191 protein-coding genes, 4 pseudogenes and 1 riboswitch (1 of these 196 only partly in view) are annotated in these 230686 nt (G+C 39.8%); of the genes and pseudogenes, 90 read left to right on the forward strand and 105 right to left on the reverse strand.

The annotated features are described in order from the left end of the window. The first annotated feature begins 93 nt into the window (after positions 1-93). The 3 genes from FK004_RS10430 (at position 94) to FK004_RS10440 (ending at position 9579) form a co-directional block, all read left to right on the forward strand. Complete coding sequence (locus FK004_RS10430) at positions 94-1953, forward strand: tetratricopeptide repeat protein (protein ID WP_157956071.1); 1860 nt, start codon at positions 94-96, stop codon at positions 1951-1953. A gap of 162 nt (positions 1954-2115) precedes the next feature. Further along, positions 2116-4038, forward strand: coding sequence for a beta strand repeat-containing protein (locus FK004_RS10435; RefSeq protein ID WP_157956072.1), 1923 nt, complete (start codon positions 2116-2118; stop codon positions 4036-4038). Between the two features lie 27 nt (positions 4039-4065). After that, the gene (locus tag FK004_RS10440; RefSeq protein WP_108737203.1) at positions 4066-9579 is read left to right on the forward strand and encodes a T9SS type A sorting domain-containing protein; all 5514 of its coding nucleotides are present in this window, start codon (positions 4066-4068) and stop codon (positions 9577-9579) included. A gap of 440 nt (positions 9580-10019) precedes the next feature. Here the strand turns inward: FK004_RS10440 and FK004_RS10445 are convergent, their stop codons facing one another. The 5 genes from FK004_RS10445 to FK004_RS10460 all read right to left on the reverse strand — a co-directional run bounded on the left by FK004_RS10445 (position 10020) and on the right by FK004_RS10460 (position 14126). Further along, on the reverse strand, positions 10020-10877 hold the full coding sequence (locus FK004_RS10445; protein ID WP_262497643.1) for an IS3 family transposase: 858 nt from the start codon (positions 10875-10877) through the stop codon (positions 10020-10022). A 14-nt stretch (positions 10878-10891) separates the two neighbouring features. Beyond that, positions 10892-11320, reverse strand: coding sequence for a hypothetical protein (locus tag FK004_RS19450; protein WP_227871586.1), 429 nt, complete (start codon positions 11318-11320; stop codon positions 10892-10894). Between the two features lie 104 nt (positions 11321-11424). Beyond that, positions 11425-12531: a peptidylprolyl isomerase gene (locus FK004_RS10450; RefSeq protein ID WP_108737204.1), complete on the reverse strand. Its 1107-nt coding sequence runs from the start codon at positions 12529-12531 to the stop codon at positions 11425-11427. A 13-nt stretch (positions 12532-12544) separates the two neighbouring features. Then, positions 12545-13114 carry a gliding motility-associated peptidyl-prolyl isomerase GldI gene (gene gldI / locus FK004_RS10455; RefSeq protein ID WP_108738816.1) on the reverse strand — a complete coding sequence of 190 codons (570 nt, stop codon included), beginning with the start codon at positions 13112-13114 and terminating at the stop codon, positions 12545-12547. 7 nt (positions 13115-13121) lie between these two features. Further along, on the reverse strand, positions 13122-14126 hold the full coding sequence (locus FK004_RS10460) for a DHH family phosphoesterase (RefSeq protein WP_108738817.1): 1005 nt from the start codon (positions 14124-14126) through the stop codon (positions 13122-13124). A 181-nt stretch (positions 14127-14307) separates the two neighbouring features. Here FK004_RS10460 and guaA point away from each other — a divergent pair, with 181 nt between their 5' ends. From guaA to mnmA, 8 genes are all read left to right on the forward strand, one after another. After that, positions 14308-15837, forward strand: coding sequence for a glutamine-hydrolyzing GMP synthase (gene guaA / locus FK004_RS10465; RefSeq protein ID WP_108737205.1), 1530 nt, complete (start codon positions 14308-14310; stop codon positions 15835-15837). A gap of 206 nt (positions 15838-16043) precedes the next feature. After that, positions 16044-18059: a PBP1 and LysM peptidoglycan-binding domain-containing protein gene (locus FK004_RS10470; RefSeq protein ID WP_157956073.1), complete on the forward strand. Its 2016-nt coding sequence runs from the start codon at positions 16044-16046 to the stop codon at positions 18057-18059. Beyond that, positions 18059-18460 (forward strand): OsmC family protein, encoded by a 402-nt coding sequence (locus FK004_RS10475; protein WP_108737207.1) that lies wholly within the window; start codon positions 18059-18061, stop codon positions 18458-18460. Before FK004_RS10470 ends, FK004_RS10475 begins: the two co-directional genes overlap by 1 nt. Before the next feature lie 78 nt (positions 18461-18538). Next, positions 18539-18766 (forward strand): DUF3820 family protein, encoded by a 228-nt coding sequence (locus FK004_RS10480; RefSeq protein ID WP_420358876.1) that lies wholly within the window; start codon positions 18539-18541, stop codon positions 18764-18766. A gap of 263 nt (positions 18767-19029) precedes the next feature. After that, complete coding sequence (locus tag FK004_RS10485; protein WP_108737209.1) at positions 19030-20646, forward strand: CTP synthase; 1617 nt, start codon at positions 19030-19032, stop codon at positions 20644-20646. A 97-nt stretch (positions 20647-20743) separates the two neighbouring features. Continuing rightward, complete coding sequence (gene yidC, locus FK004_RS10490) at positions 20744-22633, forward strand: membrane protein insertase YidC (RefSeq protein WP_108737210.1); 1890 nt, start codon at positions 20744-20746, stop codon at positions 22631-22633. Positions 22634-22738: 105 nt separating this feature from the next. Continuing rightward, positions 22739-23455 (forward strand): toxin-antitoxin system YwqK family antitoxin, encoded by a 717-nt coding sequence (locus tag FK004_RS10495; RefSeq protein WP_108737211.1) that lies wholly within the window; start codon positions 22739-22741, stop codon positions 23453-23455. Between the two features lie 87 nt (positions 23456-23542). Then, positions 23543-24733 carry a tRNA 2-thiouridine(34) synthase MnmA gene (mnmA, locus tag FK004_RS10500; protein ID WP_108737212.1) on the forward strand — a complete coding sequence of 397 codons (1191 nt, stop codon included), beginning with the start codon at positions 23543-23545 and terminating at the stop codon, positions 24731-24733. Between the two features lie 73 nt (positions 24734-24806). Here the strand turns inward: mnmA and FK004_RS10505 are convergent, their stop codons facing one another. The 7 genes from FK004_RS10505 to FK004_RS10535 all read right to left on the reverse strand — a co-directional run bounded on the left by FK004_RS10505 (position 24807) and on the right by FK004_RS10535 (position 33879). Further along, positions 24807-26003: a homoserine dehydrogenase gene (locus FK004_RS10505; protein WP_108737213.1), complete on the reverse strand. Its 1197-nt coding sequence runs from the start codon at positions 26001-26003 to the stop codon at positions 24807-24809. A gap of 177 nt (positions 26004-26180) precedes the next feature. Then, positions 26181-27359, reverse strand: a complete 1179-nt coding sequence (locus FK004_RS10510) for a trans-sulfuration enzyme family protein (protein WP_108737214.1) — start codon at positions 27357-27359, stop codon at positions 26181-26183. 145 nt (positions 27360-27504) lie between these two features. Continuing rightward, a riboswitch (SAM riboswitch) is annotated at positions 27505-27613 on the reverse strand. Between the two features lie 85 nt (positions 27614-27698). After that, entirely contained in the window at positions 27699-29330 is a 1632-nt protein-coding gene (locus tag FK004_RS10515) for an MFS transporter (RefSeq protein WP_108737215.1), read from the reverse strand. Further along, the gene (locus FK004_RS10520; RefSeq protein ID WP_108737216.1) at positions 29331-30365 is read right to left on the reverse strand and encodes an HlyD family secretion protein; all 1035 of its coding nucleotides are present in this window, start codon (positions 30363-30365) and stop codon (positions 29331-29333) included. It abuts the gene before it with no gap. A gap of 9 nt (positions 30366-30374) precedes the next feature. Then, a complete protein-coding gene (locus FK004_RS10525) occupies positions 30375-31709 on the reverse strand; it encodes a TolC family protein (protein ID WP_108737217.1) in 1335 nt (444 codons plus the stop codon). 383 nt (positions 31710-32092) lie between these two features. Then, a complete protein-coding gene (locus FK004_RS10530) occupies positions 32093-32971 on the reverse strand; it encodes a helix-turn-helix domain-containing protein (protein WP_108737218.1) in 879 nt (292 codons plus the stop codon). A gap of 5 nt (positions 32972-32976) precedes the next feature. Next, positions 32977-33879 (reverse strand): DMT family transporter, encoded by a 903-nt coding sequence (locus FK004_RS10535; RefSeq protein WP_108737219.1) that lies wholly within the window; start codon positions 33877-33879, stop codon positions 32977-32979. A gap of 301 nt (positions 33880-34180) precedes the next feature. Here FK004_RS10535 and FK004_RS10540 point away from each other — a divergent pair, with 301 nt between their 5' ends. After that, positions 34181-35794, forward strand: coding sequence for a S8 family serine peptidase (locus FK004_RS10540; protein ID WP_108738818.1), 1614 nt, complete (start codon positions 34181-34183; stop codon positions 35792-35794). 22 nt (positions 35795-35816) lie between these two features. Next, positions 35817-36755 (forward strand): NAD(P)H-dependent flavin oxidoreductase, encoded by a 939-nt coding sequence (locus tag FK004_RS10545; protein WP_108737220.1) that lies wholly within the window; start codon positions 35817-35819, stop codon positions 36753-36755. Positions 36756-36831: 76 nt separating this feature from the next. Here the strand turns inward: FK004_RS10545 and FK004_RS10550 are convergent, their stop codons facing one another. From FK004_RS10550 to FK004_RS10565, 4 genes are all read right to left on the reverse strand, one after another. Beyond that, a complete protein-coding gene (locus FK004_RS10550) occupies positions 36832-37461 on the reverse strand; it encodes a carbonic anhydrase (protein WP_108737221.1) in 630 nt (209 codons plus the stop codon). Positions 37462-37523: 62 nt separating this feature from the next. After that, positions 37524-39131 carry a Na+/H+ antiporter gene (locus FK004_RS10555; protein ID WP_108737222.1) on the reverse strand — a complete coding sequence of 536 codons (1608 nt, stop codon included), beginning with the start codon at positions 39129-39131 and terminating at the stop codon, positions 37524-37526. Positions 39132-39266: 135 nt separating this feature from the next. Next, positions 39267-40685: an alkaline phosphatase gene (locus tag FK004_RS10560; protein ID WP_108737223.1), complete on the reverse strand. Its 1419-nt coding sequence runs from the start codon at positions 40683-40685 to the stop codon at positions 39267-39269. A gap of 210 nt (positions 40686-40895) precedes the next feature. After that, positions 40896-41243 carry a MerC domain-containing protein gene (locus FK004_RS10565; RefSeq protein ID WP_108737224.1) on the reverse strand — a complete coding sequence of 116 codons (348 nt, stop codon included), beginning with the start codon at positions 41241-41243 and terminating at the stop codon, positions 40896-40898. Positions 41244-41306: 63 nt separating this feature from the next. On the opposite strand from FK004_RS10565, the gene FK004_RS10570 reads away from it, so the two are divergent. Next, complete coding sequence (locus FK004_RS10570) at positions 41307-41705, forward strand: Fur family transcriptional regulator (RefSeq protein ID WP_108737225.1); 399 nt, start codon at positions 41307-41309, stop codon at positions 41703-41705. Here the strand turns inward: FK004_RS10570 and lysA are convergent. Beyond that, positions 41702-42922, reverse strand: a complete 1221-nt coding sequence (lysA, locus tag FK004_RS10575) for a diaminopimelate decarboxylase (RefSeq protein WP_108737226.1) — start codon at positions 42920-42922, stop codon at positions 41702-41704. The two genes, FK004_RS10570 and lysA, sit on opposite strands and share 4 nt — an antisense overlap. A 344-nt stretch (positions 42923-43266) precedes the next feature. Between lysA and sucC the strand changes: the two genes are divergently transcribed. After that, positions 43267-44463 (forward strand): ADP-forming succinate--CoA ligase subunit beta, encoded by a 1197-nt coding sequence (gene sucC, locus FK004_RS10580; RefSeq protein ID WP_108737227.1) that lies wholly within the window; start codon positions 43267-43269, stop codon positions 44461-44463. Positions 44464-44634: 171 nt separating this feature from the next. On the opposite strand, the gene FK004_RS10585 is transcribed toward sucC, so the two are convergent. Both FK004_RS10585 and FK004_RS10590 read right to left on the reverse strand, forming a co-directional pair. Next, complete coding sequence (locus FK004_RS10585) at positions 44635-45258, reverse strand: porin family protein (RefSeq protein WP_108738819.1); 624 nt, start codon at positions 45256-45258, stop codon at positions 44635-44637. Between the two features lie 45 nt (positions 45259-45303). Next, positions 45304-45738 (reverse strand): DUF1456 family protein, encoded by a 435-nt coding sequence (locus tag FK004_RS10590; protein WP_108737228.1) that lies wholly within the window; start codon positions 45736-45738, stop codon positions 45304-45306. A 158-nt stretch (positions 45739-45896) separates the two neighbouring features. Between FK004_RS10590 and FK004_RS10595 the strand changes: the two genes are divergently transcribed. Further along, on the forward strand, positions 45897-46604 hold the full coding sequence (locus tag FK004_RS10595; protein WP_108737229.1) for a class I SAM-dependent methyltransferase: 708 nt from the start codon (positions 45897-45899) through the stop codon (positions 46602-46604). 2 nt (positions 46605-46606) lie between these two features. On the opposite strand, the gene FK004_RS10600 is transcribed toward FK004_RS10595, so the two are convergent. Further along, positions 46607-47362: an alpha/beta hydrolase gene (locus FK004_RS10600; protein WP_108737230.1), complete on the reverse strand. Its 756-nt coding sequence runs from the start codon at positions 47360-47362 to the stop codon at positions 46607-46609. Positions 47363-47465: 103 nt separating this feature from the next. Beyond that, positions 47466-49457 (reverse strand): excinuclease ABC subunit UvrB, encoded by a 1992-nt coding sequence (gene uvrB / locus FK004_RS10605; protein ID WP_108737231.1) that lies wholly within the window; start codon positions 49455-49457, stop codon positions 47466-47468. A 109-nt stretch (positions 49458-49566) separates the two neighbouring features. Between uvrB and FK004_RS10610 the strand changes: the two genes are divergently transcribed. Then, a complete protein-coding gene (locus tag FK004_RS10610) occupies positions 49567-50631 on the forward strand; it encodes an endonuclease/exonuclease/phosphatase family protein (protein WP_108737232.1) in 1065 nt (354 codons plus the stop codon). Here FK004_RS10610 and rlmF read toward each other — a convergent pair. From rlmF to FK004_RS10635, 5 genes are all read right to left on the reverse strand, one after another. Further along, positions 50628-51572: a 23S rRNA (adenine(1618)-N(6))-methyltransferase RlmF gene (rlmF, locus tag FK004_RS10615; RefSeq protein ID WP_108737233.1), complete on the reverse strand. Its 945-nt coding sequence runs from the start codon at positions 51570-51572 to the stop codon at positions 50628-50630. The genes FK004_RS10610 and rlmF overlap by 4 nt on opposite strands. Before the next feature lie 102 nt (positions 51573-51674). Further along, positions 51675-53897, reverse strand: a complete 2223-nt coding sequence (locus tag FK004_RS10620) for an NADP-dependent isocitrate dehydrogenase (protein WP_108737234.1) — start codon at positions 53895-53897, stop codon at positions 51675-51677. A 350-nt stretch (positions 53898-54247) separates the two neighbouring features. Further along, positions 54248-54598: a 50S ribosomal protein L19 gene (gene rplS / locus FK004_RS10625; RefSeq protein ID WP_108737235.1), complete on the reverse strand. Its 351-nt coding sequence runs from the start codon at positions 54596-54598 to the stop codon at positions 54248-54250. Between the two features lie 181 nt (positions 54599-54779). Then, a complete protein-coding gene (trmD, locus tag FK004_RS10630; protein ID WP_108737236.1) occupies positions 54780-55457 on the reverse strand; it encodes a tRNA (guanosine(37)-N1)-methyltransferase TrmD in 678 nt (225 codons plus the stop codon). A 122-nt stretch (positions 55458-55579) separates the two neighbouring features. Then, positions 55580-56029 (reverse strand): DUF1569 domain-containing protein, encoded by a 450-nt coding sequence (locus FK004_RS10635; protein ID WP_108737237.1) that lies wholly within the window; start codon positions 56027-56029, stop codon positions 55580-55582. A 152-nt stretch (positions 56030-56181) separates the two neighbouring features. Between FK004_RS10635 and FK004_RS10640 the strand changes: the two genes are divergently transcribed. From FK004_RS10640 to FK004_RS10675, 8 genes are all read left to right on the forward strand, one after another. Continuing rightward, positions 56182-57354, forward strand: a complete 1173-nt coding sequence (locus FK004_RS10640) for an MFS transporter (protein ID WP_108737238.1) — start codon at positions 56182-56184, stop codon at positions 57352-57354. Positions 57355-57468: 114 nt separating this feature from the next. Beyond that, positions 57469-58401 carry a peptidylprolyl isomerase gene (locus FK004_RS10645; RefSeq protein WP_108737239.1) on the forward strand — a complete coding sequence of 311 codons (933 nt, stop codon included), beginning with the start codon at positions 57469-57471 and terminating at the stop codon, positions 58399-58401. 176 nt (positions 58402-58577) lie between these two features. Next, complete coding sequence (locus tag FK004_RS10650; RefSeq protein WP_108737240.1) at positions 58578-59489, forward strand: GNAT family N-acetyltransferase; 912 nt, start codon at positions 58578-58580, stop codon at positions 59487-59489. A 203-nt stretch (positions 59490-59692) separates the two neighbouring features. After that, complete coding sequence (locus FK004_RS10655) at positions 59693-59920, forward strand: microviridin/marinostatin family tricyclic proteinase inhibitor (protein WP_108737241.1); 228 nt, start codon at positions 59693-59695, stop codon at positions 59918-59920. Positions 59921-60147: 227 nt separating this feature from the next. Then, the gene (locus tag FK004_RS10660) at positions 60148-60354 is read left to right on the forward strand and encodes a microviridin/marinostatin family tricyclic proteinase inhibitor (protein ID WP_108737242.1); all 207 of its coding nucleotides are present in this window, start codon (positions 60148-60150) and stop codon (positions 60352-60354) included. A 253-nt stretch (positions 60355-60607) separates the two neighbouring features. Continuing rightward, positions 60608-60826, forward strand: coding sequence for a microviridin/marinostatin family tricyclic proteinase inhibitor (locus FK004_RS10665; protein ID WP_108737243.1), 219 nt, complete (start codon positions 60608-60610; stop codon positions 60824-60826). A 109-nt stretch (positions 60827-60935) separates the two neighbouring features. Next, the gene (locus FK004_RS10670; RefSeq protein WP_157956074.1) at positions 60936-61937 is read left to right on the forward strand and encodes an MvdC/MvdD family ATP grasp protein; all 1002 of its coding nucleotides are present in this window, start codon (positions 60936-60938) and stop codon (positions 61935-61937) included. 47 nt (positions 61938-61984) lie between these two features. Beyond that, positions 61985-63004, forward strand: a complete 1020-nt coding sequence (locus FK004_RS10675) for an MvdC/MvdD family ATP grasp protein (protein WP_108737245.1) — start codon at positions 61985-61987, stop codon at positions 63002-63004. A 253-nt stretch (positions 63005-63257) separates the two neighbouring features. Here the strand turns inward: FK004_RS10675 and FK004_RS10680 are convergent, their stop codons facing one another. The 4 genes from FK004_RS10680 to FK004_RS10695 all read right to left on the reverse strand — a co-directional run bounded on the left by FK004_RS10680 (position 63258) and on the right by FK004_RS10695 (position 70732). Beyond that, a complete protein-coding gene (locus tag FK004_RS10680) occupies positions 63258-64469 on the reverse strand; it encodes an IS256 family transposase (protein WP_108735429.1) in 1212 nt (403 codons plus the stop codon). A 781-nt stretch (positions 64470-65250) separates the two neighbouring features. Continuing rightward, entirely contained in the window at positions 65251-66564 is a 1314-nt protein-coding gene (locus tag FK004_RS10685; RefSeq protein ID WP_108737246.1) for a TolC family protein, read from the reverse strand. Between the two features lie 5 nt (positions 66565-66569). Then, entirely contained in the window at positions 66570-69662 is a 3093-nt protein-coding gene (locus FK004_RS10690) for an efflux RND transporter permease subunit (RefSeq protein ID WP_108737247.1), read from the reverse strand. A gap of 2 nt (positions 69663-69664) precedes the next feature. Continuing rightward, positions 69665-70732: an efflux RND transporter periplasmic adaptor subunit gene (locus tag FK004_RS10695; protein ID WP_108737248.1), complete on the reverse strand. Its 1068-nt coding sequence runs from the start codon at positions 70730-70732 to the stop codon at positions 69665-69667. 254 nt (positions 70733-70986) lie between these two features. Here FK004_RS10695 and FK004_RS10700 point away from each other — a divergent pair, with 254 nt between their 5' ends. Next, the gene (locus FK004_RS10700; protein WP_108737249.1) at positions 70987-74121 is read left to right on the forward strand and encodes a cytochrome c biogenesis protein CcsA; all 3135 of its coding nucleotides are present in this window, start codon (positions 70987-70989) and stop codon (positions 74119-74121) included. Positions 74122-74235: 114 nt separating this feature from the next. Then, positions 74236-74832, forward strand: coding sequence for a glutathione peroxidase (locus FK004_RS10705; RefSeq protein WP_108737250.1), 597 nt, complete (start codon positions 74236-74238; stop codon positions 74830-74832). Positions 74833-74970: 138 nt separating this feature from the next. On the opposite strand, the gene FK004_RS10710 is transcribed toward FK004_RS10705, so the two are convergent. From FK004_RS10710 to FK004_RS10745, 8 genes are all read right to left on the reverse strand, one after another. Continuing rightward, the gene (locus FK004_RS10710) at positions 74971-75810 is read right to left on the reverse strand and encodes an ABC transporter permease (protein WP_108737251.1); all 840 of its coding nucleotides are present in this window, start codon (positions 75808-75810) and stop codon (positions 74971-74973) included. Positions 75811-75859: 49 nt separating this feature from the next. Then, positions 75860-76759, reverse strand: coding sequence for an ABC transporter ATP-binding protein (locus tag FK004_RS10715; RefSeq protein ID WP_108737252.1), 900 nt, complete (start codon positions 76757-76759; stop codon positions 75860-75862). Positions 76760-76863: 104 nt separating this feature from the next. Beyond that, on the reverse strand, positions 76864-78603 hold the full coding sequence (locus tag FK004_RS10720; RefSeq protein WP_157956075.1) for a BamA/TamA family outer membrane protein: 1740 nt from the start codon (positions 78601-78603) through the stop codon (positions 76864-76866). A gap of 242 nt (positions 78604-78845) precedes the next feature. Then, positions 78846-79904, reverse strand: a complete 1059-nt coding sequence (locus FK004_RS10725) for a nucleoid-associated protein (RefSeq protein WP_108737254.1) — start codon at positions 79902-79904, stop codon at positions 78846-78848. Between the two features lie 82 nt (positions 79905-79986). Continuing rightward, entirely contained in the window at positions 79987-80529 is a 543-nt protein-coding gene (locus FK004_RS10730) for an IS1096 element passenger TnpR family protein (protein ID WP_108737255.1), read from the reverse strand. A gap of 144 nt (positions 80530-80673) precedes the next feature. After that, complete coding sequence (gene gloA2, locus FK004_RS10735; protein ID WP_108737256.1) at positions 80674-81063, reverse strand: SMU1112c/YaeR family gloxylase I-like metalloprotein; 390 nt, start codon at positions 81061-81063, stop codon at positions 80674-80676. Between the two features lie 50 nt (positions 81064-81113). Beyond that, a complete protein-coding gene (locus FK004_RS10740; protein ID WP_108737257.1) occupies positions 81114-81374 on the reverse strand; it encodes a hypothetical protein in 261 nt (86 codons plus the stop codon). Positions 81375-81390: 16 nt separating this feature from the next. Beyond that, positions 81391-81762 (reverse strand): VOC family protein, encoded by a 372-nt coding sequence (locus FK004_RS10745; protein WP_108737258.1) that lies wholly within the window; start codon positions 81760-81762, stop codon positions 81391-81393. A 215-nt stretch (positions 81763-81977) separates the two neighbouring features. Here FK004_RS10745 and FK004_RS10750 point away from each other — a divergent pair, with 215 nt between their 5' ends. After that, complete coding sequence (locus FK004_RS10750) at positions 81978-85502, forward strand: choice-of-anchor I family protein (protein ID WP_108737259.1); 3525 nt, start codon at positions 81978-81980, stop codon at positions 85500-85502. 167 nt (positions 85503-85669) lie between these two features. Continuing rightward, a complete protein-coding gene (locus FK004_RS10755) occupies positions 85670-87208 on the forward strand; it encodes an IS1182 family transposase (protein ID WP_108737260.1) in 1539 nt (512 codons plus the stop codon). Between the two features lie 102 nt (positions 87209-87310). Here the strand turns inward: FK004_RS10755 and FK004_RS10760 are convergent, their stop codons facing one another. The 16 genes from FK004_RS10760 to FK004_RS10835 all read right to left on the reverse strand — a co-directional run bounded on the left by FK004_RS10760 (position 87311) and on the right by FK004_RS10835 (position 108044). After that, the gene (locus FK004_RS10760; protein ID WP_108737261.1) at positions 87311-89197 is read right to left on the reverse strand and encodes a DUF349 domain-containing protein; all 1887 of its coding nucleotides are present in this window, start codon (positions 89195-89197) and stop codon (positions 87311-87313) included. 164 nt (positions 89198-89361) lie between these two features. After that, entirely contained in the window at positions 89362-90117 is a 756-nt protein-coding gene (locus FK004_RS10765) for a shikimate dehydrogenase family protein (RefSeq protein WP_108737262.1), read from the reverse strand. 85 nt (positions 90118-90202) lie between these two features. Then, complete coding sequence (locus FK004_RS10770) at positions 90203-91600, reverse strand: tetratricopeptide repeat protein (RefSeq protein WP_108737263.1); 1398 nt, start codon at positions 91598-91600, stop codon at positions 90203-90205. 201 nt (positions 91601-91801) lie between these two features. Beyond that, positions 91802-92989 (reverse strand): aspartate aminotransferase family protein, encoded by a 1188-nt coding sequence (locus FK004_RS10775; protein ID WP_108737264.1) that lies wholly within the window; start codon positions 92987-92989, stop codon positions 91802-91804. A gap of 50 nt (positions 92990-93039) precedes the next feature. Continuing rightward, complete coding sequence (locus FK004_RS10780; RefSeq protein WP_227871589.1) at positions 93040-94671, reverse strand: OstA-like protein; 1632 nt, start codon at positions 94669-94671, stop codon at positions 93040-93042. 149 nt (positions 94672-94820) lie between these two features. Then, positions 94821-96092: an adenylosuccinate synthase gene (locus FK004_RS10785; protein ID WP_108737266.1), complete on the reverse strand. Its 1272-nt coding sequence runs from the start codon at positions 96090-96092 to the stop codon at positions 94821-94823. Between the two features lie 6 nt (positions 96093-96098). Beyond that, a complete protein-coding gene (locus FK004_RS10790) occupies positions 96099-96599 on the reverse strand; it encodes a Fur family transcriptional regulator (RefSeq protein WP_108737267.1) in 501 nt (166 codons plus the stop codon). 199 nt (positions 96600-96798) lie between these two features. Next, complete coding sequence (locus tag FK004_RS10795) at positions 96799-99021, reverse strand: RelA/SpoT family protein (protein ID WP_108737268.1); 2223 nt, start codon at positions 99019-99021, stop codon at positions 96799-96801. 238 nt (positions 99022-99259) lie between these two features. Further along, positions 99260-100249 carry a DUF3829 domain-containing protein gene (locus tag FK004_RS10800; protein ID WP_108737269.1) on the reverse strand — a complete coding sequence of 330 codons (990 nt, stop codon included), beginning with the start codon at positions 100247-100249 and terminating at the stop codon, positions 99260-99262. A gap of 29 nt (positions 100250-100278) precedes the next feature. Beyond that, the gene (locus FK004_RS10805) at positions 100279-101850 is read right to left on the reverse strand and encodes a serine hydrolase (RefSeq protein ID WP_108737270.1); all 1572 of its coding nucleotides are present in this window, start codon (positions 101848-101850) and stop codon (positions 100279-100281) included. 26 nt (positions 101851-101876) lie between these two features. Next, positions 101877-102662, reverse strand: coding sequence for a TrmH family RNA methyltransferase (locus FK004_RS10810; protein ID WP_108738820.1), 786 nt, complete (start codon positions 102660-102662; stop codon positions 101877-101879). A 70-nt stretch (positions 102663-102732) separates the two neighbouring features. Continuing rightward, positions 102733-104064, reverse strand: coding sequence for a DUF58 domain-containing protein (locus FK004_RS10815; RefSeq protein ID WP_108737271.1), 1332 nt, complete (start codon positions 104062-104064; stop codon positions 102733-102735). A 10-nt stretch (positions 104065-104074) separates the two neighbouring features. After that, positions 104075-105100 (reverse strand): AAA family ATPase, encoded by a 1026-nt coding sequence (locus FK004_RS10820; protein WP_108737272.1) that lies wholly within the window; start codon positions 105098-105100, stop codon positions 104075-104077. A 28-nt stretch (positions 105101-105128) separates the two neighbouring features. Next, positions 105129-106325: a DUF4350 domain-containing protein gene (locus FK004_RS10825; RefSeq protein ID WP_108737273.1), complete on the reverse strand. Its 1197-nt coding sequence runs from the start codon at positions 106323-106325 to the stop codon at positions 105129-105131. After that, the gene (locus FK004_RS10830) at positions 106325-107080 is read right to left on the reverse strand and encodes a DUF4129 domain-containing protein (RefSeq protein ID WP_108737274.1); all 756 of its coding nucleotides are present in this window, start codon (positions 107078-107080) and stop codon (positions 106325-106327) included. Before FK004_RS10830 ends, FK004_RS10825 begins: the two co-directional genes overlap by 1 nt. Then, positions 107073-108044, reverse strand: coding sequence for a stage II sporulation protein M (locus tag FK004_RS10835; protein WP_108737275.1), 972 nt, complete (start codon positions 108042-108044; stop codon positions 107073-107075). The genes FK004_RS10830 and FK004_RS10835 overlap by 8 nt, the downstream gene beginning before the upstream one ends. Before the next feature lie 21 nt (positions 108045-108065). Between FK004_RS10835 and FK004_RS10840 the strand changes: the two genes are divergently transcribed. Both FK004_RS10840 and FK004_RS10845 read left to right on the forward strand, forming a co-directional pair. Next, on the forward strand, positions 108066-108797 hold the full coding sequence (locus tag FK004_RS10840) for an RDD family protein (protein WP_108737276.1): 732 nt from the start codon (positions 108066-108068) through the stop codon (positions 108795-108797). A gap of 42 nt (positions 108798-108839) precedes the next feature. Continuing rightward, complete coding sequence (locus FK004_RS10845; RefSeq protein ID WP_108737277.1) at positions 108840-109442, forward strand: trimeric intracellular cation channel family protein; 603 nt, start codon at positions 108840-108842, stop codon at positions 109440-109442. On the opposite strand, the gene FK004_RS10850 is transcribed toward FK004_RS10845, so the two are convergent. Further along, positions 109443-110105, reverse strand: coding sequence for a T9SS type B sorting domain-containing protein (locus FK004_RS10850; protein WP_108737278.1), 663 nt, complete (start codon positions 110103-110105; stop codon positions 109443-109445). It lies immediately after the preceding gene. A 143-nt stretch (positions 110106-110248) separates the two neighbouring features. Here FK004_RS10850 and FK004_RS10855 point away from each other — a divergent pair, with 143 nt between their 5' ends. Continuing rightward, complete coding sequence (locus FK004_RS10855; protein WP_108735429.1) at positions 110249-111460, forward strand: IS256 family transposase; 1212 nt, start codon at positions 110249-110251, stop codon at positions 111458-111460. On the opposite strand, the gene FK004_RS10860 is transcribed toward FK004_RS10855, so the two are convergent. Then, positions 111457-112632 carry a hypothetical protein gene (locus tag FK004_RS10860; protein WP_108737279.1) on the reverse strand — a complete coding sequence of 392 codons (1176 nt, stop codon included), beginning with the start codon at positions 112630-112632 and terminating at the stop codon, positions 111457-111459. The genes FK004_RS10855 and FK004_RS10860 overlap by 4 nt on opposite strands. Positions 112633-112804: 172 nt before the next feature. Here FK004_RS10860 and FK004_RS10865 point away from each other — a divergent pair, with 172 nt between their 5' ends. From FK004_RS10865 to FK004_RS10880, 4 genes are read left to right on the forward strand one after another with little or no spacing between them, the layout of a single operon-like run. Next, positions 112805-113782, forward strand: a complete 978-nt coding sequence (locus FK004_RS10865) for a GNAT family N-acetyltransferase (RefSeq protein WP_108737280.1) — start codon at positions 112805-112807, stop codon at positions 113780-113782. Next, positions 113779-114882 carry a DegT/DnrJ/EryC1/StrS family aminotransferase gene (locus FK004_RS10870; protein ID WP_108737281.1) on the forward strand — a complete coding sequence of 368 codons (1104 nt, stop codon included), beginning with the start codon at positions 113779-113781 and terminating at the stop codon, positions 114880-114882. Before FK004_RS10865 ends, FK004_RS10870 begins: the two co-directional genes overlap by 4 nt. Next, entirely contained in the window at positions 114873-115886 is a 1014-nt protein-coding gene (locus FK004_RS10875; protein WP_157956076.1) for a glycosyltransferase family protein, read from the forward strand. The genes FK004_RS10870 and FK004_RS10875 overlap by 10 nt, the downstream gene beginning before the upstream one ends. A 1-nt stretch (position 115887) precedes the next feature. Then, a complete protein-coding gene (locus tag FK004_RS10880; RefSeq protein WP_108737283.1) occupies positions 115888-117390 on the forward strand; it encodes an oligosaccharide flippase family protein in 1503 nt (500 codons plus the stop codon). Between the two features lies 1 nt (position 117391). Here the strand turns inward: FK004_RS10880 and FK004_RS10885 are convergent, their stop codons facing one another. Beyond that, positions 117392-118285 carry a glycosyltransferase gene (locus tag FK004_RS10885; RefSeq protein ID WP_108737284.1) on the reverse strand — a complete coding sequence of 298 codons (894 nt, stop codon included), beginning with the start codon at positions 118283-118285 and terminating at the stop codon, positions 117392-117394. Between the two features lie 47 nt (positions 118286-118332). Between FK004_RS10885 and FK004_RS10890 the strand changes: the two genes are divergently transcribed. Beyond that, positions 118333-119436: a glycosyltransferase gene (locus FK004_RS10890; RefSeq protein ID WP_108737285.1), complete on the forward strand. Its 1104-nt coding sequence runs from the start codon at positions 118333-118335 to the stop codon at positions 119434-119436. Between the two features lie 3 nt (positions 119437-119439). Next, positions 119440-120534 carry a glycosyltransferase family 4 protein gene (locus FK004_RS10895; protein WP_108737286.1) on the forward strand — a complete coding sequence of 365 codons (1095 nt, stop codon included), beginning with the start codon at positions 119440-119442 and terminating at the stop codon, positions 120532-120534. Here FK004_RS10895 and FK004_RS10900 read toward each other — a convergent pair. Together FK004_RS10900 and FK004_RS10905 are read right to left on the reverse strand one after the other, a co-directional pair. Beyond that, positions 120527-121408, reverse strand: a complete 882-nt coding sequence (locus FK004_RS10900; RefSeq protein WP_157956077.1) for a glycosyltransferase family 2 protein — start codon at positions 121406-121408, stop codon at positions 120527-120529. The genes FK004_RS10895 and FK004_RS10900 overlap by 8 nt on opposite strands. A 36-nt stretch (positions 121409-121444) precedes the next feature. Beyond that, positions 121445-122128 carry a cell division ATP-binding protein FtsE gene (locus FK004_RS10905; protein ID WP_108737288.1) on the reverse strand — a complete coding sequence of 228 codons (684 nt, stop codon included), beginning with the start codon at positions 122126-122128 and terminating at the stop codon, positions 121445-121447. 484 nt (positions 122129-122612) lie between these two features. On the opposite strand from FK004_RS10905, the gene FK004_RS10910 reads away from it, so the two are divergent. The 4 genes from FK004_RS10910 (at position 122613) to ygiD (ending at position 129509) form a co-directional block, all read left to right on the forward strand. Next, a complete protein-coding gene (locus tag FK004_RS10910) occupies positions 122613-125633 on the forward strand; it encodes a tetratricopeptide repeat protein (RefSeq protein ID WP_108737289.1) in 3021 nt (1006 codons plus the stop codon). Positions 125634-125682: 49 nt separating this feature from the next. Further along, on the forward strand, positions 125683-127413 hold the full coding sequence (locus FK004_RS10915; protein ID WP_108737290.1) for a TonB-dependent receptor: 1731 nt from the start codon (positions 125683-125685) through the stop codon (positions 127411-127413). Between the two features lie 191 nt (positions 127414-127604). Further along, the gene (locus FK004_RS10920) at positions 127605-128444 is read left to right on the forward strand and encodes a CvfB family protein (RefSeq protein ID WP_108737291.1); all 840 of its coding nucleotides are present in this window, start codon (positions 127605-127607) and stop codon (positions 128442-128444) included. 231 nt (positions 128445-128675) lie between these two features. Continuing rightward, complete coding sequence (gene ygiD, locus FK004_RS10930) at positions 128676-129509, forward strand: 4,5-DOPA-extradiol-dioxygenase (protein ID WP_108737293.1); 834 nt, start codon at positions 128676-128678, stop codon at positions 129507-129509. A 77-nt stretch (positions 129510-129586) separates the two neighbouring features. Here the strand turns inward: ygiD and FK004_RS10935 are convergent, their stop codons facing one another. Beyond that, complete coding sequence (locus tag FK004_RS10935) at positions 129587-130789, reverse strand: serine hydrolase domain-containing protein (protein WP_108737294.1); 1203 nt, start codon at positions 130787-130789, stop codon at positions 129587-129589. A gap of 300 nt (positions 130790-131089) precedes the next feature. After that, a complete protein-coding gene (locus FK004_RS10940) occupies positions 131090-131275 on the reverse strand; it encodes a hypothetical protein (RefSeq protein WP_108737295.1) in 186 nt (61 codons plus the stop codon). A gap of 169 nt (positions 131276-131444) precedes the next feature. On the opposite strand from FK004_RS10940, the gene FK004_RS10945 reads away from it, so the two are divergent. Beyond that, on the forward strand, positions 131445-131837 hold the full coding sequence (locus FK004_RS10945; protein ID WP_108737296.1) for a hypothetical protein: 393 nt from the start codon (positions 131445-131447) through the stop codon (positions 131835-131837). A 92-nt stretch (positions 131838-131929) separates the two neighbouring features. On the opposite strand, the gene FK004_RS10950 is transcribed toward FK004_RS10945, so the two are convergent. Continuing rightward, complete coding sequence (locus tag FK004_RS10950; RefSeq protein WP_108737297.1) at positions 131930-133048, reverse strand: C1 family peptidase; 1119 nt, start codon at positions 133046-133048, stop codon at positions 131930-131932. Positions 133049-133118: 70 nt separating this feature from the next. Between FK004_RS10950 and FK004_RS10955 the strand changes: the two genes are divergently transcribed. The 7 genes from FK004_RS10955 to FK004_RS10985 all read left to right on the forward strand — a co-directional run bounded on the left by FK004_RS10955 (position 133119) and on the right by FK004_RS10985 (position 140046). Next, positions 133119-133961, forward strand: coding sequence for a 1,4-dihydroxy-2-naphthoyl-CoA synthase (locus FK004_RS10955; RefSeq protein ID WP_227871590.1), 843 nt, complete (start codon positions 133119-133121; stop codon positions 133959-133961). Positions 133962-134048: 87 nt separating this feature from the next. Beyond that, positions 134049-134567: a PH domain-containing protein gene (locus FK004_RS10960; protein ID WP_108737298.1), complete on the forward strand. Its 519-nt coding sequence runs from the start codon at positions 134049-134051 to the stop codon at positions 134565-134567. A gap of 2 nt (positions 134568-134569) precedes the next feature. Beyond that, complete coding sequence (locus FK004_RS10965) at positions 134570-136078, forward strand: PH domain-containing protein (protein ID WP_227871591.1); 1509 nt, start codon at positions 134570-134572, stop codon at positions 136076-136078. A 21-nt stretch (positions 136079-136099) separates the two neighbouring features. Further along, on the forward strand, positions 136100-137029 hold the full coding sequence (menA, locus tag FK004_RS10970) for a 1,4-dihydroxy-2-naphthoate octaprenyltransferase (protein WP_108737299.1): 930 nt from the start codon (positions 136100-136102) through the stop codon (positions 137027-137029). 26 nt (positions 137030-137055) lie between these two features. Then, complete coding sequence (locus tag FK004_RS10975; protein ID WP_108737300.1) at positions 137056-137733, forward strand: metal-dependent hydrolase; 678 nt, start codon at positions 137056-137058, stop codon at positions 137731-137733. Then, complete coding sequence (locus FK004_RS10980) at positions 137723-138961, forward strand: tetratricopeptide repeat protein (RefSeq protein ID WP_227871592.1); 1239 nt, start codon at positions 137723-137725, stop codon at positions 138959-138961. Before FK004_RS10975 ends, FK004_RS10980 begins: the two co-directional genes overlap by 11 nt. Before the next feature lie 35 nt (positions 138962-138996). Next, positions 138997-140046 (forward strand): o-succinylbenzoate synthase, encoded by a 1050-nt coding sequence (locus FK004_RS10985; protein ID WP_108737301.1) that lies wholly within the window; start codon positions 138997-138999, stop codon positions 140044-140046. A 9-nt stretch (positions 140047-140055) separates the two neighbouring features. On the opposite strand, the gene FK004_RS10990 is transcribed toward FK004_RS10985, so the two are convergent. Then, complete coding sequence (locus FK004_RS10990; protein ID WP_108737302.1) at positions 140056-140523, reverse strand: nuclear transport factor 2 family protein; 468 nt, start codon at positions 140521-140523, stop codon at positions 140056-140058. A 120-nt stretch (positions 140524-140643) separates the two neighbouring features. Between FK004_RS10990 and FK004_RS10995 the strand changes: the two genes are divergently transcribed. Further along, a complete protein-coding gene (locus FK004_RS10995; RefSeq protein ID WP_157956078.1) occupies positions 140644-141195 on the forward strand; it encodes a hypothetical protein in 552 nt (183 codons plus the stop codon). 15 nt (positions 141196-141210) lie between these two features. Here the strand turns inward: FK004_RS10995 and FK004_RS11000 are convergent, their stop codons facing one another. The 3 genes from FK004_RS11000 to FK004_RS11010 form a co-directional block, all read right to left on the reverse strand. Further along, the gene (locus FK004_RS11000) at positions 141211-141603 is read right to left on the reverse strand and encodes a GreA/GreB family elongation factor (protein ID WP_108737304.1); all 393 of its coding nucleotides are present in this window, start codon (positions 141601-141603) and stop codon (positions 141211-141213) included. Positions 141604-141613: 10 nt separating this feature from the next. Beyond that, positions 141614-143173, reverse strand: coding sequence for an FMN-binding glutamate synthase family protein (locus FK004_RS11005; RefSeq protein ID WP_108737305.1), 1560 nt, complete (start codon positions 143171-143173; stop codon positions 141614-141616). Positions 143174-143444: 271 nt separating this feature from the next. Then, positions 143445-144008: a thioredoxin family protein gene (locus tag FK004_RS11010; RefSeq protein WP_108737306.1), complete on the reverse strand. Its 564-nt coding sequence runs from the start codon at positions 144006-144008 to the stop codon at positions 143445-143447. Positions 144009-144079: 71 nt separating this feature from the next. Here FK004_RS11010 and FK004_RS11015 point away from each other — a divergent pair, with 71 nt between their 5' ends. Further along, positions 144080-144412: a tRNA-binding protein gene (locus FK004_RS11015; protein ID WP_108737307.1), complete on the forward strand. Its 333-nt coding sequence runs from the start codon at positions 144080-144082 to the stop codon at positions 144410-144412. A gap of 53 nt (positions 144413-144465) precedes the next feature. Here the strand turns inward: FK004_RS11015 and FK004_RS11020 are convergent, their stop codons facing one another. Together FK004_RS11020 and FK004_RS11025 are read right to left on the reverse strand one after the other, a co-directional pair. Next, complete coding sequence (locus FK004_RS11020) at positions 144466-144849, reverse strand: PUR family DNA/RNA-binding protein (RefSeq protein ID WP_108737308.1); 384 nt, start codon at positions 144847-144849, stop codon at positions 144466-144468. Positions 144850-144917: 68 nt separating this feature from the next. Beyond that, positions 144918-146678, reverse strand: coding sequence for an ABC transporter ATP-binding protein (locus FK004_RS11025; RefSeq protein ID WP_108737309.1), 1761 nt, complete (start codon positions 146676-146678; stop codon positions 144918-144920). A gap of 202 nt (positions 146679-146880) precedes the next feature. Here FK004_RS11025 and FK004_RS11030 point away from each other — a divergent pair, with 202 nt between their 5' ends. The 4 genes from FK004_RS11030 to yajC all read left to right on the forward strand — a co-directional run bounded on the left by FK004_RS11030 (position 146881) and on the right by yajC (position 149824). Then, a complete protein-coding gene (locus FK004_RS11030) occupies positions 146881-147984 on the forward strand; it encodes a Glu/Leu/Phe/Val dehydrogenase dimerization domain-containing protein (protein ID WP_108737310.1) in 1104 nt (367 codons plus the stop codon). Between the two features lie 118 nt (positions 147985-148102). Further along, positions 148103-149014: a transcription antitermination factor NusB gene (nusB, locus tag FK004_RS11035; protein WP_108737311.1), complete on the forward strand. Its 912-nt coding sequence runs from the start codon at positions 148103-148105 to the stop codon at positions 149012-149014. Between the two features lie 18 nt (positions 149015-149032). Continuing rightward, a complete protein-coding gene (locus tag FK004_RS11040; RefSeq protein ID WP_108737312.1) occupies positions 149033-149530 on the forward strand; it encodes a DUF1573 domain-containing protein in 498 nt (165 codons plus the stop codon). Between the two features lie 9 nt (positions 149531-149539). Next, positions 149540-149824: a preprotein translocase subunit YajC gene (gene yajC, locus FK004_RS11045; protein ID WP_108737313.1), complete on the forward strand. Its 285-nt coding sequence runs from the start codon at positions 149540-149542 to the stop codon at positions 149822-149824. Positions 149825-149903: 79 nt separating this feature from the next. Here yajC and pepT read toward each other — a convergent pair whose 3' ends face one another. Both pepT and FK004_RS11055 read right to left on the reverse strand, forming a co-directional pair. Further along, positions 149904-151145 (reverse strand): peptidase T, encoded by a 1242-nt coding sequence (gene pepT / locus FK004_RS11050; protein ID WP_108737314.1) that lies wholly within the window; start codon positions 151143-151145, stop codon positions 149904-149906. An 89-nt stretch (positions 151146-151234) separates the two neighbouring features. Beyond that, positions 151235-151855 (reverse strand): HD domain-containing protein, encoded by a 621-nt coding sequence (locus FK004_RS11055; protein ID WP_108737315.1) that lies wholly within the window; start codon positions 151853-151855, stop codon positions 151235-151237. Between the two features lie 287 nt (positions 151856-152142). On the opposite strand from FK004_RS11055, the gene FK004_RS11060 reads away from it, so the two are divergent. After that, positions 152143-153171 (forward strand): quinone-dependent dihydroorotate dehydrogenase, encoded by a 1029-nt coding sequence (locus FK004_RS11060; protein ID WP_108737316.1) that lies wholly within the window; start codon positions 152143-152145, stop codon positions 153169-153171. On the opposite strand, the gene FK004_RS11065 is transcribed toward FK004_RS11060, so the two are convergent. Both FK004_RS11065 and FK004_RS11070 read right to left on the reverse strand, forming a co-directional pair. Then, complete coding sequence (locus FK004_RS11065; protein ID WP_108737317.1) at positions 153121-153849, reverse strand: DUF3307 domain-containing protein; 729 nt, start codon at positions 153847-153849, stop codon at positions 153121-153123. The genes FK004_RS11060 and FK004_RS11065 overlap by 51 nt on opposite strands. Next, the gene (locus tag FK004_RS11070) at positions 153846-154457 is read right to left on the reverse strand and encodes a hypothetical protein (protein ID WP_108737318.1); all 612 of its coding nucleotides are present in this window, start codon (positions 154455-154457) and stop codon (positions 153846-153848) included. The genes FK004_RS11065 and FK004_RS11070 overlap by 4 nt, the downstream gene beginning before the upstream one ends. A 253-nt stretch (positions 154458-154710) precedes the next feature. Here FK004_RS11070 and FK004_RS11075 point away from each other — a divergent pair, with 253 nt between their 5' ends. Then, positions 154711-155574: a beta/alpha barrel domain-containing protein gene (locus tag FK004_RS11075; protein WP_108737319.1), complete on the forward strand. Its 864-nt coding sequence runs from the start codon at positions 154711-154713 to the stop codon at positions 155572-155574. Here the strand turns inward: FK004_RS11075 and FK004_RS11080 are convergent. The 4 genes from FK004_RS11080 to FK004_RS11095 all read right to left on the reverse strand — a co-directional run bounded on the left by FK004_RS11080 (position 155571) and on the right by FK004_RS11095 (position 158498). Next, positions 155571-156032 (reverse strand): helix-turn-helix domain-containing protein, encoded by a 462-nt coding sequence (locus tag FK004_RS11080; RefSeq protein ID WP_108737320.1) that lies wholly within the window; start codon positions 156030-156032, stop codon positions 155571-155573. The two genes, FK004_RS11075 and FK004_RS11080, sit on opposite strands and share 4 nt — an antisense overlap. Before the next feature lie 48 nt (positions 156033-156080). Beyond that, a complete protein-coding gene (locus tag FK004_RS11085) occupies positions 156081-156812 on the reverse strand; it encodes a toxin-antitoxin system YwqK family antitoxin (protein WP_108737321.1) in 732 nt (243 codons plus the stop codon). 14 nt (positions 156813-156826) lie between these two features. Next, positions 156827-157573, reverse strand: a complete 747-nt coding sequence (locus FK004_RS11090; RefSeq protein WP_108737322.1) for a hypothetical protein — start codon at positions 157571-157573, stop codon at positions 156827-156829. Positions 157574-157652: 79 nt separating this feature from the next. Continuing rightward, positions 157653-158498: a toxin-antitoxin system YwqK family antitoxin gene (locus tag FK004_RS11095; RefSeq protein WP_157956079.1), complete on the reverse strand. Its 846-nt coding sequence runs from the start codon at positions 158496-158498 to the stop codon at positions 157653-157655. A gap of 641 nt (positions 158499-159139) precedes the next feature. On the opposite strand from FK004_RS11095, the gene guaB reads away from it, so the two are divergent. Beyond that, positions 159140-160612, forward strand: a complete 1473-nt coding sequence (gene guaB / locus FK004_RS11100; RefSeq protein WP_108737324.1) for an IMP dehydrogenase — start codon at positions 159140-159142, stop codon at positions 160610-160612. Between the two features lie 56 nt (positions 160613-160668). Here the strand turns inward: guaB and FK004_RS11105 are convergent, their stop codons facing one another. Both FK004_RS11105 and purB read right to left on the reverse strand, forming a co-directional pair. After that, positions 160669-162909 carry a cation:proton antiporter domain-containing protein gene (locus tag FK004_RS11105; RefSeq protein ID WP_108737325.1) on the reverse strand — a complete coding sequence of 747 codons (2241 nt, stop codon included), beginning with the start codon at positions 162907-162909 and terminating at the stop codon, positions 160669-160671. An 18-nt stretch (positions 162910-162927) separates the two neighbouring features. Next, positions 162928-164277, reverse strand: a complete 1350-nt coding sequence (gene purB, locus FK004_RS11110) for an adenylosuccinate lyase (RefSeq protein ID WP_108737326.1) — start codon at positions 164275-164277, stop codon at positions 162928-162930. A gap of 153 nt (positions 164278-164430) precedes the next feature. Between purB and FK004_RS11115 the strand changes: the two genes are divergently transcribed. Next, on the forward strand, positions 164431-165669 hold the full coding sequence (locus FK004_RS11115; protein ID WP_108737327.1) for a glycosyltransferase: 1239 nt from the start codon (positions 164431-164433) through the stop codon (positions 165667-165669). Between the two features lie 335 nt (positions 165670-166004). After that, positions 166005-166304, forward strand: coding sequence for a hypothetical protein (locus FK004_RS11120; RefSeq protein ID WP_108737328.1), 300 nt, complete (start codon positions 166005-166007; stop codon positions 166302-166304). Between the two features lie 188 nt (positions 166305-166492). On the opposite strand, the gene FK004_RS11125 is transcribed toward FK004_RS11120, so the two are convergent. Genes FK004_RS11125 through FK004_RS11140 form a run of 4 tightly spaced genes read right to left on the reverse strand, consistent with a single transcriptional unit; the run spans position 166493 to position 168914 of the window. Beyond that, positions 166493-167137, reverse strand: coding sequence for an endonuclease III domain-containing protein (locus FK004_RS11125; protein WP_108737329.1), 645 nt, complete (start codon positions 167135-167137; stop codon positions 166493-166495). Positions 167138-167160: 23 nt separating this feature from the next. Continuing rightward, on the reverse strand, positions 167161-167553 hold the full coding sequence (gene msrB, locus FK004_RS11130) for a peptide-methionine (R)-S-oxide reductase MsrB (RefSeq protein WP_108737330.1): 393 nt from the start codon (positions 167551-167553) through the stop codon (positions 167161-167163). 17 nt (positions 167554-167570) lie between these two features. Then, positions 167571-168080 (reverse strand): peptide-methionine (R)-S-oxide reductase MsrB, encoded by a 510-nt coding sequence (msrB, locus tag FK004_RS11135; protein WP_108737331.1) that lies wholly within the window; start codon positions 168078-168080, stop codon positions 167571-167573. Between the two features lie 3 nt (positions 168081-168083). Next, positions 168084-168914: an alpha/beta hydrolase gene (locus tag FK004_RS11140; protein ID WP_108737332.1), complete on the reverse strand. Its 831-nt coding sequence runs from the start codon at positions 168912-168914 to the stop codon at positions 168084-168086. 310 nt (positions 168915-169224) lie between these two features. Between FK004_RS11140 and FK004_RS11145 the strand changes: the two genes are divergently transcribed. From FK004_RS11145 to FK004_RS11190, 10 genes are all read left to right on the forward strand, one after another. Then, on the forward strand, positions 169225-170043 hold the full coding sequence (locus FK004_RS11145) for a M48 family metallopeptidase (protein ID WP_108737333.1): 819 nt from the start codon (positions 169225-169227) through the stop codon (positions 170041-170043). A 164-nt stretch (positions 170044-170207) separates the two neighbouring features. Next, complete coding sequence (locus FK004_RS11150) at positions 170208-171512, forward strand: MFS transporter (RefSeq protein WP_108737334.1); 1305 nt, start codon at positions 170208-170210, stop codon at positions 171510-171512. A gap of 68 nt (positions 171513-171580) precedes the next feature. Next, the gene (locus FK004_RS11155; RefSeq protein ID WP_157956080.1) at positions 171581-172393 is read left to right on the forward strand and encodes a hypothetical protein; all 813 of its coding nucleotides are present in this window, start codon (positions 171581-171583) and stop codon (positions 172391-172393) included. A 142-nt stretch (positions 172394-172535) separates the two neighbouring features. Then, positions 172536-173432: a DUF6252 domain-containing protein gene (locus FK004_RS11160; RefSeq protein ID WP_108737336.1), complete on the forward strand. Its 897-nt coding sequence runs from the start codon at positions 172536-172538 to the stop codon at positions 173430-173432. A 195-nt stretch (positions 173433-173627) separates the two neighbouring features. Then, positions 173628-176081 carry an endopeptidase La gene (gene lon / locus FK004_RS11165; RefSeq protein ID WP_108737337.1) on the forward strand — a complete coding sequence of 818 codons (2454 nt, stop codon included), beginning with the start codon at positions 173628-173630 and terminating at the stop codon, positions 176079-176081. 232 nt (positions 176082-176313) lie between these two features. Beyond that, positions 176314-177333, forward strand: coding sequence for a type IX secretion system protein PorQ (porQ, locus tag FK004_RS11170; protein WP_108737338.1), 1020 nt, complete (start codon positions 176314-176316; stop codon positions 177331-177333). A gap of 9 nt (positions 177334-177342) precedes the next feature. After that, on the forward strand, positions 177343-178038 hold the full coding sequence (gene cmk / locus FK004_RS11175; protein ID WP_108737339.1) for a (d)CMP kinase: 696 nt from the start codon (positions 177343-177345) through the stop codon (positions 178036-178038). 76 nt (positions 178039-178114) lie between these two features. Then, a complete protein-coding gene (locus FK004_RS11180; RefSeq protein ID WP_108737340.1) occupies positions 178115-179491 on the forward strand; it encodes a nucleoside permease in 1377 nt (458 codons plus the stop codon). A 407-nt stretch (positions 179492-179898) separates the two neighbouring features. Further along, positions 179899-181671, forward strand: a complete 1773-nt coding sequence (gene rpsA / locus FK004_RS11185) for a 30S ribosomal protein S1 (RefSeq protein WP_108737341.1) — start codon at positions 179899-179901, stop codon at positions 181669-181671. A 203-nt stretch (positions 181672-181874) separates the two neighbouring features. After that, positions 181875-182438: a fasciclin domain-containing protein gene (locus FK004_RS11190; RefSeq protein WP_108737342.1), complete on the forward strand. Its 564-nt coding sequence runs from the start codon at positions 181875-181877 to the stop codon at positions 182436-182438. A 102-nt stretch (positions 182439-182540) separates the two neighbouring features. On the opposite strand, the gene FK004_RS11195 is transcribed toward FK004_RS11190, so the two are convergent. The 4 genes from FK004_RS11195 to FK004_RS11210 all read right to left on the reverse strand — a co-directional run bounded on the left by FK004_RS11195 (position 182541) and on the right by FK004_RS11210 (position 185746). Continuing rightward, positions 182541-183515, reverse strand: a complete 975-nt coding sequence (locus FK004_RS11195) for a T9SS type A sorting domain-containing protein (protein ID WP_108737343.1) — start codon at positions 183513-183515, stop codon at positions 182541-182543. 173 nt (positions 183516-183688) lie between these two features. Next, on the reverse strand, positions 183689-184486 hold the full coding sequence (locus tag FK004_RS11200) for a hypothetical protein (protein WP_108737344.1): 798 nt from the start codon (positions 184484-184486) through the stop codon (positions 183689-183691). After that, entirely contained in the window at positions 184435-184770 is a 336-nt protein-coding gene (locus FK004_RS19330) for a hypothetical protein (RefSeq protein WP_108737345.1), read from the reverse strand. The genes FK004_RS11200 and FK004_RS19330 overlap by 52 nt, the downstream gene beginning before the upstream one ends. A 151-nt stretch (positions 184771-184921) precedes the next feature. Beyond that, positions 184922-185746, reverse strand: coding sequence for an IS5 family transposase (locus tag FK004_RS11210; protein ID WP_108735890.1), 825 nt, complete (start codon positions 185744-185746; stop codon positions 184922-184924). Positions 185747-185905: 159 nt separating this feature from the next. Between FK004_RS11210 and FK004_RS19200 the strand changes: the two genes are divergently transcribed. Continuing rightward, the gene (locus FK004_RS19200; RefSeq protein ID WP_157956081.1) at positions 185906-186052 is read left to right on the forward strand and encodes a hypothetical protein; all 147 of its coding nucleotides are present in this window, start codon (positions 185906-185908) and stop codon (positions 186050-186052) included. Positions 186053-186254: 202 nt separating this feature from the next. Here FK004_RS19200 and FK004_RS11215 read toward each other — a convergent pair whose 3' ends face one another. Both FK004_RS11215 and FK004_RS11220 read right to left on the reverse strand, forming a co-directional pair. Continuing rightward, positions 186255-187220, reverse strand: a complete 966-nt coding sequence (locus FK004_RS11215; RefSeq protein ID WP_108737346.1) for a DUF6600 domain-containing protein — start codon at positions 187218-187220, stop codon at positions 186255-186257. A gap of 74 nt (positions 187221-187294) precedes the next feature. Then, a complete protein-coding gene (locus FK004_RS11220) occupies positions 187295-187831 on the reverse strand; it encodes a hypothetical protein (protein ID WP_108737347.1) in 537 nt (178 codons plus the stop codon). Between the two features lie 206 nt (positions 187832-188037). Here FK004_RS11220 and mgtA point away from each other — a divergent pair, with 206 nt between their 5' ends. The 6 genes and pseudogenes from mgtA to FK004_RS11250 form a co-directional block, all read left to right on the forward strand. Beyond that, positions 188038-190590, forward strand: coding sequence for a magnesium-translocating P-type ATPase (gene mgtA, locus FK004_RS11225; protein ID WP_108737348.1), 2553 nt, complete (start codon positions 188038-188040; stop codon positions 190588-190590). Positions 190591-191133: 543 nt separating this feature from the next. Beyond that, complete coding sequence (locus FK004_RS11230) at positions 191134-199203, forward strand: hypothetical protein (RefSeq protein ID WP_108737349.1); 8070 nt, start codon at positions 191134-191136, stop codon at positions 199201-199203. Positions 199204-199207: 4 nt separating this feature from the next. Next, positions 199208-200662: a CshA/CshB family fibrillar adhesin-related protein gene (locus FK004_RS11235; protein WP_108737350.1), complete on the forward strand. Its 1455-nt coding sequence runs from the start codon at positions 199208-199210 to the stop codon at positions 200660-200662. Positions 200663-200829: 167 nt separating this feature from the next. Beyond that, a pseudogene (locus FK004_RS11240) lies at positions 200830-201330 on the forward strand (transposase); the annotation flags it as partial. Between the two features lie 134 nt (positions 201331-201464). Beyond that, entirely contained in the window at positions 201465-202676 is a 1212-nt protein-coding gene (locus tag FK004_RS11245; protein ID WP_108735429.1) for an IS256 family transposase, read from the forward strand. 32 nt (positions 202677-202708) lie between these two features. Beyond that, positions 202709-203431, forward strand: a pseudogene (locus FK004_RS11250) (IS256 family transposase); the annotation flags it as partial. A 497-nt stretch (positions 203432-203928) separates the two neighbouring features. Here FK004_RS11250 and FK004_RS11255 read toward each other — a convergent pair. The 3 genes from FK004_RS11255 to FK004_RS19205 all read right to left on the reverse strand — a co-directional run bounded on the left by FK004_RS11255 (position 203929) and on the right by FK004_RS19205 (position 208776). Further along, positions 203929-205347, reverse strand: a complete 1419-nt coding sequence (locus FK004_RS11255; RefSeq protein WP_108737352.1) for a RagB/SusD family nutrient uptake outer membrane protein — start codon at positions 205345-205347, stop codon at positions 203929-203931. Positions 205348-205358: 11 nt separating this feature from the next. Then, positions 205359-208466, reverse strand: coding sequence for a SusC/RagA family TonB-linked outer membrane protein (locus FK004_RS11260; protein ID WP_108738824.1), 3108 nt, complete (start codon positions 208464-208466; stop codon positions 205359-205361). A gap of 136 nt (positions 208467-208602) precedes the next feature. Further along, the gene (locus FK004_RS19205) at positions 208603-208776 is read right to left on the reverse strand and encodes a hypothetical protein (protein ID WP_157956082.1); all 174 of its coding nucleotides are present in this window, start codon (positions 208774-208776) and stop codon (positions 208603-208605) included. A 193-nt stretch (positions 208777-208969) separates the two neighbouring features. Between FK004_RS19205 and FK004_RS11265 the strand changes: the two genes are divergently transcribed. Continuing rightward, entirely contained in the window at positions 208970-209434 is a 465-nt protein-coding gene (locus FK004_RS11265) for an Lrp/AsnC family transcriptional regulator (RefSeq protein WP_108737353.1), read from the forward strand. Positions 209435-209441: 7 nt separating this feature from the next. On the opposite strand, the gene FK004_RS11270 is transcribed toward FK004_RS11265, so the two are convergent. Together FK004_RS11270 and FK004_RS11275 are read right to left on the reverse strand one after the other, a co-directional pair. After that, a complete protein-coding gene (locus tag FK004_RS11270) occupies positions 209442-210494 on the reverse strand; it encodes a glycosyltransferase family 9 protein (RefSeq protein ID WP_108737354.1) in 1053 nt (350 codons plus the stop codon). 305 nt (positions 210495-210799) lie between these two features. After that, on the reverse strand, positions 210800-211147 hold the full coding sequence (locus FK004_RS11275) for a DUF6249 domain-containing protein (protein WP_108737355.1): 348 nt from the start codon (positions 211145-211147) through the stop codon (positions 210800-210802). Between the two features lie 126 nt (positions 211148-211273). Here FK004_RS11275 and FK004_RS11280 point away from each other — a divergent pair, with 126 nt between their 5' ends. Further along, entirely contained in the window at positions 211274-211825 is a 552-nt protein-coding gene (locus FK004_RS11280) for an RNA polymerase sigma factor (RefSeq protein WP_108737356.1), read from the forward strand. 10 nt (positions 211826-211835) lie between these two features. Further along, entirely contained in the window at positions 211836-212339 is a 504-nt protein-coding gene (locus FK004_RS11285; protein WP_108737357.1) for a hypothetical protein, read from the forward strand. Positions 212340-212480: 141 nt separating this feature from the next. On the opposite strand, the gene FK004_RS11290 is transcribed toward FK004_RS11285, so the two are convergent. The 5 genes from FK004_RS11290 to FK004_RS11305 form a co-directional block, all read right to left on the reverse strand. Further along, positions 212481-213284: a hypothetical protein gene (locus FK004_RS11290; protein WP_108737358.1), complete on the reverse strand. Its 804-nt coding sequence runs from the start codon at positions 213282-213284 to the stop codon at positions 212481-212483. A 1-nt stretch (position 213285) separates the two neighbouring features. Next, positions 213286-213810, reverse strand: a complete 525-nt coding sequence (locus tag FK004_RS11295; RefSeq protein ID WP_108737359.1) for a heavy-metal-associated domain-containing protein — start codon at positions 213808-213810, stop codon at positions 213286-213288. Positions 213811-213814: 4 nt separating this feature from the next. Continuing rightward, positions 213815-214294, reverse strand: coding sequence for a TlpA family protein disulfide reductase (locus tag FK004_RS11300; protein ID WP_227871593.1), 480 nt, complete (start codon positions 214292-214294; stop codon positions 213815-213817). 152 nt (positions 214295-214446) lie between these two features. Next, a complete protein-coding gene (locus tag FK004_RS19210; protein WP_157956083.1) occupies positions 214447-214800 on the reverse strand; it encodes a hypothetical protein in 354 nt (117 codons plus the stop codon). A gap of 96 nt (positions 214801-214896) precedes the next feature. Further along, positions 214897-217521, reverse strand: a complete 2625-nt coding sequence (locus FK004_RS11305) for a phosphatidylglycerol lysyltransferase domain-containing protein (RefSeq protein WP_108737361.1) — start codon at positions 217519-217521, stop codon at positions 214897-214899. Positions 217522-217682: 161 nt separating this feature from the next. Here FK004_RS11305 and FK004_RS11310 point away from each other — a divergent pair, with 161 nt between their 5' ends. Next, positions 217683-217982: a hypothetical protein gene (locus FK004_RS11310; RefSeq protein WP_108737362.1), complete on the forward strand. Its 300-nt coding sequence runs from the start codon at positions 217683-217685 to the stop codon at positions 217980-217982. 22 nt (positions 217983-218004) lie between these two features. On the opposite strand, the gene FK004_RS11315 is transcribed toward FK004_RS11310, so the two are convergent. Next, positions 218005-219063 (reverse strand): class I fructose-bisphosphate aldolase, encoded by a 1059-nt coding sequence (locus FK004_RS11315; protein ID WP_108737363.1) that lies wholly within the window; start codon positions 219061-219063, stop codon positions 218005-218007. 151 nt (positions 219064-219214) lie between these two features. Continuing rightward, a pseudogene (locus FK004_RS11320) lies at positions 219215-219753 on the reverse strand (NAD(P)H-dependent oxidoreductase). A 152-nt stretch (positions 219754-219905) separates the two neighbouring features. Between FK004_RS11320 and FK004_RS11325 the strand changes: the two are divergent. Continuing rightward, the gene (locus FK004_RS11325; RefSeq protein WP_108737364.1) at positions 219906-220259 is read left to right on the forward strand and encodes a winged helix-turn-helix transcriptional regulator; all 354 of its coding nucleotides are present in this window, start codon (positions 219906-219908) and stop codon (positions 220257-220259) included. Between the two features lie 256 nt (positions 220260-220515). Here the strand turns inward: FK004_RS11325 and FK004_RS11330 are convergent, their stop codons facing one another. Next, on the reverse strand, positions 220516-221139 hold the full coding sequence (locus tag FK004_RS11330; RefSeq protein WP_227871594.1) for a hypothetical protein: 624 nt from the start codon (positions 221137-221139) through the stop codon (positions 220516-220518). A 137-nt stretch (positions 221140-221276) separates the two neighbouring features. Beyond that, positions 221277-221861: a Crp/Fnr family transcriptional regulator gene (locus FK004_RS11335; RefSeq protein ID WP_108737365.1), complete on the reverse strand. Its 585-nt coding sequence runs from the start codon at positions 221859-221861 to the stop codon at positions 221277-221279. Between the two features lie 525 nt (positions 221862-222386). Here FK004_RS11335 and FK004_RS11340 point away from each other — a divergent pair. Together FK004_RS11340 and FK004_RS11345 are read left to right on the forward strand one after the other, a co-directional pair. Next, a complete protein-coding gene (locus FK004_RS11340; RefSeq protein ID WP_108737366.1) occupies positions 222387-222743 on the forward strand; it encodes an HAD hydrolase-like protein in 357 nt (118 codons plus the stop codon). Between the two features lie 21 nt (positions 222744-222764). Then, positions 222765-223055, forward strand: a complete 291-nt coding sequence (locus FK004_RS11345) for an HAD family hydrolase (RefSeq protein WP_157956084.1) — start codon at positions 222765-222767, stop codon at positions 223053-223055. A 141-nt stretch (positions 223056-223196) separates the two neighbouring features. On the opposite strand, the gene FK004_RS11350 is transcribed toward FK004_RS11345, so the two are convergent. Further along, on the reverse strand, positions 223197-223949 hold the full coding sequence (locus tag FK004_RS11350) for an FAD-dependent monooxygenase (RefSeq protein ID WP_108737368.1): 753 nt from the start codon (positions 223947-223949) through the stop codon (positions 223197-223199). A 155-nt stretch (positions 223950-224104) separates the two neighbouring features. On the opposite strand from FK004_RS11350, the gene istA (FK004_RS11355) reads away from it, so the two are divergent. The 4 genes and pseudogenes from istA (FK004_RS11355) (at position 224105) to FK004_RS11370 (ending at position 228895) form a co-directional block, all read left to right on the forward strand. Further along, positions 224105-225652: an IS21 family transposase gene (istA, locus tag FK004_RS11355; RefSeq protein ID WP_108735486.1), complete on the forward strand. Its 1548-nt coding sequence runs from the start codon at positions 224105-224107 to the stop codon at positions 225650-225652. 16 nt (positions 225653-225668) lie between these two features. Further along, complete coding sequence (istB, locus tag FK004_RS11360; protein ID WP_056251131.1) at positions 225669-226406, forward strand: IS21-like element helper ATPase IstB; 738 nt, start codon at positions 225669-225671, stop codon at positions 226404-226406. A gap of 345 nt (positions 226407-226751) precedes the next feature. Continuing rightward, positions 226752-228176 (forward strand): amino acid permease, encoded by a 1425-nt coding sequence (locus FK004_RS11365; RefSeq protein ID WP_108737369.1) that lies wholly within the window; start codon positions 226752-226754, stop codon positions 228174-228176. Positions 228177-228197: 21 nt separating this feature from the next. Then, a pseudogene (locus FK004_RS11370) lies at positions 228198-228895 on the forward strand (DUF1826 domain-containing protein). A 48-nt stretch (positions 228896-228943) separates the two neighbouring features. On the opposite strand, the gene FK004_RS11375 reads toward FK004_RS11370, so the two are convergent. Together FK004_RS11375 and FK004_RS11380 are read right to left on the reverse strand one after the other, a co-directional pair. Further along, the gene (locus FK004_RS11375) at positions 228944-229222 is read right to left on the reverse strand and encodes a type II toxin-antitoxin system RelE/ParE family toxin (protein WP_108737370.1); all 279 of its coding nucleotides are present in this window, start codon (positions 229220-229222) and stop codon (positions 228944-228946) included. Beyond that, entirely contained in the window at positions 229215-229460 is a 246-nt protein-coding gene (locus tag FK004_RS11380) for a ribbon-helix-helix domain-containing protein (RefSeq protein WP_108737371.1), read from the reverse strand. The genes FK004_RS11375 and FK004_RS11380 overlap by 8 nt, the downstream gene beginning before the upstream one ends. 316 nt (positions 229461-229776) lie before the next feature. Between FK004_RS11380 and istA (FK004_RS11385) the strand changes: the two genes are divergently transcribed. Continuing rightward, positions 229777-230686, forward strand: partial view of an IS21 family transposase gene (gene istA / locus FK004_RS11385; RefSeq protein ID WP_108735486.1) — the 5' portion only. It continues 638 nt past the right edge of the window; 910 of the gene's 1548 nt are visible here — the first part of the coding sequence; it begins with the start codon at positions 229777-229779; its stop codon lies beyond the right edge, outside the window.

The raw sequence follows: 230686 nt of genomic DNA on the forward strand, positions 1-230686 counted from the left end.
AAGTTCTTAGGATAAAAAAATAGTAATTAAATAATTTTAAGTTTGCCGAATATAACTATTTATTTTTTTACTTTGCTGCAAGCTAACCCCCTTATGTTAAAACAAAAAATATCCCCTTTTGTACTACTATTCCTATTGTTGTTAACTGGTAAGAATTATGGGCAATCTGGTTTTTCGGCTAAAGAGATCCAGATCCGGAAAATTATGATGAGCAACCCGGAACAAGCCAAAACGCTGGTACGGAATTTCCTTACTACTACTGAAAAACGACACGATACAACCAATGCCAATATGTATGTTTACTATGGTTTTGCCCATAATCTGCTCAATGCTCCCGATTCGGCGATATACTATTATAAAAAGGCACTCGGCTACGTGGATAAATACCCTAAATCGAAAGCGAAAGCCTATCTGAATTTAGGAATATCCTACCGAAAGCTTACAAAATATGATACAGCTTTGAAGTACCTCAAATTGTCCGAAACACTTAACAAAGAAATTTCGAATAAAAATGGGCTGGGTATGGTCTATGGTGAAATAGCCTCTGTTTACAATCAGCAGTTCCAATATGAAAAGTCCATTGACTATCTTTTGGAGGCATTGAACTTGTTTAAGCAATCCAACAAACCCGACCTGATCAACCCTGTAAAGCAACGGCTGGCCGGAACTTATGTAGGAACGCAGAACTATGCTTTTGCTGCAGACCTGTATGCCGATGTCCTTTCCTATTTTAAGACCGTCGATCTAAAAAACTACTATGTGACACTCGTAAACTATGGGGAATGCTTTTATTATATTGGAAATTATACGAAGGCCAAAGCGGCAATTAATGAAGCGTTGCCAGGGCTTGATAAATTTAAAGATACGGAATCTAAGGGGATTGCTTTGGCGTGGCTGGGTGCCATTGCTTTTAAAGAAAAAGATTTCGTAAAAGGGGTGGCCTACTACGATAAGGGACTAAAAATGTTGTATGAAAAAAAATCGTATGCTTCCCATGCCATTTTCCTGCGGTACATCACCGACCTTAATGAAAATGGAAAATATGATAAAGCGACTGCAGCAATTGCCGATTCTGAAAAAAAGCTCAAAGACACGCCTGTTGGGATTAAGCTAAGGGCAGATCTGGAAAAACAAAAATCCATCACTTACAAAAGTAATGATGCAAAAGACAAAAGTATTGCTTCCCTGGAAAAAGCCCTGGTTTATAAAGACAGTATTAATTTTGCGGGGTATGAAGAGAAACTCAATAAGCAGCAGGCACAATATCAAAATGAATTACAGCGTAAAAAAAACATTGCACTGGCAAAACATAATAAGTTTTTGGCACTGAAAGTCAAAAGTGAAACCCAAAAAAAAATTATAGTGATTGGATTGTTTGTTGCAGCATTGGCAATCATGTTGGCGGGATATATCTTCTACAGATTTAAGCGCAAGCTCGAAAATGAGAAAATGAAAAGCATGACCATGAGCAATGCACTCATTGCGCAGCAGTATGAAAATGAACAGGAATCGAATCGCCAACTTAAGAAATCATTACTTGAAAAACAAAGCGACCTGATGTCCGGAGCCATGCGGTTGGCCGGGGTTCAGGAAAATATCAACGAGATGCTTGTTGCGGTTAAAGAAAAAGAGGATGGTATCGATGCAGATTTTTTGACCAAAAAATTAGAGACGCTTATCAAACAGGAGGACTACTGGGAGGCATTTGAAAAAAAATTTAGCGAGGCACATCCGCATTTCAGGGCCAACCTACTACAGGCTTATCCGGGCCTTAATAAAACTGATCTCTTTTTTGCCTCACTCCTAAAATTAAAGTTGCCATATAAAGACATTGGTAGGCTTATGGCGATTTCCCCGGAGAGTGTAGTGAAACGAAAATACCGCCTTAAGAAAAAGATGCATATTGAGGACGAAGACATGTTTGATAAAATTCTTTTAGAAATGCAGGCCTGACGTTTCAAATTACTATAAAATATAAAGTCTTAAAATTTTAACACTTTTAGAACGGTTACAGGGATTTTGTCCGCCTATTTGTCCGCCTCTAAAAGTCCGGTGTTTATTGGGGTTAAGGTAATTTTGGGGGTAAATATAAAAATCACCCTAATACCTTACTACATGAACAAACTTTACGTATTATTACTCTTTCTGCTGCTTGGAGTATGGAACAGCCATGCACAGACCACCACCGAAAATTTTGAAAGTGTAGCTTATGGAGCTACAACTTTTACCAATAATGGGCAGCAATTTGTAATCTCTACACAGGCTGGCGGCCCTTTTTATATAACAAGTTTTGGAGTCAATGGTGGTGGCTGTGTTAGCAACGCAGATATGTATGGAGAGGTAAAACCAAATTTTACTATTGCGACTAATAACAGTGCCTTATTTCAGCTGAAAAGTATGCAGCTCGCAGGAGATGGGTATCAGTCAAATTTAATGGCATTTACAATTATTGGTAAACGGAATGGAAATCTTGTATTTACAGTTACCTCTAGTTTTGTTACAAATTTTGAGCAATATAAATTAGTTGATATGGCAACGTTTGGTGGGCAAAATAATGCAAATGCGATTATTGATTCTTACAGTATTTCATCTTCAAATGGATATTTAATATTGATGGATGACATGACCTGGCAAAAAGCAGATATAAATTCTTCTGTCACTGCATTGTCGTCATTTACTACCTGTGCGGGTACAGTTTCAGCAACTCAGAATTTTACAGTTTCCGGTACTGCTCTTACGGCAGGTATTGTAGTGACCGCGCCTAATGGATATGAAGTTTCCACAACAGCTGGGACAGGCTATGCTGCTTCGGTTACGTTACCCCAAACTAGTGGTTCCGTAGCTGAGACTACTGTCTATGCACGACTGACGGCAACGGCTTCCGGTACTCCTACCGGGAATATTACACTCACTTCTACCGGTAAAGCTACAGTTAATGTCGCTGTAAATGGTACGGTTTCGGCTATTGTGGACCCCATTAATAAAATTGTTTGCGTGGGTGGTGGTGGTACTTTTAATGTGTCAGCAACCGGAAGTACGACTTACCAATGGCAGGTTGATACTAATGCATCCGGAAATTTTACAAATATTTCTAATGGAGCGTCCTATTCCGGGGTGACGTCCAATACACTTACTATAACGGGAGCTACAGCAAATATGTCCGGCTATCGGTACCGTGCAGTAGCAACCGGGACCTGTACGATGAATTCAAATTACGCAACATTAACCGTAACTTCAATAATTATAACAGGAACAAAAACGAATGTGTCGTGTTTTGAGGGGACTAATGGAGCAGTTAGTGTTGTGCCATCCGGTGGCGTGCCCAGTTATACTTATAGCTGGAATACAAACCCGGTACAACATACAGCAATGCTTACAGGGCTTGCAGCTGGAACTTATACGGTAACGGTAACCGATGCGAATGGCTGTACCGGTAGTCAAAGTTTTGTGATTGGACAACCTACTCCTCTAACAGCATCAGCTACAACCTATAATGTAAGATGTCATGGAGGATCCAGTGGCTTTGCCAATATAACTGTTTCTGGTGGAACAGGTACGTATACTTATGTATGGGGGCATTCAGGAATTACTACCGCAACTGCAACAGGATTATCTGTGGGAAATTACACAGTAACTGCTACGGATGGAAACGGCTGTACGATTGTTAGAAACTTTACTGTAATAGAACCTGATCCTTTGGAGGCAACTACTTCACAGGTCAATGTAGCTTGTAATGGAGGCGCTAATGGTTCCGCTACAGTAAATGTTACTGGCGGAAGAGAGGGGTATACCTATTCCTGGTCTCCTTCCGGCGGAACTGCAGCTACGGCAAGCGGATTGACTTCCGGATCTTACACCGTAACCATTACCGATATTAATAATTGTTCGATTACTAAAGACTTTACGATAAGCCAGCCTGCGCCTTTAGCGGCAACGACTACACAAAACAATGTAAGTTGTAATGGCGGTTCAAATGCTACAGCTACTGTAAGTGTTAGTGGTGGAACAGGAACTTATACCTATTCCTGGTCCCCTTGAGGCGGAACAGCAGCTACTGCCAGCGGATTGACTTCCGGAGCGTATAGTGTAACTGCTACAGATGCTAACGGTTGTACCATTACTAAAAACGTTACGATAAGCCAGCCTGCGCCTTTAGCGGCAACGACTACACAAAACAATGTAAGCTGTAATGGCGGTTCAAATGCTACGGCTACTGTAGCTGTTAGTGGTGGAACCGGAACCTATACGTATGCCTGGTCTCCATCTGGAGGGACGGCAGCTACTGCCAGTGGACTAACATCCGGAGCGTATAGTGTAACTGCTACAGATGCTAATGGTTGTGCCATTATAAGAAACTTTACAATAAGCCAGCCTGCTCCTTTAACGGCAACGACTACGCAAAACAATGTAAGTTGTAATGGTGGTTCAAATGCTACGGCAACTGTAAGTGTTAGCGGTGGAACTGGAACTTATACCTATTCCTGGTCCCCTTCGGGAGGAACGGCAGCTACTGCCAGTGGATTGACTTCCGGAGCGTATAGTGTAACTGCTACAGACGCTAATGGTTGTACCATTATAAGAAACTTTACAATTAGCCAGCCAGCACCTTTAACGGCAACGACTACACAAAACAATGTAAGTTGTAATGGTGGTTCAAATGCGACGGCAACTGTAAGTGTTAGTGGTGGAACAGGAACCTATACCTATTCCTGGTCCCCTTCGGGAGGGACGGCAGCTACTGCCAGTGGACTAACATCCGGAGCGTATAGTGTAACCATTACCGATATTAATAATTGTTCGATTACTAAAAACGTTACGATAAGCCAACCGGCTCCTTTAACGGCAACGACTACACAAAACAATGTAAGCTGTAATGGTGGTTCAAATGCTTCGGCTACTGTAGCTGTTAGCGGTGGAACAGGAACCTATGCGTATGCATGGTCTCCATCCGGAGGAACGGCAGCTACTGCCAGCGGATTGACTTCCGGAGCGTATAGTGTAACTGCTACAGATGCTAACGGTTGTACCATTACTAAAAACGTTACGATAAGCCAGCCAGCACCTTTAGCGGCAACGACTATACAAAACAATGTAAGTTGTAATGGTGGTTCAAATGCGACGGCAACTGTAAGTGTTAGTGGTGGAACAGGAACGTATACGTATGCCTGGTCACCTTCGGGAGGAACGGCAGCTACTGCCAGTGGATTGACTTCGGGAGCGTATAGTGTAACTGCTACAGATGCTAATGGTTGTACCATTATAAGAAACTTTACAATAAGCCAGCCAGCACCTTTAACGGCAACGACTACGCAAAACAATGTAAGTTGTAATGGTGGCTCAAATGCTACGGCAACTGTAAGTGTTACTGGTGGAACCGGAACCTATACGTATGCTTGGTCTCCATCTGGAGGAACTGCGGCTACTGCCAGCGGATTAACTTCCGGAGCGTATAGTGTAACTGCTACAGACGCTAATGGTTGTACCATTACTAAAAACGTTACGATAAGCCAACCAGCACCTTTAACGGCAACGACTACGCAAAACAATGTAAGTTGTAATGGCGGTTCAAATGCTACGGCAACTGTAAGTGTTAGTGGTGGAACAGGAACCTATACCTATTCCTGGTCCCCTTCGGGAGGGACGGCAGCTACTGCCAGTGGACTAACATCCGGAGCGTATAGTGTAACCATTACCGATATTAATAATTGTTCGATTACTAAAAACGTTACGATAAGCCAACCGGCTCCTTTAACGGCAACGACTACACAAAACAATGTAAGCTGTAATGGTGGTTCAAATGCTTCGGCTACTGTAGCTGTTAGCGGTGGAACAGGAACCTATGCGTATGCATGGTCTCCATCCGGAGGAACGGCAGCTACTGCCAGCGGATTGACTTCCGGAGCGTATAGTGTAACTGCTACAGATGCTAATGGTTGTACCATTACTAAAAACGTTACGATAAGCCAGCCTGCTCCATTAACAGCAACGACTACACAAAACAATGTAAGTTGTAATGGCGGTTTAAATGCTACAGCTACTGTAGCTGTTAGTGGTGGAACCGGAACCTATACCTATTCCTGGTCACCTTCGGGAGGAACAGCAGCTACTGCCAGCGGATTGACTTACGGAGCGTATAGTGTAACCATTACCGATATTAATAATTGTTCGATTACTAAAGACTTTACAATAAGCCAGCCTGCTCCTTTAACAGCAACGACTACGCAAAACAATGTAAGTTGTAATGGCGGTTCAAATGCTTCGGCTACTGTAAGTGTTAGCGGTGGAACAGGAACCTATACCTATGCCTGGTCTCCATCTGGAGGAACGGCAGCTACTGCCAGTGGACTAACATCCGGAGCGTATAGTGTAACTGCTACAGACGGTAACGGTTGTACCATTACAAGAAACTTTACAATTAGCCAACCTGCACCTTTAACGGCAACGACTACACAAAACAATGTAAGTTGTAATGGTGGTTCAAATGCGACGGCAACTGTAAGTGTTAGCGGTGGAACTGGAACTTATACGTATGCGTGGTCTCCATCCGGAGGGACGGCAGCTACTGCCAGTGGATTGACTTCCGGAGCGTATAGTGTAACTGCTACAGACGCTAATGGTTGTACCATTATAAGAAACTTTACAATTAGCCAGCCAGCACCTTTAACGGCAACGACTACGCAAAACAATGTAAGTTGTAATGGTGGTTCAAATGCGACGGCAACTGTAAGTGTTAGCGGTGGAACTGGAACTTATACCTATTCCTGGTCCCCTTCGGGAGGAACGGCAGCTACTGCCAGCGGACTAACTTCCGGAGCGTATAGTGTAACTGCTACAGATGCTAATGGTTGTACCATTATAAGAAACTTTACGATAAGCCAGCCAGCACCTTTAACGGCAACGACTACACAAAACAATGTAAGTTGTAATGGTGGTTCAAATGCTACGGCTACTGTAGCTGTTAGTGGTGGAACAGGAACCTATAGCTATTCCTGGTCTCCATCTGGAGGGACGGCAGCTACTGCCAGTGGATTGACTTCCGGAGCGTATAGTGTAACTGCTATAGACGCTAATGGTTGTACCATTATAAGAAACTTTACAATTAGCCAGCCAGCACCTTTAGCGGCAACGACTACACAAAACAATGTAAGTTGTAATGGCGGTTCAAATGCTACAGCTACTGTAAGTGTTAGTGGTGGAACAGGAACTTATACCTATTCCTGGTCCCCTTCGGGCGGAACAGCAGCTACTGCCAGTGGATTGACTTCCGGAGCGTATAGTGTAACTGCTACAGACGCTAACGGTTGTACCATTATAAGAAACTTTACGATAAGCCAGCCAGCACCTTTAACGGCAACGACTACACAAAACAATGTAAGTTGTAATGGCGGTTCAAATGCTACGGCTACTGTAACTGTTAGTGGTGGAACCGGAACCTATACCTATTCCTGGTCTCCATCTGGAGGGACGGCAGCTACTGCCAGCGGATTGACTTCCGGAGCGTATAGTGTAACTGCTACAGACGCTAATGGTTGTACCATTATAAGAAACTTTACAATTAGCCAGCCAGCACCTTTAACGGCAACTACTACACAAAACAATGTAAGTTGTAATGGCGGTTCAAATGCTTTGGCTACTGTAAGTGTTACTGGTGGAACCGGAACCTATACGTATGCCTGGTCTCCATCCGGAGGAACGGCAGCTACGGCTACTGGACTTAGTGCAGGAGTTTATACTGTATTGATTACAGATGGTAACGGTTGTACCATTACTAAAAACGTTACGATAAGCCAACCAGCACCTTTAACGGCAACGACTACGCAAAACAATGTAAGTTGTAATGGCGGTTCAAATGCTACGGCAACTGTAAGTGTTAGTGGTGGAACAGGAACCTATACCTATTCCTGGTCCCCTTCGGGAGGAACAGCAGCTACTGCCAGCGGATTAACTTCCGGAGCGTATAGTGTAACTGCTACAGACGCTAATGGTTGTACCATTACAAGAAACTTTACAATAAGCCAACCTGCACTTTTAACGGCAACGACTACACAAAATAATGTAAGTTGTAATGGCGGTTCAAATGCTTCGGCTACTGTAAGTGTTACTGGTGGAACCGGAACCTATACGTATGCCTGGTCTCCATCTGGAGGAACTGCGGCTACGGCTACTGGACTTAGTGCAGGAGTTTATACTGTATTGATTACAGATGGTAACGGTTGCACTCAAACACAATCTTTGACCATTATACAACCTACTGCAATTACGACATCGGGTTTTCAAATCAACGTAAGCTGTAATGGTGGTTCGAATGCTTCGGCTACGGTAACTGCAACAGGCGGAACAGAAACCTATACGTATGCATGGTCCCCTTCAGGCGGAACAGCAGCTACAGCTACTGGACTTAGTGCAGGAACGTACACAGCAACCGTTACGGATAGTAATGGATGTTCTCAGGCACAGTTGTTCACTATAACAGCCCCAGCAGCCCTTACAGCTATTGCATCTCATACTGATGTATCATGCAATGGTAGTGCAAACGGATCCGCTGGTGTGATAATAGCAGGTGGTACAGCTCCATATTCTTATGTATGGTCTCCATCAGGAGGAACAGCAGCTACGGCTTCCAATCTTACTGCAGGTATGTATACCGTTACTATAACTGATACTAACGGATGTACTATATCAGAAACAATAACAATCGGGCAACCTTTAGCGATAGCTATAAATACCCAGCCTGCTGCTGTCACTACAACAACAGGAAATAATGCCCAGTTCGTTACCCTGGCTATAAATGCAAGCAGCTACCAATGGGAGGTAAGCACCAATGGTGTAAACTGGACTTCTATTACAGATGGAGGTACTGCTCCTGCTTATTCAGGTGCTACAACAAATACATTAGGGATGACAAACGTACCGGTATCGTTTAACGGTTACTTTTTCAGGGTACAACTAATCAATGGTATGGGTTGTACAATGTCGAGTGGGGCAGCGGTACTAACAGTATTAAACGTACTTCAGGCAGTTAATGATGATTTCACCGCAGTCCAATTGCATGAAGGTATGGGTGGAATCGCAGGTAATGTTATAGCGAATGACCTGCTGAACAATCTGCCGTTTAATAACAGTGCTGTTACAATTACGGTTGTCGATAATGACGGACTTACTGGTGTGAATATTGATGCTGAAGGGAATCTTCATGTGCCTGTAACGGCAGCTGTGGGAACGTATACCATCACGTATCAGATTTGCGACATTTTATCAGGAGGCAACTGCGATACCGCAGAAGCTATAGTGGTAATTGCTCCGGTAGCCGGAACTAAAGATTTTGAACCGATACAATTTGTAGTATACCCTAACCCGGCCTCTACTGTGGTGAATGTAAAACTATCGGATTTCGCTTCTTATAACAATCTTAAAGCTACTATTTATGACCTTACCGGAAGAATGGTAAGAGCGCATAAAGTGAGCACTGCGCAATTCAGCGTTGATGTTGCTGGACTTGAATCAGCAGTTTATATTTTAAGTATAACTTCAGATACGGGCAAAGCCACAAAAAATATTGTAGTAACAAAAAAACCATAACATTTTACCCCAAGATTAAGAATGGTTGGAAACCGTCTCAGTAATGAGGCGGTTTTTTTTGTGCCAAAGTTATATTGGTAGGGATCAGATTTACTTTAGATTGTCAGCGGTAAAACAGGTTTTCCGATAAGTAGTAGTAAGCAGCGGTGTTCTGATAGCTAGATAGGAAACGATTACTAAGGAATAGGAAATGGCATATCAACAGAACAGTTGGGCATGGTGGTGAAATGAAAATAGGGGAGTATCGGGAAAAGGCTCTTGTTTAGATATTTTACAGGACTCTCCCTCAAATCAAAAGAATAATGTCAGGGAAGGATAGGGTAAATCCGGGAAATAAAGATATGATACAGTTGTGTCTTTTATCCCCGACTCTCTTAGAGATTCAAAGTGTCTAGTCCTAGAATAGCAATACAGGATTAATAATAATAAAAGTACATTTTTTAGACAGAAGTAGCTTCATGGTTACTTCTGTTTTTTGTTTTATAGGTTTTCATTTCTATTTCTTTTTGTTGATGCATTTGCATCGGAGTTAGCATATGATTAGAGCAATGCGGTCTTACTAGATTATAAATCTGTATAGATTCCTTAACTACTAACTTAATAATATTAAGTTGCTGATCATTATACCTATCTACTAAAAACTCCTGTTTTAATATTCCATTTACCCTTTCAGCGACCGCATTTTGATATGGATCATAAGACTCAGTCATGCTACAGCGCAGGTTTTTAGTCTTGCTTATCACTTTTTGATATTCATCAGAACAATATTGTATACCTCTATCTGAGTGATGGATTAACGACAAACAACTATTTTCCCTGCTCTTAAGAGCCATTTGTAAAGCTTTAAGACTATTTTCGGCATTTAAATTAGTAGCTACATTAAATCCCATGATCCGTTTTGAATATGCATCTGTTACTAAGCTTAAATAGCAGGGCTTACTTCTTTTTCCGATGTATGTAATATCGGATACCCAAACCTGTTCAGGACGTATTATTTTTAAGTTTTCAATTAAATTCTTGTGTTTTTTAAAACGATGATATGAGTTAGTCGTAATATGATAGCTCCGTTTTGGAGATATTAGCAGATGGTTTACTTTCAGGATATTAAAAAACATATCTCTTCCAATCTTCAATGCTCTAAGCTCCTGGTTTAATAAATAATACAACTTTCTCGTACCGATACGAGGCATTTTCATCCTAATCTTTCTTACCATAAGAATGACTTGTTCAGACTTTGATTGCTTTAAGATTTTTCTTTTAATGCTACGATAATAGACCTGCCTGTCTATCCCGAACAAACTACAGGTAAAACCTAAGGTTTGTTTTTGTTCTTCTTTAAATAGGACAATTGTTCGGGTGATGAGTTTTTTCGGATATCGATATTATATTCTTTCTCTGCAATATCAATAAGCATATCAAAAATAATAGCTTTCTTATCCGTAAAATTAACTTGTTGCTCCAGATGAGCTTTCTGTTTTTCAAGAAGCGTAACTTTAGCTTCGAGTTCCATGATTTGCTGTTCAGGTGTTTTAGCCATTTGAGATGGGGTTTGGGTTTCCCAATCAAAGTTACCAAATTTTCTAAGCCAACTAACAACTGTTGAACGTGCTTGCACACCATATTTTTTACAAGCTCCATGTGTAGATAACTCTCCTCGTTCAATCTCATGGACGATTTGCAATTTGAGAGACATACTGTAATCTCGCTGGGTTCGCTTTACATAATTTTTCTCTTTAGACATAATTGAGTTTTTTTTTGTATCGCTATTTCAGGACGGGACAAAGAGCATAAAAAAACCGCCTCAGATTAATTTGAGGCGGTTTGTTATGGAATCAATCGGGTTGATTATTTTGTTGGAGGCGTTTGCGTTTCCAATAACTGTACTTCAAAAATGATATTGGCATTTGGAGGAATAACACCGCCAGCACCTCTTTCACCATACGCTAAGTAAGACGGAATAAAAAGAGTAGCTTTTTCACCATAGGATAATTTCTCAAGCCCTTCCAGGAATCCTGGGATCAGTCCGGTTTTAGTGCCAGCTACAAAAGGGAAGGGCTGGTAACCACCACCTTCTGCTTTCTGAGGGTTGAATTTGCCGTAGCTTTTTTCTACTTCTTCTGAGCTGGAGTCAAACAAACTACCATCTTCCAGAAAACCGGAGTAGGCAACATAATATGTAGCGCCATTAGCTGGTTTCTTGCCATTCCCTTTTTGGGTGATCGCATATTCAAGTCCGGTATCTGATTTTACAGCGGTCTTTTTTAATGCAGCAAAAGCAGCTACTTTTTCGGTTTTGATGGCAGCCGATTTTTCAGCATTTTTCTTTTGCGCTACTGCTTCTTCATCAAAATAAGTTTTGAATACTTTTACAGTATCAAATTTTTTGGCATCTTTTCCTTTACGGATGATGGTGATTTTTTGGATAACATCGTCCTGTGCAATAGCATTCACAACGTCCTGACCTTCTACAACGTGGCCGAAAATAGTATGTTTGCCATCAAGCCATGGAGTAGCATTGTGTGTAATGAAAAACTGGCTTCCATTAGTGGTAGGGCCAGAATTAGCCATGGAAAGAATACCCGGTTTGTCGTGCTTTAATTCCGGTACGAATTCATCTTTGAATTTGTAACCCGGACCGCCACTTCCGTTTCCTTCAGGATCACCACCCTGAATCATAAAGTTAGGGATTACCCTGTGGAATTTTAATCCATCATAAAAAGGTTTTCCTTTTTTGTCCGCTTTTACAAAAGGATTTTTTCCTTCAGCCAATGAAATAAAGTTGGCAACCGTAATAGGTGCTTTCTCGAACTCTAACTGAAGCAGGATTTTTCCTTTGTTGGTCTGTACTTCTGCGAAAATACCATCTCCCGGATCAGTTTCCGTTTTGGTAGCAGTATTGCATGAAAAAAATAGTGCGAGAACACCTAAAAATAAACTTGTCATTCGTTTCATTTTATATTAATAATTATTGATTTTCAACTTCTTTTTCGGATTTTATATCATTCAGTGTGACCGTGCATAATAAAGGCTCGTTAGTACCGATCTTTTTATTGTCTCCATGATAGCCGTAACCCAGGTGGGAGGGAAAAAGGAATGTGACCTTTTCGCCTTTTTTCATTTGTTTGATCCCATCACGCAATCCCATCATGATGTTCTCCTTATCGATATAATATACCTGTGGGCGTAGTTCTACATCAGAATAGATCAGGTTGCCTTTAAGGTCGCGTACTTCATACGTAAAAAAAGCAACATCGCCCCGAACTGGTGTTTTAGTGTCTAATGAATCACCTTTTTGCTCATAATGGTACCAATATCCTTTGGGTGTGGCAACATAGGTGATGGAAGGATTGCTTTTGATGATCGAATCGATCATCTCTTCTTCGTCGGCAATTAATTTTTTATTGCGTTCTACCGATTCTTTCATAAAAGTACCGGAAGATCGGGAAATGGGTTTTCGTGCATCCTGCTGTTGGGAACAGGCTGTCAGGAATATAAAGCCGAGTGCAAATGCTGTTATGTAGGGTCTTATTCTCATTGGGGAATTAATGTTCTTGGGATACAATATCCAAAAAATGTTGTACAGTGTCTTCCATGTTTAAAGATGATTTTCCGCCCGCAGCGTTGATGTGGCCTCCGCCGCTAAAGTGCTTCCTGGCGAACTGGTTGACATCAAAATCTCCCTTGGAACGGAATGAAATCTTTATGATTTTTTCATCTTTATTTTCGATAAAGATAGCAGTAAAAACGATACCTTTTATAGTGAGCCCATAATTTACAATTCCTTCAGTATCTCCTTTTACATAACCAAAGGTATCCAGTTCTTCTTGGGACAGTGTCGTATAGGAGGTGCTGTATTGAGGGAGCACCCGTAAATTTTGCAACGCGCGAGCCAAAATCTGGATGCGGTTATGGGAATGGTTGTCGAATAATAAACTGTGAATCTCACTGTTTTCCACCCCTAAATCAATCAGGGAAGCTACAATGCGGTGTGTTTCCCCGGTAGTTGCAGGATAGCGGAATGATCCAGAATCGGTGACGATCCCAGTGTAGATGCAGGTAGCAATAGTTTTATCAATAAGATTCGTCAGCTGTAATGCTGCAATAAAATGATAGACCATTTCGCAGGTAGAGCCATAATCGGTATTGGAAAAAGCAACTACTGCATAATCGTCCGGTTTCTGATGGTGGTCGATCATTACGAAGGGAACAGTTAGTGTTTTAAGTACCGTTTCCATTTGATCTCCCGTTCTGTGGAAGGCATTGAAATCAAGTGTAAACACTAATTCGGCATCCTGCAACAGTTTTGTACCGTTTTCTTTGTCCTTTTCAAAAATCTTAACAGTTTCAGCCCCTGGAAGCCAGGCGAGGAAATCCGGAAATTCATTGGGTGCAATGACAACCGGTTTATGATTTAATTTTAATAAAAAATGATACAGTGCCAGTGTAGAACCCATCGCGTCGCCATCGGGACTGCGGTGTGGGATGATTGCTATTCGCTTAGGTTCAGCCAGTAAAGACTGGATTGTGATAATATCGTTCTCTTTCATAGCTTGCGAAATTACATTTTTTTGGTGGAATGTTGCTTTTTTTAATGAATTTCCTGTGCAGAAAATCACGGCTTTTATTTCAAGGACAAGTGTAGAATGGGGATAGAATCCCATTCTGAAAAAAGCAAAAAAAATTTAGAGCACCCATTTTCAGTTCTCAATAATATGTCTATTTTTGCATATGCAACACAACGTCCTAATTTTAGATTTCGGGTCACAATATACACAACTTATTGCCCGCAGAGTTCGCGAATTAAACATATTCTGCGAAATTTTTCCTTACAACCATTTTCCGGAAGATTTATCAAGCTATAAAGCCGTTATCCTTTCTGGCAGCCCATTTTCAGTTCGTGCTGAAGATGCACCACATCCGGATTTGACCAATATCCGTGGTAAACTGCCATTACTGGCCGTTTGTTATGGTGCACAATACCTGTCGCACTTTAGTGGAGGCGAAGTTGCACCTTCCAACATCCGTGAATATGGAAGAGCAAACCTATCCTATATTAAGGAAGGCGAAGTTTTCTTTGATAGTATTGAAAAGAACAGCCAGGTTTGGATGAGCCATAGTGATACGATCAAGACGCTGCCTACAAATGGTGTCCGTCTTGCCAGTACAAAAGATGTAGAGAATGCAGCGTACCGTATTGATGGGGAATTAACCTATGCCATACAGTTCCACCCGGAAGTATACCATACAACCGGTGGAAAGCAGCTTCTTGAGAACTTCCTGGTAAAAATTGCAGAAGTGCCACAGAGTTTTACACCGAATGCTTTTGTTGACGATATTATTGTAGAACTTCAGGAGAAAATCCAGAATGACAAAGTAGTATTGGGACTTTCAGGAGGAGTTGATTCTACTGTAGCGGCGGTTTTATTACACAAAGCAATTGGTAAAAACCTGTATTGTATTTTTGTGAACAATGGATTGCTGCGTAAAAATGAATTTCAAAATGTACTTGAGCAGTACAAAGATATGGGACTGAACGTAAAAGGAGTAGATGCTTCTGAACGTTTTCTTTCGCAACTTGCAGGAGTCGATGACCCTGAAACCAAAAGAAAAATTATCGGCCGTGTATTCATCGAAGTGTTTGATGATGAAGCCACCAGTATTGAAGATGTAAAATGGTTGGCACAGGGAACAATTTACCCTGATGTAATCGAATCGGTTTCTGTAAAAGGACCATCGGCAACCATTAAGTCACACCATAATGTAGGCGGATTGCCGGATTATATGAAACTCAAGATTGTAGAGCCTTTGCGTATGCTTTTCAAAGATGAAGTGCGAAGAGTAGGGGCTACTTTAGGAATTGATGCGGAATTATTAGGAAGACACCCTTTCCCGGGACCTGGACTTTCAATTCGTATTTTAGGAGATCTGACTCCGGAGAAAGTAAGAATTCTTCAGGAAGTGGATGCGATTTTTATTGATGGGCTGAAATCACATGGTTTATACGATAAAGTATGGCAGGCCGGAGCAATCCTGCTTCCTGTAAATAGTGTTGGTGTAATGGGTGATGAAAGAACCTATGAAAAAGTAGTCGCCCTGAGAGCAGTTGAATCTACCGATGGTATGACGGCTGACTGGGTACACTTGCCGTATGAATTCCTGATGACAATTTCCAATGAGATTATTAATAAAGTAAAAGGGGTAAACCGTGTCGTTTATGATATCAGTTCAAAACCACCAGCTACTATTGAATGGGAATAATATTTTAAGGGCAAGTTCTCGGTATACTGCTGTATGAAATTGCCTTTTGTAAAAAATGAATTATATTTAAGCCTCATAAGTTCAAAAACTTATGAGGCTTTTCTTTGGGAAGCCGGATATTGGGATTGTTTTTCATTCATAAAAAAATATTAAAACGATGAATTCCCTCTCAAAATTCCGCCATACCGATTTTAAGTTTAGTATTTTTGACAGATAAAATTAACATGATACAGCGCATGAAAATGAAGCAAATATGGATAGCATTTATCGCAGCACTCCTTTTTTCGGGATCGGTAGCAGCACAAGGAAATTATATTAAGCATACCGTAGAAAAAGGTGAAACGATAACTCAAATTGCTAAAAAATATAAAGTTACCCCTTATGATATCTATAAACTGAATCCGGATGCCCAAAATGGGGTACAGGAGAAAGCGGTATTATTGATTCCTTCCAAAAGCCTGAAAAAACAGGATGCCAAACCGGAAGTAATCGAAGCTTCTTCCAAAGTAGCGAATAAAGTGCATGTCGTAGAGCCAAAGGAAACTTTTTATAGTATTTCCAAAAAATATAAAGTGTCTGTTGAAGACTTGAAAAAAGTCAATGCCGATGCCAATCGAGATGGGCTAAAAATTGGGCAGGAACTTATTATTCCATTAAATGGGACTGCAGTAGCAGATAAAAAAGAAGTAAAGAAAGAGCCTAAAAAAGAGGTTAAAGAAGTAAAAGACGAAGCTCCAAAGTCCGGAAAATACCTGTATCATATTGTAAAACCGCAGGAAACGAAATATTCGATTGCCAAAGAATACGGAATGTCCCTACAGCAACTGGAAGAGTTGAATCCGGAGGTGAAAGATACTTTGCCTGTTGGTTTTAACCTGAAACTGGATAAAAAAGCGGCGGTTGAAAAAGAAAAAGAAGTAGCCAAAGTAGAAGTAGCCAGTACTACCGAAGGATTGAAAGAATACGAAGTACAGCCTAAAGAAACAATTTACAGCCTTTCCAAAACATTTGGTATTGAAGAGGATAAGCTAATTGCTTTGAATCCGGAATTAAGGGATGGGCTTAAAATAGGAATGATCATCAAGGTTCCGGCAAGTGTAGCGGAAGTGGCTAAGAAAGATAAGGAATACAAAGACCTGACGACTAAAATTACCAATAAGGATAAGAAGGAAATGGTATTGCTGTTGCCTTTTAATATTTCAAAAATAGAAGACGATAGCGAAAATTCGATCCAGGACCGTTTGAAAACGAATAAATTCCTGAATATGACACTTGATTTTTATTCCGGTGCCCTTATGGCAATCGATTCGATGAAAAAACTTAATGGGAATGTCAATATCAGGATTTTTGATTCTAAAGAAACCAAAACAGGATCGGATGTACCGAATATCATTAAAAGCAATAATTTTTCCAATACGGATGTTGTAGTAGGGCCTTTCTTCCAGTCGAATGTAGAAGTTACTGCGGCATTGTTGGAAAAAAACGATATTCCGGTAGTTTCTCCAATGTCAAAAGAATCAGGAAAAATGTACAGCAACCTGTTCCAGTCGATGCCGGCTCCGGAATATGTAAAAAAAGCAATGCTTGATTTCCTGAAATCTAAAAATGATAATGTTTTCACGATTATAGATTCGAAGCGCGGGAGTTCAAAACAATTTATCAACAGCAACTATTCCGGAATGCGCTTTTTGGAGCCAGACGCTAAAGGATTGGTAGCGCCAGAGTCTATTCGTGGTATGCTGGTAAAAGATAAAACCAATTATATTGTACTGGAAACTGAACGTGGGGCAACCATATTGGATGTGACCAATACGCTGTTAAAAGAAATGGAGAATTATACCATCAAATTGGTGCTGTTGGAAAAAACGGAAGCCTATGATTTTGATGAAATTTCATCTTCCCGACTGATGAAGCTCAACCTGCATTATCCGTCCCTTTCGAAAGATAATGATTCACCAGCGGTGAATAATTTCTTTAAGGAATACAAAAGACAGAACAATGTATTCCCGAATCAATATGCCGTACGTGGATTTGATGTGACCTTTGATGTCCTGGTACGTTTGTCACAACGCAACAAATTTGAAGAAACGGTAGAAAGTACCGCTACAGAACAGATTGAAAGCAAGTACAAATACAGTAAAAATCCATCGGGAGGCTACTCTAATAAAGGCGTGTATATTTTATATTACGATACTGACTTAACTGTAAAAGAAGCAAAATAATGACATCAAAAGTAACCTACCTTGGCGATTTACGGACTTCCTCGATCCATATCAATTCCGGAAGCGAGATTATATCCGATGCGCCACTTGATAACAATGGAAAGGGAGAAGCTTTTTCTCCGACAGATACTGTAGCGAATGCACTGGCGAGTTGTATGATGACCGTTATGGGAATCAAAGCCCGGGATATGGGCGTTGATTTTACAGGATCTACAGCAGCAGTCACAAAACACATGCAGGCAGATCCGAGAAGGATTTCGAAGATAGAAATTGTGTTCGAAATGACCCTGGCGGCCGATGAAAAGACAAAGACGATACTCGAACGCACCGCATTAACCTGCCCGGTACACCAAAGCCTTCATCCCGAGATCGAAAAAGTAGTGACTTTTAACTGGAAATAAACAATTCATATTACGATACAAGCATTAAGGATTTGGAAGTTATTTCAAATTCTTAATGCTTTTTTACGACCCAATATTATGACTGAACAGGAATTCCTGATAAAACTCGCCCACACCAAAATGCCCTTTGGGAAATATGAAGGCTGGCACCTCATTGACCTGCCCGAATATTATGTCGTATGGTACAGTAATAAAGGTTTTCCGAAAGGAGAACTGGGAACGCAATTGCAACTTGTCTACGAATTGAAATTGAACGGGCTGGAAGACCTGATCCGAAACATCAAAAAACAATATCCCAAGCGATAACATGCTTGGAAGACAGTGGGTAACGGTAGGCGATTTGATCTTTTTTGAGGCTGAAATAAAAATCGTTTAGCCGGCTATTTCTTAAGGGTAAAGCAATACCTATTCGTAAAATACAACAATTTGATAATTTGAAAAGGTTGGCAATTGAAAATAAATCAAATCTACAGCAGCCGTTCTGAAATCATTTTCAAATTGGCTGAATATCGAATTAAATTCACTACTTTTGCCAAGTTTTTTACGCAACTACAACAAACAACAACACAATGAATCAGACGAAATATATTTTTGTTACAGGTGGTGTGACTTCTTCCTTAGGTAAAGGAATTATAGCAGCATCTTTAGCCAAATTATTACAGGCAAGAGGGTACCGAACGACAATACAGAAGTTTGATCCTTATATTAACGTAGATCCGGGGACATTGAATCCGTACGAACATGGAGAATGTTATGTAACGGATGATGGCGCTGAAACCGATTTGGATTTAGGACATTACGAACGTTTCCTGAATGTTCCGACATCACAGGATAATAACGTGACTACCGGAAGGGTATACCTTTCTGTAATCGAAAAAGAACGCCGTGGTGAATTTTTGGGTAAAACAGTACAAGTAGTACCTCATATTACCAATGAGATCAAAGAGCGTATGCAATTATTGGGTAAAACCGGTGATTATGATATCGTGATCACAGAGATCGGTGGTACAGTAGGTGATATAGAATCTTTGCCTTATATTGAATCAGTACGTCAACTGGTTTGGGAATTAGGCGATAATAATGGTATTGTAATTCACCTGACTTTAGTGCCTTATCTGGCTGCTGCAGGGGAGTTGAAAACAAAACCAACACAGCATTCTGTTAAGACATTAATGGAAAGTGGTATAAAAGCAGATATCTTAGTATGTAGGACAGAGCATGAGATTTCGGATGAGCTGAGACAAAAACTGGCATTGTTCTGTAACGTAAAACGCGAAGCAGTAATCCAGTCTATTGATGCCTCTACAATTTATGATGTACCGAACCTGATGCTGGAAGAAGGATTGGATAAGGTAGCGTTGAAAAAACTGGATCTTCCGGAAAAATCGACGCCGGATTTAAAACAATGGAATGAGTTCCTGCACAAACTGAAAAACCCAAAACATATTGTTAATATCGGTTTGGTAGGAAAGTATGTGGAATTACAGGATTCGTATAAATCCATTCTGGAAGCTTTTATTCACGCAGGTTCTGTAAATGAGACCAAAGTAAATGTGGTAAGCATCCATTCGGAATACCTGGATACTAAAAATGCAGCAGAAAAATTAAGTAACCTTGATGGAATCCTGGTCGCTCCTGGATTTGGTGAAAGGGGAATTGAAGGAAAAATTGAAACCGTAAAATATGCCCGGGAAAATAATATTCCATTTTTTGGAATTTGCCTTGGTATGCAAATGGCGGTTATAGAATATTCCAGAAATGTTTTAGGATGGAAAGATGCCAACTCTACAGAAATGAATGAGGGAACAGCACATCCGGTAATCAACATCATGGAAGAACAGAAAAACATTACCAATATGGGAGGTACAATGCGTCTGGGTGCCTGGAAATGTGATATTAAACCCAATACGCTTGCGTCTGAAGTTTATAATCAAGCGACAACCATTCTGGAACGTCACCGTCACCGTTATGAATACAATGGCGAATACCTGCAGGATATTGAGAAAGCAGGATTAAAAGCGTCAGGTGTGAATCCGGATACCGGTTTGGTGGAAATTGTAGAACTGGAAGGGCATCCGTTTTTTATCGGGGTACAATACCATCCGGAATATAAAAGTACAGTGGCCAATCCACACCCGTTATTTGTAAGCTTTGTAAAAGCTGCGGTAGCTTATAAAAATAAATAATCCAGTACCCGGTAGTATATTGGGAAGGATTGGAAATACGTGCAAAATTTGAGGCAGCACACGTAAAAATAGCTGCCTTACAACTGAAACAAAAACAATGGAAGAAAAAAAATTAGACATTAGGTCAATTATTGGTTTTATCCTGATTTTCGGAATTCTCGTTTGGATTATGTATAACAATGCACCAGACGAAGCTGTAATCGCTAAAGAAAAAGCCCAGAAAGAACAAGTTTTACAACAGGAGAAATCGCGTACCGAAGCGGCCAAACAAGCAGCTATAACGGCTCAGGATACTACCGTTACGAACACTGAAAAACTGGCAAAATTAAAAGGTTCACTTGGTGAATTTGCGTATTCTGCAACACTTCCTGCTCCGGCAGCAGATTTTACTGTAATCGAAAATGACCTGCTTTCGCTTAAAATAGCCAATAAAGGGGGCTATATTGTAGATGTAGTCGTAAAAAAATACGAGCGTTTTACGAAAAACTCAGGTGAATTGGTACAACTGATCCGTGACAATAATGCGGAACTGAATATTCCATTACTGACTAAGGATAACCGTCAGCTGAATACTAAAGATCTTAATTTTGAACCGATACTAACCAAAGAAGGGGAGAATCAGGTACTGACATTGCGATTGAAAGCCAGTGCAAACCAATTTTTGGAATACCGTTATGTATTGAAACCAAAAGAGTACATGCTGGATTTCAGTATCCGTAGCCAGGGCTTAAATGGTGTTTGGGATACAACCAAACCTTTGATGCTGGACTGGAGCATGAAAACATACCGTAACGAGAAAAGTATTTCATACGACAACCGTTATACAGAGCTGATCTATGAGCATGAAAATGGGAAAGACAGTAACCTGGGACAAAGCAAACACAGTGAAGTAGGTGTTAAAGATGTAACTTATATCGCCTTTAAACAGCACTTTTTTACCTCAATATTGCTTACCGATACTCCATTCAAAAATGTAAACCTGGCTTCTGAAAACCTGGTACATGATGAAAGTATCGATACTACATTTACCAAAAGCTTTAAAGCTGAAATTCCATTAGCCGTTACCGGTGGGGAGGTAAATTATAAAATGAACTGGTATTATGGTCCTACGGATTATAAGATACTAAATGAATACAAAAGAAACCTGGACGAGGTAGTACCTTTAGGATGGGGGATTTTCGGTTGGATCAACCGTTATATCTTTATTCCGTTATATGGGTTCCTTAGTGATTTTATCCCTCATGGTATCGCAATTATTGTATTTACAATCTTAGTGCGTATTGTGATGTCACCGATCACTTATAAATCATACTTGTCACAGGCGAAAATGAAAATCATTCGTCCGGAAGTGAACGAACTGAATGAGAAGTATAAGAAAGACCCAATGAAAAAACAGCAGGAAACCATGAAGCTGTACTCCAAAGCCGGAGTGAGCCCCATGGCCGGATGTCTGCCCGCCGTGGCACAGATTCCCGTCTTCTATGCCTTATTTCAGTTTTTCCCCTCTGCTATCGAATTAAGACAGAAAAGTTTCCTTTGGGCAGACGATTTATCATCTTATGATGCAGTATACCAATTGCCATTTAAAATTCCGGTTTACGGAGACCATATCAGTATTTTTCCTATCCTGGCGGCACTTGCTATTTTCTTTTACATGAAAATGACTACCGGTGACCAGCAGGCAAGCGCTCCGCAACAAGAGGGCATGCCGGATATGAGCAAGATCATGAAAATCATGATTTATGTTTCTCCATTCATGATGTTGATTTTCTTTAATAATTATGCGTCAGGATTGAGTTTGTACTATTTCATTTCAAATACGATCACTATCGGTATTATGTTTGTAATTAAAAACTATATCGTAAACGAAAAGAAACTGCACGCACAAATTCAGGAAAATAAGACAAAAGAGAAACCTCAGAGTCGCTTCCAGAAGAAAATGCAGGAAATGATGGAGCAGGCAGAACAACAGAAAAAATTAAAATAAAAGCATACCAGAAAGCACTCGAAAGAGTGCTTTTTTTCTATCAATAAAATAAGTTCCTTTGTAATCAGTTTTGATACCTATAGAACGATCTAATATATGATAAAGATGAAAACCAAACAGTATATAATGTCGGTGTTGTTTTGCATGACGCTGTCCGGATTACAGGCCCAGGAGTTGAACCAGCTGGATAAAAGCGGGAAACGCCACGGGGCATGGAAAGGATATTTTGAAAAAAGCCACAGCCTCCGGTATGAAGGTACTTTTGATCATGGAAAAGAAACAGGAACTTTTACTTTTTATGTAGAAGGATCGGGAAAAACAGTAATGGCTACCCGGGAATTCAATGATAAGGATGGTACAGCCTATACTATTTTTTATGATGCAAAGAAAAACAAAGTCAGTGAAGGCCGGGAGAAAAATAAGCGTTATGATGGCGAGTGGAAATATTACCACAAAGCCTCTCCCAAAGTTATGGCACTCGAATTTTATGCAAATGGGAAACTCGAAGGCAAGCGCCAGGTTTTCTATCCCAATGGTGAAATTGCAGAAGATGCGGAATATAAAAATGGGCTGAAGGACGGTAATTATAAACGGTATTCGGCTAAAGGGATTGTAATTGAAGAAGCGGTATATAAAGCCGGGGAATACAATGGGCCCACAATTTACCGGGATGATAAAAACCAGATTACGGTTAAAGGACAGTTCAAAGACGGTAAGAAGAATGGTATTTGGCAGTACTATGAGGATAACAAACTGAATAAGGAAGAAAACATGAGTCAGGTTAAGAAAAGCCAAAAAGCAGTTTCTCCCAAAAAAATATAGTACTTTTGCAACGTTTTTCCGGTTGGTTTCAAATCGATACCTGGGGAAAATCGATTACGGAAAAATTAATCTTTGAATACAAGTACAATGAAACGTGTTGTCGTAGGGCTTTCGGGTGGTGTAGATTCCAGTGTTGCTGCTTATTTATTGCAGGAACAAGGATATGAAGTAATAGGTCTTTTTATGAAAAACTGGCACGATGATTCGGTGACCATCTCCAATGAATGCCCGTGGCTGGAAGATAGCAACGACGCATTACTGGTAGCTGAAAAGCTAGGGATCCCTTTCCAGACGGTTGATTTAAGTGAACAGTATAAAGAGAAGATTGTAGATTATATGTTCAACGAATATGAAAAAGGAAGAACGCCAAATCCGGATGTATTGTGCAACCGTGAAATTAAGTTCGATGTTTTCATGAAAATAGCGTTGAGCCTTGGTGCCGATTATGTGGCTACCGGCCATTATTGCCGTAAGGGGACAATTGAAAAAGAAGGCAAAGAAGTATACCAGCTTTTGGCAGGTGCAGATGGGAATAAAGACCAGTCGTATTTTCTTTGTCAGTTATCTCAGGAACAACTGGCGAAATCCTTATTTCCTATAGGGGAACTGACCAAACCGGAAGTACGCGAAATCGCGGCTAAACTGGACCTGATCACTGCAGATAAAAAAGATTCACAAGGGTTATGCTTTATTGGTAAGGTACGCCTTCCGGAATTTTTGCAACAGAAATTGCAACCGAAAGATGGGCTTATTTTTGAAGTAAATGCACAGGCGGATATTTATAACCGGTCCCGGCCAGAATTTGAGACGGAGAAAGCAGCTTTGGCTTATGAAGCAGAAAGCATACACTATACGCCAGAAATGGCCAAAGTGGTAGGGAAACACCAGGGTGCTCATTATTTCACCAACGGGCAGCGCAAAGGCCTGAACGTGGGTGGGACAAAAGAAGCTTTATTCATTATCGCTACTGATGTTACTACGAATACGATTTATACCGGGCAGGGAAGTTCCCATCCGGGATTGTATAAAAAAGCATTGTTTGTGGCTCAGCCTGAAGTACACTGGATCCGTGAAGACCTGGCGTTGGCAGATGGTGAAACTATGGAAGTGATGGCCCGTATACGGTACCGTCAGGAATTGCAAAAAGCAACCCTGCACCAATTTGATAATGGTATGTATGTTTCTTTTGAAGCACCACAGTCCGCTATTACAGAAGGGCAATTTGTGGCCTGGTATGATGGCGATGAGTTATTAGGTTCCGGAGTGATTTCAAAATAAAAAATTCAGAATAGTATATACAAAACAACCCGGCAGGTAACGACTTGCCGGGTTGTTGTTTTTAGGGATACTCTTAATTCGCGACTTCCAATAAAATAAATGATTTTTTTAGATTTTCATTGGCATATATCTCCTTTAAGTGCTGTAGTGAAATCGTTCCTGTCGTGTAGCCGATTTCATTATTATTGTAGGATTCATCAATGTCCTGGAAATATTTTTTCAGGGTGACTGCATCTTCATTCTGGTGGCGTAAAAATACTTTAAGGTTAATGTCATTCGTAAAGACCAAATCTTCCTGTTGCTGTATTTTTTTGTATTCATACTGATAGTCGTAACTCAATGCGGAGATATCGGACAGTACTGCAGAAGCGGTCGGATGGGCTCCGGCACCTTTACCCACGAAAAACTGGGTATCGGCAAAACTCGTTTTCGTGATCACACCATTAAAAACATCATCAACATGAAACAGCCGATTCTCTGCATCTACAAATTTCGGAAGTACAAAAGCCGAAATAGCACCTTCTTTTGTTTTAAATGCCTGGGCAACCAGTTTAATCTTAAGCCCTTTCTCCCGTGCGTATTTTAATTCCAGATCACCTATATTATTGATACCAATATTGAAAAGTTCATCGGGTTGAGCAATAAAACCAAACGAGTGGGCGAGTAAGATCAGCAATTTGTATTTGGCATCAAATCCTCCGGTATCCAATATGGGATTGCTTTCTGCGAAACCTTTTTGTTGGGCTTCAGCCAGGGCTTCGTCATAGGAGATATTATCCTTGAATGTTTTGGTCAGGATGTAATTGGTCGAGCCGTTTACTATACCTTCAATAGATTCCAGCAGGTCATTGTCATAGTATTCTTCCAGATTCCGGATGATGGGCATACTGGCGCAACAGGCAGCTTCGTACAATAGCGGTACATTATATTTACGTTGCAGTTCGAGCAATTCTGTAAAATGCTCCGCGATCATTTTTTTGTTGGCGGAAACTACTGCCTTTCCACTTTTTAAAGCGGTGGAAACAATTTCAAAAGCAGCATCGGCATCATCAATGAGTTCTACAATAACATTGATTTCCGGATCATTAAAGATGTCATTTTTATCGAAGGTAAAATGGTCTGAACTGATTTCACGCGCTTTATTTTTATCCTTTACACAAATATTTTTGATGTTGGCCTTTAAGCCTGGTGTTTTCTGGAGGACTTCATATAAACCAAAGCCGACACAGCCGAAACCGAATAATCCTATATTTAATTTTTTTCTTGACATTGTATTTCTTAAAAGAGATTTTATTTTTTGGAATGCAGGCACACTTTTTTTTGGAAATAGTGGGCTTGCAGAAAGAGAAGCAGCGTGCTTTTTGCGATGGCGAACAAAGTGGGGTCACCCCGGTAGGCAAAACAAAAAGACACTGCCTGAAAGTAACGAATAGAGCTTCGAGGATTATTAGAGTACGTTGGCGGTTTCGGTGATGTTTTCATGTACTGCACTGGCAAAAGCCTGTTTCAGGTCGGCAATCAGGTCCTCTGCATCTTCGAGTCCTACAGAAAGGCGAATCAGGCTATCGGTTACTCCGGATTGATAGCGTTTTTCAGCCGGAATGGATTTATGGGTCATTTCACACGGCAGGCAACAAAGGCTTTTTACGCCTCCAAGGCTTTCTGCCAGTTTGAACAGTTTTGTAGAAGAGACGATTTTGGAAGCTAGTGCTTTGTCATCAATCACAAGATCAAAAGCAATCACGCCGCCAAAATATTTTTGTTGTGATTTGGCAATCTCATGATTGTGGTGGCTTGGCAACCCTGGATAATACACATTTTTGATTAGCTTTTCTTCGATCAGGTATTCCGCTATCTGTTGTGCATTTTCGGCATGTTGACGAATGCGTAACGAAAGGGTTTCGATACCACGTATGGCCAACCAGCTGTCGAAAGGCCCGAGTATCGCGCCGGAAGCATTTTGGATAAATTTAATCTTGGCTCCCAATTCTTCAGTAGCAGTAACAACCAATCCCGCAATAATATCGCTATGTCCGGAAATGTATTTTGTGGCACTGTGCACTACAATATCAGCCCCAAGGTCAATTGGTTTTTGGGATACCGGGGAAGCAAAAGTATTATCCACACACAGTAGGATGTTATGTGCTTTGGCCGTTTTGGCGATTGCACGGATATCCGATATTTTAAGGGTAGGATTGGTCGGGGATTCAATCCAGATCAGTGCTGTCTTGTCTGTTACTGCATTTGCAATATTAGCAGCATTTGTCGAATCGACATAGTTGATACTAATGCCAAATTTTTCATAGACATGGGTGAATAACCGAAATGCGCCGCCATAAATATCATCTACAGCAATAATATCATCGCCGGATTTCAATAGTTTGACTACAGCATCGATTGCAGCAAGTCCACTGGCAAAAGCATAGCCGTTTGTACCGTTTTCAAGTTTTGCAATAATATCTTCCAGTACTTTTCGGGTCGGGTTATTGCTTCGGGCATAATCGTATCCTTTGTGGACACCTGGCGCTTCCTGTACGAAAGTGGAAGTTTGGTAAATTGGTACAGAAATGGAACCGGTTAATGGATCTACGGGAATGCTGTTCAGGATTTGTGTTTGTTCGCTCATTTTGAAATGTTTTAAAAATGTTTTTATATTTTTTAATCAATAAAAAACATTCGAAACCAGATATCGAAAGAGCGGAAATAAAAAATGCTCTCCCGATAAGTCAGAAGAGCATATAATATGTTGAAGTATTATGTACTATTTTCTAAGCTTATCTATCCCTGCCAAAGCAAGGGTTGAATGTGGCACCTTATTCACATGTGAACAGGTTGCCAAGACGTCATCGGGTCAATTCCCTCGGTCTTTCTGGATAAGAATAATCTTTTAAAGAACTTGAGTGCAAATTTAGAGCATAATAAATGGTTTTACCAAATTATTTATTTTAAATTTTAAAATTATTTTTTAAAGTGTTGTTTTGTAGGTAGTTATTGTGTGTGTTTCTGTAGCTAAAACAGCCTTATTTTTGGATTTAGGCATTCTCTTTTTGAAAAGGAATGCAATCAGGGTGATTAAAATGATGCCCAAAAGCAACACAGAGACCAATAAAAAAATACTTTGGTTGGTCAGCAATTGGCTTTGGGTTTTTACCGATTGCATGATCGAAGCCCGGGCAAGCGCAGTTGCTTCTGTCAGGTTGAATCCTTTTCCAATATACGATTGGACCAAAGCGGCATTACGTTCGTTATAAACCGTATCATAAGGCGTCAAGTAGGCGAGGAACTGCTCTTTGTAGTGCTGGTTGTAAAAAAGCTGGAGGGTATAATATCCTGCAAAAGAATTCAGTGTGGTGAAAAAACGCACATTTCCCGCTACAAGGCTGCCTGATATTCCTGTAGTCACCGGAACAGAAGCCAATATAAAAGTCGCGATGGGGACAAATAACATACCTGATGCTGCTCCCTGCAGGAAGATAGGAATGATTAAATCGGTAAATGCCAAATCACTGCTCATGATGCAATACATCCAATAATTAAATCCCAGCATAAGCGCAAAACCCGTAACCAGGAAAAAGTGCAGTGGGAATCGTTTTTTCATGACCAGTTGGGAAGCTATGTACATCGTAATTGCCATCCCCAGAATATTAAAAAAAGCGAGTTGGATGTATTGGTAATTTGACCATTGTGCCATAACACTCACATAGTTGTAGACTAAATTGATCGTGTCTTTTAGCCCGTAAAAAAGGGCGAGTAAAATCAGCCCGATGATAAAATTTCCGGACCTGAAAATGCTAAAATGGATAATGGGCCTTTTACTTTTTAGCTGGCGTAAAACAAATAATGCAATCAGGAAAATAGCAGCAAAACTCGTGTAAACAATTGTAGGATCTTCAAACCAATAGTGTTTTGGGCCATACACCATGCAATAGGCTACGGCCAACATTCCGGCTCCCATGATAATATACGCTTTCCAGTCAATTTGATATAATGGGTATTTTTTATGGGTACGTTCCGGCCTGAAAATAAGCAATACAATAATAATCGAAAGGATCTGAAAGAGGATTACGATGTAATAAATCATCCTCCAGTCCATATTATCGATAATCCAGGCAGTAGGTGCACCCGCTGCCACGCTGCTTCCCAATAGCGTTCCATAAAAAACAGAATAACCGACTGCCTGTTTCTTTTCGTTATGCAGCCTGGAGAAAATTAAGGTCAGCATTCCTCCTGCAATCAGGCTGATAATGATACCCTGGAAAAATCGTAAGAGGATAAACATTTGGATATCATTGGTTTTCATCAGGAGCAAATTCAGGAATATTCCCACCAATAATACAGTAATCAGGTATTTTTGGGTGTTGAAATAATTCAGGAAACGTACCTGTAACGGAAGCGAGAATAGCAGTGAAATGTAAGTAACCTGAATCGAAAAAGTAATATCTTCCGGCTGTGCGCCAAAATAGGAAATTACATAATTTTGGGTCAGGGAGAACAGGGAAAATTGGACAATAGAAAACAGGAGGATCAGGAACAATGCAGTTCGCATTCCCCAGTTCCAGTTGTGGATCCATTCTTTAAAATAGATATTCTTGTCCATTTAGTTCTTTTTTACCGAAACAATTACATTCATCCCGGCTTTTATTTGTTCTATGTCTTTTTCTGAAAATTTTATTTTTACGGGGATACGTTGAGTAATTTTGACAAAGTTTCCCGTGGAGTTATCGGCAGGGAGCAGGGAGAATTTAGATCCCGTAGATCCGGCAATCGCTTCAATTGTGCCTTGGTATACCGTATTGTCATAACCATCCACTTTAATCTCAACCGATTGGCCTACATGCATATCCTGGATTTGGGTTTCCTTGAAATTGGCGGTTACCCATTTTTGGTTTTCATTGATAATGGGAACCAAGCTTTGTCCCGCCTGTATCTGTTGCCCTTCCTGTATCGTTTTCCTCCCCAGCCTTCCGGAATATGGAGCGGTAATCACAGTATATTCCAGATTGATTTTGGCATAATCCAACAAGGCTTCTTTTTGCTTGATCTCTGCTTTCAATAGTCCGTGATTGGATTCCAGCTCTTCAATTTTGGAGTGGGTGGTTTTCAGGTTGTTTCGGGTGGCATTGAACTCACTTGTGGCAACATCATATTTTGCCTGCGTTTGTTCAAATTCCTGTAAGGTTGCCGCCTCTTCCTGCAATAAATTTTTATAGCGTTTCAGGTCCTGCTGTTTCTCGACGAGTTTAGCTTTTGCGGAAGCAATCATATCCCTGTTCACCGCAGTTCCGGTTTGTGCCGTTTGTATGGTGGCATCGAGTACGACCAGCCGTGCCTTTACATCTTCAAGGGCTGCTTCGGCTTCCATAACTTTAGCGGTATATTCCCGATTGTCGATGATCACTAACGTATCGCCTTTTTTTACATACTGATGCTCCTCAAAATTGATCTTTTGAATGTATCCGCCAACACGGGCCGAAATAGGATTGATATAAGCTTCCACCTGAGCATCATTGGTTTCCTCATAATTTCGGGAATGGATCAGGTAGCGTAGAAAAAAAATGAGGGTAATGGCCATTACAAGTAGGACAACGCCATTGAATAAGTAATTAAATTTTTTGCCTGATTTAGTCTTCATTGGTATTTTTTAAAGTTTTCCGGTTGTGTAAAGAATCTGGTAATAGTAATTCAGCATTGAAATTTGTGCTTCAATAAGCCTGTATTTCGATTGGAGGTAAAGATTGTCTGCCTCAAGAAGGTCGGTTAGTAAAGCCAGTTGGTTAAAATATTTGGTACTTACAATTTTATAATTTACCTGTGACTGTTCAATGTTTTTCTGTGCGATTCCAATTTTCTCCCGCATGTCTTCCACTTTAATCTGTAGCGATGATAATTCGAGTTTTGCATTATCGTGGGCAGCATTTTCATTAATACGTGTTTCTTCCAGCCGTTTTTTTTCAGCATTCACCTTATGGTTGTTCTGGTAGAGTGAGGATAGGGAATATTGCACTTTAACTCCTACAAAACCGATAGCATATACCTGATCAACATACGGATAGATCAAATAATTCGGATAATTATAACCATAAGCAGAAATGAGTTCTATGGACGGATAATAATTGCTTTTGGCACTTTTAATGCGGCTTTGCTGTAATTCCGTGTTTTCATGTGCTGCCTGTAAGGTATAAGAATCGCTTGCCGAAGCATTGATAATGTTGGATGCATCCGGGATGGTATTTACAACAGCAGTATCACTCAGGATAATATGGCTTTTTTCCGGCAGGTGCAACAGCACGTTCAGGCGATTGTTGAAAATCAGGATGGTACTTTCATTTTCTGTTTTGGCAAATTGCTGGTTGGATAGGTTGATCTCTGCCCGTAATACATCGCTTCGGGTTACTTTACCATTTTTGTATAAGGCATTAATGTTTTTGAGGCGTAAGTTCTCCCGGTTTATCTGGTCTTTGTAAAGGCTGTCAAGACGTGATAAGCGAATCATTTCCAGATAATGTTGCAGCACCTGCAGCGAAATGCTACCGGTTTGCTGTTGCAGGTTGATCGCTGCCAGGCGGCTACGGATTTCCGATTCCTCGATAGCCGCTTCATGTTTTCCACCGGAATACAGGTTGAAAGAAGCTTCCAGTCCCATAGTAGCCTGATAGCTACTCGGTGGAGGCGGTAAAGATTCCGAACCCGAAAGCCCGTGTTCATACAAAGTGGCATTGGTAAGCCTTTTTCCAGTGGCCTGTGCCATAACGTGGGGAAGTGCGTGGCTTTTTACCTCTTTTAATTCCGACTCGGAAACCTCAGTATTCAGTTTGGCACTGTTAATATGGTCATTGTTGGCTTTTGCAAGCTGCAAGGCCTCTTCAATACTCAGTACATATGTTGTGGGGCTTTTCTCCTGTGCTATTACAGTATTTCCCAGCAAGCAAAAACAGGCAGACAACAAGCTCAGATAATTAAATAAAAAATGCTTCACAGTTAGTATGAATTATAAAATGGATAGAAAATTAATTTTTCGTCGTTTTAGGAAATCAGCAATTCTTCGCTGTTTTTTAGCGATGGGTATGAAAAATAGAATTGTGGGTGTGATAAAGTAAAAGTAATGGACGTATAAAATACAACGCTACTCGCATTGAAGCGATTTTTGTTTTTCGATTTTAGGCCGAAAAATAGTTGTATGTAATTTGTTTGCTCGGATAATCGGTAAAAAAAGTCGCTTTAGCGCCTTTTTTTGATTTCCGGAAAAAGTATTTTGGACTATTACGCCTGTAGGGTTCATACATTAATTTTAACACTGCAAAGTTCCTTCGCTTTCTTGTTAAAAAAAAGTCGGAAACACGGCAGTTTTCGTCGATATTGCTATATCGTCGTTTTTCTGTACTGCAATGGGGTCAGTCCGGTATGTGTTTTAAAGAATTTGCCGAAAACGGACTGATCCGAAAAATTGAGAAATTCGCTGACTTCCGCAACGGAGAGTGTTTTGTTTTGAAGTAGTACTTTGGCTTCCAATATGATAACTTCATTAATCCATTCACCGGCCGTTTTTCCGGATTGCTTTTTTAAGATCTCTGAGAGGTGCTTGGCGGTTATATTTAGTTTGTCCGCATAGAAGTTGACCGACCGTTGTTTTTGGTATTCTTTGTTCAGTAATTTTTTAAAGTTAACGAGGATGGGAGACATCTTTTCGTTAAAATGGCTTTCCGGTGATTCCTGGAGTTTGTGGAACGAATTGAGTTCATGGATGAGGATATAGATACAGCTCCGAATGATTTCCTGCTCATGGTAATGGTGTTCCCGAAGCGTGTCTTTCATCATGTCATAAATACGCTCTATTTTTCGAGCCTGTTCCGGATTTAGGCTAAACGTATGTTGTTCCTCATTATCGAAAAAATCAAATTCCATCAGGTAGAAAACGTTTGAACGGTTGGCCAGCAGGTAATCATCTGTGAAAAAGATAATTTCCATCCGGGGTTGGTTTTCCGTTTCCCGAACCGTACGGACGACTGTTGGCCCCAACGCAATCATTGCAGGCGCTTTTATAGTTTGTGTGGTTAATCCTGCTTGCGAGATGACCTCTCCTTCTTTTAAAAAACTAATCGAATAGGTTTCAGAACGCCTCGGTTCAGAATTGAAAAGACTGTTCTTACCTAATTCCACAAAGAAAAAATCCTTTTTATTACTGGATAAATTGAATACTTTCTGATGGTGCTCTATGGAGTAGGTCGTAATCTTTTTCATGTCGTTTAAAATAAAGTAGCGATGTAAGCTGTTAAATCGGCATAGCTGTAATTCAACTGGGATAGTGTAATCAGGATAATGGCTGCAATTGCCATAAGGATTCCGGCATAATTGATCCGGTTCATTTTTTCATGGAAAGCAAAGATACCAATCAGGCTCCCCAATACGACTACACCTAAATTCATAGACGCAAAGACAGTGGAAGGATTACTGGAAAAAGCTTTATGAGCCTTCAGGTAAAACAGAATGTTTCCAAAATTTAAAGCGCCTAATAGTACTCCTACAGCAATATTTTTCTTGTTGAAAGTGCTTTTTTGTGCTACGAATTCATAAAGGGTAAAAAGTAGTGCCATTACCAGGGCACATACAAATACAACGAATAAAGATGTAGTATACGCAATGGGAGTATAAGCCGCAATCTGTTTGAAGAGGATATCAATAGTACCAAATCCTAAAAGTACTACAGCGGTATATAACCACTTTTGGGAAGTTGTTCCGGTAGTAGTGCTTTTGTACAGAGTAAAAAATACAGCCAGGAAACCAATGGCTAATCCGGTAAGCTTAAGCTCGGCGATGGTTTCATGGAAAATGAAGTAAGAGGCCAGTATGGGGATAAAAAGTGAAAGCCTTTGGGCAATATCCGTTTTTACAATTCCCATGTGGCGTATCGAAGCGGCCAAAAATAAAAATACAGAGGGTAATAATATTCCGAGTGCGATATACCATGCCCAAGGAGCCTCTGACGTTACGACTGACAGGTCAGGGCGAAAGCTGATATAGGAAAGCAACAAGGCAATGACGTAGTTGCAGGTGATGACCTGTACAATATCTATAGTATATTTTTTGGCTATTTTTAATAAAACACCAACGGAAACACTACAGAGAATGCTTAGAAAAATATAAATCATGGGGTTATTTTTGTTTGATACAGCAGTTGTGTATGATTCAGCAAATTTAGCAGTTTTTGCGGTTATATTCAGTTTTTAGGATGCTTTTCAGTAGCGTAGTTTGCCGGGTGTATAGAGGATTGAAAAAAGAATTTTGTAGCTTTGACCAACCTATATTGTGATTAACACGTAATAGTAAGATGTGGCAGTTTCATTTATACAGTAAATAATAGCATAAATGGCTAAAACTACAGGCTTCTTAAAGATTTTCAAAATATCAGTGATAGCGGTAGTTTATTCAAATTTTTGCAAAAACGAAGGAATGAAAAAAATAATGTTAGTATGGTTGGTATTATCCTCATTTGCAGGATTGGCACAACAGGATGCCTGGGTGTATTTTACAGCCAAACCCAATGCACAGCAGTACCTCGATAATCCACTACAAATGCTAAGTCAAAGAGCATTAGACAGAAGAGCAAATCAAAATATTCCGTTGGATAGTAAAGATCTGCCGGTATACGAACCTTACAGTGCTGCAATTGCTGCTGCATCTGGAATAACGGTTATGGCAAAATCCAAATGGCTTAATGCGCTTCACATCCGTGGAGCACAAAACGATATCAATGCCTTACTGACTTTGGACTTTGTAACACGGATTGATTTTGCCAATAAAGCCCTGAATGTTGCAGGAAAAAATACGATACAATCTTCGGTTACCATGGCTAATAAAAACCAGGAAACAGCGGCAAATTTTAATTATGGAACATCTTCGAACCAAATCCAGATGTTGAATGGCCAATTGCTGCACCAACAGGGCTATACGGGAAGTGGAAAAATTATTGCCGTATTGGATGCCGGCTTTCCCGGGGTGAATACGGCACAGCCTTTTCAAAGGCTACTGAATAATAATCAGATTTTAGGCGGGTATGATTTTGTAAACCGCAATGAAAATATGTATACTGGTAATTCACACGGTACAATGGTATTGTCTACTATGGGAGGGTATAAAGAAAACAGCCTGGTCGGTACGGCACCGGATGCTTCTTATTATCTTTTTATCACCGAGAATGCGGCAAGTGAAAATCCATTGGAAGAATCTTTATGGGTAGAAGCCGCGGAAATGGCCGATAGCCTGGGTGTGGATGTAATCAATACTTCTTTGGGATATAATAATTATGATAATCCGGCCTACAGCTATACCTATGCCGATATGAATGGTACTACTTCTTTTATCGCCCGTGGTGCTGATATCGCTTTTTCACGTGGTATGATTGTAGTCGTTTCCGCGGGTAACGATGGGAGTACCGCCTGGCATTATATTGCGACTCCGGCAGATGCTTTCAATGTGCTGACTGTAGGTGCTGTAACAGCTACAGAAAATTATGCCGCTTTTAGTTCTGTCGGGCCCACCGCCGACGGAAGGATAAAACCGGATGTTATGGCCCAGGGGCAGGCTGCTGTAGTGTCGGGTACTACCGGCACGATTGCAACCAATAACGGCACTTCTTTTTCAGGACCGATCATTGCAGGTATGGTCGCGAGTTTGTGGCAGGCCTTACCCACAAAAACAAATGTTGAGATTGTCCAGATTATCCGGCAGTCTTCAGATCGTTTTACGGCTCCCAATGACCAATATGGGTATGGGATTCCCGATTTTGCCCAGGCATTGAGCACAACGCTGGCCGTAGCGGATTCAGTTCTGGAGCCTTTTGTAGCCTATCCCAATCCGGTAGATGCAATTTTGTATTTTAAATTGCCGGTTACTACGGATAAAGCCACATTGACTTTATACAACAGTTTTGGACAGATGATAGCCCAAAAAGAAATAAATGCCGAACATCCTTCCATAGAAGTTGGGAATTTGAATACCGGGATTTATTTTTATAGCCTTGCCGCAGCAAATGGTACCCGTACCGGGAAAATTAGTAAAAAATAATTAAGTCAAGAGATAGCATACCATGAATAGCATAAAAGAACTTTTTAAAATAGAATTCCCAATCATACAGGGAGGAATGATCTGGACCAGCGGATACAAACTGGCCAGTGCAGTGAGTAATGCAGGTGGATTAGGTTTAATAGGTGCGGGATCGATGTATCCAGGTGTTTTACGCACCCATATCCAAAAATGCAAAGCAGCTACCGATAAGCCGTTTGGCGTAAACGTTCCGATGCTGTACCCTAATATTGAGGAAATCATGGATATTATTGTAGAAGAAGAGGTAAAGATTGTATTTACTTCTGCCGGAAATCCTAAAACGTGGACAGCATTTTTAAAAGAGAAAGGGATTACGGTAGTCCATGTGGTCAGCAGTACCAAATTTGCCCTAAAAGCACAGGATGCTGGGGTAGATGCAGTTGTTGCTGAAGGTTTTGAAGCCGGAGGCCATAATGGAAGGGAAGAGAGTACTACACTTACACTGATTCCTATGGTACGGGAACAAATACAGATTCCACTGATTGCGGCCGGAGGTATTGCTACCGGAAGGGGCATGATGGCAGCGATGGTCCTCGGGGCGGATGGCGTACAGGTAGGGAGCCGTTTTGCAGCTTCTTCCGAAGCTTCGCTGCATCCTGATTTCAAACAGATGATTGTGGAAGCCAAAGAAGGCGATACACAACTCACGTTGAAAGAACTCGCTCCGGTACGTATGTTAAAGAATAAGTTCTATAATGATTTGGCCGACTTGTATACTAAAAATCCAACACCTGATGATCTCAAATTACTATTGGGAAGAGCGAGAGCTAAAAGGGGAATGTTTGAAGGGGACCTCATCGAAGGCGAACTGGAAATAGGCCAGATATCGGGACTGATCCACGAAATTAAATCTGCCCGGCAAATTATTGACGATATGATGAATGAATTTGCCTTGGCAAAACAGGAAGTGGCTTCCTTCTAATTTTTAAACTAAACAAAAAATCTTCTACACACGTATAAAAGCGTTGCAGAGGATTTTTTTTGGTATGCTGGTAGAGTTAATTACCCAGGTCGTAAATGTCAATAATATCTTTAACGACGTGGTCGTAGTCGATTTTCAAATCGATCAGCTTGCCGGAATGGATGTCAAATACCCATCCGTGTACCTGAAGCCCTCTTTCTTTATTGGCTTTTTGCACATCCGAAGTTTTAATCAGGTTGATGCATTGTTCCCGTACATTGAGTTCCGTCAGGCGGTTGTATTTTTCTGTTTCGTCCTCGATGCTATTCAGTTCCTTTTTATGGATCCGGTACACATCCCTGATGTTTCGAAGCCATGGATTTAAAATACCCAGGTCTTCTGCCAGCATGGCCGCTTTAACACCGCCACAGAAATAATGGCCACAGACCACCACATGGTTTACGTGCAGGTAATTGATTGCATAGTTCAGTACAGACATCATATTAAGGTCAATACTAATGACCATATTGGCAATATTACGGTGTACAAATACTTCACCAGGTTCCACGCCCATAAGTTCTTCTGCTGTTACACGGCTATCAGAGCATCCGATATAGAGAATATCAGGATCCTGGCCTTTGGATAAATCAGAGAAATATTCGGGACTGATACTGAGTTTTTCAGCAATCCACTTCTTATTATTTTCAAATACTCTATTAATTTCCATAGTTGTCAGGTATAAATTTCCAGATAAAGATAGCAGAATATCAGCTATTCTTTTCCATAATATTAATTTTTAGGACTAAATTTTGATTCGTCAAGGTCCAGGCGGCTCTCTTGTTTCTGGATTACTTCATGCTCAAAAATCCGGTGTTTTTTGATTTCGATCAGCTCTTTCCGTTGCGCCTGTAGGATTTCAAGCTCTATTTCGCGGAAGCGGAGGATTTGATGGTGTTGGTTTTCAGTTGTTTCTAATGATTCGAGCCGTTCGGAAGAAAGTTTGATTCCGTTTTCAATTCTTTTTTTGAGATTTTCTACCAATTCATTTTCAGCAACATCTTTTGCAAGGTAGCGGTTGATATAGGTCAGGGAAGCGCGCATCAATCGTAATCGTACCGCCGTATCTTGTTCTTCAATCGGTATGAGGTCATCGGTTTCTTTGATTTTGATCAGCCTGATGACCAATGGTAAGGTAAGTCCCTGTACGACCAGTGTCACGAGAATAACAACAAAAGTAATCAGGAGGATAATGTTACGTTGTGGAAAAGATTCCCCATTGGTTAGCGTCAGGGGAATGGCCAGTGCCGAAGCTAAGGAGACCACACCACGCATACCCGCCCAGCTGATGACAAACGGGCCCTGCCATCCCGGGCTCGGTTCTGTTTCCCTGATTTTGCGACTCAGTAGCCGCGGGATAAATGCAATAGGATAGACCCAGATAAACCGGATGGCAATGGTAATTGCACTGATGATAAGGCCGTATTTGATGCCTTCTTCCAACGTATAACCCTGCAATCCTTCCACAATCACTGGTAATTCCAGTCCGATGAGAATAAAAATAATCCCATTGAGGATAAAAATGATTGTCGCCCACACATTATAGGTTTGAAGCCTTGAGGTGTGGTTTAAAATTTCATGGGAACGATAGGAAAGGAATAATCCGCCGGATACCACAGCCATGACTCCGGAAAATTCAAAATGCTCCGCAGCGATATACATAATATAGGGTGCCATTAGGGTAAGTGCGGTATCAATATTGGCCGTAGTAGGTAAAAAACGATGAATCACATAAAAAACATGCGCTATTGCCAATCCTACGACAATACCCATAAAGCCCACAATAAAAAAATCGGCTATGGCCTCCTGGAATACAAATTGTCCGGTTACTACAGCAGCAAGGGCAAAACGAAATACAATTAAACTCGACGCATCATTGATCAGGCTTTCTCCTTCCAATATGGTAATAATACGCTTCGGTAACTTGACTCCTTTCAGTACTGAAGTAGCTGCTACAGCATCTGGTGGCGAAATAATTCCGCCCAACAGAAAACCTAAAGCCAACGTGAATCCCGGAATTAAAGCATTCGATACAAAAGCAACGATACCGGAGGTGAAAAATACCAACCCAAATGCGAGCATGGAGATCGGGCGTTTCCATTTCCAGAATTGATGCCAGGAAGTGTACCAGGCAGCTTCATATAATATCGGGGGCAGAAATATGGTAAAGATCAGTTCGGGTTCAAGTTGAAGTACCGGAATTCCCGGAATAAGGCTGATGATTAATCCGCCCAGTACCAGGAAAATAGGATAGGAGATTTTTAATTTTTCCCCCAGCATAACCAACATGGAAACAGCAAACAGTAGCGATATGATCAATAGTAGCTTTTCCTGGAACATAGTAAGCAAGGAGTTAAGGGTGAAATTATATCCAAATATATTATTTTTTGGAATTTGTTAAAATAAAAAAATGCGATAATGTTAGGTATCGCATTTTAGATAGTACAGAAAGAGTCGTAAAACTCCGTTCGGTAGTTAGAATTTATTTTCCACTTCTGCTGCTTCCAGCATGAGGTAATGAAGGTCTGTATTTTTTACAAAAGGTTTCAGCAAATCGCTTCCGGGACCGTACATTGCCAGCTCTACATAATCGGCAGAGTGATCCATACTGATCCAGCCTACAGAATTGTACTTCTGTTGGATTTCAGCCAGAGCTTTGAAAGGGAGTTTCTTATAATTGTAAAGGCCGTCCTCCTGTTTGTGCAGTCCGTTGTAATAGGATAATAGTATTTTAGCTTCTTCTTCTGTTACTGCAGTGCCATTCGTAGCCTCAAATTTCTCGCGGATCTGAGCAACTGTAGTACTATTATTAAAGCTGTTTAAGATAACTTCATTAGTGTGGGAGTATTTCTGGATGCTATCAAAGTTAGTATTGGCATCTTTACCATATATTACACCAGGATTTGCATTACCGTGATCGGTTGTAATGATCAGCAGAGTATTTCCGTCTTTTTCGGCAAAATCCATAGCCACTTTAATCGCTTCATCGAGTGCAATCTGGTCGTAGATTAAGCCACCGATATCGTTTCCGTGTGCTGCCCAGTCTACTTTTCCGGATTCAATTTGAAGCACAAAACCCTTTTTATGGTCTTTCATCCTGTCGATTGCTTTTTGAGCCATCTCTGCCAGGGTAGGGATTTTGGATTTTAATTCCGGCGTATTGATACGGTCAATATTATAGGGAACGGCATCTTCATCAAATACACCCAGGATAGGTTTGTCGTTTCGGAGTGAAAGCATTTCCTGACGTGTTTTTGCAATTTGGTAGCCTTTAGCATAAAAACCAGCATACACGTCTTTTTTATCTTTTCGAACTGCTGGATCAAAATTATTATTACCACCGCCCATCATCACATCAAAACCAAGGTCAAGGTACATCTCTGCGATATCATCCTGTGCACTTCTTTTTTTACTATTGATGCAAAAACCAGCTGGTGTAGCGTGGGTAATGGCTACTGTAGTAACGCATCCTGCCATCTTTCCGGCTTTTTTGAACTTCTGCCAGATTGGAAGATATTCTTCACCATTAGGGCCAACGTTTAAAGATCCGTTGTTTACCCTGACACCGCCGCCCCAGGAGGAACTGGCAGCAGACGAATCGGTCACGATAGAACTGGCAGATGCAGTATCCATTAACGCTCTCTTTATTTTATTGTCTTTATATAACTGTAACCAGTTGGAACCTTTACCGGTTTTGCGGTTTAGGAAAAGATCAGCCATATTCAGGGTTCCGGTACTCATACCATCACTTACCATGAAGATAATATTTTTGGCTTTCTTGCTGCTTTCAAAAAGGTCTGAACCTACATCATTTGCTGCTAACTGGAAAGGATTGATTAAAGTGGTTCCTAAGGTAAACAGGGAGCCGTTTCTGAAAAATTTTCTTCTATCCATTGTATGTATTGTAATTTTTAAACATGCAAAGATAAATAACTATTGACGGTCAAGTGTTACGTTTTTATTATTTTATGTCCTTTGTTACAAAAAAGATGGAATCGTTTTATGTTATAATGCTCCTAAGCTCCCTGTCGGCTATAGAATCGGTATAAAATAAAATTTATGGTTGATTAGCACTTTAATTAATAAGGCTGTTCAAAATTAAAATTAATGTTTGTGGGCACGGAAATTGATAAAGTGACCTATTATTAGTCCGGTAGCACCCACATACATCAGGTTGCTATGATGGTGGATTAGGAGGTCGGCGATGACGCTCGCGAGGATTAGGGTTATCGAGCTCCATAAGATTACTTTAACCGCCATAACGTGGCTTTTTTTTGTTATTTTTGCAACAGCAAAAACACCTATGGCCGCGAAGGCTAAATCAATCCACGGATTGTGGCTCACCCCTAAAGGAATGAGGGTTAATAGTGGAAATGCAAGGCAATGAATGAGGCAGAGGGTGGCACTGGATATTCCCAAAATATCAAAAGAAGCCGTGGAAGTTTTTTTCATACGTAATCGTGCTAAATTTATTAAACGCAACATTGTTGCAAATATATATTATTTTTACTTCACATGGAAAAGAAAATTAAAAGGGAGCGAAGTTCTGTGACCAAAACACAGATTATTGAAATATTAACCACCCGTAAAGAAGCACTGGCTCATAAAGATTTTCAGAAAATTTTTGGAGATTCCTGTGATCGTGTGACCATTTATAGGGCTTTAGATCGATTGGTCGATGAAGGAAAGATTCATAAAGTAACCGGAATGGAAGGGATTGTGCAATATGCATTATGCCAGAAATGTGATAGTGCTTTAAGCCATAACCATAATCATGTACATTTTAATTGCCTCAAATGTGGAAAAGTGCTGTGTATAGAAAACGCAAAGCCACAGTTTGAATTACCTGTGGCTTTTAAAGTTGAAGAAGTGCAATGTATGGTTTCCGGTACCTGTCCGGATTGTGCCGTTTAAGCCGTTTGTGGCTCAAACTCAAATACCACTTGATTTTTGATGAGGTCTTCAAATGTTTCCCGTTCGCGGATGAGGTGTCCTTTTCCTTCAAACCATAATACTTCTGCAGGTTTGTATCGGGAATTGTAATTGGAAGCCATAGAAAAGCAGTAAGCGCCTGCATTTCTAAAACATAAAATATCACCTTCTTTTATTTCGTTGATGCGTCGGTTATTCGCGAAAGTATCGGTCTCGCAAATATAACCCACTACAGAATAAAAACGCTCTTTTCCTTTTGGGTTGGAGATATTCTCTATATGATGTTGTGAGCCGTACAGCATAGGGCGTATCAAATGATTGAAGCCACTGTCTACTCCTGCAAATACAGTAGAAGTAGTTTGTTTCACCACATTTACTTTGGCCAAAAAGTAACCAGCTTCACTTACCAGGAATTTTCCCGGTTCAAAAGCCAGCGTTAAATCACGGCCGTATTCTTTGCAAAAAGCATTGAAGCGTTTCGTTAGTTTTTTTCCAAATTCTTCTACATCCGTTTCAATATCACCTTTACTGTAAGGTACTTTGAAACCACTGCCAAAATCGATAAAATCAAGTGTCATAAAGTGTTTAGCAGCTTCAAAAAGAATTTCTGCCGCATACAGGAATACTTCCACATCCAGGATATCCGATCCGGTATGCATGTGGATCCCGTTAATGTGCATGTTGGTGTTTTCGATGATACGCAGCAAATGCGGCATCTGGTGGATGGATATTCCAAATTTGCTATCGATATGGCCTACGGAAATGTTGGTATTTCCACCTGCCATTACATGGGGATTAATTCGGATGCAAACGGGAATATTCGGATATTTGGTACCGAATTGTTCCAGTATCGAAAGGTTGTCAATATTGATTTGTACGCCTATTTGTGCCACTTCTTCGATTTCTTCCAGTGAAACTCCATTTGGCGTATAGATGATTTTTTCCGGTGAAAATCCGGCATGGATCCCCAATTGTACTTCCTGTATGGATACGGTATCCAGTCCGGCACCCATTTGTTTCAGGAGTTTTAAAATTGAAATATTGGAAAGCGCCTTTACAGCATAATTAATCCTGAGGCTGTCCACTTTGGAAAAAGCGGTAGTCAGGCGGTTATATTGGGACTGTATTTTTTCGGCATCATATACATAGAGCGGACTGCCAAATTCTTCCGCAAGCTGTAGTAAGTCTTTTGTCTGCATAATTTTTTTCTTTAGTACAAAAATAAGAGGAGAAAATTGAATAAACAATTTAACCAACTATATATAACAAATTGAAACATTTTGTTTTCATTCAAACATTATGCTCGGTAAATGTTTGATTACTAAAATGGATTATAAGTGTTCTCGATGTGTGGCTACGCTAAAGTTACGGGATAATTCAATAAAGCGGTTAGGCTAACATTATTTTTTTGTTGTAGTATAAGGAGTCGGTCGAAAAGGAAAGGACAGGAGTGCGGCATGGTTATTCTTTATTGAAAAAAGATTAGGCACTTTGAATCATGTTTGTTATTTTTGTGGCACTTTAAAAAGTCAAAAATTTCATTATGGATATACACGAATACCAAGGGAAAGAAATATTAGCCAGCTATGGTGTGAAAGTGCAACGTGGTTATGTTGCTAACAATCCACAGGAAGCGGTTGCTGCAGCAAAACAATTAACTGCTGAAACCGGAACAGGATGGCATGTTATAAAAGCGCAGGTTCACGCCGGTGGTCGTGGAAAAGGCGGAGGCGTTAAGCTTGCAAAAAATCTTCAGCAAGTAGAGGAATTGGCAGAACAAATTATTGGGATGCAATTGATTACACCTCAGACATCTGCGGAAGGTAAAAAAGTACACAAAGTTTTAGTAGCTGAGGATGTTTATTATCCAGGTGAAACAGAAACTTCTGAATTTTATATGTCAGTATTGTTAAATAGAGGTAAAGGCCGTAACATGATTATGTATTCTACTGAAGGTGGAATGGATATCGAGGAAGTTGCTGAGCATACACCACATTTAATCTTTACTGAAGAAATTGATCCTGCTGTAGGATTACAGGCTTTCCAGGCAAGAAGAATTGCTTTCAATTTAGGATTGTCAGGAACAGCTTTCAAAGAAATGGTTCAGTTTGTAGGGGCGTTATACAATGCTTACATTGGATCTGATGCTTCTATGTTTGAAATCAACCCGGTTTTAAAAACTTCAGATAACAAAATTATTGCTGTTGATGCAAAAGTGAATATTGATGACAATGCATTATACAGACAACCAAAATATGCAGAAATGCGTGATATCCGTGAGGAGAACCCAATCGAAGTAGAAGCGAAAGCTGCTGGTTTGAACTATGTGGATCTTGACGGAACTGTAGGATGTATGGTAAATGGTGCAGGTCTTGCAATGGCTACCATGGATTTAATTAAATATGCAGGTTTTGAACCAGCTAACTTCTTAGACGTTGGTGGAACTGCAGATGCTAAACGTGTGGAACTGGCTTTCAGAATTATCCTGAAAGATCCTAATGTAAAAGCAATCCTAATCAACATTTTTGGTGGTATCGTTCGTTGTGACCGTGTAGCACAAGGTGTTGTTGATGCATACAAAAACATGGGTGACGCTATTAAAGTGCCAATCATTGTTCGTTTGCAGGGAACAAATGCTGAAATTGCTAAAGAATTAATTGATAATTCTGGTATGCCGATTTTATCTGCAGTACAATTTCAGGAAGCAGCTGACCAGGTTCAGGCTGCCTTAAGCAAGTAATAAAAACGTATTAGTTATAGTGTTCAAATTATTTCTAATACCCATTTGTATAAAAAGATCCCAAGCGAAAGTTTGGGATTTTTTGTTTTACAGGCATTTGTAACTGTAAATAAAGAGTCATAAAAAAACCTGTTCTGAAAGAACAGGTTTTTTTATGAAGGGGATTTCGAATTAAAACTTATAGCCTATGCTGGCTTGTAGTACGCTATTTCGAAGTGTTGTGTTATTGTCGCTGATATTGGAAAGCCCAAAATTATAGCGCAATTGTGCAAAGATCGTAGGAGTAAAATCATAACCAGCACCAATATTAAAGCCAAAGTCAATGGATTTTAGTCCTTCTTTAATATCGTATTTGTCTGATTCATACTGAAATGAACCATCCGCTAACGCAAGAGTAGTCTCGTTTTTTTCTTTCGCACTCAATAGAAAACCGACCTGTGGACCCGCTTCTAAGCTTAACTTTGGTACCACATAGTATTTTGCTATGATTGGGATGTTCAGGTAGGACAACGTGTGGGTATAGTCAATACTCAGGTAAGAGATGCTATTGCCTTCAGTATAGCGCGACTTGGAGCCCTGACTGGAATACAACATTTCCGGTTGGACGGCAAATTTCTCGTTAATCTTGATTTCGGCAATTGCCCCAATATGGAAACCGGTCAATGCTTTATTGCCTTGTAAATCGCCGGTTATGGTAGCGACGTTTACTCCGGCTTTAGCACCGAATCGTAACTGCTGGCCATGGGAAATGCCAAATGTCAATAGAGCAACTGCAGGGATCAGGATTTTTTTCATACGCATACTGAATAAAATGAATATCAAATGGATGATGGGCTAAATTTAGCTCTTTTTCTTTCCGTTGTTGAATTTTACTTTCTCCACAACCTGCACTTTAGGAGCTGGTTTTTTTTCTCTCGATTTTGGATTTGAAGCTGCTTTTTTTGGCTGGGCCTTTACAGGTGGTTTAGCTCCCGGGTCCTTGGTATAGGAAGCGGTTGTTTTTACCGGTATTTCAGCTTTATGTTTTGCGATAACATCCATTGGGTTTTTTGGGTCCTCTTTTGTGCCACGCAGGTGAATGACAAGTCCATTTAAGAAATTACGCAATACCTGGTCACCACATTCCATGTAATTGGGATGGTCTTCATTTCTGAAAAATGCACCCAGTTCCGTTTTCGCAATACGAAAATCTACCAATTGCAGGATTTCAACTATCTGATCGTCACGAAGCATAAGCGCCACACGTAGTTTTTTGAATATATCGTTGTTTGTCATAATGAAAATTATTTCTTCAAAGATACTTATTTAACGCATTACTCCGGACTATTTCTGGAAAACACTGTGAAAAACACTTCCAATTAAAGTGCTAAAATTTAAATCAGGTGTTGCAATTTGCAGTATATTTGAATCATAATTTAAATTAAATTGCTACAATGACCCGTATTGAAGTTCTGAATGCGCTTATCAAAAAGAATAAGGTAAAAAACTACCTTGAAATTGGTGTAAATCGTGGAAAATGCCTTTTCAATATCAAAGGACCGGAACGAAGATTTGCCGTAGATCCTTTTTTTAATTTTAATTTATGGAAACGATTTCGGGCTATAGTCCTGAATCCGGATAACCTCAAAAATAATTATTTTGAGGTGACCAGCGATGCTTTCTTCGCAAAAGAAACAGCACTGTTGCAAAAGAATACATTGGATTTGGCTTTTATCGATGGTTTGCATACGTATGAGCAATCTTTAAAAGATACGTTGAATACATTACAATATTTGGATGCTAATGGTGTTATCGTGCTGCATGACTGTAATCCTTTGGATGCATTGGCTGCTTTTCCTGCAGTCGATATTGATAAAGCCCGTGAAGAATTAGGGAACCATAAAGACTGGAAAAACATCTGGAATGGCGATGTATGGAAAACAATTGTATACATCCGTAAAAACCATCCTGAACTAACAGCTTTTGTCCTGAATACGGATCATGGACTTGGTTTTGTGTATAAGAAAGAAAGAGGCACACTTCCAGCGGTATTTGAAAGCTTTTCAAATATTGATGAATTGGATTATGCTTTCTTTGAAAAAAACAGGGAAGCACTTATTGACTTGAAGCCGGTTTCCTATTTCAGTGAATTTCTAAAATAGGTTTATAAGAGCCAGTGTAGGGCTTCTGCAAATCCCTCCCGCCATAACTTTTCATAGTGCTGCCCATTTTTAACAATTTTGGTTTTAGTCAGCATAAGGCAATAACAGCGGCTGCGATCCAGTAGCCGCTCCATTTTTTTGATGTCTTCCACCATAGTGTCGCTTTCTGCATCGCCCGCAAGAAAATAAATCTTCGCCTTGATATCTTTAGCCTTTTCAGTTAAAGTATATGGCGTTTCTGAATAGGAAAAAGAGGGCGAAAAGACACCTGCTTTTCCAAATACATCCGGATACTGCAACACGGCATGATAGGCAAGTAATCCGCCTAAGGAACTGCCGATAATGAGGGTATTTCTTGGGTTTGTTTTTGTGGTGTAATGGGTGTCAATATACGGTTTTAAGGTTTGGGTGATAAAGCGGATATAATTGTCACCGTTGCCGTCACCATGCTTTACATTCGGGTACGGACTGAGATCATAAAATCTTTGGTCGTTATCGCCTACAATTCCAACCACAATCACTTTTGTTTTTAAGCTGTCCAGCGTTTCGTCAATTTTCCATTCCTGGGAAAAAGCCGTTGCCGTATCAAATAGATTCTGGCCGTCCGGCATGTAGATTACCGGATATTTCTGTTTGGACGTTCCGTAACCTGAGGGCAGGTAGAGTTGGATCGTTTTTGTAGTTTGTAATTCCGGGGCATAGAGGGTAAACGTATGCACATTTTTTGAGGCAGTAGATTCCTGGGCGGATAAGCCCATTGGTAAAAGAAAGTAAAAAAGCCAGAATATAGCGTATCGCATTGGGGTAGGGTAGATTTAGAAAATAGAAAAGGAGGCAACAGGGTAGTATGCCTCCTTTTTATTAGGTCAATTGATCTTGTAATGTTTTAATTTGATCCCTTAGTTTAGCGGCCTGCATGAAATCCAGATCTTTCGCTGCTTTTTCCATGGCCTTGCGGGTTTCCCTGATTTTCTTTTCGATTTCAGGTTTACTCAGGTATAAACTTTCCGGTTCAGCAGCTTTGTAAGCCTGATTTTCAAAATATTGTGTCGAAACAGAATTTTTAGCCAGTGCACTATCAATTTTTTTATTCAGTGCCATAGGTTGCAGGTTATGTTTGGTATTGTAATTCATCTGCTTTTCCCGGCGGTAATTGGTCTCATCAATCGTTTTTTGCATACTGGCAGTAACCTTATCGGCATACATGATGGCTTTACCATTGATGTTCCTGGCTGCCCGGCCCACTGTTTGGGTCAGGGAACGTGTGCTGCGTAAAAATCCTTCCTTATCGGCATCGAGGATTGCCACCAGAGATACTTCGGGTAAATCCAGTCCTTCCCGTAGCAGGTTGACCCCAATCAGTACATCATAAAGTCCTTTTCGTAAATCCTGCATGATTTCTACCCGTTCCAGTGTGTCTACATCCGAATGGATATACCGGCAACGGATGGATACTTTGGTGAGGTATTTAGCAAGCTCTTCCGCCATTCTTTTGGTAAGTGTGGTCACCAGGACGCGCTCATCGACTTCGCAACGCAATTGTATCTCCTCAATAAGATCGTCGATCTGGTTCAGGCTAGGGCGTACTTCGATAATAGGATCCAATAACCCAGTCGGGCGAATAACCTGTTCGACATAAATACCTTCTGATTTTTCCAGTTCATAATCGGCAGGTGTGGCAGATACATAGACGACCTGGTTTTGCATGCCTTCAAACTCCTCGAATTTAAGTGGGCGGTTGTCCATGGCGGCCGGCAATCGAAAGCCATATTCTACGAGGTTTTCTTTTCGGGATCGGTCACCACCATACATGGCATGCACCTGTGAAATGGTCACGTGGCTTTCATCGACTACGATCAGGTAATCTTTAGGAAAATAATCCAAAAGGCAGAAAGGGCGGGTTCCGGCAAGGCGTCCATCTAGATAGCGGGAATAATTTTCAATCCCCGAGCAATAGCCTAATTCCCGAATCATTTCGAGGTCAAAATTGGTACGTTCTTCGAGTCGTTTGGCTTCCAGGTGTTTTCCAATTTCTTTAAAATAATCGACTTGTTTCACGAGATCCTGCTGGATTTGCCAAATCGCACCATTCAGGACTTCCGGAGAAGTTACGAACATATTGGCTGGATATATATTCAGGTCTGTATATTTTTCCAGTACCTGGGAAGTTTTGGCGTCAAAAGCTTCAATTTCTTCAATTTCATCGCCAAAGAAATGCACCCGGAAAGGTTCATCTCCATAGCTGGGGAATATTTCTACGGTGTCACCCTTAATGCGGAAAGTACCTGGTGTAAACTCAGCTTCGGTGCGGGCATAAAGGCTCTGTACTAAACGGTGTAATAATTTAGTTCTTGAAATGACCTGGTCTTTATGAATGGTGATGACATTTTTTTGGAATTCTACCGGGTTACCAATACCGTAAAGGCAGGAAACGGAAGAAACCACAATGATGTCACGCCTTCCGGAAAGTAGGGAAGATGTGGTGCTCAGACGCATTTTTTCCAGCTCTTCATTGATCGAAAGGTCTTTCTCAATATATGTACCACTGACAGGAATAAAGGCTTCAGGCTGGTAATAATCATAGTAGGATACAAAATATTCCACCGCGTTATTGGGGAAAAATTGCTTGAACTCGGAATACAATTGCGCTGCCAAAGTTTTATTGTGGGCCAATATTAGGGTCGGTTTTTGTACTTCCTGGATGACATTGGCCATCGTAAAGGTTTTTCCGGATCCTGTAACGCCTAATAAGGTTTGGTAACGCTCACCATCGGTAATGCCTTTGGCTAATTTTTGTATTGCTTGTGGCTGGTCGCCGGTGGGTTTATATTCGGATACAACTTGAAATTTCATAGTTTTTTTCTTGTTTCACAAATATAAACAAATTGTTCCGATTGGTTTGTTAATCAAAATGTAACAGTTTCAGCCCAATTCTATATCTTTAGCCTTTTAATACCACCGTATGATTTTTAAAACAGTGCTCTATATTCTGAGCGGATTAGCTATTCTTTCTGTACTACTTCCTTTTATAAAAAAAGACCTTTGGATTTTCCGTGTTTTTGATTACCCGAGATTGCAAAAGTTTACAATTATTGGCGTATTGTCCTTTCTATGGGGTATGTTTTTTTGGGATACCCGACTGCTGATCGATTATGCGATCTGGATTACACTTGTTTTTTCTTTCTTCTATCTCGGTTACCTGATTCTGCCTTTTACACCTTTTGGCAAGAAAATGATTGACCGTAAAGCGGTGGACGCAGGGACTGAAACATTACGTTTATTGGTGGCTAATGTGTACCAGTACAATGCAAGTTATGCTAAATTGGTACAGTTAGTAGAAAGTAAAAATGCAGACATCGTATTTTTGGTTGAGACAGATCAGAAATGGCAGGAAGGTGTAAAATCAATCAAAAAAAATTACCCGTATTGTATCGAAATTCCACTGGACAATACTTATGGAATGTTGTTGTATAGTAAATTACCTTTTCTACATGCCGAAACCAATTACCTGATTGATGCCGAAATCCCTTCTGTGATAGTTGATGTGAGCTTTAATGGGACTGCGGTTCGTATTTACGGGCTGCATCCTACCCCTCCGGTGCCGCAGGAAAATAGCCATAGTACAGATCGTGATGCGGAAATACTGATGATTGGAAAAATGGCCCATGAATATGAGGGTCCTTGTCTTGTTATCGGGGATCTTAATGATGTCGCCTGGAGTTATACGACTAAATTATTTTTAAAAATAAGTGGTTTATTGGATCCGAGACGGGGCAGGGGAATGTACAGTACTTTTCATGCCAAATATCCTTTTTTACGCTGGCCACTGGATCATTTTTTCGTCAGCAGCCATTTCCGATTGACTGATCTGCAGGTAGAGCCGACTATTGATTCCGATCACTTTCCAATTAGCATAAGCCTCATTATTGCAGCGAAAGATGAAGAAAACCAACTTGAAGCCGATGCAGAAGACAAGCAATTGGTCGAAGAGAAAATTGAAGCCGGACTAAACGACGAACCAATTTAGAAAGTCCATTGCTGTTGCTGTAGTTCCGATAAAAAAGTCCATGCAATAAAACGGCTTGTTTTCTGGCCCTGCGCCATGTGAATTGTTTTTATCGTTACGGCATTTACTTTATTTAGTGTTTTATACAGGCTTGGTAAATGGGAGTTTTTGGAGACCAGTGTGGTAAACCATAGGCATTGCATTGGGTATTTGGCACTTTCATAAATCATCTGTGTGATAAAAGCCAGTTCACCACCTTCGTACCATAGTTCGGTATGTTGTCCTCCAAAATTTAAAACGGCTTTGGTAGCCTTTTCATTTTTCAGGTTGCTTATTTTGCGCAGTGTGCCTTTAGTAGCTTCCGCTTCCGAATTATGGAAAGGGGGATTACACATTGTAAATGCAAATTTATCTTCTGGCTGTATGATTTCCCTGAAAATGAATTTCGGGTTCAATTGTTGTTGCAGGCTGATGACATCATTCAGTCTTGGATTTTTTTCGATGATGCTGATGCAGTTCTCAATAGCGACAGGATCAATATCGCTTCCGACAAAACTCCATCCATAGGCGGTGTTGCCTACTATAGGGTAGATGCAATTTGCTCCGGTTCCAATATCCAATCCTACGACACCATTGCCTTCCGGGATTGCATTGTGGTTGGATAAAGCGAGCAGGTCAGCAATATAGTGGATATAATCGGCTCTTCCCGGGATGGGAGGGCAGAGGTAATTTTCAGGAATATCCCAATCCTGCAGGTTGTAATACGTTTGCAATAAAGCTTTGTTGAGCATCTTTACCGCATCAGGATTGCTAAAATCGATAGTTTCTGCGTCGTATTTATTTATAAAAACAAAAGGCTTTATTTCGGGGCACTGCTCTTCCAAAAGCGCAAAATCATACCGCAGGCGGTGGGGATTGCGCGAATGTAGATTGTTTTTTTCTATTGCAATTTTAGCTTTCATGAGAATAATTTCGGGACAAAGATAACCATTCTGTGTGGGAAATGAAGAAACAAAAAAAGACGGCTATAGTAGCCGTCTTTTACGATATGATTCAAATGTGAATTAGATCAGTTTTGCCAATGCAGCATTTAAAGTTGCGCTTGGGCGCATAGCATCATCAGTCAATTTGAAATCCGGTTTGTAATACCCACCGATTTCTTGTTTTTTGCCTTGAGCTCCAATTAATTCAGCATTGATTGTAGCTTCGTTATCCGTCAGGTCTTTTGCAATTTCTGTAAAAGTAGCTTTCAATTCAGCATCTTTATTCTGTGCTGCCAACGCCTGAGCCCAGTATTGCGCCAGGTAGAAATGGGATCCACGGTTGTCAATCTGGCCTACTTTTCGTGCAGGAGATTTATCGTTTTCCAGGAATTTTTCTGTTGCAGTATCCAGTGTTTCAGAAAGCACTAAAGCTTTAGAATTATTAAGTGTCTGGCCTAAGTGTTCCAAAGAAACACCTAAAGCTAAAAACTCTCCTAAAGAATCCCAGCGAAGGTAGCCTTCTTCCAGGAATTGCTCTACGTGTTTTGGGGCAGAACCACCAGCTCCGGTTTCAAACAATCCACCACCATTCATTAATGGAACGATAGAAAGCATTTTTGCAGAAGTTCCCAGTTCCAGGATTGGGAATAAATCAGTCAGGTAATCCCGTAATACGTTTCCGGTTACAGAGATGGTGTCTTTACCATCTTTAATACGCTCTAATGAGAAGTTGGTTGCAGCTACAGGATCCAGGATTCTAATGTCCAGTCCGTTGGTATCGTGATCTTTCAGGTAGAGGTTTACTTTTTCAATCAGTTGGCGGTCATGTGCTCTTTGATCATCCAGCCAGAATACAGCTGGAGTATCGGAAAGCCTTGCTCTGTTTACAGCCAGTTTTACCCAGTCCTGGATCGGCAGGTCTTTCACCTGACACATTCTGAAGATATCCCCTTTTTCTACTTTTTGCTCCATTAAAACGGCTCCTTTGGAATCCAGTACTTTTACGGTACCATTAGCTTCCATTTGGAATGTTTTGTCATGAGATCCGTATTCTTCCGCTTTTTGAGCCATTAGGCCTACGTTAGGCACACTTCCCATTGTTTTAGGGTCGAAAGCACCATTTTTTTTACAAAAATCGATGGTAGCAATATATACGCCTGCATACGAACGGTCCGGGATCAGGGCTTTTGTGTCCTGTCCTTTTCCAGCAGCATTCCACATTTGTCCGGAAGTACGGATCATGGCTGGCATAGAAGCATCAACGATAACATCAGATGGGACATGCAGGTTGGTAATGCCTTTATCAGAATTTACCATAGCCAGTGCAGGCCCATTTTGATATACTGCTTCAATAGCAGCTTCTACTTCCGCTTGTTGCGGGTGCCCTGCTATTTTAGCATAGACATCGCCAAGTCCATTACGGGTATCTACTCCTAATTCAGTAAATAATGTGGCGTATTTTTCAAAAACTGCAGCATAAAATACATCTACAATAGCGCCAAAAATGATTGGGTCAGAAACCTTCATCATGGTGGCTTTTAAGTGTACCGAAAATAATACACCTTTAGCTTTCGCATCTTCAATTTCTTTTGCAGCAAATTTTTTCAGGGCATTGATGCTTAATACAGCACTGTCAATAATTTCTCCTGCCAATAGAGGAGAAGTATCTTTCAATAGTTTAGTCGTACCATCGGTAGCTACAAATTCAATTTTGAATGAATCCGCATCTTTGATAGTAAGTGATTTTTCACTGCCGTAAAAATCACCTTCGCTCATGTGGGCTACGTGTGTTTTGGAATCAGCACTCCAGGCTCCCATACTGTGTGGGTGTTTGCGTGCATAGTTCTTTACGGCTTTTGGCGCTCTACGGTCAGAATTTCCTTCACGTAAAACCGGATTAACAGCAGAGCCTAATACTTTTGCATATTTTGCTTTGATGTTTTTCTCTTCATCTGTTTTGGCATCCTGCGGATATTCCGGCAGTTTGTAGCCTAATTTTTGTAATTCCTTGATTACTTCTTTCAACTGTGGTACAGAAGCAGAAATATTAGGTAATTTGATAATGTTTGCCTCTGGTGTAGTGGCTAATGTTCCTAATTCCAATAAATCGTCATTGATTTTTTGACTGTCATTGAGGTATTCCGGGAAATTGGCAATAATTCTTCCTGCCAGTGAAATATCCCTGGTTTCAACAGTGATACCGGCTGGAGCAGTAAAAGATTTGACAATTGGTAAAAAGGAATGGGTGGCAAGCATCGGCGCTTCGTCCGTAATTGTATAAAAAATCTTTGCTTTATTTGACATTGTAGAAAAATTTGTTTCTATTATATGAATTCTAAGGAGAGCAAAGATAAGGAAATCGGCAATATTTTACGAATAGTAGGGACTCGAAAACGATTGAATTATGAATATCATAATTTTAGTTTTAATTAATGAGAAATCAATACGTATCATTCCTCATTTTAAATCGAATAGTAAAATATTTAAGGCTTCCTTAATTAGTTTGCAATCACCGGATTAATGGATATTTCACAATAGCCGGGAAGACATCGTTTTTTTAAGAAATGAATCGATTAAAGGGACTTCATGGTAAGGGGATAAGGCAAAAAAAAATCCCGGCAATGCCGGGATTTTTATAGTCGAAAGACAATAGATTATCTTCTTCTGTCTTTAATTTTTGCTTTTTTACCAGTAAGTTCTCTAAAGTAGAAAATACGAGCTCTACGTACTTTACCTCTTTTGTTAACTTCAACTTTTTGTAAAGCAGGAAGGTTAACTGGGAAGATACGCTCAACACCGATAGCACCTGACATTTTACGGATTGTAAAAGTTTCAGTGTTTCCAGAACCTCTTCTTTGAAGTACAACTCCTTTGAAGAACTGAGTTCTTGTTTTTTCACCCTCTTTAATTTCGTAGTAAACCGTGATAGTATCACCAGCTCCGAACACAGGGAAATCTTTTCTTGCAACGAACTCGTCTTGAACGAATTTCAATAAATCTGCCATTTTGACTTAATTTAAATTGGTTGATCAGAACAACATTCACGGTTCTCGCCAGAGGTTGATCTAAATTTGGCTGCAAATGTAAAAAAAATATTTTGAATTTTATATTTTAAAAGATACAATTATAGTAAAAATGTATCAGTAGGCTAATGTGTTTATCATTAGGCTGTTTGATGTACTGAAATTAATCTTCCAGTAAATCCGGGCGCCTGTTTTTGGTATGTTCGTATGCCATGTCTTCACGCCACTTATCGATTTTTGCAAAATGTCCGCTGAGTAAAACATCCGGAACCTTCCATCCTTTGTATTCTGCCGGGCGTGTATAAATAGGTCCGGATAGTAAATTATCCTGGAAACTGTCGGTCAGGGCAGAAGTTTCGTCACTGAGTACTCCGGGAATCAGGCGGATCAGGGCATCAGACAATACCAGTGCTCCAAGTTCGCCACCCGATAAAACGTAATCGCCAATCGAAATTTCTTTTGTAATAAACTGGTCCCGTACACGTTGGTCTACTCCTTTATAATGTCCGCAGAGGATAATGATGTTTTTCAGCATTGACATTTTATTGGCCATGCCCTGGTTCAGGGTTTCCCCATCAGGACTCATATAGATGATCTCGTCGTAGGTACGCTCACTTTTTAGTTTCGCAATACAATCGTCTATCGGTTGTATCATCATCACCATACCGGCACCACCACCAAATTGATAATCATCCACGCTTTTTTGCCGGTTTGTGGTATAGTCCCGTAAGTTGTGAAAATGAACTTCCACAAGTCCTTTGTCTATAGCTCTTTTCATAATGGAAGCTTCAAAAGGGCTTCGGAGCAATTCCGGTAAAACAGTAATGATATCAATCCGCATAACATAAAAATTTGACCGCAAAGGTAGTCTATCTGTTTAAAAATAGAAAACCTTAATTCGGATGGTGTGTTTTCGTACCCAAGGGGAACGATAATTATAGTTTGTAAAGTAAAAAGAAGTGGTTAAACGCCAAATTGTTTCAAATGGTGATCCAGGTGTTTCCATTGCATGTAATCCCATTCTTCCGGAGTCAGGGTACCGAATATCGGATGTTTCGGATTGCGTATTACGCTATGGCCTTCCTCTGAAAAACGCTTGATCATAGCAATAAGGTCTTTTTTGGAAGCATGGAAATCATGCATGCCTTTTACTTCAAATTCTTTAGCGGTAGGCAGGTTGTTTTTGAAAGGCGTATCGCTCATGATACTCTTTTTGATCATTTTTCCGAACAGGAATCCCATAAGCCCACGTTTGATGACCAATTCACCAAAAGCTACCTTAATTAGGAGCTGGCAGTGCACCAGCATCTGGCCAACATTCATGGTGCCCCATTCGTTAAGTGTGATTGGGGAAAGTTGTTCAATCCTGTTGATAATTGCCTGATTGCCTTCGGCATTAAAAATGCTTTTCATGATTTGATTTTATAAAAAGCGAATTTACAAAAATCCGGGCGGATCACATATTTATTTTTTGAGAGTGCGTTTCTTTTTTTACAGGAGAAAAATAGCGGTATTTTTAGGATAAATTTAGAGGTATAGCCAACTATAGTTTTTATTTTTGCCGCATGAATTTACCAAAATCAAGTGTCTTGTTTATGGCAGCCTGTACCGGTCTTATAGTAGCTAATTTATACTACTGCCAACCCCTTATTATTTTAATTGCAAATGAATTTAATATTCCAGAAGGTGATGCCGGAAGGATTACCTATCTCACCCAGGCAGGCTATGCGATAGGGCTGTTTTTTATGGTGCCACTGGGTGATAAGCTGGAACGTAAAAAACAAATTATGGTCACTACGTTTGCCTCGGTTATTGGTTTGGCTATTGCGGCTACAGCTAAAAGTTTCCTGATCCTTCAAATCGCCAGCTTATTAATAGGTATTACTTCTATAGTTCCACAGTTAATCCTTCCCTTGGCAGCGTCGCTTAGTGCGCCTGAGCAAAGAGGCAAAGTAGTAGGGACTATTATGAGTGGATTGTTGGTTGGTATCCTGCTGTCACGTACGCTTAGTGGATTTATCGGACAGTTATGGGGCTGGAGGAGCATGTTCTGGATCGCTGCCGGGATTTGCCTCCTGATATTTTTTATTATTCAAAAACAATTCCCATACAATAAACCGGTTTTTCACGGCAGTTACGGCAGTTTGATAAAGTCCCTTTTTTCCCTTATTAAAGAACAGCCTTTATTGCGGGAAGCCACAATGATTAATGCGTTGTGTTTTGCACAATTTGGCGCCTTTTGGACCACTATGGTATTGCTGCTTTCGGGAGCGCCGTTTCATTTTAACAGTGCCACCATTGGGATGTTTGGGATTGTAGGAGCTTCGGGGGCACTTGCAGCACCGTTAGTAGGAAAGATGGGAGATAAAGGAAATTCCAGGATAGCTGTAGGGTACGGCTGCCTGATGATGTTGCTCAGTTTTGTTGTATTTTATTTTTCAGGATCCAGCATCATTGGGATGATTGTCGGGATTGTATGTATTGATATTGGTTTGCAGGTCGTTCATATTTCCAACCAGACGCGGGTATATTCGATTCTGCCCGAAGCCCGGAACAGGATGAATACAGTTTATATGTCCTTTAGCTTTTTAGGAACTGCAGCCGGATCGGCTTTCGGGCTATGGTTGTGGAATATAGGAAGATGGGAGGCAGTAACCGCTGGTTGCGCAGTACTTTCGCTATTGTCATTGGTAGTCTATGCCATGACTTATAAAAAGAAAGTTGCTGTTGTGGAGTAATACGGTAAAGAAAAGCCTAAATCGGACTGCGGTCAATGCAGAAACAATCGATTCAAGCATCGGGTCTTTTCCGAATTAATTTGTAAATTTGCCCATAAATAAAAAATAATCATAATGGAAAACGGAATATACGCAAAATTTAATACTCCAAAAGGAGCTATTTTAGTAAAGCTTACACACGATAAAACACCTGGAACGGTAGGGAACTTTGTAGCATTGGCTGAAGGTAACCTGGAAAACAAAGCAATACCACAAGGAAAACCATATTATGACGGATTGAAATTTCACCGTGTAATTCCGGAATTTATGATTCAGGGTGGTGATCCACAGGGAACAGGTTCAGGTGGTCCTGGCTACCAGTTTGATGATGAATTTCATCCGGAACTGAAACACGACCGTCCGGGAGTATTGTCGATGGCCAATTCAGGGCCAGGCTCTAACGGTTCTCAGTTTTTTATTACCCATATCCCAACAGAATGGCTGGATAACAAGCATACTGTTTTCGGACATGTAATAGAAGGACAGGATGTTGTAGATGCTGTTGCTCAGGGCGATCTTATTGAAAGCCTGGAAATCCTGAGAGTAGGCGACGAAGCTCAAAAATGGAATGCTGTTGAGGCTTTCCGTACTTTTGAAGGATCCCGTGAAAAAAGAATTGAGGATGCCAAAAGACAGGCTGAAGAAAAAATGGAAAAATTAGCGGCTGGTTTTGAAAAAACCGAAAGTGGCCTGCGTTATAAAATTATCCAGAAAGGAAACGGAAAACCTGCAGAAAACGGTAAAACGGTTGCTGTACACTATTCCGGATCACTGGAAAACGGACAAGTATTTGATTCTTCTTATAAAAGAAAAGAACCAATCGAATTCCCATTAGGAAAAGGAAATGTTATTGCAGGATGGGACGAAGGTATCGCTTTGCTTCAGGAAGGTGATAAAGCACGTTTTGTAATTCCTTCTCATTTAGGATATGGATCAAGAGGCGCAGGTGGTGTTATTCCTCCGGATGCTACACTGATTTTCGATGTAGAACTGATGAAGGTAAAATAATACCGCTTTCATAAAGAACAAACCGTTTTATAAAACGCATGGCAATGTAGAAAAAGGAAATCCGCTGTAAAGCTGGTTTCTTTTTTCTACATTGTTTGTTTGTACCCAGTGCAAACGAAAGCATAAGGCTGTACACTTTTTGGGGATGTCATCCAGCCCACTTAAAAACAATAAAAATGACAAAAATGATAGTAAACGGTAAAGAATATACCTATATAAAAAATTACAAAAACGATACCTCCCTACGAAAGGTTTTTAATGAACTAACGCGGGAAACCTGGGGATTTGATTTTGAATCCTGGTATGAAAGTGGCTTTTGGGATGACAATTGTATTTTGTATTCCCTGATTGACGGCACTCAAATGGTTTCGCATATTACTGTAAATGTGATTCATTTTACGGTACTGGGGGAAAAGAAAAAATATGTACAATTGGGTACCGTAATGACCGCTGTTGCTTATCGGAAACAAGGGCTGAATAAAATCCTTATGGATATTGTTTTAGCGGAATGGAAAGGCAATTGTGATATGCTGTACCTGTATGCCAATGACACTGTTTTGGACTTCTATCCTAAATTTGGTTTTGCACCAGTACCGGAATACAAAGCAATGAAGGCAATAAGCAGTGTTGAAAACCCTTATTCCATACGGAAAATGGACCTTGCGACTATTGCAGATCAGGAGCTACTGGAAGTTTTAGGGCAGAGTGCAGTTGCCCAGTTTGCCATTTCCGCAACACAAAACCTGGGACTGATTATGTTTTATTGCCGGTTTTTTGAGGTATTTAGTTTTAGGGATAACCTCTATTACGCTACTGACCTGAATGCAATAGTGGTGGCGGAATATCAGGAGGATACTTTGGTAATTTATGATATCCTGGCTCCGGAAGTAGTTGTTATAGATGCTGTAATCGCAGCTTTAACAACTCCAGAAACAACAAAAGTAGTACTACAGGTGATGCCTCACGTTACCAATGGTTATACTATTGAACCTCATAAAGAAGAAGATCTTACGTTGTTTGTGATGGGCAATCAAAAGGAATTGTTTGAAAAAAACCAACTTATTTTTCCGATGTTATCCCATACATAATCCATTTTTAAATATTTTTTTCAATTAATTTTTTAATCCTTCGAAAGGGCTGTGAACTATTGAAAATAATAGGGAAAACGGCAATTTTATTTTGTATAGTACTGGTAATCATTGTGTTTTTTTATTTTTTAAACTTTGTTTTATTGAAAATTATGCTAACTTCGGGGAACTATTAATCAATATTAACTCCAAATTTTAAGATCATGAACAATGACAAGAAAGAATTAAAAAAGCCTTTTTTTGCTAATTTCCTGGAAAACCAACTTTCTGAAGAGGAGAGAAAAAAAGTAAATGGTGGTGATGTTACATCAAAATTAGATGACAATGACACACCAATTTCGCCAGTTAAACCGGTAACTATGCCAGTTAGGGATCTGCAACACACGTTGAAATATCCTTCTGACGGAGATGATGATACGCAATATGTATAAATAGTACTTTAAAGAATTGTACTCCCGGATTACAATTTCTTTGTAAATAAGCCCTTGTTGTTGCTACAGCAAGGGCTTTTTTATGCGTTGTAACGGAAGAAGTTATTTGTAATTTTATTTTGGTCACTTCATGTTATTGATAAATATTTTGCTAAAAATGTATGTGATGTTCTTAAAATAAGTAACTTCGGCAGACTATTAATTCATTAACCCCAAATATTAGTATCATGAAAAATGACAAAAAAGAATTAAAGAAACCGTTTTTTGCTAATTTCCTGGAAAGCCAGCTTTCGGAAGCCGAAACAAAAAAAGTAAACGGTGGTGTAACTTCACCATTGGGTGATGTCGAAGTTCCGACTACAAAACCGGCGAAAGACATTCAGCACACGATGAAATATCCTTCTGATGGGGATGACGATGTTAATTACGTCTAATATCAGTTTCCAAAAGCACAGGTAACGATTGGTTATACTGCTTTTGAGAATCAGCCCTTGTATTTTCGGATGCAAGGGCTTTTTTTAAGGAATATTATTTCGCTTTGAAGTAGCATTTTTACAGGGAATTGCGGTTGTTTTTTTAGTCAATATTAAATAAAATCGATAATTTTTTAGCGGAAAAATTATATTATGTTCTTAAAATAATTAACTTCGGGACACTATTAGTTAATTAACCCCAAATTACAAGATCATGAAAAATGACAAAAAAGAATTAAAAAAACCATTCTTCGCAAACTTCCTTGAAAACCAACTTTCTCAAGAGGATACTAAAGGAGTGAGTGGAGGAGCAACATCTCCAACGCTTGATGTAGTAGATGGAACGCCACCAGTTACAAAACCGGTGAACGATCAGAATCATACATTAAAATATCCATCTGATGGAGATGATGATGTGCAGTCACCTATCTAAATGATTTATGGGAAAGCAACAGTAGCACCAGCTGGTGTTGCTTTTTTTATTACGCTCAGGTATTCCCATATCATGGGCTTTTTTTTTACTAAATCTATGACGCTATTAAATGATACTATGTCTTACCCATAGCAACGATTATTATACTGTCGACATTGTAATGAAGCGGTTTTCCGAGCTTGGAATCGAGACCTACCGACTGAATACCGATCGTTTTTCCGATCAGTTGTCCTTTGATTATTCCATTAGCAATACAGCCGCTACGGTAACAATAACCGATGGCGACCGTACTATAACTTTAGGAGAGGTGACAGGAGTCTGGCACCGAAAATCCTGGTCTATAGCGGTACCGGAAGATCTGGACGATAATTTTAAGAGCATTTACCTGCAGGAATATGGAACAATGCGGGCCATTTTTATGGAAGCCCTTAAACAGGTACCCTGGTTTAACCGGTTAAGTGCTGATATTCGTATTGGGAATAACAAATGGGAACAATTAGCTGCGGCGGTACAACAGGGTATAGAGATCCCCAGGAGTTTGTTTACCAATGATGAAGAAAAAGTAAAAACCTTCTTTTATCAGGAATGTGACAAACAGATGATTGCCAAATTACACGGCTCACTGGCTAAAAGCATGTCGGGAGCGACAGGTTTTTTTCCCACCACGCTAATTGGTGAATCCAATCTTGATGGATTGGGGGGACTGGTGTATTGCCCGATGATTTTCCAGGAACTGATTCCCAAAGCTTACGAATTGCGGATTATTTACATCGATGGTATTTTTTTTACCGGAAAGATCAATGCCGGAACATCACAACGCGGAAAAACTGACTGGCGTATTGCCACTGATGTGGCCCTGGGCTGGGAAGCTTATACACTTCCGGATGCTATTTGCACTGCCCTGACTAAAATGATGCAGCAGCTTGAACTTTTTTTTGGTGCAATCGATATGATTCGCCATACTGACGGGCGCTATGTTTTTCTGGAAGTGAATCCACAGGGGGAATGGGGCATGCTCCAAAGAGACCTGAATTATCCAATCGGTGAAACGATTGCTGAACAAATAACGGCTGCAGTAGCTGTACAACACACTGCCCTAATGAATGATTAACCTAAAAATAAAGTGGTATTCTAACGGATGCTGCCCAAATCACGATTATGAAAAAAGTACTAATTATTACCCACACGAATGATAATGAAGCAACCCAATCGGTAGCAGACCATTTGGAAAAATATAATGCGACCGTGATCCGCTTTAATGTAGATGAATATCCGTTACACTACAGCCTGAGCAGCTGTTATGAAGACAAAGAATGGAAAATATACCTGGATTACAAAGGTAAACGCGAAGCCATCCATGATATTACGGCTTTGTGGTACCGCCGCAGTTTTAATTTAGGAAATGGCCTGAGGGAAATACTGGGAGGTAAATTTTTATCGTCGGTTCATGGAGAAATCCGGATTACTTTATTCGGGATGCTGGAGAGTATGAATTGTTTCCAGATTGGAAAATTCAGCCATTACAGACGAATGGACAGTAAGGAAGAACAGATGAAAATTGCCGCAGCGGTAGGACTCAATATTCCTGAAACCTGTATTGCCAATAGTCCGGAGGAAGCGCGGCGTTTCGTAAAAGACCATCCGAATGGTGCGATTGCCAAAATGCAGGGTTCTTTTGCAATTGACAAAGAAGGGGTGGAGCAGGTTGTGTTTACCAATGTTATTACAGAAGATAATCTGGATGATATTGACACTCTTCAATATTGCCCGATGCAATTCCAGGAAAAACTGGAAAAACAAAAAGAACTGCGGGTGACGATTGTGGGCGATAAAGTATTTTCTTTTGCTGTGGATTCGCAAAAACTGGAAAATGCAAAAGTCGACTGGCGTCGTGAAGGCGTAGAATTGCTTCAACAATGGGTGCCTTTTGACTTACCTGAAACTATAAAAGAAAAGCTGCTGAAACTGATGGATGTGTATCAGATCAATTATGGTGCAATTGACATCATCCTCACACCGGAAAATGAATATTATTTCCTGGAAATCAATGCGGCAGGAGAATTTTTCTGGCTGGATCGCCTGTGTGATGCGGCCATATCCGATCAGATTGCAAAAGTGCTTGCGGGTGAAGCCTATAGAAGGTATACGCCGGTTTTGCCACAGGAAGTATTGGTATAATTAAAACAAGTACGATATAATGCTGAGTACTCTTTTTTAATAAAGAGCTGAATTAAATAGTAAAGAGGCTATTTCACGAATCGGTGGAATAGCCTCTTTTTATTGGGATAAACTATTTCTTATCTCTGCTGCTTCCTGACTTTCGGTAGGTGTGGTTTTAATTTATATAGGTGTGTGTTGAGCTTCGGTAGGTGTGGTTTTAATTGCTATAGGTGTGTGTTGGAGACTGGTCGAAATTTTGTGTAAACAGTTCTTAGTGTTTAATATTACACCTTTCTCCAAATATGACCAAGAACTGATTCATGATTAATCCCCAGCTTGGTATTGCATTTATCCAGCTTTTTTCACAATTTTGTATTGCTAAATAGACTGATTTCTTGACGCTTTTTTCATCTGGGAACTGCACTTTTGTTTTGGTATATTTTCTAATTCCCCTGTTTAAGTTTTCTATTGTATTTGTGGTGTACATTATTTTCCTGATTTCAGCAGGATAGGCCAAAAAAGGCATGAGATTTTCCCAATTCTTTTCCCAGGAGCAAACGGCATATTTATATTTTGCTTCCCAGTTTTTTTTAAATTCAGCCAGAGCTAAAACGGCTTCTTCCTGATTTATTGCAGTATATACTTCTTTCATTGCACTGCAAAATGCTTTTCTATCCTTAACTACTACAAACTTAAGGCTATTCCTTATTTGATGAACAATGCAAAGCTGGGATTCTGTATTTGGAAAAACACCTCTGATAGCTTTTGTAAATCCGGTAAGGTTATCTGTACAGGCAATGAGAATATCCTTTACTCCACGAGATTTTATGTCAGAGAGTACAGTCATCCAAAATGAAGCCGACTCTTCTTTATTTAGCCACATTCCTAATACTTCTTTCTTACCATCTGTTTTTAGTCCGATTACAATGTAAATTGCATGGTTTTCATATTTCCCATCTGTTCTTACTTTCATATGCACAGCATCCATCCAAACAATCAGATACTGTGGTTCTAAAGCCCTTTTAGTCCATAAATCAACATCAGCCAGTATTCTATCAGAGATGGTCGAAATCGTGGACTCACTTACTGATATCCCATAAACTTCTTTAACTTGTTCTACAATATCACTACGGGTCATTCCACGACTGTACATTCCTAAAATAGCATCTTCAATCTTTTCACTCATCGATTGGCCTTTTCCGATGACCTGAGGCTCGAATTCACCATTTCTATCCCGGGGAATAGCCAGGACCATATTGCCCAAAGTCTCTGATTTTATATTCTTTGAGAAAGAACCATTACGGCTATTGCCTGTATTGTATCCGTCAATATTATGCTTCTCATATCCCAGATGAGCATCCAATTCTCCCTGGAGTAGCTGTTCAATGCCTTGTTTATACAGGTCTTGAAAAAAAGTATGGAAGTCTTCTTTGTTTTTAAATTGCTTTGCAAAATCTTTGGGTAATTTACCATCTTCGATCATAATCCGCTCTTTTTAAATTATTTAAATGTAGTTCTTTTAAATTCTATACTTAATGATCTGTTGTTTTTTGGCTAAGCCTTAAAATCTCAAATCAAATTAAAATCAATTTCTACGTTTACACAATCTAACGACTACTCCCGTGTGTTGAGCTTCGGTAGGTGTGGTTTTAATTGCTATAGGCGTTTGTTGAGCTTCGGTAGGTGTGGTTTTAATTTCTATAGGTGTGTGTTGAGCTTCGGTAGGTATGGATTCAATTGCTATAGGGCTGTGTTGAGCTTCGGTAGGCGTGGTTTTAATTTCTATAGGTGTGTATTGAGCTTCGGTAGGTGTGGTTTTAATTGCTATAGGTGTGTGTTGAGTTTCGGTAGGTGTGGACTCAATTGTTATAGGTGTGTGTTGAGAAAGGTTAAAAGTAAGAGGGGAGAAGTAAGAGGGGAAAAGTAAGAGGGGAAAAGTAAGAGGGGAAAAGTAAGAGGGGAAAAGTAAGAGGGGAAAAGTAAGAGGGGAAAAGTAAGAGGGGAAAAGTAAGAGGGGAAAAGTAAAAGGGAGCAATAAAAATAGCAATGTGAAAAGTAAACAGAGCGATGAGAGGAATAAGAGGGAATGAATGTCTCACTGCGTTAGGGATAGCAGCGGGTAGCCCGGAATGAGGAGGAACGACGCGATGAGGACTAAGAGCGTATAGCCCGGCCGAAGGTAACGCCCAGTCTTGAGCTATTTTAAAAATATAAAAAAACCGGCTGATTTGGGAGCAGCCGGTTGGAATTGTGTAGGTAGGCCTTTACTCTAATTTCAGGTTTCCGGCAAGTTCTTTTAAGGTGATTTCGGATAGTTTTGCCAGGTATTGTGCATTGCTATTGCGTACTCTCGCATTCACATAATTCAGTTGTGCGGTCCGGAATTCAATAGGGGTTATCGTACCTATTTTGAATTTTGCCATAGTGATATCAAGGTTCTCCTTTGCAATTTCCTCATTTTTTTTCTCGACTTCAATCAACAATAAATTGGTGAGGTAGGTTTGGTAAGCGGTAGAAAGTTGTGTCGTTATGGCCTGCGTTTGTTGTTCGTAGGTCAATTGAGAGTTTTGAATCATGAGGGCAGCTACCTTTTCATTCCGGCGTTGGTTGAATCCATCAAAGAGATTCAGGGAAGCCGAAAAACCATAGTTAAATCCTTTGGAAGAAGACTGGGTGGTAAAACCAAGGCTCGATTGGCTCTCGGCAAAATTATAGCCTGTGTTCACGCTCACGGTAGGATAACGGTTTGCTTTTACCTGCTTGAGTTCCAGTTCCAGGACCCGCTTATTCATCTGGGCAATCTGTAACTGTGGATTTTGTTCCTGGGCCAATTCTACCAGATCGGGCAATATTAATACGTTTTCCATCACAATGCTGTCCATCACGTGGAAAGGGGTATTGGGATCGCGTGCTAAAATCTGGTTCAGCAGGATTTTAGTATTCGCATTGAGTTCTTTTTGGCGCAGCAGGTTGGTGGTGTCGGTATTGATATCTACTTTGGCATTCAGGACTTCTAATTTTGAGGCTTTACCGATTTTATAGCGGTTTTCGGCCGTCATCAGGCGTTGTTCTGAAATCGCGATTGCAGTATCCATTGCTGTGAGCTGCTGTTTTTGCTGTACGAGGTCGTAATAGGTCGTAATGACACTGCTTACTTTTGTGAGTATGGTCAGTTTCAGTTCCGCTTCTCCTACTTTTTTCAGCTCTTTGAGTTGGTCGTGGAGGGCAAACATCCGGAATCCGTCAAAAATGGTCCAGTCCAGTCCCACACCATAATTAAGGCTGTTGTTCTGGGCGTTGTTGAGCGTATTTACCGTACCGTCCAAACGGGTCTGGGTGGTATTCTGATGGCTCTTATTATCGGAGATTGTGGCCTGTAGTATCGGTAGCATTCCGGCATTTCCAATGGAGACATTCTGTTCATCGACTTTAAGGTCGTTGGCAGAAACACGGATTTCATAATTGTTTTCTAATGCAATTTTTACAGCATTTTCAACCGTCAGCAGGTCTTGTGCATTCGTTTTGACAACGGCAAAAACCAGGATGATCAGGGTGCGGAGAAAGATTTTCATCTTCATAATTCTTAGTTTTTTCCTTCTAATTGGTCGATATTGTCAAATTCGGGACGGTGTACCCGTTTCCTGGACCACATAAAATAAATGGCCGGGATGATGAACAGCGTTAATACCAGTGAGAATATAGTTCCCCCAACAATAACGACTCCCATACCAATTCTACTGGTTGAAGCGGCGCCGAGTGACATCGCGATCGGAAGGGCTCCTAAAGCGATGGCAAGACTGGTCATTAATATAGGACGGAGCCTGGATTCGGCTGCCTCCATAATGGCTTCCAATTTGGGTTTGCCTTCTTCCCGCAGCTGGTTGGCAAATTCTACGATCAGGATTCCGTTTTTGGTCACGAGCCCGATCAGCATGATGGTCCCGATCTGGCTGAAGATATTCCACGTCTGCCCAAACAGCCAAAGGGAGAATAATGCTCCGGCAACCGCCATCGGCACAGTAAGGATAATGATAAACGGATCGATAAAGCTTTCAAACTGTGCGGCCAGGATCAGGTAGATCAGCAGTAATGCCAGGCCGAAAGCAAATAATGTATTGGAACTGCTTTCTACGAAATCCCTGGATTCACCACCCAGATCGGTGGTAAAGGAGTCATCCAGTACTTTTGTTTTAATGCGTTCCATTGCCGCAATACCGTCACTGATACTTTTCCCGGGAGCTAATCCTGCTGAAATGGTAGCCGACATATAGCGGTTGTTATGGTACAATTGGGGTGGGCTGCTTTGCTCTTCTACTTTGACTAAATTGTCCAACTGAATCAATAATCCGGTGTTGCTTTTTACAAACATGGAGGTCAGGTCGAGTGGGGCACTACGGTCCTTTTCATCAAACTGGCCAATCACCTGGTATTGTTTTCCGTTCATCATAAAATAACCGAAACGTTGCCCACTCAGGGAAAGCTGTAAGGTTTGTGCCACATCGATTACCGAAACCCCAAGGCTTTGTGCTTTGTCACGATCGATAGTCACATTGATTTCGGGCTTATTGAATTTTAGATTTACATCGGTCATGGAGAACGTTGGATCCTGGTTGGCTTCATCTAAAAATTCCGGAATTTTTTCCCGTAGTTTTTCAAAATTTGGTGCCTGGATGATGTATTGTATCGGTAAACCTCCCCTGCGGTTTACGGCAATTGTGGGTTGTTCGGAAATAGCGGTTTTGGCTTCCGAATATTTCTTCGTCCATTTGGTGAGCGCATTGGCGATCTCTTTTTGGGAGCGTTCCCTTTCTTCGGGTTCTTTCAGGGCTATCCGGATACGTCCGCTATTCACGGAAGCGGAACCAAATCCAGGAGAGGTAATGACAAGGCTGACCTTCTTTTCCGGAATGGAATCGTTGATGAGCTGTGTGAGTTCCTGCATGAAACGGTCGGTATATTCATAGGAAGCCCCTTCAGGCGCTGTTACATTGACCCCGATAAAACTACGGTCATCATAAGGCGCTGTTTCTTTTTGCAAAATGCTAAAGAACAACGCAATTAAACCGATACAACCGAGGATGATAGGGAAACTGAGCCATTTTCGTTTCATAAAACTTCCTAAAGCTTCGGCATAACCCGAATTGAGTTTTTGGAAATAAGGCTCGGTGAAATTATAAAAGCGTGATTTTTTATGTACGCCACCTTTCATCAGGTAGGCGTTTAGCATAGGCGTTAATGTTAGCGATACAAAGGCAGAGATTAATACTGCTGCCCCGATGACGACCCCAAATTCCCGAAAGAGGCGCCCTACGAAGCCTTCGAGAAAAATTACCGGGAGGAATACGGCAGCCAGTGTGATCGAAATCGAAATAACGGCATAGAAAATTTCGTTAGAGCCTTTGATCGCCGCTTCAATAGGCGACATGCCTTCTTCGACTTTCTTAAAAATATTTTCGGTGACTACGATTCCATCATCTACCACGAGCCCTGTTGCTAATACGATGGCTAATAAAGTCAGTACATTGATGGAAAAACCAAAAATATACATGATGAAAAATGTAGCAATAAGCGAAACCGGAATATCAATCAATGGACGGAAAGCAATGGCCCAATCCCGGAAAAACAAATAGATAATCAGTGTTACCAGAATCAGGGAAATCAGCAGGGTTTCTGCTACTTCCACAATGGACTTTTTGATAAATACGGTATTGTCAATGGCGATGTTCAGTTTGAAATCGGCAGGCAGCTCTTTTTTTAGCTGGTCGTATTGTTTGTAAAAAAGATCGGCGATTTCGACATAGTTCGTTCCGGGCTGTGGAATTACGGCAAGCCCTACCATAGGCAGGCCAGACTCACTCATTTTGGTTTCCAGGTTTTCCGGGCCTAAAGTGGCATAGCCGACGTCACCAAGACGAACGATCCGTTCTTTTTCGGCACGGATGATAATATTGTTGAACTGTTCGGCTGTGGAAAGGTTCCCCATGGTTTTTACCGTAAGTTCGGTATTGGCTCCGGTGAGTTTACCGGAGGGCAATTCTACGTTTTGTGCATCTAATGCCTGGCGTACTTCAGAGACTGTCACTCCATAGGAATTCAGTTTCACCGGATCCAGCCAAAGGCGCATCGCATATTTCTTTTGGCCCCAGATCTGAACACTGCTGACACCCGGAATGGTTTGCAGGCGTTCGGCAATCACATTTTCAGCATAGTCGCTCAGCTCAAGTGCATTTCGGTTTTGACTTTGTACCGTCATGGTAATAATAGGATCCGAATCCGCATCGGCTTTGGACACTACCGGTGGTGCATCGATATCCTGTGGAAGGCTACGAATGGCCTGGGATACTTTGTCCCGAACGTCATTTGCGGCTTCTTCCAGGTTTTTTTCAAGGTTGAACTCGATGGTGATATTACTCGATCCCTGGTTGCTGGAAGAGGTGATATTCCGGATTCCATCAATGGAGTTGATGGCTTTTTCGAGTGGCTCGGTAATCTGGGATTCAATAATGTCGGCATTGGCTCCCGTGTAATTGGTCCGCACAGAAATTTGCGCCGGATCGATAGAAGGGAATTCCCGTACGCCTAAATAGGTATAGCCAATAATTCCAAAAAGAATGATGGAGAGATTGACAACAATCGTAAATACGGGTCTTTTTATACTTAAGGTAGATAAGCTCATGGTTATTTTTTAGCGCTGATGTTTACTTTGACAGGCGTATCATTTTTTAACCCCATTACTCCTGTAGTCAACACCGTATCACCGACTTTTAGTCCGGCGGTAATCAGTATTTCCTTATCAGTACGGGTAGCTGTTTCTACTTTTACTTCTTTTGCTTTACCATTTTCGGTGATAAACACTTTTTTTCCATCCTGTACCGGAACTACTGCTTCGGTAGGAATAAGGATAGCATTGAGTACCATGCTTAATGGCAATTCGACATTAGCAAAAGTACCCGGCAGTAATTTTCCTTCCGGATTATCGGCTACGGCACGCATTTTTAAGGTACGTGTTGCAACGTCCACTTCAGGTTCAATAGCATATATTTTAGCGGTAAATTTTTCTTTGGAACCGGCAACGGTAAAGGTTATTTTGGTATCCAGTTTCATCTGGGCCGCATATTTTTCCGGAACGGAGAATGTAATTTTAACCTGTGAAGTATTTACCAGCCGTGCAATCAGGGTCGTTGGCGTAACGTAAGTCCCTGGAGAGATGGAGCGGAGGCCGATTCTTCCGGGGAAAGGGGCGCGTACTGTTGTTTTGGCAATTTGGGCATTGATCAATTGGCTCTGGGCTTTCATGGTTTTGAAATCAGCACTGGCAATATCGTATTCCTCCCGGCTGATGGCTTCTTTTTCCAATAATAGCTTGGCACGGCGTTCATTTTCAGAAGCCAGGTTTTGTTTGGTTGCAGCCTGTATGGCCTGTGCGCGGAGTTCTACGTCATTTACCTTAAAGAGTACCTGTCCTTTGGTGACCGGTGCCCCTTCCTGGAAATTGATCTGCTCTACAATTCCGGAAACCTCACTCTGAATATCAATCTGTTCGTTGGCTTCTACCGATCCCGATAGGGAAAGGCTGTTGGCAAAACTTTGACCTTCGGTTACTATACCATTAACGGCCATTGGAGCTTTGGATCCTCCTTTATCTTTTGGGCCTTCACCCTGGTCTTTGTTGGCAGAAATCCTGTAATAAATTAACGCCCCGATTCCGATAACGAGGACAGAATAGACAATATATTTTATTTTCATAAGAAGTAAACTGGTTTAAGCGGAAATTGCTTAGGATTACAAAACTAAATTTAAATATTAATATAGATTTGCATTTGCGAAATTTTAACTATTTGTTAAGGTAGCCAATTATCTTATTTTACAGCATTTTCCAAATAATAGGGGTTAAAAATTAACATCAATTTACCATTATACGATTGCCTTCTTTCCTGTTCTAATGAACATTTTTACTTACTTTTGCACCAGTTTTTTAATACTCTATAATTTCCAATCTAATGGATAAAAAAATATTCTCCTTTCTGTTCTCCACACGCTTAATGGCCGTATTATTTCTTGGTTTTGCACTTGCAATGGCAATAGGAACTTTCATCGAAGATGCCTACAATACGGATACTGCCCGAATTCTCATTTATAATTCCTGGTGGTTTGAAGCCATTATGGTCTTTTTTATGATCAATTTCATCGGAAATATCAAACGTTACCAGCTTCATAAAAAAGAAAAATGGGCCACTTTATTGCTGCACTTATCTTTTATACTGATTCTTTTAGGGGCTTTTGTAACCCGTTACATCAGTTTTGAAGGGATCATGCCAATTCGTGAAGAAGCAACAGAAAACCAGTTTTACTCTGATAAAACCTACCTGACTGTATTTGTGGATGGTGAATATGAAGGAGAGCCAAGACGTAAAACATTCGAAAAAAACCTATTAATGTCTCCTGCGGTGAATAATCATTTTACGCTAAAAGACAAGTTTAATGAAATTCCTTTTGAAATCGAATATGCTGATTTCCTAATGGATGCCAAAGAATCCATTAAAGAAGATAAAAACGGGGTGTATTACCTGAAAATGGTAGAGTCCGGAGACGGAACCCGTCATGAGCATTTTCTGAAAGAAGGGGAAGTGCAGAATATCCATAATGTATTGTTTGCTTTTAATAAGCCTACTCCGGGCGCTATTAATGTAACCAAGAATGGTGATGCAATGACTTTACAGGCTCCTTTTGGTGGTGATTTTATGCGCATGGCCGATAAGATGACGGGAGCTGTAGTTAAAGATTCTGTACAGCCTTTAATGATGCGTTCGCTGTATAATGTAGCGGGAAGCCAGTTTGTTTTTCCGGAACCGGCTATAAAAGGGGTTAAAGATTTTGTAGGCAGTACAAATTATGCTTCTAAAAATGATGATGCCCTACGTATCAAAGTAAAATCGGAAGGCCAGGAAAAACTGGTTACGCTGATGGGGGCCAAAGGAAAAATCGGGGAACCTTTTTCATTCCGACAGGGCAATTTGGATTATACCCTTTTCTATGGTAGCAAAGTATATACACTTCCTTTTAAAATCAAACTGAATGATTTCGTAGCGGAGAAATATCCCGGAACTGAAAAAAGCTATTCTTCGTATGAGAGTAAAGTCACTATTATCGCTCCGGAAGAAACATTTGATGCCCGTATCTTTATGAATAATGTTTTGGATTATAAAGGGTACCGTTTTTTCCAGTCAGGACTCGATGCCGATGAAAAAGGAACTAATCTTTCTGTAAGCCATGACTTCTGGGGAACCTGGATCACCTATATCGGCTATTTCTTATTGTACTTTGCGCTGATGGCCATACTATTTGATAAAAACACACGTTTTGGCGATTTAAAACGTAAACTGGATAAAGTGAAAGCAAAGAAATCAAAACTAATTACGCTGCTTGTTTTATTCTTGAGCATTAGCGGTTTTTCACAGGAGCATGCCAATCATATCATGCCTACAGAAAAGCAGATGGACTCTGTGATTACAAAATATGCAGTGTCTGAGGAACATGCGGCAAAGTTCGGAAGAATGGTAATCCAGGATGGTAGAGGCCGTATGAAACCGATTAATACCTTTTCTTCGGAACTGGTTCGGAAAGTGAGCAAAAGTGACCATTATAAAGGACTGAATTCCGATCAGGTATTATTGTCAATGTCACAGTTTCCACAGATCTGGTACAATGTACCGATGATTACCGTTAAAAATGAAAATGATAGTATCCGTAAAATGATTGGTTTGCTGCATAAAGAAAAATATGCTGCCATGATTAATTTTTTCGACGATATGGGGAACTATAAACTGGCAGGTGTTTTGGAAGAAGCCTATGCTGCTGCAGTGCCCAACCAATTCCAGAAAGATTTTATCGAAACGGATAAAAAAGTAAATTTATTATATGACGCTTTAAGTGGAAGGATATTGCGTGTTTTCCCAATTCCGAATGATCCGAATAACAAATGGGTATCCTACCTGGAGCTCAACGAAACTAAAGTTACCGGTATTGACTCTACTTACCTGAAAAGCGTATTGCCATTGTATTTTGGCTCTTTGCGGGAAGCAGAGAAAACAGGTGGGTACAAAACGGCCGATGATATCCTGGAAAGCATCAATGGCTTCCAGAAAAAATACGGTAGCAAAGTACGTCCTGACGATAGCAAGATTGATTCTGAAATCCTGTACAACAAATATGATATTTTCAAGAACCTGTTCTGGATGTATATGGCGGCGGGTATTTTTATGATGACCATTGTCATCATCAGGATATTCAAAGACAATAAAGCAGTTTCGATCCTGATTAAAATAAGTCATAGTATTGTAGGGTTACTGTTTGTATTGCATACAATCGGGTTAATTGTACGCTGGTACGTTTCCGGACATGCGCCGTGGAGTGATGCCTATGAATCGATTATTTATGTGGGGTGGGCTACCATGTTCTTCGGACTGGCATTTGGAAGAAAATCTCATTTAACGGTAGCAGCAACTGCATTTGTGGCTGCAATTATTATGTTTGTTGCCCATACCAGTTACATGGACCCTGCTATTGCCAACCTGCAGCCGGTTTTAAATTCCTACTGGCTGATGATCCACGTTGCTGTAATTGTGGCCAGCTACGGACCGTTCACTCTGGGGATGATTCTGGGGCTTGTATCGCTATTCCTGATAATTTTTACCAATAAAAAGAACCGCATCAAAATGGATCTTAATATTAAAGAGATCACTTATATTACTGAAATGTCTTTAACGGTTGGTTTGGTTATGCTAACGATAGGAAACTTCCTGGGAGGCCAATGGGCTAATGAAAGCTGGGGCCGTTATTGGGGGTGGGATCCAAAAGAAACCTGGGCTTTAATCAGTATCATGGTGTATGCTTTTGTCATTCACATGCGATTGGTTCCGGGAATGCGTAGTGCATGGTTGTTTAATTTTATGTCGGTATTGGCTTATTTCTCTATTTTAATGACCTATTATGGCGTAAACTTCTACCTCACCGGGTTGCATTCCTATGCCAGTGGAGAGAAAACCACCCCGGCGTATTTCTATTATATGTTCTTTGGAGCGGTAATTATCGGAATTTTTGCCCTGATGAAGTACAGGAAATATTATAAAAAATAAATGGATATCAATTGATACAGACCCCGGAAGCAAATCTTCCGGGGTCTTTTTTTTAACATAAATTTGGAATGTATAAGCGAATCAAACAGTAATTTTATCGTCTAAATTATCCTTATGAAAAAAATTATTATGGCTGCGTGCTCCATAGTACTTCTGATCAGCTGTCAACAAAACCAGGCTCAGAAAGAAGTTGCCGAAGCTACTACCACAGAAAACCAAACACCAATGGCAAAAGAAACGATTTATCAGTTTAAAGTAAAAGACCTCTCCGGGAAGGAATTTGATTTCGCGTCTTTAAAAGGCAAGAAAATTTTAGTTGTAAATACAGCGTCAAAATGTGGGTTAACACCACAATACAAAGATTTACAGGCCTTGTATGACACCTATAAAGGGCAGAATTTTGTTATCGTTGGGTTTCCAGCGAATAATTTTGCTTCTCAGGAGCCGGGAACTAATGCAGAGATTGCTACATTTTGTGAAATGAATTATGGCGTGACATTCCCTATGATGGATAAAATTTCCGTTAAAGGCGACGACATGGCACCGATCTATAAATTCCTGACTCAGAAATCAAAAAATGGAGTCCAGGATTCTGAAGTAGAATGGAATTTCCAGAAATACCTCATCAACGAACAGGGTGAACTGGTTAAGGTAATTAGCCCGAAAACATTACCGACTGATAAAGAAATTGTGGATTGGGTAAAGTCCTAAATCACTTTTTAAAGAATTATGTAAAAGCATCCCAGACCGGGATGCTTTTTTTATGTTGTACGACTACCGGAAAACAAATAGCCCGCTATCTTAATCAGTAAGGATAGCGGGCTATGGTATAGTAAAAAATTGGAGCGATTATAAATCTCTTTTTTTCAATACCCTGTAGGATAGGTAAACGAATATTGCAGTCCATGCCAATACGATAAGAATCTGTACATAATTGACATCATAAATTGTAGTGTCTGCCTGTCCGGAAACCTGTTCTTCTAAATTACGAACCAGGGAAAGCCTGCGCAGCGGATTAAAAATAAGGCTGCTCATGGATTCCAAAGGAAAAAAGCGGCTTACGTTTTCTCCGATGTTACTTCCAGCCGGAGTAACCAGGCGGATTCCCAAAAAGATAAATCCTTCTATGATATTCCATAAAATCAGAAATCCTAATGCAAAAGCGGATCGTTTTACCAGGATACCCAGGAAAAGACAGAAGGAAAAGAATCCCATCAGTTTTACAAAATACGCAAGCAGATAATCGACATCGGTGAATACTATTGATGCTTCGGTAAATGAAGAGAACGAATATCCCAGGATCAGGGAAAGTATAAAAATAAAAACGGTTGAGGCCAAAGCAAATAAAATAACCGTAAGGAATTTAGATTGGATAAATTCTTTTTTGCTGAGCCCGTCAATGAGGTTTTGCTTTAATGTACCATAACTGTATTCGTTGGACATCATCGACACAATGACGATGGCCAGGAATAATTTGAGCAGGGCTGCAAAATAAGTATTGAAGTGCCAGATGTACGGGAAGTTAAAAATCCCCATTTTTGCTAAACTGATGTGTAAAGAACCAAGATCGAATTCGATGGAAGCGATCAAGGCAATCAGAGAAAGCAATACAAAATAGCAGATAATTAAAACTTTGGAGGCTTTGTTTTTGAGCAGTTTTTGGAGCTCTATATGGATAAGTCTTTTCATTTTGGTTTGTATTTTTTGAATTGTAAATAGTGAAGAAGCATCCCCTGGATTACTTCCCTGCGATGATTTGGATGAATTGTTCTTCCAGGCTTGTTTTTCGCTTGATCAAATGATTTAGCACAATTCCCTTGTCAAACAGGTAACGGTTCAATTCAGCGGCTTCCAGTGCGCTTTTGGTGTATACAAAAACTTTACCGTCCAACAGTTCTGTTTTTTCAATGGCAGGATGTTGTTGTAGTGCTGCAATCATTTGGTCAGTAGCTTCGGACTGCAATTCAAAAAAGCCATCGTTGGAGATCATGCCATCGACACTTCCAAAATACAGCATTTCTCCTTTTCGTAAAACGACAGCATGGGTACATACTTTTTCTACTTCGTCCAACAGGTGGGAAGCAAGCAAAATAGTGGTTCCGGTGGCTGCAATTTCTTTGATGATATCACGAATCTGGCGTATTCCCTGTGGATCAAGCCCGTTTGTAGGCTCATCCAGAATCAGGATTTCGGGATCATTCAATAATGCAGAAGCAATCGCCAGTCGTTGTTTCATCCCAAGAGAAAAAGTCAGGAATTTACTGTCTTTACGTTCCAAAAGGCCTACTACATCAAGTTTTTCTGCAGCTTTGGAATACGGGATTTGTTTGATGTCACATACGAGTTTTAAGTTCTCATACGCGGTCATGTACGGATAGAAGTTAGGCCTTTCGATAATAGCCCCCACTTTTTTTAATGCCTGGTGGGTTTCCATACTGCCACCAAACCAGCTGTAGGATCCGGAAGTTTTGTTGACCACATTGAGTATGATACCCAATGTTGTTGATTTTCCACTTCCATTAGGGCCTAAAATGCCGTAGACATTTCCCTTTTTGATTTCAAATGAAACGTTTTTTACCGCATGGACTGCCCCAAAACGTTTGTTTAGGTTTTCTATTTTTAATATGGTTTCCTGCATGATATAAGTTTGATTGATATTGGTAAGACGGGCAATGTAAGAATTTGTTACCGAATAGTATGAAATATTTTAGGGTGCGCAGCTATAAAAGTGTGTTTACCGTATTATTGATACAGTACAGTTTCAGGTTTTCCATATTGGAAATCATCAAATTGGAAATCGGTTGATTTTACCGAATTTGATTTCAGCACATTATCTCCCTGTCCCGGAATACTCGGGTAGAAAGAGAAGGAAACCTGGAAAGAGTTAAAGACCAGGTAGCGGTTGGTAATTAACACACCGATACCAAACTGGGAATATAATTTACTATTGGTGATGGCATGATGTTCATCACTAAGCACACCGAGTGTACAGCTCAGGAAAGGGCCAAACCGGAATCCCAGCAATTCCCAGGGTGCATATGATTGGGTCTGGAAAGACAACAGTAGTTTTTTGGTACCGATGAGTCCAAATCCATCAAATCCCGGCAATCCATATTCGCCATTGATGGTGATGTTGTCATAAGGATTACGTCGAAATCCCAGGACCAACTGGGGTTTGATAAACTGCCGGAATTTCCAGCGTCCTTTTCCGGCATCAATCAGGTTGGTGAAATAGGTAGCCTGAAAGGTGAGGGCACCATCTTCTAAATTAGACCCTCTAAAAAACGTACCATATTCAATGGCACCACTCAGGTAACCGAATTCATAATGATTCCCTATAGCCACTTTTGAACCGAGATAGAGGCGATTGGTGTGGTTTTTTCGCTGCATTCCTCCGGTGATTCCAAAAATACGACCGATAGGGACATCTTCAATGATCTCATAATTAAAGATGTACTTGTCCTGGATATATTTTCTGGACGTGATACCAATGGAAATAAGGTACAAATCCTGACGCGTATAATAGTTTATGGAATCGTATAAAGGACCGGGGGCTTCCTGGAAACGCTTCCTTAAATACCGGATGGAGCTCACGAAATTAGTAGCCCTGTCTTCTTCGGTATTTCCTTTAAAAACTTGTATGGAGTGTCCAGCCCAGAAATCCTGGCTGCTTGATTTTATACTTTGGTAGCCGATTGTGCCTGTTACCGTTTTCATCGAATCGGAAACATACCGTTGATCGACAAATATACCACCAGCCCAACGGGCATAGGGAGAGAAGAAGGGGCGTTCAATATTGATGCTTTTTACAAAATCATCATCAACATCATTTTCATATTCGATGGTGGTGTTGATATAGGTATTGGCGATATTCGGGACATAATAACGCGATCGGTAATAGTTATCACCATCTTTAATGTTTTGGCGGTATTTATTCCGGAACTCATGGCCTGTCCCAAAAAAGTTTTTTTCACGCAGTTCAATATCATAGCGGGATCCCGAAAATGAAGCATCCGGGATTAAACTCCAGGCGTCCAGTACTCGTATGGTAAGGTCAATGGAATCCGAACTGCTACTCACGGTTTCAGGTGTGACAGTAACTTCACGGATGTAACGCTGTGTCCTGATCAGACGCTGCGATTCTTTGATCAGCAGCGAATCTAAAGGCTGGTTTTTTTTGATCAGCAATAAATTCCGGATGGTAATCTGCCGGGTTTTGAAATGGAGGCTGTTTCCGGCTCTCTCAATGAAATTTTTTTGTTTCGTGGTTGTATCATGCACGGAATAACCAAAAGGATCCAGGGTCACAATATTGATTTTCCGGATAATTTTGCCTTCATACTTCCGGTAGGGAATTTCGCGGTTTTTTTCCTTTGTTGCTACCTTTTTCGGTTGTTCCGTCCTTGTTTGCCGGAAAATTAATTTGTGGATGAATTTCGTGAATTTTCGTTTTTTGGAATATTTTTCAATGTTATTATACATCGAGACAGAATCTTTTTTTACAGTGGGATCCTGAGCCCTAAGTGATTGCAAGCTCATAAAAAAGAATACTAAAAAAAATATTTTGATTGTGCCCCTCATGCAATTCTCCTGGTATTTTACTTTGATTGAAGTTACGAAATTTTGACAATAGATTTATAAAGTAAAAATGCATTTTATCGCTGTGATAAAATGCATTTTTAAGTTTTATTTATCAAAAATAAAATGATTCCTGCCTGGGCTAATTAGCTTTTTTGCTCCTTATTGAAGTAAACCAGATAGTAGTACATTTGTTTTTCTTCGTCCCATCCTTTTTCTACAAATTTCTCGGCACTCTCAGGATTGATAAAGTCCAGTTTAATCTGAATATTCGTATCCAGATTAATCACGTTCTTGATCTTTTTGCGGGCATCCGATACGGCAGCATTTGCGATAGGGAAATTGGTAATATCCTCGATACTGTATTTTTCACCTTTATCGACTTTGTAATTTTTGAATTCAGGGATAAGATCCGGATTGTCCAATACCTCATTTAAGAAGTTGGTTTCTTCAAACTGGTCATTTTTAGCAAAGTAATTTACCGAACGGTTCATGAACATTACCTCTTCTTTTTTATCTTCTGCCGGAAGCACTACGTCTTTTGCAAAGTCCTGGCAAAATTTAAGGTATTTCTTGGTGATGAAATTTTCGTCCTGGAAAGCATCTACCGAAAGGAAATGCTCCAACCAGTAACGTGCATCATAACGGTTGCTATCAATGGTCAGGATTTTATAACCCTCTTCTTTTTTATAATTAAAGATAAGGCATCCTTTGTCCAGTTTGTTCAGGTTGATTCCCTGCTGTAAAATCATTTCCAGGTGGGTGTCACGCTCTTCAAACTGAAGGAAATCGGTTTTAATTTCACTTTTGAAAACACCTACTGCATCTACAACATTATTATCAATTGAAAGATTGGAAAGGTAGACTACATACACCTCTCCATTTTTGATATGCGGGTGATTGGACTGCTCAAAAAGGTGTTTGGTAATTTTTTTAGAAACTTCATGTACGCTTGAAGGATCAGCAAAAATCTCCGTAGCAAAAGTAAACATGTCGTTGTATTCTAAATCTACATCGTGCGCAAACTGAAAGTAATTTTCTTCTTTTTCGCGGAAAGGCTTGAAGAAATACTCTTTTATCAGGGGAACAATCTCATCACTAAGGTTGAACGGTTGTTCTGACAAGAAAAAGGCTTCGTTCCGGCTTTTGTTACCCACTCGGTGGATGGACAAAGTCTCAATGTGCGTGTTGTATAAATTTATCATTTCAAGTATTTTAGAGGAAAGAACCAAGATTAAAAGCTATAGTGTCTTAATCCTGGTTCCCTTTTTTTATCGTAATTAATTTTTAATTCCAGTTTTCTTCAAATCCGAAGTCTTCGAAGTTCTCGCCACCATCCAGCATATCCAGGTCTTCTTCATCGAAATCGTCTTCAAAATCACCATAGATGTCATCTTTCATGCTGCCCTCTGCAAAATCTTTTTCAGGCGCATCTACCGGTAATTCACCATGCGTAAATAACAGGTGTGGGTATCGTTCTCCTTCTTCTATTTCTTCAATAGCAGCCAATTCTACAAAGAATGTCCACATATTCAGGAAATCATAAACGTAAATTAGTTTGGTGTTCTCCCGATTCAATAAATCCGAAAGTACATAATCGCTCATGATCTTCTGCTCTCCCGGAATATCTCCCGTATCGAACAAAGAAATTTCTTCATCCTGTGTCCAATCGGCATCACAGGTATAAAAGGAAGCGATTTCCATTCCGTCAAAACCGAAAGCATTTACAATTGCATTGTGAAAATCTTCTAAAGTTGCATCTTCCATTATCGCGATATCCCTGAAGACATCCTCTTCTGCATCGAGAATTACTCTGAATTTATAAACCATAATCTATATTTTTGATGAGGGGGCAAAGGTAGTCAGATAATTGTAAAATTAAAGAATCATACGATTAGATTTTTAGATTTTTTTGTTTTAAAAGACCTTCGTATTACCGTTTATCAGAAGCCGTCTCTTTAAAAATATTAGGGGCTATTTTTCATAAAATTCTATCGGAAGATTATCAGGGTCAGCAATAAAGGTGAAGCGTTTTCCGGTATGTTCATCCACGCGGATGGGTTCGGCAACGACCCCATGAGCACTAAGTGCTGTTATCGTATCATCCAGTTGGTCCACTTCAAAAGCGAGGTGGCGCAATCCGGTGGCTTCCGGCCGTGAAGGCCGCTGTGGCGGATCGGGGAATGAAAATAATTCAATGCAATACTGGCCGTTTATGGCAAGATCCAATTTATACGATTGGCGTTCTTCCCGATATACTTCCTGTTGGATGGTGAGGCCGAGTATTTCAGTATAAAAATGTTTGGATGCCTCATAGTTGGAAACGATAAGGGCGGTATGATGAATTCTGTTTAAGGATAGCATCGCAGTATATTTAATTTGGAAGTAAAGATAGGGCTTATATACGGTATTTCTTATTTGAGATACGTCATTACCGGCAGGTTCACTTCAGGATTACAGGCTGTAGTTTTAGTATGAAGCTGATCGATAAGTATTTTAGTTTGCTGGATATCGGTAATCCGAAAAAGGAAAATAATCTCATTGGTATCTTCTGCATTTTGCCAGACATGCTGGATAAAAAGGCCATTTTCTTCATGGAACTCCTTATCCAGTTCTAAAATCTGGCGGAATTTTTCCAGCGGTACATTTTTTAGTTTTGCTAAGAGATGTGGCATAGTAACAGCTATTAAATTATTCCGCCTGATTGATCCACCATTGATTTCCAAAAGGATCTTCAAATCCTGCCGCGTAACCATATTCCTGCTGCTTGGGAACCTGTAAGCTTTTTGCTCCTTCCCGTAAAGCTTTTTCATATACTGTATTCACCGCATTTACATACAAAAACATACCCGCCGTTTTTTGCGTCCAGTTTTCAGATGCCTGGGCAAACATGATTACGGCATCTTCAATACGGAGTTCACCATGCCTGATATCTTCATTTGAATCAGGCACGATCAATTGTTCTGTAGCATCAAAAACGAGAATGGCAAAAGCAAGAAAACCTTTAGCATCATTAACAATCAGATAGGGCATAACAGGTAAATATTGTGGTGGGATTTTCATAATGGAGCGGTTAAATGTTACACTAATTTACTTAATTCCGATGGGATATGAATTGAATTTTTGTTAATTATTTTGAAGCTGTAAAAGCAATATTTTCCGGCATAACAATTCAGGAACAATAGATTAGCCATAGTTGATGATCTGTTGTCGGTATAATAATGCTGGCATAATACAGGACTTCCATCTTTGGAGATCTTAAAACTAAACAGTTTATTATGTCAAAAATTTACTTCTGCAAGCCCATTTTAAGGGCTTTTATTGTACTTGCTTTCATTTTTTCGGGTGCCGAAATGATAGCGCAAACACAAATCCACTATTGGCACTTTAATACACTGCCTTCCGGGAATCTCGGTACCGTAACACCCGATGTATCTTTACTCCCAGCAAATGCAGGGATTTCCTATGACGGTACAGGTGCTGGTTATCTCGATATGGTGAGCCCCGGTACAGAAATTAATCTGCAGGCGGGAACCGCTATTGGAATCGGGCTAAGAACCCGTAATCCCAGTGCAACACGTAGCCTGGTAATGGCGCTGCCTACAACAGGCTATACTGCGGTGATAGTGAAATTTGCTACTGCAAGAACCAGCGCCGGTGCATCGGTACAAAATTATTCCTATAGCCTGGATGGTGGGACAACCTATAGCACAGCTGGAATGGCAGTAACAAGTTATGTTCCTACTGTTGAACCGGAGTATGGTTTGGTGACTTTGGATTTTAGCACCATTTCCGGAGCTTCCAATAATCCGAATTTCCGTATCAGGATTGATTTTGGTGGTACCGCAGCTTCCGGGTCCAGTGGTAACAATCGTTTTGACAATGTCACCGTTCAGGGAACTCCTGTTACAGGAGGCGATACTGTTCCGCCGGTAATCCTGGGTGCAGCCGTAACAGCGCAACAGGCTATTGATGTTTTAGTTTCAGAAGAGCTGACGCCAGCCGCTGTACAAGCGCTGGCGAACTATAGTTTTACACCAGCAGTAGCCATTACAGGCATAGTTTATAATGCTGCAGCCAACAAAATCACACTAACGGTTGCAGGACTCATTGTGGGGACAGCGTATCAGCTTCAGGTGCAAAACCAGGCTGATCTTTCCGGGAATGTACAGTCAGGAGTTTTTGTGAGTGGTGATTTATATTATAATCCACTTGCTGCCGGATTGGTAATTTCGGAAATTATGTATAATCCTCCTTCTGACAATTCAAATGCACTGGAATTTTTAGAACTGTATAATACAACAGATGCTGCGATAGCGCTGGGTGGAATAAAGGTGAAAGACGAAGGTAATTTTACTTATACATTTCCCGAAATGACATTAGCCCCGCATGCGACGGTTTTGCTGGCCGGAGATAAACCTTCTGCAGATGCTTTTTACGGTGTTCCTTTTATTGATCTTCCACAGGGAATCAGTAATGCTTTAGGAAATGGAGGGGAATTGCTACAGGTATTGAATTCGCAAAACCAGGTGGTTTCATCGGTTATGTATGATGATGCCGCGCCCTGGCCTACAACTCCTGATGGTTTCGGGCCTTCACTGGAATTATTGAATCCGAATGGTGATTTGAATAATGGTGCCAATTGGGTAGCAGCTACGAATTTCGTCGGCGTTTCTTTAGGAGCTAATGTATATGCTTCTCCCGGAGTTTATGTGCCTAATGTCACACCAACGATAGCCTTTACCACAGACTATAGTTATAGCAATGAAAATGCAGGAAATATCACGATTGATGTTGCCCTGTCTAATGTTTCGGCACAGGCAGTGACTGCTACTATTGCTCCAATGACTACCATTGGAACGGCAATTGGAGGTACAGATTATAATTTTGCACCCCAAACGATTACTTTTCCACCCAACAGTACAGCGTCAATCCCGGTAACACTTGCTTTGATAGATAATACAGTGGCAGGAATCGATAAATTTTTGGTTTTGGAACTGTCAAATGTGACCGGAGCCAATTTGGGAGCAGCAAGTAAAAAGGTGCTTTATATTTTGGATGATGACAATACGGGCCCGGCTGCATCGCAGGCGCTGGATGTGGAATTTTTAACCAGTTATCTGGTGGATCCTTCCGGTTCGGCAGAAATTGTTTCCTATGATGAAGCATCCCAACGCTTGTTTGTATTGAATTCTACAGCAACAACAATTAATATACTTGATTTTTCAAATCCTGCAGCTTTATCGCAAATTGCAGCGATTGATATGACTGCTTTTGGAGCAGGAGCGACCAGTGTCGCGGTAAAAAATGGTATTGTGGCAGCAACTGTTGTCGGAGTGGATTTTGCCGATGGTAAAGTCGTGTTCATGGATACCAATGGTGTTATCAGTGCTGCTGTAACGGTAGGGAATTTACCGGATATGGTTACTTTTACTCATGATGGGACAAAAGTACTGACAGCAAACGAAGGACAGCCTAATGCTGATTATTCAATCGATCCTGAAGGAAGTATTTCCGTAATTGATGTGAGTGGGGGACTGGGAGCCATTAATCAATCTAATGTTACCACCATCAATTTCAATGCGTATGACAGTCAGATCGCTGCTTTAAGAGCACAAGGCGTACGGATTTTTGGTCCAAATGCGACAGTATCTCAGGATTTTGAACCGGAATATATTACTGTGGCGGCCGATAATCTTACTGCCTGGGTCACCTTGCAGGAAAATAATGCTATTGCCACCATTGATCTGGTCAGCAACCAAATTACCCAAATTATTCCTTTGGGGACAAAAGACCATAGCCTTGCCAGAAATACCCTGGATACCTCTGATCAGTCAGCCGCTGTTTTTATGGCCACCTGGCCTATAAAAGGCATGTACATGCCGGATGGAGTCGCTAATTATACCGTTGGAGGAACGACCTATCTGGTAACTGCCAACGAAGGTGATGCCCGGGAATATGATACTATGGAAGAAGAAACCAAAGTAGGAGCAGTGGACTATGTGCTTGATCCGACGGTTTTTCCAGATGCTGCATTCTTGAAAAACAACAAAAACCTGGGAAGGCTTGCTGTTACAAAAGCTTCCGGAGATTTAGACGGGGACGGGGATTTTGATGAAATCCATGTTTTCGGAACCCGTTCTTTCAGTATCTGGAATACGACCACCGGACAAATTGTGTATGATAGTGGGGATGATTTTGAAAGAATTACAGCTAATGATCCTGTTTTTGGAGCCCTTTTTAATGCCAGTAATGATAATACCAATTTTAAAAACAGAAGTGATAACAAAGGGCCGGAACCTGAAGGGATTACTGTAGCAGAAATCAATGGGCGTATGTATGCTTTTATTACGCTGGAACGCATCGGTGGTGTAATGGTATATGATATCACTAATCCACAGGAGGCGGTTTTCGTTTCCTATAAGAACAACAGAACACTGACTGGTGGTGATGCCGGTCCGGAAGGTATTATTTACATTAAGCCCAATCATAACAGCCTTGGAAATGGACTGGTGGTGATTGCCAATGAAGTGAGTGCAACCATAAGTGTATACAAAATAAACAACGATACATTGGGAACGGAAGAATTTACTGCGGGAACGTCTTTCAGGGCATATCCTAATCCTGTTAAAGACGGAGTGGTATTTTTTAGCCAGCCGGTTGATGGTGTATTGTATGATATGTCCGGTAGGGAAGTGCTGCGTTTTAAAGATGCTTCCTATACCAATTTGGGATTTTTGTCTAAAGGTATTTACATCCTGAAAACAAAAGAAGGCTTTACCCAAAAGCTACTTGTAGAATAGTTTTAGTTTTTTTGTGAAGAGGCTGCCCGTGTAGTGCGGGTAGCTTTTATCAATAAAAGTGATATAAAAAAGAAGCTGTCTCAAAACTGAGTCAGCTTCTTTTTTTTTAGTTTGTATTTTTATATGCAATTTTGTAAATTTAATCAGTGATAAACAGCTGATTATATATGAGATTCAAACATTATAACCAACAACAAACGATGCTTCTACCTTATTCGTTTGATGATTTAATTCCACATACACATGCGGTTCGAATAGTTGACCAAGTTGTGGAATCCCTTAATATCCAGCCTCTTTTAAAAGCGTACAGTAAAGAAGGTAATCCTGGATATCATCCAAAGATGTTACTCAAAGTGATGTTGTATGCTTATATGACTAATATCTATTCTTCGAGAAAGATAGAACTTGCACTTCGTGAGAATATCAATTTTATGTGGCTTACTTCTATGACTATTGTTGATCATAATACAATTAATAGATTTAGAAGTGATAAACTAAAAGAGAGTTTTAAAGAAATCTTCAAGCAGGTAGTTTTGATGTTGGCCTCAGAAGGACTGGTGAATCTAAAACAAATATATACCGACGGAACAAAAATAGAAGCTCAGGCCGGCAGGTACACTTTTGTGTGGGGTAAGAGCATAAAAACCAATAAAGCAAAAATGCTCACCCAGTTGAAAGAATTATGGAACTATGCCCAAAGTATCGACAATGAAGATGACCCCAACCCGGAACCAACAGAGTTCAAAGAAATCAGCAAAGAGGTAATTGAGAAAACTGTAGCTAAAATAGATGCCAAACTCTCTGGTAATGAAAAGACCAGTTCTAAAGCAAAAGCTAAATTACGCTACATAAAAAATAATTTTACTTCCAATCTTGAAAAGTATGAAAAGCAAGAAGCTATTCTGGGAGAAAGAAACAGTTACAGCAAAACCGACACCCAGGCTACTTTTATGCGAATGAAAGAAGACCATATGTTAAACGGACAGCTCAAACCAGCTTATAATACTCAAATATCTACACAAAATCAGATCATTGTTCATTATACCATCCATCAAAATCCGACCGATACTAAAACACTCCAGCCTCATTTAGAAAATTTGGAACAAACCTTTGGTAAAAAATTATTTAAAAAGATAAAAGAAATAACTACTGACGCAGGTTATGGAAGTGAAGAAAACTACGATTATCTGAAACAGAAGAAACTCAAAGCTTTTGTGAAGTATAATACTTTTGAAAAAGAACAAGATCAAAACTACCAAAAGAAACACAAGGCTTTTAGCAAGGAAAATCTCTATTACAATCCAGAAGAAGACTATTATGTATGTCCAATGGGACAAAAAATGCATAAAACATATCAAAACCAGAAAACAACAACTACAGGATACACCCAAACCTTATCGCATTATCAGGCCAAAAACTGTGAAGGCTGTTCACTTCGAGGTCAATGTTTTAAAGCTCAGGGAAACAGAAGCATCGAGCGAAACCACAACCTTGAAAGACATAAACAACAAGCAAGGGAATTACTACTAAGTGAAATAGGAATACAAAGAAGAAAGCAACGCTCTGCCGATGTAGAGCCTGTATTCGCTCAACTCAAGCATAATAACGGTTTTAGACGGTTTTCTTTAAAAGGACTTCAAAAAGTAGAATTAGAATTCGGATTAATGGCTTTAGGTCACAACTTAAGAAAGAAAATTGCAGCATAAAGGCAATTTTTTACTCCCGTTAAAATCTAGATAGTTAAAATCCAAAATTGTATCAAATAAAAAAACCGTCTCAAAATTTGTTTTGAGACGGCTTCTTACTTTTTATTCCTGGTTTTTAATATTTCTAACCTGTTTCAATTTCTCTTTCCAGGTATCCAGTACTTCCCGATGTTTTTCGATGTTTTTCTTTACTTCAAGTACCATCGGATTGTCTTTCTTCGCATTGGCGAAAAACTGGATGTTGTTTTCCAACTGGAAAATTTCATTCTGTACTTCATCAATCTTACGAATTAAGAAGACTTTTTCGTTTTCAAGTTTTCTTTCGTCACCACCAGCAAGGCCTTCCATTCTGTTATTGAATTTCACCATGTCGGTTTCTTTCTTGCTCAGGCTTAGTTTATCAAATAAATGATCTAAGATCTTATTGAATTTTCCTTCAATATGACGTCTGGAGAATGGTACTTTTCCAAAACTTTTCCAGGCTTCAATATGACCTTTGATGATATCCAGATCCGTTTTGTGATCTCCGGTTAATTCTACTTCTTTTACCACATCAATATAAGCTTTCTTCTTATCGAATGCTTCTACTTCTTCAGTTACCGCTTCATTTTTCTGTGCATGCAGTTTGTCAAAATAATGGTTGCAGGCATTTTTGAAGTCTTTCCAGATTTTGTCCGAATATTTACGGGGTACATGACCAATCTGTTTCCATTCTTCCTGTATTTTTTTCATTACCGGAGTAGTCACTTCAAAATCCTCACTGTCCTGTAAGGCTTTTGCACGTTCTACCAAAGCAATTTTCTTATTGTAATTCTCCTGTTGGTCTTTTTTGATGTCTTTGTAAAAAGAATTTTTCAGGGTATTGAAATTCTTAACGGCATTTTTAAAAGCACTCCAGGTCTCTTCATTTACTTCGATAGGAACTTTACCGGCATTGAAAAAGTCTTTTCTTAAAGCTTCCACTTTTTCAATTTGCCCCTGCCAAAGGTTGTGAGCAGCTACTTTTTCAGTCGCTAATGCTTCTATCTCGCTAATAATATTTTTTTTGCGTTCCAGGTTATCCACTTCCGATTCCCGCTGTTTTTCAAACAAAACCTCTCTTTTATCATGCATCTGCTTGGTGAGTGCACTGAAAGTATTCCAGATTTCATTACGGTGTTCTTTGGATACCGGGCCAATTTCTTCTTTCCAAATTTTGTGTAAAATCTGAAGTTCACGAAATGCTTTATTGACATCTTCTTCCTGCACCAATTCTTCCACACGGGAAATAATTTTAAGTTTCAGGTCAAGATTATGCTTGAAGTCTAAATCACGTGCCTCACGGTCTAAGTGAAGGTAGTCGTAGAAATTTTCTACGTGGAAATGGTAATTATTCCAAACGTGGTTGTATTTATCTTTTGGTATCGGGCCTGCATTTTTCCAACGCTCACGCAATTCGGTAAAATGTTTCAGGGTCTCTTTTATATTTTCTTCCGGATTGATTAAGGCTTTTAGTTCCTCAATGATCGCAAGCCTGTTTTCCAGGTTGGATTTTAAATTGGATTCCAAGGCTTTGAAATGCTGGTTCTTTTTTTCGCGGTATTGATTGTATATCGCGTCAAATTTACCTTTAAGTGGTAAATGATATTGGAAATCAGTAGTATCGCCTTCATTTTCAGCAGCAAACTCATCTTTTTTCTCATCAATAAAATGATGGTATTTTCCGATAAATTCTTTTTTGATTTCCTCAACATGATCTCGTATTGATGAAATTTTCTCTGTTGAAACTAATTTTTCAAGTTCATCTGTCAAATCTTCCATGCTCAGCGACTCATAATTCAGCATAGGGATATCGTGACGCTCTGTAAGCGTTTCATCTTCACCCTCTTCTGCATTGGAATCTTCTATGGAATCTATTGCTTTTTGATTCTCATTAAGAATTATTTCTTGATTTTCAGCTATTTGATTTCCATCTGCTTCCTGCAGGTTATCATTCTTTTCTTCTAACATTTTTTGGAATGTTTAAAATTCATACTACTTTAATGTCGAAAGATAATAAAGCATAGTGAAATAACAAAGAAAAATAGGTAATTATTGAAAATTTCAGGCACCTGAAACAAATAAAATTCAGTGTTTTAAGTAGTATTTAGACAATTTGTAAAAAAAGCTAAAAATTATTTGTGCCAAATATCCCATGATTTTTCAGCCTGGTAGACCAACATATCATGGCCGTTTTTTGTCACTGCACCTTTCGCTTTTGCTTCGCTCAGGAAAAGTGTTTCTTTTGGGTTGTAGATGAGATCATAGGCAATATGACCCGGTGTAAAGTATTCGTAGGGTAGTTCCGGACATTCATGAACATTAGGATGTGTGCCCAAGGGTGTACAATTGATGAAAATCTGGTATTCTTTAAAAGTCTCCGCATCAATTTCCGCATACCCTATTTCGCATTCGGTTGGGGTTCTCGAAACGAAATCAAACTCGATATTTAATTTTTTCAGGGCAAAAGCGATGCCTTTGGATGCGCCACCAGTACCTAATATCAATGCTTTTTTATGAAAAGGCTGCAAAAGGGGTTTAAGCGACTTTTTAAAGCCATAATAATCGGTGTTGTATCCTTTTGTCTTTCCTTTTTTTGAAATTGTGATTGTATTTACCGCTCCGATTTTTTTTGCGTTTTTCGAAAGCTTATTCAAATAGGGAATTACAGCTTCTTTATAGGGAATCGTAACATTCAGGCCCTTAACCTCGGGTTGGCCTGTAAAAATAGCAGTGAATTTTTCAATGGATTCCAGGTCAAAATTCTCATAAACCGTATTCTTGAGTACGGCTTTTTCGAATTTATCGGTAAAATATTTTTTAGAAAAAGAGTAAGAAATGTTCTTTCCGACTAAGCCAAAAATTTTTCTTTTTTTGATTTTCTTTTCCATGGTATGCTACAAATTAAATTAAATAAAACGGCCAGGTGTAATGCACACCTGGCCGCAAATTAAGTATTATTTTTGACCTAAAACGTTAAGGTTTTCTTTGTTTTTCAATATAATCCTGAATTTTTTTATCCTCCCAGATTACAGGAAAAAGGCTTTCTATAAGCGTATGATTCTCAAAACTCAATCGCAATGCATTGGTTAAGTGAAACCTGCCTTTTGTTTCTTCCGTGACCATAAAATTAAGCCCCGCTAAACGGTATTCGATCTCATGGCTGTCCGTATAGAATTCAGAGGCCTGTAACAGCGTTTGAATCGCTCCTTCAAACTCTCCCAGGAACTGCAATACATCGGTCCAGTATAACCAGGTATCTAATTCGGTATCACCAAATTCAACAGCTTTTCGGAAACCGACTTCTGCTTCTTCAAAAAAGTTTAAAGCCTGGTTGATGGTTGCATAGCGTTTCCAATACAGTTTATTTTCGTTTTCAATTCCCAATGCTTTATTGATGTAATAAATAGCCTTTTGGTAATTTTTCTGGCGAATATAAAAATCGGTAATTGCTACCCATCCTTTGTCCAGTAACGGATCTTCATGTACTGTCTTGTGATAGTATTTTAGTGCCAGCGGCTTATTGCCCAAACGCTCGTAACATTTACCAATACGCAGTAAGGCAAATGAAGTAGGATCGTCTAATTCAATCGTCATGTTGTAGCTTTCAATCGCTTCTTCATAACGTTTCAGGCGTTCCAGTGATTTGGCTTTTTCCAGGTAGGCTCCTAAAAACTCATCATCAATTACAGTAGCATAGTCAAAAGCCCTTAAGGCATTTTCGTAATCTTTGAGTGTATAATATTGTCTTCCCAATTGATGCCATGCAACTTCGCTAAACGGATTCTTATCGATAAAATCATTTAAGAATACGATCGCTTCCTGATTTTGATCCAGGAAATCGTAGCAATAGACAACATTGTACAGCGCAGAATAATCATCATATTCTTCTTCAAGGCATTTGATGAAATTTTCTTTGGCCAGTTCTAGATTATCCATAAAAAGGTATTCCATTCCGATCAGGGAATAAACGTCGGCATAATCATCGGTATATTCTAAGGCTGTCTGGAGTAATTTTACCGCTTTTTCATGATCATCCCTTTTGGAATAAATGTTAGCTTTTTGGATATAAATTTCTTCATTCGTAGGCTCAATGGCATAAAGCTCATTCAGCATTCTTTCAGCAATTTCAAGTTTGTCTTCGTACACCAGCATTTCAATTTGAACGAGCTTCAATCCTGTAGATTTTGGATGCTGCTCCAAGGCCAGTTTCAATGCTTTTTTTGCCAGGTTGTTTTTTCCAATGTCCAGATAATGAAGAATAATGTTTTCAAATTCTTCAGAATCAAAGAATAAAACTTTGTTGGTTTTTAGCATTGACTCAAACTTCGATAAGGATAAATTGTTTTCTTCTTCTTCTTGACTCAAATTCATATTCAATTTGTTTAAATTATCCTTAATAAAAATAGGGATAGTTATTATATATACGAGGAAAACAGATTAATTGTTTTGAACAATTTAATTAACAAAAAGGATGATATTTGTATGCTTTCAATAGGCGATAATCGCAATAGTGACACTTGTATTAAGACGTGGTTTTTCGTCATTATAAGGTACAAAAAAGATACTTGTAAATTAGTATTTTTCTGATAAAATTTCATCCATAACGCTTAGCATGATACTACAGCCTTCTTTTATTTCTGCTTCAGAAATTGTTAAAGGTGGTGTAATCCTGATCGCTGTTCCTTCAAATAACAACCAGAACAGGATTAGTCCTTTGTCCTGGCAACGCAAAATCACTTTATCGGTGATTGCTGCGTCTTCTGTGATGACAGCAAGCATTAAACCTTCCCCGCGTATCTCTTTTATCAAAGGATGTACCAAAAGTGAACGGAACAGCTTTTCTTTTTCCAAAGCCTGATCCATGAGGTCCGTTTCGGTAATTTCCTGTAATGTAGCCAAACAGGCTGCAGCTATGACAGGGTGACCGCCAAAAGTGGTAACGTGTCCGAGTTTGGGATTATTGCTTAGCAGATCCATTTTTTCCGCAGATGCTGTAAAAGCGCCAACTGGCATTCCGCCGCCCATTCCTTTTCCCATTACAACAATGTCGGGTACTACATCATAATTCTGAAAACCAAACAGCTTTCCGGTTCTTCCGAATCCGGGCTGTATTTCATCCAGTATCATCATTGCGCCTACCGCATTACAACGTTCCCTGACCTTTTTCAGAAAATCATCTGCAGGCTGTATGAATCCGGCACCACCCTGGATTGTTTCTAAAATAATCCCGGCGGTTTTCGTGGTTATCTTTTCAAGATCGGCTTCGTTATTGAATGTGATAAAACGGATATCGGGCAATAAAGGACGAAAAACCTGTTTTCTTTCTTCAAATCCCATAACACTCATGGAGCCCATCGTATTGCCATGGTAGGCAAAATTACAGGAGATCAGTTCACTGCGCCCGGTTACCCTGCGTGCTAGTTTTAAAGCGCCTTCAGTAGCTTCGGTGCCGGAATTGGTAAGGTACGTTTTATTCAGTGTGCTGGGTAGGTGCGCGGCCAGGAGTTTGCAAAAAGCAACTGCAGGACTTTGGGAATATTCACCATACACCATGACATGCAGGTATTTGTCGAGTTGATCTTTGATTGCATTGACTACTCGCGGATGGCGATGTCCAAGGCTGCAGGCGGAAACACCGGCAACAAAATCAAGGTATTTTTTGGAATTGGTATCGTAAATATAAGAACCTTCGGCATGTGAAATTTCAAGTCCCAACGGATGCGGGGACGTTTGTGCCTGGAATTTTAAAAAATCATTCATTGTGATAGTATTATTCGGTATAGAAGCGATCGCAAAGAAAGTAGGTCAGATTATTTTCCTTTTTTCTTTTTATCATAATCGAGTGTTTCCTTTCGGATTTCCATTGGAACTTCTTCTTTGATGCTGTCTGCTTCAGTCTCTTTCAGCATTTTATCGTGGTATTCATTCTCTTCGGGTGGAAAAATATCATCCTTCGTTCGGATACGTTCATCGCCACGCCAGATGAATCCCCGCAATTTTCGTGCGTTTTCCGGGAGATCGGCTTCAGGATAGAAGATCCCGTCCGGATTGTCAAACATCGTCATCATGGTGATCTTATTGTCTTCCAATATCATATTGATCCTGCTGCAAACTGCTTTTTCGATTCCTGTCAGTTCCTGCTTTTCGCTATAGTTGTAATAGATGACTTCAGTATTCTTGATAATGTCGACTTCATGGAGTTTATTGTCCAGGAACTTTCCATATAAATTTACGCCCTTTACCTGATTATATCCGGTTCCTAACGTGTCTTTCTGGACGATAAAAGCATTGTTGAGCACTTTAAGCGAATCTAATTTTTCAGTAACACTGTTTGAGATCAGGTGCATAATATCGCCAGTCATCTGACTTTCACCGTTCCATAAAACGGGTTTTCCGATCATTTTGGTTAAGCCAATTCGCTCGCTGGAATGGATGGAATCACATTTTCCGCTCATGTCTGTTTTGTAAATACGGGCATTTTTAAAAGCCCGAATAATACGATCCTGAGGTTTACCGGTGATCATAAGGACTTTGGCATGGATATACACGGAATCATTTTCTACAAAATTTACCGCGACCGCTCTTTTCGTTACAAACATGGAATCTTTTTGTTTGTAGACTTCGGCATAATGGCCTCTAATCACACCCCGGTTGATGGAATCTGTGATTTTTACATTCCGGGTTGCTGAAGCAAAATCTTTGGCTTTATCGTAAAACATACTGTCGCCTTTGATGAGCCTGTCATTGTATTTGATATACGAATTCGTCAGTAGGGTTGCGAGGTTTTTCTTGGTGTCGTAAAATCCTTTTTCGGTGTATATGAAATCGTCTTTGCCGGTAATGGTGGAAGGCCCAAAAAGGTAAGCATGCCCGGAATTGGTAAAATAATCCAGGTGATTGGATTTGATGACATATTTCGGATTGGTAACCGTTACTGCAGTTAAAAACTGTAGTTTTTTCTGTTTCATAAAATACCGGCCCGATTTACTGCGCAAAACATTTTCCTGGTCGCGTACGGTTCCATAAGTATTGTAAAAGGCTTCCTGTAGGTTACGGTCAAAATTGATCGTATCGGTTGTGAGTGTCATTTTAGGATCCCGCATTACCACATTTCCAGTTGCCATAGCAAACTTAGTATCACCGTTATATTCGGCATATTTACTATTCATGGTTAATGTATCGCCCTGGATCATTACTACATTTCCAAAAGCTTTCACTTCATTGCTTTCCCGGAATTGATAGGCTTTATTGCATGTCATTCGTATGCCTTCGTGGATGATGACGACATTTCCGGTTAGTACAATAGCACCGGGAATCTCACTTTGCTGCACATCTACAAAATCAGAATGCTCTATGATGATTTTTTTAGGAGCCTGTGCCGTACTAAAACTGAAGTTCAAGAGTAATAAGGCGGTAAGCAGGTAAAAATATAATTTATTCAATGGAAGAAATTTTTGTGCCAAATTTAAGTAAAAAGTCAGCAGCATGTTGCATATTAAGAATAATTTATTAGAAAGATTACACCACAAATAACGGGCGAAAAAATGGCGGTAAAAAAAAACGCTTTGATGTGAATCAAAGCGTTTTAGGTTTATTTTATAATCGTTTGTTTTCGGTCTGGGCCTACAGAGATTACTTTGATCGGCACTTCAAGTTCCTGTTCTATAAATTCAATGTATTCTTTGAATTCAGAAGGTAATTCTTCATAAGTGGTCATCGCTGTAAGATCGGCTTTCCATCCTTTTTTCTCTACGAATAATGGTTTTACATTTTCCGGTTCAATGTTGTAAGGAAGGTGGTCTATTGTTTCGCCTTTGTATTCGTAAGCAGTACACACTTTTAAGGTTTCAAATCCGGATAATACATCACCCTTCATCATGTACAGTTGTGTTACACCATTTACCTGTACCGCATATTTCAGCGCTACTAAATCCAACCAGCCACAACGTCTTGCACGACCTGTAACGGCGCCAAATTCATTTCCGACTCTGGACATGGTTTCTCCATCTGCATCAAAAAGTTCTGTAGGGAATGGTCCGCTACCAACACGGGTAGTGTAGGCTTTGAAAATACCAAACACTTCTTTTACTCTGTTAGGAGCAATACCCAAACCAGTACAGGCACCGGCTGCTGTAGTATTAGATGAAGTTACGAAAGGGTAGGTACCAAAATCAATATCCAGCAAGGAGCCTTGTGCGCCTTCTGCCAATATTGTTTTGCCTTCTTTCATTGCTTTATTCAGGTATTCTTCACTGTCGATGAATTGTAATGTTTTCAGTACTTCTACTGATTCAAAGAATTCTTCTTCCAGTTCCTGTAGGTCATATTGTAAGTCTACATTGTAGAAATTGATCATGGCTTCATGTTTATCGGCCAATGCACGGTAACGATCTTTGAAATCTGCCAGTTCAATATCCCCAACACGTAATCCGTTTCTACCGGTTTTGTCCATATAAGTGGGACCGATACCTTTTAGCGTAGAGCCAATTTTAGCTTTTCCTTTTGAAGCTTCGGACGCTGCATCTAAAAGACGGTGCGTCGGAAGGATAAGGTGTGCTTTTCTTGAAATGATCAGCCTGGAGTGAATGTCAATATTAAATTTTGCCAGTCCTTCCAGTTCTTTTTGGAAAACCACGGGATCGATAACGACACCGTTTCCGATCAGATTGATAGAATCTTTGTGAAAAATCCCGGAAGGAATTGTTCGTAATACATGTTTGATTCCATCAAATTCTAATGTATGTCCTGCATTTGGACCACCTTGGAAACGTGCAATAATATCGTATTTTGAAGTAAGAACGTCAACAATTTTTCCTTTGCCTTCGTCGCCCCACTGCAATCCGAGTAATAAATCTACGGTCATTTTATATTAGTTGTTTGTTGTTTTATTGTCTTCAGTATTGAGTACTAAATTTATAGGTTGTTTTTTGTTGCCGTAAAGATATAAAGAATGATTCGTAATCTCAATATCAAAAATTTCCTCAATAGTCTTTTTGATACTTTGGATTCTCGGGTCACAAAATTCGATTACTTCTCCGGTATCGGTCATAATAATATGATCGTGTTGCTTGTCGAAATATGATTTTTCGTAATGTGCCTGGTTTTGCCCAAATTGGTGCTTGCGGACCAATGCACATTCTAAAAGAAGTTCGATAGTGTTGTAGAGTGTAGCACGGCTCACACGGTAGTTTTTATTCTTCATTTTGATATAAAGGGATTCAATATCAAAATGGTCATAGCTGTCATAGATTTCCTGAAGAATTGCATAGCGTTCAGGAGTCTTTCTGTGCCCTTTATTTTCAAGATATTTTGTAAAAACATTTTTTACAATTTCCTGATTCTTATTATTATCTGTGCTTATTTGTGTCATAACAATGCAAAGGTAAAGTTTTTTGTTTCAAGATTCAAGTTTTTAAGATTCAAGTTTTCAGCTTTGTACCGTTTGTCGGATTTGATTTGGCTATTTCTGAAAGTGGAATCTGTAATTTTAGACGCTACCTTTTGTACTGCTTGGCCACGCTTCGGTCCATCGGGATGGAACCGTGTTGCTTTTGTACTTCAGGGAAGTATTAGTTCTGGTAGACCCGGGTTACTTTATCGATTCCATCAATCTTTTTGATATTCTCAATCAGTTTCTTAAGGATGGTATTGTTTTGTACAATCACGGTAATTTGCCCATTGAAAATTCCGGCATCACCACTCAGGGAAATACTCTGGATGTTCACATGCATGTTATTCGAAATCACTTTGGTTAATTCGTTGGTAAGTCCAAGGGTATCCATTCCCATAATTTTAAGCACTGCTTTGAAATCTTGCTGTGTCGAATCGATCCATTTTGCGGGAATGATGCGGTAAGCATAATTGGACTGCATGCTGATGGCATTCGGGCAATCTTTTTTGTGAACTTTAATTCCTTCATTAATGGTGACAAAACCAAACACGTCATCTCCGGGTATTGGATTGCAACAGGTGGATAATTTATAATCCAGTTTGTCTTCTTCTTTTCCAAATACCAACAGGTCGTAATCTTTGTTGATTTCGTGCTTTTGAATATCTCCGGGCGCTGCTGTATTGGGTGACCGCTTGATTTTGTTTTTGAAAAAATTGATAAAGCTATTGCTCTTTTGGGCAGCAAATTCTTTTAGCTTTTGATTGTCAATTGTACCGACTCCCATGCGGTAAAAGAGGTCAAGGCTGGTTTTTAATTTGAAGAAAACTACCAGTTCATTGATTGTATTTTCGTTGAATGCGATTTTAAGGTGGCGAAGTTTGCGGTGTAATATCTCTTTTCCGTCTTCGGCAATCTTTTTCGTATTCTCATTAAGGACGTTCCGGATCTTGTTTTTTGCCCTTGCGGTGGTCACATAATCAAACCAGTGTGCAGTAGGTTTTTGGTTGGGCGACGTAATCACTTCTACCTGGTCACCGCTATTGAGCACATGATTGAGCGGTACTAATTTTCCATTCACCCGGGTACCGCGCGTGCGAATGCCTATTTCGGAGTGGATACTAAAAGCAAAATCCAGCGAAGTGGCACCTTTGGGCAATGATTTTATTTCCCCTTTAGGGGTAAAGACATAGATTTCTTTGGAATAGAGGTTCAATTTGAAATCCTCTACAAAATCCACGGCATTGGTTTCCGAATTTTCAAGGGCTTCTTTCAGCAGGTTGAGCCAGATATCAAGCCCATTTTCTTCTGAAGAGCCTTGTTTGTATTTATAATGTGCGGCATAGCCTTTTTCTGCAATTTCGTCCATTCGTTCACTGCGCACCTGAATTTCGACCCAGCGTCCTTTGGGACCCATTACGGTGATATGGAGTGCCTCATATCCGGTTGATTTGGGAGAGGAAATCCAATCCCGGAGTCGGCTGGGACTTGGGCGGTAATGGTCGGTAACGATAGAATAAATTTTCCAGGCGAGGAATTTTTCATCATGCGGATCAGCTTTGTAAATGATCCGCAGGGCAAATTTGTCGTATACTTCATCAAAAGAGACATTCTGTGCCTTCATTTTACGTCGGATCGAGTAAATGGATTTTGGGCGCCCTTTTATGGTGTATTCAATACCTTCGGCATCCATAGACTCTTTTAGGACAGTAGAAATGGAATTGATGTATTCGTCCTGCTCTTCTTTGGTTTCTTTTATTTTGCTGACAATATCATTGTATACTGCAGGTTCGGTATATTTTAATCCCAAATCCTCCAGTTGCGATTTAATGTTATACAGCCCGAGGCGGTGTGCCAGCGGGGCATAGATATAGAGCGTTTCCGAAGCAATTTTAGCCTGTTTGTAATCGGCCATGGATTCCATGGTCATCATGTTGTGGAGGCGGTCGGCAATTTTAATCAGTATAACGCGTACGTCATCGTTTAGCGTAAGCAGCATTTTACGGAAGTTCTCCGCCTGCATCGAAATATCCTGATCCGTTTTTACCTGGGCAATTTTGGTTAGCCCTTCTACGATTTTGGCGATTTTAGGATTGAACATCCTTTCGATATCTTCGACAGTTATAGGCGTGTCTTCAACAACATCATGCATCAGTGCTGCAGCGATGGAGGTGGCTCCAAGACCGATATCAGCTGCTACAATTTTAGCTACCGCAATAGGGTGGAAGATATAGGCTTCACCAGATTTACGGCGTTGGTCTTTATGGGCGTCAACAGCAACATCAAAAGCTTTCCGAATGAGTTTTTTATCCTCTTCTGAAAGTGTTTGATAACTGATGCGCAGCAGTTCTTTGTATTCCCGGGCAATCGCCTTATTTTCCTGTTCAATATCGATTTCAACCATAGAGTAGTATAGTAAGCTAACTTTCACTAAAGTTATGATAAAGAATTCAATTTCGCAAGTGGTTGCCGGGTTTGTTGAATGTTGCGGATAGCCCTGGCCTAAAACGAATTTGTTACTTTTAAGTTTTTATACGCAACGCTATTGCAGTAGTTTGTATATCAGATTTTTACGTCTTAAAATAGAGAAATCCCCTGAATACAAATTTATATTCAGGGGATTTTTTGACTGTCTCCGGTTCTTACATGATATTATTTGAATCGCGGATCATGCTGTCAAATGCAGTTAATATTTTATCAGGCGTTCCGTCTGGAACGATCATGCCACGATGAAAAGTGAAGGTGTGTAAGGCTTCTTTCATCTTAGCAGGGCTATTCAGTAGTTCCTGTAATGTTCTGCTTTGTGCAATATAAGTTTGTGCACTTCTTTTGAAACTATCCAGTTTGTATTGATTGTTCGCCCCAAATTCTTTTTCAAACAGTTTTTGGTCTTCTGCTTTCTCATTAAATAGGCTAAAATCGGCACTCATCTTATTGATCAATGTTTTTACTTTTTCTTTGTCCAATTCCTGCATTGAGTTAATGTCTTTTTCCGAAACATAGTTTAGGAAGTCACGGGAAGATTCGAGGAAAATCGATTTGCTATAGGATATTTCGTATCCCATTTCTTTGAAATTTTTCAATTCTGCATCTCTTACCTTTTGCTGCACCTCGGCAATTCCACGTTCTACGAGGATATCCAATGCTTCAAATTTTTTATAATCTGCTTCAATTTGCGGATACAGTTCCTTTGCTTTGGCATAGTCATCGGACATATATTCTTTGATTTTATTATAATCGTCGAGCTGCTTTACCTTTTTTTCTAAGGATTCATACGCTTCGATTAATGCTTTCGCATCTTTATCAAGCTGTCCGAAACTCGGTTCAGCATCTATTTTCTCTGATAACTTTTTAATCGGATACAAGGTGATTGTTGAAATGGGGATACCGCCATCCCGGGTGGTACTTTTTCCGGTTTTGTCTACATCATCAAAATAGCGATCCAGGATCGTGTATACCCTGTTTTTCTCATTCAGGTAATCAATGTAGGCATTGAATTTATCAATTCCTTCCGCTGTCATTAGGGGATTGTCGGAAGTGATCATTTTTTCGACTGCATTTTTCTTTTCGGAATTGGAATTACAGGCGTTCAGTACTAAAGCCGCAAGGGCCATCATCATCAGTTTTTTCATAGAAGTGCTATTTAGTGGCTATGCCAGGTTTATTTTACCCGATTGAAATCGAGGTCCTGGAAATCATAGCTGAAATCGGTTAATGGGGAAATGGGTTTCATTTTGAGGGCATCTGCTTTGCCGTTTTCGTCCAGTTTGAACTCCAGGTAAGCATCTGCATTGTAACTTCTGTTAGACCATTTTACAATAAACGTTGTATTTTTATAAAAGAAAATTTCACCGTTTAATTTTGGGGATTTTTTAGCTTCGAACCAAAGTTTGCCTTTACGGTCGCTTATGGTAATCTCTCCAAACCAATTATCGGTGTAGGTGCCTACTACGATCGCATTATTGGTTTTTTTAGCGTTCTTTTTTTGTTCCTTTTTAATGGTTTCCCAGATGTCACGTGTAATCTGGTCGGCTTCATGTTCGTTTTTAGTAGTGTGGTCGGCATATAGCGTTACATAATCGACTGGGGAGATTCCCAGGTAACTGTTTTTTATAGTGTTGGTGATGGCATTAAAAGCAGCACCCGATTGCTGGTTGGTCAATACGATTATGCCCAGTTTCAATTCCGGTAAAATTGTGACTTGGGTTACCATGCCTTCCAGTCCTCCGGTATGGGTCACTTGTTTATAACCTTTGACATCGCTTAGAAACCACCCCAATCCATAGGCGCTAAAGTGCGTATTATAAGGTGGTGTTGGTGTCACCGGAATAATCGTTTGTGGTGTCCACATTTCGGTATGCTCTTTAACACTGAACAGTTGTTGGTCCAGATTTGTGCCATAGCGGCCATCATTGATCTGTAGAATTGCCCAGCGTGCCATATCAGAGGCACTGGAGTAAATTCCGGCTGCGGCATCAATGATAGGGTTGGTGTAGCGGTTAATTACCTGTACTTTTCCATCAATGGGAGCATGAGCAGCAATAACATTCAGCGTGTCTTTGACCCGATTCCAGGAAGCACGGCTGCGGTTCATCGCTAATGGCTGAAACAAACGTTCTTCTACAAATTCGTCCCAGTTTTTCCCACTTACTTTGGAAAGCACTTCTCCAGCTACTACATATAGCAGGTTATCGTAATCATATTTGCTCCTGAAATCTGAAACGGGTTTCAAGTAGCGCAGGTTGTAGATGACATCCGGAATGGTGAAATGGCTTTTATCGGGCCAGAACATCAAATCTCCGGCACCTAAGCCAAGCCCGCTTCTGTGGGTAACCAAATCGCGTATGGTAAAATCTTCGGTCACATAGGAATTGTACATTTTAAAGTTTGGCAGGTAACGGATTACTTTATCATCCCAGTCCAGTTTTCCTTCATCGACCAATATTGCCAGCGCCGCACAGGTAAAAGCCTTGCTATTGGAAGCGATACCGAATAAGGTATTTTCATCTACCTTTTCACCGGTTTGGAGTGAGCGTATGCCATATCCTTTGGCCTGGATTATTTTACCATCTTTGACAATGGCAACGGCAATGCCGGGAACATCAAAAGCTTTGAGTGTTTTGTTGACGAGTTCATCGACCTGAGTAGGGGTTAAGGCCTGTGCATTACTATAAAAATTGCCTATTGGGCATAGTAATACAATAAGTATTCTGCAAAGTACTATTGTTCTCATAAGGGGTTTGGGGGTGTACGGTTAAATTAAAATCCGCGTTGTCTTTTGGCTTCAAAGATTAAGATAGCAGCAGCTACAGAAACATTCATAGAATCAATTTCCCCCTGCATTGGGATGATAATATTCTGTGTTGCTTCTGTTCTCCATTCTTCCGTAAGGCCTGTAGCCTCTGTGCCAACCACAAGAGCAGTAGGTGTAGTGTAATCCTGTGTATGGTAGGAAGTGGAATTTTGCAATGTCGCGCAATAAAAACGGATATTGTTTTTTTTCAGGAAAGCAATGATTTCCGGTGTAGTACCAGTAGCAATAGTATTGGTAAAAACAGAGCCTACACTGGAACGTATAATATTCGGATTATATAAGTCGCTTTTAGGATTTGCAATGATTACAGCATCGAGGTGTGCTGCATCAGCGGTACGCAATAATGCTCCAATATTTCCTGGCTTTTCAGGCGATTCGGCAACAAGGATCAATGGGTTTTTACCCAGTTCCAGATGCTCTAATGAAAGGTTTTTGGTTTTAGCGATGGCCAGTAAGCCTTCGGTAGTATCGCGATACGCCAGTTTTTGGTATACTTCTTTATTGATCTCGATGAGTTGTGCGGTGGAATGCAATCGGCGAACGTCATCTTCGGGACATATTTCAGGCCAGAATAAGAGGGTTTCTATTTCATAACCGCCTTTTAATGCCAGTTCGATTTCACGTTTGCCTTCAATTAGGAAAGTGCCCGTTTGCCTTCGCGTTTTTGCCTTCTCCTGTAATAAAACCAATGATTTTACATAGGGGTTCTGTATGCTTGTAATCTGTTTCAAGGTTGTAAGTTTCAAATATTGGGAAGGTAAAGATACAAAGTTTGCGGAAAGCACCTATGAAAATCTAAATTTATAAAATACCTCTTGATTTTATTTCCAGATATTTATTAATTGTTTCCAGGGTAAGGTTTTCAGGTTGCGTCAATACGGAGTAAATCCCGTACTTTTTAAGCTCATTTATAATCAGGCGCTTTTCAAAAGCAAATTTTTCAGCAATCACTTTGTCATAAATTTCCTGAAGTGTATTGGTTTTTTTATTGATCAGCTGGTTCAGTTCTGTGTTGTTGAAAAAAACGACAACCAGGAGATGATTTTTTGCAATTGCTTTAAGATACGGTAATTGACGGTGTAAGCCATCGAGGGTTTCAAAATTGGTATAGAGTAAAAGGAGGCTTCTTTGCGTAATATTTTTTTTGATGTCGACATAGAGCCTGCTGTAATCACTTTCAAAAAAGTCCGTTTTAATATTGTACAGATTGCCCATGATTTTCTGCATCTGTGAACTGCGTTTTTCTGCTGCTACCCGGTTTTCTACTTTTTTGGAAAAAGAAAACATACCGGCCTTGTCCTGTTTTTTTAAAATAACATTGGAGAGGACCAAAGTGGAGTTAATAGCGTAATCCAGAAGGCTTAGCCCATTGAAAGGCATTTTCATAACCCGCCCCTTATCGATCATCATATAAACCGATTGGGATTTTTCATCCTGGAACTGGTTTACCATCAATGCGTTTTTCTTAGAGGTGGCTTTCCAGTTTAGTGTACGGATGTCATCACCCTGCACGTACTCTTTAATCTGCTCAAATTCCATAGTATGCCCAATACGGCGTATTTTTTTAACCCCATATTGAAACAGGTTATTCGAAAAGGCCATCAGGTCATATTTTCGCAATTGGATGTAGGAAGGATAGGTAGGGACCATCTGGTTACTGTCAAATGAAAATCTTCTCGAAATCAGCCGTAATGGCGACTGTACATAGATGTTAAGGCTACCGAAAAAATATTCACCGCGCTCTGTAGGGCGCAATTGGTAATTCAATTCATCCAGCGATGAAGCTTTTATTTTACGGATGATTTCAAAATTCCGGATCTGAAATTGGAATGGGATTTCATCAACAATTTTTACCCCAATAGGGAAGGTATATAAATTACGGAGGCTTATTTTTATCGGGTTTTCATCTCCATTGGATAATTTTTCCGGTGTGGTCCGTGTGCCTTCAATACCGGTTCGGGTCAGGAAGAGGATCAGGATGTCCAATCCTAAAAAAGCAATAAGCATTATCAGCAGCAACCATACCGCATTGTAGAGCGCTGTAAAAAAGAACGCGCTGCAAAACAGGACTATAATGCCCAATAAGGCATAAAAGAACAGGTTGTTGATGTACAGTTGTTTGATTCGTTTCAATTTCTTTTGATTAGCGTGGAATTTCTACCGTCTCGATGATTTGCTTAATAATTTCGGTACTGCTGATACCTTCCATTTCGCGTTCGGGTGTTACAATTACCCTGTGCTGTAAAACCGGGATAGCAGAGTCTTTAATGTCTTCGGGAGTCACAAAATCGCGTCCGCGTATGGCTGCATATCCTTTGGCTGCATTTAGGATCGCTATCGAAGCCCTTGGTGATGCCCCTAAATATAAGAATGAATTTTCCCTTGTGTTTACTACAATCTTAGCAATATAAGCAATCAGTTCTGGTTCTACTACAATCTGTTTTACAAGGTCCTGATACTTTCGGATGTCCTCAGCTGTCAGGAGGGTTTGGATTTTGTCCAGTTTGCCCTGGTTTTGAAGCTGATGCTCCCGCTGGATGATGATGATTTCTTCTTCCAGTTTCGGATAGTCAATGCTTATTTTGAACAGGAAACGGTCCAATTGTGCTTCGGGAAGACGATAGGTTCCTTCCTGCTCAATTGGATTTTGGGTGGCCAGCACTAAAAATGGAGTATCTAAGATATAGGTTTTTCCATCAATTGTAATTTGGCGCTCTTCCATGACCTCAAATAAAGCAGCCTGCGTTTTTGCCGGGGCACGATTGATCTCGTCAATTAAAATCAGGTTCGAAAATACAGGCCCTTTTTTAAACTCAAATTCTGATTTTTTTAAATCAAAAACCGATGTCCCAAGGATATCTGAAGGCATCAAATCCGGAGTGAACTGGATCCGGCTGAAGCCAATGCTCAGTGTTTTTGCCAGTAATTTGGCGGTGATCGTTTTTGCGACTCCAGGCACACCTTCCAATAAAACATGGCCATTGGACAACACGGCAACCAATAACTGGTCAATCATTTTATGCTGGCCTACAATAACAGTAGACAGCTCCGATTTGATTGCTTCTACACTTTTTTGCAGTTGGGATAAATCCAAACGCGAATTGAAATTGACATTGTCATTCTGGATGTCTTCTTTATTGAGGTCGATAGGATTTGTATTTTCTTCCATTGTATATCGGATTTAATGCGTGTATAAGTTATGCTGTAAATTTTTCGATGGCTTTGTTCAGTTCGATCAGGTCATGCTCTACCGACTGATAGTGTTTCTTCCGGTGATTTGTAATCAGGTAAAACAACTGTTTTATATCTTCTGGGTTTTTACCGGATTTATGCTGTAATTTTTTGATGAATTCGGCATCAAGCACGTTGGTGTCCATCAGGTATTCCTGTCGGATACGGGCCAAGAGGTAAATGATTTTCTTCTCAATAATAGTATCATAATCTCCTTCCTGAAAGTATAAATTTCCAATGGTTTTCACAAAATCAACCGTAGTATTTTCCAGGGGTTTTATTTCAGGAATGATCCGTTGCCTTCTTTTGGCATTAAAGATCATGAAAAGCAACATTCCGATGATAAACAGATACCAGGGCCATTTTAATGGGGGCTGACTAAAAATAAAACGCAAAGGAGAATCTGAAATGTCTTCACCATATTGATTTTTTAATGCCCAGTGAATTGTGCCTTTCGGAATATAAGAAAGTACTTTTTCGGCATATTGGTAATTGTCGTTTTTCAGTAATTGGAAATTGGTGAAAGCAACAGGCTGGGTATGCAGGTAAAATACCCCTTTACCATAAGGGATTTTGATAAAGTTGACTAATTTTTTATTATGTGTTTTCTGATAGCCCAATACGATCGTTTTTAGCGTATCGATTTTAGAAAAATAATTGGTGCCCGAATTGGAAATCAGGTTATAGGGGGCATTTCCTAATTTGGGATTTACGACCCAGCTGGGCAAAGTGTCTTTGACTGCATAAGATCCATTATAGTTAAAACCCAAGGAATCCAAAAGCGTTTCCGGGAAAGAATTGGAACTGATAAAAGCCGTATTCCCATGTTCTACAAAATATAATATTTCATTGGTAGATTCGGTATCAATTGTATATTCATCGGAAATCATCATGAATGTGCCGTCTGTCAAATAACGCTCTGTATCATAATCATATTGGTCTACAAAATATTCATAAGGAGTAGTGTTCAGCCGAAAGATCTTCTGGTCCTGAAACATCATTGGGATTTCCTCATTAAGGATGTACAATCCAAAAGGTATTTTGTCCTTAATAGAATAGGTAGGTTCCCAGTTGACGGGTTTTGGCTTACTGGAATCAATAGTAATGATTATAACAATAAGCACGACGATAATGGCGATATAAAATTTCAGGTTTCTATTCATTATCGGATCAGGTGAATTGTTTTCTCAAATGCTTTTTTTGCTTTTTCAAAAGCGGCTTCATCAATTTCAAAGGCGCCATACCAAATGTGGTTGTACAGATAGGAAAGGTAGCCAAACTCTTTACGGAACTCTTCATTTTTAATTTCGTAGAAGTAATCAGAATTTGTTTTTTCCGGATCCCATTCAATCAGTTCAGCAGCAGCCATTTTTTTGAGCAGCCATAAATAATAATAGCGGATGCTCAATCGGTGTTCTCCGGCAAGTGTGCTGTCCTGGATTAGTTTTGCAAAGTCAACCAGGTGCAGGTTTTTCTCAATCTCACTAAGGTTGATGAATTTTTTATCGGATGATTTTCCAAAAATCCAGCTTCCTTCTTTATTCATCAGGCTCTTAACGATCAGGAAAATTACCACAACAATAATGATCACTACAATGACTTTGAATATTTTTTCTATGGCAGTCATGGAAACTTTACTGCCATCACTACGGAACATTCCGGAGAATATGTTGGCCAGCCATTTTAAAAAGCGTTGCCACGCAGTAAGCTCATGGGATTTGGGTTCGTATTGATAATCGGAACTAGTGTAGTGCGATTGAAAATCGGTTTTGAAATGGCGGACTTCAACAGCGGAAGTATCAATCAGGATGCTTTTTTTAACTGGAGCGAGATCTTCTGTCCGGGCTGGAATTAAAGTATCCTGTGCCAGAGCACTGGAAACAATAAAAAAGAATAGTATGTAGCAGTATTTAATCAATTTTTGGGATGCTTTTTTTATAAACGATTGCGGGGTAAACGAGGTAGTAATAAGAAATGAGGCAAAGCGTCACTAGTATGATGAAAATGCTTAAAAAATGCGGCATGTTTACGGAATAACGTGTGATAAAACCTTCCAGGAATCCTGCAGCAATGGTAAAAGGGATTGTACTCAGGAATATTTTTATCCCGGTTTTAAATCCATTTTTAAAGGAATTGATGCGGGAGTAGGTTCTTGGAAAGAGTATGCTTGCCCCGAGTATAAAACCAGCAGCTCCTTCAATGACAATCGCAAAAATTTCCATAGCACCATGAATCCAGATCCCGCGCACACTTTCCCAAAACACATTTTCTTTATAAAACATATACTGAAAGGCTCCCAGCATAATACCATTGGAGAACATGGCATAGAAAGTACCTATACCAGCGGTTATACCATAAATGAAACATTTGGCACCTACATACAGGTTATTCATGGTGATACCGATGAAACTGCCCCAGTTACTGCCGCTTTTATATACCGCCACCGGATTCCCTTCTTTGATATTCTGAAGGGTCATGTTAACGTAGGAATCGCCTAAGATCAGTCGGATGAAATCATTATCATAATGGGCGGAAAGCACCCCAATCCCAACGGTCACAAAAAAGAGGATGAAAGAATAGAGCAGGTAACGCCTGTGCTCATACACCAATAAAGGAACCTCCGTTTTAAAAAAATAAACGATCCTGTTGGTTTCTTCCCTTTTGGTTTTATAAATTCGTTGATAAATTTGTGACGCTAAATGATTTAAATAAACAACAGTCTTGCTTTTGGGATAGAAAGTTTGTGCATACGATAAATCGTTGACCAATTGTATATATAAACTGGCCATTTCATCAGGATTTTTTATAGATTTACCGAAAATAGCCTGTTCGAACCTCAGCCATTTTTCTTTATTTTGTTTAATAAATGCTACTTCTCTCATAAAGAGCTAAAATATAAAAATATGTCAGAATTATCGATAACTACTACACAAAATGTGAATATTAATTTTCAGTCAGCCACAGTGGGGCAAAGGCTGGGAGCATCGTGTATTGATTTCGTGATTAAGTTTGCATACCTATTCTTTATTGTATGGATTGTATTTGGCATTTTTAGGGTTGAAATTTTCGTAAATCGTATGGATTACTGGTCACAAACGGCTATTATGATTATATTTTACTCCCCGGTGATTTTTTATTCCCTGATTCAGGAGAGCATGATGGAAGGTCAGACTTTTGGAAAACGCCTCTTACAACTCAAAGTGGTCAAAATAGAAGGCTACCAGGCTTCCTTTGGTGATTACCTGATTCGATGGATTTTTAAAATTATCGATGTCAGTATCATAGGGTTGATTACTCTTTCTGTGAGTAAAAAAACACAGCGTTTCGGTGATATGGCAGCCGGAACAGCGGTCATCGCATTAAAGAATACGATCAATATCAGTCATACCATTCTGGAAGATATTGGTGATCAGTATGTACCGCGTTATTCGGCAGTGATCAAACTTAGTGATAATGATGCCCGGATTATTAAAGAAACATTCCAGGTCGCTTCCCGGAACAATGACTATGAGATACTGAACAAATTATGTGATAAGATCGAATCGGTTACGGGCATTACAAACCATGAGGGAAATCAAACGGATTTTATTCGGATTGTCCTGAAAGATTATAATTTTTACACCCAATACATGTAAAATCCGTTATCAGGATTTAGTTATTGATTTATTCCAACTGTTATGTTTTATATTATAGAGATTTTAGGAACCATTGCGTTCGCTATTTCCGGTGCCCTGACTGCAATGAGCAAAAAGATGGATCCCTTTGGTGTTTTTATCATTGCTTTTGTAACGTCAGTAGGTGGCGGAACACTTCGGGATGTCCTTATTGGCAGAACGCCGGTAGGGTGGATGCAGAACCTGATTTATGTATACCTGATTTGTTTCGGTTTTCTTTTGGCAGTTGTTTTTCGTAAAAAACTGGATCGGTTCCGGCGCTCTTTGTTTTTATTTGATACCATTGGTTTAGGTGTATTTACATTGATTGGACTTGAAAAAGGAATTGAAACGCACTTACATCCTATTATATGTATCGCTTTGGGAACAATGACTGCTTGTTTTGGGGGCGTGGTCCGGGATATTCTGTGCAACGAAATCCCGGTGATTTTCCGAAAAGAAATTTATGCTACGATCTGTATTGCGGGCGGGATTGTCTTTTTCCTGCTTCGCGAAACGGGGATACCCAAAGATTGGATTTATATCATTACTTCGGGGTTGATTATTGTAGTGCGGCTGACCGTAGTACGCTACAAGCTCTTTTTGCCACCGTTGGAAAAAAACTAGCTATTTCGACAAATACAAGTATCCCGACATGCCATTGGAATAATCCGGATCATTGAGCTCAAGGACATAAAAATAAGTGCCTGCCGGAACGTCATTTCCTTTGATCACAATACCTTTGGTGGTAACTCCATCCCAGTCGGGCGTATTGTTGTTGCCTTGCCAAACCAGAATCCCCCAGCGATTGTAGACGAAAAGTTCGAAATTCAGAAAAATATCCCGAAGCCCATCGATGAAGAACGTATCATTCAGCCCATCCCCGTTTGGTGATACAGCATTGTATACAGTAGGTGGGCAATTTTTAGTGTCAAGGAGAAAAGAGGTAATGCTGAAACAGTCTTCATTTTCAACCCGTACAAAGATTTCTTTTGGGGTTGCCACAGCATGGTATTGATGGGTTTCAGTGATGGGATTATAATCCGTTTCCGCATTTTCATGGGATTCATAAAAGAATACCTGCTGGTTTGCCGCTGTTTTTACCAAATCTTCGTATCCAGAGAAATCGAAAATACCTGATTTAAATCCCAAATTACAGCTGCGCAGGTTGGGAAGGGTCGTAAAACCAGGAGCAAATTTGAGGCTTCCCGGTGCGATAGCCACATTATTATCCTCGTTAATTTCTACTACGGTACCATTTCCATTTTCATCCTGATCAACAATTACCATAATAGGGAGTAGTCGTTAGATTGTGTAAACGTAGAAATTGATTTTAATTTGATTTGAGATTTTAAGGCTTAGCCAAAAAACAACAGATCATTAAGTATAGAATTTAAAAGAACTACATTTAAATAATTTAAAAAGAGCGGATTATGATCGAAGATGGTAAATTACCCAAAGATTTTGCAAAGCAATTTAAAAACAAAGAAGACTTCCATACTTTTTTTCAAGACCTGTATAAACAAGGCATTGAACAGCTACTCCAGGGAGAATTGGATGCTCATCTGGGATATGAGAAGCATAATATTGACGGATACAATACAGGCAATAGCCGTAATGGTTCTTTCTCAAAGAATATAAAATCAGAGACTTTGGGCAATATGGTCCTGGCTATTCCCCGGGATAGAAATGGTGAATTCGAGCCTCAGGTCATCGGAAAAGGCCAATCGATGAGTGAAAAGATTGAAGATGCTATTTTAGGAATGTACAGTCGTGGAATGACCCGTAGTGATATTGTAGAACAAGTTAAAGAAGTTTATGGGATATCAGTAAGTGAGTCCACGATTTCGACCATCTCTGATAGAATACTGGCTGATGTTGATTTATGGACTAAAAGGGCTTTAGAACCACAGTATCTGATTGTTTGGATGGATGCTGTGCATATGAAAGTAAGAACAGATGGGAAATATGAAAACCATGCAATTTACATTGTAATCGGACTAAAAACAGATGGTAAGAAAGAAGTATTAGGAATGTGGCTAAATAAAGAAGAGTCGGCTTCATTTTGGATGACTGTACTCTCTGACATAAAATCTCGTGGAGTAAAGGATATTCTCATTGCCTGTACAGATAACCTTACCGGATTTACAAAAGCTATCAGAGGTGTTTTTCCAAATACAGAATCCCAGCTTTGCATTGTTCATCAAATAAGGAATAGCCTTAAGTTTGTAGTAGTTAAGGATAGAAAAGCATTTTGCAGTGCAATGAAAGAAGTATATACTGCAATAAATCAGGAAGAAGCCGTTTTAGCTCTGGCTGAATTTAAAAAAAACTGGGAAGCAAAATATAAATATGCCGTTTGCTCCTGGGAAAAGAATTGGGAAAATCTCATGCCTTTTTTGGCCTATCCTGCTGAAATCAGGAAAATAATGTACACCACAAATACAATAGAAAACTTAAACAGGGGAATTAGAAAATATACCAAAACAAAAGTGCAGTTCCCAGATGAAAAAAGCGTCAAGAAATCAGTCTATTTAGCAATACAAAATTGTGAAAAAAGCTGGATAAATGCAATACCAAGCTGGGGATTAATCATGAATCAGTTCTTGGTCATATTTGGAGAAAGGTGTAATATTAAACACTAAGAACTGTTTACACAAAATTTCGACCAGTCTCCCATAATATCAAAATCAGACGTAATAGTATCGTCCAGTACCAATACAATATGATGTGTTTCACTTCCACCCACCGGAATATCAGCATTGGTATAGTTGAGGGCAGCAAAGTTTGCATTGATGTAGATGCTTATGGGTGTAAGTGCAGGCAATAACTGTGTCGCTTCGGTATTGTTGATGGTATAGTCTACTTCGATAGTTTTGGAATCACAGGTGGTTGCTACTTCGTTGATCGTTACAGTCGCGTCAGGAAGCTGGCTGTTGAGCTTGGTGATGACGGTATTGATCATTACAAAATCCTGCCCGGAGGTGAGTTGGATGTGGGCGGTCTGGTCGCCAACCTGAATCGTATTCTGGATATTGTAGATGTCCAGGTCCATATTGTAAAGGTTGGACATTCCGGTAACACTATTGGTGCCATTAAAGGCATTGTTGGCCGGGTTAAGTGGCGGATTACTGATTACGATGCCATTAATCTTTAGCGTTTCATTCACCGCAATATTCCGATCCCCTTCCCAGGCAATGAAGCCTATCTTGGCATTTTCATTATCAATTACATTCAGGCTTGTCAGGGTAATATTAAGTTCATTAGGTACATGTTGGAGCCCATCATATACATTCAGTTGATTGAGGGGAAGCGACTCGTTTTTATAAATGATAAGAATGGCCCAGCCGCCAAAGTTAGTGCCATTTGCACAGTAGGCAGGGTTATTGGCGATAACTGCGGTAAGGTCCAGATCGGAAAGGGTATAATCCCCATTTCCGGTATTCTGTACTAAGGAAGTAACTTCAGCAAAAGCACTAAAATAATATAAGTTAGTGTTGAAAGTACTAAAGGTCCTTTCGGCATTGATTTCGTGATTGTTCAGTTTTACATTCAAATCTCCGGTACCGGATCCTGCCCAGTATAAATAGGCTTTTTCTATTTCATCGTCACTATTGAGTTGTAAGGTTGCTGTAGAGCTGGTCAGTATATTACACGGAAAACCCAAGCCATTTTCCTGCAAGTTGAGCGTATTTCCGATAAAGGTAAAATCATACCTGCCGTTGAATTGCTGTAACAGCGAAACATCCTGAGCGATCGCAGCACAGGAAAAAAAGAGTAAAACAATAAAATGAAAGCGAAGTAATTTTTGTTTCATTAACTGCTGTTTAAAAAAATTGTGCTTAAAAATAGTAAATATTTATCAGAGAATACGTTAATGTGCTGTGTCTTATTTAATTTCTGTTGTGACCCTACCGTAAATATAAGCCTTAGCTAAGGAAGGAAGTTAACTGAAAAATTAGTAATTTTCCGAAGTTTAAATTTTTGAAGTGGGCAATTATAGTATTCGGAACTACCAGCAGGCGGATTATCAAAAGTGGAACGCTTTTATCGCAACCGCAAAGAATGCAACTTTCCTGTTTCATCGTGATTTTATGGACTATCATGCCGATCGGTTTTCCGATTTTTCATTGATGGTGTATAAAGGCGATGATCTCATTGCTGTTTTACCGGCCAATACGTCCGGAAGCATCGTTATATCACACCAAGGACTAACCTACGGCGGGCTGGTTTTGGGTGCTGCAACGAAATTGATGGAGGCTATTGCTATTTTTCGGGAGTTGCTGTTTCATCTGTACCAACTTCAAAAAGAGACAGTAGTACTTAAAGTAGTACCCGAAATTTACCATGATCTTCCTTCGGATGAAATTAATTATATATTGTTTTTGGCGGAAGGTCGCCTGATGCGTCGTGATACATTATCGGTAATCGACTTGCAACATCCCATAGGGATTACCTCCGGAAGGATGGAAGGTGTAAAAAAAGGAATCAGGCAAGGGCTTGAAATTCGGGAGACCGATGACCTCAAACCATTTTGGAACGAAATACTGATCCCAAATCTTTGGGATAAACATAAAACACAACCGGTGCATAGCCTCGAAGAAATACAACTTTTAAAAACACGGTTCCCAAAACAGATCCGCCAGTTTGATGTAGTGCATCAAGGGAGAATCGTAGCAGGAACCACTATTTTTGAAAGTAATCATGTTTTTCATGCACAATATATTTCCGGAAACGGCCAGAAAAATGAGTTAGGCAGTGTCGATTTCTTGTACCACCATCTTTTGACAGCGGTATTTAAGGACAAGAAATATTTTGATTTTGGCATCTCGAATGAAGCACAGGGACGAAAGCTAAATTCGGGCCTGTTGTTTTGGAAAGAAAGTTTTGGCGCCCGAACCATTGTTCATGATTTTTATGAAGTGGCTACCGCTCATTATGATAAACTTGACTCAATAGCATTATGATACCATTTCTCGACCTGAAAAAAATAAACCAAAGATACCATATCGCTTTTCAGGATAAGATGGTACAGTTCCTGGATAAAGGATGGTACATATTAGGAGATGAGGTACAGCAATTTGAAAAATCATTTGCCGCCTATTGCGGTACGGAATATTGCGTAGGCGTAGGCAATGGACTGGATGCCTTAACACTGATTTTCAAAGCCTATATTGAACTTGGGAAATTACAGGAAGGGGATGCTGTATTGGTTCCGGCCAACACCTTTATTGCAAGTGTCCTGGCGATCCTTCATGCCGGATTGGTACCTGAACTGGCAGAACCGGATCTGAATTCCTATAACCTGGACTTAAACAGCATACAAAAAAGCAGGACTTCAAAGACTAAGGCAATTTTAGCGGTTCATTTGTATGGGCAATTGGCACCAATGGAGGAGATCATGGAGTATGCGTCAAAAGAAGGATTGCTGGTGATTGAAGATGCGGCGCAGGCACACGGAGCAATGAATGCCGAGGGAATGAAAGCCGGAAATCTTGGCCATGCTGCTGCTTTTAGTTTTTACCCGGGTAAAAATCTGGGGGCTTTGGGAGATGCGGGAGGAGTGACCACGAATGATAAAGCGCTTGCGACGATGATTGCTTCCCTGCGGAATTATGGATCAGAACAGAAATACCAAAATAATCATATCGGATATAACAGCCGCCTGGACGAAATTCAGGCCGCTTTCCTGAATGTCAAACTTCCGGATTTGGACGCTGATAATGTCATCCGTAGAAAAATAGCCGCACAGTATTTGGATAACATTACCAATCAAAAAATTATAATGCCACAGTATGATGGCAGCAGAAATCATGTCTTTTATGTATTTGTGATCCGGACAGCGAACAGGGAGGCACTGCAACATTATTTAGCAAACAACGGCATACAAACGTTGATTCATTATCCTGTGGCCCCCCATAAGCAACAAGCATTACCAGCAATGAACGGACTTTCTTTTCCGGTTACAGAACGCATTCATGAAGAAGTATTGAGTATCCCAATTAGTCCTGTGATGACAGATAAGGAAGTGGAATCGGTTATAAAAGCACTGAATCAATGGATATAATCATCAAGTCTTTCAATCGGCCCTATTATCTTGATCGGTGCATTCAAAGTATTAAGATGCATTGTACCGGGGCGGTTTATACGATTAAAATACTGGATGATGGAACACCTCAAAAATATTTGGATAAAATAGTGGAGCAACATCCTGAAGTGCTCATTAGCAGATCAGCACTTGCCTCCCAAAAAGCGCAACAGATTACCACTACCAGTAGTACAGTCATCAAAGAAATTCCTGTTGAGTTGTGGGTAAGTGCGGCCAAAGATGCATCGGATTATTTCCTGATGCTGGAAGATGATTTCTGGTTTACTGCGGCAACAAATCTGGACGAACTTGAAACGGCAATGCGAAGGGAAAAAATGATCTGCCTGAAGTTGTTTTGGTTGGGAAATCCTATGCTGATTCATGGAAAACCCCTACAGAAAACTGACTCCTATATACAATACAGACCAGCGTTATTTACTAAAAAGCCAATTTTATACCGTCTTATTTTTAGAGTCAACCGGTATAAAATCAGGAAAGTATTGGCGTTATTTAAGCTGTATACGCTGGAAAAAGCTTTACGGTATTATTCGATTTATACAGTAGCAGGAGCAGTATTTCAAAAAGATTATTTTTGTGCATTGTGGGAAGATCATAGCGTTACCGTAGATGAAGGGAACCAATTGCAAAATGCCGTTTCGTATCTTTATAAGCATCAGGATGATGTGCATTTCGGACATACCAATGAAGAGGTGCTGCAAACAGGATTTACTTCTTCAGCGACAAATAATCCTAAAAGTACAGCTGCTCATTTGGATATGTTTCATTTCAACAAATGCCTGAATGAAGCCTGGCTCGCAGGAAATCTACAAGCGATGGAAGGCTATCCCAATGATTTTCCATCCGAATCTATCACTACATTATTGTTTGAAAATGCACTACCGGAAACACAGCCCGAACACTGGCGGTTATGGATGCATGAATTTAAGCAGCAATACCGCGCAATAGGGTGTAATATAAACTGATATGCGGAACGAAAGTACAGAAACTTCTCATAAAACGATACTCAAAGCCACTGGGATTTTCGCTTTTACACAGGTATTTAAAATAATGATTGGTGTGATCGGATCCAAATTTGTTGCGGTTTTCCTCGGGCCGGCAGGAATTGGTATTTTGGGACTTTTGAATAATACCTTAGCGATAATAGGTTCTGTAACTGGTTTAGGCCTGAATATTAGTGGGGTTCGTGAAGTGGCTATGGCCTCAACGGAAGAAGATCCCATTCGGTTTTCGAGTCGGCTGATTATTTTAAAACGATGGTCTGTAATGGTGGGGATCACCGGATTTTTAGTTACGCTGCTATTTTCACCACTACTGAGCCGCCTGACTTTTGGGTCTGCTGATTATACCATCTGGTTTGTTATGTTGGCCTTTAATTTTATTTTTAGTGCGGTGGCTTCCAGCCATGCTGCCATATTGCAGGGATTGCGCATGCTAAAATTATTTGCGGTGTCCAATGTGATCTCTTCCTTTCTGGTGGCAGTTGTCACTGTACCGATTTATTATTTTTTCAGGATGGAAGGCATAGTACCCGCTTTGTTTCTGGCAAGTAGCATCAACCTATTGGTCAATTGGTATTTTACCCGGAATCTTATTCCTGAAAAAGTAAGTATTACACTGGCTGAAACCATAGCGAAAGGGAAACCACTATTAAAAATCGGTTTTTTATTATCACTCAATGTCATCTTTGGGCAGCTTTGTGTGTATTGTATCAAATGGTACCTCAACGGAAGCGGCTCTACCAGTGAGATACTGGGATTGTATGAAGTCAGTACAGTGATTCTCGTATCCTATGTTGGTATGATATTCAATGCCATGGGAACTGATTTTTATCCGAGGCTTACTGCAATAGCGAAAGACAACGGCAAGGTACGTACATTAGTAAACGATCAGATTGAAATTGCATTACTGCTGATCACACCCGCAATTTTGTTCTTCTATTTTTTATCGCCACTGATCATCGAATTGCTGTATACAAAAGATTTCTTGGGAGTACTACTCATACTTCGTGCAGCTTTATTTGCGGTCATCATTAAAGGGGTCATCTGGCCGTTGGGATTTATTATTTTATCCAAAGGCAATAATATGCTCTACTTTGTGCAGGAAATCATTAGCGATCTGCTCAATATTGCGCTTACAATTGGTTTATACCATTATTACGGATTAATCGGGATCGGTATTGCCAGTGTGATTCACTTTGCACTCTACGGGTTTTACATCTATTATATTGTAAACCGTAACTACAATTTTAGTTTCCGTACTGAAACCTTAAGGATAATTGGGGGGACTGTTTTTTTAGGTAGTTTGGCGACAGCAGTTGTTTTTTACATGGACTATCCTTATGCTTATTTTCCGCTGGGTGGGCTCTTTATCATTGCGACTTTATTTTCCTCACGCCAACTGAATCGAAAAATTGACTTAAAAAGCTACCTGGAAAAAATCCGGGATAAGATCCGTAAGCGCTCTTAATTCAGGAATGGAGCAGTGTTTTAAAATCCAGGAAGATATAGCGCAAAACAAGGGAATAATTCCGGTTTTTAAAGTTCAATCCAATTTCATGATGGATTCTTTTTCGCAGGGCTTTATTTTCGGATTTTTTTGTATTCAGCGAATAGGCTTTTGTAAGGATACGGTAAGTAGAATGGTTTATTTTTCGGGAATAAGCGGTTCTCTTTTGATGAAAAGTAGTACCCAAAGAATACTGTACGCGCCTTTTTTGTACTAATACAGTATCGACATAATCAAACCAATAGTTCCTGGCACTTCGAATCCAGAAATCAAGGTCTTCATAAGACAAGCTTTCATCATAGCCTCCGAGTTTATCAAAAAGAGCTTTTTTGATCATGGCAGCAACAGAGCAGAGTACATTTCCACCTGATAATACGGAAATATAAATATCACCAACAGGCCGTTTTTCAATGGTTTTTCCATTGGCATCTACCGGAAAAAAATACGATATAAACGAGCCGTTTTCTGTGATGTTTTCCGCATTTCCATACACAATAGCTAAATTTTCAGAATAAGGGCTTTCGTGAAATCTCTGGACTTGTAAGGCTACACTGTCCGGTAATAAGAGGTCATCTGCTGCCAAGTCTACAAGATAGTCTCCCTCCGCATATTGTGCCGCTTTATTAAAGGTTTTGGTAGTGCCCAGATTCTGTTCGTTTACAATCAGGCGTACCGACGGGTGGTTGGTGCGCCATTCCCGGATTACAGCAACTGAGCCGTCTGTGCTGCAGTCGTCAATGATGATTAGCTCGATTGCACTATAGTGCTGAGCGATTACCGAGTCTAAAGCGGCTGCCACATATAATTCCTGATTATAGCATACACAAATAATAGTTACTAAAGGATTATCAGTCATAATTGAGGCAGAAATTTCTATATTTGGTACGAAAATAACCATTACAGATGACAAACCAAAAGCAGAACTATAAAATTGCCCTGATTGGTTATCGGTTGAGCGGAGGTGGAGGCGACCGGGTCATGGCAAATTTATCGCTTTTCTTTGCCGAAAAAGGACTGGATGTCCATACTATTATTGTTTTGGATGAGGTTACTTTTCCGTATGCCGGAAAATTATTAAATCTCGGGTTACTAAAAAATAAAACCAATGGAATCTATAATAAATGGATCCGTTTGAAGGCCATCCAGCGTCATTTGAGAGCTCATAATTTTGATTTCATAATTGATTTTCGGTTTCGGAGCAAGCCCATTCAGGAATTGCTGCTCTCGCGGATCATTTACAATACCAAAACCATATTCACAGTCCACAGTTATTTGATCAACCACTATATGCCGGATTTTACGCCTTTAACCCGGTTGATGTATGGATCAGTCTATGCAAATGTGGCTATTACGGAACAGGCTACAAAACGTATTATCCAACAACATCAGTTGCGAAATACCAGGACGATTTACAACCCGGTTGATATAGCTGCGATACAGCAAAGTGCTGCTGAACCATTGGATTTGGGATTCCGCTATATTGTTGCTGTTGGGCAATTTTCAAATCCGATTAAGCAATTTGATAAGCTGATTACCGCTTATGCGAGTTCGGTATTGGCACAAAAACAAATTCATCTAGTCATCGTAGGTGAAGGTACGTTGCAACTCAAACTGGAAGAATTGGCTGCCAGTTTGAATGTCGCTGAAAAAGTGCATTTTGCAGGTTATCAGGACAATCCGTTTGCTTACATGAAAAATGCCCTGTTTACGGTACTCAGTAGCCGGAATGAGGGATTGCCAATGGTCATTTTAGAATCGCTGGCATCGGGAACTCCGGTAGTGGCTTTTGACTGTGATTCCGGGCCACGCGAAATGATTGTATCCGGAGAAAACGGGCTTTTGGTAGAAAACCAGGATGTGCCGAAACTTGCAGAAGCCATGAACCGCATGGCGACCGATAGTGCTTTATATGAAAGATGTAAAAATAATGCGTTGCCCAGTGTTATGCCATTTTCAATTGAGACAATAGGCAACCAATGGCTCGAACTCATGAAGATTAATTTATAACCGATGCGGATTCTATATATAACTCCCAGAATTAATAATCAGGGTGGAGTGGCTAAAGTCCTTTCCATTAAAACCGATTACCTGATCCGGAAATGGGGGCATGAAATCCATATCCTGACACAGAATAAAGGCAACGAAGATCTTTTTTTTTCTTTCCACCCTAAGATCAGGTTACATGATAATATACTGAAAGGCAAAGGACTTGCTTATTTTCGGTCTTACCAGCAGCAACTGCAGCAGACTGTTGATGCCGTACAACCCGATTTGGTTATCGTTACTGATAATGGCTATAAAGCGTTTCTGATTCCGTATACGCTAAAGACAAAAGCCCGGTTGATTTTTGAAAGTCACGGTTCTTTATACAACACCGAAAAACCAATGGGCCGCATTGGAACACAAGGGGTGACCCGCTTCAAAAAGATAGGCGTGAAGCGCTATGACCTTGTCGTTTTTTTATCAAAAGCCAACCAGGAAGAATGGGGGATTTTTGCAAAGGCAAAGGTTATTCCCAATCCAATAGTGCTGCCCGGTGAAAAAAGTACCGTAACCCGAACCCAAACTGTCATTGCTGTTTCCCGAAACTCCTACGAAAAAGGTATCGACCGGTTGTTGGCGATCTGGCAAAAGGTAGCCCAGGCAAATCCTGACTGGAAATTAGTGATCTATGGAAGTACCGAAGGCTATTACGATTTGAACCAATTGGCAACGGAATTCGGCATCCTAAATTCGGTATCTTTTTTAGCCCCCGTGCGCGATATCGAAGCGGAATATGATCGTGCCGCAGTCTATGCGATGACCTCACGTTTTGAAGGATTTCCAATGGTACTCCTGGAAGCGATGCGATCCGGTTTACCAACAATAGCGTATGACTGCCCGTGCGGACCAGCAGCTATAATTGAAAATGAGCATACCGGATTTTTGATTGCCGATGAGGCTATCCTGGACTATGCTAATGCACTGGATACCTTGCTGAAAGAGGCGGAATTGAGAAATAAATTGGGGGCAAACGCACAACAGGCCGTAAAAAAATATGAAGCAAGTGTGATTATGGAGGAATGGAATACAGTACTGCATTCACTCATTTCTACCACTATTTAAGAGAGCAGAGATAGCCCAATCGATACAGGTCAAAATAGAATAAATTAGGATTGGCTCTCAGTATTCTTTTTTTGAGAAAACCCGATACCACGGTAAAACCAAAACTTACAAATGGGCGCAGGCCATAGTTGCAGAGGGTTTTATAATGCTTTAACATTGGATTTACTTGTTCAATATTCGGTAAACCATATAATACTTCTTTTCGGGTTCGTACGGCATCCAGTGATTTCTGGAAAAAATCAGCATTGGGTTCCAATCCCAAATGGTATACCGGATTATTGATATGAAAGACGTTTACTTTCTGCAGATAGAGTTGGTAGGCAAAGTAGATATCCATCCCATAAAATTTTGTCGTTGGAAACACAACAGCCTGGAAAACGTTTTTCCGGAGCAGGATATTTCCGGACAGGATATGGGAATACGGATTTTTATTGCGTACTGTAGCCTCCTGTGATTCGCGTTGCATGCCAAATTTCCATCGCAATGCCGTTTCGGGATCCTTATGTTTCGCACTATACTGGCATCCTCCAAGTACGACTTCAGTATCGGGATGTAAGGCTTTACTGTACGTCAGCAAAAAATCCTCAGTCACAGGCAATACATCTGCATCCAGGAATAACAGCCAATCATATTGGGCTTTTTCGGCAAGGAGTGTCCGGGTTTTGGTGCGTCCTTCATTTTTTGAATTCCGGAAGTAGGTGCAACATGCTTTTGAGGCAATGGCTGCGTTTTCGGCAAGTATAGCCTCGTCAGTAGAGCAGTCATCACAACAAATGATCTCAAACTCATGATCCAATAATTTTCCTTGTTGCAACAAAGAGTCTATCAGGGGACTGGCATTGTAATTATAAGTCGGAATTAAGATAGAGAGCATAAGCAGGAGCATCGTTTAAGGTCAAAAGCGCAATCGTTATGTAGTGCGCTGTACCACTTCAAAGATCATACTGTCATCACATTTTAGCGTTTTTGATGGAAATTTCATCAGTAGGGCATAATCATGGGTTGCCATGATGATGGTTTTGCCATTTTGGTTAATTTCCCGAAGCAATTGCAATACCTCAGCACTCGTTTGTGGATCCAGGTTTCCTGTCGGCTCATCGGCCAATATCAATTCTGGATCATTCAGCAAAGCGCGGGCTATGGCGATACGTTGCTGCTCACCACCCGAAAGCTGGTGTGGCATTTTCAGGGCCTTGGATTTCATAGCCACCTTATCCAGTACTTCATCTATTTTAAGCTGAATTTCCTGTTTGTCAGTCCATCCGGTAGCTTTCAGTACAAATTCCAGATTGGCCGTAATCGTACGATCCGGAAGCAGCTTGAAATCCTGGAATACAATGCCAATTTTACGTCTTAGGTACGGGATATTTTTTTCTTTAAGCGATGCCAGGTCAAAATCAACGATACTCCCTTCGCCTTCCGTAAGCGGTAAATCAGCATAAAGCGTTTTCATGAAGCTACTCTTCCCGGAACCTGTTTTTCCAATCAGGTAGATAAATTCTCCGGAATTCACTTCCACATTGACATTGGAAAGTACAAGGTTTTTTTCCTGGTAGATATTGGCGTTTCTTAAAAATAAGACTGGTTGTGACATAATTGATTGGTATTAATTTTTTGAGCAAAAGGGCAGGCTGCTTTTTATCCCTGTTCCCGCCATACGCTTGTATTTTTTCAGCCGAAGAAAAATCGGCTAAAAAAGATACCACTGCTGTCGGGGCTAAAACGACGACCATAGTAGTGTTTATGCAGCTGGATTCCTCCTTTTGATTTCGTAAAAGTAAGAAGTTCAGCTGCGCAATCAAAATTTATTTATGAATCCGCAAAATCAGGAGGATTTCGTTTCTTTTCAGTTCCTCCCAAATGGCCGGTTCCGGAGGCAACATTAGCCACCTGTTAGCACTCAGGGCATGCATAACACAACTGGGACTCCCGGGCTAAAAAATGGAATTAACAATTTGAAACGGCAGGGGTTAGCTTTTAATTCGGGATCATTGCCCAAATCCTGATACTAAAAACTATCTTTGAAGCGTTATAAAATAAGAGAATTATAATATATTTGATTTAAAAACCGTACAACAATGCATAAACTTTCCTGGCTGCCAATTCTGATGCTCTCCGCTGGAGCACACACCACTTTTGCACAGCAATCTGCTATATACACCAATGATCTCAAAGATTTTAATCGCGCTGTTGCACTTTATAATGAAAAACAATACCAGTCTGCACAGATTTTTTTCAATAAAATAAAAGCAGAAAATCCAAACCAGGAAGTACAGGCTGACTGTGCCTATTACATTGCTAATACAGCGATCAGGCTGAACCAGGCGAATGCTGATGCACTGATGGAAAGCTTCGTAGAGAACTATCCGACCAGTACCAAGCAAAACCAGGCCTATATTGAGGTCGCACATTATTATTTCGAACAGGGCAAATACCCACAGGCAATGTCCTGGTTTGAAAAAGTGGATGAAAATACCCTGAGCCAGGCCGATAAAGATAAATTCAATTTCCAGAAAGGCTATAGCCTCTTTACAACAGGAGACAAGAAACAGGCTGAGAAATATTTTAATACCGTTGTCAATTCCCAGGAGTACGGTTCCCAGGCGAAATATTACCTGGGCTTTATGGCCTATGAAGGAGACAACTATAAAGAAGCCAATCAGTATTTTGACCAGGTACAGGGCGAAGAGAAGTACAAAGAGAAAATGTCCTACTTCCAGGCCGATATGAATTTTAAACTCGGTAAATTCGATAAAGCTATTGAATTGGGATTGGCAGCCATGCCAAAATCCAGCCCGATGGAAAAATCAGAGCTGTCTAAAATTATCGGGGAAAGCTATTTCAACCTCAAACAATACGATAAAGCCATCCCTTACCTGAAAGAATACAAAGGAAAAAAAGGGAAATGGAACAACACCGACTTTTATATGTTGGGTTATGCATATTACAAACAGAATGATTTTGAAAATGCTATCGCACAGTTCAATAAGATCATCGATGGGAAAGATAGTGTTGCTCAAAATGCCTATTATCATTTAGGAGAGAGTTATTTGAAATCCGACAAAAAGCAACAGGCATTGAATGCGTTCAAAAATGCTTCCGAAATGGAGTTTGATGCTAAAATCCAGGAAGACGCTTACCTGAATTATGCCAAGCTGAGTTACGAAATCGGAAACTCCTACCAGAGTATTCCGGATGTATTGTCTTCTTTTTTGAGCAAATACCCGAATACGCCTAACAAACAGGAAATAGAAACCCTGCTGATCAATTCTTTTATTACGTCCAAAAACTATAAGGATGCCTTAGTCCTGCTGGAGAAGAATAAAAGTTCCGAAAACAGGCTGGCATACCAGAAAGTGACTTTTTACCGTGGCCTTGAATTGTACACCGATGGGAATTACCAGGATGCGCTTGCCATGTTTAAAAAATCGATAGGGGAGAACCGCGATGCTAAATTTACAGCAAGAGCGACCTTCTGGAAAGCAGAAACAGAATATACCCTGAGCAATTTCAAGGAAGCGCTACTCAGCTACAAACAGTTTTTAGGCATGGGAGAAGCCAAGAATACGCCGGAATTTAAAAATGCCAGCTACAATCTTGCCTATACCTATTTCAAATTAAAAGAATACGAACCGGCAGCAGAGAATTTCAAAAACTATATCGCTACAGCCGGAGCAGATAAAACAAGACTCAACGATGCCTACCTGAGAATGGGAGACAGTTATTTTGTCGCGACCAAATACTGGCCTGCGATGGAAGCATATAACAAAGTGATCGAGACTAAAGGAATGGATGCGGATTATGCTGCGTTCCAAAAAGCGATCAGTTATGGGTTTGTTGCCCGTAATGAAAAGAAAATCGAAGACCTTACTAAATTCATTCAGAATTTTCCAAAATCACAATACCGTGATGATGCGATGTTTGAATTAGGAAATACCTATGTTACCGAGAAGAAAGACGACAGCGCCATCAAAGCCTACGACCAGTTGCTCAATGAGTACAAAAACGGATCGTATGCTTCCAAAGCAATTTTACGCGAAGGATTGGTGTATTACAATGCGGAGAAAGACCAGTTAGCTCTGGCGAAATTTAAAAAAGTTGCTGCAGATTATCCTAACACCCCTGAAGCACTGGAGGCCGTGGCAACAGCACGACTGATTTATGTAGATGGTGGGAACGTAGCAGAATATGCGACTTGGGTAAAAACCTTAAGTTTTGTTGAGGTTACCGATGCCGAACTGGATAATACAACCTATGAATCTGCTGAAAAACAATACCTGCAGAATAATACCAAACAGGCGATAGCAGGATTTACCGGGTACCTGTCCAGTTTCCCGAACGGCATTCACTCTTTGAAAGCCAATTTCTACCTGGGGCAATTGTATTACAGTGATAAACTGGAAAATCTGGCAGTAGCCAATTTCAAAAATGTAGCAGAACGCCCAAGAAATGAATTTACCGAACAGGCATTAGCCCGCTTATCGGATATTTACCTGAAGAAAAATGATTTCACCAATGCCGTTCCGGTACTGAAACGTTTGGAAACAGAAGCCGATTATCCTCAGAATATCACATTCGCACAATCCAATCTGATGCGTGCTTACTACGATCAAAAAGATTATGCCAATACGGTAGTGTATGCTGAAAAGGTATTGTCCAATCCTAAAACGGATGATAAAGTAAAAAGTGATGCCCAGATCATGGTGGCCCGTTCCGCAATTAAAACAAATGATGAAGGAAAAGCAAAAACCGCCTACGCCAAATTGCTGACTATCGCTAAAGGTGAGGTAGCGGCAGAAGCCTTATATTATGATGCTTATTTTAAAAATAAAGATGGGAAGTTTGAAGCTTCCAATACGGCAGTACAGAAACTGGCCAAAGAATATTCCGGATACAAATATTTTGGAGCCAAAGGATTGGTGTTGATGGCGAAAAATTTCTACGGACTGAAAGATGCATTCCAGGCCAATTATATCCTGGAAAGTGTCATCAAAAACTTTAAGGATTACCAGGATGTTGTAGATGAAGCTACTGCAGAACTTGAAATCATTAAGAAAGAAGAAGGAAAAAGCAATTCATCCATCCAGACCAGACCGTAAGGGTAAATTGATTTTACCATTTAATTTCCAAGACTTAATTTTTTAAAATATGACAATCAAATTTCAATATACAATAGCTTTAGTGGTACTTTTTGCGGGTATCCAAAGCACCTATTCGCAGAAAAAAGATGAAAACATCGGATCAGAAGTGATCAATGTTGTGAAACCTTATACGCCAACAATTTCCGATGCTTTCAAAGTAAAGGAAACACCCACTTTTGAAGATGAGGAAACGACCAAAAAAGAGGCTATTCAATATAATATCTTCTCTTTTCCCGTAGCCTCAACTTTTACGCCTTCCAAAGGGAAAGCTGCAGGAGTGGAAAAAGGAAAACAGGAAAAGACCTATAACAATTATGCTTCTTTGGGAATAGGGAATTACGGAACGGCAATAGGGGAACTTTTTATCACTGAAAACCTGAACCGTAATGAATATGTAGGGGGAATGTTTCGCCATAATTCATCACAGGGAGGCATTAAGGATGTGTCGCTGGATGATTATTTCTATGATTCCAGATTGGACCTTACCTACGGTAACCAGCAGCAATCTTATAGCTGGAATGTAGATTTAGGGTATAGAAACCAGGTCTACAACTGGTATGGTGTACCACAGGATTTATTTCAGGCGCCACTTTTGGCAGATCTTGATGTAAAGCAAGCTTACAATACATTGTATGTAGGTGGGAAGATTAATACCAAAGAAAGTGTATTCAGCCAGGCCGAAGTCTTATACAAGCGCTTTTGGGATGGAAGTGATTCTGCTGAAAACCGTTTCTTCGTAAAACCGACCTTCGAATTTGATTTCCTGGGTGAAAAAGTAAAAACCGATTTCATCGTAGATTACGTTGGCGGTTCTTTTGATAAAGGATTTGCATCACCGGAAAAAATAAATTATGGTTTTGCTAATTTCGGGTTCCAGCCAAGCTTTGTATTGGTGAAAGAAGATTTTGCTTTTAAAATTGGTGCTGGAATTTTCTACAGCGTAAATAATGAAACAAGTGACAATAAACTGTATTTCTACCCACAGGTAACAGCTTCTTATAAAGTGGTGGGCGATCTGATGATTGCTTATGCCGGAGCTGAAGGAACACTAAAACAAAATTCCTATGCTGATTTTGTAGGGCAAAACCAATTCCTGTCTCCTACATTGGCTGTTGCACCAACAGATCAGCAGTATGACCTGTATTTAGGATTAAAAGGAAAATTGGCCAGTAATGTGGCGTATAATGTGAGAGGTTCGGTGATGAATGAAAAAAGTAAAGCGTTGTTTACAGCCAACCCTTATAGCGATACCAATGTGGATGCTTCATACAAATACGGTAACTCTTTTGGGGTAACCTATGATAATGTAAGAACCATCAGCATCTTTGGCGAATTGAAAATGGATATCTCGAATTCATTTGCTTTTGGAATCAATGGTACGTATAACAACTATACAACCGACAATGAATTCAGAGCGTGGAACCTACCGGAATTGAAATTAGGCGCCAACCTTGATTTCAAAATCACGAACAAATGGTTTGCCGGGGCGAATGTATTTTATGTAGGGGAAAGAGACGACCAATTGCAGTTGACTACCGCTTTAGTGCCTACCAATACGGTGGTAACCCTGAAAAGTTATTTTGATGCCAACCTGAACGTAGGGTACAACTACACCGATAGACTGTCATTTTACCTGAAAGGAAACAATCTTGCAAACAGTGCGTACCAAAAATGGCTTAACTATCCGGTTCAGCAGATTCAGGTCGTAGTTGGAGCATCCTATAAATTTGATTTCTAAAAATTACCAATAGTATAAAAGCCTGCAGTACCATAGTATTGCAGGCTTTTTGCATTTTAGGGCAGGCCGTAACCGTTGAAATAGCAAAGCAGATGATTATATCGCAGTTCAGTAAATGAACCTAATTTGAAACTTCGTACCTTTGCCGCTTACCGCAACAACCAGTCGTGTTGTGGAAAAATAGAAATATCATGATTGAAATAGGAAAATACAACACGCTTACCATTTTGCGTGATACTAAAGTGGGACTTTTTTTAGGCAATGGTAATGAAGCAGAAGACATCTTACTGCCCAACAAATATGTACCCCACCAATTTGAAATAGGGGATGAATTAACGGTTTTTGTGTATCTGGACCATGAAGAGCGTCCTGTGGCTACCACATTGGAGCCGTATATATTGCTAAACGAATTTGCACTTTTGCGGGTGAACTACGTGAATAATGTAGGAGCGTTTATGGATTGGGGAATGGAAAAAGACATACTTGTTCCGTTCAAAGAACAGGCACGCCCGATGGAAAAAGGGAAACGGTACCTGGTATATTTGTATATGGATGAGAAAACCAATCGCTTGGTCGCTTCCAGCAAGACCAATCAGTTCCTGAATAACGACAACCTGACGGTAGAGAAAAATGAAGAAGTAGACCTGATTGTTTCCCACATTACCGAAGCCGGGATTAATGTGATTATCAATGAGCAGCACAAAGGGTTAGTGTATAAAGATGAGGTGTATGATGATGCCATCCGTACAGGTGATCGTTTGAGAGGCTACATCAAAAATATTCGTCCGGATAATAAAATAGACGTATCCTTACAAATCCAAGGCTATGAAAATGTCGAGCCTAATGCCGACAAAATACTAAACGAATTGCGGGCGAACAGAGGCTTTTTAAGGCTCAACGACGCCAGTCATCCGGAAGATATTAAAACGGTACTTAAGATGAGTAAAAAGACATTTAAGAAAGCCATTGGCGCCCTGTACAGGGATAAACTGATCGAGATTAAAGACGATGGAATTTACCTCATCAAATAAAAAATATAATTACAAATATAAACCGGGAAATTTCCCGGTTTTTTTGTGTCTGAAACATTTTTATAATTACTTAATGCGGGCATTTGTATACCAAAAGTATTGCAGCAATCGAAAAATGAAATTTGGCCGGAATATAATTCATCATACTAAAATATTCAGTACATTTGTATATACAAATGTTGGCTTTTGGAACGTAAATATTTTATAAGAACATTAATAGGAGGAATGACTATGGCAACACTGCAGCCTTTTTATGACTGGACCCGATCTTTGGGCGAAGAAGACGAGAAGCATCCCGTATTATTTATTGGGCATGGTTCTCCAATGAATGCGATTGAGGATAATGAATTTTCAGCAACCTGGACCCGGATGGGACAGGAGATTACTAAACCCAAAGCCGTGTTGGTGATATCCGCACACTGGCTGACGCAGGGAACGCATATTACTGCTATGGAACATCCGAAGACCATCCATGATTTCGGTGGTTTTCCGCAGGCACTATTCGATGTGGAATATCCTGCAAACGGAAATCCTGCTTTAGCACGGGCTACCGCCGACCTTATCCAAAGCACCCATGTTGGCCTGGATCACGATTGGGGATTGGATCATGGAACCTGGTCCGTTGTACGCCATATGTATCCCGATGCGGACATTCCGGTATTGCAATTGAGTATTGATTACAACAAGCCGCCACAATACCATTATGAACTGGCCAAAGAGTTAGCATCAATTCGAAAAAAAGGAGTGTTGATTATCGGAAGTGGCAATATGGTGCATAACCTCAAGATGATCGCTTGGAATAAGATGAATGAGCCCAATTATGGATTTGACTGGGCCATCGAAATGAATACTATTTTTAAAGATAAGATTACCGATAAGGATTTTAAAGCCTTAATTGATTATAAAAACCTCAGTAAAGCAGCCACATTAGCGATTCCCACTCCGGATCATTATTATCCATTGTTATATACACTGGGACTGCAGGATGCTAAAGACGAAACTACTTTTTTCAACGATAAGATGGTAGGCGGTTCTTTAAATATGACATCGGTAAAATTCGGTTAATATATTCCTCCATAAACAAAAAAATCCCCTGAGCGCTATAAGCCCAGGGGATTTTTTATTTGGAAATGTTACTGTAATTAATATTCCGTTTCGTCTTTATCCAATTTTACAGGATAAACTCCGAATAAGGGAGCCAGTTTCCAGGTCCTGTAGGTTTTATAAGTGAATTTATTAGAGATGGCAATAATGGCGACAGTATCATTTTTAAGTTTCACATAGGAAGCGGTGTTGCCATGCCACCATCCATTATGGTAAAACATGCGTTCTCCTGTTTCCCATTCCGTAATACGGATTCCGAGGCCATAATTCTTGTTGCCTTTATGCTCATAGCTATAGCCTTTAAAAACTTCTTTAAGCAAATCCGGGTTTAGGAAATGAGGAGAGTAGGTGGCCATATCAAATTTTAATAAATCCCGTGGTGTAGAATAGATGTTTTTGTCCCCATAGATGTTATCCAGGTAATCGAAATCAAATTGTACCATATTCCCTTTGTACGACTGGCTGGTTTTGCCTTTATCATACATATAATCAAAAACAAATGTATTTTTCATCCCGAGCGGTTCAAAAATGATTTTTTGCATCGCGTCACGATAATTCATTTTTGTTTTCTTTTCGATGATCAGAGCCAATATGGCAAAATTGGTATTACAATACCCGAATTTTTTATCAGTTTTAAAATACAGGGGGAACTTATGTTTGGCCAATAAATCAAGGATATCCTGATTAGTCAGTATTTTAGTACGGTCCCAGATTTCTTTCTGGTCGGTAAAATAAGCATAATTCGGAAGACCGCTTCGGTGGTTCAACAACGTTCGGATCGTAACATCAGCATAAGGGAACGTTGGGAGTAGGGTAGTTACCTTTTGATCCAGTGTAAGCTTTTTTTGATCGACAAGCTTTAAGATTGCTGTTGCCGTCAGGACTTTGCTGACAGAGGCGATATGCAGCGGTGTATTGGCTGTAATTTCTGATTTTTTGCTTTTATCGGAAATGCCTTGGTATTTTTCAAAAATAATCTGTCCGTTTTTCGCAACCAGGAAGCCGCCATTCATGGTGTTGTGATCCCAGTTCTTTTCATAAAAGTTTGCTACATGGCTTTTTTTACTGGCAATATAACTACTGGAAACGGTGGGCATTTTTCCGGGATACGGCAGGATTCGTAAGGTGGTATCTTTAACTTTTATATCGGAGGAACGATTTTCTGCGAGTGCTGAGTTGTCATTTTTACAGGAAGATAAAACGGCTATAGCAAGTATTGGGATGATTTTTATAAACTTCATTTTAAATAATAAGGGGAGGAATAATGCGAATCACAAATATAGCCAAACAAATAAATTTTCAGGAAAACATTTCTAAAAGGTTAACATCTTTTTAACGGCTGTTTTATCAGCTTCGCAAACAGTATATTGTGCCCTCTTTTCCATAAAAGCCCTTGCCGGTATAAGGCTCAGAATACTATCCCTATAAAAAATAAAAAGGATTCAAAAAGAATTAGTTGTACTACATGAACATATAAAAAAGTTTTTGAACCTGAAGCAATGGTTTCGGTATCCCGTTTCAGGAACTATTGACAGATGTAGTTATACCGTCGGAGGTTCCTTCTCTTTTTTGGGCATGTTATTTTTTCTTTTTTGGAGGTATTCAGCCATTAGGATGTCTTTTGTAATATAATAGCACCCGCCAGTAATGAGAAGTTTGAGTACTACAAAAAGAACTTGCATTACAATTTCAGCATTGGCAGCATTCTCTGTCCAAAAAGTAGTCATAGTTGTTTTTTTAGGAGGATTTATAAAGTTTAAAATGGGGCAATATTCACCTGACCGTACAATATTTTTATTATATTGCCAGTTATTGCTGTAGTTCTTTTGACGAAGTCGTTAGGGGGAGTTTACAAATGTAAGCAAAAATATTTATAACAAACAAAAATATTTATAAATGAACGGGATTATTTTAAAAGAAAAATTACAGGCAATAGAAGATGTACAGCTTGTGGAAGTTTCTAAAAAATTGCAGATTTCCCCTCAGGGTCTTCAAAACCGGTTCAAGTCCAAAGATGTTTCGCTGGATTTTATTATCCAGTTGGCAGATGCGGTAAATAAAAGCGTTTATTATTTTATTGAAGATACAGAATACGAGAAATACTTTAATGGCGGCTATGATTATCCGTTTATGAGCCTTCAGGAGGAAAAAGCTTCCTACAATACCGACCGGGAGAAGCTCTTGCAGGCAAAAGATGATATTATCGCTTTGTTGAAAAAAGAAAATGAAGCTTTAACCAAAGACAAGGAACTGTTTGCGAAACTATTATTAAAAGAAGATAAGGCATAATCAGTACGTAACGCTATTATGTGATGCTATCATACAAGAGGCTGTCTTTCGGACAGCCTCTTTTTTGTAGAAAAATAAATTAGATTCCGGAATTAAACCCCCAAATCTTTACGTGTTTTTTTCGTTAATCCTTCTTTATGAAGCAGGACTGAAATCGCTTTTAATTTCAGGTACGGGATGCTCATATATACATAGCCACCATTCGCAACTCTTTTGCTGTCGGTACCCCAGGAGTTTTTTACTTTGTAGTATTCGTTTCCTTTTTGGTCTTTTACCTTTCCAACAATGTGCATCAGGTGATCATCAGTAGTTGTAAAATTATCAAACTCTGACTGTCGGTAGGCCGGAGTGATTTCCTTTTCCGGTTTGATTTCAGTCAGTATACTTTTGCTATCTTCTTCGTTGGCAGGAATTACCGCAACACCATTCTTTCCCGAAAATGTACTTTCTGATACATCACAATCAAGTTCAACAGTAAATCCATTGGCAAGTGCATTATCAATATTCGCAACAAATTCATTCAGGGGCAAATTATAAAAGCTGCCATTGGAAAAATTATCAGGAATATTCAGGAGAAAAGGTTTGTACTCCGGGTACCTCGAAAAGGAGGAAATCGTAACGTAATCGTCCGGATTGATCTTGGTCATCGCCAGAAAGCTCTTTGGAGTATATTTTTTTCCTTCATAGGTAAACTCAGAAATATTTTTTCCCATGTAAACATCCAGGACTCCGGATACCGCTTCTTTCCATTGTGGGGACAATTTTTTCCCGGGATTATCGACATATACCTTAAGCATCGCTTCCAGTACAGCAGCCATTTCTACATGGTTGTATTTGTCAGCATCCGGTGTAAGTCCAGAGTAGACACTTTGTGGTACCAGCCCGTAATTTCTCACGCTATTGATCACATCATGGGCAAGTCCGCCTTCCCCAAATTGGGCTTTACCCTGGCGCATCACATAGTTGTCTGCTTTTTCGGGATAGGTATTCCGTACATTATACATTTCGGATAAGTCAATTCTTTTTCCAGTTTGCCGAATGATCTCTGCTTCCAGGAATGAAGTGGCAGAGAAACTCCAACAGGTCCCTGTAATGCCCTGTGAGGTTACGGGAAGTGCCTCGATATCTTTTATAGTTTTAAATTCATAGGTTTGTGCGAAACCTGTAAGGGATAAGCCGGTCAGTAAAAAGGCCGATAATACTTTTTTCATTGTAATTTGAAATTTGAATGTAGCTTTAAGTGCAAAAAATGCTTTAATTTTACGCTAAAATATGAAAGATATGTCAGATATAAATTGGATAACTGTTAAAGAATTTGAAGATATAACCTATAAAAAATGTGATGGAGTAGCGCGAATCGCTTTTAACCGTCCGGATGTGCGAAATGCCTTTCGTCCTAAAACAACGGCAGAATTGTATCAGGCCTTCTATGATGCTCAGGAAGATACTTCTATCGGAGTGGTTTTGCTGTCTGCAGAAGGGCCATCATCCAAAGATGGTGTGTACTCTTTTTGTAGCGGAGGCGACCAGAAAGCAAGAGGGCATCAGGGATACGTTGGAGAAGATGGCATGCACCGCCTTAATATATTAGAAGTACAAAGACTGATTCGTTTTATGCCGAAAGTGGTTATCGCGGTAGTTCCGGGATGGGCTGTAGGCGGCGGGCACAGCTTACATGTGGTATGTGACCTCACCCTGGCGAGTAAAGAGCATGCGATTTTCAAACAAACCGATGCCGATGTAACCAGCTTTGATGGTGGTTATGGTTCTGCTTACTTGGCTAAAATGGTAGGACAGAAAAAAGCACGGGAGATTTTCTTTTTAGGACGCAACTACTCGGCACAGGATGCTTTTGATATGGGAATGGTAAATGCTGTGATTCCACATGCAGAACTTGAAACGACAGCCTATCAATGGGCTCAGGAAATTCTTGAAAAATCACCTACTTCGATCAAAATGCTCAAATTTGCAATGAACCTGACCGATGATGGTATGGTAGGGCAACAGGTATTTGCCGGTGAAGCTACCCGTTTGGCGTACATGACAGAAGAAGCAAAAGAAGGTAGGAATGCATTTTTAGAAAAAAGAAAGCCTAACTTTAAAGATATTAAATGGATTCCGTAAGGCATGCAAATGGAAATGATGGTTCAAATGTGCCAACATAGTGTATAGCAATTAAGTAAATGCCTGCGGTAAAGGTATATCAGTATTATGGATGAAGATTTTACGAATGAAACCCTTGATCTCAGGGAACTGCCGAAATATGAAAATGTAGCATTTATGCCACTCCATCCCAATTTTGGTAAAGTGGTACTGATTAATGCTGCACTATTTTCTTTGATTTTAGCAATTGGTGTAACTGTTTTTCTGGTATTCATGGAAGAATGGCGTCCCTATGCCCTGTATTGTATCCTGGGTGCTATTGTATTGATATTCCTGATTTTCTTTTTTGGATACCTCTCTTTTAAAAAGAAAGGATTTGCAGTACGGGAGCATGATATCCTGTTTCAGCATGGTATTATAGCCCATGTAACGACTATTGTCCCTTTCAACAGGATCCAGCACGTCGCATTGCACCAGGGTTGGGTCTCCCGGATTTTCAACCTGGCACAGATCGAAGTCTACACTGCGGGTGGCGACAATAGTGATATGAAGATTGATGGGATTGACAAAGAGCTCGCAGAAAATATCAAGCAATTGCTGATGCAGAAAATACAAAACAAAATCTGATTTTGGATAGCGAAACACCAAATAAGGCGTTCCAGTCACCACAGCGGCAATCTTTAACTGGTGTCGTGGTGATGTTTTTTGACAGTATCCAGAGAATACTCCGGGGATTATGGCCGTTTTTGCTCCTTTGGATTTTTAAAATTGATGAAACCAATCGTATTTTTGGGTTCATTGGCGGACTTGTTATTATAGTACTTACGGCTATTTTTGCCTATTTGCGGTACCGGAATTTCACATTCTATATCGATGATGCCAACAATGAGTTTGTAATCAATCACGGCGTTATTAATAAAACAAAAATAGGCATCCGGATGGAGAAAATCCAGCAGGTGAACATCAACCAGTCATTGATCCAAAAAATTATTGGGGTTTACGCCTTGGAACTCGATACTGCCGGAAGTGATAAAAAAGAAGCTACAATCAAAGCAGTAAGCCATGATATGGCACTGGAGCTGAAATCCAGGTTGCTAAATCCTGAATTCCGTGCACAGCAACAGGAAGAGATAATTCCGGAATTGGAACCTACAGATGATCGGGTGATCAATATTAGTTTGCTGAGCCTGCTCAAAATTGGCTTTACCTCGAATTATGTCCGTACCATATTTTTGATTTGGGCATTTGGATGGACCATTTATGAGAATTACCGTAACCTGGGACGTGGTGATGCTTTTGAAACGACTGAAATCGATAGCTATTTTACCGAAACGCTGATCATGAGTTCAGCATTGTTGTTTGTTTTTCTTTTGGTGTTATTGGTATTGATTGTCAATATTGTCCGTGTTATTATTAAGTATTACAATTTCAGGATTGTAAAAAAACCACAGTCTTTGCTGTTGTCCTATGGATTACTGGATACCAAGGAAACCATCATACGTCCGGAAAAAGTGCAGATTGCCACCATACGCCGGAATTATTTCCAAAAAAAGCTCAATGTCCTTGAAATAAAAATCAGGCAGGCATCGGGGACGGAAGACGAACAGAAAAAATCAAAAATTGAAATTCCGGGATGCAATACTCAGGAAAAAGAAGAAATAATACAGTTGATTTTCAATCGCCTTCCCCAAAAAGGAACACCCTTGTACCCGAATTTCAGAAAGCTTATTTTTCCCATACTTTTTAGGATTGTACTGCCCGTTGCAGCTTTTTTTATCATCGGAAAAAATATAGAAATTCCCCTCTACGATTATTCCTATCTCGTACCTTTTTATATTACTTTTGCAGGGATAATAATCTATTTCGGATACCGAAATTACAGGCTGTATACCGCCGATGATTTCATCATCAAACAAAGTGGTGCCTGGGATATTGAACATGAGATTTTTGAGCCGTATAAAATACAGGCCATTACGACACGACAGTATTTTTGGCATAAAAGTGCCGATATCGGCCATGTGAGCCTGCATACTGCCGGCGGTACGATAGATTTTATGTTTACCGATTTTACAACTATAAAAAAACTCGTTAACCAATGGTTATATGAGGTAGAGACATCCGATAAAAACTGGATGTAAAAAGATTAAAAACACGATACAATGAAACACTGGATTGAAGCTGCAAGATTAAGAACATTACCCTTATCCGTTTCCGGAATTTTAGTAGGGAGTTTGTATGCATTAGCAAACCCTACGCGGGAAGTTTTAACCCCAACTCAGGTTTTTAACTGGAAAATTTTTGGATTTGCGATGCTAACAACGCTGGGATTGCAAATCCTGTCCAATTTTGCAAATGATTATGGCGATGGGATCAAAGGAACCGATAATGAAGACCGCATCGGGCCGAAACGGGCTATCCAAAGCGGAGTGATTACACCCGAAGCAATGAAAAGAGCGCTTATCATTACTTCTGCGCTCACCTTATTGTCTGCCATATTACTGATTTATGTCTCTTTCAAAGATACCAACATAGGCTATTCCATCTTTTTTCTGGTGCTGGGTATCCTGGCCATTATCTCTGCAATTCGCTATACTGTAGGGAATACAGCTTATGGCTACCGTGGATTTGGCGATATTTTCGTTTTTGTCTTTTTCGGACTGGTGAGTACACTGGGGGTTAATTTTTTATATTCCAAACAACTCGACCTGCAGTTGGTATTGCCGGCAGCAGCCATCGGGCTATTGAGTGTTGGGGTTTTAAACCTGAACAACATGCGGGATGAAGCTTCCGATAGAAAATCCAATAAAAATACAATCGTAGTAAAAATTGGTGGTGCAAAGGCCAAAATATATCATTATTTCCTGATCATTACAGCCATGATAATGGTACTGGTATTTTCGTTTATCTATGATGGCGTAGGATTCAGGATTGACCAATATGTATTCCTGGCTGCCTATTTCCCTTTAATCAGCCACCTGGTTACGGTTGCTAAAAATAAAGAACCCCGTGCATTGGATCCGCAACTAAAAAAATTAGCGATCAGCACATTCCTGTTATCCATTTTATTATCAATGGTATTAATATTTTAGATTTTAAACATTAAAAACATACAATCATGAAAATCACATTTTACGGACATGCAAGTTTAGGTATTGAAGTAGGAGGTAAACATATCATCGTTGACCCTTACATTACAGCCAATCCAAAAGCAGCACATATCGATATTGAAACGCTAAAGGCAGATTATATTTTGATCACGCATGCACACGGCGATCACACGCTGGATGTTGAAGCAATAGCCAAACGTACCGGAGCGGTAATTGTATCCAATGCAGAAATTACAGGCTATTACAGCAATCGCGGCCTTAAGGTACATCCGATGAATTTTGGCGGAAGCTGGAAATTTGATTTCGGGAAAGTGAAATATGTAGTAGCACACCATTCCAGTTCTTTTGAAGACGGGACCTATGGGGGGAACCCTGGTGGATTTGTAATTGAAGGGGAACATAAGAATATTTACATCGCAGGCGATACTTCCCTAACGCTGGATATGAAATTAATACCGATGCGTACCAAGCTGGACCTCGCAATTCTCCCGATCGGGAATAACTTTACAATGGACGTTGAAGATGCAATCCTGGCTTCCGATTTTGTGGAATGTGATAAAATCCTGGGATATCACTTTGATACCTTCGGCTATATTGAGATCAATCACGAAGAAGCGAAACGTAAGTTTTTTGAAAAAGGAAAAGACCTGATGCTGCTGGAAATCGGCGAATCGCTTGAACTATAATTTTACCACTTCCTTACTGATGTTTCGAACTATTCTGACGGTGTTTTTATGTGCCGCAACTACATTTTCATTTTCTCAATCTGTTAGCGGATACTGGGATAAAGACCGGGCTACCACAAAAGAGGTGAAATTAGGGCCGGGTGAACGCATTTCCGTTAAGAGTGAAGACTTTCCTGTAGGAACGACGGAACTCGCTTTCCGGATCACACTATTGAATGAAAACCAACAGCTGGCGAATAACCTGGTGTCGGTACTGAAAGTGATTCCGGACCCTTCCGGTTATTCACAGGGTGGTGCCGGAGCGCTGGCAATATTATCATCGGTATCCGGAACGGACAACTGTACGTACGCTATCTTTTCCGATGCGAAAGAAGCTGCGAACTACCAGAAGACTGCAAAGACCGATAAAGCCTGCCTGACGCAACCAAAACCGCTGAGTAAGGATGCTAAAGTAATCTCCCTGAAAAACTACAAATGCCTGACGGCAAATGGACAAAATCTTTGGTTCGGTTTTCAGAGTGAAAACAAGCTGCTGAATGAAAAGATTATACTTGAAATTGTGCCCTGGGTAGATAAAAAACTCAGTACCGGATGGAGCCTGGAAAACAGGAAAACAATATTGGCGAATGTCAAAAGCACAGCGAATGCTCGATTGTTGAAAAATTCGGATAATTATAGCCTTTGTGTTTTAGAAAAAATCAAGGCAAAGCACAGTTTTCAGGAATATAAGAACCTGATGGCTGCTGAAAAAAATAACCTGATTGAAAAGTTTGGGCGCCTATGCCTTGTAGAAACAGGGGATGCAAAAGTCATTGATAACTATTACAGGACGGAAGCCGGCGAGCTAATCAAGGAGGAGAAATATGAAGAAGCGATCCGTATGCTGAATACGAATATTGTAGCCGCCTCAAAAACAAAAGTGTCCGATTATAATATGCTGGGCTATTGTTATCTTTTTACAAGACAATATGAGAAAGCAATTAAACAGCTTCTTGCTGCTGAGCAACTCGATGATTCGGAGCTTACAGTAAAACTCAACCTGGCGCATGCCTACCTTTTGAGTGGAAATCCTGCTGAATCGAGAGAAATTCATAAGAAATTCCGCAAGCAGAATATTGATGCTAAAATCAGTTGGGCGGAGCAAACAAAAAACGATTTTGAAATTTTCCAAAAAGCAGGATTGCCATCGGATAATTTCAAAAAAATATTAAAATTTATTGCGGATTAATCCCTGAATAGTTCACATCATAAAGATAAATTCCTGTGAAAGCCACCTACCAAAAATACATCCTCGATTTTAAAAAGCCCAGCGGGACTTCCAGAGGGATACTGACGGAAAAGGAAACCTGGTTTATCGTCCTGGAGCAGGATGGGAAAAAAGGAATCGGGGAGTGTGGGATATTACGATCCCTGAGTATTGATGACCGTCCGGATTATGAAGCGAAACTGCAATGGGTTTGTGCTAATATTCATTGGGGTATGGAAACGCTATGGGAAGCCTTACTGGAATTTCCTTCGCTGCAGTTTGGCCTGGAAATGGCATTTCGATCTTTGGAAAGCCAAACGCCTTACCTGCTTTTTCCTTCTGAATTTGTTGATGGTACACAGGCTATTGCTATCAATGGATTGGTATGGATGGGCGCTGAGGATTTTATGAAAGCACAGATTGAGGAAAAGATTGCGAATGGTTTTAACTGCATAAAACTCAAGATTGGCGCTATTGATTTTCAGCAGGAATTGGGATTATTACGTTTTATCAGGAGCCATTTTTCCCCGGAACAAATGGAAATTCGCGTAGATGCTAACGGTGGATTTAGTGCAGAAGAAGCTTTAGATAAACTAAATCAATTAGCTAGTTATCAGTTGCATAGTATAGAGCAGCCTATACGTCAACATCAACATGACAGTATGGCAGAATTATGTGAAACTACTTCATTGCCAATCGCACTTGATGAAGAGTTGATAGGAGTATTTACGATTGCTGACAAAGAAGCATTGCTTGCTGCGATTAGGCCGCAATATATCATTTTAAAGCCAAGTCTTATCGGAGGTTTTCGGGGTGCTTCCGAATGGATTGCACTTGCGGAAAAATACAATATTGGCTGGTGGGTTACGTCGGCGCTGGAGAGTAATATTGGATTGAATGCTATCGCACAATGGACTTTTACATTGGGTAATCCGATGCCGCAAGGATTGGGAACCGGAGGATTATATACCAATAATTTCGAATGCCCGCTGGAAGTGCGCCAAGGCAAACTGCATTACAATCCCAAACTTCAATGGGAAGTGGATCCTGCTATTTTTGCTGCTTAGTTACAGCTTTTATTTATTTTGATAGCGGTTCAGAGAAGCTAAGGCTTGTTTGTTGATGCTTTTTTTCAGGAATGCTGTCCAGCCTAATAGGTAGCCTTTCCATTCCAAGGCCTGCTTGGACCAACTCCATAAATCAAAATTATCTTTGTGTTTTATGATTAAGCCTTCCTTGAATTCAAATTTTGCAGCAATACGATTGATTACTTTCCGTTTTGTTTTGGTGAAGATATAGGTTGCGACCCAATTGGCACAACCGGTAGTGTCATCCGATTTGACATTGTAAAAACGAATATCAATTCCTGTTTTGTTATTGGCCAGAAGCATTTTCCACATGGCACGCACATCATCCCCTTTCAGTTTTCCAAAAGCCGGGTCTTCAAATTCTATTTCGGGATGATAACAAGCGATCATTCCATTGGCATTTTGCTGGGAAAAAGCGGTGTAGAATTGGGTAATCAGAACTTCATTGGCATTCATACCGAGGATTTTAGTTTTCTCAAATTTAGCAATAATTCTAATTCAAAGGACAAAAAAATACCAAAATCCTTCGATGGCAGCACAGATAAAAGTTTATATTTGCTTCAAATTTTTATAGCTATGCGCTTCGGAATCCTCATTTTTTTATTGTTTAGTTCACTGGTTACTTTCGGCCAAAGTCATTGTGGCTATGATTTTACTTCTTACTTAGTATTGCACATTCATGAAAATGGAAAACCGACTTCCATTAAAAATTTAAAAAGTACCATTATTGATAGTGTAGGAAATGAGGTGATCAATATTGATAACCGCTACAGCTGGACTCACAGTAATGAGCCAATGCTTTTTACAATGAATTATAAGATAGACGACAAAGGGGTTCGTATTACAGATGCTACTGCTGCAGATGCCTCGGGAAGATGGTTTTTCCCATTTGCAAAAGAAGATTACCTCCTGTCGGTTTCTAATTCCTTTCCTGCCGAGCGTTTTAGCCTGAAAATAGAGGATATCGATGGGGATCAGAATGGAGGGCATTTTGAAACCCAAATAGTGCAATTGAACAGCTTTAATATGTATGTGCTGTGTTCCAGTGAGAATGAGCGCCAGGCGGCCAGATTCGGGCCCAGAACAAACAGGCCCGTTGATATTATACTGGAACTCAAAAAGAAGTAAATACGTTGTCTTGTGTTAGTTATTGGCTACACTATTGGTTACTGCAATAATTCGTAAGGTTTTCATACCGGCGGGCAGATCCCATTCTACTTCATCATTTTCCTTAAATCCGATCAGTGCAATGCTTAATGGCGCGAGTACGGATACTTTAGCTTCTTTTATATTCGCTAAGGACGGAAGTACAATCTGGATTTTCATCCTTTTTTGCGCTTTTACATCTTCTATTTCCAAAAAGGAATTGATCTGGACTACATTGTTTTCCGGCAGGCCTTCTTTGACAATAATAGCGCGGTCCAATTCTCCCGAAAGCTGTGTGAGTTCTTTCGCGTTAGAAACGTTAATGCTGTTTTTGCTCAATTCGCGCAAAATTTGGTAATCTGCCAAACTTAAAATAGGTACTGGTTTCATAATGTAGGTTTTAGAAGTTTATAAATTCTTTTTTCTCCGTTGTTTTTTCCTGAAAATACATTTCTGCAAAACTCAGGTTGGTTTTATGGTCTACCCTTCTGTAGAATACATCTGGTGTGATGAGTTTAGGATTTTCAAATCCACAGGCACCGATAAAATCCGCAAAGGCTTTCATGGTATTATTGTGGAAATGTGCTACACGTACACTTTTGTCGGTGATGTCGAGTCCTCTGTATAGCGATTTGTCCTGGGTAGCAATTCCTACCGGGCACTTTCCGCTGTCACATTGCAGTGCCTGGATACAGCCCAGGGCAAACATCATCCCGCGTGCGCTGTAACAGGCATCAGCGCCCAGGGCCATGGCTTTGGCAATATCAAAAGCTGAAATGATTTTTCCGGAAGAAAGTACTTTGATCTCCTCGCGGACACCGTATTCTTTTAAGGTATTCGTAGCAAATATCAGGGCATCAGCGAGTGCCATTCCCATATAGTCGATGAATTCCAACGGAGCGGCACCAGTTCCACCTTCAGCACCATCAATAGTGATGAAATCGGGAATGATTCCGGTTGCGGTAATGGCCTCAACGATAGCGATAAATTCATCCTTACGGCCAATGCAAATTTTAAATCCTACAGGTTTTCCCTGTGAGAGTTCCCGTAATCTTTTCAGGAAATACAACAGTTCAGTGCTATTGGAAAAAGCAGTATGGCTGGAAGGGGAGTGTACTGCTACAAATGGTTTGATGCTACGGATACGGGCAATTTCAGGGGTGTTTTTTTCTCCTGGCAACAATCCGCCATGCCCGGGTTTTGCCCCCTGTGATAATTTTAATTCGATCATTTTTACCTGCGGATAGCTGGCTCTTTCTGCAAATAATTCTCCGGAGAAACTTCCGTCTTCATTCCGGCATCCAAAATATCCGGTACCAATTTGCCAGATCAGGTCACCACCCTGCAGGTGGAAATCACTGATGCCACCTTCGCCTGTATTGTGGGCAAAACCACCGCGTTGTGCTCCTTTGTTCAACGCAGAAATGGCTGTTTTGCTCAGGGCGCCATAACTCATCGCACTAATGTTATAAATACTTGCGCTGTACGGTTGTTGGCATTGGCTATTGCCAATGGTGGTACGGAAAAAATTCTTGTCGGCGCGTTTTGGGTAAATAGAATGGGCAGCCCATTCATAACCAATACGGTTTGGGTCATCCTGCATCCCAAAGGAAATGGTCTGTTTTACGTTTTTGGCCCGCTGGTATACGATAGAACGCTGTCTTCGGTTGAACGGTTTTCCGTCCAGTTCCCCTTCTATAAAATACTGCCTGAATTCAGGGCGTACGGATTCGAAGAAGTAACGAAGCCTTCCGATCAGCGGATAGTTTTTACGGATGGAATGTTTGGCCTGGAAAGTATCAAATACTACAAATGCCAATGCGATAAGTACAAGCCCTAAAAAGCCAATATGCAGCAAATGATGGTATACCATATAGGTAAATGCAAATAGAGCGCTAAGGGTTACGAACCAGATGATCTGGCGAGCGACTAATGTTTCCCGGAATTTTTTTAGTAACATGATAATGAAAGATTAGATAAAGCAAAATTATCCGGGACGAAAGTCTCCGAATAGGATGTGTTTTAGAAGTGAAATGTAAATCCTCCGTCTGGAGAAAAAAAATGAAGTAGACGGAGGCCTAATTAATAAAGGCTTTGTTGTGTGAAAACCATGCGCATGCAGTATGCTTTTCCAGGCAAAGGGGAGAGTGGGTCGCTATGGTACGATCTGGATGCAAGCTGCAGCTGTTTTTAGTTAACACGCTGCAAAGTTAAGTAAAGAAATTAATATTCTATGGGTTTAACTTCCATTTAATATTGCAGCCAAGGCTTGGTTTTTGATTTTCGGAGATCGCACGGTTATAAATTATAGCATCAATAGCATTTCTTAAATCATTGCCGCTTACCGGAATGGCATTTCCAGGACGCGAATCGTCAAGCTGGCCACGGTAAACGAGCTGGTCATTGGCATCAAAAAGGAAAAAGTCAGGCGTACAGGTAGCGTTATAAGCTCTGGCGGCTTCCTGTTGTGCGTCGTACAGGTAAGGGAAGTCCATCCGGTTGCGCAGGGCAAATTCCGTCATCAGTTCCGGGCTGTCTTCAGGATAGCGTAGGATATCGTTGCTGCTGATTGCGGCTACCCCAATTCCCTGAACACGGTAGTCATTTGCGATCATTACAATTTCATCAATGACATGGTGGACAAAAGGGCAGTGATTGCAGATAAAAACAATCAATGTGCCTTTTTCTCTTTTGATAGTGTCAAATGAAAAGTAATCATTGGAATTGGTGTCTTTTAATAAAAAAAACGGGGCTTTGGTGCCCAACGGAAGCATGTTGGATAAGGTGTTTGACATTGGAACTGTAACTTTTTACCAATTTACAATATTTATTTATATTTGTCCGGTAACGTCTTAAATTAATAACAATGATTAACTGGAATGATTTTGAAAAAGTAGAAATGAGGATTGGAACCATACTGGAAGTCCATGATTTTCCGGAAGCTTTAAAACCGGCCTATCAGCTGCGCATCGATTTTGGTCCGGTGATTGGGATTTTGAAATCATCAGCCCAGATTACGCAACGGTATACAAAAGAAGATTTGGTCGATCGCCAGATTATGGCAGTGGTGAATTTCCCTAAAAAACAAATTGGCAGGTTCATGAGTGAATGCCTTGTTATGGGGGCTGTAGGAGAAGCTGGTGATATAGTATTGCTCGCTCCTGATTTTAAAGTTGAAAACGGGCTTCGGATAGGATAAAAAAAAATCCGAAAATAATTTTTTTCGGATTTTAAATATACTGTTAAATGGTATTAGATATCATCAAAGTCAATATTGGTAAAGCTTTCAATGGTTCTGTCTTCTAAAACAGGTTCCGTTTTTTCAGCAAAATATTCTTTTTTGAAATCTTTTTGGTGTCGTTCTGAAATTACTTCCTCGCCTTTGTTGTTCAGGACATACGAAGTCATCTCCTCTAAAATTTCTGTGAAAGCTGCAAAATCTTCTTTGTAGAGATAAATCTTGTGTTTCTTGAAGTGGAATGAGCCATCTTCTTCAGTAAATTTTTTACTTTCAGTAATAGTGATGTAATAATCCTCTGCTTTCGTAGCTCTTACATCAAAGAAATAAGTTCTCCTTCCGGCTCTTAATACTTTAGAAAAAATTTCTTCTTTTTCTAACAATTCATTTTCTCTCATAATCCTTCTATCAAATTTTGGTTGTTTAGCGATTCAAAAATCTAAAAAAAATCTTAAATGACCAATTATTATTGCAATTCTTTTTCAGAAAGTTGTTTAGTATACAATTCTCTATAATATCCTTCCTGATTTACCAATTGATTATGAGATCCTTGTTGGAGTATTTTTCCGTCTTCCAAAATGATGATTTTATCCGCATTTCGGGCAGATGCAACCCGGTGGCTAACAATGATTGTGGTTTTGTTTTTTGAGATTTTCAACAAGTTATTCAGGATGGTTTCTTCTGTCTCTGTGTCTACTGCTGAAAGGCAGTCGTCAAAGAGCAGGATCCTGGATTCTTTAATAATGGCTCTGGCAATGGATACCCGTTGTTTTTGTCCTCCGGAAAGGGTGATGCCCCGTTCGCCAAGGATCGTTTCATACTGCAGCTTAAAATTCATAATATTGTGATGTACTACAGCAGCTTTTGCGGCATCATGCACTTCTTCATCTGTGGCATTTTCCTTTCCGAACTTGATATTGTTCTTGATGGTATCGGAAAACAGGAATGCGTCCTGGGGAACAAAAGCAATACTGCTGCGTAAATCATGCAGGTTCATCAGGTTAATGCGCTGGTTGTCGATAGTGATATCACCCACCTGAACATCATAAAGCCTGCTGATTAGCGATAATATCGTGGATTTTCCGGAACCCGTTTTTCCAAGTATTGCTAATGTTTCGCCTTGTTTGACGGTAAAGCTAATGTCGTCGAGTGCCTGTATGTTGGTATCTTCGTAGGTAAACGATACATTGTTGAATGCAATATTACCAACAATAGGAGTAGGGGTCAGGGATTTGTTTTTAATCTCGGGTTCAATTTTAAGGAACTCGTTGATTCTTTTCTGGGATGCTTCGGCTTCCTGGACCATAGAAGAAATCCATCCTAATGATGCTACCGGCCAGGTAAGCATGTTTACATATAAGATAAATTGTGCGATTACCCCAATATCAGGAATAGCTCCTTTTACATACAGCATTCCGCCGGCGTAGATGACAATCAGGTTACTAAGCCCGATTAAAAGGATCATAAGCGGGCCAAATAAAGAATTTACCTTGGCAAGATCCATGTTTTTGGTCTTGCTGTCATTGGAGAGTTCCAGGAAGTTGGACTGGATCTTATTTTCAATACTATAGGCTTTGATTACCCGAATTCCCGAAAACATCTCCTGTGCGAAACTGGAGAGGTCGGACAGGTTCTTTTGGTAGATCGTACTTTTTTTGTTGATTTGGGTGCTGAGCTTGAATATGCTATACGATAATATAGGAAGCGGTAATAAGGTGTATAGCGTTAACTGTGGTGATATGATGTACATCTGTACAATCACAACAGCAAACCGAATGGTGGTATTCAGGGTGTACATTACAGCGGGACCTACATACATCCGCACTTTTGCCACATCTTCCGTGATCCGGTTCATTAAATCTCCGGTGCGGTTTTGCTTGTAAAAATTCTGGGATAGATTTTCATATTGCCGGAAAACCTCATTCTTAAGGTCAAACTCTACATGGCGTGACATTACGATAAGGGTTTGGCGCATCAGGAAGGTCAGGCCACCGGCAATAAGTGTCGTAATTAAAATCAGGATAACATTATGAAGTAACTCTGATTTTATCAAAACCGTACTTACGGAAGTATCATTGGAAAACTTCTGAATCCTGCGAATGGAGTCCCCGATAAGTTGTGGTGTATAGAGGGAAAAAAACTGGGCAACGATTGTAATAAAAATCCCGGTTAAAAAACGATATTTATACTTGATGAAATATTTGTTTAAATATTGAAGTTCTTTCATGTTATGTTTTGAATATAAATAAAAAGGAAGGTAAATGTGTTAAAATTGCTGTTATTATAGTATTTTATTTTTCGAAGCAAAAAGAACATTTCGTTGTTGAATTATTATTTAAAGTGATTTTGATTGCAAAGTATTGAATTATATCTTAATTTTGTCTTCTCTTTTTGAAAAAGTCATAAATAATTTTAAATTTTGTCCCCCTATGATTACAGAAGTAACAACAGCAAATGAACTTCATAAAATTGATCCAGTTTTTGGGCAAGTATCATTTAAAGATCATGAGCAAATCGTTTTTTGTCACGACAAAGATACTGGTTTAAAAGCAATAATTGGTATTCATAACACAGTTTTAGGACCTGCATTGGGAGGGACGAGAATGTGGAAATATGCCAACGAATGGGAAGCTTTAAATGATGTATTAAGACTTTCTCGTGGTATGACTTTTAAATCTGCCATTTCAGGATTAGATCTTGGAGGAGGTAAAGCGGTAATAATTGGAGATTCCAAAATAGTTAAAACGCCTGAAATGATTACCAAATTTGGTGAGTATGTTAACTCATTAAGCGGAAGGTATATCACAGCGGAAGATGTAGGTACTACTACAGAAGACATGGATCGTATCAATGATGTGACTAAATTTGTAACCGGTATCTCTGAGTCCAGAGGTGGTTCTGGTAATCCATCTCCTGTAACGGCTTATGGTGTATATATGGGAATGAAAGCGGCTGCCAAATACCAATTTGGGACTGATAACCTGGAAGGCAAAAGAGTTTTGGTACAAGGTATCGGAAATGTAGGGGAAACCCTTGTAAAACACCTTACTAATGAAGGTGCTTTGGTTCAGATCACCGACCTTAACGAGGCAAGAGTAGAAGAAATCGCTAAAAAATATAACGCTCAGATTTTTACCGGAGCTGACCTGTACAGTGCTGATGTGGATATTTATGCTCCATGTGCGCTGGGTGCTACTGTAAATGATGAGACTGTAAATAAAATCAAAGCGAGAGTAATTGCCGGTGCCGCAAACAACCAGTTGGCAAATGAAGTGGTTCACGGGCAGATATTGAAAGACAGAGGTATTGTATATGCTCCTGATTTCTTGATCAATGCTGGTGGAATTATCAATGTATACGGTGAAATCGCAGGATATGATAAAGCAGAAGCTTTAAAAAGAACCGAAAATATCTATAATACTACTTTGGAAATTTTCAGTTTTGCAGAAAGCAACAACATCACCACGCATCAGGCAGCATTAAATATTGCTCAAAACCGTGTTGACGAAAGAAAAAAAGAAACTGCGAAATAAAAATTCGGCATTTCAATATTATTACTATTTTTGCAGAGCGAAAGATTTTCTTTCGCTCTGCTAATTTTTAAATGTTCTTACATACGTGTTAAATAGAAGACATATCCGTGTTAAAGTGATGCAATCCGTCTACGCCATGCATCAGAATAGTTCTGACAATCTTGAAAAGGAAGAAAAATTCCTGTTTCACAGTATTGAAAATATCCAGGATTTATATCTTACGATGCTTTCCATACTGATTGAAATCAAAATTGCCGAAGAAGATTTTATTGAAAAATCCTCTAAAAAACACCTCGCTACAAAAGAAGAACGCAATCCGAATATGAAATTTGTCAACAATGCTGTTTTTCAGCTGCTGACCGATAACAATTCCCTGAGTATCGCCCTTGAAGACAGGAACATTAATAACTGGAAGCTTAATGATGATTACATCTTATTATTGCTGGCAGAAGTTAAGAAAAGCACGATCTATGCCGATTATATGGCAAATACCAAAAATGATTTTGAAGAAGACAAACAGTTTGCTGTTGATATTTTTACCGAAATCATTGCGCCTAATGAAAAGCTGTACGATTACCTGGAGGATCATAAATTAACGTGGGTAGATGATATTCCATTAGTGAATACTGAAATCGTAAAACAACTGAAACAGATTAAGCAATCCGGAGAAAATATCTTTTTTGTGTCCCGGTTGTATAAGGATTCCGATGATAAGGAGTTTATTCGAAGCCTATTTCGTAAAACGATCCTCAATGAAGCTGAATTAACGAAAGAATTTATTGATAAAACACCCAACTGGGATGCGGACAGGATTGCAGAAATTGATACGATCATTTTGAAAATGGCGATCTGTGAATTCCTGAAATTCCCATCTATTCCGGTTAAAGTTACGATTAATGAATACCTGGAAATCGCTAAAGAGTATTCCACACCAAAGAGCAGTATCTTCATCAATGGGATACTGGATAATCTTATTAAGGAATATCAGGCAGAAAATAAATTAAGTAAAACCGGAAGAGGTTTAATGTAATCCCTAATAATTAATAGTATGATTAGAAAATCTTTATGTTTGTTAGCATTTGGAGCGTTAATTTTAACGGCTTCGTGTAAAGATAATGCAGCAAGTAAAATAGACGAGACAAATCTGAAAGCTTCTGAAGAAAGAGAAGCGCAATCGGGTAAATTTCCAGTGGTGGAATTTGCGGAGAAAGAGCACGATTTCGGAACCATCAATGAAGGTGATAAAGTAGAAACGGTATTTAAAGTGAAAAACATCGGTGATGCAGACCTTTTGATTATTGATGCCAAAGGAAGCTGTGGCTGTACCGTTCCGGAATTCCAAAAAACACCGATTAAACCGGGAGAAACGACTGATATGAAAGTGTCTTTCGATTCTAATGGAAAACCAGGGCAGCAACAAAAATCAGTTACGCTGACTACCAATACTGCTTCAGGAACTGAACAGGTAATTATTAAAGCAACCGTAACGCCAAAAGCTGGCGGAATAGGTGTAGCAACTCCTGCAGCATCAAATACAACAAAATAAAATAATATTATGGATCAAGTAATTAAATTTGCACCCTACCTTTTAATGTTCGCTGTAGTCTATTTCTTAATGATTTTACCGCAACAGAAAAAAGCAAAACAAGAAAAAAATTTCGAAAGCGATTTAAAAACCGGTGATAAAATCATTACAAAAAGTGGTCTTCACGGGAAAATTTCTGAACTTGGAGAAACTACAATCGTAATTGAAACTATGTCTGGAAAATTGAAATTAGAGCGTTCTGCTATTTCAATGGAAATGACAAAAAGACTCAATACACCAGTAGTTAAAAAATAAAAAAAAGCTTCAGGATATTCCTGAAGCTTTTTTTGGATATCAAACCCCAGGCTATACTACTATAGCCTGGGGTTTTGTTTTATTTTTTAGTAGCTGTGATCTCAGCAATCTTCACAATTACTTCAACGGCTTTCTGCATACTTTCTACAGGAACATATTCGTATTTTCCATGGAAATTATGGCCGCCAGCAAAAATATTAGGGCAGGGAAGCCCTTTGTATGACAGCTGACAACCGTCTGTGCCACCGCGAATAGGTTTGATCAGGGGTTTGATACCCAATTCTTTCATTGCCTGTTCTGCAATATCCACAATATGGATTACCGGCTCTACTTTTTCTTTCATATTGTAATACTGATCTTTGATTTCAGTAGTTACGATGTCTTCACCAAATTGTTTTGCAAATTTCTTGTTTATTTTTTTGGTGATCTTATGCAGGAGTTCTTTTCTTTTTTCGAATTTCCTTTTATCATGATCCCTGATGATCAGTTCCAAAACGGTTTCTTCGATTTCACCCTTGATGTGGTGCACATGAAAGAAGCCTTCATAACCTCGTGTTCTTTCCGGCACTTCTTCTTTTGGCAGTTTTGAGATGAATTTATTGGCAATCAACATGGAGTTGATCATTTTGCCTTTTGCATAACCTGGGTGTACACTTTTGCCTTTAAAGGTAATCTTGGCACCTGCAGCATTAAAGTTTTCATATTCGAGTTCACCAATCTGGCTACCATCCATAGTATAAGCACATTCAGCACCGAATTTCTCTACATCAAATTTATGGGCGCCACGCCCAATTTCTTCATCCGGAGTAAAACCAATCCTGATTTTTCCGTGTTTGATTTGTGGGTTTTTTACCAAAAATTCCATTGCAGTAACAATTTCGGTAATTCCCGCTTTATCATCAGCACCCAGAAGTGTTGTTCCGTCAGTCGTAATCAGGGTTTGTCCTTTGTATTGTAGCAGGTCGCTGAAATAGTTTGGGGATAATATAATATTCAGTTCCTTGTTCAGGACGATATCTCCTCCATCATAATTAGGGATGATCTGAGGTTTTACATTGGCTCCGGTAAAATCAGGGGTAGTGTCAAAATGAGAGATGAATCCTATAACGGGAACATCGTGATCTACATTGGAAGCCAGTGTTGCCATAATATAGGCGTTTTCGTCAATAGTAACTTCGGTTAATCCAATGGCTTTTAATTCGTCAACCAACTGATTGGCTAAATCCCATTGTTTGGCTGTACTGGGTGTAGTGTCTGAACTGGCGTCAGATTCCGTATCCACAGTTACATAACTGATGAAACGGTCTATAATGTGCTGCATAGTTTTTATTTAAATAATGAAGCACAAAGTTACGATTTATTTGAATTTTTAGGAGGGTAATTTCCGTTGATTTTGGGAGAGCTTTACGATCAGGCGGTAAGGATATGAAGTTCTTTTTCGATATTTTGCCGTGCCTGCTGTTCATAACGCGCATAGAAATAATCGCTTTTAAAAATCCTGTTCATGTCCAGAAAATGATTCAGTACTTTCCTACGGCCGATCTTGAATAGTATTTCAGGATAAAATGTATATTCTTTTTGTATTTGCTCGGTGTATTTGAGGTAAGTGTCCCAGGAACTTCCCAATATGCAAAGGTCGGCATCCGTAAGGAAATTAGTGTCAGGGTCGATTTCGAGGCGATGCCCTTTCGTTGCCATGATCTGGTTGCCGCATTTCAGGACTTTTTCGGTAGGATAGCCTAATGTTTTGAGTTTTTCAATGGCTTTTTCTGCACTTTTAATCTCATTGTCACGCCGGGAGGAAATGTAGACAAAGTCATGATAGAAAACCGTGAATAGTAAAGTATCCCAGTCGACAATGTGTTTTTTTATGGGTTCCAGTTCTGCAAGCATCATTTCCAGATGCTGTAATGTATGGTAATAGCGGCTTTTGGAAGAATAGGTGTCTTCTATCTCTTTCCATAATTTTTCTGCATGTACCGGGTTATCTTTATAGCGTAGGACTAAATCGATAAATATAGTTTTGAGCATATATTCTGAGGCTTTAAGAGTATAAATTTAATTTATAATTTCAGTAAAAAAATATAAAATTATGATAAAAAAAGCCTTAGTTCCGAAGAATAAGGCTTTTGCAAATTAGCACAGCACTAAGTTAGGCTTTTTTCTGATGAAGTGGGAAGCGTGATGCCATTCGTTTGTATTCTGTCGTATTCGCGATACTGAATACAATCGTTTTTAGATTCTTTACAGTTCTGGTACGGAATACTATCATTACTCAATACTATTTTATATTTTTGCCGCACACAACAACACTATCTATGTACAAATCATTACTGCGTCCGGTTCTTTTTAAATTTGATCCTGAAAAAATTCATCATTTTACGTTTTCGTTAGTCCGTTTTACCTATAAGATTCCGGGAATACGCCAATTGCTGAACAGCCTGTATGAAGTGCATAGCCCATTATTGGAAACCGAAGTTTTTGGTTTGAAATTTAAAAATCCAGTGGGGCTTGCGGCTGGATTTGATAAAGATGCCAAACTGTATAAAGAGCTTTCCAACCTTGGTTTTGGGTTCATAGAAATTGGGACATTAACTCCGAAAGCACAGGAAGGCAATCCAAAACAGCGGCTGTTCCGCCTTCGCGAAGACAGTGCAATCATCAACCGGATGGGATTTAATAATGGCGGTGTTTTGGAAGCTGTGGAGCGACTGAGAAAAAATAATGGGGTGCTGATTGGCGGTAATATTGGAAAGAATAAAGTGACCGCGAATGAAGAGGCTGTTTCGGATTATGAGATCTGTTTTGATGCGCTTTATGACGTGGTAGATTATTTTGTAGTGAATGTAAGTTCTCCAAATACACCCAATTTAAGGGCTTTACAGGATAAAGAACCGCTGACTCAATTATTGCAGACACTACAGCAAAAAAATCTGCTGAAGCCGAAACAAAAGCCTATTTTATTAAAAATTGCTCCGGATTTAACCGATGAACAGTTGCTTGACATTATTGATATTGTAAAAGAAACTGGTATTTCGGGTGTAATTGCAACCAATACTACAATCTCCAGGGAAGGATTACAATCGGCCAACCGGGAGGAAATGGGAGGCTTAAGTGGGAAGCCACTTGGGAAAAGAGCGACGGAAGTGATTCGGTTCCTGTCCGAAAAAAGCAATAAATCGTTTCCTATTATTGGTGTCGGCGGTATTCATTCTGCTGATGATGCGCTGGAAAAACTGGAAGCTGGGGCTAGTTTGGTACAACTTTATACCGGATTTATATATGAAGGCCCGGCTTTAATCAAGCAGATTAACCGCAAGATTATTCAAAAAAAACTGGCAAAGTAGAGCTGTTCCAATAGCAACCCCGAAACTGATCAGTGTTCCGATCAGTACATATTCGGTAAGCTTACGATCCCGGGCCATACGAAGATCCCCAAAACGGAAGATGGATTTGGCTCCTAATAGAAAACCAGTAGCTTCGAAATGTCCGGTAAGGATAAAACATAAAACAAATAAACGTTCTAAAATACCGATGTAATTCCCTGTATTTTGTAAGGAATAATCATCGGTATTGTTTTCTGGCGTCCAGATGGAAATGATATTTTTAATCAGGATGGAAGAGGGGTTGGTCAGAAAAAGCCCTGCAGTGCTAATAATCCAGAATTGATTTTGCATGAGGGGCTCCAATTCGAAGTAGTCATGATTCCATAAAAAAGTAATTCCAATGATTACCGCAAGATGCAATGCCTGATCCACCAAAAACCAACGTCTTTTATTCTGAGGATTTTGGTATTCCAGTTTTGCCCAGTCAATTATACCATGTACTACGGCGAGCAATAACGCATACGGCCCAAAATCCAATTCAAAAACAAATAGCCACGCCAGCGCACCATGCAGGAGGCAATGCAGGTATAAATACAGGCTTTTTCCTTTGTTGCGTTCTTTATCCGCAACCCAGGAATTCGGTTGTAAAAGGAAGTCGCCTAAAAGATGTGCTAAAAAGAGTTTGATAAAGAGAATCATACTGTCAAGGTTTTAATTTTTGCAGCGTAAAAGGCATCTACTTCCATGATCAGGTCAAAATTTGCTCTTGATCTCCTTCGGCTTACGGCTGCCTGATTAATATTTAAAAGCATTCCTATTTCTTCCTGTGATAGCGATTGATTCCGAATGGTGGTGATAACAAATTCAGCTGATTGCTGCAGCCAATGGTCCATGATGGTCAATGCCAGGCGAAGCATCAGGTTCATTTCTTTGTCGAAATCAGTAGTTCCGGAATTGACTGTCAGTGTCGTTTTTTGTTTTTTTAGTGTTTCAAATGATTCTCCCGAATGGATAAAAGCAGTCCCATTGCTTTCAGATATTTTTTTTCCGGTATATTTCTTATCTCCAATGCCGATACTCATCCGGACATCCATTTTTAGGCTTTTCAGTAAGGCTTTGATCTCAATAGCAACCAATAAAGCTTCTTCCGGATTGTGTACTTCCAGTTGGAATTCATCACCGCGGTAGATTTCCCAGTCCGTAGGATTTTCCCCAAAAGTATGGAGTAATGCTTTCAATTTCTCGATCCATGCTTCCGAAGGTACTTTGCGGGAATTGATAATATCACCTGTGATTATACTTGTCATGCTTCAAATATAGTTAAATTTTAAATCAATTTTTGTTTTGTAATTGTCTCTAATTAAGAATTTTACCTATATTGGGTATTGAAATGGAGCAATTATATACTACTAAATTACGTAATATATTTAAATATTACCTTATTGTGTAATATATTTAATTATTACCGAATTATGTAATATTTTAAATTGTTTTTTTTGTGTAGGGAATTAACAAAAAACGATTTCGTAAAATCCAATTCTTTAGTATCTTTGGTTCGATATGGAACACGTTAAAATCATCGAATGTCCGAGAGATGCCATGCAGGGTATCAAAGCCTTTATCCCCGCCCAGAAAAAAGCAGATTATATCCAATCCCTTTTACGTGTTGGTTTCGATACAATTGACTTCGGAAGTTTTGTGTCTGCTAAAGCAATTCCTCAAATGCAGGATACAGCCGAAGTACTATCAAAACTGGACCTGTCAAGAACCACCAGTAAATTATTAGCGATTATTGCCAATACACAGGGGGCATCAGCTGCGGCCAGTCATGAAGAAATCCAGTATTTAGGGTATCCTTTTTCAATATCAGAAAACTTCCAGATGCGTAATACGCATAAAACGATAGCGGAATCACTTATTACGCTCGAAGAAATATTAAATATTGCTGACAGCTCGAATAAAGAAGTTGTGGCTTATTTATCTATGGGATTTGGAAATCCGTATGGTGATCCATGGAATGTAGATATTGTCGGGGAGTGGACTCAGAAATTATCCGGTATGGGCGTAAAAATACTTTCGTTGTCAGACACTGTAGGAAGTTCTACTCCAGACGTGATTGATTATTTGTTCTCTAACCTTATTCCTGAATATCCCGGAATTGAATTTGGTGCCCATCTGCACACTACACCCGAAAAATGGTTTGAGAAAATAGATGCCGCTTACAAGGCTGGATGCCGCCGTTTTGATGGAGCCATCCAGGGATTTGGAGGCTGTCCTATGGCGAAAGATGACCTTACAGGCAATATGCCGACCGAAAAAATGCTATCTTATTTTACGACTGTAAAAGCGAATACGGAAACCAGTCCGATGAGTTTTGAGAGTTCTTATAATGAAGCAACAAAGTTGTTTGGTGAATTTCATTAAATAGTCCCGATAGCGATTTTCTTTTCCTTTACATAAGCGGAAGGTGTCATGCCATGTATTTTTTTAAAATACTGGTTGAAAGATGCTTTGTTACTGAATCCGGATTCCATACAAATGGAAAGCAATGAGATCTTTTGTGCTTTCTGGAGCTGTTGATCCAAATGTGTGGTTACTTCCTGAATCCTATAGGTGTTTAGGAATTCATAAAATGTTTTTTTGCCGTATACATTTAGGGCTTCGGAAATATAATGACGGTTGCTTCCCAGCCGAATCGCCAGTACGTCCACATTCAGATTTTTATTTTTATAGACTTTTTGTTCCTTAAAAAGGCTTTCCAGAGCAGTATAAAGTACATTGTGCTGTGTGGCGTTCAATAATAGCTTTCTTTTTGAAATAGGGCGTGGAACAGGCATCGGGAGCTTTTGGTATAATAAAGCGCCAAATATAATAGTAGTCATATAAAGGTATTATTATTCCTGTGTTAAGAAATAGGAACTCTTTTAACTTTAGTTTCTGAGCCGTAGGTCGCGCAGGTCATGGGAAATAATCATATTGTCATATAGGTCTTCTGGGGACAGGAAGTAATCGGTAAGGTCTGGATGTAAAGGGTTATGTGTTATTGTTTTAATGAAAAAAACGATAGTATTCGCGACTATATGGCCTTCGATGATTGTTCTTAGAGTATAGTGTTTTAGTACAATATAATCGGCCTGTGTTCCTTTGTATCCATCGTAATCCATATTCAGTATCCAAAGTGTCCCGTTGCTAAAATGGCCTTCGTGTAATAGGGCCTCGTATAAAAGTGTACCCTTTTCATTGTAGTGCCGGATGGTACCATCCAGGTGCCCTTTGTGTGTGCGATAGGAAAAACGTACTTTGCTATTGGGATAAAAGCGTGTGACCTGTCTACTCTCATTATCCTGAATAATTTCTTCTTGCTGGATGTAGTTATTTACCGCATTTTGAATTTTAGTAATCTTGCCGTTGGTGTAAAAAGTACGAATGTAATGCCGGTTGGAAAAATAAAACCGGGTAGCACTACCATTTTGGGGTAGGTTATTTACAAATGTCAAACGGGATGCTACTTTTCCATTGAAATCATAATAAACGACATCTCCTTTTTTTGTAAGGAGCGTGTCATTGCTTTGTGCATTTAGGAATTGAACCGCTGACAGGAATAACAATAATAGGCTATTTTTCATGGGTAAAATCAATGCTGCCGGGTTTTTCAGCAGCATCGAAGTTACAAATATTAATCTTCCAGCACCACTATGGGCTGGTTATTTTTCAGGCGATCCGTTACCACATCCCGTAACATCCAGTCATGCCAGCTGAAAACATCCTCTATTTCAAGGTCTTCTTCGGCTATTAGACAGTCTTCATGCAGTAGATCTTCCAATAATTCCCGATCAAAAACGGTCTCCGGATCTGTAGTGAAAAATTCTTTGAAGGACATAAAACCATTTGGTTTGTAGTCTTCAATGCTATCTTCATCACAGAAAAAATTGGATACAACTACCTTGTTTTCCTCCAGGAACCGATCGCGATCATAATAATATTCATTGGTAGCGATAAAAGTATGCATGTTGACATGCCCCTGTATGCTTAGGGTTCCGGAATTATTATCGCCCCAAAACAGGCCATGTATGTTCAGGTTGCCACATACGTAAATCTCCTGCCCGCCAACGACAATATTGGCAGCATCCAAATTGCCCAATACAATGAGGCTTGCGGCGTCTTCAGTATTGTTGCACCAGATATTATTGGCCTTCATGTGGCCGGTAACAATTAATTTGCCGATAAGCTGCTCCTGGTTCCTGATGTGGGAAAGAATGCAATGATTGGCCAGTAATGTATCGAGATTAAGATTATGGCATTCGAAATCACCCTCAATTAGAAGTATGGTTTCTGGTGTGCCATTGTTGAGTTTGTTGTGGTTTGCCGCCCAGCTTTTTGGCGGTAAGAGGTCTTCGATTTCAGAAATTTTTTTTAAGTGCATTATAAAAGTAGTATTGGGCTCTGGGGCACAGAGTGTGGTTAAGTATTTTAGATTTGGGAGGGGCAAAGGGAGGAATGGGCTATTCCTGTTCCAGTTTTATAGTTGGTGTGTTGTAACTTTCAAGACTTAGTAGGGTGTTGTCGTATAATTCTTCAGGAGCGATTTTATGGGGCATCATAAATTCAGCGGCTGATGTAGTACTGACAGTAGGTACAGCTATGAGTTGATTGGTTGCATCTTTGATAATACGTACGTAATCAGTCTTTTTAGATCCCGAGTTGGACAGCCAGATTTCTCCGGAGACTAAGGTGCCATCATAAAATTCAGCTTCATAAAGTTTTAGACCTTTTTTTGAATAATAGACCACTTTTCCATCCAGGTAATTTTTAGCTATTTGATATTCAAACTTAGGTTGTTCATTATCGTAAAACCGGGTGACCGTATAACTTTCTTCAAGGTTAAAAATCTGGCGCTCCTGTATTTTGTAGTTTTGGAATGTACTGATTTCATATATTTTCCCAGCTTCGTAGCTCGTTTGTATGAAATTTACAGCAGTGATGAATTCGGTGGCAGTACCAACAATAGGAATGCCTTTTTTATAAAGCACTTTGGAGAAAGGGGCACCGGACTTAGTATAAAAAGTGATTTCTCCTTCCAGTCGATTATTTTTGTACGGCAGATAGAGTTGTAGTATACCGTCCTGATCATAATACGTTTTATGGTGTAAAATGCCTTTTTTGTATTCGGGCTTGCCGAGTTGTGCTGCCTTTGCTATAAAATCGGAAGCATTAAACGTCTTATTTTTGAAAGCTTGTAAGACTTCGGATCCGTTGTCCTTGTCGCTATTGATTTTTGAGGCTTCCCCCTGTGCAAAAAGAAGACTTCTGGGAACTAATAATGCAATTAAAAGTAATGTGTGTTTCATAATGAGTGTAATACTATATTTTTTCTTTCGATCAGGATCGGTTTGGTGTTGATGTAATAAAAAATTAGCCAACTTTAAAAAGGGCTTGCTTCTGGCTCTTTTTAAGTAATGGACAACAACGGAGCATTTAGAAAGAATAACATTCGGGAAAACGATATGTCATACGTTTCGGTTACCGATGGTTATCCAACAGCAATGCAATATAGTAGTGGGTGTTTATGAATGAATTTTAAATCCTTCATAGTAATTCTCTTCTTGATGCCTTGGCGGGGGATGCTTCGGACAGTCAAAAATAGTTGCATAATGCGAACTGGGCGCGAAATTACACATTTATTTATGAAATACCAAAAAGGATGTTTTCTGTATTTTGCTTAAAAGTAAGCCTTATAACAGCGTATTGTTGCAGTTTGTGATTTTGTACTGTATGACAAAATGAGAGGGCAATAGCATATAACATCAATATTAGGATCAGAAAAGAAAGAGGAAGATGCAATTTATTTGCTTTAGACTGGGCGAATTTATACAGCGCAAAACGCTCTTTCCAACACTATTGTTTTATTCTGTAAATAACTGCGGTTTATGTACTTATTTCTCCTGAAATTTACTTATATTTGCACGCAATTTAACTACAAATTGCAACAATGAAAGCACATAACGATAAAATCATCGGTGAAGGATTAACTTACGATGATGTTCTTCTGGTTCCCAACTATTCAGAAGTACTTCCCAGAGAAGTAAGTATCAAATCAAAATTTTCCCGTAATATTACTTTAAACGTACCAATTGTTTCCGCAGCTATGGATACTGTTACCGAAAGCGCAATGGCTATCGCTATGGCTCAGGAAGGTGGTATTGGGGTTTTACATAAAAACATGACTATTGAGCAGCAGGCTGCTAAAGTACGCAAGGTAAAAAGAGCGGAATCCGGAATGATTATCGATCCGGTAACACTGCCTTTATCTTCTACAGTAGCGGATGCTAAAAATGTAATGAAAGAATTTGGCATCGGAGGTATTCCGATTGTAGATGAAGCTAAAGTACTGAAAGGGATTGTTACTAATCGTGACCTTCGCTTTGAAAAAAACAACAGCCGTCCAATTGTAGAGGTAATGACCAGCGAAAACCTGGTTACTGTTGCCGAGGGAACTTCTTTGGAAGAAGCAGAAGTTATCCTGCAAGGCCATAAAATTGAAAAATTACCGGTAGTAAATACCAAATACGAATTAGTAGGACTGATTACCTTCCGTGATATTACGAAACTTACCCAAAAACCAATTGCGAATAAAGATGTTTACGGACGTTTGCGTGTTGCGGCTGCTATTGGTGTAACCGGAGATGCTGTAGAACGTGCAGAAGCGCTGGTAGGAGCTGGTGTAGATGCAATCATTATCGATACGGCACACGGGCATACTCAGGGCGTTGTGAATGTATTGAAACTCGTTAAGAGCAAATTCCCGGATGTTGATGTAATCGTAGGTAATATCGCGACGCCGGAAGCCGCTAAATATTTAGTAGAAAATGGGGCAGATGGTGTAAAAGTAGGAATTGGGCCCGGATCAATCTGTACGACCCGTGTGGTAGCAGGCGTTGGTTTTCCTCAGTTCTCTGCAGTACTTGAAGTGGCTGCTGCGATAAAAGGCAGTGGTGTTCCGGTAATTGCCGATGGTGGAATCCGTTATACCGGTGATATTCCAAAAGCAATTGCTGCGGGAGCGGACTGTGTAATGTTGGGTTCGCTTTTAGCAGGGACAAAAGAATCACCTGGAGAAACTATTATTTTCGAAGGGCGTAAATTTAAATCCTATCGTGGAATGGGGTCAGTAGAAGCGATGAAAGAAGGATCTAAAGACCGTTATTTCCAGGATGTAGAAGATGATGTTAAAAAACTGGTACCGGAAGGAATTGTAGGAAGGGTACCTTATAAAGGGGAACTGAACGAAAGTATGCTGCAGTTCATCGGTGGATTACGTGCCGGTATGGGCTACTGTGGTTCTAAAGATATTCCAACCTTACAGGAAACAGGGCGTTTTGTACGCATCACGGCCAGTGGTATCAATGAAAGCCATCCACATGACGTTACTATTACAAAAGAAGCACCGAATTATTCCAGATAATAAGCCGTATAGCTCATATAAAAAAAGCCTGAAATTATTTTCAGGCTTTTTTTATATCACGCAGGAAATACTTCTGCTATTCTTTTTTTGTCTCCAACAATCCATAAAATGTCGTTTCGTTCCAGCATGAGGTGTGATTCCGGATTGAGGATCCGTTCCCCGTTCCGTTCGATACCAACAATGAGGCCGCCGGTTTTTTCACGCAGCTGGGACTGTCGTATGTCTTTACCAATGAATTCCTCATCGGTAAGCTCAATTTGGCGTAAAACGATCTGGACATCTGCAACTGATTTGGGAATTTCAATTTCGTTTTGATCCAGGTAGGATTTGAAATTCTGAACCTGTTCGTCACTACCGATGACACAAATTTCATCACCTGGGAAAAGACGCTCATTTCGGGTGGGAACATAAATCATGATTTCCCCCCTTTTAATAAAGGCAATATTAACGCCCAGTTCTTCCCGTATTTTAAGATCCTGCAATTTTTTTCCGGCAAGATTGGATTCTTTGGCAATCATAAAATTAGCCATGTGTCCATCCCAGGGGGTAAGGTCATTCCTGCTTTTTTGGGCTTCTGCAATTTCACGATCGTGGAAATTTTTCAGGAAGTGTTTTTCAATCCGGTAGTATTGTGCATGCAGTTGTTTGGGCAAAAGAAAATACACAGACATTGCTACAACCAGTGCAATAAAGGCCACTATAGGCGAAAAGAAATTATTAAGCAGAAATCCTACAAAAAAGAGTGCCAATGCAATGCGGATAAAAATCAGCATTAGTAAAGGGCCACGATATTTGCGTTCTTTTTCCAGGGCTTCCATTGCTTTGTCTGCTAATTTCCGGAAGGATAAAGCCCAAAGGAATGGGGCTAATATAATTAAGGTAATGAGGGCACCGGCAGCATTTCCAAACTTCGAATCAGCAACCATTGGCAAAATATACCTGTTGGAAAGCAGAATGATGGCAATGATAATAACAGAGTTGATAACGATTTGAATCAATTGTGCCTTTAGTACCAGTTGCCAGTTGCTTTTGGATTTGAGCGACTGGGAGTTTGTACTGTAATTGGCGATATTGGAAACCCATTTTTCGGGTAATAATTGTTCTATTTTATTGTACACCGGAATCGACATCTTGATCATGAAAGGCGTCGTGAATGTGGTTACGGCAGATACAGCTACTACAATGGGGTAAAGAAAGTCACTGGTCACATTGAGGGTCATACCCAATGTTGCAATGATAAAGGAGAATTCCCCGATTTGCGCCAGGCTCATACCGGATTGTACCGATTGTTTTAACGGTTGTCCGGAGATCAATGCGCCGGCAGTAGTACTGAATGTTTTTCCAAAGATTGTAATCAGCGTAATGATAAGTACCGGAATGGCATATTCTACAAGGGCATCCGGATTGATCAGCATCCCGACGGATACAAAAAAGACAGCACCAAAAAGATCTTTTACTGGTTTTATAAGGTGTTCAATACGTTCTGCCTGTGTGGTTTCGGCAATAATGGATCCCATGATAAACGCACCCAATGCAGGTGAAAACCCGGCTTTGGTAGCTAAAATAACCATCATAAGGCACAATGCTAATGAGGTTATCAACAGGGTTTCTTCATTGAGTAGGTTTTTTGCCTTTTTCAATAAGGTAGGGATAAAAAAGATACCACCGATAAACCATAAGATCAGGAAAAACAGGAGTTTTAAAACGGATTCGACCAGTTCGGAGCCGGAAAACTGCTGGCTGACGGAAATAGTAGAGAGAAGGACCATGAGGAGAATGGCTACGATATCTTCAACAATCAGGGCACCAAATACAATTCCGGCAAACTTTTTTCCTTTGACATTTAATTCGTCAAAGGCCCTTAATATGATGGTAGTGGAGGACATGGATAAAATTGCCCCCAAAAAAATACTGTCCATTTGGGACCAGCCCATCCATTGACCGGTCAGGTAGCCCAGGAATATCATCGTGACAATCTGGGTGATAGCAGTAATCGAGGCAGTGCCGCCGACTTTCATGAGTTTTTTAAAACTGAATTCAAGCCCCAGGCTGAAAAGGAGGAAAATAACCCCAATTTCAGCCCAAACCTCAACGCTGTGTATTTCCTTTACAGAAGGAAAAAAAAGAAAATGCGGACCAGCTAAAAATCCGGCTACCAGGTACCCCAAAACGAGGGGCTGCCTGATTTTTTTAAACAGTAAAACCGAAACTCCGGCAGTCATTAGTATTAAACCCAAATCGCTGATTAAAGGATATAAGTGATGTGTAGTATCCACTAATTGTTCTACAGGGGTCATAGGCGTTTTGCTGTTTTTTTATGTTGTAATCCCTAAGTAATTGCTGGGAGTAATATGTAATAATTCTTTTTTGATCGCATCCGATACATCCAGTGTATTGATGAAATTGTGGATTGCTTTTTTGTCAATCGCTTCATTAGTACGGGTTAGGCCTTTTAGGGCTTCGTACGGATTTGGATATGCTTCTCTTCTCAGGATGGTCTGAATTGCTTCTGCTACTACAGCCCAGTTTTTTTCCAGGTCTTCTGCAAACTTATCAGCATTCAGCAATAATTTATTCAATCCTTTGAGGGTCGCTTCAAAAGCAATCAGCGTATGGCCAAACGGCACACCAATATTTCGCAATACCGTACTGTCCGTTAAATCGCGTTGCAATCTGGAAATCGGTAATTTTGCAGATAGGTGCTCAAAAATTGCATTGGCAATACCAAGATTTCCTTCGGAGTTTTCAAAATCAATAGGGTTTACTTTATGTGGCATAGCAGAAGAACCAATTTCACCCGCTTTGATTTTTTGCTTGAAATATTCCATTGAGACATACGTCCAGATATCACGATCAAGGTCGATGATAATGGTATTAATACGTTTCAGGGCATCAAAAAAGGCAGCAAAGTGGTCGTAATGCTCAATCTGTGTGGTAGGATAGGAATGTTTAAGGCCTAATGTGCCTTCTACAAAATCACCACCGAATTTTTTCCAGTCAATCTGTGGGTATGCCACGTGGTGTGCATTGAAATTTCCGGTCGCACCACCAAATTTAGCCGCAAACGGAACATTGAAAAGCAGGCGCATCTGTTCTTCGATACGTTCTACAAAAACACCAATTTCTTTTCCCAAACGGGTTGGAGAAGCCGGTTGGCCGTGAGTTCTGGCCAGCATCGGTACATCGGCCCATTCCGTGCTTAGTTCTTTTAATCGTGCTACCACTGCAATCAGGGATTTCAGGTAGACATTTTCAAAAGCTTCTTTAGCAGAAAGTGGAATTGCGGTATTATTAATATCCTGGGAAGTAAGCCCAAAATGGATGAATTCTTTATAGGCTGACAATCCTAACGCTTCAAAAGCATCTTTGATGAAATATTCCACCGCTTTTACATCGTGATTAGTTGTCTTTTCGGTTTCTTTGATGGCAGTGGCATCTGCTTCTGAAAAATCAGTATAGATTTTACGCAGTGGGCCAAAAAAGGAAGGGTCAACATTTTTCAATTGAACCAACGGTATTTCGCATAAAGCAATGAAATATTCTACTTCGACCTGTACCCGGTATTTGATCAGTGCAAACTCTGAAAAATAAGGAACAAGGGATTCCGTTTTGCTTCGATAACGACCGTCAATAGGCGAAATAGCGTTTAATTCGTTCAGTAACATAAGTAAATAGATGTGTGTTTTTTATAATATTGCGAATATAACGTTTCTGGGTGAAGTATAAAAGTCTGGAGGATTGATATTTTGAAAAAAACCGCCTGAAAACGTATTTTATTTTAAAATGAATAGCCGTATTTTGCAACACAAGCAAAAAACATGGAAACCATCCCAAAAATACTGATTATCGGGTTCGTATGGCCTGAACCGAATTCTTCTGCAGCCGGCAGCCGGATGTTACAGCTGATCGCTATTTTCAGGGAACAGGGCTATGATATTACTTTTGCCAGTGCAGCGGCAGATAGTGATTTTATGGCAGATATTACAACGCTTGGGGTACATAAGGAATCGATAGTGCTCAATTGCAGTAGCTTTGACCGTTTTGTGCAGGAACTGAATCCCTCCATTGTGTTGTTTGACCGTTTTATGAGTGAAGAGCAGTTTGGATGGCGTGTGGCTGAAAACTGCCCGGATGCGCTTCGCATACTGGATACCGAAGACCTTCATTGCCTGCGGCTTGCCCGGCAGAAAGCAGTGAAGGAAAACCGGGAATTCCGGGAAGCTGACCTGTTTTCGGATACTGCCAAACGGGAGATTGCAAGTATCTACCGTAGCGATTGTACACTGATGATTGCCACGGAAGAAATGACCATTTTACAGCAGCAATTCAAAATTGATTCTGCCCTTTTATACTATTTGCCCTTGTTTGCAGAAGTAGATGAAGCGGCACAGGATGCATGGCCGGATTTTGAAGAACGTTCCGATTTTATCTTTATTGGCAACTTCCTTCATGAACCCAATTGGAATGCGGTACAATACCTTAAAGAAACTATTTGGCCACTGATTTCGAAAGAATTACCAAAAGCAGTTTTGAAAATCTATGGCGCGTATCCATCCCAAAAAGTGCTGCAACTCCATGCCCCGAAACAGCATTTTCTGATTGAAGGGCGGGCCGCTGATGCGTTGCAGGTGGTACGCAATGCGCGGGTTATGCTGGCTCCCTTGCGCTTTGGAGCGGGAATTAAAGGTAAGTTGCTTGAAGCGATGCAGTGTGGTACACCCAGTGTGACCACTACGATTGGTGCTGAATCAATGCGTGCAGGGGAACCTTGGAATGGAAGTGTGGTTGATGATCCAAAGGAATTTGCGGCAGCGGCAGTAGCCTTGTATCAGGATGGGGCAATATGGCAGCAGGCACAGGAAAATGGAATTACTATTTTAAAAACGCACAATAATAAGGCTTTATATGTTCCGGATTTTATAACGCGGATCAAATTGCTGCAACAGGAATTGAAAATGCACCGGCACCATAATTTCATCGGTTCGCTATTACAACATCACACGCTAAATAGTACCAAATATATGGCCCGTTGGATTGAGGCTAAAAATAAACCTTAAGCTTTTAGGGAGTACTTCTCGCGTGAGGGAGTGCAGCGGCATCCTTTTGGGCCTGTACAAAATATTCTTTTTCCAAGATGAGGATTGCCCAAAAGATACAGCGGAAAGCCCGACCTGCTGCGGGAGCCAATAGAAAGCTCCCGCAGCAGGGGACGCCCACACCCCGATGCTACACTATTCCCCGCAATTCCACATTGTTTTTTGGCAAATAATTATCAGTGCTGTTTCTTTTTTTCCTTTACTTTAGAGGTGTTCGTAGTGAAATAGTGGGCTGTTGTGATTTATCGGCATCATTTTTATACTACAGTAGTGTTTAACCCCAAAAAATAAATAGGATGAAAAAGATAGTAGTATTGGCGCTTTTAGCCTTCGGATTGCAGATGAATGCAGGAACTGTAGGGTCAATTGTTTTCCCACATAAAGCACACCATCAGGAGAAGCAATACAAAAAAATAGAGGTGTCTGAAGTTTCCAAGGAAGCGTTGGCGCAAATTAAAAAACATTATGGAAATTACCAGATTTCTGAAGCAGCAGTAGCGGCAGATGGAGAATACAAACTGGTATTGGTTAAAGATAATATGCCCACAACGGTTACTTTTTCTGCGCAGGGAGAAATGATTAAAATACTTAATTAAAGGTAAAAGGTGAGAAGTAAAAGGTAAAGTGTATGTGTATTCGATAGTAGTTACGCAGACAAACAGGCTTACTACTAATCCTTAGTACAGCCTTATACAATAAAAGCCGGAAGTTCCGGCTTTTATTGTATAACAGTTTTTTTTTCTTATTTCAGCATTTTGTCCTCTTTCATTTATCGCTTACCTCATTATTGCCGTTTCCCCTGGCAAAAAGCACAATGCTCCTTTACCGGGCATAATTCATGTTTGGGATGGGTGGGGCGGCAAATGTCACGCCCTAAAAAAGACATGGCCATTCCTATTTCCTGCCACATCCTTTTGGGTAAGGCCTGCATCAGTTCTTTTTCGATTTTATTCGCCTCCTTGCTTTTGGCAATACCAAGGCGTGGTGCTACACGGACTACATGTAAATCGACCATGATTCCTTCGGGTGGTACTCCGGCCTCTCTTAGGATCACATTCGCTGATTTACGGCCAATACCTTTCAGTGCCGTAAGTCCCGACATTGTAAGCGGAATATTTTTATCCTCCTGTACCGTGTCTGCAATCTCTAATAACCATCCTGCTTTATTATCAAAAAAACGAACTTTTCCAATCAGGGGTTCCAGGGTTGATTTGTCGGCTTTGGTAAGGGATTTCATGGTTGGGAATTTTTTAAACAACTCCGGTGCCAGTTCATTGATATGCTTGTCAGAATCCTGTGCAGAAAGCACCACCATTACCATCAGTTGATAAATGTTCTGATAGTCCAGTGGATGTTTTTGGTCTTTGTATTTTTTGATCAATGGCGCTAAAGCCTTTGCCCAGTCGGTACTTTCCTGAAATAAATCCATTGCTTACAGGTTTTAGGATGGTATTATTCTTTAAAATCTACAGAAAGTGAATTTACACAATAGCGTTGTCCGGTTGCGGTAGGGCCATCATCAAAAACATGCCCCAAATGGCTGCCGCAATTGGCACATAAAATTTCAGTACGGATCATGCCGTGTGCGGTATCTTTGATGTATTCGACTTTTCCGGGAATGGACTCGTCAAAAGAAGGCCAGCCACAGTGTGCATCAAATTTGACATTGCTCTCAAATAAGGGTTCGCCACAGGCACCACAGCAATAGGTCCCTTTTTCGTAATGGAGGTTGTATTTTCCCGAATGTGGAAATTCGGTTCCTTTGTCACGTAATATTTTATAGCGTTCCAGTCCCAATTCGGCTTTCCATTCTGCTTCGGTTTTGTGTATCGGATAATCTTTCATAGTGCTACGATTTAAAATTATTTTTTGGCAGGTATAAATTTAATGGAAACGGAATTAGTACAAAAGCGTTTTCCGGTAGTTTCTTGTGGACCATCATCAAAAACGTGTCCCAGGTGGCTGCCGCAACGGGCGCAATCCACTTCGGTACGTGTCATTCCCAAGGTATAATCCTGGACATAAACGACCGAACCTTTTATGGCCTGGTCGAATGAAGGCCAGCCACAATCCGAGTGAAATTTCGAATTGGAATGAAAAATGACATTGCCGCAGGCGGCGCATACGTAGTCACCTTTTTCAAAAGTGTTGACATATTTTCCCGTGAAAGCGCGTTCAGTTCCTTTATTACGAAGGACTTCATAGGCTTCGGGAGATAATTCCTTACGCCATTCGGCATCGGTTTTCTGCACGGCAAATTGTTTTTCTGGCGTAGCTTTTTTAGTAGCCGGAGCATTTGTTTTCTTTTTGTCCTGTCCGGTACAGGAAGCGATAGCAAAGGCAATCAGGATAATGGCGATACTCTTTTTCATGGTCTATTTTTTTAAAAATTGGATACATCTTCGAATGACATCGGCATCGCCAAGGATTTTTCTATGGCCAAGCCCTTTGGTGATAATCAGTTCCCCGTGTTGCAAATTGGCGGCAATGTGCTTGGAAGCTGCAACGGGAACATCCTTATCGTCGGTGTCGTGAATTACTAATATCGGAATAGTAAGTTCCTTACCAGCCATATACGCAGAATAACTGTTGGTGGTTTCCTGTAGCCGTTTTTCCAGTTCTGCTTTCATCGCATGGAAAATTTTGGTATTCAGTTTCAGCTTGCGTACAAAATCCTTTAGGATATCGTCTACGACATCTCCACTGCCGATAATCACAATCTTACGCACATTCAACCCTCTTTTTGCGGCATTCAGGCAGGCCATTGCGCCGAGGGAATGACCTATAGCACTATCAAACGGGCCATATTTTTCCTGAAGGTATAAAATAGTAGTGACAAATTCTTTCATATGGCTGGTAGTACCCGGTGATTTACCGTGTGCGGGAGCATCAAAACTTAAGGTGGAATAGCCAGCTTCAAGCAATTGCTCGGCAATTCGGGACAATTGTGTACCGCGACCTGACCAACCATGTACTAATAGTATTTTGGTAGGGCTTGTGCCATAATGGTATAGATTTACTTCCTTGCTCAAAGCCGGAATTGTAATTAATTCCTGTCTGCTGTTGGCATCCATTGCAAGTTCCCGGTTTGGCATTGTATGCTTTAGTGGTGTGGTAAACAACTTAAGGGCAAAGTCGGTTGTCAGCTTTGTGGAGACAAGGGAAAGTGCTTTAGCCAGATACAATATCGATTGCGGGGTTTTCATAAAATGGATTGTAAGATTGTTCTGCAAGTTAAGCCATAAATCGCAGTTATAATTCGGCCAGAAATATAAAAATATCTTAATTCTGATCGGTTGTATCTTCCTTAAAAACTGTTTTGCAGTGTGAAGAAATTGGAAGTCCAACAGTACGAATACTGACAGATATTGCATTTGTTGTCCATAAGACATGAATGCAATAGTAAATACAGGCGTAACGGTAATAATAATCAGGCTATCAGTTCATTGTATTCTCGTCTCGATTTAATTTGATAGTAATCAAAAAAGCTTTAATTTTAACTAAAAAACTACTACTATGAAAAAACGTATTTTAATCCTTCCGATCCTGTTATTCGGGATAATTTATTCCTGTGCGACAAATCCTTTTACGGGAAAAAGTACCTTGGCGTTGGTATCCGACTCCACTATTTTTCCTTCTGCTTTTCAGCAATACAATCAGTTTATCAAAGAGAATAAAGTGATTACCGGTACGGCTGATGCCAAACGTGTAGAGACTGTAGGGATGAAAATTAAAGCGGCTGCCGAAAAATACCTCAATGCTACAGGAAATAAAGGATACCTGAAAGATTATGCCTGGGAATACAAGTTGGTCGAAAGTAAAGAAGTCAATGCATGGTGTATGCCCGGTGGTAAGATTGTTTTTTACACCGGAATATTACCAATCACCAAAGATGAAACCGGTATGGCGGTTGTAATGGGGCATGAGGTGTCACACGCCTTATTGAATCATGGGCAACAACGAATGAGTACCGATCTTTTACAGCAACTGGGGGCTGCCGGAGTTTCTGGAGTTGTTGGGAATAAAAGTGCACAAACACAGGAATTAGCTATGCAGGCATATGGGGCAACGACACAATATGTAGTCACATTACCTTTTAGCAGAAGCCAGGAAAGTGAAGCCGATAAGATTGGGCTTACCCTGATGGCAATAGCAGGATATAATCCGGATGCTTCGATTGCTTTTTGGGAGAGAATGTCTGCGAATTCCGGTGCCGGAGCACCTCCGGAATTTATGAGTACACACCCATCCAACGCGACACGTATTGCCAACCTGAGGAAATTAATTCCCGAAGCCAAGGCAGAAGCTGCAAAATTTGGTGTTGTTTTTAAATAATTCAGAATCCAAAAAATAATGAAAGCCATCCACTTCGGGTGGCTTTTTTGTTTGTCCTGACATGATGTCCTTACCGGAAAGCGAATATTATATTATGGTAATAACTGTGCTTTTTTGTTAATAGTATGTAAAAAATAAATAAATTCGCTCCAAAAAAATACAAGATGAGCAACTTACAAAGAGGAGATAAAAAACTTTTGAATGCATGGGCATTTTATGATTGGGCCAATTCTGTTTATAGCCTTGTGATCGCTTCAGCCATTTTTCCAATTTACTATGCTGCTATTTTTAAAATTAAAGGCATAGAACAAATTACAGTTTTTGGCACTGAATTTAAAAATACCGCCCTGATCAGTTTTGTAACAGCTTCCGCTTTTTTGATGGTGGCCATCATTTCTCCTTTTTTATCCGGGATTGCCGATTATGCCGGAAATAAAAAGTCATTTATGAAGTTTTTCTGTTACCTGGGTGCGTTATCCTGTATTGGATTGTGCTGGTTTGATCTGGAGCGTATTTATCTGAGCCTTTCCTTTTATTTCTTCGGCCTTATTGGCTTTTGGGGTAGTCTTGTATTTTATAATTCGTATTTGCCCGATGTGGCTTTTCCGGAACAACAGGATGCCTTGAGTGCTAAAGGTTATTCTATGGGATATATCGGTAGTGTCGTGCTATTGCTGTTCAATCTGGCCATGGTGATGTCTCCTGAAACATTCCATATAGGAGGAGAACATCCTGCGGTGACGGCCATGCAATACTCCTTTGTCTCGGTAGGGATCTGGTGGATTGTATTCAGCCAGTATACCTATTACTACCTCCCGAAGGGAAATGGCGGTAATAAAGTTACAAAAGATGTGTTGTTTAATGGTTTTCGCGAACTAAAAAAAGTGTGGGTATTGTTGGGTGAAAACGTAACACTCAAAAAATACCTCACCAGTTTTTTTGTGTACAGTATGGCCGTACAAACGGTAATGCTGGTTGCTACTTATTTTGGGGAACAGGAGATTGCCTGGGAAAATGACGATCACAAAACGATGGGGCTCATCATCAGTATATTGGTCATTCAATTAGTGGCCGTAGCTGGGGCAATCCTGACTTCAAAGGCTTCGGATCGCTTTGGGAATATCAAAACCCTGATTTTTATCAACTGTATTTGGGTGGTGATTTGTATCTGTGCTTATTTTGTCACCCTTCCAGTACACTTTTATATTACTGCCGGTTTTGTAGGATTGGTAATGGGTGGAATACAGTCATTATCCCGTTCGACCTATTCAAAATTATTGCCGGAAACAAAAGATACAGCTTCCTTTTTTAGCTTTTATGATGTTGCTGAGAAAATAGGAATTGTCATTGGAATGTTGATTTATGGCCTGATCGACCAATTAACAGGTAGTATGCGAAATTCAATAGTGTTTTTGGCATTATTTTTCATCGTAGGAGTATATCTGTTAAATAAAGTTAATAAAAAGTAGTCAATAGGGGAATTAATAGGATGGAATCATTTATTTTTGGAGCCATAAAACCTTATAATTCAACTATCATGAAAAAAACTACTTTATTGGCTTATTGCTTTCTTTTGGTAACAGCCTTTTCTTTTAACTCCTGTGATACTGAGAATATCGATCCTGCCGTAGTAGATAACAATGTAAATCCTGATCCCGAAGGAGGCGTCTCAACAGGGGATTATTGGCCGATGACATTAAATAATCAGTGGGTCTATAAGAGAAATGGTGTTATTCAGGAACCAATGAAGATTATTGGTACGGAAACTATTAATGGTAATCTGTATTATAAGTTTGATAATTTTGCAATGATCCAGGCTGAAATAGAAGAAGGAGAAGAGGCCGCAGAAAGCATCGTCCATGTTCGTAAGAATAATGGGAATTATTATACCCGATCGGTTATGGTTGCCGAGGTGCCGGAATTTGGAATACCAAATTTTGAAATGCCTGCTCCTGTGCCTTTTGAGTATATTATATTGAAAGATTATGCTGCTGTAGGACAAACCTGGTCAGAACAAATCTCACAAAATATCGATATTGTTTTACCGGAGGGATTGCCAATAGCTGAGCTGCACTTAGTATCAACTGTTAGAGCACAGACTATGATTGTTGGGAAAGATATCGCTATTTCCGTGAACAACGTGAATTATACTGATGTAATAAAGGTGAGGGTTGTTTATACTGGAACGGTTACAGGATTGCCTGCAGGATTTCCGACACCTCCACCAGTAGTAGTAACAAACTATTGTTGGTTTGCAAAAAATCATGGTCCTATTAAGATGCAAACAGAAGCCGTACCCCAGATGAGTCAGGAATATAATAGTGAGCTCATCTCCCATGTCATTAATTAAATTAAATTATAAGAATCTGCCTGTTAAGGCAGATTTTTTTATTTAAAAGCATTTGTTTTTAACAGTTTAGTTTTTGAATGTGTTTTGAAAAATAAATTTTAAGACTATATTTGGAAGAATTTTGCACTAAACAAACGAACCTATGAAAAAAATAAATGTATTACCGGTACTTGTACTATTTTTGACCCTTTTAGGGTTTAATTCCTGCGATAACGAGAGTTTGGATCCTGCTATAGTGGTAGGTGGAGAAGTAAATCCGAATCCAAATCCAACGGGTGGTATTCTGCAGGTAGATTTTGATAACCAAACCTATGTTTCCAGTACAACCCAGGTATACATAAGCGCAGGAACAATACAGGTATTGGCAACCAATAGCCAGGGAACCGTTGGATTTATTGTGTCAGGAACAACAGTTGGAACCTATAATGGAGATGATATTTTATTTGGTTATACCCCTACAGGTGCTGAGAATAGTTATACCAATGTAGGAAGTACAGCTCCGGCAGTTCTTACCATAACAGCTATTAATACCACAAACAAGACCATTTCCGGAACCTTTAATTTTACCGGTGGATTGGGACTTGATGCTGCTGAATCCAAAGTTTTTACGAATGGGGTTTTTACGAATCTTCCTTATGTATCCGAAAATCCTACGGGTGATACTTTTTTTGCAAAAGTAGACGGAACCGAATTTGTAGATGATGATATTTTTGTAGTAGTTTCAGAAGTAAACGGTGCAAGTCAAATTAGTATCCAGGCTATTAATGCTGACGATAACACATTAGCAGTGAATTTAGATCAAAATATTACTGTTGGGACTTATGCTATTACAGGAACTAATGTGGCTACTGATAAGGCGAGAGGACGTTATGAAGTAGGGGAGACGACTAATTTTGCTAATTCAGGCACAGTGACAATTACAGAAAAAACGGCATTGCGCGTTAAAGGAACATTCAGTTTTAATGTAGGGCCTTTCTCGGGAGGAACCACAACCCATACTATTACTGAAGGCGCTTTTGATGTACAGTACGGAGAATAATAAAAGACAAGCTTAAACTAATTAAAATCCCGTTTAGCGGGATTTTTTTTATGGTATAGAAATTGCTTTTACACCGTTGATCTATCAGGACTATTCTTTTGTTTAGGCTGATATTCAATCGTATAATTGTTTTATTTGTAGCATTTTACCCAGTGAAGCAATTAATTACTAATGACAAAATGACCTTAATATACTATGTCAAATCACAAAATACTTAATATTGACAATTTGTCACAACACGAATTTGATACTGAGGCTGAATTAATCCCCTTAATGACTCCGGAAGATGAGGAGGAAATGAATAATGAAAAGCTGCCGGACGACTTACCTATATTGCCTTTACGTAATACTGTTTTATTCCCGGGAGTTGTAATTCCAATTACTGCCGGACGCGATAAATCGATTAAATTGCTAAATGATGCCAATGCGGCAGGAAAAGTCATTGGGGTGGTTTCCCAGAAAGATGAAGATGTAGAGGAACCAACACCTTCAGATATTAATATGGTGGGAACGGTAGCCCGTATCTTACGCGTATTAAAAATGCCTGATGGAAATACAACAGTAATCCTGCAGGGAAAAAAACGTTTTGAAATTGATGCCATTACGTCAGAAGAACCGTATATCAAAGCCACTATTAAAGAATATGCCGAAGTACGCCCGTTGGAGGATGACGTAGAATTTAATACGATTATTGAATCGATTAAAGAACTGGCAATACAAATTATTAAAGAGAGCCCAAATATTCCTACTGAAGCGACTTTTGCCATTAAAAATATCGAAAGTAATTCTTTCCTGATCAATTTTGTGTCTTCGAATATGAATTTGTCTGTGAAGGAAAAACAGGACTTATTAATGATTAATGATCTGAAGGAACGAGCGCTGGAAACATTGCGCTACATGAATTTAGATTTACAGAAACTGGAACTTCGCAATGATATTCAGTCAAAAGTACGTTTTGACCTGGACCAGCAGCAACGGGAGTATTTCCTGCAGCAGCAGATGAAAACCATTCAGGAAGAACTGGGTGGTGTCTCTCATGAAGAAGAAATCGAAGAGCTGAAAGCAAAAGGAAGAACTAAAAAATGGAATGAAAAGACCAAAACGCATTTCGATAAAGAAGTATCGAAAATGCAGCGTATGAATCCGCAGTCTCCAGATTTTGGAATCCAGCGGAATTATCTGGAACTTTTTGTGGAATTACCATGGAATGAATTTTCAAAAGATAATTTTGACCTGAAAAGGGCTCAGAAAATATTAGACCGTGATCATTTCGGACTGGATGATGTGAAGAAAAGAATTATTGAGCATCTTGCCGTACTGAAACTGAGAAACGACATGAAATCGCCGATCCTCTGTTTATACGGACCTCCGGGTGTCGGGAAAACGTCTATCGGTAAATCGGTGGCGGAAGCATTGGGACGTGAGTATGTTCGTATTTCATTGGGAGGGCTTCGTGATGAAGCGGAAATCCGTGGCCATCGTAAAACGTATATTGGCGCAATGCCAGGGCGTATTATCCAAAGCCTGAAAAAAGCAAAAACAGCAAATCCTGTTTTTGTACTGGATGAGATTGATAAATTGTCACAAGGTAATAATGGAGATCCGTCTTCTGCTTTATTAGAAGTATTGGATCCGGAGCAGAATAGTGATTTTTATGACAACTTCCTTGAAATTGGTTTTGACCTTTCGAAAGTGATGTTTATAGCGACTTCAAATAGTATGACTACGATACAGCCTGCACTTCGGGATCGTATGGAAATCATTGATATGACGGGTTATACTATTGAGGAAAAAGTGGAAATAGCACGTCAGCACCTGTTGCCGAAACAATTGAAAGAACACGGACTGACCAGTAAAGACCTTACTGTTGGAAAAAAACAACTGGAAAAAATCGTTGAAGGGTATACCCGTGAATCCGGCGTAAGAGGGCTGGAAAAGCAAATTGCAAAAACCATACGTTATGCTGCGAAATCAGTAGCGATGGAAGAGGAATACAATAAGAAACTGACAGACGAGGATATTATCAAAATTTTGGGCGCTCCAAGAATGGAACGCGACAAATATGAAAATAATGATGCTGCCGGTGTAGTAACCGGGCTTGCCTGGACGAGTGTTGGTGGGGATATTTTGTTTATTGAGTCGATATTGTCCAAAGGAAAAGGAGGACTGACGTTAACAGGGAATCTTGGGAACGTGATGAAAGAATCAGCAACCTTAGCGATGGAATACATTAAGGCAAATGCCGAAAATTTGGGTATTGATCCGGAAGTTATGACCAAATACAATGTTCATATCCACGTGCCTGAAGGAGCTACTCCTAAAGATGGGCCAAGTGCCGGTATCGCAATGCTTACCTCTTTGGTATCTTCTTTCCAACAGCGTAAAATCAAGAAAAGCCTGGCCATGACGGGGGAAATCACCTTACGCGGAAAGGTATTGCCTGTGGGTGGAATCAAAGAAAAAATCCTGGCTGCTAAAAGAGCCCGGATTAAAGAAATCATATTGTGCCAGGAAAATAAAAGGGATATAGATGAAATCAAACCTGAATACCTGGAAGGATTGACATTTCATTATGTCCGGGAAATGAGTGAGGTTCTTGCTATTGCCATTACCGATCAAAAACCAAAGAATTTTAAAGTACTGGATTAAAAATCCGGTTTTTATATACATTTTTACTCAGATATCGCGGGCCTTGCCCGCGATATTTTTTTGCGATATCTAGACAGGCTGGAGTATATAATAAGAAGAGCAGAATTGGGGATAGTTGCGCTTATTTGCTTATTTTTGCCGCGGTAAAATGCCTTTAATTAGGTAGAGATACATTTATTTAAAAATAATATCTTCGCATCTGCGTTATAGTAGTCATAAATTAATCTTAAAGATGTTAAAAAAAATACTGGTATTCTTCTTTTTTTTCTGCTGCGCCCTGTCTTTTGGCCAAATTGGAGGAAAGTATACTTATCAGTTTTTGAATTTAGTCACATCACCGCGCCAGGCCGCTTTGGGTGGAAAAACGGTGACTATTTATGACTATGATGTCAACCAGGCGATTTTTAATCCTGCAACGATCAATCCTGAAATGGACAATCACCTCTCGGTCAATTACGGTAATTATTATGGGGAAGTGCAATATGGTACTGCCGCCTATGCGTATACCTGGGACCGTCATGTGAATACATTACATATAGGGGTTAATTATGTGAATTACGGGAAGTTTGAAGGTCGGGATGAAAATGGGGCTTTGACTGCAGAATTTACCGGAAGTGAAATTGCCTTGTCCTTTGGTTATGCTTATAATATTCCATGGAGCGATATTTATATTGGTGCTAATGCCAAACTGATTTCGTCTACATTAGAAAGCTATAATTCTGTTGGTGGTGCCTTAGATATCGGTGGGCTTTATATAGATCAGGATAATGATATTAATATTGGGCTTTCTATCCGGAATATAGGGACGCAGTTTTCTACTTATGCCGGATTACAGGAAAAGTTACCCCTGGAGATTGTCGCCGGGATTTCACAGGAAATGGAAAATGTACCGTTACGCTGGCACCTGACTCTGGAGAACCTGCAGCAATGGAAGCTGGGTTTTTCCAATCCGGCTCGGGCACAACAAATCATTGATGGAGATCCACAAGAGGAAAAAGTATCGTTTTTGAACAATGCACTGCGCCACGTAATAATTGGTGCGGAATTGTTCCCGAAAAAAAGTTTTAATATTCGTATGGGGTATAATTTTAGAAGAGGCGAGGAGTTGCGGATCGATGAGCAACGGAATTTTTCCGGGGTATCTTTGGGGTTTGGCCTTCGTTTCAATAATATAAAATTTGATTATTCCTATTCACGCTATACAGCTGCTGCAAACACGAGTTTGTTTGGCTTAATGATTAACCTTCAATAATACATTCTTTTGGAAAGAAAAATTACCATTGCTATTGACGGCTTTTCCTCAACCGGGAAAAGCACTGTTGCAAAAGAACTGGCCCGTTACCTGGGTTATATTTACGTAGATACGGGAGCGATGTACCGCGCTGTTTCGCTGTATGCCTTACAGCAAAAGATTATAGGGAAAGACCATTTTGAAGTAGCAAGGCTAATTGAGGAATTGCCTAATATTACGCTGCAATTCCAATACAATGAAAAGCTGGGTTTTGCTGAGATGCACCTGAATGGTGTTAATGTTGAAAAAGAAATCCGCACTTTGGAAGTTTCAGGGTACGTAAGCCGTGTAGCTGAAATATCAGAAGTACGGGCGAAATTGGTACAGCAACAGCAGGAAATGGGTAAGAATAAAGGAATTGTAATGGACGGTCGTGATATTGGTACCGTGGTTTTTCCCGATGCCGAACTGAAATTATTCATGACTGCCAGCCCTGCAACCCGAGCGCAACGCCGTTTTGACGAGCTGACCGCAAAAGGGGATGCTGTGCACTATGATGAGGTTCTGGAAAATGTAATTCAGCGGGATCATATTGATACCAACCGAAAAGATTCCCCATTGGTAAAAGCGGAAGATGCAATTGAGATCGATAATTCCTACCTCACAAGAGAGGAGCAGTTCGATGCCGTGCTTGAATTGGTGTCTGAATTTACTAAAACGATTTAATTTTTGCTGATATTGTTTTTAATAGTAGCTTTACAGGCTGCTGAATTTTCAAAATAAAAAGCGATAAAAATATTTTATGGGAATTAAAAATAGATTGATCTCAATGAGCTTTCTCCAGTTTTTTGTATGGGGAGCCTGGCTTATCACCATAGCAAATTATTGGTTTGGTACTAAAAATTGGGATGGAACCCAATTCGGACTCCTTTTCGGAACTATGGGAATTGCCTCTTTGTTCATGCCGACATTAACCGGAATTATTGCTGACCGTTGGGTAAATGCCGAAAAACTCTATGGGATACTCCATATTTTATATGCTGGAGTTTTGTTTTACCTGCCACAGGTCACCACTCCAACGACCTTTATTTACATCATGTTACTGGCCATGTGTTTTTACATGCCTACAATTTCGTTAAGCAATTCCATTTCTTATACCGCATTAAAACTGAATAATAAAGACGTGATAAAGGATTTTCCTCCCATTCGCGTTTTTGGGACTATAGGATTTATCGTTGCCATGTGGATCACCAATCTTACAGGAAATAAAGCAACAGAATACCAGTTCTATATTGCAGGTATTGCAGCGCTAATTCTTGGCTTGTATGCTTTCACGCTACCAGCTTGTAAACCGCAAAGGCTTACTGAAAAAGATGCGTCGCTAATGGATACTTTAGGTTTAGGGGCATTCAAGTTGTTTGCCAACTACAGAATGGCTTTGTTTTTTATATTTTCGATGTTTTTGGGCGGTGCTTTGCAGCTTACGAATGCTTATGGAGATGTCTTCCTGGATGAATTCAAGCATTTTCCAAAATATGCCAATTCCTTTGTGATTGAATACTCTACCATTATCATGTCGATTTCACAGATTTCCGAAACCTTATTTATATTAGCAATTCCTTTTTTCCTGAAACGTTTCGGGATCAAACAGGTAATGCTTATTAGTATGTTGGCCTGGGTATTGCGCTTTGGCCTGTTTGCTTATGGGGATCCTATCGATGGCTTATGGATGATTTTGATGTCTTGTGTAGTATATGGAATGGCATTTGATTTCTTTAATATTTCAGGATCACTGTTTGTGGAAACCAATACGGATGCAAAAAATCGTTCTTCTGCACAGGGAATGTTCATGATGATGACCAATGGTTTTGGGGCTATTTTTGGAAGTTTGACTTCCGGATGGGCGATTGACCGTTTTTTTACCAAAAGCTTTACCTCTACTACAGAATTATCTACGTTCCTGGATACAACACCTGCCAATTCACAAATGTCTGATTTTGTTTCGGGTCAAGGGATCACTATCTCACCAGAAGGTGTTTTTAGTAATCCGTTGATGATGAAAGACTGGCATAATATCTGGTTGTCTTTTGCGATCTATGCTTTGATTATTGCTGTGGCTTTTGCTATTATGTTCCGTCACAAGCACAATCCAAATGAGGTGACAACTATAATCCATTAATATTCTTCCAATAGTATATTCTACAAACCGGTTCTTAATAGTGCCGGTTTGTTGCGTTTTGTATGGGGCTTGTTGTGATGAAAGGGCTGTATAGCCCTGATGCAAGGGAAAATCCTCCTGGTTTTTACCAAGAGATTTGGAAAAGCAGCAGGTCGAGGGGAATAGGGAAGTACGATAAGCGGTGCTCCACATAACGAGTAACCTACTGTAAGTATGGGGTGTTCAGGGCTAACATTCTAATAATCAAAGAATGTTTGGTAAATTAAAAATAAAGTATTAATTTTGCGCACCTTTTGGCGGAGAAGAGTTTCCATTAGGAATCAACTATTTATGTAAAACACTTCTGCTGTTTTCTATCGCATCAAGAAACTCGAGAGAACACGGAATACAAATTTTTATCAGAACAGATGTCTGAACAAACAAAAACACAAGAAGATTTTTTAAATGAGTTTAACTGGCATAACTTCGAAGAAGGTATCGATGCAGTAGATGAAAAAAATCTTAGAGAATTCGAAGAATTAGTTGATAAAACTTTCATTTCTACAGATCAGGAAGAAGTTGTTGATGGTATTGTTGTTAGAATTACTGACAGAGATGCTATCGTTGATATCAACGCTAAATCTGAAGGTGTTATCTCACTTAACGAATTCCGTTACAATCCAAACTTAAAAGTAGGTGACAAAGTAGAAGTATTAATTGATGTTCGTGAGGACAAAACAGGTCAATTGGTATTATCTCACAGAAAAGCACGTACTATCAAAGCTTGGGACAGAGTTATTTCTGCTAACGAAACAGGAGAAATCGTTAATGGTTTTGTAAAATGCAGAACTAAAGGAGGTATGATCGTTGACGTATTCGGTATTGAAGCTTTCTTACCAGGATCTCAAATTGACGTTAAACCTATTAGAGATTACGACCAATACGTGAATAAAACAATGGAATTTAAAGTTGTGAAAATCAACCACGAATTCAAAAACGTTGTAGTATCTCACAAAGCGCTTATTGAAGCGGATATTGAAGTACAGAAAAAAGAGATTATCGGACAATTACAAAAAGGTCAGGTGTTAGAAGGTGTTGTTAAAAACATTACTTCTTACGGTGTATTTATTGACCTTGGAGGTGTTGACGGTTTGATCCACATTACTGACCTTTCTTGGAGCCGTATCAACCACCCAAGTGAAGTTCTTGAATTAGATCAGAAACTGAACGTGGTAATCCTTGATTTCGATGATGAGAAAACAAGAATCCAATTAGGTCTGAAACAATTAAACGCTCACCCATGGGATGCACTTAGTGCAGACCTTAAAGTAGGTGATAAAGTTAAAGGTAAAGTTGTAGTTATCGCTGATTACGGTGCATTTATCGAAGTTGCTGACGGAGTTGAAGGTTTGATCCACGTTTCTGAAATGTCATGGTCTACTCACTTACGTTCTGCTCAGGATTTCGTAAAAGTTGGAGATGAAGTAGAAGCTGTAATCCTTACATTGGACAGAGAAGACCGTAAAATGTCTTTAGGTATCAAACAAATGACTCAAGATCCATGGACTGATATCACTTCTAAATACCCAGTAGGTTCTAAACATACAGGTATCGTTAGAAACTTTACAAACTTTGGAATTTTCGTAGAATTAGAAGAAGGTATCGACGGATTGATCTACATCTCTGACTTATCTTGGACTAAGAAAATCAAACACCCATCTGAATTCGTAAACGTTGGTGAAAAACTTGACGTTATCGTATTGGAACTGGATGTTGACGGACGTAAATTATCATTAGGGCACAAACAGACTACTGCTAACCCTTGGGATAAATATGAGGATTCATTCGCTGTTGGAACAATCCACAACGGAGAAATCTCTGAAATCGTTGACAAAGGTGCTACTGTAGAATTCGGTGATGATATCGTTGCTTTCATTCCAACCCGTCACCTTGAAAAAGAAGATGGTAAAAAATTGAAAAAAGGCGATGTTGCTGATTTCAAAGTAATTGAATTCAATAAAGAATTCAAAAGAGTAGTGGCTTCTCATACTGCTATCTTCCGTGAAGAAGAAGAGAAAAATGTGAAAACTGCTACAGAGAATAACAATTCTTCTTCTAACAATGCTTCTGCATCTACTTTAGGAGATAACAATGATATTCTTGCTGAATTAAAAGCTAAAATGGAAAAAGGAGAGAAATAATCTCTGATTCTTTTAAATAGTAAAGCCCCTGAGTAATCAGGGGCTTTTTTTTTTTAAATCGACCGATTCTGTTGTTTAGTAATGGTTTAGCTTCATTTAGTAATGGTTCTAAAACTTAAAATTATGTTAAATGCTCCGGAAGTAAATCCAATAGGGAAACTTCCCCGTAAATGACATTATAAACTTTAAAGAAACCAATTACCATGAAAACAAAAAATTTAGTATCAGCTGCTCTTTTAGCACTTACAGTATTCTGCGGAACTTCAGCTTTTGCACAAAAAGAAAAAACAGTTATGGTTGGAGGCGCTGCCATGTATCCTTCTAAAAACATTATCGAAAATGCGGTAAATTCAAAAGACCATACTACCCTGGTTGCTGCAGTTAAAGCGGCAGATTTAGTAAGTACTTTAGAAGGAAAAGGGCCATTCACCGTTTTTGCTCCAACGAATGCTGCTTTTAACAAACTTCCAAAAGGTACAGTAGAAACATTACTGAAACCAGAAAACAAAAAAATGCTTCAGTCTGTACTTACCTATCACGTTGTTGCAGGTAAAATGGACAGTAAAGCGATTGCTGCTGCAATCAAAGCCGGAAATGGTAAAGCAGTACTTACGACTGTAAGTGGTGGTAAACTGACCGCTATGATGGATGGAAAAAAATTAGTACTTACTGATGAGAAAGGCAATAAATCAACTGTAACTATTGCAGACGTATACCAGTCTAATGGTGTAATACACGTAGTTGATACTGTATTAATGCAAAAATAAGATTAACTGTTTCAAATTAAGATTGTAGGTTTATTTTGGGGAAACACCCGGCTGCTTTGCAGTCGGGTGTTTTTATTTATAACTTATGTATTGTAATAGGAATTATTTTTTTATAATTACCTCTGAAGTATTTGTTAGACTAATTGTCTTAATTATATAGTTCCCACTAGGAAGCGAAGTGATGTCAATAGTATTATTATTTAGCATATTGGTAAAATCACCAATATACTTACCTACTTCGTCAAATACTTCTACTTTTTTTAATAAGTCACCATTTTTTACTTCAATAGTTAATTTTTCTTTTACAGGATTTGGATAAAATTTTATTGTATTATCAACGACAATTCTTTGCAATTCTTCTGTTTCATCCTGCGTGTCATCTTTTTCTGCAGCAGTAGCTGTTGAATTTATAGAACTGTAGTTATTTATACCTGGCTCAATAACAATTGATTTTATTTGTGAATTTGCTAAAGTTGGTGCTGAACTATCAATGAGTAGCCAGTAGTCTGAATTAGAATCAAAATCAATATTTGGGGTGATTGAGTATGTATTGAAATTATTGTAAGTAGCATTTGATGTATTATTAGTTAAATAGGTACCTCTTCCTTCCCAAACACTATTTGTAGCATCATTTGATTTTAAAATTTTGATATAAAAATCATCATTATTTGTTGTTGAAGTTGGAAAATTTCGAGTAAGTAATTTTATTTTTAACCTTTTAGGAAGACCATTTAATTCTCCTATTTCACCACTGATTTTTTGACTAATTTGAATAACGGTATAATTTGGAGTGCCATTTTTTAATTCAATATTTTTAGGATTAAAGTTGGCTTTACCAGAAGGTGACCATCCCAAATTTGAAATATTTTCAGGATTTAGTATGAGCGAGCCATTAAATGAATTTTGTAGAACATTTGATGTTTCGAAAGAACTCCATTCCCTAAAAGAAAATACATTTGAAATTTTTATTGCTTTAGGTCTGCCGGAGTAATTAATTGGAATTGTGCGTTTCAAATTAAGACTGTTAGCATTTGTGCAAAAACTAGAAATGGGAATTTCATTAAGAGGAATTGCCATAGGACCTTCACTTAAATTTAAACTTCTAAAATCTTCATTTAAGAGATACGAATATAATGCTCCTTTGCTAAGTCTGTTTCCTGTTATATCAACAATTAAAGGTATATTTTGATTGTTCAGATTAACATTTGAACAATCAATAAATGCTAAGGGAATATTTGTGAGTGTGTTCTCTAAAAAATTATCTCGAATAATGATATGTAATGAATTACTTTTAATAAAGGCCCCGAGTTGGATGGGCCATTATATATTAAAATATCATTATGATAAATTAAATTTTGTGATCCAAATTGCAGATTTCCATTTGAATTAATTCTGCTTAAATCTAATATTGCATATTTAATAAATTTCATTATCCTATTGTTACTAATGGTATTGAGGTCGCATGCGGCTAATTTTATCCCTATTTCGAAACCTTCAATGTAATTTTCGGATATGACAGAATCAAAAGTTTCGTAAAGATTTATTGCTGTATTCCCCGTTGACCCATTATTGTAAAAGTGACAGTTTTTTATTTTGATATTAAGTATTTGTTTTGTCTCTACAGGATCGCTATTGTCGTCTTGATTTATTTGTATACCGTTCATACATTGAAACATGAGGTTTTCAAAAGATGCATACTCCTTTCCGGTTGGAGATCCAGTATTGTTTATCATTCTAAAAACTGGATTGTTTGAAGATGATACAATTAATGAGCTGGGGCCATCACCATATATAATGTGGTTGCTGTCCATTGCTAAATCAATTGAATTATTAATATAATATATACCTTCGTAAGCTAAATCATCTGGCCAATAAATTTTTGATAGATGAACTTTGGAATGAAAGTTTACAGCATTTTGTATTGATTTAGTCCAATCACTTTGTAAAATTGGTTGCCACCATTGTGGTAGTGCATGCTCAATTTTTGGCCTTCCGGTTACTTTTCCACTTCCAATACAATTGAATATTTGAAAATTCCCAGCATCCATTGGCCGTTGATTGTCAAAGTCACTCCATTATTAATTGTAATTATTGAACCATTATAAAATTTCAAGGATAAATTTTTTGGAACTACTAAATTAGAATTAACTGTTAGGTTATTATTTATGTGTAGAGTTGAAGTGCCATTTCCAATTGTATTTATAGCATCTTGTAAGGTTGTAAAAGTGGAGGGTACCGGTGAAGTTGCTACAATTTGATAAGTACCTACCTGGCTAAAACCAAAATTAAAAAATAAAATACAAAATAAGACATAAAAGTAATTTTTAAACATAATATAAATATTTAGGGGGTTAAATTTTAGTTATAATAATAGGAAATTACTTTATTAAAAATTTTCAAAGATAAATATATTAATATCATATTAAGGATTAAAAAAATGTAAACTTAATCTTGTAATGAAAATATTTTTATAATGAAGTGGTTTAAACTTTTTCCTTTTTAAATTTTTTTGATGCTATTACTATAAATGCTATATAATTGAATCCTTTCCAAGATTCAGTTGTTGTGTCATATCTATTTAAGATTGACCTAAACCCATCTAACCAGGCATTTGTGCGTTCGATTGTATATCTCTGCTTATAGAGTTGCTCATCAAAATATTCATCCCTCTCACTATGACCGTTACGTTTGTTAAAACAGATATTAGCTTGAATGTTCTTATCTGAACATGCTTTTCTTAAGTCTTTAGAGTCAAAACCTGCGTCTGCATTGAGGAACAATCCATCTACAGAAATATTGGCTTGTTCTAATGTTGCTGTAATGTCTTCAAACTGAACCTCAATATTATACAGGTCGTTGTGGTTTCCCGCAAGAGGTTCTGACATTGCTAATGGCAAGCCTTGCCTATCGGTTAGATAGAGTGAATTAGTTGTTTTTCGCTTCTTCCGACCTTGATAGTCAACCTGTTCACCGCCTCGGATAGCAGGAGTATGGCTTCCGTCCAAATCCACACTGGAAAGGTCAAGTTTTGAGTGATGACGGCTAAGGAATTTAATCCAACAAGCTTTCCAGAAACCGCAAAGACTCCACTTGCGATAGTGATAGTAAACAGATTGCCAACTTATAACCTTATTTTCAAAAAGAGCCCTAATGGGTAGCTGATGCCATTGAAGGCCCGTTTTAAGTTTGTAGAGTATAGCATTTATCACTTCTGATAATGGAACTGTTACAGGAAATCCACGACGGGCTTTAGGTATATATGCAACAATTTCCAATTCTATTGTATCTTTGTCAAGTACACTGTACATAAAGGGTTGGTTTTGATAATTGTATGTTTAGCGACACAAATATCGACAACCCTTTTTTAATTCTAAAAAAAGTTTAAATCACTTCAATGTATGTTAAGGAGTTATATCTTATTTTTTTGGAACTTTAGCAGATATTATAGACGTAGAAAAAATTATTATATGAATTTATATTATCATTCAGAAATTACAAACAAAAGGGATTTCAGGTATAACCTCAATGGTAATTCAATGACGATACCTTATCTTGGAGAGCTTTCCGGAGCACTAAAAATCCGTTGTTCTTTACCGATTGGTAAAAGTGTGTAGTTTTAAGAAAATCTAAAATTTATTAGATCTATTAAAAGACGAAAAGCCATTAAGAACCTATATAGATTCTTAATGACTTTTTAGTTTGTCTTCTAAACAAATCTTATTTTAAAGGATCAATATTTTATCTATGGAATAATGCTGCTCAATAAAAAAAAATCCTGCACAATGGTGCAAGATTTTAGGGTAGGATAAGGTTATTTTAATTGCTACGGCGTCCGCCACCGCCACCACTATTTCTAAAATTGCCGGCTTCGGCATGGAATGCTGGTAGTCGTTCGATATTGGCGCGCTGTTCCGTGTGTTGCATGGTTGGAATTTGTTCTTCTGTCATGATGGGCCGTAACTTTGATGTTTCCGCTTTGCGGAATTCCTGTGGTTGTAATGATTGCTGCGGAAATTGTTGCCGTGTTTCTTCCGGAGGTTGTATTGCAGGGCGATAGACTTTCATAGGATTGTCTTTCGCCATCGTCGGGCTCATTTTCTGGATTTCCTTTAGAGGTGCCTGATCTATTTTCCGGCTTACATATTTTTGGACTTCCTGCACTTCCGGACCTTTGGAATAGTACAGATTATGGTTGCGTGTGGTGGTAAAATTATTCACGATCGAAATACGATTAGCAAAATTGGAAACACGCTCCGGACGTTCAATTACTGCCGAGAGATTACGGTCATAAATGTGATCGCGACTGCAGGCATTCCAATAGAAGGAATGTGGTCGCCAGGTATCATATTGGCGAATACCATCTATTCCGGGCATAAGAGGTGCCCAGCAATAGTAGTTATCCACAGTACCCCAGGTGACCCAGGCAGGAGACCACTCGTACCCCGGAATCCAGAGCCAGCCGTAAAGATCGTCGTATAGCCATCGGCCATAGTGAAAAGGTGCCCAGCCCCAATTGTAATCCGAGGCCCAGGTCCAGCCTTCCTGTGAAGAAATCCAGCGACCATTGGTATTGTAAGGACGAAAATCACCCTCTACACGTGGATTCCAGACATGCCCATAGTTGGGATAATCAATCCAGGTGCCATACGGTGATAGATTGTCGTAAAAGGTCTGATAGGTTACTGTGGCAGATCCGGGATCTTGTGCCCTGATGGAAGATCCTGAAACTACCATAAAACAAAGTGCCCAAAAAAAGGATGTGCCTATTAATTTATGTGTCATATTACATTTTTTATGAGGTTTTGCAAATTTGGGGTAGAAGATGCGTTATAAAATTGTCTGATCTTTAAAGGAAGTTATTTTATATCGGCGAAGTAGGTGACTTGCCCGTTTGTAGTTACTTTAACTACTACATTTTTAGCATCTTTCTGCAATTCCACAAAATAATTATCGGCATCTTCAAATGGTAGATTGTACAGTACCATTTCGGAATTGCTATCCTCATTATTATCATAGAAAATAACCGCTTTTTGGGTATATCCTTTGTATTTATCTCCAATAGCCTTTTGTGCTTTTTTAGGTAAGTCTGAAAATGCTTTTACAGTCGAGGTGCCTACTAAAATGGCATCATAATCATAATAGGCCGTAACTGATTTTCCATCTTTCATGAAAGTGGCTTCATCAAAATTTTTCGTTCTTTCCCATGTAGGATTTGTGTTTTTTGGGAAATCCATTGCGAACTGATCTTGTGACCTGGCATTCACTTCGTTGCCTTCTAATTTTCGTAATTCCTTACGTTCCTGGCGTTTTTCTTTTTTCATGGTGGTTTGTGCTGCTACAATCGTAGTCGAAAATGCGAGCACCAGTGCGGATAATAAAACTAATTTTCTCATAACTAGTAAAAAATTAAATTAATACTATGCAAATGTTGTTAATTTAATATAAATTTATAATAAAATTAAGCAACTGAGTGATTTTTAACGATTTATATGATACTTTTTTTTGAAAAAAGCTAATAAAGGCTAGCAGTTAAAATGGATCACAAGTAGTGTTCATTTAAAGTTCAGCGGAGTAGTAGAACAACTAAACAAGCAGTGCTATGGAAGATAAAGGAAATACTGAAAATAGTTTTTGGCATTTTAGCCCTGAAGTACTCTTTGTACAATTATCCAGTAGCCTTAAGGGAATTGATACTGCTGATGCGACCCAAAGGATAAAAAAGTATGGACCCAATACGCTGAAGGCAAATACAAAATCTTCTGCTTTTCTACTATTTATATCGCAATTTAAAAGTCCGGTAACACTATTGCTGATTATTGCCGCCATATTATCGGCAGCTCTTAATGACCTTGCCGACGCATTAATTATTTTGTGTATTATACTGGCCAGCAGTATTCTTGGCTTTTGGCAGGAAAAGGGCGCTGCTAATGCAGTCAGGGAATTATTGAAAATGGTGCGCCTGCGATGCACGGTATTTCGGGATGGAACACCAAAAGAAATTGCGGTGGAAGATGTAGTGCCGGGTGATGTTGTAATTTTATCTGCCGGTGATATTATTCCCGGAGATTGCCTGATCCTGGATTCCAGTGAATTATTTGTAGATGAAGCAGCTTTTACTGGAGAAACCTTTCCGGTAGAAAAGGAAGCTGGCATTCTACCTGTTGCAACACCTTTATCTCAAAGGAATAATACATTGCTTATGGGAGCCAGTGTAATAAGCGGTAAGGCAACTGCTATAGTAGTCCTGACAGGCAAGCAGACCGAATTCGGTAAGATATCCACACATTTGCAGGTAAGGGCACCGGAAACCGATTTTGAGAAAGGGATCCGCAAGTTTGGGTATATGCTGATGGAAGTTACGTTGGTTTTGGTCATTATTATTTTCGCGATTAATGTCTTTCTCCATAAGCCGATTTTAGATTCTTTCTTATTTTCCCTGGCATTGGCTGTAGGGTTAACACCACAATTGCTGCCTGCTATCATCAGTGTCAATCTTTCTACCGGAGCCAAGCGAATGGCAAAGCTGGATGTGATTGTAAAGCGCCTGTCTTCAATTGAAAATATCGGAAGCATGAATATTTTATGTTCGGATAAAACCGGTACCATTACAGAAGGGAAAGTAAACCTAAAAGATGCTTTAGACAGCAATGGTGTGCATAATGATAAAGTACTCGAGTATGCCTGGCTCAATGCGTCGATGCAGAAAGGCTTTCGAAATCCAATTGATGAGGCGATTTGTACCGCTTATAAAGGGCTGCCCACCACTTTTACAGTCCAGTCCGAAATCCCCTATGATTTTATCCGGAAACGCTTGACAATTGTGGTTAAAAATGAAACAGGTGTTTTGGCCATAACAAAAGGAGCATTGAATGCAATCTTATCCATTTGTGACCAGGTAGCCCTTTCCGATGGGAAATTATCAGATATTTCAACTGCCAAAACAACAGTTTTACAGCAATATGAGCAATTGAGTGCTGCAGGTTTACGCACCTTAGGCGTAGCGTACAAACCGCTTACAGATGCTGAAGATTTTACCCGTGATGGGGAAAAAGGGATGATCTTTTTGGGTTTTATAACGTTATTTGATCCGCCAAAACCAGATGTAATAGGGGTTATTAAAAAACTGAACGGACTGGGAGTGCAATTGAAAATTATTACCGGTGATAATGCGTTAGTGGCCAAAAGCCTGGCATTGCAGATTGGTATTGAAGCTCCTAAAATAGTAACAGGTTCAGAACTGCTGAAAATGAGTAATACAGCCCTGCTACACCAGGCAGCCCGGATAGATATTTTTGCAGAAGTGGAACCCAATCAAAAAGAACGTATTATTTCCCTGTTAAAAAAAGGGGGGAATGTGGTTGGTTTTATGGGAGATGGAATTAATGATGCCCCGGCATTGCATACAGCAGATGTCGGTATTTCTGTAGATACTGCAGTCGATGTTGCTAAGGAAGCAGCAGATATTGTATTGTTGAACCAGGATCTTAATGTACTGACCAATGGGATCATTGAAGGGCGAAAAACATTTACCAATACCATGAAATATATTTTTATGGCAACAAGCGCTAATTTTGGAAATATGTTCAGTATGGCCGGCGCCTCTTTGTTTTTACCTTTTTTACCCTTACTGCCCAAACAAATTTTATTGACAAACCTCCTAACAGATTTTCCGGAAATGGCCATTGCAACCGATCGTGTTGATCTCCTGAATATTCAAACACCACAACGTTGGGACCTGTCTTTTATTAAAAAATTTATGGTTGTTTTTGGTTTGCTGAGTTCGATTTTTGATTTCCTGATGTTTGGGATATTATTGTTTATTTTCCATGCAAAAGAAATCGAATTTCAAACCGCCTGGTTTACCGAATCCGTTATTTCTGCGACATTAATTGTATTAGTGGTGCGTACCCGATTGCCCTTTTTTAAGAGCCTCCCCGGTAAATACCTTTCCATAGCGACTGCACTCATTGTCCTTTTCGTATTGATGTTACCCATTACGCCTATAGCAGTTTGGTTTGGTTTTACGCAATTACCATGGCAATTATATGGCTGGATATTTATGGTTATCACAATATATATCATTTGTGCTGAACTGCTGAAACATTGGTTTTACAGTAAAATGATGCAATCTTCTCAAAAAGCCCGCTCTTAAAAAAGCCCGTAAATTGTATTCTATTTTGGCAGCTATTAAATACTGGTTCTAAGTGCTATACAATAGTATGGAATCAGTATGCCTAAATTTCTGATAGCGCTTACTGATGCTATTAGAGCGCAATTGATACGATCTCTTTTTTTATTTTCTCATACCAACTTACTTCAGGTATTCTACAGGCATTATTGTGTCATTACATTTTTAGCTTCGATATTCGAAGGCACCTTGCTTTCAGTCGTACTAAAATACTTTTGGCATTATTAAGAATGTTAAAATAAAATCAGAATCACTTTCGGGCAAATCTCCTGCCGACGCTCCATTTTTACTTTTTAAGCATGGAATTTTAACATCTCAATTATTGCAGAATTAGCAGTGGCGTATTTCATCGATAAAACCTTTCCGTTTATCGATTTGCCATATATTATTGGGTAAAGCCTGCAAATCACCACTAAAGATTTATATAAATTGCCTCACTATTAAATTAGCAAAGTATATAATCATTGCTGTTTTTGTTAAAATTTTGAGATTAAACACGTAGAAAATATGAAGAATAAATTACTTCCATTATTATTTGTTTTAGGGGGATATGCAGCTTATTCACAAGTTGGTATTGGAACCTCAATGCCGAATGGATCTTCCCAGTTAGAAGTTGTAGCAGATGATAAGGGTATCCTTATTCCAAGGATCCGTTTAACGAGCACAACCGACAACCTGACGATTCAGCATGGCAATGTAAACAGTTTACTTGTTTTTAATACTTCTACGATAGCGGATGTCAAGCCAGGATATTACTATTGGTATGTTAATAAATGGAACAGGATTATTGTTTCGGGAGAGGTAAATCCTGCGGTAGGAACTGTTTTTTTTAACCCTGTAACAAATCAGTTTACCTATATTGATACAGCCGGGAATACACAGGTTGTCAATATGGAACAGATCGTTAGGGCCAACCAAACGGTAACCACGCTGGTCAACAATAACAATGGAACGTATACCTATACTAATGAAGCGGGAGTAACAGCATTGATTAATGTGCCTGCTGATGTGGCTGCCAATTTCCAGACGATTATCAATAATCCGGGCGTACAGCAGATCCTGAACAGTTATGTGATGCACATCGAAGGCAATGTAGCGTATAATGCGACTACAAATACGTTTACCTATACCGATGCTGCCGGAAATACACAAACTGTAAATATGGAGCAAATCGTCAGAGCCAATCAAACGGTAACGACTTTAGTAAATAATAATAACGGAACCTATACTTATACGAATGAGGCGGGAGTAACGGCATCAATCAATGTCCCTGCTGATGTGGCTACGAATTTCCAGACGATTATCAATAATCCGGGTGTACAGCAGATCCTTAATAGTTATGTAATGCATATTGAAGGGAATGTAGCGTATAATGCGACAACAAACACGTTTACGTATACCGATGCAGCCGGAAATACGCAGACCGTCAATATGGAACAAATTGTCAGAGCCAATCAAACGGTGACAACTTTGGTGAATAATAATGATGGTACCTATACCTATACTAATGAAGCAGGAGTAACCAGTGTGGTGAATCCACAAACATTATCGATTGCTTCTAATATATTGACGCTATCCAATGGAGGAACAGTAGACCTGACCCCATTTTTAGACAATACCGATGACCAGCAGATTAGTTCTTTCGTACTTGATCCAGTGACTAAGAAACTGAGTGTTACTTTAGAAAATGGCGGTACACAGGAAGTTGACTTTACGGCAGTACTGAATAATGTAGTAGCCCAGGCAACACAACATTTTGCCAATGGGGAGGCTACAACAATCAGTGGAGCAGGAACAGAATCAAATCCATATAAAGTAGGGGTCAATGCTGCTAACGGAACCACAATGGGTGGTGTAAAAGAAGTAATAACCAATCCAACTGTAAATATTGTGGATGGTGCATTAGTGGTGAATACGGCTAATTTATCAATCCCTGCAGCATCTGTTGTTGGAAATAACGTTACCGCAGCCAGTGATCGTGTTGTCTTAGGAGGAACGCCAGTGGGGGCAACTTTAAAACCTTTTTCTGTTGATGTAGACGAAACCAAATTAGTTTTAAGCAATCTTTCAGGCCAGGTTAACCCGAGCCAGATTTTCTCCGGAGCTTCAGGGCAAATGTTAGTTAGTAATGCCTTCGGTGGTAGCCAATGGATCAGTCCTTCTTCAATTTCAACGGCTATAAGCAATACATTAGAAAGCACAGCCAATACCATTACATCTACCGTAAATGGCCAGGCCGCTACGGCACCGATTGTAAATTCCCTTGGAAGCACATTATCGGGAGCAAATATTATCACTACGGTAAATGGTGTGGCAGGAGCTGGGTTAGACCTGACTCCGGCAATACAGGCCGCACAAAAAACAACTTCAGTTGCAAACGGATCTAATACGACTGTCAATAGTACTGTAACCGGAAACAACACAGAATATACTGTTGCTGTGAATGCTGCTAATGGTACTGCTTTAGGTGGTGTTAAAGAAGCAGCAACGAATCCTACAGTAAATATCGTAGACGGTGCTTTAACCGTGAACACAGCCAATTTGAATGTACCGGCAGCTTCGGTAACCGGAACGGATGTAACCGCAGGCAGTAACCGTGTGGCTTTAGGCGGAACTCCGGTTGGAGCAGCTTTAAAATCCTTCTCTGTAGATGTTAATGAAGCGAACTTAAGCTTATCCAATATCGGTGGTAGTTTAGCGACAAGCCAGATTAATGCTACTACAGCAACACCAGGACAAACATTAGTTGTTAATCCTGCAGGATCAGTAGTATATGGTAATTTACCAGCAGCTACAGTAACAGGTACCGATGTAACCGCAGGCAGTAACCGTGTGGCTTTAGGGGGAACTCCGGTTGGAGCATCTTTAAAACCGTTCACTGTAGATGTCAATGAAGCGAACTTAAGCTTATCCAATATCGGTGGTAGTTTAGCGACAAGCCAGATTAACGCTACCACAGCAACACCAGGACAAACATTAGTTGTTAATCCTGCAGGATCAGTAGTATATGGTAATTTACCAGCAGCTACAGTAACAGGTACCGATGTAACCGCAGGCAGTAACCGTGTGGCTTTAGGGGGAACTCCGGTTGGAGCATCTTTAAAACCGTTCACTGTAGATGTCAATGAAGCGAATTTAAGCTTATCCAATATCGGTGGTAGTTTAGCGACAAGCCAGATTACTCCAGGTACAGCAGGGCAGGTGTTAGTAACAAATGCCGGGACTACAACCTGGATGGACCAATCCACATTAGCACCAGCTACTACAAATACATTGGGCAGCACTGTCAATACTATTACATCTACCGTAAATGGACAGGCCGCTACAGCACCGATAGTAAATTCACTTGGAAACACATTATCGGGAGCGAACATTATTACGACGGTAAATGGTGTGGCAGGATCGGGATTAGACCTGACTCCAGCAATACAGGCCGCACAAAAAACAACTTCTGTAGTAGACGGCACCAATACGACTGTAAGCAGTACCGTAACCGGAAACAATACAGCGTATAAAGTAGACGTAACAGCTGCAAATGGCACCGCTTTAGGAGGTGTTAAAGAAGCAGCAACCAATCCAACAGTAAATATCGTAGACGGTGCTTTAACCGTGAATACGGCCAATTTGAATGTACCGGCAGCTTCGGTAACCGGAACGGATGTAACCGCAGGCAGTAACCGTGTGGCTTTAGGCGGAACTCCGGTTGGAGCAGCTTTAAAAGCCTTCTCTGTAGATGTTAATGAAGCGAACTTAAGCTTATCCAATATCGGCGGTAGTTTAGCAACAAGCCAGATTAATGCTACTACAGCAACACCAGGACAAACATTAGTTGTTAATCCTGCAGGATCAGTAGTATATGGTAATTTACCAGCAGCTACAGTAACCGGAACGGATGTAACCGCAGGCAGTAACCGTGTGGCTTTAGGGGGAACTCCGGTTGGAGCATCTTTAAAACCGTTCACTGTAGATGTTAATGAAGCAAATTTAAGTCTATCTAATATCGGTGGTAGTCTAACACCAACCCAGATTGCTCCCGGAGCAGCAGGTCAGGTATTGGTTACCAACGGAGGGGTTACAACCTGGATGAATCAATCCGCTATTGTACCCAACACTACAAATGCGCTATCAAGTGCAGGAAATATAATGACTGCCACAGTGAATGGAATTCCTGCTACAGCACCGATAGTAAATTCACTTGGAAACACATTATCGGGAGCGAACATTATTACGACGGTAAATGGTATGGCAGGAGCAGCATTAGACCTGACTCCGGCAATACAGGCCGCACAAAAAACAACGTCTGTAGTAGACGGCACCAATACGACTGTAAGCAGTACCGTAACCGGAAACAATACAGCGTATAAAGTAGACGTAACTCCAGCTAATGGCACCGCTTTAGGTGGTGTTAAAGAAGCAGCAACGAATCCAACAGTAAATATCGTAGACGGTACTTTAACCGTGAATACGGCCAATTTGAATGTCCCTGCTGCTTCGGTAACAGGAACGGATGTAACCGCAGGCAGTAACCGTGTGGCTTTAGGGGGAACTCCGGTTGGAGCAGCTTTAAAATCCTTCTCTGTAGATGTTAATGAAGCGAACTTAAGCTTATCCAATATCGGCGGTAGTTTAGCAACAAGCCAGATTAATGCTACTACAGCAACACCAGGACAAACATTAGTTGTTAATCCTGCAGGGAATGTAGTATATGGTAATTTACCAGCGGCTACAGTAATCGGAAATAACGTAACAGCGGGTAGTGATCGTGTAACTTTAGGGGGAACTCCGGTTGGAGCAACTTTAAAACCGTTCTCTGTAGATGTTGATGAAACCAGATTAGTATTGAGCAATCAATCCGGAAAAGTAACCAACAATCAGATTACACCGGGTACATCAGGCCAGGTATTAGTAACTACTGCAGCAGGAAGTACACAATGGGCAAATCCATCTACTATCGTAGCGCCAACAGTAAATACACTGACCACAAGTGGCAATACTTCAACTTCTACAGTAAATGGAGAAATAGCAACAGCATCAATTGTAAATTCATTAGGAAATACCATAACAGGTGCCAATCTGGTAACCACCGTGAATGGTGTTGCAGGAGCTCCACTGGATCTTACTGCAGCAATACAGGGAAATCAAAAAACAACTTCAGTTGCCAACGGAACGAATACTACAGTAAGCAGTACCGTAACTGGAAATAATACAGAATACAAAGTAGCGGTGAATCCTGCAAACGGTATCGTATTAGGTAGCGTTAAAGAAGCAGGGACGAATCCAACAGTAAATATTGTTGATGGTGCTTTGACTGTAAATACAGCCAATTTAAATGTACCGGCGGCTTCGGTAACCGGAAACGATGTAACGGCAGCGAGCAACCGTATCACTTTAGGCGGAAATCCAATAGGAGCAGCTTTAAAAGCTTTCTCTGTAGATGTTAACCAGGCTAATTTAAGCTTATCCAGTATCGGAGGCAGTTTAACACCAGCTCAGATTGCCCCGGGTACAACAGGCCAGGTTTTAATCACCAATGCCGGGACTACACAATGGGTAAACCAGACGTCATTAGTTCCAACCACTACAAATACTTTAGGAAGTACCGTGAATACGATTACTTCTACCGTAAATGGGCAGGCAGCTACAGCATCGATTGTAAATTCTTTGGGTAATACCTTATCCGGAACCACTATCGTAACCACAGTGAATGGTGTGGCAGGATCGGGATTAGACCTGACTCCGGCAATTCATGCCGCACAAAAAACAACTTCAGTAGCCAACGGAACCAACACTACAGTAAGTAGTACGGTAACCGGAAATAATACAGAATATAAAGTAACAGTGAGTCCTGCAAATGGTACCGCTTTAGGAAGTGTGAAAGAAGCAGCAACCAATCCAACAGTAAATATTGTTGATGGTGCTTTAACGGTGAACACTGCTAATTTAACTATTCCGGCGGCTTCAGTAACCGGAAATAACGTAACACCAGGCAGTGATCGTGTCATCTTAGGAGGAACTCCAACAGGTGCCGCTTTAAAAGCTTTCTCTGTAGATGTTGATGAAACCAAATTAGTTTTAAGCAACCTTTCCGGAAAAGTAACCAACAATCAGATTACACCGGGTACATCGGGTCAGGTTTTGGTCACTACTGCAGCAGGGAGTACACAATGGGTAAATCAATCTACTATTGCCCCTGCAACTACCGTAGCCAATACCGTTACAGGAACTAATTTATCAACTACCGTAAACGGGGTTACCGGAACGGCAGTAAATTTAACACCTGCAATTCAGGCAGGACAAAAAACAACGTCAGTTGCCAATGGTACGAATACTACAGTAAGCAGTACCGTAACTGGAAATAATACAGAATACAAAGTAGCGGTGAATCCTGCAAACGGTATCGTATTAGGTAGCGTAAAAGAAGCAGCAACAAATCCAACAGTAAATATTGTTGATGGTGCTTTGACTGTAAATACAGCCAATTTAAATGTACCGGCGGCTTCGGTAACCGGAAACGATGTAACGGCAGCCAGCAACCGTATCACTTTAGGAGGAACTCCAATAGGAGCAGCTTTAAAAGCTTTCTCTGTAGATGTTAACCAGGCTAATTTAAACTTATCCAGTATCGGAGGCAGTTTGACACCAGCTCAGATTGCCCCGGGTACAACAGGCCAGGTTTTAATCACCAATGCCGGGACTACACAATGGGTAAACCAGTCTTCATTAGTTCCAGCGACTATAAATGCTTTAGCAAGTAGCGGAAATGTAATGACTGCTACCGTAAATGGGGTTGCTGCTACAGCACCGATTGTAAATACTTTAGGAAATACCTTATCCGGAACCACTATCATAACCACTGTGAATGGTGTGGCAGGATCGGGATTAGACCTTACTCCGGCAGTTCAGGCCGCGCAAAAAACAACGTCTGTAGTAGACGGTACAACGACTACAGTAAGCAGTACCGTAACCGGTAACAATACAGCTTACAAAGTAGAAGTAGCCGCTGCAAATGGTACTGCATTAGGAGGTGTTAAAGAGGCCACGACCAATCCAACAGTAAATGTCGTAAATGGTACTTTAGTCGTTAACCCGGCCAACTTAACTATTCCGGCAGCTTCTGTAACTGGAAATAACGTAACAGCAGGCAGTGATCGTGTGACTTTAGGAGGAACTCCAACAGGTGCCGCTTTAAAAGCCTTTTCTGTAGACGTTGATGAAACTAAATTAGTTTTAAGCAACCTTTCCGGAAAAGTAACCAACAACCAGATCACTCCGGGTACATCCGGTCAGGTTTTGGTGACTACCGCAGCAGGAAGTACACAATGGGTAAATCAATCCACTATTGCACCTGCAACTACCGTAGCCAATACCGTTACAGGGACTAATTTATCAACAACCGTAAATGGTGTTACCGGAGCGGCAGTAAATTTAACACCTGCAATTCAGGCGGGACAAAAAATAACAACAGTATCCAATGGCAGCAATACTGTAGCTACAGGAACTGTTACAGGGAATACAACCGATTATAAAGTAACTGTGAATAATGCTACAGCAACGGTAGCAGGTGTGGTAAAAGCGGGAGCAGGCCTTACCGTAGATGGTACAGGAACACTTGCTGTTGATGCAGCCACAATTACTTCTGGAAAAGCACTAACGTCAACAGACCTGGTCGTATCCGCTAATGGAAGTACAGCACTGCTAAAAGATGTGTCACTGGCTATTGCCGAAAACGCAATCACTTCCGCTAAAATAGCAGATGGAGAAGTAAAAACAGCTGATATTGCCGATCGTAATGTAACCGCTGCAAAATTAACGGCAGGAACAGGTACAGCCAACAGGATTGCAACAGCAGATGCAACTGGTAACGTTACCTATACGGATTTATCTACACTGGTAACCGGAGATGAAACAAAATTAGTAAATGGTACAAATACTACGGTTACCGGTACAGGGACAGCAACCAATCAGTATGCAGTGAATGTAGCTACCGGCGGAGCTGCTTTAGGAGTAGTGAAACAAGCCGCTACAACACCAGTTGTTACCATTAATGCAGCAGGAGAATTGGCTGTGAATGCCAACAACGGTTTAAGTGTTGCGACAGGAAACGTACAATTGGGCGGTGCTTTGACCAAAGCTACCACGGTGACCGCTACAGCAACCAATACACTGGCAGTAGCAGGATTGCAAACCGGGACTACGGCCGATAAAATTGTCGTTGCTGATGCTACTTCAGGCGTGTTGAGACAAATGAATTCAGCAATGCCAAGATTCTTCTACATGCCGTCGATCGTTATTCCAACGGCTGCAGACCAGATTACAGATGGGACTACATTTGGAACCATCAACTTATACAATAGATATTCTACTCAGTTCGCTACTCCAACAGTATCCAATCCTGGAAAAACAACCACATTGCCAGTACTTGCAGCATCAGCATTGGATTACTATATCACATGGTTTGATGCGACTGTTTTTGATAATGTGACTGTAAGCAACACAGGAGTTTTAACCTACACCGTTAAAGCCAATGCCGATGTGACAGTAGGATCATTTATGAATATTGTTTTTGCAGTAAAATAAAAAGATGAAAAAACTAATACTAAGCCTATTCCTTGCTGTATCCCTGTTGATGGGATCAGCAGTACAGGCACAATGTTTTCCAACACAGCCTAAAACGGCAGCATTTGCGATAGGCGGAACCAGTACTTACAAAAACCAGGTATTATGGCTGACGTGGGGTTCTACATTGGCCAATGTTGCCCAATATCCGTACGGAAGGCACGATCAGGCCTTAGGGGAAAATGCCACATCCTATGCCTCCATAGATGTAGGGGGTGGAAGATATCTGTGTGTAGAAGCCATTATTACCGGAATTACGGGCAGTGATATTAAAAGTTATGCCCCGGGGAATTATTCCGGGGATTCCATGGATGATATGTACAATATTGGAGGAGTAGGAAGCAGTAATAAATTGGTAAACGGTATCCGAAATGGGACAAATGGTGGAAATGTAACCTTCAGATTAACCTGTAGGGCTACTTTAGAAGGGGCTCCGGTAAAACTTTCCGGAATGGTAATCGGGGATGCAGAATCTTTGGCACCAGCAGAATTTTTTAATGCTACTGCCGATGGAAAATGGACTATTGTAGAAATGCATAAAAATCTAAATGTAACAGGAAGCTACGATGTTCGTAAAGTGGATGTTACTGCCACACGGCAACGTATTGAATTTGTAAAAGGTAATGATAACAATACTGCTGCAGTTTCTTTTCTAACCTTTAATGAAACAGCCTATAGCCCAACCAACTTTGATGTAACCTTTGATGTTACTTTAAAAGGAAGCGGATTGACCGCTATTGCCCTGGGGCTTTTACCTCCGGGTGTTGATGGGGGAGATGCTCCGGCATCGTATGGTGCACCACTCCACATGATTGATAAACTGGCCTTGTCCAGTGATGGTATTGCAAGCAGTGCGTCTGCTACTGAAGCCACTACCAACCTAAATACAGCAGCTTATGCACCTGGAGGATTAATCCCTCCAACAGCAGGATTTTTAGGAACCGTAGCACCCGATACCGATCCGGGACCTCAGTATAGCTACGATGCTATGGGGGACAATAATAACGGTAGTGCTGGTGTCCTGGAAGAAGATGCATGGCCCGATATATATAAAAGTTTTTCCTATAAGGCTCATTATATGCCGGGTAACATTATCAACGCCACTATTCCTTATAAGGGAATTGAAAATGCCTACATCTCAGGATGGATTGATTTTAACCAAAATGGTGTTTTTGATGAAAGCGAACGCGTAACGGTGAGTGCACCTGCAAACCAGACTTCGGTAGTATTAACCTGGCAGGTAAGTGTCAGCAGGGTGATCCGGAGTACCTATGTACGGTTGCGGTATGCCAAAAACCGGGCGGATATACTGTCACCTACCAGTTCCACACCAGGGGGAGAAGTAGAAGATCATAGAATATACATCCAGGGACCGACGATTTCAAATCCGACGATAGAAAACAGGGCTCGTAGAAAGTAATATACAGTACTGGGGCTAAACCGCACAGGGGAGTAGTCGTTAGATTGTGTAAACGTAGAAATTGATTTTAATTTGATTTGAGATTTTAAGGCTTAGCCAAAAAACAACAGATCATTAAGTATAGAATTTAAAAGAACTACATTTAAATAATTTAAAAAGAGCGGATTATGATCGAAGATGGTAAATTACCCAAAGATTTTGCAAAGCAATTTAAAAACAAAGAAGACTTCCATACTTTTTTTCAAGACCTGTATAAACAAGGCATTGAACAACTACTCCAGGGAGAATTGGATGCTCATCTGGGATATGAGAAGCATAATATTGACGGATACAATACAGGCAATAGCCGTAATGGTTCTTTCTCAAAGAATATAAAATCAGAGACTTTGGGCAATATGGTCCTGGCTATTCCCCGGGATAGAAATGGTGAATTCGAGCCTCAGGTCATCGGAAAAGGCCAATCGATGAGTGAAAAGATTGAAGATGCTATTTTAGGAATGTACAGTCGTGGAATGACCCGTAGTGATATTGTAGAACAAGTTAAAGAAGTTTATGGGATATCAGTAAGTGAGTCCACGATTTCGACCATCTCTGATAGAATACTGGCTGATGTTGATTTATGGACTAAAAGGGCTTTAGAACCACAGTATCTGATTGTTTGGAGGGAGTAGTCGTTAGATTGTGTAAACGTAGAAATTGATTTTAATTTGATTTGAGATTTTAAGGCTTAGCCAAAAAACAACAGATCATTAAGTATAGAATTTAAAAGAACTACATTTAAATAATTTAAAAAGAGCGGATTATGATCGAAGATGGTAAATTACCCAAAGATTTTGCAAAGCAATTTAAAAACAAAGAAGACTTCCATACTTTTTTTCAAGACCTGTATAAACAAGGCATTGAACAACTACTCCAGGGAGAATTGGATGCTCATCTGGGATATGAGAAGCATAATATTGACGGATACAATACAGGCAATAGCCGTAATGGTTCTTTCTCAAAGAATATAAAATCAGAGACTTTGGGCAATATGGTCCTGGCTATTCCCCGGGATAGAAATGGTGAATTCGAGCCTCAGGTCATCGGAAAAGGCCAATCGATGAGTGAAAAGATTGAAGATGCTATTTTAGGAATGTACAGTCGTGGAATGACCCGTAGTGATATTGTAGAACAAGTTAAAGAAGTTTATGGGATATCAGTAAGTGAGTCCACGATTTCGACCATCTCTGATAGAATACTGGCTGATGTTGATTTATGGACTAAAAGGGCTTTAGAACCACAGTATCTGATTGTTTGGATGGATGCTGTGCATATGAAAGTAAGAACAGATGGGAAATATGAAAACCATGCAATTTACATTGTAATCGGACTAAAAACAGATGGTAAGAAAGAAGTATTAGGAATGTGGCTAAATAAAGAAGAGTCGGCTTCATTTTGGATGACTGTACTCTCTGACATAAAATCTCGTGGAGTAAAGGATATTCTCATTGCCTGTACAGATAACCTTACCGGATTTACAAAAGCTATCAGAGGTGTTTTTCCAAATACAGAATCCCAGCTTTGCATTGTTCATCAAATAAGGAATAGCCTTAAGTTTGTAGTAGTTAAGGATAGAAAAGCATTTTGCAGTGCAATGAAAGAAGTATATACTGCAATAAATCAGGAAGAAGCCGTTTTAGCTCTGGCTGAATTTAAAAAAAACTGGGAAGCAAAATATAAATATGCCGTTTGCTCCTGGGAAAAGAATTGGGAAAATCTCATGCCTTTTTTGGCCTATCCTGCTGAAATCAGGAAAATAATGTACACCACAAATACAATAGAAAACTTAAACAGGGGAATTAGAAAATATACCAAAACAAAAGTGCAGTTCCCAGATGAAAAAAGCGTCAAGAAATCAGTCTATTTAGCAATACAAAATTGTGAAAAAAGCTGGATAAATGCAATACCAAGCTGGGGATTAATCATGAATCAGTTCTTGGTCATATTTGGAGAAAGGTGTAATATTAAACACTAAGAACTGTTTACACAAAATTTCGACCAGTCTCTGTTTGGATGGATGCTGTGCATATGAAAGTAAGAACAGATGGGAAATATGAAAACCATGCAATTTACATTGTAATCGGACTAAAAACAGATGGTAAGAAAGAAGTATTAGGAATGTGGCTAAATAAAGAAGAGTCGGCTTCATTTTGGATGACTGTACTCTCTGACATAAAATCTCGTGGAGTAAAGGATATTCTCATTGCCTGTACAGATAACCTTACCGGATTTACAAAAGCTATCAGAGGTGTTTTTCCAAATACAGAATCCCAGCTTTGCATTGTTCATCAAATAAGGAATAGCCTTAAGTTTGTAGTAGTTAAGGATAGAAAAGCATTTTGCAGTGCAATGAAAGAAGTATATACTGCAATAAATCAGGAAGAAGCCGTTTTAGCTCTGGCTGAATTTAAAAAAAACTGGGAAGCAAAATATAAATATGCCGTTTGCTCCTGGGAAAAGAATTGGGAAAATCTCATGCCTTTTTTGGCCTATCCTGCTGAAATCAGGAAAATAATGTACACCACAAATACAATAGAAAACTTAAACAGGGGAATTAGAAAATATACCAAAACAAAAGTGCAGTTCCCAGATGAAAAAAGCGTCAAGAAATCAGTCTATTTAGCAATACAAAATTGTGAAAAAAGCTGGATAAATGCAATACCAAGCTGGGGATTAATCATGAATCAGTTCTTGGTCATATTTGGAGAAAGGTGTAATATTAAACACTAAGAACTGTTTACACAAAATTTCGACCAGTCTCGTTATGGAGGTAGGCCATCCTGGTTCTGGACCATGATTTCCTGGTTATAGGGGTAGGCCATCCTGGTTCCGAACCAGGATTTCGTGGTTATGGAGGTAGGTCATCCTGGTCTCGGACCAGGATTTCGTGGTTATAGGGCTAGGTCATCCTGGTTCCGAACCAGGATTTCGTGGTTATAGGGGTAGGTCATCCTGGTTCTGGACCAGGATTTCGTGGTTATGGAGGTAGGTCATCCTGGTTCTGGACCAGGATTTCGTGGTTATGGAGGTAGGTCATCCTGGTTCTAGACTAAGATTTCCTGGTTATAGGGGTAGGTCATCCTGGTTCTGGACTACAATTTCTGAGTTATAATGGCAGCTTATTTTTCCCATATAAGAAAAGTTTACTCCTACCTTCCTAAAAAAGTAAAGTCCATAGCAAGGCTACGGACTTTACAATTCTAAAAAATAAGGGTTTTAGCAACCGTTTATCGGTTGGTGTTTACTGCAGGGCTGATATTAGGATTGGCATCAATTTCTTCCTGTGGAATTTTAAGTTCAAAACGGCGGTCATCCGGGACTAAATTAATTTGGGTTCTGTGGTTCCCGGTTCTTGTAATGCCGCGAAGCAGTCGTTTGGCATCATACCATTCAATTCCGTTTTCACCATAAAATTCTTTCCGGCGTTCGGTCAATACCAGTTCTATCAAGGCCGAACCACTCGCTGCAGTAGGCTGGGCCTGTGTATCACGATTCAGGCGCAGGGCATCCAATAATTCCCGGGTGCGGCTTTCATTACCCAAATGGAATTCAGCTTCAGCTTCAATAAGGATCAATTCCGGATAACGGATAATTGGGATATCAGCATCGAATGTAAATTTGAATTTTGAAGTCACAAATTGTTGCCAGTCACCAACCGGGGCATTGTAGAGATTGGAGAATAAATTCCGTACATCGGTAGCGGAAAACAAATTCACAAAATCATCATTGATAAAGGTTCCGTGATAGGCGATGGCAACATGGTCCATCATCGCATGGGGATGTGACATATAATAAGCCGTTTGATCCGGAGTCTGTGGCAATCCCCATAACCATTCGGTAGCATTGATATCGTCAAATCCCTGAGTGTAAGCGGCAGCGTTTAAAACAGCTGCCGGATTACCGCCATAAGCAGCAATAGCGGCTGTTTTGGCTTTAGTCCAGTCTCCCGTATATTGGTAGACCTGCGCCAAAAATGCCTGCGCGACCTGGTTGTTGATATACGATTTGTCCACTCTGGTTTGTGGTAATCCCGCCACAGCGTCTTCAAGGTCACTTATGATCTGGTCGAAAAATTCCGCTTTGGTCGACATGCCTTTTCCGGTCGAGGTAGGCTCTGTATAGATAGGAGGGAAGTCCAGGTTTTTGGAAGACGCATACGCATCACCAAATTCCAGGGCTAACTGAAAATAATAGAAACCGCGCAGGGCAAGTGCCTGGGATTTGGTTTCGGTCTTATCCGTTTCAGAAAGGGCATTACTGGACTCGATACCATGGATCAGGTTGTTCAGCTGATCGATAATTTTATAGGAAAACCTCCAGCTGAAATTCGGTCGGGTGTAGGTCGCTTCGCGGTTTTGGAAATCGTAATCATCCCCAAACCAGATTTGCTTCTGGATTAATGCTTCGCCTTTTACACTGCGGGCAAAATAGATGGATTGCAATCCTGCCGCTTCATTGTTTAAAAACTGCCCTCTGTTCAGTCGTAAAATTCCGGCGATAAAAGCATCGACACCTTCCCGGTTGCTGAAAATAACTTCCGGGGTAACATTATTGGTCGGTTTTGGATCGTCTAAGTAATCAGAAGAACAACCGATTTGCTGAAAGCTAAGGGCAAGGACAGCAATACTGAGATATATTTTTTTCATGTGGATTAAAATTAAAAATTAAGGTTAAACCCTAAGGTAATAGTACGTTGTAATGGTGCCCTGAAATTAGTCGTTCCATCAATACTTTGTTCTGGATCTATTCCTTTATGGGACTGGAACGTCAGCAAATTATCCCCTTGCAAATACAACCGGGCCTGGCTGATTTTGAGTTTGCGGATACTATCAATAGGCAGGCTGTAACCGAATGTTAGTGCTTTCAGCCGTACATAATCATTCTTGTACAGGAATCGGGATGAGGTGGCCGCAAAGTTATTGGTGGAGTTCAACAGTACCGGTACATCGGTGCTATCGCCGGGCTGTGTCCAACTGTTGGCAATATCTGGAGAACTTTGCCTGCCTCTGGAAATTCCGCCCATCAGGGAAGCATAATCGGAATCATACACATAGGCCCCTACACTGAAATTGAACAATACATTCAAATCAAATCGATACAACTGAAACGTATTGGTAATTCCACCGGTTATTTTCGGAAGTGCTGAATGTTGGTAATACCGTGTCGCTTCGTCATAATTTTTAGTGGTCTCTTTACCCGTAACCGTGCCATTAGCATCCACAATGTCTTTATACCACATTGCATACCCGTCATTAGGATCTACACCGGCATAATCCCGGATATAAAAATCATACAAAGAGCGGCCTACCTGCCATTGGTTTAATCCGGTGATAAAGGATTCCTGCGTAAGTTTGGTAATCTTATTGCGATCCAGCGAAAAATTCAATTGCGTATTCCAGGAGAATTTTTCACGTTTGATGTTGTGTGATGTCAGGCTCACCTCAAGGCCATAGTTTCGTAAAGAACCCGCATTGGTCAGGATGCTGGTATTCCCTGTCGAGGAAGGCGTAGGTACATTATACAGCAGGTCAATAGAACTCTTGTTGTAATAGTCGATCGTACCTTCAATACGGTTATTGAACAGGCTAAAATCGAGGCCAATGTTAAAAGAACCTGTTTTTTCCCAGGTTAGGTTTTCATCTACACGATCGCCCAGCAATACCCCGGGATTGCCCAATTGGCTGTGTCCGGTTTCAAAACTCTGGATATACGGGAAAAATGAAGTCGTCTGGTTATTTCCTAATTCCCCATAGGAACTCCTCAATTTCAACAGGCTGAGCACATTGCTATTTTTAAGGAAATTTTCATCCGAAATGATCCAGGAAGCACCCACGGCATAGAAATCACCCCAACGCACTTTTTTAGAAAAGCGGGACGATCCGTCTCTTCGGTAGGACGCTTCAAGGAAATATTTATTTTTGAAATCATAACTGACCCTTCTTAAAATACTATTCAGGCGGTCTTCCACCACATATCCTCCAACAGATTCTGGTGTTGTGCCACCGCCAATAACAGTGACACCCGGCAGGAATCCGGTTGCAGAAGCAGAGAACAAATCATTTTTAGACTGATACGCTTCATAAATCACATCGACACCTAAATTATGGTCTCCAAAACTTGTATCATAGCGTAATGCATTAATGAAATTTAAAGTTTGGGTCACTGTTTTTTCACGGCTTACGCGCCCATTGACACTCGAAGCCTGGCCATAGACAGAATTGGTATACGCATTGGAATCAAAAGAATAATCTTCAAAAGCCAGATTGGTTTTAAACGAAAGTTTTTCTGCCAGCTGGAATTTAGCATAGCCATTCAGGTTGATGTTGCTTCGGGTATTCCCTTTTTTGTCATTGTAAAGCGATCCTACTGCGTTGTCACCACTCATTAAAGGGCGTACTCCGTTGACCAATTGGGTATTGTTCCCATAATCATAGATTGGGGCTCCGTTATTGGTAATAATAGTTCCATTCTGATCCCTGCGGTATACCGGGTAAATACTGGGTGTCGCATACAGCCAGTTCATGGCACTTGTAAATTGTGTTCCGGACTGTACGGGAAAATTCTGGTTGGATGCCGAATAGGCTACATTGGTTCCCACGTCGAGCCAGTCATTTACCTTGGTATCGATATTCAGTCGAACGGTCGCTCTTTCAAATTTGGAAGTTTTAACCAGTCCTTCCTGATTTAGGTAGTTGGCAGATAGGAAATAAGAGGTATTATCGCTACCGCCACTTATGTTGGAATTATACTCGTTACGAAATGCCTGGTTCCGGAACAGCTCCTCTTTCCAGTTGGTATCCCAAATCAACTGGGCATCCGGGTTCAGTTGCCCACTATTGTTGATGAAATTCGATGTATTGTACGGATTATACCCCATAGCACTTACCATTCCTGTGGTAGCATTAGTGGCTGCATTTTCCGGTGTCTGACCCTGTACATACTGGTAAGTATTCTTTCGGGCCTGCCACAGGTAGCTGACATAATCATTACTGCCCAATACCTCATGGGTTTTTACGGCATCACTGGCAACTCCGGAAGAAACGCGGAAGCTCACTTGTGGCGCTGTGTTTTTGCGGCCTGATTTGGTTTTGATCACGATAACACCATTTGCCCCACGGGATCCGTATAAGGCGGTAGAGGCAGCATCTTTTAAAACATTCATCGACTCAATCTGATCCGAACTGATGGAGTTGATGTTCCCATTGAAAGGGACACCATCTACAATAATCAGCGGAGAAGAAGAGGCATTGATAGATCCGATTCCACGAACACGGATTGTCGGGCTTTCTCCCGGTTGGCCACTGGAGTTGATCACACTCACGCCCGGGACAGAACCTTGTAAGGCCGAAAGTACCGAGGTCGCCTGTTGCTTTTCGAAAACCTCACTGCCCACTTTTCCTATAGCTCCCACAACAGCACGTTGTTTTTGGGTTCCATAGGCGACAATCACAATTTCATCCAGCCCTATGGTTTCTTCTTCCAGCCGGATCACTACTGAGGGCTGGTGACTGACTTTGATTTCCTGCGTTTTAAACCCCATAAAGGTCACAACCAGAATAGCATCCGGACTGGCTTTGAGGGTGAATTTTCCGTCCAGGTCAGTTTGGGTACCCTGATTCGTATTTTTGACCACTACCGATACTCCGGGAAGTGATAGTTGGGAGGCATCTGTTACTATTCCCGAAATCTGTTTCTCCTGTGCTACTGCTATTTGCACACTGAAAAACAAAAATCCGAATAGCAATTGGGATAATTTAATTTTCATTTTTTTTAAATAAATAGGATTAATTTTGGCAGCACAATACACTCGCATCGTTTTTTAGCTGCTATAAAAAACGATACAAAAAAAGGAGGCTCACATAAGCCTCCTTTGTTCGATACAAAGTTGAAAGCTTATTCTTTTAGGAGAGTTCCATACACCCGTTTTGGGCTGTTGTAGTGATATAGGAAGTTGAAGTACTACAACAATTTTTCAGCACGCCACAGCAACACATCATACCGTTTTGAAATCCAAAGAAGATTTTAGAGATCGTGGTAGTGTGGGCTGTTTCAAGGGTAAAATGTGAAAAAATCATGTACTTTATTTTAAAAATCAATAGTGGAAAAGGCTTTTTTAACATTCCTTTTGCTGGTACAAATTTATTTAATAAAATACTTTGATTCGGTTAAAACGCTATAAATTGGTAAATTTTACTGTGAAGTGTTTTTGTTGTAGTTTTATTTTATAGTTTTGCATCAGTTTACATGCTTTAAATAGAAAACTATCCTATGATGACACTCGACGCCACCGATAAAAGACTACTGTTAGAACTGCAAAAAGATGCCAAACAATCCATAAAGCAGCTGGCAGAGAAAGTAAACCTGTCTATTACCCCGGTACATGAGCGTATCAAAAAGATGGAAGCTGCCGGTGTAATCCAGAATTATGCTGCGGTCATTGACCCCAAAGCACTCGGAAAAAAATTATTGGTGTATTGCCAAGTTACCTTAGTACGGCACCAGGAATCGCTTTTTGAAGAGTTTGAAGCCTATGTACTCGGGCTGGATGAAGTTTTAGAGGCTTCTTACATCGCGGGGACTTATGATTTTCTGCTCAAGCTTTTACTGGAAGACATGGAAGATTACCAGAATTTTGCTGTGCATAAAATTTCTAAGCTGGAAATCATTTCCAACATCAAGAGCTCTTTTGTGATCCGGAGTATTAAAAAGACCTCCGTGATTCATTGCATTTAGGGCTGTATTAACCCGGTACCAGGATACCATTTAATGCAGAGATCCAGTCCTTGATTGTGCTGTTATTGGTATTGATGGCAATACTGTTGTTATTGTACGGCTGGTAGGTATGATGATCGGTAACCGAAAAAAGTCCAATGGTTGGCGTATGTACAGCACTTGCGAGATGCATAATGCCACTGTCTGCTCCGATGAACAGATCGGTATTGGCAATTAAAGCACCAATCTGGCGGATATTCGTACTGTAGAATGTAGGTGCCTGGAATCCGATTTTGGAGATGTTTTCAACGGGAAGTATCTCGATAATATTATAACCGGGATAACTGATTTTTAATTGCCCATAGAAATGTTCCCACCAGCTTTCCGAATAACACTTATCACCCGTGGCATAAGTAAAGATGCTGATGGTTTTTTGCTCCGGATTGACCAGTTCTTTTAAAAGCAAATGTCCATCGGCGATTTCAGAAAGGCTCAGTTTTAAATTTAAAGAAGCCACGGCATTGTAGTTTTTTCGCAATCCCAGTTGACTCAGGTATTTTCGGAATGAGTAGATTGGATATTTGGCAATATGAGCCTGATCGGTATATTCTGAAGAATTATCCCCGGGTAAGTCCCCAAAAAATTTATATTTTGAATTGGCAAATTGAGCCGATAACCTGCCTGACGAAGAATGTTTGGCCACATTGATCACGATGTCATACTGATTGCTTTTGATCGCAATCCAGCCTTTGACATATTGGAGCAGGTTCTTAAAAGGTTTTCGGGGCAATTCAATGATGCGGTGTATGTTTTTATAATTCTGAAATAGGGTGGGAGCCAGTGTACCTTTTACAAATAAATCAATTTTACAGTCCGGAAAGGTTGCGGTGACTTCCTGTAAGAGTGGGGTAATTAATAATAAATTCCCCAGCCTGTGGTTAGGCCTGCAAATTAATACCCTCTTAATTTCTGTTGTTGCTGTCAGGCTTACTTTGGAATCCACTCGTGACTGACCAATATTTTTGGTGAGATTACGCATTATATGGCGTCGCGCTACATTTATATTTTTTAAAATATTCATCCGGTACACTATTAGTTAATCATTAATCCCTTTTAAGCTGCTGTTTATGGGGACGTTATCGAAATAAATCGAGATTTTAGGATAACGCTACCAAAGCAAATTTAGAATAGGAAAGTAATAACGTTCTTAACTTACTGATAAGAAAAGGTTGTCTTTTTTATCCGTTATCATGATAAAACGGTTATAGTAGTAACGAGAAATGAATTTTAAAAATTATGCATTAAGAAAAAAATGGGAGTTTTCGAAGTGAGGATTAAATGCGGATGAGATGCTAATATTGGAATTTTTGAATATATTTTTTTAATTTAGAGTTTATTTTTTTGGGCATAATTTCGGGTAATAAAATGGCTTATAATCAGGGCAATCCCACTAAACAGGAATATCATGGCTAAAAAACTTACCGATTTGTCATAGCCCAAATTTTTTACTACTGCACCCATTACAATCCCTATCGCTACTCCTGTAGCGAGCAGCCCATACTTGAGGGTGAGTATATTGGACTGGTGTATCGAACGAAACGTGGAAGATGAGATGTTCTTTTCGAGCATAAACATCCTTTCACGGTGGCGTGTCATAAAATAGACATATAAGATGCCAAAAATAGCAGCAAAAGCGGCAATGGAAACAATAGCGTCTCGGGTGATTTCGTCCATGATCGTTTTATTTAAGTTGTTTATACTCTATTAGAGCAGGTAACTATAAAATTGGTTACAGCATAATTATAAAAAATAAATGTATTTTAGTGTAACCAACTTCGGAATAGTTGCTCTTATAGCTATATGGATACGATAGAAGACCAACAGTGTATTGACAAGCTTAAAAAAGGCGATACGGCTTCGTATGCATTTCTTGTCGACAAATACAAGGACATGGCTTTTACGATTTCATTAAAAGTAACCAAAAATAGGGTTACTGCAGAAGATGCGGTACAGGAAAGTTTCATAAAAGCCTATATATCCATCCATTCTTTCAAAGGGCATTCAAAGTTTTCGACCTGGTTGTATACGATTGTCTACCGGACGTCCCTCGCTATCGCCAAAGAACAGAAGTTACAGACGGTACCATTGAATGATAGAAGCCATAACAATTATAATCCGGATCATTCGGTACCCCAACTGGAAAAATTGCAATTGGAAGAACAGCAGCAGTACATTAAAGCAGCAATAGACCAGTTACCAGAGAAAGAAGCCCTGTTAGTGACTTTGTATTATAGGAATGAAAGCAGCATTAAAGAAATCTGTACTATTACCGGTTTTTCTGCTTCCAATGTCAAAATAATATTATTCCGTGCCCGGAAAAAACTCGAGAACGATTTGAAATTTTTACTGTAAACCGTAGCTGATGAGAAGCCATAATGACGACCTATTAAAGGAGATCCTGCAAAAAGTACCTACCGACTCTTTACCCGCAGATTTTACAGCAAACCTGCTGGATGAGATTGCCAGTATTGCGCAGCGTGATATTCCTATAACACACGAATTGCAGCAATTGCTTCACAAGACTCCTATCGAAACGTTGCCTCCTGATTTTACCACAGCAGTGTTGGAGAAAATTAGCGTTTTAAATACGCCAAAGATCTACCAGCCCATCATTGGAAAAAGAGCGTGGTATGGGATTGCATTGGCAACAGTCCTGACTATTTTAGTCTTAATCGCTGTGGGTGGAAAACCCCAACATAACCACTCTGCAAAAATGTATACGACTGTTATTACAGATGTGATGCAACAACTCTATTCAGGGCCAGTATACAGCATCATAATCATACTCGGGATACTCCTTTTTATCGATTATACCATCAGGTATACTCGTTCGGAAACTATAAAAGGCAATTCTTTTTTTAGTTGAAAGTGGGCAGTGGAACACATTGTATAACTGCTTTTCCAAAGGCCATAACAACTATTTCCGACGGTCAGAAAGACCATCGGAAATATTCAATAGTTGATAGAGTACTACTGGCTGCATAATTACAGTTTTAGCAGCAGGTATCTATTTGGTGACATTGAAAAAGGTGTACTCCAGTTTTAAGAAAACCCCATCTGAAGTAAAGCGCTGCATCGAATTGTACAGTTCTTTTTTATAAGCAATGTCAATACGGGCCTGACTGTTAATAATAAACTGGACTGAAGGTACAATATCAAGATAGGACTTTCCATTTTCGGGGATTGTCTGCCCTACCAATTCCAGCATGGTATTGATATTGGTTTGTTTGAAACTGGTATATCGTTTCGGATACATCAGCCTACCGACAGAAAATGTATAATTTAGAGCGCTGCTGCCCTGTAAATCCGGGAAAGCATATTTATTATTGTCAAATGCACGTGCATGGCTCAAAGAGGTGCTTAAAGCTACTTTTTTAAGTAATTGTGTCGCTACAATTCCCGCTTCATACCCGGTATTGCTCCCCATCATGTCAATAGCTTCGTGATTAATGATACCATTGTTCCAGCTGTAACGGCCAAATGCAGCCATACGGAAATGGCTTTGCAGATCGTCTACAGAAAGAAACCGGTATTTGGCATATATCCCACCGCCTCTAAGGTTTAGCCCGTTATGCATGTTGTTCAGGTAAGCAGAGGTCCGGACCATCAGGTCTTTGGTAATCCCCCAGGTGACTTCCGGGGCAAGGTTATACATTGAGCCACCTTCCTGGCTTTTGAGTAACGATTGCCCTACCCGAACCCCGATTGAACCTGCCGGCACATTACTGGCCGGTTCAGTAACGACAAACAGTTCCTGTGCCTGCAGCGTAACAGTTGCAAGCAGCAGGAATACAATTGAAAATAATTTCATTTTAAATGGCTTTTAAATGATACATATCCTCATTGTCGGTGGCATAGCTCGGGTATTTTGAGTAGGATTTTGCGAGTTTTTTATATTCTTTTTGGGTGACAAAACCTTTGTCTAAAACCCTGAATTGGATGGAGGTATTAGCAACCGGTTCTTTGGAATCGATAAACAAAAATGTTGCATTGCCTATTTTAGCGGTATTATTTTCAAAATTAGTAGCGGGAATCTGCATTGTCAGAACCATATTACCTACAAAAAAGCCCGCTTTTTCAACGGCATTTTTCAATACTTTGGGCGCTAAATCACTGTCTTTCTTGAAATAGACTGTAAAGGTATTGGTATTCAAATCGGTACTGATACTGTCGACTTCGGGCATGGATTTTAGTTGTTTATTAATGGCATTAGAACACATGGAACAGGTTAATCCTGTTGCTATGATTTCTGCTTTCGAGATTTGCGAATAGGATGTAAGGCTGCTAAGCACTGCAAATAGTGCAAGAGTTATGGATTTTATAGTGAATGTTTTCATTTTATTATTTTTTTAATTGTGCTATTATTTGTGCTTCTGTGGGATTGATGGCTACCAGTTTTCCGGAAGTATCAAAGAGATAGGAGGCGGGTAGTGTTTCTGCGCCAAAAAGTATTGCTGATTGTGCATCAAATCCTTTAGGGTCAATGAGCTGTGTATGTTTCAGTTTGTCTTTTTCGATGGCTTTGAGCCATTTTGCTTTATCGGTATCGATCGAGATACCAACAATTTCAAAATTTTTGCTTTTGTATTTGTTGTACATCACTACCAGCTTTTTATTGGTGAGTCGGCAGGGTGCACACCAGGAGGCCCAAAAATCGACCAAGACAATTTTGCCCTTAAAAGAATGCAGTTGAGTGAGGCTATTTTGATTGTTCAGGAGCTGAACGTTCGGAAAAGTATCATTTATTTTGAGTTGTGCATTCGCAAAACTCACGGATAGCACTAGCATCATGGCCATCACTACTGTAGGTATTGATTTCATTTTTTTTAATTTTTGTACAAATCAATCCTCTGCCTGAACAACACATAGGCGTATAAAGCCATATCAGTTCAATTTGGGATTAGGAAGTGTAATGAGTATGTAAAGCCGCAATAGGACTTCGGAAAGTACAGCAATAGCTGTAAGAAAGTAATTTAGCTTATTTTAGGTGGAAGCCAAATAGCCCGAGAATCAGTAGCGATAAAGATTTCGGAATAGAAGAAATTTTGTTTTTTGTCAGAAAAACCAAAAAGTGAATTGGTTTCGGTTTGCAATAGTATGGGAGCATAACCGCAGTATACAGTAGGACATCCGCAGGAAACCCCTTTACAGCTGTTATCGCAATGGTGCTCTTTTGATTGTGTCTCTTTTTCCCTGCAACAGGATTGCGAGGCAGATTCACTATGGCAACAGGACATTTTAGGTTCCATACCATGCGAAAAGGATAACGTTGGCCCAAAAAGAAGACCCAGCGTAACCAATACCAATATGTAAAATTTATGTCTCATGTTGGCGTCAAAGATACTGCTTACAGAAAGTCCTGATGTTAATTTATTTATAAAGCTCAGTTTTTAGGCGTAAAAAACCTAAATAAGCCATGCGGTTCAGGGCTTGATCACATGCGACAATACAGCGGGTACCTGCAGTAAATCGTAGTCATTGGAATATAGTAGATACTGGTTGTGCCATTCGGGCGAAAATTTTTCCTTATAATCGCGCAAGCCCCTATAGTGTGAAAATGATTTTATGCGCTCATAGGCAAATTTCATTGATTTCTGCTGAAAAGTATCGGGATCCACAATACCGCTCAGGGGTGCAAATCCTAAATTTACCGTAGTCTTTCCCTCTGATTTGAAATGCTGGAATAAGGCAACTAAAATAAAATCCATTATGCCATTCGGGGCGTCTTTTGTTTTTCGGATGAGGTCATACGTACCTTCTCCCGGGGCATAATCGGGTATGATATTCAGGAAGGCTAAAATCCGGTTTTCGGGATCTTCTACCGTAATTAGTGTTTGTTGTGCTAACTCTTTTGCAATAAACATCCCCTGAGAAAAGATTATTTCTTTGCGCCCTGTGGTAATGAGCCATTCCTCACTTACTGTTTTTAATTTTTGAAGTATATTTTCCGGTATCGGGGCAGTGTAGATGACCGTTTTTAATCCTTTTTCACTGATTTTATTCAGACCATTCCGAAGTGATTTTTTGGCAGCCCCTTCCAAAGTGAACTGATTCAGGTTAATGATACCTTCCTGTCCAAGAAAGAGGCTCTTCTTGCCCAGACTGGTATAAAGGGTCAGATTTTCTTCGGGAACCCTGTAGTAAAGACTTTTTAAGCCACTTTCATAACAATACCGGTCAAAAGCCTGGATGCAGTTTTTCATTTCAGTGGTATCTGCAGCAACAGGATTTCCCAAAACAACCCCAAAATTGCCGGATATGCGATATGCAATAAAAGCATTTTTGTTTTTAGAGAAGAAAAATAGCTTATCGCCATAGGTTTTGAAATAATCCATGCCGCAGTTTCCATATAATTTTAAAAGGCCATTGGCCAATTTAATTTCACTTTCGGAAGCGGTATTTGTGAACACATAAGGGCGGATCAGCGTATAAATAAAAAAGGCTGTTGATAGCAAGCCGCTTATTTTTATGGAGGATAAAAAATTTTTTGCAAAAGAATCCTGTGGTACCAGATTCGCACTATCGATTAAAAAATAAGTTTGTAAGGCATAGCGTATCGATTCTATTCCGGTGAAGTCAATTGAAAAATGCTTCCGGTCCAAAAAATAAAAACCAATACTTCCATACGCCACTACAGCCATCCCACTCAATAGGGCTGTTTGGAGCCCAATGGTTCTTAGGCGCGGATTATTCCTGATGTAATATTCTTTTCTTGTTGCTATTAAAATCAGGATTACGAGAAAGGCAATACTGGCCTCTTCAAAATCAATTGCTTTCGTGAGGTTTCCAATTACTGAGAGGGTACTGAGGGCAAGGGAAAACCACCATGCTGTCCGTAATCCTTTCAGCATGAAGGCTGCGGTGACAAATAAGAATAATCCGGTTACCAGCACGAGGTCGTTGGAAGCATGGATGGCCGTGACCGGTAAAAATGATTGTAACCGTGTCAGCCGTTCATGGATAGCAGGAGTCAAAACGGATATAATATTTACAATACCGAGGGTAAATAATAGCAACGCCGGGATAATGCGCATTAATAATTTATTTATTTTAATCAGGAAAGCGAATATACCACCAAGCAGTGGCAGCCAGAATTCCAGGAATCGGAATAGAAAGGTCAGGGCAATGGCATCGATATTTCCAAAACCAAAACGGATCAATATATAGCTCATTGAGATTTCTATAGCCCCCAGTCCGCGTAAGAAAGGCGAAACGATCAGAAAAATTACAGCAACTATATAGCCCATGACGGCTGCAAAAAGGGAAGGTTCAAAATGTAGCGCAATCATGGCAATATAGAGGTGGGCAATACCTGCAATTTCAATGAGTACAGAATAGAAAAAGGTGAGGAGTAATTTTCGCTTATCGATAGTATTGTTATGCAGTTCCTCCAGTACAATTGCGGCTTTTGGGATTGATTTTATAAATCGGCGGTAGATGCTATTTTTTTTGCGAAAAGAATAATACAACAGCCACAGGACAATGGATAACAATACTACCGCTCCTAATGCATACCATTCGGAAGCTGCGGTTTCGCCTTTTGATAGTGCCAATAGAAACGCGGGAAAAGCAACCGCCAGTACCGATATTATTCCGACAAAACCGTAAATTGAAGAGGCAAAATAGATTTGCGTTTCTTTAATTCCCTTTTTTTGAATGCTTTTTGTAAAGAAAGCCAGGGATGAAATACCGCCAGCAGGTAGAAAGACACTAATCAGGTTTCGTTTTAAAAAGAGTATGATTGCATCCCCAAATAAGAGTGTCGTCCGTACAGTTGCAAATGAAGCGACATACATCAGGGACTGTAATGCAATGTACATACAGGTAATTCCTACACCCGCTAAGACCCATTTTGCATCGGCATCGCGCAATGTTTTTTTTACTTCAATTAATTCACTTCCTTCATGTTTAATGAACCAGATTCCAATTCCGATGAAGAAAGCAGTAAAAATAAACTGAATTATTATTTTTCTGTTTTCAGTAAGGAACGGGGCACTTTTTTCTTTAAAATAGGTAAAGAAGGGATGTGAAATGAGTGCTGCTTTCATCTTTTAAAGATAATTAAAATAGTTTCCGTAGTATGAATATTTAAATTACCTTTAGTTTATAAATTACCAGGACGAGAAGTTTAAAATCCTTAAATCCTGTTTTTTAGCATTGTTCCTGCGATGGGATGCACTACAGATTTATGATTTAAATTGATTATGAGATGGCAAATAATACGTCACCACACATTTTAAACACATCGGCGACCCTATTGGGTTTTTGTCTTTTTGTAATTACTTCATTGCGCATTAGCAATCAGGCTGAAAATAGTAATATTGATGAGTTTACCTCAGTTATTGCCATTGTTTTTGTCTTTTCGTGCCTCTTTTCCTTCTTGTCCATACGTACTTCAAACCTCGTACTCGAAAAGCAACTGGAAACCATGGCCGATAGGCTGTTCATCATAGCGCTCAGTGGGATCCTGATTATTATTATGCTGATTTCGTTTAATTTTATTAAATAAAAAAGGAATCTATTTTTAGTTTTTAGACGATAGTAATTTCTTTTGTCAGATAGACATCCTGGATATCGTTTAATAAACGGACACCTTCTTCGAATGGTCTTTGAAAGGCTTTCCGACCCAATATTAATCCTGTACCACCTGCTTTTTTATTGATTACTGCCGTCCTGATAGATTCGGATAAATCAGCGGCACCTTTAGATTCTCCACCGGAATTGATCAATCCGGCACGGCCTGCATAACAATTGAGCAACTGATAGCGGCAGAGGTCAATGGGATGGTCTGAAGAAAGTTCGCTGTACATTTTCGGATTGCTTTTGGCAAAATTGAGAGTTGTAAAACCGCCATTATTTTCCGGTAATTTCTGTTTTATGATATCGGCTTGCAGGGTCACCCCCAAATGATTGGCCTGGCCGGTAATATCTGCAGCCACTTCATAGTTTATGCCATCTTTTGTAAAACTGTTATTGCGCGTGTAGCACCATAATATGCAGGCCATTCCCAGTTCATGGGCACGTTCAAAAGCCTCACTGACTTCAATAATCTGCCTGTTGGAATTTTCAGAGCCAAAATAAATTGTCGCGCCAATGGCTGTTGCCCCAAGATTCCAGGCATCCTTGACACTCCCAAACATAATCTGGTCGTATTTCACGGGATAGGTGAGCAACTCATTGTGGTTTATTTTGACAATGAAAGGAATCTTATGAGCATATTTCCGGGACATCATCGCGAGGTTCCCGAATGTAGTAGCTACGGCATTACATCCCCCTTCCATCGCAAGCCGGATGATATTTTCGGGATCAAAATACAACGGATTGGGCGCAAAGGAGCTACCAGCGGTGTGCTCTATTCCCTGGTCTACCGGCAATATGGATAAGTATCCCGTTTTGGATAGCCTGCCATGATTCTGCAGGGCGCTCAGGCTTTTAAGTACCTGAGGATTTCGATTGCTAAGAGCCAATACATCATCAATAAAAGTTGGAGACGGCTGGTGTAAAAGGGTCCGTGGTATTTTAGGGTGTTGAAAGTTCAAAAGATTTTCGGCCTCATTTCCTAAAAGCTGCTGTAGTGCTGTATAATCCATAAGTTGTTATTTTACATGCTTTTATAAAGATACGATTTTTGAAAAAAGTAACCCCAATCGAACTGTTAAGATTAAGGCAGAAATAGTTTCTAAAGCCGAAAAATAGTAACCGGGTATACTTACCCAAGTTGCCTTGTTACTGCTTTTACAATTATTCCTTTTCCAAAGCTGTTATAAAATCAATATAATCCCGCGTACTTTTTTCGATTCTTTCAGGAAGTACATTCGTTTCAATTCCATAGAACGCAAAAAAAGGTTTGTAGTCGGCTTTGATGTAATGGAACGTAACTTCAAATGGTGCTGTGAGTTCTTTTAGGGTGTACTTGTATTTTCCGGAAGCGCTATACTCTTCTTCATTGATACCAACTGAAATCGCCAGTGCAATTTTCTTTCCGGCTACTTTATAGCCGCTTTTGGAGCCATAAGCCCAGCCATATACTAATACTTCATCCAGCCATTTTTTTAAAAGTGGCGGGCAATTGAACCAATAGAATGGGAACTGGAATAGGATCGTATCGTGATTGTCGACCAATTGCTGTTCTTTTTCCACATCGATCTTTTCGTCCGGATAGGTGCCGTACAAATCATGGACGGTATACTGTTCCGGATTTTTTTTAATGCCGCAATCCATGCTTTGTTTACCGTTGAGGTTTCCAGATTGGGGTGCGTGATAATTACTAAAACTTTCATGATATAAATACTTAAATTTGCAGGTACAAATATCGAATCCATAAACCCATTGGACAATAAGGGGCAAATTAATCATATAGTGATTAATTCAGCACCAATAAAATTAGGGATGAGCTAGGTGTACTCATGAATCTAACAACAAAATATAGCAGATGTACCAAAAAAAGATTCCCATAGATTATGATTGTGGCCTTGGTGTAGCGATGGAAGTGATAGGATCCAAATGGAAATTTTGTGTATTGGATGAAATCTCGAAAGGGATAACACGCCCTAAAGATCTTGTACATGCTATAAACGGAATTACTAAACGGGTGCTGCAAAACCAATTGCGGGAACTGGAACGGCACGGCATATTGGGTAAAACGGTTTATACCGAAGTCCCTTTACGGGTGGAGTATTATATCACTGAATCCGGAAAATCACTCCTGCCTTTAATTGCAGCTGTCGATACCTGGGGATTGGGATTTGCTCCCCAACTGAAAACACTATTAGAAAAGGAAAATTAGGAAAGCTTAAACTTGCACTAGTTGCTATTTTTTCAAAAACAAACCCCCTTTTCACACTATAACAATGCGAAAAGGGGGTTGTATATTCAGCAGTATATGTTATTGTTTTAGGGCCTATTTTTCGGACGATGCGAGCACCGATTTTTGCGTGTTCGTTAACTCTTTTAAGCTTGCTTTCAGGCTATTTATTTCTTCATCGATTTTCGATATTTTGCCTACTGCTGTTTTAAACTACTTTCCGGAGCTGTAAACCTTTCTATGGTAGTTGCTTATGGTTTATAATTTGCCTTATAGAAGCGAGGTGCGAAAGCAATACTAACGGCACCAGGACAGCAGGTAATAGTGTAAATGGAAATTGTAAAAGGGCAATGTTCGGTTGATCCAAAGCAAATTGCTGAAATGGTGTTGGTAATGATAAAACTGCATTGCCGGCAATATTCAGCAATAAACCAAGACAGATAAGATTCCAGATCAATAATAGAGCTGTACTGGTTTTCTGTTTTCGGAATGTCAAATAATAGATAACAGGAGCTGAAATACCTGATAGGATATCAAAGTTCCGACCTTCAAAAGTCATGAGTTCGGGTACCATCCGGTACGTGCAAAGCCATAACAAAACGAGTTCAACCGGTATCCTGATGGTATGGATATACGTAAGGGTTTTAATATCCAAACCATCAATTAATGCTTTTCCTTTTTTAGAAGTAAAAAGTATAAAAATGAAGAGGACAGGTGGTAGTAAAAGCAGGGCAAATCGGGGAGGTAAGGTAGCTTCAATTTTGTAAAAACCACTGAGGCTAATCAATGACTGAATTGCTACCAGAGGCTTATCAGGAACAAAAAACTTTTTGATGAATGACTGGCTTTGTAAAAAAGCCAAATTGCAGTTAGGAGTGTAATTCCAAAAACAAGACTGATGTAAAGGGGTAAAGTATCCATAATGCTAATTATTTGCGTTAAGCAAAGGAATACCTATTATGTTATATTCCACTTAGCATATGGCAAGAAATGAAATTGTTACTGTTTTTTTGAGAGTTCTTTTCGTATCCGGCTTAAAGAAGTATCTGTGATACCGAGGTAAGAGGCTATGTTTTTTAAAGGGGCATGCTGAAAAATTTCAGGATTTGTTTTTAGTAAAAAAAGATAGCGCTCTTCAGCAGTTTCAGTAATCATGGAAAGCATTCTGGTTTTAAGCCCTGAAAAACCTTTTACCAGTATAGATCTCCCAAATTCACGAAATTGGGGGACCGTATGAAAAAGGGTATTGAGTTGTTTATAGCTAATATAATAACCGCTGCAATCAGTAAGTGCCTGGATATTTTCTTGCGATTTTGTCCGGTTGAAGAAAGAAGCGACCTCAAATACAACCGCTCCTGGACTGTAAAAACCTGTGGTTACTTCATTGCCTTCAGTATCGTATGCAAAGGCACGCATAAATCCTTTTTCGAGGAACAGATATTCATCACAAATCCCTTTTTCGGCGAGCTGTAGTTCATTTTTTGCAATAGATTTAGATTGAAAATGGCTTGCAATTTCTGCTGCTGTTTGTAAAGAAATTAACTTTGTATTTTCAAAGTATGCCACAAGTGCCTTTTTGCTCATCGTATTTCTATTAATTAGTATTGTCCAAGATACTAATAAAATATATCCTGCAATCCTATCTAATCATTTTATTAGGTGGTTTACCGTGCGAAAAGTAATGGAATACGAATCCATTTTATTTTGCTAATTCATATACTTTTTCCAAAGCTTTATCGCTAAGTCTTTATTGGTATAAAAATTATTATAAAAAGCGTAATTGGTAAAATGTACCGGTGTTCACGGATAAAGCTGTACCATAATAACTTTACTATGCTCTTCTATTTCAATCATTTCATCGATAAACCTACAATTAAACATTCAGTGTTGGGCATTTCCTTTAACCCCTTTTCCGGATCAAAATTTTTCGGTCTTATTTTTTCAAAGTAAGGAGCAAGGAATTTTACAACAGTTGAAATTCTTTAGATTATTTATTAGGAGCCACTCAAAATTAAATTTTAATTAACGTCTGTATTTTGCAAAATAATGCAATTTTGCTTTTATTTGCAATATTGTAAAATATACTAAAAATATTTTACGGTTTAAAAGATGATGAAAACAGAACAGATTACCCCAGTTGTTGGCTGTATTATATTTGATTGTGATAGCGTGTTACTGAATACAGATACGATAATAATTTCTACTCTTTTGGACTTAGCAGAAGAATATGGATTGACTATAGAATTGGATGAAGCGGTATGGCTCTTTAGCGAAAAAGGGGTAGAGCAGAACATAATCAAGCTTAACAATCTTATTGGTACAGCTGTTCCTGATAACTTTGAAGAAAAGATCCGGAAAAATATTTATCAAGAATTGAAATATGGACTGGAACCCAAAGAAGGTGTTACAGAAATGCTTCGGATGCTGAAAGTTCCATTTTATATAGTATCGAATTTGTCACGGTAAGAAATTGAACTTAATTTGTGGTTGACCAACCTGCTTCAGTTTTTTACCCCAGAAAAAATAATTACGCCCAGCGAAAGGGGAATCTGGAATTCAAATCATGAAGTATACTTGGAGGTTACACAGATTATGGGATATGATCCCGGGCAATGTGCCGTAATTGTAGATAGCATTGGAGGGATAAAAAATGGTTTAGAAGATGGTTTTAAAGTATATGGGCTTACCAATGGATTCAACAAGAGTGAAATGGAAAATTTGGGTGCTGTTATTTTGGAAGAAATCAAGGAGTTGCCCCAACACCTGAAAATCATTTGATTCTATATACAAATTGAATTTATTAAAGTGATGTTGGATTTTATAAGGAACGAATCCCCGATACACCGATTCATGTATTGAGGATTAGTTTCAGATTTAGTTTTACAATAAATCGTATCAGTTTATGGAGTAGTGAAAATACTAAAAGCCTGCTGTGTTTCTCTTGCGAATGGCTTCTTCGGTTCTGGGGACAAGAGATTCTAAACCCATTCTAACCGCTTCCTGCTGCACTTCCTCAATAAATGGACGAAAACTGGTATTGTACTCCTGAAATGCCACTTTAAAATTCCCGTTGTGTTTTTGCATTGCATCGGCTAATGCGGCAGCACCATTAATGGCCAGCGAACCACCCATGCCTGCCGCCGGAGAAGCGCAATACCCAGCATCACCTACCAAAGCCACCCTGCCTTTTGTCCAGGAAGGCATTTTAATCTGGCAGAGCTTATCGAAATAAAAACTTTTGGCATTCATTACTTCGTCTAATAAAGCTGCAGTTCTCCAACTTTCTCCTTTGAATTGTTCTCTAATAATTTTCCTTTGAGCAGCTTCATCACGATAATCATAAGAGATTTCTTTTTCTGAACGAAAGCCGAAAATGATATCGGTTTTATTGTTATAAGCATTTAACATAACAGCCTTGTCGGGCACATTATACAATTGCGCGGTATTTTGTTGTATCAGTAATTTATTGACGATCGTGATAGAAAAATATTGCCCTAGAAAATGAGAGTATTCTGCTTCTTCGCCAAACCACATTTTTCGTACAGCCGAATGCAGGCCATCACAGCCAAACAATAGGTCGAAGGAATGCTGTGAACCATCTTTAAGCGTAATTTCAAGGGCATCTGTAGTTTCCTTTATCGCTGTAATGGAAAAACCGGTCAATTTGACCACCTAATTCCGGAGTAAATTGACCACCCGTTCCGGAGCAAACTGACCACCTAATTCCGGAGCAAATTGACCACCAAGTTTTGTGGTGAATTAAGTATTAAAAACTATTGATTTTTTCATGTTGTTAGAACCATACATTCGTTAAAAATTTACGGATTATGGCAAACAAAATAACAGACATGAGTAAAATTAGAAAAGTAATTAAATTCTATTGTAATGGAAAGAGTAAGTTATTTATAAGTAGCTACTTATCCCTTTCAAGAAATACGGTAAAGAAATATATTTCTTTATTTGAAGTTCTCGAATTAAGCTTTGAATTAATCGACCAAAAAACCGATGCAGAGCTGGAACTTTTATTCTCCCAGACTAGTGTAGAGGCCATTAGCCCGAGATTACAGACACTTTATGATTTTTTTCCTAAAATGGAACGTGAACTAAAAAAAGTTGGCGTTACCGTACAGCATATGTGGGAACAATATATTGCTGTAAATCCTGATGGTTATCGAACTTCACAATTTCATTATCATTACAATATATGGGGCAAACGAGTTAATCCGGTCATGCATATGAACCATAAGGCTGGTGATAAAATGTATGTTGATTATGCCGGAAAGACACTCTCAATTATTGATATAGATACTGGAGAAGTCAAAGAAGTACAATTTTTTGTAGCAATATTGGGCGCTAGCCAATACACGTATGCTGAAGCTTCCATGAGCCAGCAAAAGGAAAACTTTGTTGACTCGGTAGAAAATGCCATGCGCTTTTTTGAAGGCACTCCTGCCGCCATTGTTCCAGATAATTTAAAATCTGCCGTAATAAAAAGCAGTCGTTTTGAACCGACAATCAATGAAACCCTGGCTGATTTAGCAGAACATTACGAAACCACAATTTTACCTGCCAGAGCTTACAGGCCCAGAGACAAGTCACTAGTTGAAGGAGCTGTTAAGATATTATATCGAAGGATTTATGTAACCATAAAAGAAACTAAGTTCTTTTCTCTGGAAGAATTAAACCAGCAGATCTGGGATTTACTTGACTCTCACAATAACAGAAAACTGACAGGACGCCCTTATTCCCGCTTTGAATTATTTTTAGAAGACGAGAAAGAAAAACTGCGTCCACTCCCACAAGATCGTTTTGAAATTAAATACCAGTCTTTTGCAACAGTAATGCAAAACGGTCATGTTCAATTAAGCCAGGACAAAAACTATTACAGCGTTCCGTATCAATATGTAAAGAAGAAAGCCAAGCTGTTATATACCAAATCAACAGTAGAGATTTATTATAAATACAATCGAATAGCTGTACATCCAAGAAACTACAAACCTTATGTCTATACAACAACTCCTGAGCATTTAGCCAGTACACATCAATTTGTAGCCCAATGGAGTGCTGCCCGCTTCATTGAATGGGCTAATAATATTGATGAGTCAGTAGGAGAATATATAATGCAGATAATCGAAAGCAGAAATCATCCAGAACAGGCTTATAAAAGCTGTTTAGGAATACTGAATTTTGAAAAAAAGGTAGGCAGACAGCGATTAATAAATGCCTGCAGGCGGGCACTTGATTTTAAAATTTACAATTTTAAGACCATACAAAACATTTTAGAAAACAACTTGGATCATATTGATTTTGATCAAGAACCTGAGCAGGAACTTCCCGATCACAGTAACATAAGAGGAAAACACTATTATAACTAAATTAAATCTTGAAAAAATGAATGAATCCACAGTAACCAAAATGAAACAAATGAAGCTTTATGGCATGTTTAATGCTTTTAAAACAGCCATTGAAAGCGGGAAAACAGATCATTATACCCTTGACCAGTTTGTATCGATGATTATTGATGCAGAATGGGATGAAAGGTACAATCGTCGTATTGAACGAAGTATCACTAATGCCAAATTCCATTACAAATCAAATATTGAAAGTATCAATTTTGATGTATCACGTAACCTGGACCGAAACATGGTACTGCGTCTGGCAGAATGCGAATTTATAGAGAAAAACGAAAACATTTTAATCACTGGAAGCACCGGTGTCGGTAAAAGTTATTTAGGTACTGCATTAGGTTATCAAGCCTGTATACAGGGTTTTAAGGTAAGTTATTTTAATACCTCAAAATTGTTCGCTAGACTAAAAATGGCTAAAGCAGATGGTACTTATCTACGGGAACTTACCAAAATACAAAGACAGGATGTTATAATACTTGATGATTTTGGACTCCAGGCACTTGACAGCCATAACCGAATTACTCTTTTAGAGATCATAGAGGACAGGCATAATAACGGCTCTATAATCGTGACATCACAAATACCAGTTCAAGGCTGGTATGATATAATTGGAGAAAAAACGATAGCCGATGCAATATTAGACAGACTTATACACCAATCTCATAGGCTTGAATTACATGGAGAATCCATGAGAAAGAAAAGAGGAATAAACAAAGAGTGATATTTTATTATATTTGAATACTAATTAACAGATGAAAAAATATAGTTTTTAATCAAAACGGAGGTGCTCACTTTGCACCGGAATTAGGTGGTCATTTTGAACTGGAATCAGGTGCTCACTTTAAAACGGAATGGGGTGATCAATATAACCGGAATTTGCAGAATACAGTTGAGGAAAGCTTTTTTTAGTCATTCTGTAAATTAGCAGTTTAACTTTTAAAACTTAAAAACGTATATGCTACTATGACAACTGCGACAGCACCGTATTTTGTACCATTCCTTTTTTAACTTATCTTCGCTCTTTATACATTGGTGAGTACATTTTACTCCTTTAAAAATTTACTTTGTGAAACAAAAACAGGAAGACGTAGCAGATAACCAGCTTAAACGTGGGCTGACGAACCGCCACATTCAGTTAATTGCCTTAGGTGGATCAATAGGTACAGGTCTTTTCCTGGGCATTGGCCCGGCGGCTGTATTAGCAGGGCCCTCTGTTATTTTAGGATATGCTTTTGCCGGAATTATCGCTTTTTTTATTATGAGGCAACTTGGTGAAATGGTTGTTGAAGAACCGGTGTCCGGAAGCTTTAGTCACTTTGCCTATAAGTATTGTGGCCCTTTTGCAGGTTTTGCCTCCGGTTGGAATTATTGGATTTTATATATTTTAGTGAGTATGGCTGAACTTACGGCCATTGGTGTGTATGTGCAGTTTTGGTGGCCTGGAATTCCGCTGTGGTCATCCAGTTTATTTTTCTTCCTGGTTATTAATGCGTTGAATTTTGCCTCCGTAAAAGTGTACGGCGAAACAGAATTTTGGTTCTCCATCATAAAAGTGGTCGCAATTATTGCCATGATCCTCTTTGGTACCTACTTGCTGATCAGTGGGACAGGAGGAGAGCACGCTACAATTCATAATTTATATAACGATGGAGGCTTCTTTCCAAAAGGTTTCTTTGAAAAAACGACTACTGGTAGTTTTGAGGGCTTATTAGCCGCAATGGCGCTGATTATGTTCTCCTTTGGCGGTTTAGAACTCATCGGGATTACCGCAGCTGAGGCAGAAAATCCAGAAAAAAATATTCCAAAAGCAACCAATCAGGTCATCTATAGGATCCTTATATTTTATGTGGGTGCATTAGTCATTTTATTTGCGTTGTCACCCTGGCAGCAAATTACGACAGATAGCAGCCCATTTGTAATGGTTTTTCAGAATCTAAACGGAATGGAATTTGAATTTTTTGGGCATAAAATATTTTTCACACGCCTTATTGCGAATGCGCTCAATCTAATTGTATTAACGGCCGCTTTATCCGTATACAATAGCAGCGTATACAGCAACTCCCGGATGTTATATGGTTTAGCAGATCAGGGCAATGCGCCCAGGTTTTTAAAGAAGCTCAACAAACAATCAGTACCCATTAATGCTATTTTGATTTCTTCCTGTTTTGCAGCGATCTGTATTTTAATCAATAAAGTAATTCCAGAAGAGGCTTTTAGTATTTTAATGTCTTTGGTGGTGTCTTCTTTAATTATTAACTGGGTGATGATTTCGTATACGCACCTCCAATTTAGGCGATCGAAAGACAAGGAAAACACAAAAACGAAGTTTCCTTCCCTATTTTATCCGGTAAGTAATTACATCTGTTTTCTGTTTTTATTGGGGATTTTATCCATCATGTGGATGACCAATATGAAGTTGTCCGTAGAATTAATTCCTATTTGGCTGGGGATACTTTTTGTATGTTATAAAGTTTTAAAGACAAAAAAATAACGAGCTTATAACTATTATGCGATGAGCTATATATTTTCTGACAACAATCAAATAGGAGTGGTAGCTACTTTCGATGCACTCGTACAGACCGATTTCAAGGGCGCAATGAATGCGCTGTGCTGGCACAGAAATTTGGATGGCGATTTTAACGAGATTGTAGCCCAATTATCTTTAAAAGAAAATATAACCGAAGTTTCTCGGGAAGATCTCATCGCACTCCAACTATCCGAAAAGGGGAATAGAGCCAGGGAAATAATCCTAAATGATTTGCAATTATTAAAGGATTTTGGCGCTTCGCCGGCTCTGAATTTGCTGAAGTGTTACGAACGTGATGATGAATTTGATTTCATATCGACCGATGTGTATTCGTTTCATGTGGATCGTTCGCCCATTGCTACCGATACTTTTTTATGTACCTATCACGGCGCGGCAAGTGATATTATTGCTAATGCACAGGCACAGCAAAAAATCCTGATTCCGGAAATCCGGGCCAAGCTAAAAGAGCTGCATGACGGACCAGAAGAAGAATTCGAAGACTTTTTAAAGAACAATTATTTTGATTTGCATTATCAGGTTAATGCGGATGCAGCACCTATTAATTTAGGGGTAGGGCATCTTTGGCGACTGGCCGTAGATCATCCTAAACAACAAGTGCTGCCTTGTATTCATAGAGCACCTATAGAAAAGGATGGGGATATCGGTTGTTGTTGATTTGTTGAGGTGTGAAATTTCTATGGAAAATAGGTATTATCGAAAATGAAATTGCTTTAAAAGTCTTGCCTTCCAATAATAGTAATAATCTCTACCCGTTTGTTTGCATTAATTTGGTAGTAAATAGTATCGATACCGCAAACACAATAACGATATCCTATTTTAATGTGGTCAGCAGATGGAAATAAAAAAGGATTTCCCTCTATTTTTTCAAAACAATCATAAAACATATTAAAATAGCCATCAGCTTGATTAATTCCAAACTTACTAACACCATAATAATAAATTCTTCTTAAATCTTCTTTGGCTTCGCTACTTAAATAATAGCTATACATTAGGCAAATCTTTTTTAAATTCGGCTAACATTTCTTCTCTGGTTTGTTTTTTTGCAAAACCGCTTTTTTCTCCCTTATCTATTTTTTCTCTCACAAACTCATAGTATTCTTCTCGTGAACGAGCTTGCTTAATCAAATAGTTAATAGCTTCACTTTTGCTGCTAAACTCTTCTGCATTCACCTGATTTTTCAACCACTCTTCATTAGGGGCAGTTAATGATATACTTTGTCGTGTCATAATAATACAAGTTTTTAGATTGGTGTAAATTTACACCAAATTTTGAAATGGAAAATAGATTTAGATGAAATAGTTTTTTAATTGTTGCGTTGCAACCCTGATCGCTCGGAAATTCTTTCCGTGCCCGTTCTTATATTGGAAAAACCGGTCAATTTGACCACCTAATTCCGGAGTAAATTGACCACCCGTTCCGGAGCAAACTGACCACCTAATTCCGGAGCAAATTGACCACCAAGTTTTGTGGTGAATTAAGTATTAAAAACTATTGATTTTTTCATGTTGTTAGAACCATACATTCGTTAAAAATTTACGGATTATGGCAAACAAAATAACAGACATGAGTAAAATTAGAAAAGTAATTAAATTCTATTGTAATGGAAAGAGTAAGTTATTTATAAGTAGCTACTTATCCCTTTCAAGAAATACGGTAAAGAAATATATTTCTTTATTTGAAGTTCTCGAATTAAGCTTTGAATTAATCGACCAAAAAACCGATGCAGAGCTGGAACTTTTATTCTCCCAGACTAGTGTAGAGGCCATTAGCCCGAGATTACAGACACTTTATGATTTTTTTCCTAAAATGGAACGTGAACTAAAAAAAGTTGGCGTTACCGTACAGCATATGTGGGAACAATATATTGCTGTAAATCCTGATGGTTATCGAACTTCACAATTTCATTATCATTACAATATATGGGGCAAACGAGTTAATCCGGTCATGCATATGAACCATAAGGCTGGTGATAAAATGTATGTTGATTATGCCGGAAAGACACTCTCAATTATTGATATAGATACTGGAGAAGTCAAAGAAGTACAATTTTTTGTAGCAATATTGGGCGCTAGCCAATACACGTATGCTGAAGCTTCCATGAGCCAGCAAAAGGAAAACTTTGTTGACTCGGTAGAAAATGCCATGCGCTTTTTTGAAGGCACTCCTGCCGCCATTGTTCCAGATAATTTAAAATCTGCCGTAATAAAAAGCAGTCGTTTTGAACCGACAATCAATGAAACCCTGGCTGATTTAGCAGAACATTACGAAACCACAATTTTACCTGCCAGAGCTTACAGGCCCAGAGACAAGTCACTAGTTGAAGGAGCTGTTAAGATATTATATCGAAGGATTTATGTAACCATAAAAGAAACTAAGTTCTTTTCTCTGGAAGAATTAAACCAGCAGATCTGGGATTTACTTGACTCTCACAATAACAGAAAACTGACAGGAC

The organism is Flavobacterium kingsejongi, from assembly GCF_003076475.1.
In the GTDB taxonomy this organism is placed as follows: Bacteria; Bacteroidota; Bacteroidia; order Flavobacteriales; family Flavobacteriaceae; genus Flavobacterium; species Flavobacterium kingsejongi.

Excerpts from the sequence above, each read along its gene's own strand:
- FK004_RS10430 (WP_157956071.1), top strand. The coding sequence starts at position 94 with ATGTTAAAACAAAAAATATCCCCTTTTGTACTACTATTCCTATTGTTG.
- FK004_RS10435 (WP_157956072.1), top strand. The coding sequence starts at position 2,116 with ATGAACAAACTTTACGTATTATTACTCTTTCTGCTGCTTGGAGTATGG.
- FK004_RS19450 (WP_227871586.1), bottom strand. The coding sequence starts at position 11,320 with ATGTCTAAAGAGAAAAATTATGTAAAGCGAACCCAGCGAGATTACAGT.
- FK004_RS10450 (WP_108737204.1), bottom strand. The coding sequence starts at position 12,531 with ATGAAACGAATGACAAGTTTATTTTTAGGTGTTCTCGCACTATTTTTT.
- gldI (WP_108738816.1), bottom strand. The coding sequence starts at position 13,114 with ATGAGAATAAGACCCTACATAACAGCATTTGCACTCGGCTTTATATTC.
- FK004_RS10460 (WP_108738817.1), bottom strand. The coding sequence starts at position 14,126 with ATGAAAGAGAACGATATTATCACAATCCAGTCTTTACTGGCTGAACCT.
- guaA (WP_108737205.1), top strand. The coding sequence starts at position 14,308 with ATGCAACACAACGTCCTAATTTTAGATTTCGGGTCACAATATACACAA.
- FK004_RS10475 (WP_108737207.1), top strand. The coding sequence starts at position 18,059 with ATGACATCAAAAGTAACCTACCTTGGCGATTTACGGACTTCCTCGATC.
- FK004_RS10480 (WP_420358876.1), top strand. The coding sequence starts at position 18,539 with ATGACTGAACAGGAATTCCTGATAAAACTCGCCCACACCAAAATGCCC.
- FK004_RS10485 (WP_108737209.1), top strand. The coding sequence starts at position 19,030 with ATGAATCAGACGAAATATATTTTTGTTACAGGTGGTGTGACTTCTTCC.
- yidC (WP_108737210.1), top strand. The coding sequence starts at position 20,744 with ATGGAAGAAAAAAAATTAGACATTAGGTCAATTATTGGTTTTATCCTG.
- FK004_RS10495 (WP_108737211.1), top strand. The coding sequence starts at position 22,739 with ATGAAAACCAAACAGTATATAATGTCGGTGTTGTTTTGCATGACGCTG.
- mnmA (WP_108737212.1), top strand. The coding sequence starts at position 23,543 with ATGAAACGTGTTGTCGTAGGGCTTTCGGGTGGTGTAGATTCCAGTGTT.
- FK004_RS10505 (WP_108737213.1), bottom strand. The coding sequence starts at position 26,003 with ATGTCAAGAAAAAAATTAAATATAGGATTATTCGGTTTCGGCTGTGTC.
- FK004_RS10510 (WP_108737214.1), bottom strand. The coding sequence starts at position 27,359 with ATGAGCGAACAAACACAAATCCTGAACAGCATTCCCGTAGATCCATTA.
- FK004_RS10515 (WP_108737215.1), bottom strand. The coding sequence starts at position 29,330 with ATGGACAAGAATATCTATTTTAAAGAATGGATCCACAACTGGAACTGG.
- FK004_RS10520 (WP_108737216.1), bottom strand. The coding sequence starts at position 30,365 with ATGAAGACTAAATCAGGCAAAAAATTTAATTACTTATTCAATGGCGTT.
- FK004_RS10530 (WP_108737218.1), bottom strand. The coding sequence starts at position 32,971 with ATGAAAAAGATTACGACCTACTCCATAGAGCACCATCAGAAAGTATTC.
- FK004_RS10535 (WP_108737219.1), bottom strand. The coding sequence starts at position 33,879 with ATGATTTATATTTTTCTAAGCATTCTCTGTAGTGTTTCCGTTGGTGTT.
- FK004_RS10540 (WP_108738818.1), top strand. The coding sequence starts at position 34,181 with ATGAAAAAAATAATGTTAGTATGGTTGGTATTATCCTCATTTGCAGGA.
- FK004_RS10545 (WP_108737220.1), top strand. The coding sequence starts at position 35,817 with ATGAATAGCATAAAAGAACTTTTTAAAATAGAATTCCCAATCATACAG.
- FK004_RS10550 (WP_108737221.1), bottom strand. The coding sequence starts at position 37,461 with ATGGAAATTAATAGAGTATTTGAAAATAATAAGAAGTGGATTGCTGAA.
- FK004_RS10555 (WP_108737222.1), bottom strand. The coding sequence starts at position 39,131 with ATGTTCCAGGAAAAGCTACTATTGATCATATCGCTACTGTTTGCTGTT.
- FK004_RS10560 (WP_108737223.1), bottom strand. The coding sequence starts at position 40,685 with ATGGATAGAAGAAAATTTTTCAGAAACGGCTCCCTGTTTACCTTAGGA.
- FK004_RS10565 (WP_108737224.1), bottom strand. The coding sequence starts at position 41,243 with ATGAAAAAAACTTCCACGGCTTCTTTTGATATTTTGGGAATATCCAGT.
- FK004_RS10570 (WP_108737225.1), top strand. The coding sequence starts at position 41,307 with ATGGAAAAGAAAATTAAAAGGGAGCGAAGTTCTGTGACCAAAACACAG.
- lysA (WP_108737226.1), bottom strand. The coding sequence starts at position 42,922 with ATGCAGACAAAAGACTTACTACAGCTTGCGGAAGAATTTGGCAGTCCG.
- sucC (WP_108737227.1), top strand. The coding sequence starts at position 43,267 with ATGGATATACACGAATACCAAGGGAAAGAAATATTAGCCAGCTATGGT.
- FK004_RS10585 (WP_108738819.1), bottom strand. The coding sequence starts at position 45,258 with ATGAAAAAAATCCTGATCCCTGCAGTTGCTCTATTGACATTTGGCATT.
- FK004_RS10590 (WP_108737228.1), bottom strand. The coding sequence starts at position 45,738 with ATGACAAACAACGATATATTCAAAAAACTACGTGTGGCGCTTATGCTT.
- FK004_RS10595 (WP_108737229.1), top strand. The coding sequence starts at position 45,897 with ATGACCCGTATTGAAGTTCTGAATGCGCTTATCAAAAAGAATAAGGTA.
- FK004_RS10600 (WP_108737230.1), bottom strand. The coding sequence starts at position 47,362 with ATGGGCTTATCCGCCCAGGAATCTACTGCCTCAAAAAATGTGCATACG.
- uvrB (WP_108737231.1), bottom strand. The coding sequence starts at position 49,457 with ATGAAATTTCAAGTTGTATCCGAATATAAACCCACCGGCGACCAGCCA.
- FK004_RS10610 (WP_108737232.1), top strand. The coding sequence starts at position 49,567 with ATGATTTTTAAAACAGTGCTCTATATTCTGAGCGGATTAGCTATTCTT.
- rlmF (WP_108737233.1), bottom strand. The coding sequence starts at position 51,572 with ATGAAAGCTAAAATTGCAATAGAAAAAAACAATCTACATTCGCGCAAT.
- FK004_RS10620 (WP_108737234.1), bottom strand. The coding sequence starts at position 53,897 with ATGTCAAATAAAGCAAAGATTTTTTATACAATTACGGACGAAGCGCCG.
- rplS (WP_108737235.1), bottom strand. The coding sequence starts at position 54,598 with ATGGCAGATTTATTGAAATTCGTTCAAGACGAGTTCGTTGCAAGAAAA.
- trmD (WP_108737236.1), bottom strand. The coding sequence starts at position 55,457 with ATGCGGATTGATATCATTACTGTTTTACCGGAATTGCTCCGAAGCCCT.
- FK004_RS10635 (WP_108737237.1), bottom strand. The coding sequence starts at position 56,029 with ATGAAAAGCATTTTTAATGCCGAAGGCAATCAGGCAATTATCAACAGG.
- FK004_RS10640 (WP_108737238.1), top strand. The coding sequence starts at position 56,182 with ATGAATTTACCAAAATCAAGTGTCTTGTTTATGGCAGCCTGTACCGGT.
- FK004_RS10645 (WP_108737239.1), top strand. The coding sequence starts at position 57,469 with ATGGAAAACGGAATATACGCAAAATTTAATACTCCAAAAGGAGCTATT.
- FK004_RS10650 (WP_108737240.1), top strand. The coding sequence starts at position 58,578 with ATGACAAAAATGATAGTAAACGGTAAAGAATATACCTATATAAAAAAT.
- FK004_RS10655 (WP_108737241.1), top strand. The coding sequence starts at position 59,693 with ATGAACAATGACAAGAAAGAATTAAAAAAGCCTTTTTTTGCTAATTTC.
- FK004_RS10660 (WP_108737242.1), top strand. The coding sequence starts at position 60,148 with ATGAAAAATGACAAAAAAGAATTAAAGAAACCGTTTTTTGCTAATTTC.
- FK004_RS10665 (WP_108737243.1), top strand. The coding sequence starts at position 60,608 with ATGAAAAATGACAAAAAAGAATTAAAAAAACCATTCTTCGCAAACTTC.
- FK004_RS10670 (WP_157956074.1), top strand. The coding sequence starts at position 60,936 with ATGATACTATGTCTTACCCATAGCAACGATTATTATACTGTCGACATT.
- FK004_RS10675 (WP_108737245.1), top strand. The coding sequence starts at position 61,985 with ATGAAAAAAGTACTAATTATTACCCACACGAATGATAATGAAGCAACC.
- FK004_RS10680 (WP_108735429.1), bottom strand. The coding sequence starts at position 64,469 with ATGATCGAAGATGGTAAATTACCCAAAGATTTTGCAAAGCAATTTAAA.
- FK004_RS10685 (WP_108737246.1), bottom strand. The coding sequence starts at position 66,564 with ATGAAGATGAAAATCTTTCTCCGCACCCTGATCATCCTGGTTTTTGCC.
- FK004_RS10690 (WP_108737247.1), bottom strand. The coding sequence starts at position 69,662 with ATGAGCTTATCTACCTTAAGTATAAAAAGACCCGTATTTACGATTGTT.
- FK004_RS10695 (WP_108737248.1), bottom strand. The coding sequence starts at position 70,732 with ATGAAAATAAAATATATTGTCTATTCTGTCCTCGTTATCGGAATCGGG.
- FK004_RS10700 (WP_108737249.1), top strand. The coding sequence starts at position 70,987 with ATGGATAAAAAAATATTCTCCTTTCTGTTCTCCACACGCTTAATGGCC.
- FK004_RS10705 (WP_108737250.1), top strand. The coding sequence starts at position 74,236 with ATGAAAAAAATTATTATGGCTGCGTGCTCCATAGTACTTCTGATCAGC.
- FK004_RS10710 (WP_108737251.1), bottom strand. The coding sequence starts at position 75,810 with ATGAAAAGACTTATCCATATAGAGCTCCAAAAACTGCTCAAAAACAAA.
- FK004_RS10715 (WP_108737252.1), bottom strand. The coding sequence starts at position 76,759 with ATGCAGGAAACCATATTAAAAATAGAAAACCTAAACAAACGTTTTGGG.
- FK004_RS10720 (WP_157956075.1), bottom strand. The coding sequence starts at position 78,603 with ATGTATAATAACATTGAAAAATATTCCAAAAAACGAAAATTCACGAAA.
- FK004_RS10725 (WP_108737254.1), bottom strand. The coding sequence starts at position 79,904 with ATGATAAATTTATACAACACGCACATTGAGACTTTGTCCATCCACCGA.
- FK004_RS10730 (WP_108737255.1), bottom strand. The coding sequence starts at position 80,529 with ATGGTTTATAAATTCAGAGTAATTCTCGATGCAGAAGAGGATGTCTTC.
- gloA2 (WP_108737256.1), bottom strand. The coding sequence starts at position 81,063 with ATGCTATCCTTAAACAGAATTCATCATACCGCCCTTATCGTTTCCAAC.
- FK004_RS10740 (WP_108737257.1), bottom strand. The coding sequence starts at position 81,374 with ATGCCACATCTCTTAGCAAAACTAAAAAATGTACCGCTGGAAAAATTC.
- FK004_RS10745 (WP_108737258.1), bottom strand. The coding sequence starts at position 81,762 with ATGAAAATCCCACCACAATATTTACCTGTTATGCCCTATCTGATTGTT.
- FK004_RS10750 (WP_108737259.1), top strand. The coding sequence starts at position 81,978 with ATGTCAAAAATTTACTTCTGCAAGCCCATTTTAAGGGCTTTTATTGTA.
- FK004_RS10755 (WP_108737260.1), top strand. The coding sequence starts at position 85,670 with ATGAGATTCAAACATTATAACCAACAACAAACGATGCTTCTACCTTAT.
- FK004_RS10760 (WP_108737261.1), bottom strand. The coding sequence starts at position 89,197 with ATGTTAGAAGAAAAGAATGATAACCTGCAGGAAGCAGATGGAAATCAA.
- FK004_RS10765 (WP_108737262.1), bottom strand. The coding sequence starts at position 90,117 with ATGGAAAAGAAAATCAAAAAAAGAAAAATTTTTGGCTTAGTCGGAAAG.
- FK004_RS10770 (WP_108737263.1), bottom strand. The coding sequence starts at position 91,600 with ATGAATTTGAGTCAAGAAGAAGAAGAAAACAATTTATCCTTATCGAAG.
- FK004_RS10775 (WP_108737264.1), bottom strand. The coding sequence starts at position 92,989 with ATGAATGATTTTTTAAAATTCCAGGCACAAACGTCCCCGCATCCGTTG.
- FK004_RS10785 (WP_108737266.1), bottom strand. The coding sequence starts at position 96,092 with ATGACCGTAGATTTATTACTCGGATTGCAGTGGGGCGACGAAGGCAAA.
- FK004_RS10790 (WP_108737267.1), bottom strand. The coding sequence starts at position 96,599 with ATGACACAAATAAGCACAGATAATAATAAGAATCAGGAAATTGTAAAA.
- FK004_RS10795 (WP_108737268.1), bottom strand. The coding sequence starts at position 99,021 with ATGGTTGAAATCGATATTGAACAGGAAAATAAGGCGATTGCCCGGGAA.
- FK004_RS10800 (WP_108737269.1), bottom strand. The coding sequence starts at position 100,249 with ATGAAAAAACTGATGATGATGGCCCTTGCGGCTTTAGTACTGAACGCC.
- FK004_RS10805 (WP_108737270.1), bottom strand. The coding sequence starts at position 101,850 with ATGAGAACAATAGTACTTTGCAGAATACTTATTGTATTACTATGCCCA.
- FK004_RS10820 (WP_108737272.1), bottom strand. The coding sequence starts at position 105,100 with ATGGAAGAAAATACAAATCCTATCGACCTCAATAAAGAAGACATCCAG.
- FK004_RS10825 (WP_108737273.1), bottom strand. The coding sequence starts at position 106,325 with ATGAATAGAAACCTGAAATTTTATATCGCCATTATCGTCGTGCTTATT.
- FK004_RS10835 (WP_108737275.1), bottom strand. The coding sequence starts at position 108,044 with ATGAGAGAAGTAGCATTTATTAAACAAAATAAAGAAAAATGGCTGAGG.
- FK004_RS10840 (WP_108737276.1), top strand. The coding sequence starts at position 108,066 with ATGTCAGAATTATCGATAACTACTACACAAAATGTGAATATTAATTTT.
- FK004_RS10845 (WP_108737277.1), top strand. The coding sequence starts at position 108,840 with ATGTTTTATATTATAGAGATTTTAGGAACCATTGCGTTCGCTATTTCC.
- FK004_RS10850 (WP_108737278.1), bottom strand. The coding sequence starts at position 110,105 with ATGGTAATTGTTGATCAGGATGAAAATGGAAATGGTACCGTAGTAGAA.
- FK004_RS10855 (WP_108735429.1), top strand. The coding sequence starts at position 110,249 with ATGATCGAAGATGGTAAATTACCCAAAGATTTTGCAAAGCAATTTAAA.
- FK004_RS10860 (WP_108737279.1), bottom strand. The coding sequence starts at position 112,632 with ATGAAACAAAAATTACTTCGCTTTCATTTTATTGTTTTACTCTTTTTT.
- FK004_RS10870 (WP_108737281.1), top strand. The coding sequence starts at position 113,779 with ATGATACCATTTCTCGACCTGAAAAAAATAAACCAAAGATACCATATC.
- FK004_RS10875 (WP_157956076.1), top strand. The coding sequence starts at position 114,873 with ATGGATATAATCATCAAGTCTTTCAATCGGCCCTATTATCTTGATCGG.
- FK004_RS10880 (WP_108737283.1), top strand. The coding sequence starts at position 115,888 with ATGCGGAACGAAAGTACAGAAACTTCTCATAAAACGATACTCAAAGCC.
- FK004_RS10885 (WP_108737284.1), bottom strand. The coding sequence starts at position 118,285 with ATGACTGATAATCCTTTAGTAACTATTATTTGTGTATGCTATAATCAG.
- FK004_RS10890 (WP_108737285.1), top strand. The coding sequence starts at position 118,333 with ATGACAAACCAAAAGCAGAACTATAAAATTGCCCTGATTGGTTATCGG.
- FK004_RS10895 (WP_108737286.1), top strand. The coding sequence starts at position 119,440 with ATGCGGATTCTATATATAACTCCCAGAATTAATAATCAGGGTGGAGTG.
- FK004_RS10900 (WP_157956077.1), bottom strand. The coding sequence starts at position 121,408 with ATGCTCTCTATCTTAATTCCGACTTATAATTACAATGCCAGTCCCCTG.
- FK004_RS10905 (WP_108737288.1), bottom strand. The coding sequence starts at position 122,128 with ATGTCACAACCAGTCTTATTTTTAAGAAACGCCAATATCTACCAGGAA.
- FK004_RS10910 (WP_108737289.1), top strand. The coding sequence starts at position 122,613 with ATGCATAAACTTTCCTGGCTGCCAATTCTGATGCTCTCCGCTGGAGCA.
- FK004_RS10915 (WP_108737290.1), top strand. The coding sequence starts at position 125,683 with ATGACAATCAAATTTCAATATACAATAGCTTTAGTGGTACTTTTTGCG.
- FK004_RS10920 (WP_108737291.1), top strand. The coding sequence starts at position 127,605 with ATGATTGAAATAGGAAAATACAACACGCTTACCATTTTGCGTGATACT.
- ygiD (WP_108737293.1), top strand. The coding sequence starts at position 128,676 with ATGGCAACACTGCAGCCTTTTTATGACTGGACCCGATCTTTGGGCGAA.
- FK004_RS10935 (WP_108737294.1), bottom strand. The coding sequence starts at position 130,789 with ATGAAGTTTATAAAAATCATCCCAATACTTGCTATAGCCGTTTTATCT.
- FK004_RS10940 (WP_108737295.1), bottom strand. The coding sequence starts at position 131,275 with ATGACTACTTTTTGGACAGAGAATGCTGCCAATGCTGAAATTGTAATG.
- FK004_RS10945 (WP_108737296.1), top strand. The coding sequence starts at position 131,445 with ATGAACGGGATTATTTTAAAAGAAAAATTACAGGCAATAGAAGATGTA.
- FK004_RS10950 (WP_108737297.1), bottom strand. The coding sequence starts at position 133,048 with ATGAAAAAAGTATTATCGGCCTTTTTACTGACCGGCTTATCCCTTACA.
- FK004_RS10955 (WP_227871590.1), top strand. The coding sequence starts at position 133,119 with ATGTCAGATATAAATTGGATAACTGTTAAAGAATTTGAAGATATAACC.
- FK004_RS10960 (WP_108737298.1), top strand. The coding sequence starts at position 134,049 with ATGGATGAAGATTTTACGAATGAAACCCTTGATCTCAGGGAACTGCCG.
- menA (WP_108737299.1), top strand. The coding sequence starts at position 136,100 with ATGAAACACTGGATTGAAGCTGCAAGATTAAGAACATTACCCTTATCC.
- FK004_RS10975 (WP_108737300.1), top strand. The coding sequence starts at position 137,056 with ATGAAAATCACATTTTACGGACATGCAAGTTTAGGTATTGAAGTAGGA.
- FK004_RS10990 (WP_108737302.1), bottom strand. The coding sequence starts at position 140,523 with ATGAATGCCAATGAAGTTCTGATTACCCAATTCTACACCGCTTTTTCC.
- FK004_RS10995 (WP_157956078.1), top strand. The coding sequence starts at position 140,644 with ATGCGCTTCGGAATCCTCATTTTTTTATTGTTTAGTTCACTGGTTACT.
- FK004_RS11000 (WP_108737304.1), bottom strand. The coding sequence starts at position 141,603 with ATGAAACCAGTACCTATTTTAAGTTTGGCAGATTACCAAATTTTGCGC.
- FK004_RS11005 (WP_108737305.1), bottom strand. The coding sequence starts at position 143,173 with ATGTTACTAAAAAAATTCCGGGAAACATTAGTCGCTCGCCAGATCATC.
- FK004_RS11010 (WP_108737306.1), bottom strand. The coding sequence starts at position 144,008 with ATGTCAAACACCTTATCCAACATGCTTCCGTTGGGCACCAAAGCCCCG.
- FK004_RS11015 (WP_108737307.1), top strand. The coding sequence starts at position 144,080 with ATGATTAACTGGAATGATTTTGAAAAAGTAGAAATGAGGATTGGAACC.
- FK004_RS11020 (WP_108737308.1), bottom strand. The coding sequence starts at position 144,849 with ATGAGAGAAAATGAATTGTTAGAAAAAGAAGAAATTTTTTCTAAAGTA.
- FK004_RS11025 (WP_108737309.1), bottom strand. The coding sequence starts at position 146,678 with ATGAAAGAACTTCAATATTTAAACAAATATTTCATCAAGTATAAATAT.
- FK004_RS11030 (WP_108737310.1), top strand. The coding sequence starts at position 146,881 with ATGATTACAGAAGTAACAACAGCAAATGAACTTCATAAAATTGATCCA.
- nusB (WP_108737311.1), top strand. The coding sequence starts at position 148,103 with ATGCAATCCGTCTACGCCATGCATCAGAATAGTTCTGACAATCTTGAA.
- FK004_RS11040 (WP_108737312.1), top strand. The coding sequence starts at position 149,033 with ATGATTAGAAAATCTTTATGTTTGTTAGCATTTGGAGCGTTAATTTTA.
- yajC (WP_108737313.1), top strand. The coding sequence starts at position 149,540 with ATGGATCAAGTAATTAAATTTGCACCCTACCTTTTAATGTTCGCTGTA.
- pepT (WP_108737314.1), bottom strand. The coding sequence starts at position 151,145 with ATGCAGCACATTATAGACCGTTTCATCAGTTATGTAACTGTGGATACG.
- FK004_RS11055 (WP_108737315.1), bottom strand. The coding sequence starts at position 151,855 with ATGCTCAAAACTATATTTATCGATTTAGTCCTACGCTATAAAGATAAC.
- FK004_RS11060 (WP_108737316.1), top strand. The coding sequence starts at position 152,143 with ATGTACAAATCATTACTGCGTCCGGTTCTTTTTAAATTTGATCCTGAA.
- FK004_RS11065 (WP_108737317.1), bottom strand. The coding sequence starts at position 153,849 with ATGATTCTCTTTATCAAACTCTTTTTAGCACATCTTTTAGGCGACTTC.
- FK004_RS11070 (WP_108737318.1), bottom strand. The coding sequence starts at position 154,457 with ATGACAAGTATAATCACAGGTGATATTATCAATTCCCGCAAAGTACCT.
- FK004_RS11075 (WP_108737319.1), top strand. The coding sequence starts at position 154,711 with ATGGAACACGTTAAAATCATCGAATGTCCGAGAGATGCCATGCAGGGT.
- FK004_RS11080 (WP_108737320.1), bottom strand. The coding sequence starts at position 156,032 with ATGACTACTATTATATTTGGCGCTTTATTATACCAAAAGCTCCCGATG.
- FK004_RS11085 (WP_108737321.1), bottom strand. The coding sequence starts at position 156,812 with ATGCTGCTGAAAAACCCGGCAGCATTGATTTTACCCATGAAAAATAGC.
- FK004_RS11090 (WP_108737322.1), bottom strand. The coding sequence starts at position 157,573 with ATGCACTTAAAAAAAATTTCTGAAATCGAAGACCTCTTACCGCCAAAA.
- FK004_RS11095 (WP_157956079.1), bottom strand. The coding sequence starts at position 158,498 with ATGAAACACACATTACTTTTAATTGCATTATTAGTTCCCAGAAGTCTT.
- guaB (WP_108737324.1), top strand. The coding sequence starts at position 159,140 with ATGAAAGCACATAACGATAAAATCATCGGTGAAGGATTAACTTACGAT.
- FK004_RS11105 (WP_108737325.1), bottom strand. The coding sequence starts at position 162,909 with ATGACCCCTGTAGAACAATTAGTGGATACTACACATCACTTATATCCT.
- purB (WP_108737326.1), bottom strand. The coding sequence starts at position 164,277 with ATGTTACTGAACGAATTAAACGCTATTTCGCCTATTGACGGTCGTTAT.
- FK004_RS11115 (WP_108737327.1), top strand. The coding sequence starts at position 164,431 with ATGGAAACCATCCCAAAAATACTGATTATCGGGTTCGTATGGCCTGAA.
- FK004_RS11120 (WP_108737328.1), top strand. The coding sequence starts at position 166,005 with ATGAAAAAGATAGTAGTATTGGCGCTTTTAGCCTTCGGATTGCAGATG.
- FK004_RS11125 (WP_108737329.1), bottom strand. The coding sequence starts at position 167,137 with ATGGATTTATTTCAGGAAAGTACCGACTGGGCAAAGGCTTTAGCGCCA.
- msrB (WP_108737330.1), bottom strand. The coding sequence starts at position 167,553 with ATGAAAGATTATCCGATACACAAAACCGAAGCAGAATGGAAAGCCGAA.
- msrB (WP_108737331.1), bottom strand. The coding sequence starts at position 168,080 with ATGAAAAAGAGTATCGCCATTATCCTGATTGCCTTTGCTATCGCTTCC.
- FK004_RS11140 (WP_108737332.1), bottom strand. The coding sequence starts at position 168,914 with ATGAAAACCCCGCAATCGATATTGTATCTGGCTAAAGCACTTTCCCTT.
- FK004_RS11145 (WP_108737333.1), top strand. The coding sequence starts at position 169,225 with ATGAAAAAACGTATTTTAATCCTTCCGATCCTGTTATTCGGGATAATT.
- FK004_RS11150 (WP_108737334.1), top strand. The coding sequence starts at position 170,208 with ATGAGCAACTTACAAAGAGGAGATAAAAAACTTTTGAATGCATGGGCA.
- FK004_RS11155 (WP_157956080.1), top strand. The coding sequence starts at position 171,581 with ATGAAAAAAACTACTTTATTGGCTTATTGCTTTCTTTTGGTAACAGCC.
- FK004_RS11160 (WP_108737336.1), top strand. The coding sequence starts at position 172,536 with ATGAAAAAAATAAATGTATTACCGGTACTTGTACTATTTTTGACCCTT.
- lon (WP_108737337.1), top strand. The coding sequence starts at position 173,628 with ATGTCAAATCACAAAATACTTAATATTGACAATTTGTCACAACACGAA.
- porQ (WP_108737338.1), top strand. The coding sequence starts at position 176,314 with ATGTTAAAAAAAATACTGGTATTCTTCTTTTTTTTCTGCTGCGCCCTG.
- FK004_RS11180 (WP_108737340.1), top strand. The coding sequence starts at position 178,115 with ATGGGAATTAAAAATAGATTGATCTCAATGAGCTTTCTCCAGTTTTTT.
- rpsA (WP_108737341.1), top strand. The coding sequence starts at position 179,899 with ATGTCTGAACAAACAAAAACACAAGAAGATTTTTTAAATGAGTTTAAC.
- FK004_RS11190 (WP_108737342.1), top strand. The coding sequence starts at position 181,875 with ATGAAAACAAAAAATTTAGTATCAGCTGCTCTTTTAGCACTTACAGTA.
- FK004_RS11195 (WP_108737343.1), bottom strand. The coding sequence starts at position 183,515 with ATGGCAATTCCTCTTAATGAAATTCCCATTTCTAGTTTTTGCACAAAT.
- FK004_RS11200 (WP_108737344.1), bottom strand. The coding sequence starts at position 184,486 with ATGGATGCTGGGAATTTTCAAATATTCAATTGTATTGGAAGTGGAAAA.
- FK004_RS19330 (WP_108737345.1), bottom strand. The coding sequence starts at position 184,770 with ATGTTTAAAAATTACTTTTATGTCTTATTTTGTATTTTATTTTTTAAT.
- FK004_RS11210 (WP_108735890.1), bottom strand. The coding sequence starts at position 185,746 with ATGTACAGTGTACTTGACAAAGATACAATAGAATTGGAAATTGTTGCA.
- FK004_RS19200 (WP_157956081.1), top strand. The coding sequence starts at position 185,906 with ATGAATTTATATTATCATTCAGAAATTACAAACAAAAGGGATTTCAGG.
- FK004_RS11215 (WP_108737346.1), bottom strand. The coding sequence starts at position 187,220 with ATGACACATAAATTAATAGGCACATCCTTTTTTTGGGCACTTTGTTTT.
- FK004_RS11220 (WP_108737347.1), bottom strand. The coding sequence starts at position 187,831 with ATGAGAAAATTAGTTTTATTATCCGCACTGGTGCTCGCATTTTCGACT.
- mgtA (WP_108737348.1), top strand. The coding sequence starts at position 188,038 with ATGGAAGATAAAGGAAATACTGAAAATAGTTTTTGGCATTTTAGCCCT.
- FK004_RS11230 (WP_108737349.1), top strand. The coding sequence starts at position 191,134 with ATGAAGAATAAATTACTTCCATTATTATTTGTTTTAGGGGGATATGCA.
- FK004_RS11235 (WP_108737350.1), top strand. The coding sequence starts at position 199,208 with ATGAAAAAACTAATACTAAGCCTATTCCTTGCTGTATCCCTGTTGATG.
- FK004_RS11245 (WP_108735429.1), top strand. The coding sequence starts at position 201,465 with ATGATCGAAGATGGTAAATTACCCAAAGATTTTGCAAAGCAATTTAAA.
- FK004_RS11255 (WP_108737352.1), bottom strand. The coding sequence starts at position 205,347 with ATGAAAAAAATATATCTCAGTATTGCTGTCCTTGCCCTTAGCTTTCAG.
- FK004_RS11260 (WP_108738824.1), bottom strand. The coding sequence starts at position 208,466 with ATGAAAATTAAATTATCCCAATTGCTATTCGGATTTTTGTTTTTCAGT.
- FK004_RS19205 (WP_157956082.1), bottom strand. The coding sequence starts at position 208,776 with ATGATTTTTTCACATTTTACCCTTGAAACAGCCCACACTACCACGATC.
- FK004_RS11265 (WP_108737353.1), top strand. The coding sequence starts at position 208,970 with ATGATGACACTCGACGCCACCGATAAAAGACTACTGTTAGAACTGCAA.
- FK004_RS11270 (WP_108737354.1), bottom strand. The coding sequence starts at position 210,494 with ATGAATATTTTAAAAAATATAAATGTAGCGCGACGCCATATAATGCGT.
- FK004_RS11275 (WP_108737355.1), bottom strand. The coding sequence starts at position 211,147 with ATGGACGAAATCACCCGAGACGCTATTGTTTCCATTGCCGCTTTTGCT.
- FK004_RS11280 (WP_108737356.1), top strand. The coding sequence starts at position 211,274 with ATGGATACGATAGAAGACCAACAGTGTATTGACAAGCTTAAAAAAGGC.
- FK004_RS11285 (WP_108737357.1), top strand. The coding sequence starts at position 211,836 with ATGAGAAGCCATAATGACGACCTATTAAAGGAGATCCTGCAAAAAGTA.
- FK004_RS11290 (WP_108737358.1), bottom strand. The coding sequence starts at position 213,284 with ATGAAATTATTTTCAATTGTATTCCTGCTGCTTGCAACTGTTACGCTG.
- FK004_RS11295 (WP_108737359.1), bottom strand. The coding sequence starts at position 213,810 with ATGAAAACATTCACTATAAAATCCATAACTCTTGCACTATTTGCAGTG.
- FK004_RS11300 (WP_227871593.1), bottom strand. The coding sequence starts at position 214,294 with ATGAAATCAATACCTACAGTAGTGATGGCCATGATGCTAGTGCTATCC.
- FK004_RS19210 (WP_157956083.1), bottom strand. The coding sequence starts at position 214,800 with ATGAGACATAAATTTTACATATTGGTATTGGTTACGCTGGGTCTTCTT.
- FK004_RS11305 (WP_108737361.1), bottom strand. The coding sequence starts at position 217,521 with ATGAAAGCAGCACTCATTTCACATCCCTTCTTTACCTATTTTAAAGAA.
- FK004_RS11310 (WP_108737362.1), top strand. The coding sequence starts at position 217,683 with ATGGCAAATAATACGTCACCACACATTTTAAACACATCGGCGACCCTA.
- FK004_RS11315 (WP_108737363.1), bottom strand. The coding sequence starts at position 219,063 with ATGGATTATACAGCACTACAGCAGCTTTTAGGAAATGAGGCCGAAAAT.
- FK004_RS11325 (WP_108737364.1), top strand. The coding sequence starts at position 219,906 with ATGTACCAAAAAAAGATTCCCATAGATTATGATTGTGGCCTTGGTGTA.
- FK004_RS11335 (WP_108737365.1), bottom strand. The coding sequence starts at position 221,861 with ATGAGCAAAAAGGCACTTGTGGCATACTTTGAAAATACAAAGTTAATT.
- FK004_RS11340 (WP_108737366.1), top strand. The coding sequence starts at position 222,387 with ATGATGAAAACAGAACAGATTACCCCAGTTGTTGGCTGTATTATATTT.
- istA (WP_108735486.1), top strand. The coding sequence starts at position 224,105 with ATGGCAAACAAAATAACAGACATGAGTAAAATTAGAAAAGTAATTAAA.
- istB (WP_056251131.1), top strand. The coding sequence starts at position 225,669 with ATGAATGAATCCACAGTAACCAAAATGAAACAAATGAAGCTTTATGGC.
- FK004_RS11375 (WP_108737370.1), bottom strand. The coding sequence starts at position 229,222 with ATGTATAGCTATTATTTAAGTAGCGAAGCCAAAGAAGATTTAAGAAGA.
- FK004_RS11380 (WP_108737371.1), bottom strand. The coding sequence starts at position 229,460 with ATGACACGACAAAGTATATCATTAACTGCCCCTAATGAAGAGTGGTTG.